Origin of the sequence: Streptosporangium sp. NPDC002721 (assembly GCF_042888905.1) — a bacterium.
In the GTDB taxonomy this organism is placed as follows: domain Bacteria; phylum Actinomycetota; class Actinomycetes; order Streptosporangiales; family Streptosporangiaceae; genus Streptosporangium.
This window is the reverse complement of the sequence record NZ_JBIAQI010000006.1, coordinates 57672-286402: the sequence shown is the minus strand read 5'-3', so window position 1 is coordinate 286402 and position 228731 is coordinate 57672. Positions and strand designations below refer to the sequence as shown.

Genomic DNA, 228731 nt, shown 5'->3' with positions numbered 1-228731 from the left:
GACCTCCGCCCCGTGGGCGAGGGCGAACCGGGCGGCGAGCAGGCCGATCGTCCCCGGACCCATCACCAGGAGCCGGTCACCGGGGACGAGGGCCGCGGCCTCCACGGCCCGCAGCGCGTTGCCGCCCGGCTCGATCATGGCCCCGGCCACCGCGTCGACCGTGTCCGGCAGGACGTGCAGCGCCGTGACCGGCACGGGAAGTCTCTCGGCCAGGGCGCCGGGCCACCCGCCCCGGATGCCGATCTCGAAGCGGTCCTCGCACACGTGCTGCAGCCCGCCCAGGCAGCGGCGGCACCTGCCGCAGCCGAGCATGGTGTCGCCGGTGACGCGGGTGCCGATCCAGCCGCCGTCGACGCCCTCGCCGACGGCCGAGACCGTCCCGCACCACTCGTGACCGAGCCGCATGGGGTAGCGGGCGTTGTCCGCCTCCTCCAGGTAGGCCATCTCGCCGCTGAAGAACTCCATGTCGGTGCCGCACACCCCGGCCCGCTCCACGTCGACCACGACCTGTCCGGGGGCGGGAACCGGCGGCTCGACGTCCAGCACGGCGAAGCGGCGGGGCCCGGTCACGACGAACGCTCTCACGGGTGGGACCTTCCAGACGGCGCCGCCGGGCGAGGCCGGGGGGTACAAGAATCGGGGTCCGTAGACTACCGTTCGGCAAATGGGGCTGAGAACGTGACGGCGGACAGGCGTAGCTCGCAGTGGTACGGGGGAACCGACCGCAACGCCTACATCCACCGGGCCTGGATGCGGCGCGGGCTGCCCTCGCACGCCTTCGACGGCCGCCCGCACATCGCGATCGCCAACACCGCCTCCGACCTCACCCCCTGCAACACCCACCTCGACGAGGTGGCCGAGAGTGTCAAGAGGGGCGTCTGGGAAGCAGGTGGCGTCCCGATGAACCTGCCGGTCGTCTCCCTGGGCGAGACGCTGGTCAGGCCCACCGCGATGCTGTGGCGCAACATGGCCGCGATGGCGACCGAGGAGATGCTGCGGGCCAACCCGATCGACGGCGTGGTGCTGCTGGGCGGCTGCGACAAGACGATCCCGTCCCTGCTGATGGCCGCGGCCTCGGTCGACCTGCCCGCCGTGGTGGTCCCCGGCGGGCCCATGCTCACCGGCACCTTCCGCGGCGTGCAGCTGGGCTGCGGCACGGACGTGTGGCGGCTCAGCGAGGAGGTCCGCGCGGGCACCCTGAGCGAGCAGGCGTTCCTGCGCTCGGAGTCGTCGATGATCCGCAGCAGGGGCCACTGCAACACCATGGGCACCGCCTCCACCATGGCCTGCGTCGCCGAGGCGCTCGGCACCACCATCCCCGGCATGGCGGGCACGCCCGCCCCCGACAGCCGCCTGCTGGAGGGCGCTCACGAGACCGGGCGGCTCGCCGTCGAGCTCGTCGAGCGGGACCTGCGCCCCAGCACCCTGCTGACCAGGGGCTCCTTCCTCAACGCGATCGTGGCGCTGGCCGCCGTCGGCGGGTCCACCAACGCGGTGGTGCACCTGCTGGCCATCGCGGGCCGCCTCGGCGTCGAGCTCTCCCTCGACGACTTCGACCGTACCGGCGCCGGGGTGCCGCTCCTGGTCGACCTGCAGCCGGCGGGCCGCCACCTGATGGAGGACCTCCACCGCGCGGGCGGCCTGCTGGCCGTGCTGCGCGAGGTGCGCGACCTGCTGGACCCGGACGCGCTGACGGTGACCGGCAGGCCGCTGACCGACCACCTGGACGAGGCGCGGATCTGGGACGAGACCGTCATCCGCCCCCGCGACCAGCCGCTGCAGGAGGCCGCGGGCATCGCGGTCCTGTACGGCGACCTGGCCCCCTCCGGGGCCGTGATCAAGCCCGCCGCGGCCTCGCCCGACCTGATGCGCCACCGGGGCCGGGCCCTGGTCTTCGACAGCGTCGAGGACATGCACGCGCGGATCGACGATCCCGGCCTCGACGTGGACGCCTCCTCGGTGCTCGTGCTGCGCGGGTGCGGCCCCAAGGGCTACCCGGGGATGCCCGAGGTCGCCAACATGCCCATGCCGGCCAAGCTCCTGGAGCGCGGGGTGCGCGACATGGTGCGGATCTGCGACGGCCGGATGAGCGGCACGGCGTACGGCACGGTGGTCCTGCACGTGGCGCCCGAGGCCGCGGCGGGCGGCCCGCTCGGCCTGGTGCGGACCGGCGACCCGATCGTCCTGGACGTCGAGGCCAGGCGCCTGGACCTCGACATCCCGCCGGAGGACCTGGCCGCGCGCCTTCCCTCGGAGGCCATGCGGGCGGCCTTCGCCGCGCCGTCACGGGGCTGGGAACGCCTCTACGTCGACCATGTGATGCAGGCCCACCGGGGTGCCGACCTCGACTTCCTCGTCGGCTCCAGCGGCGACGGGGTCGCCCGCGAGTCCCACTGAAACGGCTGGGGGCGCCGACGCCGCGTGACGGGCCGGACGGGCCCCGGGCCCGGTGCCCGGCTCGGGCTCCGCGCCGTTCCGGAACCCGTCGATGCCGATCAGCCGCCGGTAGCGGGAGTAGGCGATCTCGTACGGCTCCCGTCGCGCGCTGGGTGAGAACGGCCGGGGCCTGAACGAGCGGCGGACCACCTCGCGCAGCTCGGTGAGGGAGCCGAGGCGGCCGTCGGCCATCGCCTGGACCAGCAGGTTCCCCACCGCGGTCGCCTCCACGGGGCCCGCGAGCACCGGCCGCCCGGCGAAGTCGGCGACGAGCCCGCAGAGCGTGTCGCTGGCGGCCCCGCCCCCCACGAGGTGCACCGCCTCCACCCGCCGGTCGCTGAGGAACTCGGCCTGTTCCAGGGCCCACCGGTAGGAGCACGCGAGGCTCTCCAGGACGCAGCGCACCGTTCGCCCGCGATCGGCGGGCGGCACCTGGCCGGTCGAGCGGCAGTAGGCCGCGATCCTGGCGGGCACGTCGCCCGGTTCGAGGAACCACGGGTGGCCGGGGTCGATCAGCGGGCCGAACGCGGGCGCCGCGGCGGCCTCGGCGACCAGGTCCGCGTACGAGGCGCGCACCCCCCAGGCCCTGCGGCACTCCTGGAGCAGCAGCAGGCCGTTGAGGGCACGGGTGAAACGCACGGTCCCCATGACGCCGCCCTCGTTGGTGAAGCCCGCCAGCCTGGCCGCCCGGCTCGTGACCGGCGCGTCGAGCTCCAGCCCCGCCAGCGAGCGGGGGCCGCAGGAGATGTGGCCGACCGAGCCGGAGGAGACGGGGAGCGCGGCGGCGGCGGAGGCGGCGTCGTGCCCGGCCACCGCGACGACCAGGGGCGGCGCGCCGGGGCCCTTCCCGTTCCTGCTCCTGCGGCCGTTCCCGCCGGTCTCGCCGTCCCCGCCGTCCTCGCCGCTCCCGCCGCGCAGCGGGCCGGCGACCGTGCCGGGCTCGGTGAGCCGGTGGGCGAACAGGTGGCGGGGCAGGCCCAGGCGGGTGACGAGGCTGTCCGCCCACCGGCCGGTCCTGGCGTCCAGCAGCTGGCTGGTGCTCGCGACCGTCCGCTCGGCGAGCATCTCGCCGCTCAGCCAGAGCGTGAACAGGTCCGGGATCATCGCCAGGTGGTCGGCCGCGTCCAGGAGCGGGGACCCGGCGTGCGCCAGCAGCTGGCAGGCGGTGGTGCCGGGGCCGGGACGGACGCCGGTGAGCTCGTACTGGTCCTGCCAGGAGACGAGCCCCGCCAGGCCGGAGGTGTAGGGGTCGAGGTGGTGGCGGGGGTTGGCCAGCAGCCGCCCGGCCCGGTCGAGGAGCGCGAAGTCGCCGCCCCAGGCGGTCACGCCCACGCTGGTGAGACGTCCCCGGGAGGCGGCCAGCGCGATGCCCCCGCGGGCCTGGGTGAGCAGCCCCAGCACGTCCCAGTACAGGCCGTCGAGAACGCGGACGGGCCGGTTGGCGAAGCGGTGCACCTCCCGCACCGCGAGCCGCTCACCATCGAATTCGCCGGTCAACACCCGGCCGCTCTCAGGTCCGAGATCCACGGCCACGTAGACGGGCACGGTCCAAGGGTAACCAGAAACTCTTTCCTGACATGAGGGATATATCAGAAATGATGGGTGAAACTTCCTGTGGTTTAGCCTTTCACTCCCGGTGTGGGCGCGGAGGCTTTCCCCTGGCTCCCCGGCGCGGGCGCGGGGGCTTTCCTCCCGTTCCCCGGGTTCGGCCACGCGGGCTTTCCCTTGGTTCCCCCGGGTCGGGCAACGTGGGATTTCCCTTGGTTCCCCCGGGTCGGGCAAGGCGGGATTTCCTTTGGTTCCTCCCGGCCTCTTCCGGTCCGGTCACCGGGACTTTCCCCCGGGTCTCTCCCGGCTCGGCCAGGCGGGCCTTTCCCGGCCTTCCCCGGCTCTTCCCCGGCCCTTTCGCGGCGGCCTCCTCGCGACGGCCGCTCCCGCTTCACCCGCGCGGGGCGTACATGATCAGAGCGACCCCCGCCAGGCACACGCCCGCGCCGATCAGGTCCCACCGGTCGGGGCGGAAGCCGTCGGCCAGCACCCCCCACAGCAGCGACCCGGCGATGAACACCCCGCCGTAGGCCGCCAGGACCCGGCCGAAGTTCGCGTCCGGCTGGAACGCGGCGACGAACCCGTACGCCCCCAGGGCGACGACCCCGGCGGCGATCCACAACAGTCCCCGCTGCTCGCGGACCCCCTGCCAGACCAGCCAGGCGCCGCCGATCTCGGCGACGGCCGCCAGCGCGAACAACAGCAGTGAACGGGCGATCGTCATGCTCGGAAAAGTATCGGAAGAACGGCGGCCCCCCGCGACCCGGTCATGTCCGGGTCGCGGGGGGCCTGATACCGGGCCACCTGGCGGTACCGCCCCCGCGGTACCGTCACGTGTCCTCCGACCTGGCCCGCTCCCGTGCGGCCAGGTGACCTCCCCTACAGCTCGCAGTTGACCTCGGTCTCACCGGTGCAGGTGTCGGAGTCCGGCCCGCCGTCGGTGGTGTCGTTGCCGCCGTTGCCGTTCAGGACGTCGTCACCGCTGCCGCCGACGAGGATGTCGCGGCCGGACCCGCCGGAGAGGCGGTCGAGGCCGGCCGAGCCGAAGATCTCGGCGAACAGGGAGGTGTTGTTGCGCACGGTGTCCTCGCCGGGCCTGACGTTGACCGTGATGGTCGAGACCCCGGAACAGGAGGCCGTGTTGGGACCCTGCTGGACGCACCCGGCGCCCGCGGTCACCGAGTGCAGGCTGGAGGTCACGTTGACCCTGCCGTTGAACGGGTTGATGTCGATGCTGTCGTTCCCGGTCGTGCCCACGACGGACATGTTCCCGAACGAGCCCACCGTGACGGTGGCCCCGGCCGCGTGGGCGGGGGACGCGAGGACGGCGGTGGTGGCCAGCCCGGCCAGCGTCAGGGTCAGGGCGGTGATGTTGCGACGCTTACGCGACATGATGGTGATCCCTCTCGGATCTGTGAACTACGGACGCCTTTATGTAAGCGACCATTCGAGGGAGCGTCTGCGTCATAGTGCGCACACGTGTGTCCCGTACGGGGCCGTGGTGCTCGGATGAATTTCCAATACGACGACAAATGTTGGCAATTTTCGCAATTCATCAGGCTGGGTGGCGGAAGGCTTTCCGGGCTCCCGGATCGCCGGGCCGAGGTGACAGGGAGCGCGGTCCCGTCGTCCCGCTGTCCTGTCGTGCTGTCCCGTCACGCGCGGGCCGCCGTCGTCCCTCGCCGACCGCGTCCGTCCGTCACGGGGCAGCGGCCGATGGACCGGCAGGCGGACAGGCGCGGGCGGACGAGGACGGGCGGGGGAACGGGCGGTGGGCGGGTCGGTCGGGTCAGTTGGGCCAGGCGGGTCGGCGATCTTCCGGCTTCCGGTCGGCGGGCTTCGGCCTTGGGCGGCGGTCTCCTCGCCCCCGGTTCCTGAGCGGTCGCGGGAGCCCGTCGCGAACGGGGAGTTCCGGGCCGTAACAGGCCCAACCAGGTGCCGAGATGGTTAAAACGTGGCAACGGATGGCGGCCCGGCCGCCGGGCCGTGGACCCGGCGGGTTTTCCCCGGGGAGCCGGGCCGCCCGAGGTGGAGGTCGTGTAACGCTAAGGAAACGGCACGTTCATGTGCCATTGACACCTGACGAAGCTTGGTTCTACTGTCCAGCTCAACCGGTTAAATCGTTTTTTCGTAGGAGTCCGACCGCCCCCCACTTCCTGAGGAAGCGCTTATGTTCACTGTTTCGCGAAGGTCCGTTCCCGCCGCGATGGTGGCCGGTCTGCTGTCGATCGCGCTCGCGGCCTGCGGTGGCGGCACCACCAAGGACTCGGCGAGTTCCGCCGCCCCGGCGGCCCCCGCGTCTTCCGCCCCGGCGAAGGCCGATCCGAACGCACCGATCAGGGAAGGGCTGAAGATCGCCTTCCTGCCGAAGCAGATCAACAACCCGTACGAGACGATCGTGGACAAGGCGGGCATCGAGGCGGCCGCGGAGTTCAAGGCCGAGGCCAAGGAGGTCGGCCCCTCCGACGCGTCCGCCTCCTCGCAGGTGTCGTACATCAACACGCTCACCCAGCAGGGGCACGACGCGATCCTGATCGCGGCCAACGACGCCAACGCGGTGTGCGGGCCGCTGCAGCAGGCGCGGGCGAAGGGGACGAAGATCGTCTCCTACGACTCCGACGCCTCCAAGGAGTGCCGCGACCTGTTCATCAACCAGGCCAACTCCGAGGAGATCGGCCGCAGCCAGGTGAAGCTGCTGTCGGACATGATCGGCGCCAAGGGCGAGATCGCGATCCTGTCGGCGACGGCGAACGCGACCAACCAGAACACCTGGATCGAGTTCATGAAGGACGAGCTCGGCAAGCCCGAGTACAAGGACATGAAGCTGGTCAAGGTCGCCTACGGCGACGACGACGACCAGAAGTCCTTCCAGGAGACCCAGGGCCTGCTGCAGGCGTACCCGGACCTGAAGGGGATCATCTCGCCGACCACGGTGGGCATCTCGGCGGCGGCGCGCTACATCTCCGGTTCCAAGTACAAGGGCGAGGTCGTCCTGACCGGGCTGGGCACCCCCAACCAGATGCGCCAGTTCATCAAGGACAAGACGGTCGAGAAGTTCGCGCTGTGGAACCCCAAGGACCTGGGCTACCTGGCCTCGTACGCGGCGGCGGCGCTGGCCTCCGGGCAGATCACCGGCGCCGAGGGCGAGGTCCTGAAGGCCGGCAAGCTCGGCGAGCGGACGATCGGCAAGGACGGGGAGATCATCCTCGGCCCGCCGTTCACCTTCGACGCCTCCAACATCGACCAGTTCGACTTCTGACGCCCCCGGCGCGGCCCGCGCACCCGCGGGCCGCGCCCAAGAAAGGCCATCTCGTGCAGCGTGTCTGCTTTCTGCTGAAGGTACGGCCGGAGCGCCTGGCGGAGTACCGCGAGCGCCACCGCGCCGTGTGGCCGGAAATGCTCGACGCCCTGAGTGCCACCGGCTGGCGCAACTACTCGCTCTTCCTGCGCGAGGACGGGCTGCTCGTCGGCTACCTGGAGACCGAGGACTTCGAGGCCGCCCGCGAGGCCATGGCCGCGACCGAGGTCAACGCCCGGTGGCAGGCCGAGATGGCGCCGTTCTTCGAGAGTCTCGACGGCCGCCCCGACGAGGGCATGGTCTCGCTCGAAGAAGTCTTCCACCTCAACTGATCGGGGACCGATTCATGATCAAGGATTCGCTGCGGGGGCAGGTCATCGAGACCCCGTCGTGGGCGTACGGCAACTCGGGCACGCGCTTCAAGGTGTTCGCGCAGCGGGGGGTGCCGAGGGACCCGTTCGAGAAGCTGGCCGACGCCGCCCAGGTGCACGCGTTCACCGGGGTCGCGCCGCAGGTGGCGCTGCACATCCCGTGGGACCGGGTCGACGACTACGCCGCGCTGGCCGCGCACGCGTCGGAGCTGGGGGTGCGGATCGGGGCGATCAACTCCAACGTCTTCCAGGACGACGACTACATGCTGGGCAGCGTGACCCACCCGGACGCGCGGGTGCGGGCCAAGGCCCTGGCGCACCTGCTCGACTGCGTGGACATCATGGACGCCACCGGTTCCGACACGCTGAAGCTGTGGTTCTCCGACGGCATCAACTACCCCGGCCAGGACGACATCCGCGCCCGCCAGGACCGGCTCGCCGAGGCGCTGGGCCGGGTGTACGAGCGGCTGGGCGAGAACCAGCGCTTCCTGCTGGAGTACAAGCTGTTCGAGCCCGCGTTCTACGCCACCGACGTGCCCGACTGGGGGACGGCGTACGCGCACTGCCTGAAGCTGGGCCCCAAGGCGCAGGTGGTGGTCGACACCGGCCACCACGCGCCGGGCACCAACATCGAGTTCATCGTGGCGTTCCTGCTGCGTGAGGGCAAGCTGGGCGGCTTCGACTTCAACTCCCGCTTCTACGCCGACGACGACCTGATGGCGGGGGCGGCCGACCCGTTCCAGCTGTTCCGCATCATGGTCGAGGTGATCGGCGGGGGCGGGTTCACCGAGGACGTGGCGTTCATGCTGGACCAGTGCCACAACATCGAGCCGAAGATCGCCGGACAGATCCGGTCGGTGATGAACGTGCAGGAGGCCACGGCCAAGGCGCTGCTGGTCGACCGCGAGGCGCTCGCCGCCGCCCAGTCGGCCGGGGACGTGCTCGGGGCCAACGCGGTCGTTATGGACGCCTACAACACCGACGTGCGGCCCCTGCTGGCCGAGGTGCGCACCGACCTGGGACTGGACCCCGACCCGATGGCGGCGTACGCCAGGTCGGGCTACTTCGAGAAGATCGCCGCCGACCGGGTCGGCGGCGCCCAGGCGGGCTGGGGCGCCTGATGCCCGCGGCGCCCGGCACCCGCGAGCTCGGCGCCCGCGCGCCAGGGCCGTGCGAGAGGAGAACGACATGACCGCCGCGCTTGACCGGGGGACCGCCCCGCGCACGAGGGTGGGACTCGTGGCCGGGGGGCTGGGAGCCTACTGGCCGCAGTTCCCCGACCTGCTGCCGCAGCTGCGGCGCTCGTCGGAGCGCGTCGCCGAGCGGATGCGGGAGCTGGGCTGCGACGTCGTCGACGTGGGGTTCGTCTCCGACGCCCAGGAGGGCGCGGTCGCGGCGGAGCGGCTGCGCGAGGCCGGTTGCGACGTCATCGTCGGCTTCCTCACCACGTACATGACCGCGACCATGCTGCTGCCGGTGGCGCAGCGCAGCGGGGCGCCGGTGCTGCTGATCAACCTGCAGCCGACCGAGTCGATGGACCACGAGAGCTTCGACACCGGCCAGTGGCTCGCCTACTGCGGCGCCTGCCCGCTGCCGGAGATGGCCAACACCTTCCTGCGGGCCGGTATCCCCTTCCGGTCGGTGTCGGGCTACCTGGAGGACGAGCGGGCCTGGGCCAGGATCGGCCGGTGGGTGCGGGCGGCCGGGGTACGCGCGGCGCTGCGCCGGGGCAGGCACGGCCTGATGGGCCACCTGTACCCGGGAATGCTGGACGTGGCCACCGACCTGACCCTGGTGCCGGTGAACCTGGGCGGGCACGTGGAGGTACTGGAGTTCGACGACCTGCGCGTACGCGTGGAGAAGGTCACCGACGCGCAGGTCAGGGAGCGCGTCGAGCTGGCGCGGGAGGTCTTCGAGCTGGACGAGTCGGTCAAGGACGACGACTTCGCCTGGGCGGCGCGGGTGTCGGTCGGCCTGGACCGGCTGGTGGACGACTTCGCCCTCGACAGCGTGGCCTACTACCACCGGGGCCTGGAGGGGGAGATCCACGAGCGGCTGGGCGCCGGGATGATCCTGGGGTCGTCCCTGCTGACCGCCCGGGGCGTCCCCACGGTGGGCGAGTACGAGCTGCGCACCTCGCTGGCCATGCTGGTCATGGACCGGCTGGGCGCGGGCGGGTCGTTCACCGAGCTGCAGGCGCTCGACTTCACGCGCGGTCACGTGGAGATGGGGCACGACGGCCCGGCCCACCTGGCGATCAGCGCGCGGCGCCCGCTGCTGCGCGGGCTGGGCGTCTACCACGGCAAGCGCGGCTGGGGCGTGTCGGTGGAGTTCGACGTGGCGCACGGCCCGGTGACCCTGCTGGGCCTGCTGCAGCGGCGCGACGGGACGTTCGCGTTCGTGGTCTCCGAGGGGACCACGGTGGAGGGGCCGCTGCTGCGGATCGGCAACACCACCTCGCGGGTGGACTTCGGGTGCGACCCGGGGGAGTGGACCGACGCGTGGAGCGCGACCGGGATCTCCCACCACTGGGCCCTGGGCACCGGCCACCGGATCGCCGACCTGCGCGCGGTCGCCGACCTGATCGGAGTCGACGTCATCGAGGTGCGGCCGTAGGACGCGGTCAGCGGGCCGCCACCCAGTCGGCCACGGTCGTGACCTCCGCCTGCTGGGGGAACACCTTCTCCGTGAGGACCCGGTGCACCTCCGGGTCGGCGTCGAGGCACCCGTCGGCCAGGACGGTGAGGCCGAAGTCCAGGTCGGCCGCCTGGCGCAGGGTGGACAGCACGACGCCGCTCGTGGCGATGCCGGTGAGGACGAGGTGGTCGATGTCACCGGCCCGCAGCACCACGTCGAGGTCGCTGCCGGAGAAGGCGCTGACGCGGCGCTTGGTGACGACGATGTCGCCGGGTTCCGGCGCCACGTCCGGATGGATCCGGGTGGCCTCGTCGTCGCTCGCCCTCGCGGCGCGCGCGAGCGGGCCGAACATCCTGTTGCGGGCGCTGACCTCCGGGTATCCGGGGCGGAACCCGACGACCACGTGGATCACCGGAAGGCCACCCGTCCGGGCGCCGCCGATCGCCTCGCGCAGGCGCGGCAGGTAGGCGGGATCGGGGTAGCGGTCGACGACGACGCGCTGGACATCCATGACGAGGAGGGCGTGCTTGGCCACCGTCATCCTTCCGTACCGCTCTGTACGGTCTCGCACCGCGGAGATAAGTCATCACTTGATTACTTGGTAACGTAACCGTGTTCCAGGGGTATGTCAACGAGTGATTACTTAACCCCGGTGTCCCGTCGTCCGAGCCGTACGGCGACGGCATGCCAGGGTTTCGTGCGGGACGACGTGCGGAGGAGGTCGCCGGTGGCGACGAGAAAGACCGGCGGGCCCGTGGGCGGCGACGCCGACCCGCCCGCCGCCGGACGTCCTGCGGGTGTGGGCCCCGCGACGCCCTCGGGAGACGTCGGCCTGCCCGCCGCCGGACATCGAGTCGGATCCCGGCCGGACGCGGGTCCCGCGACGTCTCCGGGTGACGCGACCCCGCCCACCTCCGGACGGCCCGCCGGGGGGCCCCGGCGGAGGGACGCGGCGGCGACCCGTCAGGCGCTCCTGGAGGCCGCCCACGACCGGTTCACCCGTCTCGGGTACGACCGCACGACGCTCCGGGACGTCGCCGCGGACGTCGGGGTCAACCTCGCCCTCATCAAGCGGTACTTCTCCTCGAAGGAAGGGCTGTTCAAGGCGGCGCTGGCGTCCGGACCCCGGTTCCCGGGCGGCGCCACCGGGTTCCCCGGGGACCGGGCGGCCCTCGCCGAGGCCCTCAGCCGCCAGCTGTCGGCCGACGCCTGGCCGGAGTTCGGCGAGCACCCGGTGATGATGCTGTTGCGGGTCTCCGGCGACGAGCGGGTGGACAGCCTGCGCAGGCAGGCCCTGCAGGACTTCAGCCGTCAGGTGCTCGAAGCCTCGGGCACTTCGAATACCTCGGGCACTTCGAATACCTCGGGCACTTCGAATACCTCAGGCACTTCGAATACCTCAGGAACCTCTGGCATTTCAGGCAGCTCGGATATATCAGTCAGTTCGGACGCTTCGGGCGTGCGGCCGGAGCGGGACGACGATGACGAGCGCCTGCTGAGGGCGCAACTCGTGGTCGCGCTCGGCGTGGGCGTCGCCGTCCTGCGATCGGCCGTCGGGCTGCGTCCCCTGAGCGACGCGACACCCGACGATCTGGCCGGCCCGCTTCGCGACGTCGTCGACGTCCTGCTCGCGCCCCCGCCCCCGGTCCCGCCCTCGTCCTGACCGCTTCCGGCGCCGATCAGTCCCGAGCGCGCTCCGCCGAGGGGGCGCGCAGCGGGTCGAGGCGGCGGATCAGCTCGATCGCCGCCTCGATGATCCGCTCCGCCTCCTCCTCGCTGTCGCAGGTCGCCACCTCGCGGCCCGCCTCGCCGATGACCGACGTCAGGACGGCGACCGTCAGGCGGTCGAGGGAGGTGTCGCCCGCGCCGAGCAGGACACCGTTCTGCCGTACCCACTCGCGGCCGCGCGTGCGGCGCATCAGCTCGAACCCCGGGGGCCCGCCCCCGTCCATGAACAGCCGGGCCAGGTCCCGCCGCTCCCACGACCCCTCAAGGAAGGCGCGGGCGCCCACGACGAACAGCTCCAGCGGGTCGCGGGTGCCCGACTGGCGGGCCTTCGCCACCGCGGAGGCCGCGTTCTCCTCGTGCTCGGCCTGATGCTTCTCCCACAGCGCGAGGAACAGCTCGGTCTTGCCGCCGAAGTGGTGGTAGAGGCTGCCGATGCTCAGGCCCGCCCGCTCGACGACGTCGGCCACCCCGGCGTCGGCGAAACCGTGCTCGGTGAAGACCTCCCTGGCGGCGCCGAGCATGCTCGTACGGGTCTGCGCCGTGCGGCTCCACTCCCAGGCGCCTGGCTTGCGTGTCATCCGCCCCTCCCGCTGAAAGCCTCAGGAACCCCGTCCCGCCCGATGACGTGTCGTGGTCAGGCGGGGCTGGGAGTCCCGTTGCCCCGGAACCCGCGTCCGGCCAGCACGTCGTCGAGGGAGGGGACGGCCACGGAGTCGCGCGGGCCGGGCCGCGCGAGCTGGATCAGCACGCCGTGGGCCTCCTTGGGGTGCAGGAACACCTCGCGCCACCTCGGGTCGCCCAGGTTGAGTCCGTGCAGGCGGTAGCCGCGGTCGGTGAGCAGGGAGACCGCGAGGTCGATGTCGGCCACGTGGAAGTTGAGGTGGTGCACGCCGCCCCGGCCGCGCGTCAGTTCGAAGAAGCTGTCGAAGAAGGTGGAGCCCTCGAGCGGCTCCATCAGCTCGATCTTGCTGCCACCCGGGTAGGTGAGCTGCAGGGCCCGGTAGCCGCCGAGCTGGTTGTCGCCGCCGCTGCGGAAGGTCCCGCCCAGCAGGTCGTGGTAGATCGGCAGGAGGTCCCTGATCCGCGGTGCCGCGACGGCGGTGTGGTCGAAGACGGCCCCGAGTTCCCGCAGGTCCCGGAGTTCCGGTGAGACGTCGTGCACGCAGGCTCCTCGCGGTCGGGGCCGGGAGATCGGCCAATCCTAGAATTGCATTCTAGTGGCCTCACCCGTATCGCGCCTCCCGGGCGGGGCGCCCGGTCCGCCTCCGTACGGTGACCTGACGGTGACCTGCCCACGCGGGTGGCACACCGGACGGAACGAGGCCGGCCCGGAGCGCAGGGGACGTTGAGAAGATCGCTTCCGAGGAGACAGTGACCGTTTCCCGCACGCGCGTCCGACCGCACGCGCGTCCGAGCCCTGCTCCGGTGTGAATCGTCGACGAGCCGCTCACGCTCAACCGGCTTGGGACTCAGGTCCCGCCGCGCGGACGCACCACCGAAGCGGCACCACGACGATCCGGCTTCCCCGGCACCGAGCACGCGGCACGAGATCGGCACCGGGGCGTGAGGGCTTGTACCGCGGATCCGCGGTCAGGCCGGGACGACCGTCAGACGGCCGTGCGCGACCACTGCTGGTTGGTGCCGGTGTTGCACGGATACTGCTTGAGGATCGCGCCGTCCGCGGTCGACGCCGACGGCACGTCCACGCATTTGCCGCTGTGTCGTGCCCGGAGCTGGAAGTAGCTTCCGCCGGCGACCATCTGGAACTGCTGGTTGTTGCCGGTGCCGCAGGTGTACTGGATGAGCTCGGCACCGTCGGCGGTCGAAGCGCTTGCCACGTCGAGGCACTTTCCGCTGTGGCGGCTGAAGATGCGCCAGTAGCCGCCGCCGGCGTCCTGGAACCGCCACTGCTGCCACGCGTTGCCGCCATAGGTGTACTGGCCGACGCGCGCACCGTTGTCGGTGTTCGGTTGCTGGACGTCCATGGCCTTGCCGCTGTGGCGCGCGTTGATCCTGTACGTCGGCGGAGGGGTGGAGTCGCCGACGGCGTCGCCCCAGGCGTACCGGACCCGGTTGGCGCCGTGGCCGTTGCGGGTGGACAGGTTGAGGGTGGTGCCGCTGCCGCCGAGAGCGAACATCGAGTAGTGGTCGTAGCCGAGGCCCGCGGTTATCTTGCCGCCGAGGGCGGGCCAGTAGGTGCCGCCCATCCGGTTGTCCCGCATGACCTGGGCCATGGCGCGGAGGTGACGCACGAAGTTGTCGGTGCTGTTCGGGTCGCCGTAGTCGAGGCCGGTGGCCATCGGCGCGCCGAACTCGGTCGCGACCGCGCGGGAGGCGCAGTTGCCCAGACGCGTCTGGATGTGGCTTCGGAATTCGTCGTAGGTCATCGCGCTGTAGAAGAAGGCGTAGTGGTGGAAGGACAGCAGCGTCGCGTTGAAGCGGCTGTCGTTGCAGATGTCCCGCAGGTCCTGGCTGTAGCCGGTGCCGCCGATGAGCACCCGGCCGGGCACCGCCGAGGTGTGGTAGCCGAGCCAGTTCGCCGCGACGTTGCGCCACTCGGCCGACGAGTAGCCGTGCGGCTCGTTCATCGGCTCGAAGTAGACGTTGCCGTTCGAGCCGTAGGTGTTGGTCACGGTGGACCACATCGTGTTCCAGGCGGCGATGTTCGTGATCCTGCCGCCGGAGGCGGCGCCGTCCTCCCAGTAGGCCAGGATGACCTTGAATCCACGCTCGGCGGCGGCGTCGATGGCGCCGCGGTAGGCGTTCCACCAGGTCGTGTTGGCCACGGTGTGAGTGTTGATGGGCAGCCGGACGGTGTTGACTCCCATGAGGTAGTCCATGCTGTCGTAGATCGAGTTGGCCTTGGCGCGAACCGTCGCGTTGCTGTCGGACTGGCTCAGGCCCTGCACGACGAGCGTGCCGGTGCTGAAGTTGTCACCCAGCACGGCCCAGTTCATGCCCCGGAACTGGTTGGTGTCGGCATCGGCCGGCGGTGCGGAGACGACGAGGCTTGTCACCGCGGTGAGCGCGGTCGCCACAAGGGTGACCAGTAATCGGCGTAACGGCCGCGTTCTCCGTGTGCTCCGCGATGGTCCTGACGAGTGACCGTCAGGCGCCGTGATCAGTGCCATGAGATGTCCAATCACTAGATCTGGATTCCTGGGTCGGGCCCTCCGGCTGACGGCGCCGCGGCGATGCGGACGACGCCGCCCGGCACGGCCGCCGGCTACGTGACGGCGGCGACGATCTCTTGACACGGGGACACCGCGGGCGTCCTTTCCGGGAGTCGGCGAGGAGTCGGCGAGGAGTCGGTGAGGAGACGGCGAGGGGCGACGTCACAACCGCGCACCCACGTCGAGACCTCAGGGGCGATGAGGCGCGCCGACGAACGCACGAGGAGTTGTTAGCGCTAACATTCATGCGCAAAACTTCGTCCCTGTGAGCTTGGCGATGGGGCGATTGTTTCCCGACGAAGGGCCGACGATCGGGTCACATTAACGTTTCTATTGCATTTCCGAGAAGTGTCAAGGTTCGCAGGCGGGATGTCAACATCCCGCTACGGGAAATCCATCTCCACGCGGCCGGCACCCTGCGGCGGCGGCGATGGCGTGCGGTGCCGAGTCCGGGCCGCGGACGGTCATATCGCCTGTTCAGGCGTATCCGATGCTCGGCGGTCGACGGCCCGGGTCATCACGCCGGCCTTCGGGCCACGGGCCGGAAGACCCGGCGCGGTCGATGAAAGCGGGTGTCGACCGCATTCATGCGAACGCGCACACCGGTGTGACGTCGATCCGGCCCACCGCCCTGTCGCGGCCGCGGGCCGCGCTTCGTGTATTGAGAACCGCATTGTTGGCGCGTTCCAATAATCACGCCTAATCACGCCTGATCACGCCTGATCACGCCTAATCACGCCTGATCACGCCTGATCACGCCTGATCACGCCTGATTACGCCGACACGATCGCGGCAGCGGTGCCGCCCCTGTCCTCGTACCGGCGAGTCGCGGTGCAGACCCGGTGGACGAGGGGATCCCCGTTCGCCCGTCCGGCGCGAACGAGGATCCTCCGGGTGTCTTTTCGCCCGCGGCACGGCCCGCCTCCTGGCGGAAAACGGCCATCCGATGCACCGTTTACCTCGGCCGCCACGGGTAGGCGGGGGGTCACACACATCGTGATGAGGAGAGCCCGCACATGACGAGTGAAGGACTGTGGAGCTATCGCGAGGGCGTTTACGGTCCCGACGAGACGATGAGTGTCATCGGCTTCGACGTCGAGGCCGTCGACGGCAAGGTCGGCCTGGTGGAGGAGGAGAGCAACGTGACCGACGACAGCTACGTCGTGGCCGACATCGGCTCCTGGCTCTCCGGCAAGAAGGTCGTGCTCCCGGCCAGCACGGTGGCCAGGATCGACCGGGACGAGCGCAAGATGTACATCTCGCGGACCAAGCAGGAGATCAAGGACGCCCCGGAGTACGACCCGGCGACGTACCGGCAGAGCGTCTACCGCCAGGAGCTGGGCGGCTACTACGACACCTTCTCCGCCGCCCTCTGACCGCTACGGCGACGAGGCGGCGCGGCGGCGCGGCACGGACACGACGACGGACAAGAGACAACGGCGAGAAGGTCTGCGAACAGAGAGGCGTGGGGGCGAGATGCCGACGATAGGCCTGGTGGGAACGCTGGACACCAAGGGGTGGGAGTACGCCTGGCTCCATGATCGGCTGCTCGCCCTCGACTGCGACGTCGTCCTCGTCGACGCGGGTATCGGCGAGGCGCGGGTGCCCGCGGACGTCGCCAACGACCGGGTCGCGCTGGCGGCCGGGGCCGACGTCGCGGCGCTGCGCGCGGCCGGCGACCGGGGGGCGGCCGTCACGGCGATGGGCGAGGGCGCCGCCGCCGTCCTCGCCGAGCTGTACGCCCAGGGCCGTCTCGACGGCGTGCTCGCGGTGGGCGGCAGCGGCGGGTCCTCGATCGCGGCGCGGGCCGTCAGGGACCTGCCGATCGGCCTGCCCAAGCTCATCGTCTCGACCATGGCCTCCGGCGACGTGTCCCCCTACGTGGGGACCAAGGACGTCACGCTGATGTACAGCGTCGTCGACCTCGCCGGGATCAACCGCGTCTCCGCGCGCGTCCTCGGCAACGCCGCGGCGGCGATGGCCGGCATGGTGAGCATCCCGTCCCCGGTCGTCGAGGACGGCCGCCCGCTCGTGGCCGCGTCGATGTTCGGTGCGACCACCCCGGCGGTCGACGCCGCCAGGGAGCGGCTGGACGAGCTCGGCTACGAGGTGCTGGTCTTCCACGCCACCGGGTCCGGAGGGCGGGCCCTGGAGTCGCTGGCCCAGAGCGGCCTGATCTCCGGCGTGCTCGACCTCACCACCACCGAACTCGCCGACGACCTCGTCGGCGGCGTCCTGTCGGCCGGTCCCGACCGGCTGACCGCGGCCGGAGCGCGCGGCGTGCCCCAGGTGGTCGCCCCCGGCGCGCTGGACATGGTCAACTTCGGTCCTCGCGACACCGTCCCCGAGTCCTTCGGCGACCGCCTGCTGTACGTCCACAACCCGACCGTGACCCTGATGCGCACCACGGCCGAGGAGATGGGCGAGCTCGGCCGCCGGATGGCCGCCAAGCTGGGCGCGGCCACCGGCCCGACCGTGCTGTTCGTCCCGCGCGGCGGCGTCTCCGCCCTCGACGCCGAGGGGGCGCCCTTCCACGACCCCAAGGCCGACGCGTCCTGCTTCGAGGCCCTCACCGAGGGGCTGCGAGGCTCGGCCGTCGAGGTCGAGGACCTGGACCTGCACGTCAACGACCCCGCCTTCGGCCGCGCCATGGCCGACCGGCTGCACCTGATGATCGCCGCGAGGGCCGCAGTGTGAGCGGTGTGACCCGTGAGGACGTCCTCGCCAGGTTGCGCCGTACCGTCGCCGAGGACCGGCCGATCGTCGGCGCGGGCGCCGGCACCGGGCTGTCCGCCAAGTGCGCCGAGGAGGGCGGCGTCGACCTGATCATCATCTACAACTCCGGCCGCTACCGGATGGCGGGCCGGGGCTCGCTCGCCGGGCTGCTGCCGTACGGTGACGCGAACCAGATCGTCGTGGAGATGGCAGCGGAGGTGCTCCCCGTCGTCAGGGACACCCCGGTGCTCGCCGGGGTGTGCGGCACCGACCCGTTCCGGCTGATGCCCAGGTTCCTCGACCAGCTCGCGGCGATGGGCTTCGCCGGGGTGCAGAACTTCCCGACCGTCGGCCTGTACGACGGGGTCTTCCGGCAGAACCTGGAGGAGACCGGGATGGGCTACGACCTGGAGGTCGAGATGATCAGGCTGGCGCGCGAGCGCGACCTGGTCACCGCCCCCTACGTCTTCGACCCGGACCAGGCACGGGCGATGGCCGAGGCGGGCGCCGACGTCCTCGTCCCGCACGTCGGCCTCACCACCAAGGGCGGCATCGGCGCCGGCACAGCGCTCTCCCTGGACGAGGCGGTCGAACGGGTCCAGGCGATGCGCGACGCCGCCGTGGCCGTGCGGCCCGACATCCTCGTCCTCTGCCACGGCGGCCCCATCGCCGAACCGGAGGACGCCGCCCACGTGCTGGCCCGCACCGAGGGCGTGGTCGGCTTCTTCGGCGCGTCGTCGGTCGAACGCCTGCCGACGGAACGCGCCATCACCGGCCAGGTGCGCGCCTTCAAGTCACTGACGTTCCAGCCGCGTACCCGATAAGCCGCGCGGCCCGCCGAGCCCCGATGTCCAGCGATGGACGGAGGGGCTTCGACGTGCCTGTACGCGACAAAAGGGCACGTCACCAGCGCGCTCGGTCGTGACTCCGGGAATCGAGCCGTTCGGGGTCGGGCCCCGTCTTAACGGTCTGTGAATTTCCCTAGTCCGTTCCGATTACCTTGCCCAGGTGGTGGCCGCGCACAAAGGGAACGTGACGCCAGGTGAGCGCTGACGCCGACCGACGCCGGGACTGAGGCGCGGGCCAGGGAACTTCGAACGTGAGCGGCACGGCTCGGCAGCTGACTGGAGGTCGCGTGGAACATCAGAACACCGGCGGTAAGGGCGTCACGAAGGATCCCGAACGCCCTGGCGGAGGGGCCGCGACCGTGACGCCGATCGCCGCCGACCCCACGTTCACGTCGCGCCGTCGCACCGCCGACCGTGTGTTCCAGGTGACGTTCGCCTACACGGTCGTTCTGACGATCCTGTGGCTCGCCATGCTGCTGAGCGGGGGTGGAGGCACCGGGTTCTTCAGGCGGGACCAGTACGAGGTCAACGCGGAAGTGGTGTCCCGCATCGTCTTCTCGTTCCTGTTCTTCACCGTCCTCTGGGGGTGGATCTGGTACGGCGTGAAGATCTGGCTCCTGCGTTCGTTCGTCGGCATGACGAAGGAGGACAGGCGGCTCAGCTTCACGTCCCGCATGCAGGAGCCGTACGACCTCGATTCGCTCCTCGCCCGTTACTCGGAACGCCGCATACGGATCGCCGACATGATCGGCCGGCGGGGACGCACCGCCCTGATCGCCGCCACCGGCTTCGCGTTCGTCTACATGGGGATGCTGCTGGATCCCGGCGGGAACCCGGCCCAGCCCATGGAAGACCACCTGTTCGACGCGATGATCTTCAGCTGGGTCTCCCTCGCGCTCTACTACTCGAACGGGTTCCTGGCCCGGGTGCACTACGGGGCCCAGGCGCGCATCATGGACGGCGTCCTCTCCCGCGCCAACCTGCTCCTGGTCAGCCTGCTGTGGAGCCTGTTCAAGTTCATCATGCTTCCCATCGGCACCCAGCTGGGAGCGGTGTTCCCGGAGGACGTCTTCCCGGTCCTCTTCATCCTCATCTGGGGGTCCTACATCGTCAGCGACTCGATGGCGGAGATCGTCGGGTCCATGTTCGGCAAGCAGAAGCTCCGGGTGTGGGGCGTGGGCGAGGTCAACCGCAAGTCGGTGGCGGGTACGTGGGCCACCTTCGTCAGCGCGCTCCTGTTCTCCGGCGGCGTCGTGCTGGCCCACGGCCTCGCCGGGCCCTGGCTGCTCCTGGCGCTCGCCCTCGCCGTGTCCAACACCGTCCTCGAACTCTTCTCGCCGCGAGGCACCGACGACTTCACCATGGCGACCGGGAACGCCCTCATCTGCTGGGGCTTCGGGCTGTGGGTCCTCTGAGCGCCACCTGTCGTACGGGGACCCGCCTCCGGAGCCGGCCGTTCCACCGATAATCCGGTGACTTCGGTGTCGATGAGCGTGATCATGGGACGTGGCACCCGTGGGATCGAGGCCCCGAGGAAAGGCGAGCAGATGAAGATCGTCGTGGACGACCTCTCCGGTCCGGAGATCGCGGAGTTTCTCGACGAGCATGTCCGGGAGATGCGATCCGTCACGCCCCTGAAGAGCAAGCACGCCCTCGACCTGGACGGGCTCCGCAAGCCCGAGATCACGTTCTGGTCGGTCCTGGACGGTGACCGCCTGGTGGGCTGCGGTGCGATCAAGAGGCTGGACGCGGGCCACGCCGAGGTGAAGTCGATGCGCACCGCGCCGGAGCGCAAGCGGAGCGGGGCCGCGTCCCTGCTGCTGGAACACATCATCACCGAGGCCAGGAGCATGGGATTCACCCGCCTGAGCCTGGAGACCGGCGCGGGCGAGTTCTTCCTGCCCGCCCGCAAGCTGTACGAGAAGTTCGGGTTCGACTACTGCGAGCCGTTCGCGGACTACCGGTTCGACCCGTACAGCGTGTTCATGACGAGGGCGCTCTGACAGATCCCGATCCACGGGTCCCGGTGGGGCCGGGGAGCTTCGGCGAAGACCCGGAACGCGAGACCGGGCGACCGGCGCGCGGTCCGGACCCGGTGCGCGGTGGCCGAGAGGCGTACCCGAGGGTACAGCGCGTCGAAGCGGAATCGGCCGGGGCCGGCCGGGGCACACCGGGGCACACCGGGGTTGGCCGGGGCGGGCGGCGGCGGTTGGAGCACGCCGGGGTGGTCGGGGGCGGTCGAGGTTCAGAAGGCGGCCTTGCCGCCGACCGGGACCTCGTCGGTGTACCGGGACTCGCCGGCGAGCAGCGGCTGGAGCTTCGCGACCAGCGCCCGTGCCCCCTCGGTCGCGAAGAACCTGCCGTGGGCCTCCTCGCTGGTCCAGCCCTCGGTGACGGAGACGACGTCCGGGTCGCCGGCCGAGCGGCTGACCAGGAAGACGACGCAGTCGTCGTTCGACAGGGAGGGCGCGTCCAGCAGGAACGCGACCAGCTCGTCACCCTTGCCGGGCCGCGCGGTCATGGTGGCGTGGAAACCGTGGTCGACGGTCATGGGGGCATCTCCTCATTCGTGGAGCACTCTCGCACTCCAGGGATTTCGATGAACCAATGAAATCATCACCACCAGCGGAAACGTTAGAAGGATGCTCCTGGCATCTTGCCTGATCCTCTCGTTGTGAGGAGCATCGGATCTGTGCTTGACTCGGAGGCATGGACCTCGACGAGCTGCGCGACCTGATCGCGCGCCACGCCCGGCCCGACATGACCACCGCCATCGACGGCGTCCTGGTCTCGAAGACCGAGCGGCCCTCGCCGCCGTCGCCGGAGATGTCGGGCACGGTGCTGGCGCTCATCGCGCAGGGCGCGAAACGGATCGCGCTGGGCGACCGGGTGTACGAGTACCGCGCCGGGCAGTATCTCGTCGCCTCGGTCGACATGCCGATCACCGGCCACTTCACCGAGGCGAGCCCCGATCGGCCGGCCATGGGCTTCGGCCTGGTCCTGCACCCGGCCACCGTCGCCGAGCTGTTGCTGCGGGCGGCCCCCGGCGACCTCCCGGCCGGTGGTGGCACGCCGTCCGGCATGGCCGTCAGCGACGCGCCCGGCGCGCTTGTCGACGCGGTGGTCCGGCTGTTGCGCCTGCTCGACCGGCCGCGCGACGTGGCGGTGCTCGCACCGCTGATCAAGCGGGAGATCCTCTGGCGGCTCGTCACCGGCGAGCAGGGCGCCGTCGTACGCCAGCTCGGGCTCGCCGACAGCAACCTCTCCCACATCGCCCGCGCGGTCCAGTGGATCCGCGACCACTACGCGCGGTCCTTCCGGGTGGAGGACGTGGCGCAGCTGTCCGGCATGAGCGTCTCCGCCTTCTACCGCAACTTCCAGGCGGTCACCGCGATGAGCCCCATCCAGTTCCAGAAGCAGATCCGGCTGCAGGAGGCCCGGCTCCTGCTCGCCACCCATCCCCGCGACGTCACCGGCGTCGGCCACCGCGTCGGCTACGACAGCCCGTCGCAGTTCAGCCGCGAGTACCGCCGCCAGTTCGGCGCGTCGCCGAGCGAGGACGCCGCCCGCCTGCGCGGACCGGCACCCGGCACCGTGCCGGCCCTGGCGTAGGAGCCGTCCGCGCGGGCCTCGCTGAACCTGTCCGTATCCAGGTGCGTAGCTGGGGGTGTCAGAGGCGCGCACGTCCGTCAGGAGGCCCAGTTGGCCGGTTCCACCGATCGCAGCCGAGCGCACACCGCCGCGCACAGCCCGTCGTACTTCTCACTCATGCGGGCCGCGCCGGAGCAGCCGGAGCAGGGGGAGGAGCTGGTCGACTTCTGCATCCCCTGCAACCCGTACTTCCCCACGCCCGAGGTCTTCGGCGTCCTGGAGCGCAACCTCGGCACGATCCTGAAGTTCTACCCCAGCGACGCCGACACGATCACCGCCGAGCTCTGCGGGGTGCTGGGGCTCAACCCGCAGACCGTCGTGATGGGGAACGGGTCGACGGAGCTGATCACCTGGATCGACCACCTGCTGGTCAGGGAGAGCCTCGCCGTCCCGATCCCCACCTTCGGCCGCTGGACCGACCAGCCGATGGAGACCGGCAAGCGCGTGGACATGTATCCGCTGCCGGAGAACCAGGGGTTCGCGCTGGACGTGGACTCCTACGTCAATTTCATCCGGCACCGCGGCTCCCGGGTGGCGGTCATCTGCAACCCGAACAACCCCGACGGGGGCTACCTGCGCCGCCACGAGGTCATCGCCCTGCTCGACAGGCTCGTCGACCTCGATCTGGTCGTGGTGGACGAGTCGTTCATCGACTTCGTCGACGCCGAGCCGTACCCGAGCGTCGCGAACGAGGCGGCCATCCGGCCCAACGTGGTCGTGCTGAAGAGCCTCGGCAAGAACTTCGGGCTGCACGGCATCCGCTTCGGCTACATGGTGGCCAACCCCGCGCTGGCGGCCAGGGTGCGGCGCGCCCTGCCCAAGTGGAACCTCAACTCCTTCGCCGAGACCGTGGTCTTCATGATCCGCCAGCACATGTCCGAATATCTGGACAGCCTCCGGCTGCTCGCCCTGGACCGCGAGTCGATGCGCTACCAGCTGACCCGGGTCCCGGGCCTCACCGTCTTCCCCTCCCAGGGCAACTTCCTGCTGGTACGGCTCCCCGGGGGCCGCGACGGCGCCGCCCTGCGGGACCAGTTGCTCGACGAGCACAACCTGTTCGTCCGCGAGTGCGGCAACAAGCTCGGTATGACCAGCCAGTTCATGCGCCTGGTGGTCCGGCCGGAGCGGGACGTGCGGCGCCTGATCAGCGGGCTGTACGCCGTCCTCTACGAGAGCGGGAGCAGGTCGCTGAGCTCCGTGCCCCCGCCCCTCCCGGCGCCGGCCCCGATCCCGACGCCCACGCCCCTGTACGACCCGCTGCCCGCGTCGCCCCTGCACGCACAGACGCCCCTGTACGAGGGCGACCGCCGCTTCGACCTGCTGTCGTCGCTGCCACCCTCCATCTGAGGCCATCTGAGACGCCCGCGGCCGACCGCCCGAGGTCCCTGCTGTCCCAGCCTCAGCCGCGCCGGGGCGGGCGGGGCAGGAAGCCGCTGGTCCTGGCCAGGTAGTCGGCGTACTCGGGGCCGCGATGGCGCGCCATCCGCCGCTCCAGCAGGGCCTTTCCGCTCTTGTTGACCAGCATGTGGGTCATCAGGAGCGGGGAGACGACCGTCGGCAGCGCCGCCCAGTGGGAGCAGGCGATCAGGAACAGGCCCCACCACACGACGGCGTCGCCGAAGTAGTTGGGGTGCCGGGTCCAGGCCCACAGCCCGCGGTCCATCACCCTGCCCTGATTGGCCGGGTCCGCCTTGAACCGGGAGAGCTGGTGGTCGCCGACCGCCTCGAACAGGAAGCCGACGGCCCACAGGGCGACGCCGATCCAGGTGACGATCCCGAGCGGCGCGGCCTCGTACATGGCGACCTGCACGGGCAGCGACACCACCCACATGATCGAGCCCTGCGGCCAGTAAACGTTTTTGATCACGTACGGCACCACGGGGCCGGTGTTCCTGCGCATCAGCGCGGTGTAGCGCGGGTCCTCGCCCTTGCCGTGGTTGCGCCGGTGGATGTAGGCGCCCAGCCGTATCCCCCAGATCGCGGTGAGCGCAAGCACGATGATCCGCCGGGCGTCGAGGCCCTCACCGAGGATCTGGGAGGTCACGAAGCTGACCGCCGCCACGACGACGAAGCCCAGGCCCCAGACGGTGTCGACGAAGCCCTGATTTCGCGTGCGCAGCGCGTAGGCCATCGTGGCGAGCATGGTGAGCAGCACGGCGACCGCCGTGACCACCAGGTTGATCAGCAGGCCTGTCAACGGTTCATCTCCTCTGCGAGGTCCAGGAAGCCGTCCCGGGCGTTGGTGTAGCGGTGGGCGGGGCCCTTGCGGCTGCGGTCGAGAAGTCCGGCGAGCCTCGCGGGACTCAGGCCGCCCTCTTCCGTGCCGGTTTCTGTGGCGGTCTCCGAGGTCAGGACGGTGCCCCACTCGACGGAGTCGGCGGAGCGCAGGCCGCCGCCCGCGGCCACGATCACCTCGCCGTTGAGGGTGCCCCGGGGGTCGCAGAGCGCGGCGACCACTGGGGCGACCGCTCCGGCGTCCATCAGGTGGCGGTGCTCGGCCGCCATGCCGCTCTCGGTCATCTGGGTCAGCGCGTACGGGAGCAGGACGTTGGTGAACACCCCGCGCGGGGCGCCCTCGGCCGCCACGGTCCGGCCGAGCGCGATCACCGCGCCCTTGCTCGCCGCGTACGCCGAGACGGTGGGCTCGCCGTGCAGCCCGGCGGTGGAGGCGACCAGCACGATCCGGCCGTGGCGCCGCTCGCGCATGACGGCCGAGCAGGCCGCGGCGACCTGGGCGGTGCCGAGCACGTTGGTGCGGATGACGGCCTCGAACGCCTCGGGGGAGGACTTGTGGAACATCGCGGGGCCGCTGACCGCGGCGCTGGTGACGCAGGCGTCGAGCCTGCCCCAGGTGCCGAGGGCGAGCTCCACCAGGTGGCGGGCGGTGGCCGGGTCGGCGACGTCGCCGTGCTCGGCGACGGCCTCGCCGCCCGCGTCCCGGATCTCCCGGACCACGTGGTCGGCGGGGCCGAGGCCGTTCTCGTCGACGACCCGGTTGCGGTTGTTGACCACCATCCGGGCGCCCAGCCCGGCCAGGTGCAGGGCGAACGCCCGCCCCAGGCCCCGCCCGCCCCCGGTGATCACGATGACCTGCCCGTCGAGCGATCCCATGCGCCGCTCCTCCCGTCGCCGTCGTCAGGTAACTCTTTTAAATGTAGTGAGAGGCCACGGGGGCGGCAATACCGTCTCGAAGGAGTTTTTCCGCGCGGACCTGGATGAACGATCCGGGGCGCGTTGACGGCTTACTCTTCTTGTTGTAGTAAGAAACGGACAGTAGACGGATCTCAGCGAGGAGGCGCGCCATGCCGGACGCGGTATGGATCCTGGGCGGCTACCAGAGTGACTTCGCCCGTAACTGGTCGCGGGCCGGTCAGGGGTTCGCCGAGCTCACCGGGGAGGTCGTGCGCGGCACCCTCGACGACGCCGGGCTCGCCCCCGCCGACGTGGACGTCATCCACGTCGGCAACGCCTTCGGCCAGCTCTTCACCGGCCAGGGCCAGCTGGGCGGCATGCCCGCCACCGTCGAGCCCGAGCTGTGGGAGATCCCCTCGGCCAGGCACGAGGCGGCCTGCGCCTCCGGTGGCGTCGCCGCGCTGGCCGCGATGGCCGACATCGAGTCCGGGCGCTACGACTGCGCCCTCGTCCTCGGCCTGGAGCTGGAGCGCACCGTGCCCGGTGACCTCGCCGCCGGGCACCTCGGCGCCGCCGCGTGGGTGGGCCACGAGGGGCAGGACGCGAAGTTCGTCTGGCCCCACATGTTCAGCGCCCTCGCCGACGAGTACGACCGGCGCTACGGCCTCGACGACGCCCACCTGCGGGCCGTCGCCGAGCTCAACTTCCGCAACGCCAGGGCCAACCCCAACGCGCAGACGCGCGGGTGGACGTTCACCGAGGCCAGTTTCGCCGCCGACGACGAGGCCAACCCGGTGGTGGAGGGCAGGCTGCGGCGTACGGACTGCAGCCAGATCACCGACGGCGGCGCCGGGGTGGTGCTGGTCGGGGAGCGCTTCCTGTCCCGCCGTCCCGGACTCGCGCGCGAGGGCCGCCTCGCCCGGGTGCTCGGCTGGGGGCACCGGACCGTCGGGCTCCCGCTGGCGGCGAAACTGGAGCGCAGCCGCGACCAGCCGTACACGCTGCCGCACGTGCGCAACACGGTGCTCGACGCGTTCTCCCGCGCGGGCGTCGGCGGCGTCGACGACCTCGACGGCATCGAGACGCACGACTGCTTCACCATGTCGCAGTACGCCGCGATCGACCACTTCGGCATCACCGGACCCGGTGAGAGCTGGAAGGCCGTCGAGAACGGCGACCTGGAGATCGGCGGGCGCATCCCCGTCAACCCGGGCGGCGGCCTCATCGGCGGCGGCCACCCGGTCGGCGCCACCGGGGTCCGGATGCTCCTCGACGCCGCCCGCCAGGTCACCGGCCGGGCCGGCGCCTACCAGGTCGAGGGGGCACGCCGGTTCGGCACGCTCAACATCGGCGGCAGCACGACCACGACCGTCAGCTTCGTCGTCGGGGCCGAGTAGGCCGGAGCCGAGCGGGTCCGGGCCGAGCGGGTCGGGGCCGAGCGGGTCCCGGCGAAGCGGGCCGGGTGAGGGGAGACCGGCCCGAGCGGGCCGGGTGAGGGAGACCGGGTCGAGCGGGTCGAGCGGGCCGGGCGAAGTAGCGGGCACTCCCCGTGCGGGCCGGTCACACGAGGGCCCGCGCGGTCCAGTCATACGAGGAGAAGACAATGGACGTCGAAGTCGTCGGGCGCGTGCTGTCGACCCTGCCCCAGGACGACGACCACCCGTACCGGACGGGCCCCTGGCGGCCGCAGACCACCGAGTGGCGTGCCGAGGACCTGCGGGTCGTCGAGGGGGAGATCCCCGCCGACCTCGACGGGGTCTACCTGCGCAACACCGAGAACCCGGTGCACCCCGCGCTGGAGCGCTACCACCCCTTCGACGGTGACGGCATGGTCCACGTCGTCGGGTTCCGCGACGGCAAGGCCTTCTACCGCAACCGCTTCATCCGCACCGAGGGGCTGCTCGCCGAGCGGGAGGCGGGCGGGCCGCTCTGGGCCGGGATCGCCGAGCGGCCCGCCGGCTCCCCGCGCCAGGACGGCTGGGGAGCCAGGGGCCGGATGAAGGACGCCTCCAGCACCGACGTCGTCGTGCACGCGGGCGTCGCGCTCACCAGCTTCTACCAGTGCGGCGACCTCTACCGGCTCGACCCGCTCACCCTGGAGACGCTCGGCAAGGCCGACTGGGGCGGGGCCTTCCCCTACGACCTGGGCGTCTCGGCGCACACGAAGGTCGACCCGCACACCGGGGAGCTGCTCTTCTTCAACTACGGCACCGACGAGCCGTACATGCACTACGGCGTGGTCGGGGCCGACAACCGGCTCAGCCACTACGTGGAGGTCCCGCTCCCGGGGCCGCGCCTGCCGCACGACATGGCCTTCACCGAGAACTACGCCATCCTCAACGACTGCCCCATGTTCTGGGAGCCCGAGCTGATGGCGAGGGGGCGGTACGCGGCCAGGTTCCATCCCGAGCTGCCGACCCGGCTGGCCGTGGTGCCCCGGCGCGGGGGCGGCCGGCCGATCCGGTGGTTCGAGGCCGACCCCACCTACGTGCTGCACTGGGTCAACGCCTACGAGGAGGGCGACGAGATCGTCCTGGACGGCTTCTTCCAGGACGAGCCCGAGCCCAAGGACACCGGCGAGGGCGGCGCCTACCAGCGGATGTTCCGCTTCCTCGCGCTCGACCGCATGCAGACCCGGCTGCACCGCTGGCGGCTGAACCTGGTCACCGGGCGCTGCAGGGAGGAACGGCTGACCGACTCCGTCACCGAGTTCGGTGTGCTCAACAACGCCTACGGCGGGCGCCGCCACCGCTACGCCTACGCGGCCACCGGGCTGGAGGGGTGGTTCCTGTTCGACGGGCTGGTCCGCCACGACCTGTTCACCGGCAAGGAGGAGCGCTTCGGCCTGCCCGCCGGGGTGTACGGCAGCGAACCCGCCATGGCCCCGCGCGTGGGATCCTCCGCCGAGGACGACGGTTACCTTGTTACGCTGACCACCGACATGAACGAAGATCGTTCCGAGTGCCTGATCTTCGACGCGGCCAGGGTGGCCGACGGTCCGCTGGCCAGGCTGAGGCTTCCCGAACGCATCTCCAGCGGCACCCACGCCACCTGGGCGGCGGGCGACTCGATCCCCGGCTGGCGGGACGCCGAGTCACCGGCCCAAGCCCTGAGGCTGTGACCGGCGTGATCCGGCCCGCGAGGGGGGGAACCGGCGTCGCCGGTCCCTCCGGCGCGGACGCCTCCGGCCGCGTGGCCACGGGGCCCGACGTCCCCGCCGGTCATGACACGGCGGCGAAGGGCACCCGGGACCGTGGCCTACAGGAGACGCGCGTGCTCGTGCACCCCATGGACCGTCCCACGCAGCTCCCCCCAGGGCACACCAACGCCGTCGGCCTCACCCTGGGGCTGATCGGCGACGAGTGGAACCTGCTGATCCTGCGTTACGCGCTGCTCGGGGTGCGCCGCTACGGGGAGTGGCGGCAGGAACTGCCCATCTCGCACGCCGTACTGACCCGGAGGCTGGCGTTCCTCACCGAGATGGGCGTCTTCGAGCGGGTCGAGTACCAGAGCAGGGCCAAGCGGTTCGAGTACCGGCTGACCAAGCGGGGACGGGACTTGTGGCCGATGCTGCTGTCGGTGTGGGCGTGGGAGTCGCGCTGGGTGCCCGAGCACCAGGAGTCGCTGCCCAGGATGGTCCACCGGCGCTGCGGCCGGGAGTTCCTGCCCATCCTCACCTGCGCCGCCTGCTCGCGTTCGGTACGGCCCCGCGACGTCGTCGGCGGTTTCGGGCCGAGCGGCACCTGGGAACGCTCGGTGCCCGCGGCCACGACCCGCCGCCGTTCCGGCTCCACCGCCGACGGCGGCGCGGGCATGTTCCCCGAGACGATGGCGCTGGTCGGCAACCGCTGGTCGGCCGCCATCCTGGGCGCCGCCTTCCAGGGACTGCACCGCTTCCGCGACTTCGAGCAGCGTCTGGGCGCCCCGCCCACCATCATCGCCGACCGGCTCCGGGTCTTCTGCGAGCTCGGCGTCTTCGAGCAGGTCCCCAGCGCCGAACGGCCGGACTGGCTCAGCTACCACCTCACGGAGAAGGGGCGAGCCTTCTTCCCGGTGACGATGACCGGCATCGACTGGGGACAGCGGTGGTTCCGGGCGGCCGAGGGACCCGCCCTGGTCTACACCCACCGGGCGTGCGGGCGCGACTTCCAGATCCAGCTGACGTGTGACGCCTGCACGGCCCCGCTGCGCGGCCACGAGATCGTCGTGCAACGCCCGGCCTGAAAACGGCCGGGCGGGCTTCGGCTCGGGTCCGACGACTCGACAACCCGACAGGGGCCGGGCGGCGACGCCCGGCTCGCGAGGAGGACCGGCCGGCGACGTCCGGTCCGTGTGGAAGGCCGGGCGGCGACGTCCGGTCCGTGTGGAAGGCCGGGCGGCGACGTCCGGTCCGCGTGGAAGGGCCGGGCGGTGACGTCCGGCCCGTGTGAGAAGCCGGGCGGCGACGTCCGGCCATGAAGAGAGAAGGACGACCATGCCCCCCGCCCCCACCCCCGTCGCCGATCTCCTGCGCCTGTCCGCGAGCCGCGCGCCCGGCGCCGTCGCCGTCACCGGTGACGGCCGCGCCGCCACCTACGGGGAACTCGCCGAGCGCTCCGACCGGGTGGCCGACGCCCTGATCGCCGCGGGCCTCGAACCCGGCGACCGCGTGGGGTACGTCGACCGCAACGCCACCGAGTACTTCGAACTGCTCTTCGGTGCGGCCAAGGCGGGCGTGGTGCTGGTCCCGCTCAACTTCAGGCTGGCCGCGGACGAGATGCGCTGGATCCTCGCCGACGCCGCCGTGTCGCTGGTGGTCGCCGGCCCCGAGCACGCCGAGGTCCCGGCGGGGGACGGCGTACCGGTAATCGTGGTCGGCCCCGCGTACGAGGAGTGGCTGGCCGGGGCGCGGCCCCGGGATCCCGGGCGCGACGCCGCCGGGGACGAGCTGCTCGTGCTCATGTACTCCTCCGGCACGACGGGCAGGCCCAAGGGAGTCAACATCACCGCGGCCGGGCTCGCCTCGGGGGTCGCGCTGTTCGGCGCCTGCTTCGACCTGGGCGGCGGGGGCGGCGGGGCGGTCAGCATGGTGCCGATCCCGTACTACCACATCGCCGGCGCGGGCTGGGCGCTCATCACGATCGCCGAGGGCGGCACCCTCGTGCAGTGCCGGGAGCCCACGCCCACCTCCATGCTCGACCAGCTGATCCGCCACCGCGTCACCCACACGGCGATGGTCCCGGCGGTGATCCAGGTGATGACCGAGCTGCCCGCGGCCCGCGACGCCGACTTCTCCGCGCTCCGGCAGATCGTGTACGGCGCCTCGCCCATCACCGAGAGCCTGCTGGCACGGGCCGTCGCGCTGTTCGGCGCCGAGTTCTTCCAGTCGTACGGGCTCACCGAGACCATCGGCGTGACGACCCTGCTCGGTCCCGACCAGCATCTGCCGGACAACCCGGTCAAGGGGCGGCTGCGCTCGGCCGGGCGGGCGGTGCCCGGCATGGAGGTCGCGATCCTCGACCTGGAGACGGACAGGCCCGCCGACCCCGGCGTGGTGGGCGAGGTCATCGTCCGGGGCCCCTGCGTGACGACCGGTTACTGGCGCAACCCCGGCGAGACGGCCGCCGCCTTCCTACCAGGCGGCTGGCTGCGCACCGGCGACGCCGGGTCGATGGACGGCGACGGCTACCTCTACCTGAACGACCGGATCAAGGACATGATCGTCAGCGGCGGGGAGAACGTCTACCCCGCCGAGGTGGAGAGCGCCCTGGCCGGTCACCCCGCCGTGCTGGAGAACGCGGTGATCGGCGTCCCCTCCGAGCGCTGGGGCGAGACGCCCCTGGCGGTCGTGGTGCCCCGCCCCGGCCAGGAGGCCACCGAGGAGGAACTGCTCGCCTGGACCCGCGAGCGGCTCGCCCACTACAAGTGCCCCACCGCCGTCTCCTTCGTCGACGCGCTGCCCCGCAACCCGTCGGGCAAGGTCCTCAAGCGCGAGCTGCGCCGCCCCTGGTGGGAGGGCACCGGCCGCCGGATCGGCTGACTCTCGCGTGGCGAACGGCAGGCACCCGCCGGGGCCGCCGGACCCGCGACCAGAGCCTTTCCGCGTTCACCTTCCGCTGCCGGAAGATTCGCCGGACGGGCGGCAGCCGAGCGGCTGAACCGCCCGGCCCGCCCTCGCCGCCACCGGTGTCCAGGGCGTCCAGGGCGTCCAGGCTCATGACCGGGCGCCCTTGCCACGCATGATGACCGCGAAGGCCGGGACGCCTATCAGCGCGGTGAGGATGCCGACGGGCACCTCGCGCGGGGAGAACAGCGTGCGCGCGGCGGTGTCGGCCCACAGCAGGAAGATCGCCCCGTACAGCGCGCAGGCCGGCAGCAGCACGCGGTGACGGGCGCCCACCAGGAAGCGGACGGCGTGCGGGACGACCAGGCCCACGAAACCGATGGCGCCGCTCGCCGCGACGAGGACCGCGGTCATCAGCGCGGTGGTGACGAGCAGGACGAGCCGCGTCCTGCCCGGGGCGACGCCGAGCGAGGCGGCGAGCTCGCGCCCGAGGGCGAGGGCGTCCAGGGCGGGGGCGGCGGCCCAGCACACCGCCAGGCCGGCCCCCGCCACCGCCGCGCAGAGGACGGCGCTGCCCCAGCTCGCCGAGGCGAGCGAGCCCAGCAGCCAGAACGTCACGCCGCGGGTGCTCTGCGCGTCACCGGCCCAGATGACGACCAGGCTGGTCAGCGCGCTGAACAGCTGTGAGACCGCCACCCCCGCCAGCACGACGCGCAGGGAGCCGCCCGGTGTCGCCCCGGCGAGCAGGAGCACGCAGCAGAAGGCCGCCAGGCTGCCGGCGAAGGCCCCCGCCGTCAGGGCGGTCGCGGCCCCCGACCCCAGGCCGAGGATGAGGACGGCCACCGCCCCGGTCGACGCCCCCGAGGAGATGCCGAGCAGGTAGGGATCGGCCAGCGGGTTGCGGGTCAGCGTCTGCAGGACCGCCCCGCACACGGCCAGGCCGCCCCCGACCAGCGTCGCGAGCAGCACCCGTGGCAGGCGCAACTCCCACACGATCGCGTCCCGCAACGGGCTCGGCGGGTCCACCGGGAGGCCGAGGTGTGCGGCGACGCTCTGGAACACGTCGCCCACCGACAGGCCCGCGGCCCCGACGGTCACCGCGAGCGCCACCGAGAGCGGCAGCAGCACCAGCCCCGCGCCGCTCACCGGGAGCGCGCGCCGCCGCCCGGCCCGTGAGACCGTGACGCCCTCCCGCCGCACGGTCCCTCGCGTCGCGAGCGCGGCCCGCGAGGGCGTGGTCGTCCCGGGGTCCGCGGGTACGGCCGTCGTGGTGGTACGCGCGGAGTCGTCGGAGGTCATCGGAGGTCAGCGCCGGGCGAAGACGACGTAGTCGTCCAGGTACTGCCAGACGGTTCCCACCTCGGTGAAGCCCGCCGTGCGCAGCGCCGCGAGGTGGAACTCCAGCGGCGCGTGGGGCTGCGGCGGGCGGTCGGCGAAACGCCGCTCGCGTTCGGCCATCAGGGGAGCCAGCTCGGGGTGCCGGGCGGCCGTGGCCCACCACCGCTCCCACGTTGCGGCCCCGCCGGCGAAGGCCGCCTTCTGCACGGCGGCGTCGTGGTCGGCCGACAGCCGCCGCAGTGCCGGATACCCGTCGCCGAAGCGCAGGTGGTCGGCGTTGAGGAGCACGGAACCTGGCGGCAGCAGCCGCGCCAGCTCGGCGTACACCTCCAGCAGCTGCCCCGGGGAGAGCCAGTGCAGCGCCGTGGAGGTCAGCACCGCGTCGAAGGTCCATTCGGGCAGTGCCGACGACCAGCCCGCGTGCGCCAGGTCGGAATCGACCACGACGGCACGGTCGTCGTGGCGGGCCAGGACCGAGCGCGCGAGCCGTGCCAGCACCGGGTCGTGGTCGACGGCCGCGGCGCGCGCCCGGGGAAAACGGCTCAGCACGCGGTCGGCGATCGAGCCGGGCCCGCAGGCGAGGTCGAGCACGGTGGGGTCGGCCGGGCAGTGCAGGCCGAGCACGTCGAGCATCACCTCGAAGCGGTTCTCGCGGTGGGCCACGTAGGCGGCCTGCTGCTCCTCCCAGGAGGAGAACAGGTCCCGCGAGGTCACGGAAGCGGTGGGGGTGGTCATCAGGGTCTCCGGGAGGATCGGTGGTCGTACGACGGTGCGGTGTTGTTGTCTCTGCGTGGTCGGCGAGGAGCGGCGGGGTGGGTGCGGGGTCAGCCGTGAAGATCCCGCAGGCCGTCGCTGACCTGTTCCACGGCGCCGACACTCCTGATCGAGGGGTCCATCGCCGATCCGGGGACGACGACGAAACGGTTCTTCCTGACCGCCGTGAGCCGGGAGGCGACGGGGTCGGAGCGCAGGAAGCTCATCTTGGCCTCGGCGCTGTCGCCGTCACCGCCACGGGTGAGGTCGGCGAGCACGATCACGTCCGGATCGCGCTCGGCGATCTTCTCCCAGCTTCCCTCGGACCACTGCTGATCGATGTCGGAGAAGGCGTTTCCCGCACCGAGGAACGTTCCGATGGTGTCGGGCAGCCCACCTCGACCCGCGATGGCCGGGGTCTTCGTCCCGGAGTAGTACCACATGAGTTTCACATCCGAATTCGCGCCGTTCGCGTCTCCGCTTGCGGCTCCGGTCACGTTCCCGGCCGTTGTCCTGGCCGCGTCGAGGCGCTTTCGCAGACCGGCCACCACGCTCTCCCCGCGCTCGGGGACGCCGAAGATCCTCGCGATGTCGCCGATCTCGTCGAAGATGGCGTCGAACGTGACGGAGGAGGGGATCAGGCCCGGGTCCTCGCAGTCGTTGGGGGAGAGGTAGGCCGGTATCCCGAGCCCGGCCAGGTCCTTCCTGGTACCGCCGGCGTCCGGCGCGTAGGCGGAGGCGCGCATCGAGTAGACGAAGTCAGGCCCGGCGGCCAGCAGGGCCTCCCGGCCGGGGTACTGGGCGGCCAGGACGGGGACCCTGTCGTAGCCGGCCTTGAGCTCGCCGAGCACCGGGTCCGTCCGGTACGCCGTGCCCGCCATCCGGTCGGCGAGCCCCAGGGTCAGCATGATCTCTGTCGCGTTCTGCTCCATGGAGACCGCCCGGCGCGGCGGCGCGGCGACCTTGAGAGGCAGACCGCAACTCGTCAGCTCCGTGACGACGGGCGCGGCCTGGCCGACGGCGCCGGTGGACGTGCCGCTCGCGCTCCCGCAGGCGGCGAGTGTCAGCAGGAGGGAACCCACTATGAAAATGGGAACGGTTTTCATAGTGGGCGACTGTACAGCACGACGGAAGGCGCTGAGAGAGGGGGTACGCGTTCGCCCGCTGTCACGGGGCGGGCGTTCGCCGGCACCGTCGAGCGCGGGAGGCCCCGAAGCGCGATGGAGGTCCCCGTCGGACGACACGGAACCGGCTTCCGCCCTCTGACGAAAGACGGAGCCGGTTCGCGGCTGGAAGACGGGCGGTGGCGGCGTCATCCGTGGCGGTGACGCCGGTCCTTACCGGTGGATCACGACCCCAACCGCTGGTGGGCGAACGCGAGCCGGTCCCCGCGTGCTGATCTGTGCTCCGGGCGCCTTGCGTGACTTCCGGCTGATCCGTATCGAGTTTTGCGGCAACGGCCGGATGGAAAAAGCTAGGTTTCCGGGAATCGGGGTGATTACACTCGCGATCCTATGAAGAGGAACGCGGTTCTGATCGCGGGGGCGCTTCTGACGGCCGGCTGCCAGCTCGGTTCGAGCGCTCCGTCCGGCTCACCGGGCACATCCTCCGGGGCCGCGTCGACGCCGCCCGCCGTCTCGCCCTCGGCGGTCGCGAGCCTGCCGGCCGATCAGGTGATCGGCAGCCGGGAGGTCACGGGAAACAACTGGTACAAGGTCCGCATCGACCTGTACGCGCTCCGCCGGCAGGACAAGCTGGTCACGGTCAACTTCGCGGCCACCGTGCTGGAGCACGACCGCGCCGGAGGCTGGGACGTGCGCGACGCGTTCTCCGCCGTTCCCTCCGGCACTCCCACGGTGGACGGCGTCCACCTCGTGGACACCAAGAACGCCAAGAAGCACCTGGTGGCCACGGACGCGGACGGCAAATGCCTGTGCAGCTCCGGCCTGGTGACGATCGACCGGGATCGCAGCGTCGTCTTCTCGGCCACGTTCGCCGCTCCGCCGGCCGACGTGAACGCCATGGACGTGTTCATCCCGTTGGCGGGAACGTTCACCGATGTTCCGCTCGGTTAGCGCGGCGCTGGTCGTCGGGCTGGCCGTCTGCACGCCGCCTCCGGCGCCCACCCAGGCCCCTCAACTCACACCCGGCCCCCCGGCGCGGGCACCCATCGTCGACGTGCGGGCGCGCGTGATCGACATCGAGCTGCGGATCGGCACCCTGGACGAGTCGATCATCGACGCGGACACCCCCACCAGCGGCAGGATCACGATGGCGGCCGACGTCCTGTTCGCCTTCGACAAGGCCACGGTCACCGCCGAGGCCGGACGGCGGCTGGCCCAGGCCGCCACCATCCTCAAGCGGGAGGCCGGGGGCGAGCGGGTGCGGATCGACGGGCACACCGACGCCAAGGGCGGTGACGCCTACAACCGTGCCCTCTCCCTGAGGCGCGCGGAAGCGGTCGAGCGGGCGCTCACCCCGCTGCTGGAGGGGACCGGCATCACCTTCGCCGTCGACGGACACGGCGCCACGGCGCCCGTGGCGGACAACACGATGACCGACGAGCACGGCCAGGTGGTCGACAACCCGAAGGGACGCGCGAAGAACCGGCGCGTGGAGATCGCCTTCTCTCGCTGACAGATCTTCCCGGCCTCCGGCCGCCGACCGACCTTCCCACCCTCCGGCGCGGGCCGCTGGGACAGGGGACGTTCCCTAGCTGACGCCCGGAGCCCGGCCGATGCTCGTCCCGATGCGCTCGACGGTGAGCATCGCGCCGAAGGCGAGCAGGTGCAGCAGGCAGTGGTCGCTGTACCGGCCGGAGCGCCAGCTGGCGACGTCGTCCTCGGTGATCTGGTCCGGTGCCAGCGCCGCGAGGATCGCGAGGGTCGCCCCGGCCCGGTCGCCGGGTGCCAGGGTGCCGAGCGAGGTGGCGGGCCACCCGTCGTCGGTGGGGAGATACTCGCCGAGGTGACGGCCGACGGTGTCGCGTACCGCCGTGCGGGCGTCCTCGGACAGCAGGAGGCCGCCCTTCGCCGCCGAGTCCCGCAGAGCCGCGTACGCGGGCCCGACGGGGCTTTCCCCCGCCCAGGCGGGTGCGGGCCCGGCTTCGCCGTCCTCCAGCAGGAGGAGGCCGTCGCCGGAGCTGCGCCGTTCGACGGCGCGGGCGATCGGCGCGCCGTCGAAGGGCCGCGCGGTGTCCGACTCCCGCATGCCGCCGGGAAGCAGACGCTCCGAGAGCAGTATCAGGACCATCCGGTTGACGAAGTGCAGCGCCAGCGCGGTCCCGATGTACTCCGGGGCGAGCGCCTCGGGGACGGGCGGCCCCGCGAGGACCGGTGATTCCGGGGACCCCGGGGCGCCGGTGGCCCTCGCCCACCGGACGACGGCCGCGACGTCCTCGTCCGCCGGGTCGTCACCGTGGCGGAGCGCCCGCGCGACGTCGCCCCCTCCGGACAGCTCCAGGAAGACCAGATGCCCGGCCACGTCGTAGTCGCACCGGTTGACCTGGGAGACGGAGACCGCGACGGCCTCCTTGGCCCGGCGGGGAGCGGATCCGGCCAGCAGCGACTCGCGCAGCAGGGCCCAGCCGGGGGCGAGCAGTTCGGGTGCGGGGGACATCATCATGACCGCCGGGCCGATACTGCTGAACTCGGCGTTGACCTGGTCGTAGACGGCGGCGACCCGCCCGGTGGCGGTCTCGGGCGGCACCGGGGTGATGTGACGGAAGAGTGAAGACATCAGGCGATCCTTTCGCCGGCGGAGGGACGTGCCCGCGCGCACCGGGACGGGACACCCCCTCCCGGACGAGCGCGGGCTGTGATCGTCGCCCCTGGGACGGTCCGCGGTCATGGTGCCCGGGGAGGCTCTTCCGGCTACACCGCGGAGAGTAGGAAGGCGGCGGGACTACCGCGCCGGGACCAGCGGAACCAGCGGGATCGGCAGGACCGGCGCACCGGATCGGAGGCCGCGCGAGGCGGCCTCCCGTGCCTTTTGACACCGGCCGTCGCTAGCGTGGTGAGGACGTCGACGAGAGGACACGAAGATGGACGGCAGGCATCCCGCACTCGCGCGGCTCGACGTGCTCGTCGGGCGGTGGACGGTGCAGCCGAAGGTCGACGGCGTCGGCACCGCGTGGACCGAGTTCGCCTGGCAGCAGGGCGGCGCGTTCCTGCGCCAGCACTCCGACGCCGATCCGATCCCGCCCACCACCCCGGACCCGTGGCGGGACCACGCGCCGTTCCCGACCACCGCCGTGATCGGCCTCGACGACGCCACCGGGGAGTTCACCATGCTGTACGCCGACGCCCGGGGCGTGCACCGGGTCTACCGCATGACGTTCGCCGACGACCTGTGGACGATGTGGCGGGAGGCGCCCGGGTTCAACCAGCGCTTCACCGGCACGCTGAGCGCCGACGGCGACACCGTGGACGGGCGCTGGGAGATGTCGGAGGACGGCGTGACCTGGAACCTCGACTTCGGGCTGACCTACACCCGCGTGCGGTGAGGGAGGACCGGCCCGCACCCGTGCGCGGGGCTCAGCGCCGGCCGTGGTCCTCGCGAAGGCGCGTCTTGAGGAGCTTGCCGCTCGCGTTGCGCGGCAGCGCGTCCACGAACGAGACGCCGGCGGGGCACTTGAAGTGGGCCAGGCGCTCCCTGGTCCAGGAGATCAGCCGCTCGGCGGTGACCGGTTCCGTGCCGGGGCGCCGGACGACCACCGCGTGCGGCACCTCGCCCCAGCGGTCGGAGGGCACGCCGATCACGGCAACCTCGGCGACCGAGGGGTGGCCGGTCAGCACGCTCTCCACCTCGGCCGGGTAGACGTTCTCACCACCGCTGACGATCATGTCCTTGATCCGGTCGTGCAGGTAGAGGTAGCCGTCGGCGTCGAAGGAGCCCCCGTCGCCCGTACGCAGCCAGCCGCCGGGCAGGATCGTCGCGGCCGTCTCCGCCGGGCGCCGCCAGTAGCCCGCCATCACGTGCCCGCCGCCGATCAGGACCTCGCCCCGCTCGCCGGGACCGAGGTCCTCCAGAGTCTCCGGATGCACCACGCGCATCGGCACGCCGTGCATCGGGTGGCCCGCCGACAGCAGCCGTCCCTCCAGACCGGGTCCGGGCAGGTGGTCGTCCGGACGCAGGACGGTCACGCCGCCGGTCGACTCGGTGAGCCCGTAGCTCTGCAGGAAGCGGCAGCCGATGGACTCGGTCGCGGCCCGGATCACCGGCAGCGGGATGGGGGAGGAGCCGTACACGACGATCTTCAGCGCCGACCAGTCGTACTCCCGCACGCCGGGCAGCGCGACCAGCCGCTGGATGAGCGTCGGCACCAGGGCGGCGTGCGACACGCGCCGGGAGATCAGCAGGTCCCGCAGCTCCTCGGGGGCGGTGGCGTGCTCCAGCAGCAGGGCCGCGCCGTTGACGGCCGCGACCATCGCCAGGCCGAGCCCGGAGATGTGGAAGTAGGGGATCGGCGCCATCGCCACCGACGTCTCGTCGAGGCCGATCTCGTAGTGCATGGTCGCCAGCGCCTGGCCGAGGTTGCGCCCGCTCAGCATGATGCCCTTGGGCAGGCCGGTGGTGCCGGAGGTGTAGAAGATCAGCGCGGTCGAGCCGGGGTCGGCGAGGACACCCGGATCGTCGGCCGGGTGGCCGTCCAGCCAGTCCTCGTACGGGGTCGTCCCGGGGTCGCCGTCGACGGTGACCACCCGGGCGAGGGAGGGCACGGCGCCCTGCTCGGGGGCGAGGCCGCCGTCCCCTGAGCCGAGGACGAGCACCGACGGCTCGGCGTCGCCCAGGATCTGGGCGACCTCCGCGGGGGCCAGGCGGTTGTTCACGGCCGTGGCGATCGCGCCCACCTTGGCGGCGCCGTACAGCACCTCCAGGAAGGAGGGGGCGTTCGCCCCGATGTAGGCGACCCTGTCGCCCTCGCCCACCCCGTCGGCCAGCAGCGCGCGGGCGACCCGGCTGGAGCGGGCGTCGAGGTCGGCGAAGGTCGTCACCCCGCCCGGCTCGATCACCGCGGGCAGGTCCGGGGTGGCCGCCGCCCGGCGGCGGAGGATGTCGGCCAGGCGCTCCACCCGGGAGCCGTCGGCGTGCAGCGCGTAGTCGGCGTCGGACCCGTGCCGGACGGGGCCGGTGACGACGGTGCCGGTGGAGCCTGTGGCTGCGGGAACGGTCACGGTGTGCTCACCTCGGGGAAGGGGAACGGGGCGAAGACCGGGGGTTCGAAGATGCCCGGCGGGGCGGCGAGGACGTCGGGGATGGCGCGGATCACCGGGCCCGCGGTGACGAACTGGCCCGCGGTGGTCCGGCTCAGCGGGTCGTCGGGCTCGACCAGGTTCAGGGTCATCGTCAGGCCCGGCCTGCCGGTCACCTTCACCGTCCAGTGGTCCCTGCCCGCGTAGCGCGGCATCGACGGGTCCATGGTCCACACGATGGACAGCGTCAGCACCCGCCGCCCGCCGCTGACCGCGTGCCAGCGCCACTCGGTCGCGGCCACCGTGCCCTCGGGGATCGTCCCGGCCGCTACCCGGAGTTCGCGGTCGGTGAGTTCCACGTGATGGTCGGGCTCGTAGCGGTCGACGGCCAGGCCCATCCGCTCGGCCATGAACGCCAGGGTCTCGGTGTAGAGCATGCCGTACAGCTCCGGCAGCTCGCCCGAGGTCAGGTCGGTCTTCGCGGGGTCGGAGCCCATGCCCATGACGTCGAAGACGAAGTTCGGGTCAGGTGTGCGGCTCGCGTCGAGGACCTCGTCGATGGAGACGTGCTCCAGGTCCAGGCAGACGCCGGTCAGCGCCAGCACCAGCCGCTCGCCGACGACGCCGGGGCTGATGCCCACGCCGTACAGGGTCGTGCCGCCCTCCCGGCAGGCGTCCAGGAACATCTCCTCGCGTTCCCAGCCGTGCGCGCGGGGGAAGTGGTGGCCCGCGGTGGTGATCACGTTCTTGCCCGAGCGCAGCAGCGCGCATATGTCGGCGTCGTGGGTCTCGTAAGGGACCTGCAGCCGGGGCGCGTGGATGACCAGGTCGGCGGGGGTGTCGATGATCCGCTGCCGGTCCCGGGTGGCGAGCACGCCGGTGAGGGGCCGCCGGGCGATCTCGCCCGCGTCCCTGCCCGCCTTGCGGTCGCCGTAGACGTACAGCCCGGCGAGTTCCAGGCCGGGGGAGTCGAGGACGGCGCGCAGGCAGGTCTTGCCGACGGCGCCGGTCGCCCACTGGATGACGCGGACGCTCATGACGCGCCCTCCCCGTCCGGTGCGGACTTCTCGGCCGGGGATTCCTCGGCCGGGGACTTCTCGGCCGGTACGAGGCGGATCGTGAGACCGGCGACGGTGATCTCGCGAGGTGGTGCGCCGGGGGTGAGGGAGCGCAGGTCGAGGGCGACGAGGCCGCGACGGCCGGTGCCGGTTCCCGGGCGGGTTTTCGAGCCGGTTTCCGAGTCGGTTTCCGCGTGGGGGACGAACCGGACGGTCCGGCTGCCGATCCGCACGGAGGGCACGCCGTCCCCGGCGGCGGGAGCGTCCAGCAGGCGGGCCCAGAGGTCCGCGGTCGCCTCCGGGTCCCTGACCGCCACGTCGGCCGCGAGCAGGTCGCCCGCCGACGCGCCGGGCGGGCGCGCGGGAACGCTCCAGTCGTCGTAGTGCCACTCGCGGCCGGCCGGGATCTCGTCGGCCTCCAGCATCACCCCCAGGTCGCCGGGGTGCAGCTGGGTGATCGTCGCCCCCTGGAAGTCCTGCCGGTGGACGACACGCACGTTCGCGGCGGCGGCCCGCTCCACCAGAGCCGCGGTGTCGGGCACCCGGATCGCGAGCAGGTAGCCGCCCTCGCCGCCGGCGAGGAAGCGGTGCAGCGCCGACGTCTCACCGGCCGGGGCCACGATCTCCAGGTAGGTGTCGCCCAGGGTGAGGACCTCGTTCGCCATCGCGAAGGAGGCCAGCTCCGGGTCGGGGAAGCCGGGGGCCAGGCCCAGCTCCGAGCGGGCGGCGGCGGAGGCGGCGGACAGGTCGCGGGCCGCCAGCGTCGCCTGGACGAGTTCGAGGGCACTCATCGTCCGGTCCTCACGGTTCTCGTGTCGTGCGCGTTCATCGTCCGGTCTCCGGGATTCGTGCGGCGCGCGTGTTCACCGGCCGGTCCTCTGCGTTCATCGGCCGGTCCTCGCGGTTCTCGTGCCGGGCGTGTTCATCGGCCGGTCCTCAGGTTCTGTACGTCGAGCAGCCTGGCCAGCTGGCGTTCGTAGCGGCCGGGGTCGCGGGCGAGGCGGGCGCGGGCGTCGATCGCCATCCAGTCGGTGTCGGCGACGGACTCCCCGCGCGCGACGGCCTTGAGCCCGGCCCTGGCGACGTCGCGCGGGTCCTCCTTGGCGCCGTCCACGTGGGCGGCCATCCGGGTGTCCACCGAGCCGACGATCAGCGAGGTGACCTGCGTGTTCTGCGCGGCGAGCTCGGCCCTGGCGATGGTGCCCAGCCACAGCGCCGCCGCCTTGGACGTGGAGTAGCCGCCCATGAACGGGGCCGGGGTCATCGCGGCGACCGACAGCACGTTGGCGATGGCGCCGCCGCCGTTGCCGCCGAGCACCGGGGCGAAGGCCCGGATCATGTTGAGGGTGCCGAAGAAGTTGACCTCCATCTCCCGGCGCGCGGCCTGCGGGTCGCCGGTCAGCACCAGCCGCTCGCCCGCGAAGTAGCCCGCGTTGTTGACGAGCAGGTTCACGTCGGCGCAGGTCGCGGCGACCTCGGCGACCTGGTCGAGGTCGGTGATGTCGAGCCGTACCGGAACCGCCCCGGCCGCCACCAGCTCGGCGTCGACGTCGGCGGGGTCGCGCGCCCCGGCGTAGACCCTCGTGGCGCCCTGGTCGAGGAGTTCCTCGACGAAGGCCCTGCCGATGCCGCGGTTGCCACCGGTGACCAGGGCGACGGAGCCGCGGATCGCCTGCCCGCCCGCCTGCCCGCTCACTTGGCCGCTCCGTTCGGCCCGTCGTAGACGAGGTCGTCGGGATGCTTGCCGCCGCGTACCAGGACGGCCGGGTCGGGGACGAGCATGCCGAAGATCCAGGTCTCCGAGACGGGCGCGTCGTGGTTCCACTCCCAGACGAGCGCGCGGTGGGCGATGCCCCACCTGCCGTCGCGGCGCTCCAGCCGGTCGACGATGCGGGCGCCGACGAAGGAGTCGCCGAGCCCGTCGGGGGTCTTCACCCGGCTGAACGTGGTCACGTACGACTCGGCCTGCGCGCTGTCGCCCGCCAGCTCGACGAGCACGTTGGTCATGCAGTGCATGGTCCGGCTCCTGGGGTGGGTGAGCACGCGGGAGACGCTGCTCACGTAGTCCTCGGCGGTGCCCTCGAAGACCCCGCCGTGGTCCTCGGTGGCGCCGGGCAGGTAGCACGCGGCCACCCCCTCGACGTCGCCCCGGTCGACGGCGCGCAGGTAGCGCGCCAGGACCTCGTAGATCTCCTGTTTGTCGAGCAGTGCCTGCACCGCTTCGTCGCGCCGGTCGGTCACGTCGGGCCTCCTCGCAGGGGTGGGTCCCTCGACGCTACAACTAAGAGAGTGAGTAGGCCAAGACTCATTGCGGACGAGTTTCAACCGGGTTAAGGACCGTTGACGCACTCACTCTTTCTGTTGTAGTAAGACCTGACCAGCAACGCACTGCTAACTGAAGTATGAAAGCTCGCATTGGAGCCACTCAGATGCAGACGGTCCACGAAGCCGGACAACGGCCCTCCCTCACGGTCTCGGACGTGACGCTCCGCTTCGGCGGTGTCGCGGCCCTGGACGGGGTCGGCTTCACCGTCGCCCCCGGTGAGATATGCGGGCTCATCGGCCCCAACGGCGCCGGGAAGACGACCCTGTTCAACTGCGTCACGCGGATCTACCGCCCCGACTCCGGCGCCATCGCCTTCGGTGACGCCGACCTGTCCCGCGTCAGGCCGCACGACGTGGTGCGGCTCGGCATCGCCCGTACCTTCCAGAACCTCGCCCTGTTCCCCTCGCTCACCGTGCTGGAGAACACCGTGGCCGGGGCCCACGCCCGCGAGCGGGCGGGGTTCGCCGGGGCGCTCACCGGATGGCCGGGCACCAGGGCCAGGCAGCGCCGTCTCGAAGGGGAGGCGATGGACATCCTCGCCGAGCTCGACCTGCGCGACGTGGCGCACCGGCCGGCCCAAGGGCTGCCGTACGGCACGCTCAAACGGGTCGAGCTGGCCCGCGCGCTCGCCGCCAGACCGAGACTGCTCCTGCTGGACGAGCCCGCGGGCGGGCTCACCCACGCGGAGGTACGCGACCTCGGCGAGCTCATCCGCCGCCTGCGCCGCGACCACGACCTCGGCGCCCTGCTGGTGGAGCACCACATGGGCCTGGTCATGAGCATCTCCGACCACGTGGTCGCGATGGAGTTCGGCCGCAAGATAGCGGACGGCACCCCCGAGGAGGTGCGCGGCGACCGCCGCGTCGTCGAGGCCTACCTGGGGAAGGCGTCATGAGCCTGCTCACCGTCGAGGGGTTGCGCGCGGGCTACGGCCAGGCGCGGGTCCTGCACGGCGTCGAACTGGAGATCGGCGAAGGCGAGGCGGTGGTGGTGCTCGGCGCGAACGGCGCGGGCAAGACCACCACCATGCGGGCACTGGCCGGGCTGCTCCCGTACGAGGGAACGGTCCAGCTGGAGGGCCGTCCCCTCGGCGGACTGCGTCCCGACGCGGTCGTCTCGCGGGGCGTCAGCCTGGTCCCGCAGGGGCGGGGCACCTTCCCGCACCTCACCGTGCTGGAGAACCTGCACGTCGGCGCCGCGCTCCGCAAGGACAGGGCGGGCATCCGCGAGGACGTCGAGCGCTGGTGCTCGGTGTTCCCGGTGCTCGCCGAGCGCACCGGGCAGGCCGCGGGCACGCTGTCGGGCGGCGAGCAGCAGATGCTCGCGGTGGCCCGCGCCCTGATGAGCAGACCCCGCCTGCTGCTCTGCGACGAACCCAGCCTCGGGCTCGCCCCGCGCATCGTCGCCGAGCTGTTCGACATCCTGGCGACCGTCAACCGCGAGCAGGGCGTCTCGATGCTCCTCGTGGAGCAGAACGCCGAGCTCGCCCTCGGCCTGGCCCACCGCGTCTACCTGCTCGAAGTGGGCCGGGTGATCGCCTCGGGAACCGCCGGGGAGTTCCGCGGCGACGAGAGCGTCCGACGCGCCTACCTCGGGTACTGAGGAGCGCCCCCCATGGACATCTTCCTCGAACGACTCTTCGACGGCGTCACCAACGGCGCCGTGTACGCGATCATGGCGCTCGCCCTGGTGGTGGTCTTCCGCAGCACCGGCACCATCAACTTCGCCCAGGGCGAGATGGCGCTGTTCACCACCTACCTCGCCTGGTGGCTCACCGTCGCCGCCCAGGTGCCCCTGTGGATCGCGACCCTGGTCGCCGCCGCGGCGGGCTTCGTGCTCGGCGCGGTGGTGGAACGCACCCTGATCAGACCCATCAGGCGGCGCAACGACATGGCCTCGCTCATCGTCGCGCTCGGGCTGTTCACCGCGTTCAACGCGCTGGCCGGGCTGCTGTGGAACTCCGAGACCAAGACGATGCCCAGCCTGTTCCCCAGCGCGCTGGACGATTTCCTCTCGGTCGGCGGCGCCCGGCTCTACTGGGACGCGCTCGGCGTCTGGCTCTTCGTGATCGTCCTGATCGGCGCGGTCTTCGCGCTCTTCAACCGGACCCGCCTGGGGCTGCACATGCGCGCGGTCGCCGACAACCCCGAGTCGGCCGCGCTCAGCGGGGTGCCGACTGGGCGCATCCTGATGCTCGGCTGGGGGCTCGCGGGCGTCATCGGCTCCCTCGCCGGGGTGCTGCTCACCCCGCTCTCCCCGCACCAGCTCAGCCTGCAGACGATGTTCCCGATCCTCATCTACGCCTCCGCCGCCGCGCTGTTCGGCGGGCTGGACAGCCCGGTGGGCGCGGTCGTGGGCGGGCTCGGCATCGGCGTGCTCGAAGCGATGATCACCGGTTACGTCGAGTTCATCGGCGGCACGCTGCCGCAGACCGCGGCACTCGTCGTCATCGTCCTCATCCTCCTGTTCCGGCCCACCGGGCTGTTCGGGACCCGGCAGATGGAGCGCCTGTGACCCCCGAGACCGCCCTGTCCCGCGACGGCGCCTCCGGTCGCGACCGCGCGGCGCCGCCCGGCGGGGGCCCCCGCGAGACCTCGCGCCGGTTCCCGATCACCGTGCGCGCCGGGTCGCCCGCGCACCGGGGGCTGCGGCTCGCCCTCCTCGCCGTCGCCGCCCTGCTGCTGGTCGCGGGCTCGTACGCCGAACCGTTCCGGGTCGGCCAGTTCACCAGCGTGCTGATCTTCGCCATCGCGATCAGCGGGCTCAACCTGGCCACCGGCTACACCGGCCTGCTGTCCATCGGGCACTCGGCCTTCTTCGGGCTCGGTGCCTACACCACCGGGGTCCTGGTGGTCTCGTACGGGGCCGCGCCCATGTCGACCATCCCGGTGGCGGTGGTGCTCTGCTTCCTGCTGGGGCTCGTCGTCGGGCTGCCCGCGCTGCGGATCAGGGGCCTGTACCTGGCGCTGGTCACCCTCGCGGTGGGCGTCGCCTTCCCGGAGATCGTCCGGCGCTTCGAGGACTTCACCGGGGGTGCCGCGGGACTCGTCATCCGCTCCCGCCAGCTGGGCCCGCCGGAGTGGACCGGGCTCACGGTCGGCCAGCGCGGCCTGTGGCTGTACTGGGTCAGCGTGGCCGCCCTGGTCCTGGTGCTCGTCCTCGTCCGCAACCTCACCCGCAGCCGCCTCGGCATCGCGATGATCGCCACCAGGGACAACGAGATCGCCGCCGCGGCCTCGGGCGTGCGCCTCGCGACGATCAAAACCGGGGTCTTCGGCATCTCCGGGGCCGTCACCGGCCTGGCGGGCAGCCTCTTCGCCATGTACGTGGGCGCGCTGTCGCCCGACGGCTCCTTCACGCTGCTGAAGTCGATCGAGCTCATCACCGGTCTCTTCCTCGGCGGCGCGGCCACCCTGTTCGGCCCGGTCGTCGGCGCCCTCGCCGTCGTCTACCTGCCCTACTTCACCTCCGACCTGGCCTCGGGCCACGTGTCCGGCGTGCTCTTCGGCGCGATCCTCATCGCGATCGTCTTCCTGATGCCCCAGGGCATCGCCGGAGTCCTCGGCAGGCTCGCCGGGCGCGTCGTCCACATCGGCCCCGCGACGGGCGGCGGCCACCGGGCCGCTCCGTCCTCCGGCGAGACCTCGCTTTCCGATGAGGCTCCACCCCCGGATGGTGCCACGCCCATCGATGGTGCCCCGCCGCCCGGTGGCGACGCCGCCTCACCCCCCACCAGCGACACCCTGGGAGAACGCAGATGAGAACCCGACACCTCGCCGCGATCGGCCTGACGGCCGCCATGCTCGCCGCCGGATGCGGCGGCGCCGACCCGGCGGGCCCCGCCCCCGCGGCCGGAGCGGAGAGCGCCCCGGGCGCCGCCGCGCAGGGCGTGACACCGGTCGACGGCTGCGCCGACCCGGACGCCACCGGGGAGAAGATCACCGGAACGCTCAAGGTGGGCTGGAGCGCCGCCCTGTCCGGGCCGCTCGCCCAGGCGGTCGGCGCCGTCATCGACGGCATGAAGGCCCGCTTCGAGGTGGCCAACGCCGCCGGGGGCGTCGGGGGCGTCAAGCTGGAGGTCGTCGCCAAGGACGACGCGTTCAACCCGGAGAAGGCCAAGGCCAACGTCAACGAGCTGATCCAGAAGGACGGCGTGCACGTCCTCAACACGTTCGGCTCGGGCCAGCTGAACGCGGTCGCCGACGACCAGAACGAGGCGTGCGTGCCGCTGCTGTTCGGCCAGGCGTCCGTGCCCGCGTACCGGGACGCGAAGAACTTCCCCTGGACCACCGAGTATCTCCCCTCCGCCGAGGTGGAGATGGCCGTCGTCGTCGAGCAGCTCAAGAAGAAGTACCCCGACGGCGCGACCGTCGCGCTCGCGGTCAACCAGACCGAGTCCGGGCAGGGGTACGCGCAGGGGTTCAAGAAGGCGGTCGAGGGCACCAACCTCAAGATCATCAAGGAGGCGCCGCTCACCGACCCGAACGCCGCCGCGACGACCCTCAAGGCCAGCGGCGCCCAGGTGCTCGTGGACGCCGGGGTCACCACCGACTGCCTCACCCTGAGCATGGCCGTCGGCCGCGCCGGGTGGAAGCCCGACACCTTCATCCAGCCGGCCAACTGCGTCGACGGCAAGTCGCTGTACGAGCCCGCGGGCGAGGCCGCGGACGGGCAGCAGATCATGGTCTGGCTGAAGGACCCGGGCAACCCGATCTACGCCGAGGACGAGGCGGTCAAGCGGTATCTCGCCGACATGGAGGCGCAGGGCAACAAGGCCCCGCTCAACAACTACTCGGTCAACGGCTGGGCCATCGCCGACCTGCTGGTGGACGTCTTCACCACGGCCGCCTCCTCCCCGGACGGGCTCAGCCGCCTCGGCATCATGAACACGGCCCGCACCCAGGAGTACCACCCGCCGATGTTCATCGACGGCGTCGACTGGAAGATGTCGCCCACACAGGCGCTCGGCATCATGGCCTTCCGCCCGTTCGTGTGGTCGGCGGAGAAGAAGACCTTCGAACCGGCCGGTGACGTCGTCGACATCTCCCACAACTACGCGCAGGGCAACTGAGGACGGTGACGGGGATGACCGGACTGCACCCGCCCGAGAGGGTCGAGGAGTACACCGCCAGGGGCTGGTGGACGGACGAGACCATGGACGGGCTCTTCGCGGCCCGGGTGGCCGCCGAGCCCGACCGCCTCGCCGTCGTGGACCCGCCCAACAAACGGGCCCTGGTGGACGCCGGGCCCCGGCGCCTCACCTGGCGCGAGCTCGACGAGGAGGCGACGCGGCTCGCGGCCGTGCTGCTGCGGCACGGCCTGGGCACCGGTGACGTGCTGGCGGTCCAGCTGCCCAACACGGTCGAGCTGGTCGTCGTCTACCTCGCGTGCTGGCGGCTGCGGCTGGTCGTCTCCCCGCTCCCGGTCCAGTACCGCGAGCACGAGGTGGCGGAGCTCGGCGCCCTCGCCGGTTTCGCCGCCTTCCTCACCGCGGCGCGCGTCGGTGACCGGCACCCGGCGGAGGAGGTCCGCACGGCCCTGCCCGACCTGCGGGTCCTGCTGGTTCACGGAGCTTCGGCCGGCGGTGGCGGACCCCTGCCCGCCGGGGCCGTCGACCTGGACGCCGAGCTGGAGGCCGTCGTACGGGAGGAGGGGGAAGCGGGCAGGGCCGTCCGGGCGTACGCCGAGGCGCATCCCGCCGACCCCAACGACTGCGTGACGATCTGCTGGACCTCCGGCACCGAGAGCACGCCCAAGGGGGTGCCCCGCACCCACTACGACTGGCTGGCCATGAGCTGGGCGACGGTCGACGCGCCCCGGCTGACCGGCGACGACGTGCTGCTCAACCCCTTCCCCATGGTCAACATGGCCGGGATCAACGGCATGTTCCTGCCGTGGCTGCGCGTCGGCGGCGTACTCGTCCAGCATCACCCCTTCGACCTGCCGACGTTCCTGCGGCAGATCACCGAGGAGCGCGTCACCTACACCGTCGCGCCGCCCGCCCTGCTCACCCTGCTGCTGGCCCGCGCCGAGCTGCTCGCCACGGCCGACCTGTCGTCGCTCCGCCTCATCGGATCGGGGTCGGTGCCGCTGGCGCCCTCCATGGTCAGGGGCTGGCAGGACGACCACGGGATCGGGATCATCAACTTCTTCGGCTCCAACGAGGGCATCGCGCTGCTCACCGACCCGCACGACGTGCCCGACCCCGAGCAGCGGGCCAGGTACTTCCCCCGCTACGGCGTGCCGGGCATCACCTGGAGCTCCCGGATCTCCGGGCAGGTGTCGGTACGGCTGGTCGACCCCGACACCGGGGAGGAGGTCACCGAGCCCGGCCGTCCCGGAGAGCTGCGGATCAAGGGGCCGATGGTGTTCCCCGGCTACCTGCGCGGGGACCGGGTGGCCGACCCCTTCGACGAGCGGGGCTACCTCAGGACCGGGGACGTCTTCGAGATCGCCGGGGAGCGCGGGGAGTTCCTGCGCTACGTCGACCGGGCCAAGGACCTGATCATCCGGGGAGGCATGAACATCGCCCCGGCCGAGCTGGAGGGGCTCATCGCCGCCCACCCCGGAGTCCAGGACGTGGCGGTCGTCGGCTACCCGGACGACGTACTGGGGGAGAGGGTGTGCGCGGTGGTGGTGCCGCGCGAGGGGAGCACGCTCACCCTCGGCGAGCTGGTCGGCCACCTGCGCGCGGGCCGCATCGCCTCGTACAAGCTGCCCGAACGCCTGGAGCTGCGGGACGCGCTGCCCCGCAACCCCGTCGGCAAGATCCTCAAGCGCCGTCTCAGGAACGAGATGACGGCCGTGGAAAAGGGAGCGTGAGGCATGGACGACGACTCGAAGCTGTCGGTGGTACGGGACATGGTCGAGGCGTGGAACGACCTCGACTGGGACCGCGTGGTCGGGCTGTTCGCGCCGGACGGCGTGCTGCACAGCGTGATGCAGGAGCCCCTGCGGGGGCGCGAGGCCATCGGTGAGCGCCTCGCCGTCCTCGCCGACGGCCTGGAGCGGCTCACCCTGCACGTGCGGGCGCTGGGGGTGATCGACGGCCGGGTGTTCCTGGAACGGCTCGACGTCTTCGACGTCCGGGGGCACCACGGGGAGGTCCCGGTCGTCGGCGTGCTGAGCGTGGCGGACGGGTTCGTCACCGAATGGCTGGAATACTACGATCGGGCCACCCTGCTGCGCGGGATGGGTCTCGGCGCGGACTTCGCGGCATGACGACCCCCGCCCCGCGCGGCCCGGGAGCTCCCGGCTCCGCGGCACCGGGTTCCGGGACACCGGGCTCCGAGGTGTCCGGGCCGGGCGCGCCCGGCCGTCGTCCGTCCGGGTCCGGCTCGTGGGGGGCCGGACCCGGCGGGCCGTCCGAGGGCGGCCCGCACGGCGCACCGAGCCCGCACCGCACCCCGAGCCCGTCGGGTGCAGCGGGTCCGTCGGGCTTGCCGGGTTCATCGGGCTTGCCGGACGCGGCGGGCGCGGGAAGCTTGCCGGGTTCATCGGGCTTGCCGGACGCGGCGGGCGCGGGAAGCTCGCCGGGTTCGCGGGGCCCGTACGCGCCGGACGGCTGGGGTGCTCTCCTGCGGGCCGCCGTGCGGCGGTTCGGCGGGCGGACCGCGATGGTCGCGCACGGGGAGCGGCGGACCTACCGCGAGCTCGGTTCCAACGCCGCCAGGCTCGCCAACGCCCTGCACGGGCTCGGGGTCCGCCCCGGCGACCGGGTGGCGCTGATGGCCGAGGACCGGGTCGAGGCGCTGGAGGCGTACGTGGCCTGCGCGTTCGGCGGGTTCACCGCCGTGCACGTCAACGACCGGCTCAGGGCCGGGGAGGTCCAGGCGATCGTCGACGACGCCGGCGTGCGGGCGTTCCTGCACACCGACGGCCGGACCGAGGTCGCCGAGGCGATCGCCGGGCCCGGCGTCCTGGTCAGCGCGGGGCGGGAGCCCGCCCGGGGCGCGCTCCGCTACGCGGACCTGCTCGCCGGGGCCTCCGACCGGCTTCCCGAGCCGGGACCGGGCGGCTTCCCGGCCGTGATCGGCTACACCAGCGGGACGACGGGCGACGCCAAGGGCGTGGTGGTCGAGGACGCCACGCTGGCCAGGATCATCCGGCACATGCCCTTCCACTACCGGCTCGCGCCGGGCGGCACGTGCGCGTTCACCGGCACGTTCTCGTTCGTGGCGGGATTGTGGGGGGTCGTCCTGCCGCACCTGTACCTCGGCGGCACGCTCTCCTTCATGGCGGGGCTGGCGCCGGACGCGTGGGTCGACGCGATGATCCGCGAGCGGTCCGCCTTCACCTACGTGCCCAGCCCGCTCGCCCCGGCCTTCGTCGCGGAGGTACGGCGCCGCCCCGAGGTGCTCGACACCCTCCGCACGGTGCTCCACTCGGCCTCCGCGCTCCCGCCCGACCTCGTCAGGGAGATGGTCGACCTGGTGGGGAGCCGCTACATCGAGACGTGGGGCATGACCGAGACGGGCGCGCCCGTCACCGCCACCACGGCCGCCGACTGGGGGCCAGGCTGCGAGGCCGACGACATCCACGCCTCCGTGGGGCGGCCGATGCCCGTCGCGAGCGTGCGGGTCCTCGACGAGGCGGGCGAGCCCCTCCCGCCGGGTGCCGTGGGCGAGCTCGCGGTGGAGTCCGACACCCTCTTCGCCGGGTACCACAACCGGCCGGACGTCACCGCCGAGGCGTTCACCGGCCCCTGGTTCAGGACCGGCGACGCGGGCCGGGTGGACGAGGCCGGATACGTCTACATCACCGACCGCGTCAAGGACATGATCATCACCGGTGGCATGAACGTCTACCCGGCCGAGCTGGAGAAGGTCCTGGCGGGCATGCCGGGTCTCGCCGAGGCGGCCGTGTTCGGCACGCCCCACGAGCGCTGGGGCGAGGCCGTCACCGTGGCGGTGACCCCCTCGCCGGGAGCCTCCGTCACCGGCGAGGACGTGATCGGCTTCCTCTCCGGCCGGGTCGCGGGCTACAAGCGGCCCTCGCGGGTGTTCGTCGTCGACGAGCTTCCGCGCAACGCGGCCAGGAAGGTACGCAAGGAAGTGCTGCGGCAGCGCTTCCGGGACGCGGACGACTCCGCCCGGTCCTGATCCGCGTGTTCCCCGGCGGCGCCCACCACGGCTCCGCCGGGGTTCGGCCCACGCGTCGTCCGGCCGCGCCCTCATGACCCCGGTCCGGACGCCTGAGCCGGCCCACGCGTCGTCCGGCCGCGCCCTCATGACCCCGGTCCGGACGCCTGAGCCGACACCCGTGGCTGTCGTTGGGAAATCGCATACTGTATCCGAGGTGTGCTTCTTCGCGTAATGTGCGAGGTATTGGACACTTCGTGTCACTGCATACTTACCGAGCGCAGAAATCGCCGGTCGTGCGAAATCCGCGCCGCACGTGCACCGGCCGGTGGCAATCAACGGTAATCGGCGGTAATCAATGGTCGCGGCCCCTTTGTGGTCGAACCCCATCCGTGAACCGCCACCTTCTCGGCAACGGAAATCGCCCGCATTCCGCCATAAATCAGTATGGAATAGGGGAAAAGCGGGTCGGGGCCGATGAGGGCCGGATGTCGCGGCCTTCCCGTCCGGGCGGGTTCTCAGCGTGTCCGGGCGGTCGCAGCCTGTTTCCGGGCCGCTCCGGGAGTGAGGGAATCCTCGGGACGCCCGGGTGACGCGAATTTCATTCGTATTCATTTCGTGAAGAATCTTCAGATGAAATGCATGCCGATAGATTGATTCCTGACCCATAATCGCCGTCAAGAACATGGGGATCGGGAAAAGGGAGCGCTGCGTTGCACGGCAGAACCTCTCCGTTGTTCATCGGCCGGAAGCGGGAGCTCGACTTCCTCGGGGAGGCGTGGCGGGAGGCCGGGCGCCGTGACGCGCGGGTCGTGGGTGTCCGGGGCGCGTCGGGGATCGGCAAGACCGAGCTGGTCGAGCGCTTCCTGCGTACCGTGCCCGGCGTGCGGACCGTTCGCGCCTTCGGCGACGAGGACGCGCTCGCCCACCCCTGGGGGGTGCTGGAGCAGATCGCCGAACAGCTGCCGACCCCGGCGCTCGCCAGGACGCTGTCGGGCCAGTCCGAGGCCGCCTTCATCGGACAGGCCCTCGCGGCGGAGTTCGCCGCCGCGGACGCGCTGATCGTGGTCGTCGACGACGCGCACTGCGGCGACCGGCAGTCGATGGCCGCGCTCCGCCTGGCGGCCCGGCGCCTGCGCAACGCCCAGGTCATGCTCCTGGTCGTCCACCAGGCTCCCGGGTACGCGACGGGAGCGGTACCGGACGCCCCCCGCCTGGAACTCCACGAGGGGTGGGAACGGATCTTCGACTCGTCGCAGGGGCGCCTGCTCCAGGTCGAGGGGCTCCCCGCCGACGACCTCGTGAGGCTCGCCGTCGCGAGCGGCCACGACGGCCTCACCCCCTCCGGCGCCAGGAGGCTGCACGAGCACACCGACGGCAACGCGCTGCACTCGCTCCTCCTGCTGGACCAGGTGGAGATGCACTCGATCAACTTCGGCAACGGCCCGCTGCCCGCCCCCCGAGGTATGACGCAGGCCGTCGTGTCGCGGCTCGCGTCGTGCGACCGCCGTACCCGCGAGGTCGTCGGCGCGGCGGCGGTGCTCGGCCGCCGCTTCGGCCTGACCGACCTGCGCGCGCTCTCCGGTGTCGCCGACGTCACGACGCCCCTGGAGGAGGCCGCCGCCGCCGGGCTGGTCAAGGAGATCCCCGGTACGGGCGGGCAGGAGTTCGCGTTCACCACCCTGCTCGTCTGGGACCGCATCTACTACGACTCCGGCGTCGAGCGCCGCCGTGCCCTGCACCGCAGCGCCGCCCTGCTCGGCGGCCCCGGCGCGCTGTGGCACGGGATCGCGGCGTCCGGCGGCGGCACGGACGGCGAGCTCGCCGCGCTCGCCCAGGAGGAGGCCCAGTTCCTGCTGTCGCGCGGCAGGCTCCCCCTGGCGGCGGTGTACGCCCGCCACGCCGCGGACCTGACCCCGCCGGGACCCGACCGGCTGCCCCGGCTGCTGACGGCCGCCGAGACCCTGCTGGTCTCCGGTGACGCGACCGTCGCCCGGCGCTACGAGAGCGAGATCCTCGCGGCGCCGCGAGGTCCCTGGCGCGACTACGTCGCCGGTTACCAGGCCCTGATCTCCGGGCGCGTCGCGGAGGCCAAGCTGCTGCTGGTCCAGGCGCTGGGTGCCGCCGGGCGCGACCGGACGGAGAGCCCGCACACGCCCGCCGACCTGCGGGCGCGCATCGCGGCCCAGCTCGCGATCATCGGGGTGGTCGAGATCTCCTACCCCGAGATGGTCGAGTACGGCACGGCGGCCGTCGCGGCGGGCAGCCACGAGCCGTGGGTGCGCGCGTTCGCCTGGTTCGCCCAGTCCCTGGGCTGGACCCTGGCCGGACGGGCCGAGGACGCGCTGGCGTCCCTGGCGGACGCCGACCTGCCCGGTTCGGTGGCCGGGCTGGACGGGCTGGTCGCGCGGGGGATGATCCGGCTGTGGACCGACGACCTCGAGGGCGCGTCCGCCGATCTGCGCGAGAGCGTCGCGCGGGCCACGCGCGGCGAGGCGCTGCGGGTCGGCCAGGCGCTCGGCTTCCTGGGCGAGGCCGAGTACCGCCGGGGCAGGCTCGACGACGCCGTCCAGTTCACCCGGCTCGCCGTCGGCGACGCCGAGGAGAACGAGCGGGTCTGGGACTACGCGATCCTGCACTCCCTGGCCTGCTACCCCCGCGCGGCCCGGGGCGAGTGGGGTCAGGCGCAGGAGCACGCCCGCCAGGCCGCGGACTGGGCGCCGGTCGTCGAGAGCAGGGCGAGTCTCGCCTACGCGGCGGGAGCGCGCGCGGCGATCGCCCAGGCCCAGGGCGACGTCCAGCGGCTGCTCAGCGCGGCCGAGGCCATCGAGCTGCACTACGACTCCCTGGAACCGGGCACCCACCTGTTCGGCCCGATCGGCGCCGACGCGCTCTCCCTGCTCGGCCGGGCCGACGAGGCGGACGCCGCGCTGGAGGTCTTCACCGACAGGGCCGCGCCGAGCGGGCGCCGTTCGGCCCTGATGTCCGTCGCCAGGGTGCGGGGCCAGATCGCCGCCACCCGGGACGACCACGCGGGCGCCGTACGGGAGTGCGAGGAGGCCCTGTCCCTGGCCCGCGAGGTGGGGCTGCCGATCGAGGCCGGCAGGATCGACCTGGTGATGACGCGATCCCAGCACGCCCGGGGCCGTCACGCCGAGGCGGAACGGCTGCTGAGGCGGGCGCTGGTCGCCTTCAACCGCACCGGCGCCGCGGCCTACGCCGACCTCGCCCTCAAGACGGCCGGGGAGCTCAGGCTCTCCGTGGACGGTCCCAACGCGGCCTTCAGCAGCCTCACCGGGGCCGAGCGCGAGGTCGTGGCGATGGTCTGCGAGGAGATGACCACCCGCCAGATCGCGCAGAAGCGCTCGGTGGCGATCAGCACCGTGGAGACGCAGCTGAACCGCATCTACGCGAAGCTGAACGTCACCAACCGGATCGAGCTCCGCGCGGTCCTGTCCGACCCCGACGAGTAACCGGCCCCCGGTTCACGGCTCGCGGCGCCCGTCCCGGCGTACGCGGAACGGGCCTGTAGGTGTACGGGAAGCGGGCATGTCGAGGTATGTCATGGCATCCGTAGGGGTGGTACCTGGACGCTTTTCCGGGTCCCCGCGACTACCGTGAGCGCTTGCCAGAGCGCCGGGAGAGCGGCGCCGCCGACAGGAGGCCGGAAATGCGGTTGACCATCGACGTCCAGAGGACCGCCACCGGTCACATCGCCGGGACGGTGGAAGCCGATGACTCCGCGCCGCCCGTCCCCTTCCACGGCGTCATCGAGCTGGTCACCCTCCTGGAAACCCACCTGGACGGATGACCGCGGGAGAGGGCGCCGGGTGCCCGGCGGCGCAGGAGGCAGACGTCCACGGAGTGTCAGGCCAGGGGGGAGAGCATCAGATGGGCACCACGTCCCACCTCGGGAGGGAACTCGGGAGGGAACTCGGGAGGGAACACCGCCGCCGACCGGCGGCGGGCCACGCGTACCACCGGCCGCCGGTCGTGACGGTCCCGCGAGCCGCACGGGCCGCGCGGGGCGCGCGGCCCGCGCGGGGCGCGACGGCCGGCCGGGCCGGGGGGAACGGCCGCGCCGGAGCGATCGGGGTGGTCTCGTGAACGCCACCATGACGGCCTTCGTACCGGCGAACGACGACGGCCACGACCTGCTGGACAACTGGATACGGCCGATCTGCGCGAGGCTGGGGGTCCGCCTGGCGGTCGCCCTCCCCGGCGCCGACCAGACCACCGCGCTCGCGGCGCAGCGGGCGTCGACCTTCGTCCTTTGGGACTGCTCCGTCGAGGGGCCCGAGGACGTCTACGCGGCCTTCAACGCGCGCGCCAAACTCGACCCCGGCAGCATCGTCGTCAGCCGCACTCCGCTGCCGCGCAACGTGCTGACCCGCGCCTGCCACGCCCCCGTGCACGGCGACACCCTGGGCAACGCGGAGCTGGGCGAGTGGCTGGAACGGCGCCTGCGCCGCGTGCTGGGCACGGTCCGGACGCCCCCGTCGCGCCTGCCCGAGCCCCGGGAGCACTACTGGATGTTCGACAACCCGGCCGACTACTTCCTCAGCTTCCACGGCGAGCGGAGGCGGGAGGCGGGGGAGTGGCGCGCGGCCTTCGAGAAGGCCCACTCGGTCACCGTGCGGATGGTTCCGCCCCGCGAGTACTCCTACCCGGCCGAGGTGGTCACCCGGCAGCAGATGTGGGAGGGCGTGGCCCGGCTGATGTACGAGATCATCGCGACGGGACGGGCCATCGTCCATCCCGCGCCGGACCACTTCTCGTCGTTCTGGACGGTGAGCGAGCTGCTGGCCACGCTGTGGCTGCTGCCGCGCGGTTCCACACCCCCCATGATCACCTCCGCGTACGTCGCCCGGCCCTCGGGCGGCATCCGGAAGCTGGAGCACCTCACCGCCCGCAGCGTCCTGGGCGTCCCGCTGCTGGGCGACGCCCACGCCGACCGCTTCGCCAGGCTCATCAACACCTCCGACCCGATCACCACCGCCCCGCTGACCCGCAGATCCCCGGAGGGCGGGAGAGGCGCCGTCACCGGGACGGTGAAGCAGGTCGGGCAGCACGATCCCGAGCCGGCGGCCTCGCGGTTCTGGGACGAGATGCGGGTGCCCTGCCCGGTCTGCGCCCCCCGGGGCCGGGCCGCCGCGAAGGTCGACTGGGACCGGCACATGGACCTGTCGTGGGAGGAGCGGGGCGTGGACCACTACGGCTACTTCACCGCGCGGCGCGAGGACCTCGGCACGGGAGGGGTCCGCTGCCCCGGGTGCCGTACCCACCTGAGGCTCGTCAACGACCACGGCGTCCGCACGCTCTGGACACCGCTCCCCGAGGGGGAAGCCGAACGGGACCGGCCGGTCGTCCGGTGCGACCCCGTCTGGCAGGTGCTGCCGGACGGCCCCGGAGGCGCCGGGCCGCTCTCCGTGAGGAGGGACGCCGACGCCGTTCTCGATCTCCAGGACATGGAGGCCGGTGCCGGGACGAGGTGGGTCTCGGCGCACAGTTCTGTCTAGCGGAGGGCCCTTCGGGGCTCGCCACCCCACGGATGGGAGCGTTCCAAAGATGTCAGGCGAACAGGTCGCCGCCGCCGGCGGCCCCGGTTCTTTCGGCACACCCGGCACGCCTGGTCCTTCCGGTACGTCCGGCGGGGCCGCGGAGCGCGAGCGCCGCCGGGTCCTGTCACTGAGCCGTCGCTCCGGCGAGCTCGCCGCCTCCGGGCGCCACGAGGAGGCGCTCGCCGCGAGCGAGGAGGCGCTGGAGCTCGCCCGGCGGCTGGCCGGGGACGACCGTGACACCTACCTCCCCGACCTGGCCCTGTGCCTGGCCGGGGCGGCGATGCGGTACGTCCGGCTGGGCCGCAGGCACGACGCGGTCCACGCGGGGCGCGAGGTGGTGGCCGTCAGGCGCGAGCTGGCGCGGGCGCGTCCCGACGAGTACCTGCCCCACCTCGCGGGTTCGCTGAACGGCCTCGCCTGCGACCTGGGCCGGATCGGCATGCTGGAGGCCGCCCTGGAGGCCGCCCGCGAGGCGGCCGGCATCTACGAGGGCCTCGCCGCCCGGAGCCCGGTGGCACACGAGCCGAGTCTCGCGATGGCGCTGCACACCCTGGCCCAGCGCACGGCGTCGCTGGGACGGCTGGAGGACGCCGTACTCCACAGCACGAGAGCCGTCTCGATCCGGCGGCGGCTCGCCACGGAGAACCCGCCCGCCTACTCGGTGGCCTTCGCCACCGCCCTGCACGGCCTCGGCTGGCAGCTGGCCGCGCTGGGGCGCCGCGAGGAGGCCATCGCCGCCTACGCCGAGTCGGTGACGATCCGCCACCGGCTGGCCCGCTCGGAGAACGCCCGGGGCGCCGACCACGGCTACCTGGCCGCCGTGGCCGGGGAGTGGGCGGACCTCCTCATGGACGCGGGACGCCTCCCCGCGGCCATGGAACCACTGGAGATCGCCAGAACCGCCTCCCTGCACGCCGGTGACACCGAACGGGCCGACCGCCTGGCCGCCCTGATGGAACGCGCCGGAAGCATCCGCGTCTGAGCCTCCCGTACGGAGGGACGGACCCAGGGGGGCGAGATCCGCGTCTCGCGCGGGAGGAGGGGATCCGCGCGGGCCGGGGCCCGCGTGCGGGAGGGGAGACCCGCACGCGGGCCGGGGCACATGTCGCCTGTGACAGCGCCTTCCGGCTCCAGCCGAGCTCGGGTTCCCACGCTCGTCGCGACACCCGGTCCAAGGGATGTCGCGACGACCGGGCCGTTTCGGCATTCTCCGGAGCCGGCGTCACGGCTGTTCGTCATTCGCCTCGTTGCGCACGGAACCCGGATTCGGGCGAACGGCAGGGCGACATGTGCCCGGCAGGGGCCCTGGCCGAATCCCGTCCGATCATCGCGACCAGGCGGGAACATGTCGTTTCGGAGGTTTCCGAACCGGTACGGGTGACGAGGACCGCCTCAACGTCGCTTCGGTGCTCCGCGATGGGTGACGACCTTGTCGCCCGGTCCGGGGTACGCCATGATCAGCAGCCGCTGGGTGCCGTACTCCTCGCCCTTCCAGGGGAACCAGGCGAAGTGCACGCGGACGCGGTAGTGCCCTGTGCGGCCGTCGAGCGACAGGTCCGGCAGCTCGGTGCCGCTCAGGCCGTCCATGAAGATCATCTTGCCGCCCTGGTTGGCGTAGCCGACCTCGACGACGCTGTCCCAGCCCCTGGTCTCCACCGGCGGGCGGCGCGTGTAGGTCTCCAGCGTGACGCAGACGTGATAGTCGGAGGACGTGCTCACCCTCACGTAGCCGGGCCCGGCGCTGACCGGGCCGGAGCTCGTGCCCCTGTGGTCGGCCTCGCCGGTGAACTCGTCGTACATCTCCAGCCCTACCTCGGGCCACTCGGGCTCCTTGAGGCGGATCGCCCTGGCGGGCGTGATGAGGGGGCGGTGACGCGGGGTGGCGTCGCACTTGCGCCGCTCCTCGGCCATCGACTCCTCGAACTCGCGCTCCTCGGCGGCGGCCTCCGCCGTGACCACCGCGTTCGCGGCCGGGCAGATGTCGGCGAGCACCCCCTCCAAGGTGCGGACGTCGACCCCTTCCGCCTCCTTCAGGCGGGCCAGCTCGCGCGGGTCGTCGCGGGTGTAGACGGCGCACAGGCGACGGCCGTGGGCGAGCAGCACCTGGTCGGGCGCGGTGGCGGCGAAGGGGAGCGCCTGCTGCTGACGCATGGCGCAGACGAAGGCGCGAGGGCCGGTGGGTGGCGGGGCTTCCATAGGCTCGCCGTTCGTCTCCCAGGACCGGGGAGGCGGCGAGCAGTCCTCGGCCGTGGTGACCAGGCCGCGTGCCTGGTCCGCCACCGGCAGGAAGCACAGAGCCACGAAGACGGCCGGCGCCGTCGCGAGCACGTGGCGGCGCGGGCGGGTGGCGGGCGGGGTGCGGTACAGCAGGAACAGGACGAGGGCGGAGGTCGCGAGCGCGGCGCTGTACCACAGCGGGGTGAGCCCGAAGAGGATCTCGCCCTGCTCGTCCGGGACGAACAGCCCGTCCGGGTACAGGGCCAGCCGCTGCTCGGCCATCTCGGGGATGGACCGCCAGTCCGTCTCGTACGTCGCCGTGAGGGCGGTGACCACACCCGCCGCCGCGACGAGGGTCAGGGCCGGCGTCGTGACACGCAGCAGCCGCCTGCTCCTGCGGACGACCGCGACCAGGATCAGTACGGCCGGGGCGCCGATGCCGACGAGCATGTCCAGGGCGACCCACGACACCGTCGCCGGGTAGCCCACGTGCCCGTGGAAGAGGCCGTCGAGCGCGCCCCGGGGGCCGATCCACGCGGGCATGCCGTCCGCGAGGTTGACGGCCGCGGGGATCAGCGGGAGCACCACGGCCACGGCGGCCGGCGGCCACGCCCGCACGGGCGCGAGCGGGACCGCAGGCGCCGGAGAAGGTACGGGGGCCGGGGCGCCCAGGTCGTGGGCGGAGCGGGCCTGCCAGGCCGTCCCGAACACGCCCAGGGCGCTCAGGACCATGATCAGCAGCAGGTCGTGGTCGACGCCGAAACCGCCGAACGCGATGATCGAATTGCCCCCCGACGACAGCAGCGACAGCGCCGCCGAGGCCCAGCCCATCCGCACGGTGCCCCGGCTCCAGCGCGCGTCCCTGGCCTGTCCGGCCAGGACCGGCACCAGCCACAGCAGGTAGACGGCGTTGCCGAGCTGGTACGGAGCGACGAACTGCGCGACGGAGAACTCGCCGAGGCCGTAGGCGACGGTGGAGGCCATGTTCATGACGGTGTTCGCCAGCCCGGCCACGAGCCCGAGCAGTCGCAGCCATCGGGGCAGGACCCCGGCGAGGACCACGAAGAACAGCACGACGACGGCGACCTGGACCAGCTCCAGGAGCAGGCCGAACCACCACTGGTAGGGGATCGGAAGCCGGTACAGCATCGGGCAGGCGACGCTGAGGTACAGGGCTGGCCGCAGCAGCCGGACCGGCCTTCCGTTGACCGCAGCCACACCGGCCGGTCGCCCGCGCAGCACCTGCCAGTAGGCCCACCCCTGCAGGACCCCGCCCGCGACCATGAGGAGCTCCACCCACCAGGTGTAGGGCACGAAATCCGAGCCCCACCCCCCGGTGACGATCTCGCGCAGCAGGGCCGGGTCACCGGTGGTCAGCGCGTGGACGCCGGCCACGACGACCGCGGCCACGTAGACGGCGGCGAGAAACGCGGCGATTCTGCCGAAACGGTAGCGGCGCACGGGAACACCCTCGGGGCGCGAGCGGACAGGATCCGAGCAAGGGCGCCCAACCCTAGCGAGCCCCCCTGAAACGATCAAGTGACCGAACGCCTGTCACCGGCCCTCGCCGTGCGTCCCGAAAGAACCGGCCTTCCTGATCGAGCGGCCGGGGCCCGGTGGGCGGGGCGCGCGCGGCCTCGGTCCGGCGAGCGGATTCGTGACCCCGGCCCGGATGACCCCTCCATCACCCCGGCCGGGGTCCTACCCGGCGCTGGGCCGGGTGCTCTGACGGTCGTGAGCGTCGTTACGAGCAGGGGTGCGGTCGCGAGCCGGGGCGACTCCTGTCACGCGAAGCATCCGCCCACGCCCATGCGCGCGCCCCGGTTGAAGGCGCCCAGGCGTTGCGCGGCGGTGCCGTGGTCGCTCACGTCGGTCCAGGGGGTGTCGTCGGCGTGCGCCCGCAGGGCCGCCGAGATCTCCTGGGTGTCACCGGTCTCGAAGTACAGGGTGCCGTCGTCGGCGGCTCCGAAGAGCGCCGCCCCGGCGAGGCAGTCGGCCTGGAGTTCGAGCTGCCGGGACACCAGCCTCTCGGGGATGCGTGCCTGGACGGCGTGGCTCCACTCGTGCGCGATGATCAGGTAGACCCAGGCGTCCCCCTGCCGGTACCCCATCCGCATGAGGTCGACGTCCCACGCGATGTAGTCGTGGGGCGGCCAGCAGTACAGGGCGTTGTCATCGGGAAGGGGATCTCCCTGGCACGTCGGCGCGTCGCCCCACGCGCCGTCGTACGCGCCGAGAACGCGCGGGGGTGAATAACGGCCCGGAAAGAATTCCGACCAGTGCGTCGCCCAGAACCGGTTGATGGCGTACTGGGCACTGCGGATGTCCGCGTTGATGTCGTCGAGGTTCTGCGCGGTGGAGGCGCCCGCCGGGACGTTTCCGCTCGTCGTGGCGGCCGCGGTGCCCGTGGGGACCGCGATCAGCGCGCTGACGAGCAGCGCGACGAGCGCGAGACGAGTGGTTGTCCATCGTGAAGCGGCCACGGGCTTCTCCCCTGTCGCTGTCGGCCACATAACCGGATCAAGTGGTCTGTCGCAGGGCTTTTAGCAAGGCAGGATCACCATATGGGGAAAGGTAATACGAGAGAAGCGCTATCGCGAGATCGTATGAAATATCGCATCAATTAGTCTCTGAATTCGGGGTATTAGCGACGAGTCGTAAATCGGGGTAAAGCGGGGCCGTCGACGCCGAGCTGGTCGATCCGGACGGCCGGCGTCATCGTTGCCGTGTCGGCGTGGGCCTGCTCGCGTGCCGGGTGCCGGGACGACGGAGACGTGGGTGCCGGCCGTATGAAGATCATCGCCTGACATCACGCCCTTCGGGATAAGTCAGGACAAGGGGGAGGCCGGTCACCTTGCGCTCCTTCGGCGCCTCGGGTCAAGGGCGTGCTTGCCGCGGGTCAGACCTGCCTCGAGTTCCCGAAGGACCATCGGGCCCTCGTCGAGGGGATGCACCTGAGGGGTGCCCGGCACGTAGACGCCCTGCGCGATCAGCCGCTCGATCTCGTCGAGCAACCCCCGGTAGATGGAGGGCGATGCTTCCGCCAACGCGCCGATGTGGAGTCCCTTGACCTGCACCCGGTGCCTGAAGACCAGGTCATGGGTCGTCAGGCCGGCGTCCCCGGACGCGGCACCGAAGACGACGATCCGGCCGGTGAAGGGTTTGGTCACCGACAGACTGGCCTCGAAGGTGGCCTTGCCGACCGACTCGAGCACCAGGTCGACACCGGCGGTCCGGCGCAGGATCTCCTCGGCCAGATCGCCGCGGGAGGGATCCAGGACCACGTCGACTCCGAGCGCCCTGACGTCATCGTGTTTCGCCGGCGACGCGGTGGCGACGACGTGGGCCCCGTAGTGACGGGCGAGGCGGATGGCGGCCTGCCCCACGCCCCCTGCGGCGGCGTGAACGAGCACCACGTCACCGGCCTTGAGCTCGCCCAGCGGCCGTAGCGCCGCCAGGGCCGTCGCCCAGTTCAGCAGCATGCCCAGGGCCGCGGCGTCGCTCCACCCCGGCGGAACCGGGAGGACACCTGTGGCCGGCATCGGCATGTACTCCGCGAAGGCGCCGGGGCCGGTTCCTATGACGTGTGTGCCTGCCGGGAGCGGGTCGTCGATCCCGGCGCCGGCGGCGACGATCTCGCCTGCCGCCTCGAACCCGGCCACGTAGGGAGGTCGCGGCCCGCCACCGTAGGTTCCACGGGCCTGCATCACGTCCGCGAAGTTGATCCCCGCCGCACCCACCCGGATCACGTAGTCACCCGGACCCGGACCGACGGGACGAGGATGGTCGACTGCCAGGGTCAGGTCATTCGGGCCGCTGTACGAGCGTTGCACCAGGGCGCGCATCGTTCCAGCGGGTGTCACGTTCTCGATGTCCATCCCCGGAACGTAGAAGCCTCACGCATGCGTCAAGGTCAAGGCGTTCGCTTCGGCCGGTGCGAACTCTCGTCCAGGAACGCGTCGAGCGCCGACCGTTGAGCGGTGAGCGCGGCGATGCGGGCCTTGAGCCGATCGCGATAGCGCCGGACCTCGACCAGGAACTCTTCGCACAGCTGGTCGCGGTCGATGGACTCGCCCGTGACGTGGGGCAGCGCGTCCCTGATCAGTCGCACCGGCAGCCCCGAGTCCAGCAGCAGGCGAATGACGATCACCCGGTCGATGGTGGAGCCGCAGTAGTCGCGGTACCCGTTGCCGCACCGGCCCGGGACGATGAGACCTTCGTCCTCGTAGAACCGCAGCGACCTGGCGCTGACACCGCTGGTCCTGGCCGCCTCACCGATCCTCATGCCCGATCCCAACCCACGAGGACGCCACGATCTTCCCGCACCATCCCGCTACGCACCCGGGGGGCGTCACGAATCCGCTGCCCCGCGATATCCAGGCCCCGCTCGGTTCGGCCGGGGCACCACGCCGGGCAAGACGATGGCCGCCGGTCGGTCCCCCCCCCCCGGGGGAGGCGGGGCGCTCGGTGGCCCGTGGGTCAGCTCGCCGGGGGAGCGGAGCTCTCGCGGATGACGAGGTCGGTGGAGAGCTCCACCCTGCGGGGCTCGGGGGACTCGCCGCGGGAGATGCCCAGGGCCATGCGGGTGGCGAGGAAGGCCATCTCCTCCAGGGGCTGGCGGACCGTGGTGAGCGGTGGCCAGGCGGACCTGGACAGGGGCAGGTCGTCGAAGCCGACGACGCTCAGGTCGTCGGGGACGCGCAGGCCGCGCTGCCTGGCGGCCTCGAAGACGCCGAAGGCCTGCAGGTCGCTGCCGGCGAAGATGGCGGTGGGCCGGTCGGGCAGCGAGAGCAGGGTGTGGCCGTGGTCGTGGCCGGAGCCGACGAGGAAGTCGCCGTGCAGGATCAGCGCGGGGTCGACCTCGACCCCGGCCGTCTCCAGCGCGGCCCGGTAGCCGTCTATGCGGGCGCGGCTGCACAGCACGTCGGGCGGGCCGCCGATCATGCCGATCCGGCGGTGGCCGAGCTCCAGGAGGTGCCGGGTGGCGGTCAGGCCGCCCTGCCAGTTGGTCGCGCCCACCGACGCCACGCCGGGGGCCGGCTCGCCCTCGGGGTCGACGACCACGAAGGGGATCGAGCGGGCGTTGAGCCGGTCGTACCGCTGCGCCGAGAGCCGGGAGCCGACGATGATCACGCCGTCGGTGCGGCGGGCGGCCAGCCGGTCGAGCCAGTCGCGGCCGGGGCCCGCGCGGGTGTGCAGGACGGAGATCACGATGCTGGCCTCGGCCTCCGAGGCCGCCTTCTCCGCCCCGCGGACGAGCTCCATCGCCCACGGGCTCTCCAGCTCCGCGAAGATCAGGTCGATCAGGCCCGCCGGGCCGTCGGCGCCGGTCGCGCGCCGGATGTAACCGTGCTCGCGGAGGAGCCGCTCGACCCGTTTGCGGGTCTCCGGCGACACCTCGGCCCTGCCGTTGATCACTTTGGAGACCGTGGGCGCGGAGACGCCCGCCTCCTCGGCGATGCGGGCGATCGTCACCCTGGGCTTACCTGGCATCCCGGCAGCATATCCGAAACCTTTCGGAGTGTGGCCGGTGGCCTGGGAACACGCCTTCTCCCTTTTTCCAGGTGTCTCCCGCACGGCCGGCCGACCGCGTCTGAGCTTTTTCCCGCGTACCGGATGGAAAATTTTGATGATTGACAGAAAAGTTCACAAGCTCGCACCGTGGTTGTGAGCGCCACGCGTGAGGGAGAGTCCGGAGTCGTCTGTCGGCGTCGGTGCCCTGGTACGAGCGTGGCCGGTCGATCGTCACCTGCCCGGTTCGCGTCGTCCCGTTCCCGTGGATGTGGCGGAAGGGCGCGGCCGGACGGGCCGGGCGACCCGAACCGGGACCTGCTCGCATGAGTCAGAAAGCGGGATGAAAGAGTGTCCGCCGGTGAACCGCTGGGCGCTCCGGCGAGTTCTATCAGGTAAGGGATCGGAACTCGGGAGGACCCCCAATGCTGCGCTCGCTCGCCGCGGCCGCCACGCTCGCCTTCTGCGTCGCGGGGACGGCCGCCGCACCCGCCGTCGCGTCCACTTCGCAGGTGCTCTACGGCTTCGCCTGGGCCGACGGGGCCGACACCCTGCGCGTCGTACCCGCGAAGGCGACCCTCGTCAAGGGGAGCCGTCCCCCGCGCTACACGTTGACCCCCGTCTCCGGAACCAAGGATCGGCGGTTCGACTACTCCGGCGCCGACTTTCGCAGGATCACCGCCGAGTGCGGGCTGAAGGAGACCGAGGGAGTGGTCAAGGTCGACGCGAAGGGGCTGGGCAGGACCCGCTGCCGGGCCGGCGACCTGACCTTCGCGCTCGGGCTCGGTCCGGTGCCGGTCAGGATCTCGCCGGACACCGCCACACCGGGCGCCGCCAAGCGGGTCCACGAGTTCCTCGTGACCCCCGCCACCCCGAAGACCGCCTACGGCACGATCAGGCGCCAGAACGACACGACGGTGGTCTTCACCGCCCGCGGCAGGTCGGTCAAACTGGGCTACACCACCCTGTTCTTCAACCGGGTGACCGGTAAGTGCGGTCATGCCTGGCTGGCCGACCACGTGAACGCCGGACGCGGCGGGCTCGGCACCAGGAACTGTGCCACACCGGCCTTCACCAAGGCGTTGAAGGCGGTCAAGCACCCCGTCCGGGCCAAGGTGTACTACAGCCCGGTCTCCGGCCAGCTGTTCGAGGTCTGGGAGGTCTTCGGGGACGCGTAGTCCTCTCCCCTTCCGGCCGGCGCCTCCCGCAGGGCGGTGAGGAGGGCGAGCGGGGTCGCGGCGGCCCAGGCCTGCGGGGAGGAGGAGTGCGGGTAGGGAACCGGGTCCGGATGCTCGTCGCGCCCGTACCCGGCCATCACCTCCGGCAGCCGCCAGCCGTGCCCGGCCGCCGCCCGTACCAGGCCGTGGGCGAGGGTGTCGGCCTGCTCGGTGAGCCCGCAGCGCGCGAGGCCGAGCACGATGACGGCGTTGTCGTGCGGCCAGATGCTGCCCCGGTGGTAGGAGAGCGGGTGGTAGGGGACCTGGCCCGAGGCGAGCGTGCGGATGCCGAAGCCGGAGAAGAAGTCGGGCCGCAGCAGCCGCAGGCCCACCGCCCGTTCCTCCTCCGGGGCGAGGATGCCTGACCACAGCAGGTGCCCGGCGTCCGAGGCGAGCGTGTCGACCCGCCGGTCCTCGCCGTCGAGGGCGAGCGCGGGGAAGGCGTGCCCGGGCATCCAGAAGTCGCGGCGGAAGCGGTCGCGCAGGCTCGCGGCCTCCTCCTCCAGGAAATCGGCCCAGCGCGGGTCGTCCCACACCGTGCGAGCGAGCCGCGCCGTGCGCACCAGGGCGTCGTACGCGTACCCCTGGACCTCGCAGACCGCCAGGGCGCCCTCGGCCAGGGTGCCGTCGGAGAAGCGGATGGCGTCGGCGGAGTCCTTCCAGTTCTGGTTGACCAGGCCGCCGCCCGCCGCGTCGGAGGTGTAGCGGAGGTAGCCGCGCCCGCTGTGCCCGCCGTGCCCGCCGAGGCCGCCGTCGCGGAACATCCACTCCACCGCCGCGCGCGCGTGAGGTTCGAGGCGCCTGGCCGTTCCCGGGTCGCCGGTGGCCGTGGCGTGGGCCTCCAGCAGCACCAGGAAGAGCGGGGTGGCGTCGACGCTCCCGTAGTAGCGGCCGTAGGGGACCTGCCGGAAGTGGGCGAGCTCGCCGTGCCGTACCTCGTGCACGATCCTGCCGGGCTGCTCCAGGCGGGCGGGGTCGTTCCGCGTCCCCTGGACGGCGGCCAGGGCGAGCAGGGTGTCGGCGGCCAGGGCGGGCCGGTACGGCAGGGCGAACAGCGAGGTCAGCAGGGAGTCGCGGCCGAACAGGCCGAGGAACCAGGGGACACCGGCCGCGGGCACCCGCAGCGCCTCGCCGCCGGGGCCGGAGATGGGGACACGCAGCCGCGCCAGGTCGGCCAGCCCCTGCTCACAGGCCCTCGCCAGTTCCTCCCAGGAGGTGAGGTCGCGGGGGCGGGGACGCGCGCCGACGAACTCGCCGGTGTCGGCCTCCAGCTGTTTCCGCACGGTATCGGGGGAACCGGGTGGGGTCGGTTCCCCCGTACCGTGCGGGACGGCCAGGGCGGTGAGCCGCAGGTCGGCCGTGCCGTGGGCGGGCAGCGCCAGCCGCCAGGTCAGGACGCGGCCGGTGCCTGTGCTGTCGTCGGCGGGGCGGGTCCGGTGCGGCGGCGGCGCCGCGGTGACGGTGGTTCGCGAGGACCAGGTCTCCCCGCGCCGGTAGTGGAACGCGACTCCGTCGGGCGTGTCGTGCGCGGTGCGACGAGCGCCGGGTTTGTCGTACGCGCGGTGGTCGGCGCGCAGCTCGAACTGGTCGGCGAAGTCGGCGTCCACGTGGAGTTCGAGCTCCACGACGATGGGTTCGCCGCTGTTGCTCACCAGCCTGATCCGCTCGGTGAGGGCGCCCTCGGCCACCGCCTGCCGCCGGAAGACGGTGTAGGCGGGAGGGTGGTCACGGGTACCGGCCGGGGTGAGCACGCAGCCGTCGCCGGAGGAGGTCAGCAGGGTCAGCGGGGTCGGTGGAGCCGCCGGGGCCGACACGTTCGCCGGGGTCGCCGGGATCGGCGCGTTCAGCAGGGGCGGCGGAGTCGGCAGGGTCGCCGGGGCCGGCGTGCTGAGCGGGTCCGGTGTCGCGTCGGCCGCGGTCAGCAGCCACCGGCTCAGGTGCCGGGCGTCCCGGGCGAACAGCCCGTCCGTCGCGGTGCCCCGGGTGCCGTGGATGTCCCCGTGGGCGGTCATGGCGGCGAAGGTGCCGCTGTTGACCAGCAGGCGGCCGGCGCTCATCGGGCGGAACCCTCCCCGCCGGGCACGCCCCCGGACGCGTCGCGACACACGCCGCCCTGCCGTGGGTACTCCTCGCGCGGGTGGTCCTCGGGCGCGCCGTGGGACGCGCCCCCGGAGGCGCCGTTCCCGAACGCGTCACCGTTCCCGAACGTGTCGCCGGAGGAGTTGAGCAGGTCCAGGGCGAGGGCGGCGGTCCAGCTGAAGCGCCGGACGCCGCGCCCCTCGCCGGTGTACGGGTCCAGGTACTCGGCGAATCCCGTGCGGTGGGCCGCGTCCAGGGCCTGCGCGCGCAGCCGGCCGGCCGTCGCGGCCTCGTCGTGCCGCACCAGGCCGCGGTGGACCAGCCAGGCCATGTTGAACCAGCTGGGACCGCGCCAGTAGCGGCTGGCGTCGAACTCCTCGGCCGTGAGGTCGTAGCTGGGCACGAGCCGGACCTCTCCCAGGCGGAAGCGCGGCCCGAGGGCGGTCCGCACCAGGGCCGCCGCGACGTCCTCGGGCAGGCCGGGGACGATCAGCGGGACGAGCCCCGACACGCCGTACCCGGAAATGGGCTCGTCCGTCACCAGGTCGCGGGGGAGGAAGATCCCGGCGGCCGGGTCCCACAGCCGGTCGAGCAGGGCGGCGGTCGCCGCCCCGGCCCGCAGCCGGTGCGCCTCCTCGTCCGCGCCGACCACCCGGGCGATCGCGGCGAGCGCGTGCTCGGAGGCGATGAGCAGGGCGTTGAAGCCGGGGTCCTCGACGGCGAAGGCGTGCGGGGTGCGCGCGTCGTCGTAGGCGTGGTCGCGGTAGGTCGCGGCCAGGCGCACGTACCGCGCGTAGTCGAGGTCGGTGGGGCGGTCGGCGGGGGAGCCGTGGTCGAGGTCGGCGCGGCGGAAGGACCCCCGCGGCGCGGGCTCGACCCTGGCCAGGGCGCTGTCCCAGCTCGGGCTGTTGTCCAGCCCCGGCTCCCACGGGTGCACCACCGCGGCCAGCCCGCCGCCGCCCAGGTCCCTGGAGGTGGCCAGGTAGCGGTGCCAGGCGGCGAGCCCGGGATAGACGCGCGGCAGGAAGCCCCGGCGCCGCGACTCGGCCGGGTCGGCGAGGTGCACCAGCCAGGCGGCCAGCGCGTGCACGGGCGGCTGGACGATCCCGGAGGTCTCGACGGTGGAGGGCGCGCCCGCGCTCCGGTCCGTGGCCGAGGAGCGCCAGAAGTCGGGGCTGGGGAAGTAGGCCCCGAGCGGTACCGAGGGGTTGAAGATGATGTGCGGGATCCGGCCGTCGCCCCACTGCGCGCCCAGCAGCGTCTCCAGCTCGCGCTGGGCCCGGCGCGGGGCGATGTGGCGCAGCCCGATGGCGACGAAGGCCGAGTCCCAGCTCCACTGGTGGGGGTACAGGGCGCGCGAGGGGACGGTCGAGGCCCCGGTCCAGTTGCCGAGCAGGACGTGCGTGGCGGCCCGGCGCAGGTGGGCCCGGCGGCCGGTGCCGGAGGCGGCGGCCGCTTCGAGCACGGCGGTCATCCGGCGGGCCGATGCGGGAAGGAGGCGCGCCGCAGGAAGGGCGGGATCGAGCGCACGGCCTGCGCCGGGTCGCCGGTGAGCCTGCACTCGACCGCCAGGTAGCCGTCGTAGCCGATGGCGTCCAGGGCGCTCAGCCAGGCGGGCCAGTCGAGGTGGCCGGCTCCGGGCTGCATGCGGTTGGAGTCGCTGACCTGGGCGTGGCCGATCAGCGGCGCGACGGCGAGAACGGCGGCCGCGGGATCGGTCTCCTCGATGTTCATGTGGTAGCTGTCGATGCCGATGCGGACCGAGTCGAGGCCGACGGCGCGGATCAGGTCGGCGGCCTGCTCCAGCCGGTTGACCATGTGGTCCTCGTAGCGGTTGAGCGGCTCGAGGAAGAGCGTGACGCCCTCGGAGCGGGCGTGCTCGCCCAGCTCGGCGAGCCCCTCGAGCAGCACCTCGCGGTCCCGCTCCTCGCTGCGCGGCGGCTCGAACGGCGGCAGGCGCCGCGAGAACATGCCGTAGGAGGCGGGGGTCTGGGCGCCCAGCCCGCCGAGCTCGCCGATGACCGACAGCTGCGACTTCATCTGCTCGATCGCGTCGCGGCGCAGGTCGTCGTCGAAGGCGCCGAAGAAGTGGAGCATGTCCACGCACACGGTCGGCATGACGACGCCGTCGGCGAGGGCCTTGCGCAGCTCCGGCAGCCGCTCGCGGAAGTGGAATCCCCCCTTGGCGCGCAGCTCGATGGCGTCGTAGCCGGCGTCCCGCGCGAATTCCCACTTCTCCTGGAGCGTCTCGCCGGGAAGCAGCTGCTCCTGGCAGGCGATTTTGAGCATCGTTCGTCAGCCTCTCAGAACTCCAGGACGACCTGGAGCGCGTCGGCGGGACGCTCATCCAGGAGGACGTATGCCTCGGCCGCGTCGGCGACCGGGACGACATGGCTCACCAGGGACTTCACGTCGACCTGGCCGTCGGCGACGAGCCGCAGGAAGGTCCGCTGCAGCCGGTCGACGCTCCAGCGCCCGGCGAGCTGCGGCGGGACCCCGCCGATCTGGGAGGAGACGATCTGCACGCGGTTGTGGTGGAACTCGTCGCCGAGCCGCAGCCCCACGCCGTCGCCCTGGTAGAAGCCCGAGGCGACGACGCGGCCGCCCACGGCGACCGAGCGGATGGCCTCGTGCAGGGCCGCGTGGGCGCCGCTGATCTCGATGGCGACGTCGGCGCCGAGCCCGCCGGTGGCCTCGCGGATCCGCTCGGCGACGGCGTCGGCGCGCGCGTTCAGGGTGTGTGCGGCACCGTACTCGGCGGCCTTGGCGAGCCGGGAGTCGAGCGCGTCGACGGCGGTGACGCGGGCGCCGCTCAGCTCCGCGAGCCGGGTGGTGATCAGGCCGATCACGCCCTGGCCGAAGACGGCGACGTCCTCGCCGAGGTGGAGGTCACCGGCGAGGACGGCGTTGTAGGCGATGGCCCCGACCCTGGCGAAGGCGCCCGCGAGCGGGGCGAGCCCCTCGGGGAGCCGGTGGCCGATCATCCGCTCGGCGGGGACGACGCCCTCGCCGCGGTGCCCCCAGATGCCCCACACCACGTCGCCGGGCGCGGGCAGCCCCGGTGTGCCCGCGAGCTCGGGGGAGACCTCGACGACCTCGCCGACCTCGGAGTAGCCCCAGCCCGCCACCGGGTACGAGATGCCGGGCCCCGCGTCGCGGAAGATGCGGGCCTCGGGGTCCCAGGTGCGGGTCAGGTAGGGGTTGGTCCCCCGGTAGGCGGTGAGTTCGGTGCCCGCGGAGATGCCGGAGTACAGGGTCCGGACGCGCAGGTGGCCGGGCGGCAGGGGCAGCGACTCGCCGGTGGCGATCTCCACCTGGCGGGGGCCGGTGAACTGGACGACACGTTCCACAGGAGCTCCGGAAGATCGTTTTTGTGTACCCGTTGGACAAATACGGTTGGCTTGTGTCGAAGATAGCCCAAACTTAGGCCTTGTCAATAAGCAAAAGTGGTGCTCTGATGCAACACGTACGAAACACAGCGGCAGTGAGGAAGATCTATGCGCAGGCGGTCTCGAAGGTCGAGGGCACTGGCGGCCGCCGTGGCCGTCGCGCTGGGAATCGGGCTGATGTCCGGTTGCGGCGCGGGAGGTGAGAGCGCCCCGGACAACAGGATCACGGTCTGGAGCCTGGAGAACCTCACCCCCCGCATGGAGGTGACCAAGAAGATCGTCGCGGCCTTCGAGAAGGAGAGCGGCGTCCAGGTGGACCTGGTCGGGGTCGACGAGGGCCAGCTGCCACAGCTGATCATGTCCGCGGCCGCCGCGGGCACCCTCCCCGACGTCCTCGGGGGCGTCCCGCTCGCCTCGGTCTGGCAGATGTACACCAACGGCCTGCTCGACACCGCGGCCGCGGGCCGGATCGTCGAGGGGCTCGGCGCGGGCACCTTCAACCGCAACGCGCTCACGCTGACCGGCGACAAGACCACCCGTCTCAGCGTGCCCAGCGACGCCTGGATGCAGATCCTCGTCTACCGCAAGGACCTGTTCGCCAAGGCGGGGCTGCCCGCCCCCGACTCCTACGACACCATGCTGCGGGCCGCGAAGACCCTGAACACCGGCGACGTCAGCGGCATGTCGCTGGCCACCGACCCGAGCGACGTCTTCACCCAGCAGAGCTTCGAGGACCTCGCGCTCGCCAACGACTGCCGGCTCGTCGGCCCCGGCGGCGACGTCGCCCTCGACAGCCCTCAGTGCAGGCAGGCCTTCGCCACCTACCACCAGCTCGCCGCCGACTACGGCGCCCCGGGCACGCAGAGCGTCGACTCCACCCGCGCCACCTACTTCGCCGGACGCTCCTCGATGATCGTCTGGTCCACCTTCCTGCTGGACGAGCTGGCGGGCCTGCGCGCCGACGCGCTGCCCAGCTGCGCGCAGTGCGCCCAGGACCCCGGCTTCCTCTCCGGCAACAGCGGGATCGTCACCGCCCTGAAGGGCCCGGGAGCCGCCGAGCCCGCCCAGTTCGGGGAGATCGCCTCCTGGGCCGTCACCCGGACCGCCGAGACCGCGGCCTCGGAGAAGTTCGTCACGTACATGATGGGCACCGGGTACGAGGGCTGGTTCGGCATGGCCCCCGAGGGCAAGATCCCGGTCCGCGACGGCACGGCCGAGGAGCCCGACAGGTACCGCAAGGCCTGGCGCGCCAGCGACGTCGGCGTCGACACCAAGAAGCCGATGCAGTCCGTCTTCCCCGCCGAGCTGCTCGACAAGCTCGCCTCCGGCGTGAGCGACATGCGGCGCTGGGGCCTCACCGAGGGGCAGGGCGCGCTGGTCGGCGCGACGCTCGGCGAACTCCCCATCCCGAAGGCGGTCGGCGCCATGACCTCCGGCCAGATCTCCCCGGAAGAGGCCGCCAGGGAGGCCGACGAGGAAGTCACGGCCCTGCAGAAGTCCCTCCAGTGAGCCCCCGCGGCCCCCGTCCCCCGAGGAACCCACGATGAGCACCACACAGGGCGCCGAGCGGCGCCGACCCCCCGAGACGAGCCCCGAACCCGAGGTCCGGCGCGACAGGCCCCTAACCCTGGCCCAGCGCGAGAACAGGACCGGGCTGGCCTTCGTGTCGCCCACCGTGCTCGTGGTCCTGGTCGTCGTCGTCCTGCCCATCGCCTGGACCGTGCTGCTCGCCTTCCAGCGGGCCCGGCTGATCGACATCCAGGGCATGGGCCTGCTGTCCAACTGGACCTGGAGGAACTTCGCCGAGGTCTTCACCTCGCCCGGCTTCTGGCCCTCGCTGTGGACCACCCTCGTCTACACCGTGGGCAGCACCGCCGGGTCGATCGCCCTCGGGCTGGTCGCCGCCCTCGCCCTGCGCCGCCCCTTCCGCGGCCGGGCGCTGCTGCGCGGATCGATGCTGCTGCCCTACGTCGCGCCCGTGGTGGCCGTCACGTTCGTCTGGGAGATCGCGCTCAGCCCGCAGTTCGGCATCGTCAACGAGCTGGGCACCCGCCTGCTCGGCTGGGAGAAGCCGATCGCCTTCCTGGCCACCCGCTCCCACGAGATCTCCATTCTCGGCTGGGACGTGGAGCTGCCGCTCGCCCTGCTCACCGTCATCGCCTTCGAGATCTGGCGGTACTTCCCGTTCGCCTTCCTGTTCCTGCTCGCCCGCCTGCAGGCCGTGCCCGCCGGGATAGAGGAGGCCGCGACGGTGGACGGCGCCACGCTCACCCAGCGCTTCCGCCACATCCTGCTGCCTCAACTGATGCCGGTGATCGCGCTGCTGTCGGTGCTGCGGTTCATCATGACGTTCAACAAGTTCGACGACGTCTATCTCCTCACCGGGGGCGGCTCGGGCACCGACGTCGTCGCCGTGCGGGTCTACGACTTCCTCACCGCCCGCTACGACGTGGGCGCCGCCGCCGCGCAGGCCCTCGTCCTCGCGATCGTCCTCGCCGTGCTGCTCGGCATCTACTTCAAGTTCTTCGCCAAGAGGGTCCAGGAGGAGGCGTCATGAGCCGCGCACAGGTCGAGGAGAGGACCTTCGCCGTCCTGCGGTGGGTGGTGATCGCCCTTCTCGCGGTCATCACGCTCTTCCCCTTCTACTACATGCTGCTGCTGTCGGTGAAGCCCATCGACCAGCTGCTGCTCGACCCGGGCCGGCTGTGGGTGACGCTGTCGGAGCTCACCTTCGACACCTACCGCAACGTCCTGCAGTCGGTCGACGACGGCGGCCAGGGCTTCCTGAGGATGCTCGGCAACTCCGCGCTCGTCGCGCTGGCCACCGTGGCGCTCACCCTGCTCGCCTCGGTGCCCGGCGCCTACGCGGTGAGCCGCCTGCGCTTCCTCGGCGGGCGCCAGGTCAGCGCGGTGTTCCTCGCCGTCTACCTCTTCCCCTCCACGCTGCTCGCGGTCCCGCTGTTCGTGATGTTCGCGAAGATGGGCCTGCAGGGCAGCCTGACCGGGCTGATCATCGTCTACATCGCGCAGACCGTGCCCGTGTCCATCTACATGCTGAAGAACTACTTCGTCACCATCCCCAAGAGCGTCGAGGAGGCCGCGGCGCTCGACGGCTGCTCGCGGACGCAGATCCTGCGCAAGATCGTGCTGCCCCTGGCCGCGCCCTCGCTCATGGCCACCGGCCTGTACGTCTTCATGATCGCCTGGAACGAGTTCCTCTTCGCGCTGCTCTTCCTCGCCGCCGCCCCCGACCAGTGGACGGTCTCGCTGGGCCTGCAGCAACTCGCCAACGGCATCGAGGTTCCCAAGACGGTTCTCATGGCGGGATCGGTGGTCCTCACGATTCCCGTGGTAGTTCTTTTCTACGCCGCTGAGAGACTCCTTACCGAGGGCCTCACCAGCGGTGCGGACAAGAGCTAGAGCCGAGGAGAGACACACCGGATGGCAACGCCCTGGAGCACCGCAGGCCACCTCCTGGAACTGATCCGCACCGGGCAGGCGCGAACCCGGGGCGAGCTCCAGAGCGTCACCGGCCTGTCACGCTCCACCGTGGGCCAGCGGCTCGACCAGCTCTTCGAGGCCGGCTGGCTGCGCGCGGTCCCCGGCGGGCAGTCGACCGGGGGCCGTCCCTCCAACCTGCTGGAGTTCGACACCCGCCACGCCGTGGTCCTCGCCGCCGACCTGGACGTCACCCACGCCCGCGCCGCCGTCATGGACCTGGCGGGCGGCGTCCTGGCCGAGCACGCCGGGGCGCTGCCGATCGAGGACGGCCCGGAGGTCGTCCTCGACCGGCTCGGCCTGTGGTTCGCCGACCTGCTGGCCGCCGCCGGGACCGCTCCAGGGACGGTCTGCGGGGTGGGCCTGTCGCTCCCGGGCCCCGTCGACTCCTCGCTGGGACGGGTCGTACGGCCGCCGATCATGCCGGGCTGGGACGGCTACCCGGTTCCCGAGGAGACGCAGCGCTCGCTCGCCCGGCACGCCGGGGTGGACGCCGCCGTCCCGGTCCTGGTCGACAACGACGCCAACCTGATGGGACTGGGCGAGCAGCGCCACGCGTTCGCCGACTGCTCCGCGTTCGTCCTGGTCAAGGTCTCCACCGGCATCGGCGCGGGCGTCGTCGTCGACGGCAAGGTCTTCCGCGGCATCGACGGCGGCGCCGGCGACCTCGGCCACATCCGCCTGCACGACCAGTCGGAGGCCCGCTGCATGTGCGGCTCGTACGGCTGCCTGGCCGCCGTCGCCAGCGGGCGCGCCCTCGCCGGGCAGCTCGCCGCCCTCGGCGTGCCCGCCCAGTCGGGCGCCGACGTCCGCGCCCACCTCGACGCCGGTTCCCCCGACGCCGGGCGCCTGGCCCGCGAGGCCGGGCGGCGCTGCGGCGAGGTGCTCGTCACCGTCGTCACCCTGCTCAACCCCGGCGTGCTGATGATCGCCGGAGACCTGGCGGAGACCCACTTCGTCACCGGGGTACGCGAACTGCTCTACCAGCGCGCCCTGCCCCGGGCCACACGCAACCTGCAGGTCGTCACCTCCCGGCTCGGCGACCGCGCCGCGCTCGCCGGGGCCACCGCGATGGTGGTCGAGCACCTGTACGCCCCCGACCAGGCCGACGCCCGCCTCGCGGCGCCGGCCCGTCCGCACCACCGCTCACCCGCCGGAGTCGAATCGTGAACACCACCACACCCGTCGAGGTCGGCCTGATCGGCGCCGGTCCGTGGGCCCGCACCATGCACGCCCGGATGCTGGCCGCCGGCCCCGAGACCCGCCTCACCGCCGTCTGGGCGCGCCGCGACACCGCCGCCCGGGAGATCGCCGAGCAGTACGGGGCGGTCGTCGCCGGAACGCCGGAGGAGTTGTTCGACCGGTGCGAGGCCGTCGCGTTCGCCGTGCCCCCCGCCGTCCAGGCGGAGCTCGCCGTGCGCGCGGCCAAGGCGGGCAAGGCGGTGCTGCTGGAGAAGCCGCTGGGGCCCGACCTCGCGTCGGCCCGCGCGGTGGCCGACGCCGTCGCCGAGGCGGGCGTCGTCTCGCAGATGGTGCTGACCAAGCGCTACCACCCCGCCACCCGCGACTTCCTGCGCCGCGCCGCCCTGCTGGAGACGACCGGCGCCCGCTCGTGCTACCTGCACGGCGCCTTCCTCGGCGGGGAGTTCGCCACCGGCTGGCGGCTGGAACAGGGTGCCCTGCTCGACCTCGGACCGCACCTGCTGGACCTGCTGGACGCCGCCGTCGGCCCCATCACCGCCGTCCGGGCCACGGGCGACCCGCGCCGCTGGGTGGAGCTGACCTGCGAGCACGAGAACGGCGCCGTCAGCCAGGCGTCCCTGTCGGGCAGCGTCAAGCTGCCCAGGGCGCGCACCCGGATCGAGCTGCTCGGCCCGGAGGGGGAGCTCGTCTTCGACACCTCGGAGATCGACCACGAGGAGTGCTGGCCCGTCCTGCGCGCCGAGTTCGCCGCCGCCGTGCGGTCGGGCCGTCCGGGCGAGCTGGACGCGGCCCGCGGCCTGCGCCTGCAGGAACTGATCGACGCCGCGACCCGGCACTGACCGCGGTCACCCCCGCTCCGCGGAGCCTGCGTCCGGCACGCCCGTTCCCTGCTTCCCCGATTCCCTCGGCCTCCAGACCTCCAGACCTCCAGGCATCCCGGTTCGCCCATCTTCCCTTCACAGGCACTTATTTACTCGGCGCAAGGATAAGAGGATTCTATTTATATAGTTCCATACAGGTTCGGAAGGGGGTCCGCATGGCTGGGGACGAGGTCACGCGGTTGCGTGCCCTGCGGGCGAAGGCGGCCGGCACCTGTGGCGAAGCCGGGTGGCGTCAGGCCCTCACCCAGGCGATCCTGGAACGGTGCACGGACGAGAACTCCTCGGGGGCCGTGACCAGGGAGGACCTCGACGAGGCGGCCGAACACGCGGGCTGGCTCCTCGCCCGCGAGTGCGACCGCTGGTCCTTCGCCCTGGTGGGACGGGTGCACGAGGTCCGCTGGGAGGAGTTCGGGGACCCCGCCGATCGCGACGTCGCCATCACCATGCTCTCCGAGGCGGACGACCTGCGCGAGGAGAGCGCCTGGTTCAGCGCCGCCGACCACGAGGCCCTCGCCGAGCTGCTGCTGGACCGTCACGCCGACCGGGGGGTGCCGTACGACCTGGACCTGGCGGTCGACAGGCTCAGGGCGGCCCTGCGCGAGTGCGACGACGAGTGGTCGGCCCTCTACCTGCGCTACCGGCTGGGCACGACGCTGGCCCTGCGCGTCACCCGCCCGGAGGCGGCCCCCGCGGATCTCGGCGAGGCCGTCGCCCTGCTCGAGAACGTGCTCCCCGACCTGCCGGAGGGCGACCCCGCCACGCATCAGGCGGCGTTCGCCCTGGGCGGGCTCCTGCGGAGCCGGGGACTCGCCAACGGCAGCCGCGCCGACCTGGAGCGGGCGGTGGAGCACTTCGGCCTGTTCCTGGAGGCCACCCCCGACGACGACCCGCTCTGGTCGAAGGCGGCGCACGACCTGGCCGGCACGCTCACCCGCCTCGCTGAGACGTCGGGCGATCTCGTGCCGCCGGGCCGTGCCATGAGGTTCCCGGCCAGGACCCACGCCACCGTCGACAGGAAGTCCGCCGTCGGAGCCGCCTGGGACCTCGCCCTCGCGCTGGCGACGCGCTCGGAGACCTCCGGCGGCTCGCCCGCAGACCTCGACGCGGCCGTCGAGTGGACCCGCCGCGTGCTCGGCGAGCCCGGTCTCGCCGACCGGCGGGAGAGCCCCACCGCCGCCGGCTGCCACTCCTACCTGGGATTCCTGCTCGTCGTGCGGAGCCGGACCGGCCTGACAGCCGACCTCGGCGACGAGGGCGCCCTGCTCGCCCTCCGCCTCCGCCGAAGGATCCCCCCGGGGGGACAGGCCGACCTGGACGCCGCGCTCCGGCACCTGGAGGCGGCCGTCGCGCTCGACCCCGGCGACACCGGATCCGCCGTCCTGCTCGGCCTGGCGCGGCTGGCGGGCGCCGCCGGGCCGGTCGACCGCGCGGCCGGCCTCCTGGAGCGCGCCGCCACGCGGCTGGCATCCGGCGATCCCCTGCGCTCCCGTCTCGGCGGGCTGGCCGTCCTGCTCCGCTCCGAGCCCGTCCCGGTGTCCCGGCCGGGACACGACGGCCTCGTCGAGCACCTGGCCCGGGCCGCCGCGGGCCTCGGCGCCGGCCACCCGTTCCGCCCCGCCGTGCTCGCCGCCCTGGAGAGCGAGTCAGGCGTCCGGGGATCGGCCGGGACCGCGGCGAGGGATCGTCTCGGGAGACCGTGATCAACGGCCTGTATGTGTCACGGCCGCCCAGAGATCCGGGCGGTCGGGGAAGTCCTCCGGCAGCGGGTCGAGAGAGGGCGGCGCCGGGACGGTGTTCGGCGCGTGGCGGGAACCGTCACCGCTCGCGTGTCCCTCCGGTCCGACTCCCGGCGACACGCTCCGGACGTGTCCCGGGACGACGCGTTCGGCGCGTCCCGGAGACCAGGCACTCCGGCCTGCGGTGAGGACGGTCCGCGACAGCGGGGGTGCCGCCGGGCCGCACCGGGGCCGGACGGCCGGGGGCGTCCGGGTGGTCGCGGGGCCGGGCGGGGTCAGTCGTCCTCCCAGAGGCGGTCCTCCGGAGTGCTCGACGGTGGCTCGCCCACCCGTGTGGCCACGGACCTCGCCTCGGCCAGCAGCGGGTGTCCGTCACTCAGGGGCGGGCGGCCGTGGGCCAGCGGGCGGCGGTCGAGCAGCGGCGCCAGCAGGGGCGCCACCTTGTCCACCTCACCCGAGCCCAGCCGGCACAGCGCGAGGTCCAGCCGCCCGGCCAGGACCAGCGGGTGCGAGGCGTCCAGCGTGTCCTCGCCCATGGCGACGAGCGCCGCGCTCGCGGCCTCCGACTCGTCCGCGCGCCCGAGGGCGTACGCGGCGCGGGCGGTCAGCAGCAGCCGCTCCGCCTGGCCCGGGAAGTCGTCGTCCATGCCGCGCTCGTCCTTCGCGAGGGACGCGAGCACCCTCGCCGCGCCGGTCGCGTCGCCGAGGGCCAGCTGCGCGGCGGCCTGGGCGCGTCGCACCGGCCGCTCGGGAGGGAGTGCCCGCAGAGCGGCGAGCGCCTGGGCGGGTTCGCCGGACGCGGTGAGCGCCATGGCGCGGATCAGCGTCGCCTCGGCGCCCAGCCGGGGTGACACCTGCCGTGCGAACCACTCCGTGGTGACGGTGACCCCGGTGAGCAGCCGCACCGCCTGCGCGGGGAACCCCGAGGCCAGCTCGATCTCCGCCAGGCGTACCGCGTCGTACTGGGGCCAGTAGCCCTCGGGCGGCAGGTGCTGCGTCCGCAGCCGGAGCGCCTCGGTCAGGTGATGGCGCGCCTGCGCGAGCTGGCCCGCCGCGAGCAGCGCCTCGGCGAGGGTCACCCTGGCCGAGGCGGTGTTGACGTTGTCGGGACCGAGACGCTGCTCGCGATCGGCCAGCGTCGCCTCCGCCACGGTCACGCCGGTGACGATCCGGCCCGCGCGGGAGGCGGCCCTGGCCATCGCCTGCCGGGTGAGCGTGAAACGCCGCCACGCCGGGGTGACCCCGGTGGCGGGGACGTCCCTGGCCCGCTGCTCGCCCACCTCCCGCAACTCGCGCAGGCCCTCGGCGGGACGACCGGCCTCCACCAGCACCTCGGCGAGGTTGTGCCGCGCCCGCACGCTGAGCGACGTCACGTCCGCGGGGGAGGGAAGCTCGCCCGCCACCCGCAGCGACCGCTCGAAGCAGGATCTCGCGCCCGGCAGGTCGCCCAGGCGTAGCAGGGCCAGGCCCTGCCGGCTGGTCACGTCGCACAGGGGCAGCGGGTCGTGAGGGCCGGCCGCCAGCAGGTCCGTCAGCTCCCCGCCGACCTCCGCGGCCCGGGCCAGCAGGGGGCTGTTGTCGAGGACCTGCAGGACCGTCTCCAGGGCGCGGATCCGGACGGGGCCGCCGGAGCCCGTCCGCTCGGTGAACTCGGCGGTCCGTTCGGCGGCGTGCAGCCGCTCGGCCCACTCCCCGGTGAGCGGGAAGAGGTCACGGGCGAGCCAGTGCGCGCAGAGCGCGGCCGCCTGGCGGTCCGCGGGTCCCTCGGGGTCGTCGGCCATCGACCGGAAGGCCAGCTCCGACAGGCGCTCGGCGCTCGCCGTGGCCCACCCCGCGGGCGGGACGCCGACCGTCAGCGCGGCGAGCTCAAGCCGGGGCGCCAGATATCGCGCGTACGCGGTGACGCGGCCCTCCCAGCCCGTGGCGGCCGTGGCGCCGTAGACCTCCGCCACCTCCCACACCGGCTGGACCTGGCCGGCCGACGGGCGCTTCTCCGAGGTGGAGATGTCGCCGATGCCCAGACGCACCTGGGCGAGCATGAAACGCTCCACCTGGTGGAAGCGCGCCACCCTGCGCAGCGCCGCCGTGACCAGGCGCTGCGCGTCGAGCAGGGAGCGCGGCGGCTCCGGCGCGCCGTCGCCGGCGGTGAACTCGTCGAAGGCGTGCTTGACGGCCAGGGCCACCAGCACGCGCCGGCTCCTGACCTCGTTGTACAGCCAGACGGCGCTGCGACCCTTGCCGCCCTCGGCGCCCCGCGGCAGCCGCACCCGTTCCGCGACGTCCTCGGCCCTCACCTGGTGGTAGTCGCCCGCACGGAAGGCGTCGGCGGACGCCGCCGCGATGGCCGCGAGCCTGCGCTCCTGTGCCGACACCCCTTCGCCCCCTCGGATCGCCGCACATGAATATATCTCACTATGGTTCGAGAGGCCTCGGGTCGGCGAGTCGACTATCGCACCGGAAGGTTCCGCGCCTCTCTATCACCTGCCGGAGTCACCTGCCGGACCACGACGGGAACGCCGGGCCGACGCGCCGGTCACGGTACCGGAGACCCGTGAGCACCAGAAGTGATCACGCGCGAGATCGGCGCCGTACGTGGCAAGGACGCGCCGGCCCCGCGCAGGGGACACGAGCATAGAGGACAGGGAAGGGAGAATGTCCGGCGCGGACGATCGGCGGACCGGTCCGATCGGTCCGACCGGCCCGCGTCCCCGGGTGGCTCCGACCGGCGGCTTACCGCTTCTCGCCGTTCCCGGGCCGGTCGGACCGCCCGACCTCGGGGGCGGGTCGCCCGGTTCCGATCCGGCGTTCGCGCATGCGCACGCGCACGGATTCCACAAGCGTTCTGGTGACCGCGATGGCGGCCGCGCCCGCCGCTCCGACCAGGGGTTCCCGCTCCTCCTCGGCCGTGGGGCCGGGGTCGGGGAGGACGGGACCGGCCCGGCCCGCGCGGACGGCCTCCAGCTGTGCGGCGAACGCCAGCCCCAGGAACAGGGCGATCGAGCTGAGGAACGACCACAGCAGCAGCGCCATGACGGCCGTGAGCGGCCCGTACGTGGCGCCGAAGGTGCCGCTGCTCTCGGTGTAGAAGGCGAGCAGGAGGGTGAAGACCGTCCACAGGGCGAGCGAGACCAGGGCGCCGAACGCCAGCCAGGTGTGGCCGGGCTGCCTCCTGCGCGGCGCGGCGCGGAACAGCACCGAGGTCGACATCAGCGCGAGGAGGAAGCCGAGCGGCCAGCGCACCAGGTTGAACGCCTCGGTGGCGGCGTCGTTCCAGTCGTAGACCTGCGCCAGCGCCCTGCTGATGGCGCCGCCGCCGACCATCACCACGAAGCCGCCGGTCATGAAGGTCCCGGCCGTCAACGCCATCAGCAGGGCCCTGCCGTACTTGCGGTGGAAGGGCCGGTCCCGCTCGACGCCGTAGATGCGGTTCGCCCCCCGCTCCACCTGCGCCATGGCGCTGGTCAGCGAGAACAGGGCGGTGGCGAGACCGAGCCAGAGCGCGAGGGCGCCCCCGGTACGGCCCGCCTGCCGGTGGCTGTCGGCGAGCACGGCCTTGACCGCGTCCACCCCCGCCCCCGGCGCGAGCCTGCTCAGGACCAGCTCCAGCACCTCGCCGAGATGCTCCTGGTTGATCACCGAGCTCAGCCCGACCAGCGCGATGGCGCCGGGAATGATCGACAGGCAGATCTGGAAGGCCAGGGCCCGGGCGTTGGTCAGGCCCTCGCCGTACCTGAACCTGGCGAAGGAGTCGCGGGCCAGATGCCAGCGACCGTATTTGCGCAGGGTCGTCCACGCGTGGTCGGCGGAGAGCTCTTCGCCGTTCATGGTCCGCGTCTGCGGGACCTTCGTCGCTGTTCCCATCTCGACCGGCTCGCTACCCCGAAAGTGACGCCACGAACGGAACGCCGCCGACTGTGGCCGACGACACTGGATAAGAGGCCGATTCTGGGTAGTGCAGGCCCATGGCTGAATTCCTCACAGATATCAAGGAGCTCCGGGCGCGGGCGCGCCAGGAGATCGACAAGGGTCCCATCACCTCCGCCTACGGCGCGGACCTGCCCCGGGTCATCCAGGTCTGCAACGAGGCCCTGGCGACCGAGCTGGTGTGCGTGCTCCGCTACAAGCGGCACTACTACACCGCCTCCGGCATCCACGCCGGGGTGGTGGCCGCGGAGTTCCTGGAGCACGCCGCCGAGGAGCAGGAGCACGCCGACCGTCTCGCGCAGCGCATCGTCCAGCTCGGCGGCGAGCCCGACTTCAACCCCGAGACGCTGGCCGCGCGCTCGCACGCCGAGTACGACGACAGCCTCGACCTGATCGAGATGGTGAAGGAGGACCTGGTCGCCGAGCGGATCGCGATCGCCTCCTACACCGAGATCGTCAACTGGCTGGGCAACGACGACGTGACCACCAGGCGTGTCTTCGAGGACCTGCTGGCCCAGGAGGAGGAGCACGCCGACGACCTCAAGAGCCTGCTGGAGAGGCTTCCCGGCGCCCTCGCCGGCGGGGACTCCCAGGGGCAGGGCTGAGCGGCGGGAGCGAGCCGGCCGGCGCCGGGTGCTCGGACCGAAGGGCCGGAAGCGGGCGGCCGGGCCCCGGACGACGGGGAACCCGGCCGCACCGGCCGCACGGCGCGATCCGGCCGGTTATAAAGGCACGCCTCAGCCGGTCGTGCAGGACACGTCGGGGACCGGGGAGCCCGTCCCCGAGGCGATGAAGCCGAAGACCGTGCTCGCGCCGGGGGCCAGGGAGCCGTTCCAGGCGGCGTTCCGCGCCGAGACGGCGGCTCCCGACTGGGTCACCGTCGCGTTCCACGACTGGCTGACCTGCCGCCCGGTGAACGTCCAGTTCGCCGTCCAGCCGGTGACGGCCGCGGAACCGGTGTTCTTGACGGTCACCTCGCCCTGGAAGCCGCCCTGCCACTGGTTGGCCGCCCGGTAGGTCGCGGTGCAACCGGTACCGGGCGTCGGGGTGGGCGTGGGGGTCGGGGTGGGGGTCGGTGTCGGGTTCGGTCCCGAGCCGAGCAGCGCGGCCAGCGCGGGGAACCACCGGTCGGCGATCTTCTGGTCGCCCGCCGCGTTGGGGTGCACCCCGTCGTAGGTGTCGTACGCGGTGTTGAAACCCGTCCACTGGTCGACCACGACCACCGGTGACCGCGCGGTGGTCTTGCCCGCCGCCCAGCCGGGGATCGCCGCGTTGAGCGCGGAGACCCGCTGCGCGCACTCGCCGCACGTGCTCGGGTTCATGGGGATGATCTGGGCGACGAGGACCTTCGTGTCGGGGTTGCTCGCCCGCATCTGGTCCACCAGCTTTCCGTACGCGGCCAGGATGGTGGCCGTCGGGCGGTTGCTCCAGGCGTCGTTGGTGCCGAAGTGCATCAGCACGATGTCTGGCCTGGCCGCCGAGAGCCAGCCGGGGAGCTGGTTCTGGTCGGCGACGTTGGTGACCAGCGCCCCGCCGTGTCCCTCGTTGTCCCCGTCGTGCGCGACGCCGCAGCCCTGTGGGGGCAGGGTGCCGACGAAGTCGATCGCGGTGTGGCCGGCGTTCACGAGGCGGTTCCAGAGCAGGGCCCGCCAGCAGCCCGGGGAGCCGGTGATGGAGTCGCCGAGCGCCATGATCCTGGTGGCCGCCGCCCGCGCGGGGGGCGCGGTGCCCACCAGGAGTCCCAGGGTCACGACCGCGGTCACCGCGGCCGCCAGAACCGTCAGAATCGTGCCGTTCCCGCGTGCCGTCCTCAGCATCTTCCGCTCCCGCCTCGGTGGGGGCCGATGCTAGGCGCCCTGTACGGGAGGCGGGAAGACACCCGCCCGCAGGGGAGGGCCTGACCTGCGCGACCGGCACCGGCGGAGGTGTAACTTTCACCCCGGTTTCACCCCGGCCCTGATCTCGCGGGCCCGCGTGGAGATCCCGGCCCTCACCGGGCGCACGACCGGTACCCGGCTTCGGGTGAGGCGGCCTGCTCGCCGCCGGGTGGGTTGACACGGGTATGGGCAGAGCTCCCGGAGCAGGGCCCGCCGGGTGTCACCGGTCGGCCCCGACGCGGCGGGGCAGCGGGCCGAGGTGGTGCGGGAAGCGGTGGCGCAGCGCGCCGGCCGCGACGGCGGCCAGCGCGACGAGGCCGGCGCCGACGAGCAGCGCCGGCCGGTAGCCGTGACGCAGGAGCGGGGTCACGATCACGGGGCCGAGGATCTGCCCGGCGCTGTAGCCGGTGGTGAGGATCGCGACCGCGCGCGGGATCCGCAGGTGGGCGCCGGTGGCCAGGGTGAGGGTGGCGACGCCGAGGAACGTGGCGCCGAAGAGAGCCGCCGAGACCAGGGCGGCCGGGATCCCGCCGGTCAGGGCCGGCAGCCCGGCCTGGGCCTGCATCAGGGGCAGGATCGGGGTGTGGGCGAAGCGGCCGATGCCCATGCCCGCGGCGAGGGCCGCCGCGCCCTGCCCGACGAGCCACCAGGGCCGGGAGGACGGGGAGAGGCCCGCGGGAACGGTCATGGCCGGTCGGTGGCGTGCCGGGCGAGGGGGAGGCGGAGCACGAGGCGCGCCCCGGCGTCGGCGTTCCCGGCGTTCTCAGCGCTTCCGGTGTTCTGAGCGCTTCCGGCGTCCTCGACGTCCTCTGCGTCCTCGATGGTCAGGGTGCCGTTGTGGGCGAGGGCGATGTCACGGGCGATGGCCAGGCCGAGGCCGGTGCCGCCGCGCTGCCGGCAGCGGGCGCTGTCGAGCCGGAAGAAGGGCTCGAAGACGTGTTCGCGGTCCGGGGCGGGGATGCCGGGCCCGTCGTCGGTGACGATGAGCTCGGCCGTGGTCCCGCGCCGGAGCACCCGGATCCGTACCGAACGCCGCGCGTGCCGGCGGGCGTTGTCCAGCAGGTTGGCCACCAGCCGGTCCAGGAGCGCGGGCGCCGCGTCGACGACGACCGGGGCCGCGGCCCGCAACCGGACGTCCGGACCCCCGACCGTCCCGGCCACGTGGGCGCGGGCCACGGCGGAGAGGTCGACCGGCCGGTGCCTTACGTGGACGCCCTCCGCGATCCGCGTGAGCAGCAGGAGGTCGGCGGTGATCGCCTCGAGCCGCTCGACGCCGCGAAGCGCCGCGTCGAGGAGCCGGGGAAGGTCGGTCTGGCCGGGATGCAGCCGAGCCTCCTCCAGCTCGGCCCTGAGCCCGGCGAGGGGCGTGTGGAGTTCGTGGGCGGCGGCCGCGGCGAACCGGCGTTGGATCAGGTTCCCTTCATTGGGAGGGGCCGCTTGAGGTGCGTTCATGTTCACTCTTTCGGAGGGTTCGGAAGGTTCTCGGAAGGTTTCGGCCGCCGGCGTCACCGGCTCGTCCGAACTTTGGGCAAGGCGTGACCTGAACGCCTCGGGGGCGGGGGGAGAGGGCGTGGGCCGAATCGCCGTACACCGTCACCCCTGGCGCGTCGGGCGCCGGATCGGCCGGTGGCGGTGGCGTACCTGCCTCCGGTGGCGGGGCCGGTACGCCGATCGGACGTACCGGCGTCGCGGCTTTCCCCGCGTTTTAAGAACCCGTCGCGTGCCCGCCCAATGCCCGCCCGCCAGGACCGGTTGGCTCCCTGCTGGTAGGCGGAGACTCCCACGGGGTTATGCTGCGCGAATGGAGCTGCGCCAGCTTCGCTACTTCGTCGCGGTGGCCGAGGAGTTGCACTTCGGCCGCGCCGCGGCCAGGTTGCACATCGCCGGTCCCTCGCTCTCCCAGCAGATCAAGGGGCTGGAGCGGGAGCTGGGCGTACGCCTGTTCGACCGGGACCGCCGCTCGGTCGCGATGACCTTCTCCGGGCGGGCGCTGTTCCCCCAGGCCCAGGCGGTGCTCGAACAGGCCGACAAGCTGCGCCGTTCCGCGGTCGGTCTGGCCGCCCCCGAGCCGGTCCAGCTCGGCTACGTCGACTGGCTGCCGCCCGACCTGTCCACCCGCACGTCGGGCGTCGCGCAGCTGCACGTCGACCCGTGGGTCATGCCCTCGCACGTCCAGGCCGACCGGGTCGCCGACGGCAGCATCGACCTGGCCGTCTGCTGGACGCGGACCGAGGACCTGGCCGGTCGCGACCTCGAAGCCCGGCTGATCGGTGCCGACCGGCTCTTCGTGATCTCCGCGGGCACCGGGGCGTCCGCCGTCCGGGCCGAGGACACCGTGGTGCTGGTGGACGCCGACAGCACCACCTGGAGCTCGTGGAACCGCTACGCCGAGGAATTCGCCCGCGACACCGGCGCCCGCGCCGTGTACGTCGACGACGGCGGCATCACCGGCCAGGGCTTCTTCGATCACGTACGCCGGCTTCGCCGCCCCGTCATCAACTCGCCGAAGGGCCAGACCGCGCCGGTGCCGCAGGATCTTCGCCGGCGCGCGGTGGCCGACCCGGCCCCCTACTGGACATGGGCCCTCGTCTTCCGGCGCGACGAGGCCCGCGAGGCCGTGCTGGCCACCGTCGAGGCGCTCACCCGTGACGTCGGCGGCCTCGGCCTGGACGCCGGCACGGCGTGGCTGCCGGCCGGCGACCCGTTCCGCGACACCGGGCCGGCCGGCCGGGCGCCTTCCCGGCCCGCCGGTGACACCACGCCGCTCACCCGAGCGACGCCCTGATCAGACCCGCAAGCAGTGCCGCGCGGCCGGGCATCTCGGCCACGACGACGTGCTCGTCGTCGGCGTGGGCGCCGCCGCCCACCGCGCCGAGCCCGTCGAGGGTGGGGCAGCCCGCCCCGGCGGTGAAGTTGCCGTCGGAGGCCCCGCCCACGCCGACACCGGAGAGGGGGGCGAGCCCGAGATCGGCGGCGACCTTCCGGGCGAGGGCGAACAGCCCGGCCGAGGAGGCGTGCTCCAGGGGAGGGCGGTTCGGGCCTCCGGTGATCTCCAGCCGGGTCCCGCCGATCCTGGGGGAGAGCGCCCGCATCAGCTCGTCCACCCGCCGCTGCGCGGAGAGGGTGGGCACGCGGACGTCCACCGCCAGGCGGGCCAGCGCGGGCACGGTGTTGGCGGTGGTCCCGGCCGAGAGCACGGTCGGCGTGACGGTGGCCGGTCCGAGGGACCCATGCGCCGTCCGGCCGCCGTCCGCCTCGCCGTCGTTCACCTGGTCCGCGATGCCGGTGACGGCGAGGATCTGGTGGGCCAGCTCGACCCCCGCGTTCGCGCCCCTGCCGGGGTCGAGGCCCGCGTGCGCGCCGCGGCCGTGCGCCAGGACCTCGTACATCGACGTGCCCTTGCGGGCGATCTTGAGAGCGCCGCCCTCGGCGCTCGCCTCCAGGACGAACGCGGCCGCGCACGCGCGCGCCGACTCCTCGACCAGCGCGCGCGAGGTCGGGGACCCGACCTCCTCGTCCCCGGTGATCAGCACGCACACCCCCTCGGGCGACGGCAGCGCGGCCAGCGCGTGGAACATCTGGACCAGCCCGGCCTTCATGTCGAACACCCCGGGCCCGCGGGCGATCCCGCCGGAGACCGACCAGGGGCGGTCCAGGAGGGAGCCGATCGGCCAGACCGTGTCGTGGTGGCCGAGCAGCAGCACCCTGGGCGTGCCGAAGGTCCACCGCAGGTGGGTGACCCCGCCGATCACGATCGTCTCGGCCCTGGAGCCGAGCCTGCGGTACCCCTGGCCGGCGACCACCTCCGCACTGCGGGCCACCGCCCGGTGGTCGGCTGAGAACGACTCCCGGACGACGAGCTCGCCCAGGTCCCCAAGCATCGCGTCCAGGTCCACCGTGCCCGCCTCTCCACCGATCCGCTGTCACCGCGACAGTACGACAGGCCGGGGCGCCGGGACTCGCCGGATCTTCCAGGGAGCGGCCGGGCTCTTCGTCCACCCGGCCGCCGACACCAAGATCGGCGGTTGGGTGAAGAAAAGCTACAGAGAGCCCCACAGGAGTGGAGATAATTGACGCGGATGATGGGTCGAACGTATTGTCCGGACAACGCCGACATCTCGGTATTGGTGCCTTGACCTCGAAGAACACCCCACGGAGCGGTTCATGAAGCGACTAGCAGCGGCAGCGGTCTCCCTCTGCCTGGCCGCCGCCACCGCGGCGTGCGGCAGCGGTGGCGACAGCTCCGCCGGTGGCGTCTTCACCACGATCGACGCCCTCAAGCCGGGCATCGACGCGAACGCGCCGATCAACCCGTACAACCCCAAGGGCAACACCTTCCGGGGCTACAACGCCGAGTGGCTCGGGTGGACCAAGAACCATCTGACCGATCCCAACCAGTTCTACCCGGGGGTCGCGCAGAGCTGGGAGATCGCTCCCGACCAGTCCTCGATCACCCTTCGGCTCCACCCGGGCGGGAAGTGGTCCGACGGCGAGCCGATCACCGCCGAGGACGTGAGGTTCTCCATCGGCCTGGCCTACACCCAGGGCGGCACCGCCTACGCCCTCGACCCCTCCGCGGCGGGTACGGCCTCCGACATCAAGATCCTGGACGACAGGACGATCAGGATCACCCAGGCGGCGAAGAACCCGAGCTCCTCCTTCGTCCGCAGCGTGATGGAGACCGTCATCGTCCCCGAGCACGTCTGGCGCGGCGTGCTGCCCGCCGACTTCTGGCAGAAGCTGAAGCTCGCGCAGAGCACCGCCCCCGGCGCCGACGCGGCACGGGCCGGGATCACCAGCCTCGCGGACAAGGTCATCTCCTTCGCCCCGGCCAGGGACGTCTCCGCCGGACCGTTCGTCCTGAAGCGCGTCAACCCGGGCGAGGCGCTGCTGGTGAAGAACAGGAACTTCTACAACGCGGCCAACGTCGCCGCCGACCAGGTGCGCATCCTCAACTACACCGGCAACGAGCAGGTCTGGAACTACCTGGTCGCCGGAAGGCTGGACAGCGCGCCGTTCACCGCGGTCCCGGCCGGGGTGATGCGGCGGATCACCGAGACCTCGGGCAACGCCGTCGTCAGGGGATACTCGCCCGTCAGCGAGGGGCTGGCGTTCAACCAGTCCAGGAAGCCGTACGACAACGTGCACGTCCGCCGGGCACTGGCCTACCTGATCGACCGCAGGCAGGTCACCAAGGTCGCCTCCCCCGAGGGCGGCACCGCCTCGGTCACCACCTCCGGCCTGCACCAGCGGGCCGCGAAGGCGTGGCTGGGCGACGGCCTCGCCGCCCTGGAGCCCTACCGGCACGACCCCGCCAGGGCCGCGAGCGAGCTGCGGGCCGCGGGCATGCGGAAGGTCGACGGGAAGTGGGCGATGCCCGACGGCAGCCCCTGGAAGATGACCATCAACGTGCCCGCCTCCTTCTCCGACTGGCTGGCCGGGGCCAAGGCCGTCACCAGCCAGCTCAACGACGCCGGGATCGACGCGCAGGTCGTCACCACCGCCGACTACCCCCTCTACCTGGAGGAGATGGCGGCCGGGAAGTACGACCTCGGCTTCTGGCTGGTGGCCCTCGGCCCCGCGCCGTACAACATCTTTCAGCGCCTGTACGGGGCCCAGAACGGCTGGCAGCTCTTCGGCGGCAGGCTCAAGCACGTCGCCCCCGGCACGGAGGGCAACTGGATGGGCGGCGCCGAGCTCATCGACGTCAGGGGCGTGGGCAGGGTCAACCCCGGCGAGCTGGCGGTGAAATTGAACTCCGTTCCCGAGGCCGAGCAGCGGCGGATCGTCGCCGACCTCGCCAGGACCGCCAACCAGGACCTCCCGGTGATCCAGCTGTGGGACTACGTCAACACCCAGGTCGTCAACACCACCCGTTTCACCGGATTCCCGGGTGACGACAGCGACGCGCTGCGCCTCACCTCCGGGGTCTGGCTCCAGCTCGGCATGGTCAAGAGGAAGGACCGCGCATGACGGTCGTCGCACGCCGCCTCGCGGGCCACCTCGTCCGCGGGCTCGCCATGGTCCTGGTGGTCACCACGATCAGCTTCGTGATCATCAGGAACATCCCCGGCGACCCGATGCGGGCCCGCTACGAGAAGCTGGTCGAGCAGGGCATGTCGCCCGACCAGGCCGAGCGCGCCGTCGCGGTGCTGTACGGGTTCATGCCCAAGGGCACGATGTGGGAGCAGTACCTCGACTACATGCGGGGCCTGTTCCACCTCGACCTCGGCCAGTCGCTGAGCGTCCCCGGCGCGGAGGTGACCACCCTGCTCGCCTCGGCGGCCACCTGGACGATCCTGCCGGTCCTCGTCGGCACCCTGCTCAGCTTCGCGGTCGGCATCATCCTGGGCGTCTACGCGGCGATCAAGCGGTCGAGCAAGCTGGGGGACATCCTCGCCGTCTCCGGCTCGCTCCTGCACGGCCTGCCGCAGTACGTCCTCGCGCTGCTGCTGAGCGCGGTCTTCACCACCCTGCTGCCGATCTTCCCCTCCAGCGGCACCGCGGACGTCACGCTCGAACCCGGCCTCAACGCCGCCTACCTCGGCTCGCTGATCCAGTACGCCACGCTGCCGGTCCTGACCTACGCGCTGGCCGGGTACGGAGGCTGGATCCTGGCGATGAAGTCGAGCGTGGTCACCGTGCTGGGCGACGACTTCATCCTCGCCGCCGAGCTGCGCGGCATGAGGCGCGGGACCATCTTCCGCTACGTGGCGCGCAACGCGATCCTGCCGCTGTTCACCATCCTGGCGCTCTCGCTGGGCCTGCTGTTCGGCGGCGCGATCTTCATCGAGCGGATCTTCACCTACCCGGGGCTGGGCCTGCTGCTGCTCAACAGCATCACCGACCGCGACTACGCGCTGATGGGCGGGGCCTTCCTGCTGATCACCGTGGCGATCGTCATCGCCAACATCGTGGCCGACATGCTCTACACCGCCATCGACCCGCGGGTCCGTTCCGGACAGGAGGCGTCATGACCGGAAAAATCAGGAAAGCCGTGGGAGACGGCCGGACGGGCGCGCGGGCGGCGGACGCGCGGGCGGCGGGGGTGGCCGCATGACGGCGCCGGTCATCACCGCTCCCGGCACTCCCGGTGCTCCCGGTGCTCCGGGAACCCCGGGGGCTCCGGGGACCCCGGGCGTCTCCGGCACCCGCTCGACGCTGCGGCGCAACTTCTGGCGCGGCGTCTGGCGGGTCCTGCGGCGCAAGCCCAGCCGGATCGTGGGCGTGGTCATCCTGGGCGTGTTCGCGTTCATGGGGATCTTCGGGCCGCTGCTCTACCCCGCGCGGCTGCCGCGCGACGACAACGCCCTCTACGCCGCGCCGAGCCTGGCGCACCCCTTCGGCACCGACTTCGAGGGCACCGACGTGCTCGCCCTGGTGGTCACCGGGTCCCGGTACGTCCTGATGACCGCCCTGGTCACGGCCGTCATCACGGTCGCCCTCGGCACCGCCGTCGGGCTGTTCGCGGGGTTCCGGCGCGGGCGCTGGGACGCCGTGCTCATGCGGATCACCGACATGAAGCTGACCATCCCCGCCCTCCCGCTGCTGCTGGTCCTGTCGACCGTCTGGAAGTTCACCAGCGCGATCGAGATGGGCCTGGTGCTCGGGCTCCTCGGCTGGGGCGGCGTGGCGCGCGCCGTACGGGCGCAGACCCTCTCGCTGCGCGAGCGCGGCTTCATCGAGGCGGCCAGGGGGCTCGGGCTGTCCGGACGGCACATCATCGGCAGGGAACTGCTGCCCAGCATGGCCCCCTTCATCGCGATGAACATGCTCATCGCGGTGACCGGCGCGGTGTACGCGCAGGTGGGCCTGTTCTTCCTGGGCGTCCTGCCGTTCGACGCCAACAACTGGGGCGTCATGCTCAACCTCGCCGTGTTCGGCGGCGGCGCGCTGACGACGACCACCGCGCTGCCGTACATGCTGGCGCCGCTGCTGGCGATCCTGCTGCTCACCCTGGGCATCGTCCTCGTCGTCGACGCGATGGACGAGATCTTCAACCCCCGGCTGCGGGAGGACTGACCAGATGTTCACACGTTCGGATTCGGAGAAGGCGTCCGCGACACCGGGCGAGCGGCTGTCCGCGGCCGTACGGACCTGGGGCACCCGAGTCGCCGGGAAGCCGGAGGTTTCCGGGAGCGCCACGGCCACCCGCGACGCCGCGAGGAGCGGCCCGCCGAGGGTGCGCGTCGACGACCTGTCCGTCGTCTACCGGACGTCGGCGGGAGAGCTGCCCGCGGTCGCGGGGATCGATCTCGAACTGGTGCCCGGGACGATCACCGGCGTGGTCGGCGAGTCGGGTTCCGGCAAGTCCACCCTGGCGCTGTCGCTGCTCAACGCGGTCCAGCCCCCCGGCAGGATCCGCTCGGGCAGCGTGGAGATCGACGGGCTCGGCGACGTCATCGGGCTGCGGGGCGACGACCTGCGCCGGGCGCGGGGACGGCACATCGGGTACGTCTTCCAGGCCGCCCAGAACTCCCTCAACCCCCTCAAGACGGTCGGAAAGCAGCTTCTCGACCTGGGCCGCTCGCACGACGTCCAGGACCTGCGGGGACTGGTCAGGGACGCCAAGGACCTGCTCGGCAGGATGGGCATGGACGGCGCGCGCGTGCTCGACTCCCACCAGCACGAGCTCTCCGGCGGGATGCGCCAGCGGGTCGGCATCATGCTCGCGCTGGTGCTCAACGCCCACCTCGTCATCCTGGACGAGCCCACGACCGCCCTCGACATGATCACCCAGGCCACGATCCTGCGGATCATCAGGGAGGTCCACGAGGAGCGCGGGCTCACCACGCTCGTCATCACCCACGACCTCGGCGTGGTGGCCGAGGTGGCCGACCGGCTCGCCGTCATGTACGGCGGGCGCGTGGTGGAGCAGGGGCCGACCACCGAGGTGCTCGGCGCCCCCCGCCACCCCTACACCCGGGGCCTGCTCCAGGCCATCCCGCGCCTGATCGGCGACATCGGGGAGGCCAGGGCGCTGCCCGGCCGCCCGCCGACGCTTGGGACCGTCCCGTCGCGGGGATGCGTCTTCAGGGAGCGCTGCGAGCTGCGCATGGACGTCTGCGAGACCGAGGAGCCGCCCGCCGTCTCGCGCGGCGAGTGGATCGTGGCCTGCCACGCCGTCGCCGCCCGCCACGCGGAGGAGGACGCGAGGGCGGGCGCGGGCGCCGCGCGTACCGGAACCGGGACCGTCGCGCGTACCGGAACCGGGACCGTCGCGCGTGGTGCGGCCGGGACCGCGAACGGGGCCGGGATCGCGAACGGGGCCGGGATCGCGAACGGGGCCGGGATCGCGAACGGGGCCGAGAACGGGACCGGGAACGGGGCCGGGACCGGGAACGGGACCGCGTACGAGGACCGGGGCGCGGTTCCGCGGGGAGCCGGGTGGGTCGCCCGGGCACACGGACCGAGGGAGAAGGCGTGATCACTGGGCAGGGAGTCACGAAGACCTTCAGGCAGCGGGGCGGTTTCCTCGCCGGGCGGGAGGTGAAGGCGCTGCGCGGCGTCGACTTCGCCATCCCGAAGGGCGGGGCGGCGTCGTTCATCGGGGAGTCGGGCTGCGGCAAGACGACGCTCGGGCGGATCATCGCCGGGCTGGAGAGCCACGACTCCGGAGAGATCACCATCGACGGCACGCCCATGTCGTCGCTGCGCCCCAAGCAGCGCGAGCCCTTCTTCCGCCGCATCCAGCTCATCCACCAGGACCCGTACTCCGCGCTCAACCCGACCCGGACGGTGTACCAGACGCTGGACGCGCCGCTGTCGCTGCGGGCCGCGCAGACCGGCCGGTCGCGGGCGTGGGTGGACGGGCGTGCCCAGGAGCTGCTGGAACTGGTCGGCCTCGACCCCGGCTACGTGCTGCCCCGCTACCCCCACCAGCTCTCCGGCGGCATGCGCCAGCGGGTCGTGATCGCCCGCGCCCTCACCGTCGACCCCGAGATGCTCGTCGCCGACGAGGCCGTCTCCATGATCGACGTGTCGCTGCGGCTGGGCATCCTCGCCCTGCTCAAGGACCTGCGCGAGCGCCTCGGGGTGAGCGTGCTGTTCATCACCCACGACGTGGCGACCGCCCGCTACATCGGTGACGACGGCGAGCTGTACGTCATCTACCGGGGGGAGGTCGTCGAGCGCGGCCACGTCGAGACGATCATCTCCGGCCCGGTGCACCCGTACACCCAGTCGCTGCTGTCGGCGATCCCCGTGCTGCACGGCCTGGAGCGGCCCGGCGAGGAGCCGGTGACGCCGACCGGGGCGCTCGACGAGAGCCGCCTCGACGCGGGCTGCCTGTTCGCCCGGCGCTGCCCGTTCCGTACCGGCCGCTGCGAGTCCGAGCACCCGCTGCTCGGCCACGGCGGCGGCACGCCCCAGGAGCACGCCTGTTTCCACCCCGCTCCCCGCAAGGTCGTCGCCATGCCGGTCGGTCACCCGTGAGCCCGCTGGGAAACGGTCCCGAGGCGGGGCCGTGGAGCGCGGGCGAGGCGTCCGGAAGTCGCGAGGGGGCAGGAGCCTCCGAAGCGCCCGGGGTTCCCGGAACGCCGGGGACCCCGGAGGCGCCGGCGGTCCCCGAGGCGCCGGGAGCCGCTGAGACGTCGAGAGCCTCGGAGACGCCGGGGATCCGCGAGATGTCCAGGCCGTACGCGGCGTTCGGGATCCGCGAGGCCGCCGCCGCCGACATGGCGGCGCTCGCGAGGATCGCCTCGGCCGCGCTCACCCACGACACGGACGAGGCCGCGAGCCTGGTCGCCAGGCTCGCCGCGCCGCCCGCCCACCGGTCCTGGACGGCGCTGGTGACACGCGACCTCGACGGCGTGGCGTTCGTCTCCACCTCGGCGCGCGACGCGCACGCGGGCCACATCGACCTGCTCGCCGTACGCCCCGAGGCACGGGGAGGGGGGCTCGGCCGGGCGCTGGTCGCCGCGGCCGAGGACTGGCTGCGCGCCCGGGGGGCGACCGAGGCCCGGTTCGCCGGCAACCCGCCCTGCTACGCCTGGCCCGGCATCGACGTGCGCTACACCGAGGCCGCCTGCCTGGCCGAGGGCCTCGGCTACGAGCGCTACCGGGTCGCCTGGAACATGACCGCCGACCTCACCGGAGACCTCTCCGCCGACACCGACCTCGCGCGGCTGGCGGCCTCCGGGGTCACCGTGCACGCCGCCGCCCCCGGGGACCGCGCCGCCGTGTCGGCCTTCGTCGAGGAGCAGTGGAACGCCAACTGGGCCTGGGAGGCGGAGCAGGCCACCGGCTGCCACTACGCCGTCAGGGAGGGCGAGATCCTCGGTTTCGCCGCGTGGGGTTCGCGCCCCTCCTGGTTCGGCCCGATGGGCACCGCACCGGCCGCGCGAGGGCTCGGGGTCGGCCGCGTGCTCGTACGCCGCTGCCTGGCCGAGCAGCGGGCCGCGGGCATGTCGAGCGCCCAGATCGGCTGGGTGGGGCCGCTGCGCTTCTACGCCAGGGCGGTCGGCGCGCACGCCGAGCGGGTCTTCTGGCTCTACCGCCGTGACCTGCCGTGAGGGCCCCGCCGTGACGGCCTTCGCACCGCCGTGGCCCGCCGGTCACGGCTCCCGCCCGCCGGGGCGGGCCGATGGGCGGGCTCCCATCGGGTAGGTGCCCGTAGCGCCCTCAGCGTCAGAAGATCGTCTACTTAGCGGTAGTGAGATCAGGAAAACTAACGACATGGGACGTCATGAGTGATCAGCTTGTCACACTGTCCACGCTCTCGACCGAGCAGAGCGATCCGCGCTACAGCCGGATCGACCGGCTTCCCACCGACCAGGTGGCCCGGCTGATGAACGCGGCGGACACCGCGGTGCCCGCCGCGGTGGCCGAGGCGATCCCGGAGATCTCGGCGGCGGTGGACGCGGTCGTGGCCCGGATGAAGGCCGGGGGCCGCCTGTTCTACGTGGGAGCGGGGACCTCCGGCCGGCTGGCCGTGCTGGACGCCTCGGAGTGCCCGCCGACCTTCGGTACCGATCCCGAGCTCGTCCAGGGGGTCATCGCGGGCGGCGTCCCCGCGCTGACCCGTTCGGTCGAGGGCGCGGAGGACGACCGGGCCGGGGGAGCGGCCGCCCTCGCGGAACGGGGGGTGGGCGAGCTCGACGCGGTGGTGGGCGTCTCCGCCAGCGGTCGCGCGCCCTTCGTGCTCGGCGCGCTCGCCGAGGCGAACCGCCGGGGCGCCCTGACCGTGGCGCTGTCGTGCAACGCCGCGACCCCGCTGTCGGCCGAGGCCCGGCACCCCATCGAGGTGATCGTCGGCCCGGAGGTGGTGACCGGCTCCACCAGGCTCAAGGCGGGGACCGCGCAGAAGCTGGTCCTCAACATGATCTCCACGATCACGATGGTCAAGCTGGGCCGTACCTACGGCAACACCATGATCGAGGTGTCGGCGATGAACTCCAAGCTGGCCGACCGGGCCGCCAGGATGGTCAGCGACATCACCGGGGCGGCCCTCTCCGCCGCCCGTTCCGCGCTGGAGGCCGCCGGATGGCACGTGAAGGTCGCGGTACTGATGATCGAGCACGGCCTCGACGCCGCCGGCGCCCGGGTCCTGCTGGAGCGGCACGGCGACCTTGAGACGGCACTGGAGGCGGCGGGACAGGCCAGGGGTGCCTGACCTCCCGGACGAAGAGGCGCCGGCTCCGGCCCTCGGCTCCGGCCCTGTTTCCGCTCTCGCTCCCGTTCCCGGCCTGGACGACGGCCCGGGGGAGAGCGCCCGGCTCGCCGGGATCCTCGGGGCGGCGGTGCCGCGCGTCTGCTCGGCGGCGGTGGCCGTGATCGCCGTGGGCGGGGCCACGGTGGCCGCCGCTGCGGTGGGGGAGGCCGTACGCTACTCGGCGGCCTCGGAGGAACTCGCCGGGGACCGGCCGCCCGCCCTCCGTGACTCGATCTTCGACCTCGCCTCGATCACCAAGCTCTTCACCACGGCCGTCATCCTGTCACTGGCCGAGGACGGCCTTCTCGACCTGGACGAGCCCGTCGCGGCCCGGCTGCCCGGCTGCTACGGCGGCGCCCCCGAGGTCACCCCGCGGCACCTGCTCACCCACACCGCGGGACTGCCACCGGGGCGCAGGGCCCACGAGGAGATCCCCGGCGACGGCCCGGAGATCCGTGCCACGCGGATGGAGCGGATCCTCTCGACACCGCCGGTCGGCCCCGTGGGTGAGCGCTACCTCTACTCCGACGTCGGGCTGATCACGGCGGGCCGGGTGGCGGAGATCGCGGGCGGGGCGTCCCTGGACGAGCTCGCCCGCGCCCGGGTCATCGATCCGCTGGGCCTGCCCGACACCGGCTACCGTCCCGCCGAGTCCCTGCTGCCCCGGATCGTCGCCACCGAGCACAAGCCCGAGCGCCCCGGCCCCGGATGCGTGCGCGGCGAGGTCCACGACGAGACCGCGCACGGCCTGGGCGGGGTCGCCGGGCACGCCGGGATCTTCTCCACCGCCGACGACCTCGTACGCTTCGCCGAGGCGCTGCGCACCGGGGGAGCGCCGATCCTGGGCCCCGGCGCGGTCGCCGAGATCACCCGCGACCACGGCGTCAGGGGCGCGGACTTCCGCCACGGCCTGGGCGTGCGGATCGGCGACCCGGCGATCGTCGGCCCGCTCGCCGACGCCTACGGCCACTCCGGCTTCACCGGGACCTCGCTCGTCGTCGATCCGGGGCGTGCGCTCACCGTCGTCCTGCTGACCAACAACGTCCACCCCCTGCGCGGCCGGGCGGGCATCCGCGACCTGCGCCACGCGGTCGCCGCCGAGGCCCTGCGCCTGTCCTGAGCCCGCGGTCCACCCCCTGTCGGCGGTGTTCTCCGGGAACCGCCGTCAGGTCCTCTCCACGCGCCGTCGTGACTCGCCGCGGAACTTCCGTGCGCGGCGCGAGGCTCGCGGGCAGGGACGACTCCCGCGGGACGGGGTGCGAGGGTTCACGCGTAGCGGGGCCGGAGGCGGCGGGCGAGGAGTTCGCGCATGGCGCCCGTGTGGTCGGCCAGCCGATCGAGTGACGACACCAGATCGCCCGCCGCCGTCTCACCCAGGACCGCGCGAAGCTCGGCGGTGACGGCGGCGCGTGCCGTCCGGCCGGCCTCGACGGCGTCCCTGCCGTGCCCGGTCAGCTCGACGATGCGCGCCCGCCGGTCCTCCGGATGGGCCCTGCGGGTGAGGTAGCCGATCCGTTCCATCTCCGTCACGACCTTGGACGCGCCCTGCGGTGTCATGCCGAGCAGTCCCGCCAGGTCGCTGACGCGGACGGGGCCGCCGAGCAGGTGCTGGAAGACGTAGCCGTGGACGGTGCGGACCTCGGTGTGACCCGCCGCGGCCATGCGCCCGCGCACCTCGGCGTCGCAGGCGGCGGCCAGGGCGGCGAAGAGCAGGGAGAGGTCTCCGGCTGCGCCGGGATCGACCGGGTTTGACGTCACGCGATTCACCGTCTAATACTCAACCATAGTTGCGCAACTAAGGTTTAGTGATCGAAGGAGGAGATCATGTTCTGCGACCCCGCGTTCACCCCGGTCGTCGAGGCGCTCAGGGAGGGACTCGGTCCCGGAGGCGCGGCCCTGGCCGTCACCGTGGGCGGCCGTCCCGTCGTGGACGTCTGGTTCGGCACGGCCGACGAGGGCGGCGTCCGCCCGTGGCGTCGCGACACGGTCGTCAACGTCTTCTCGGTCTCCAAGGGCGTCGTCGCGACCGTGGCCCTGCTGTGCGCGCAGCGCGGGCTCGTCGACCTCGACGCGCCCGTGGCCCGCTACTGGCCGGAGTTCACCTCGGAGGCCACCGTCGCCCAGCTGCTCTCCCACCGCGCGGGGCTGCCCGCGGTCCGCTCTCCGCTGCCACCGGGAAGCCTCTACGACTGGGACGCCATGGCGGGCGCGCTGGCCGCCGAGGAACCGTGGTGGACACCGGGGGAGCGGCACGGATACCACGCGGTCACGTTCGGCTGGCTGGTCGGCGAGCTGCTCCGCCGGGTCACCGGCAGGGAGATCCGCGACCTGGTCCCCGGAGAGCTCGGCGTCCCCGACCTCTCGATCGGGCTTGCCCGCAAGGACGCGCACCGGGCGGCGTTCGTGCTCCCGCCGGAAAGCCCGCCCACGCCCGCGGATTCCCCGCTGGCCGAGGCGATGACGGACCCCGCCTCGGTCACCGCCAAGGCGTTCCTCAACCCGGCCGACCAGCTCGTGCCCGGCCTGCCGAACACCGGGCGCTGGCGTGCCGCCCAGATCCCCGCCGCCAACGGCCACGCCTCCGCCAGAGCCCTGGCGACCCTGTACGGCGGGCTCCTGTCGGGCGACCTCCTCGCCCCCGGGATGCTGGCACGCGCCACGACGGCGCACAGCGACGGGTTCGACGAGGTCCTGCGCGGCCGGACCCGTTTCGGCCTGGGCTACATGCTCCCCAACGAGGTGCGCCCCTTCGCGCCCCGGGCGGAGGCGTTCGGGCACAGCGGGTCGGGCGGCTCGCTCGCCTTCGCCGACCCGGTGGCCGGTGTCGGGTTCGGCTACACGCCGAGCCGCACGATCATCGCCCCCGCCGGCCCCGACCCTCGCTGGCCCCCGATCCTGGAAGCGCTCTACGGTTGCCTGTGAACGGGGCCTCCGGACCCGGAGGCGACGACGGCGGAAGGCGGCGAGGTCGCCACGCGCCGTACTTCGTGCCCTGCCGTGACCGGGCGGCACCGAGCGGGCGGACCCGCGTCCTCGTGATGTGAGACGAGGAGGGGGGACCGGAAGCGGTCCGATCCTTGGCCGGCCCTGTGTGAAGCCGGGACAGGCTAGGAGGGCCTGCTCCGGCGGCGGTAGTCGGTCCTGAAGCCGTCTATGGCGTCCCTGGTGGCCCTCAGCGCCGCGTCCGAGGTCTCGAAGGTGCGCTGGGCGATGCCGACGAAGATGCAGTCGACGATCAGGAGCTGGCTGATCCGGCTGGCCAGCGCCCCCGGGCGGAAGGCCGTCTCCCGGCCCGCCGAGACCAGGACGTGGTCGGCGAGCCCGGCCAGGGAGGAGCGGGGGTTGTTGGTGATGGCCACCGTGGTCGCGCCCGCCCGCCGCGCGACGCGCATCGGCGCCAGCACGTCGGGGGTCTCGCCGGTGCAGCTCACCGCCACCACGACGTCGTCGTCGCGTACCAGCGCCGCGCTGGTCAGCGCCAGGTGCGCGTCGGTGTAGGCGTGGCCGGGCAGGCCGATCCGCATCAGCTTCTGCGCCATGTCGGCCGCCACCAGCCCGGAGGCGCCGACCCCGTAGACGGCGACCTTGCGCGCCCCGGCCACCGCCTCCACCACCATGCCCAGCCGGTCGGGGTTGAGCTGCGCCGCGGTGTCGGCCAGCGCCTCCGACTCGGCCCTGGCCACCTTCGCGATCACGTCGGTCAGCGGGTCGTCGGGGCCGAGGTCGCCGGGGACCAGCCGCTCGGGCTCCTCCCTGGCCACCGCCGCGGCCAGGGCGAAGCGCAGCTGGGAGTACCCGGCGAAGCCCAGGGCCCTGGCGGTGCGCACGATCGTGGCCTCGCTGGTGCCGGAGGCCGCGCTGAACTCGGTGATGGTGCTGCGGGCCACCACCCCGGGGTCGTCGAGGATGAGACGGGCGATGGACTGAGCCGCGGGGGTGAGGGAGGGAAGGACGGCCCTCACCGTGGCCACCAGGTTCACGGGGGTGGGGCCGTCGAGGACGTTCATTAAGCGCCTTTCATGTCATAAAACAGCCTATTGGTCACCGGTCAACCAGCGGGCCACGGCGCGGGCCGAAGCCCGGGAGATGCCGTTCGTGGTCACGTACACGGCGCCGGAGGGTTCGCCGGGCATCCCGGTCTCGACCACCACGGCGTCGGGGCGCAGCGCGACGGCCCGGGCCAGCAGCTCGCCGACCCAGGGGTGGCGCGCGGCGTCGTGCACCACCATCACCAGCGGGCGGCTCTCGTCGCCCAGGTCGGGCAGCTCGGGCCTCTCCACGGTGACGACGTGGCCGACGGTGCCCGGCAGCAGCTCGGTGAGGGCACCGATGAGACCGGTGAGCAGGCCCGGCTCGACCGCCTCGCTCAACCGGGGGGCGATGTCGACGACCAGCGGCGGCCCGGAGAGCACGGCTGTGGTGCCCGGGGTGCCCGTGACCTTCGTGGCGCTCGGGGCAGCCGTGACGCCTGTGACGTTCGTGACGTTCGTGGCGCTCGGGGCGCCCGTGGCGGTGACGCGGATGGCCGCGCGGGCGGTCCGCAGGCCCAGTTCCTCGCCCTCGTGCCCCGCCCCCCGGGCGGCCGTGCCCGTCGCCCGCGCCCGCGCCGCGGCCTCCGAGGCGTACCAGCCGGACAGGGCGAGCACGCGGGAGGCGGCCTCGGCGAGCCGCTCCTCGCCGAGCCTGCCCTCCCGTACGGCGTCCACGATGGCGTCGCGCAGCTCGTGGACGTTCTCGCCGCCGGGGGCGGAGATGCCCGCGCAGATCGCGTCGGCCCCGGCCGCCAGGGCGCGGACCGCGATCTCCCCGGGCGGGAGGAGGGCCGCGACGGCGCGCATCTCGATGGCGTCGGTGACGATCATCCCGGTGAATCCCATCTCCTCGCGGAGCAGCCCGGTCGTGATCCGCCTGCTCAGCGTCGCGGGGTTCTCCGGGTCGAGGGCCGGGATCAGCAGGTGCCCGCACATGACGGCCCGGACCCCGGCGGCCACCGCCGTACGGAAGGGGGGCAGGTCACGCTCGGCGAGGAGCCGGGAGGAGGCGTGCAGGGTCGGCAGGGCGTGGTGGGAGTCGGTGTGGGTGTCGCCGTGGCCGGGGAAGTGCTTGGCGCAGGCGGCCACCCCCGCCCCTTGGAGCCCGGAGATCCAGGCGGCGGTGTGCCGGGAGACCAGCTCGGGATCGGCGCCGAAGGAGCGGACGCCGATCACCGGGTTGGCCGGGTTGGCGTTGACGTCCGCCACCGGGGCGTAGTCGAGGGTGATGTCGGCCGAGGCGAGGAGGCGGCCGATCTCCCGGGCGACCAGCCCGGTCGCCTCGACGTCGTCGCCCACGCCCAGCGCCCGGTTGCCCGGCCACGAGCTGCCCCGCGCGGCCTGCAGGCGGGTGACGGAGCCGCCCTCCTCGTCCACCGCGATCACCGCGGCGGGGTTCTCCGCGCGCAGCCGGGCGACCAGATCGGCGGTGTGGCCGAGGCCGTCGAGGTTGCGGGCGAACAGCACGGTCCCGCCGAGGCCCTCCTCGCCGAGCGCGCGGAGCAGCCACCCGGGCGGCTCGGTGCCGTCGAAACCCGGCTGGAGGACGGTCATGGCCAGCCGGGCCAGGCCGGGGCTGCGATGGGACATGCGGTCACCCTCTCGATCGAGGCAGGCGTCTTCTGACAGGTCGGCGGAGGGAGGTGTCTCAAGGTAGATTACCCATCGATGACAATTTTCTTCATTATCATTGCCTTCGAAGTAGCTTTCTGTCATCCTCTCGATCGAGAACCCGTGGCCCCGTGCCTGTGTGACCCTGTGACCCCGTGAACTCGTAACCTTGTGATCTTGTGATCCCGTGCCGGTCTCGCGGTCGTTCCCGCGCCCGTCCTTCCCGAGTCCGCCCATCCCGCGTCCGCCCTCATGTCCGTCTTCGCGCCCGCCCCGGTGCCCGCCCTCGCGCGGTCCGGCGGTGTCCGGGCGGCGGCCCCAGGCCCCGACTCCGGCTCGCCCCGGCCCGGCCCCGGGCCGAACACCCCTGGAGTCCGCATGAGCTCATCCAGCCGGCGAGCCGTCCTGCGCGGCCTCGCCCTCGCCGTCGCGGCGACCGCCGCGCCCCTGTCCGCCCGGACCCCGGCCTCCGCCCACTCGAAGGCCTCGGGAGCCTCGGAGGTCTCGGAGGTCTCGGAGGTCTCGGCGGGGCGGGTGCCGCCGCTGCGCCAGATGCGCGGCATGTGGATCGCCTCGGTCGCCAACATCAACTGGCCGTCGAAGCCGGGGCTGAGTGCCCAGCAACAAAGGGCCGAGTATGCCGGCTGGCTCGACCTGGCGCGGGCCCGCGGGCTCAACGCGGTGTTCGTGCAGGTCCGGCCCACCGCCGACGCCTTCTGGCCATCCCCGTACGAGCCCTGGTCGCAGTATCTGACCGGAGTCCAGGGGCGCGACCCCGGCTACGACCCGCTGGCCTTCATGGTGGCGGAGACGCACCGGCGCGGCCTCGCCTTCCACGCCTGGTTCAACCCCTACCGGGTGTCGATGCAGGCCGACCCGGCCCTGCTGCACCCCGACCACCCCGGCCGCAGGCACCCCGACTGGATCGTCTCCTACGGCGGCAAGCTCTACTACAACCCCGGCATGCCCGAGGTCCGCGCGTTCGTGCAGGACGCGATGATGGACGCGGTCACCAGGTACGACATCGACGGCCTGCACTTCGACGACTACTTCTACCCGGTCAACACCACCGCCTTCGACGACAGCGAGGCCTACGCCCGCCACGGCGCGGGCTTCCCCGACCTCGCGGCCTGGCGGCGCGAGAACGTCGACCTTCTCGTACGGGAGACGCAGCGGCGGGTGCGGCGGGTCAAGCCCGAGATCGCCTGGGGCATCAGCCCCTCGGGCATCTGGCGCAACCGGGCCACCGACCCCCTGGGGTCGGAGACGAGTGGCGGCCAGTCCTACGACAACCTGCACGCCGACACGCGCGGCTGGGTCAGGAAGGGCTGGCTCGACTACATCGCGCCGCAGCTCTACTGGTACATCGGCCAGTCCAACGCCGACTACGCCAAGCTGGTCCCCTGGTGGTCGGGCGTGGCGGCGGGCACGGGCACCCAGCTGTGGATCGGCCAGGCGGCCTACAAGGCCGGGGCCGCGGGCCAGCCCGCCGAGTGGGCCAGGCCCGACGAGCTCAGCAGGCACCTCACCCTCAACGAGGGCCACCCCGAGGTCGGCGGCGACATCTGGTACAACTCCGGCGACGTCCGCGACGACCGGATCGGCTCGATCAGCGCCGTGGTGACCGGCCACTACACCCGCCCCGCGCTCACCCCGCTGCTGCCCAGGCTCGCCTCGGGCCGGGCGCCGGGCCGCCCGCTCGTCCTCCTGGCGCGCCGGGTCCGCGACGGCGTCGAGCTGCGCGTCCTGGCCGGCGGCCGTGACGTCCCGTTCCAGTACGCCATCTTCCGGCTGGACCGGCCGGCCGGGCCGGGGGATCTCGGCGACGCCCGCCACCTGATCGCGGTCGTCCCCGCCCGCCGCGACCTGCGCTGGACGGACCCGGCGGGCGCCGGGGGCACCGGGGGCGCGTACTACCACGTGGTGGCCGTCGACCGGGCCGGCCGCCTGAGCCCGCCCAGCACCGCCCGCCGCGCGCGGTGACGGCCCGGGGGGTCGTGAGGGTTCGTAAGGGGGGAGTATGCGCGTTCTGGGTTTGATGTCGGGAACGTCCCACGACGGGATCGACAGCGCGATCGTCGACTGGTCCCTGGACGGCGACGTGCTCACCGGTGCCGTCGAGCACACCGGCACGCGGCCGTACGAGAGAGGGCTGCGCGAGCGCGTCGCCGGAGCGCTGCCGCCGAACCCGGCCGACATGGCCGAGGTGTGCCGGCTCGACACCCTGATCGGCCAGGCGTTCGCCGACGCCGCTGAGGCGTGCGGGCCGGTGGACCTCGTCTGCTCGCACGGGCAGACGATGTTCCACTGGGTGGAGGACGGCCGGGCGCGCGGCACGCTGCAGCTGGGCCGGCCCGCCTGGATCGCCGAGCGGACCGGCGTGCCGGTGGTCTCCGACCTGCGGGCCAGGGACGTGGCCGCCGGGGGGCAGGGCGCGCCGCTGGTCTCCTACCTCGACCTGCTGCTCCTGACCGGGCTGCCGGGGCCGAGCGGCGCGCTCAACCTCGGCGGGATCGCGAACCTGACCGTGCGGGACGCGGGGACGGCCTACGACACCGGCCCGGCGTCGGCGCTGATGGACGCGGCGGTGTCGGCCGCCACCGGCGCGCCCTACGACGAGGACGGCCGCCTCGCCGCCTCGGGGGAGGTGCACGAGGAGCTGCTGGCGGACCTGCTGGCCGAGCCGTACTACCGGGCGCCGCCGCCGAAGAGCACCGGCAAGGAGCTGTTCCACCTCGGATACCTGGAGGCCAGGGCGGCGCCGTACGAACCGGCCCTGCCCGACCTGCTGGCGACGCTGGCCGCGCTCACCGCCGAGACCGTCGCGGCGGAGATCCGGCGCCACCGGCTGGAGACGGTGGTCGTCTCCGGGGGAGGGGTGCGCAACCCGGTCCTGATGTCCATGCTGGCCGCGCGGGCCGGGGACGCGCGCATCGTGCCGAGCGACGAGCTCGGCGTCCCCGCCGACGCCAAGGAGGCGATCGCCTTCTCGCTGTTCGGCTGGCTGACGGCGCACGGGCTGCCAGCGACGGTCCCCGGCTGCACGGGCGCGTCCGGTCCGCGCGTCCTCGGCGCGATCACCCCGGGCGCCGGGGCGCTGAGGTTGCCGGAACCGCTCGTCGAAGGCCCCCGCCGCGTGCGCTTCACCACGGCGGCGGGGGGATAGGGGGCGGGCGTCGTGGCGGTGGGGACAGGGGCCCGCCACGACGCCCGGCGGGCGCGGGGCCCGGACCGGCCGGCGGTGGTGCCGCGAGCGGGCCCGCGAGATCGTTCACCGTCCGGCCGCCGCCGGTGTCGCGTCCGGTGTCGCGTCCTGCGTCGTGTTCTCGCGGCGCGGGAGCAGCAGCGGGGTGGCCAGGAGGAGGACCCCGGCGATCGCGATCGCGACGCGGGGGCCGGTGGCGGTGGCCAGCAGGCCCCACACGGCGGTCAGGGCCGCGATGGTGAGGCTGGCGCTGACCGACCACGCGGACAGCGTGCGGGCGACCCGGCCGGGGTCGGTGTGGTCGAGCCGGTAGGTGGCCAGCACCGGGTTGAACATGCCGCAGCAGGTCACCAGCCCGAACTGCAGGGCGATGACGAGCACGATCCCGGGGACGCCGGGCTGGACGAACGCCAGCCCGACGGGCCAGCACGCGCGCAGCGTCCCGACGACGAGCATCACCTCGCGCTGCCCGAACCGCGCCACGAGCCGGCGCGCCAGCCGCGCCCCGACGAGACCGCCGACACAGGGGAGCGCGAACGCGAGACCGTACTGCCAGGGGGCGAACCCGAGGTGGCCGAGCAGGAGCACGGCGAGCAGCGGTTCGGTCGCCATGATCAGGCCGTTGACCAGGATCGTGTTGAGGAACAGCCGGCGCAGCGTCCGGTGGGCCAGGATGAGGCGCCACCCTTCGACCAGGTCGCCCGCGCGCGACCCCTTCGTGCCGGCACGCGCGGGGCGCGGCTCGTCGCCGCCGATCGCGCGCACGCCCAGCGCCGACAGCAGGTAGCTCACCGCGTCGGCCGTCACCGTCGCCACCGGGCCGAACATCCCGATCGCGACCCCGCCGAGCGGCGGTCCGACCACGGTCGCGGACCACGTCGTGGACTCGAACCGGCTGTTGGCGACCAGCAGGTCCCGCGGCGGCAGGAGCGCCTTCAGGTACGCGCCACCGGCCGCGTTGAAGGCGATCTTGGCCGCGGCGACGACGACGGCGACGACGAGCAGCTGGGCGAAGCCGAGCCGGCCGAGCGCGAACGCGACCGGGACGCTCATCAACGCCGCGAACCTGACCAGGTCCATCGCCACCATCACCGGCCGCTTGCGGTGGAACTCCACCCACGGTCCGAGCGGCACCGCGATCAGTGCCCCCACCGCCAGTCCCGCGGCGGACAGCATCGCCACCTGGGCCGGTCCGGCGTGCAGCACCAGGACCGCGATCAGGGAGAACGCCCCCAGCCCGAACCCCGTGCCGTAGGAGCTGACCGCGTACGCCGCCCACAGCCACCCGAACCGGCGCCCCAGCCCTCGCCTGCCGCCCGCCATCCCCGGCCCGCCTCCCGTCGCCCCGGCCGACCGCGTGCCGGCGACCGATATCCAACCGACGAGGGGAGGGCGAGATCAAACAACCGATCCACCGGCGGGCACAACCGGACGTTGTGCGGCTACCCTCGTCGGCGTGGATCTCGACGCCGTGCGCACCTTCGTGACCGTCGTGGAGGCGGGACGGTTCCAGGACGCCGCCGACGAGCTGTCGATCACCCAGCAGGCCGTCTCCAAGCGCGTCGCCACGCTGGAGAGGAACCTCGGTGTGCGGCTGTTCACGCGCACCACGCGCGGGACCCGGCTCACCGTCGACGGGCAGGCGTTCCTGCCCCACGCCCGCGACCTCCTGCGGGCCGAGGAGCGGGCGATCGCCTCCGTCCGTCCGGGCCGCCGCGCGCTGCGCGTCGACGTGATCGGCCGGAGGCTCGCCCCGGCGGGCCTGCTGGGCGACTTCCACCGCGCGAACCCCGAGGTGGAGCTCGACGTCGTGACCCTCTTCGACGCGGACGCGGCCATCGCCGCCGTCCGCTCCGGAACGGTCGACGCGTCCTTCCGCGCCGTCACCATGCCCGGCCGGCGGCTGCCCGGCGACGTCGGGGCCGCCCGGGTCTTCGACGAACCCCTCCAGCTCCTCACCGGCCCGGACCACGCGCTCGCCGGCGCCCGCGCGGTCACGCCCGCCGAGCTCGCCGGGCACCGGATCTGGATGCCCGGCCTCGTTCCCGGGACCGAGTGGGGCGCCTTCTACGACGACCTCGCCGCCGCGTTCGGGCTCACCATCGAGATCACCGGCCCCGACTTCGGCACCGAGCCGCTGCTGGACACCGTCGCCGGCTCCCGGTCGCTGGCGACCCTCGTCGGCGAGCGGACCCGCCTCGTCTGGCCCGCGGGCCACGGCCTGCGGCGCGTCGCCGTGCGTGACCCGACGCCGGTCTACCCGCACTCGCTGACCTGGTACCGCGGCAACCCGCACCCCGCGCTCGCCGCGCTGCGCGACCACTTCGGCCCTGGGCGGCCCGGCCGCTCCGGCGGCGAGGTCTGGACACCGGCATGGGCGGGGCGGTGAGGGTCCGGCCCGGCCGCGATCGTCAAGATCGTGAATGGAACGATCCACGCTATCGCTATCCGGTATACCCTACAGGAATAGTAGGTTATGCTGGGGCGCGTGTCAGGATTCTCATCGGTCGTCGTCGTGGGTGGCGGCGCGAGCGGCACGCTGGCGGCGGTCCACCTGCTCCGCGAGGCGCGGGCGCGGGCCATGCCGCTGGAGGTCGTGCTGATCGACCAGTACGGGCGGCACGCGCTTGGACAGGCGTACTCGACCACCGATCCGCACCACCTCCTCAACGCCTGCGCGAACAAGATGAGCGGGCTGGACGACGACCCCGGCCACTTCCTGCGCTGGGCCCTCGACGACGGGCTGGACGTCTCGGCCGCCGACTACCTGCCGAGACGGACGTACGGGCGCTACCTCCGCGACCTGCTGGCCGGTGCCGAGGAGTGGCCCCTCCGCGTGGTGCGCAAGGTGACGGGCACGGTGACCGCCCTGACCAGGGGCCGGGGCAGGGGGGTGCGGGTCCACCTGTCCGGCGGCGGCCGGGTCGACGCCGAGGCCGCCGTCCTGGCCCTGGGCAACCGTTCCCAGTCCGCCCGGCTGCCGGTCGTGGACGCCGCGAGTCCCGGCTACGTCGCCGACCCGTGGGCGCCGGACGCGCTGGCCGGGATCCGCGACGGCGCGCCGGTGCTCGTGCTGGGGACCGGCCTGACCATGGTGGACGTGGCGGTCACCGTGACCCGGGCGCATCCGGGGACCGTGGTCCACGCGGTGTCGCGGCACGCGCTGCTGCCGAGGACGCATCCCCGGCCCGTGCCGCCCCCGGTCCCGACGGCGATCCCGGACGGACCGCTGGGGGTCGGCGACCTGCTCCGGGCCGTGCGCCTCGCCGTACGGGACAACGGGGGCGACTGGTACGGCGTGGTCGACGGCCTGCGTCCCCGGGCCCAGGAGCTGTGGACCCGGCTCCCCGCGGACGACCAGCGGCGGTTCCTGAGGCTGGCGGCCCGCTACTGGGAGGTCCACCGCCACCGGATCCCGCCCGTCACGGCCGCCAGGATCGCCGACCTGCGGGCCACCGGCCGCCTCCGGGTGCTCCGCGGCCGGCTGCTCCGGGCCGCGCCCGGCCCCGCCGGGCTGCGCGTCCAGGTGGGCACCGACAGCGCCGACAGCGCCGACAGCACCGGCGGTCTCGTCGGCGCTGACGGCAACGGCGGCAACGGCGGCAACGGCGGCACCGACAGCACCGGCGGCGCCGTCCGAGAGCTCGACGTCGGCTGGCTGGTCAACGCCACCGGGCCCGGGGCCGACATCACCCGCGACCCCCTCCTCGCCGGGCTCGTCGCCGACGGCGTGGTCCGGCCCGACCGGCTGAGGCTCGGGCTGGACGCCGCTCCCGGCGGCGCGGTCCTGGACGCCGAGGGGGCTCCCGACGACCGGATCTTCACGCTGGGCCCCCTGCTGCGCGGAAGCCTGTACGAGACGACGGCGATCCCGGAGATCCGCGCCCAGGCGGCGGCCCTCGCGCCGCGTCTCGTGCGGGCGCTCGCCCCCGGCACCCGCCTGCCGCTCCCCCGGCCGTCCTCCGAGCGGGACCAGCACGTGTGAGGGCGCCGAGCTCACCGGGGGCGACGGAGCGGGCTGTGCGGGAGGTGTTCCCAGGGCTGCGAACTCCCCGCAGGACCGGTGGAGCGGCCGTGCGGGACGTGTTCGTAAGGGCGGGAACTCCCCGTGAGACCGGCGGAGCGGTCGTCTTGACCTTGAGCGGGGTTGAGGTCCCATCCTTGAGGGACCCCGAGGAAAGAGGACTCCATGAGCGAGGATCTGGTCGACTTCTGGTTCGATCCCGGCTGCCCCTGGGCCTGGATCACCTCCCGCTGGATCCTGGAGGTGCGCGAGGTGCGCCCCATCACGATCAACTGGCGGGAGATGAGCCTGGCGGTGCTCAACGAGAAGCAGGACACGTCCGAGGAGTACCGCGAGATCGTCGAGCTCGGCCGGGGCACCATGCGGGTGTTCGCGGCGGCGCGCGCGGCGGCGGGGGACGCCGCCGTCGGTGACCTCTACACCACCCTCGGCACCCGCTACCACGGCGAGGACGGCCTGTTCCGGCGGCCCCGCGACACGGCGCGGGCGCGGGACGGCGGCCTCGCGAGCTGGCGGGCCGCGATGGAGGCCCTGGAACCGGTGATCGCCGCCGCGCTGGCCGACGCCGGGCTGCCCGCCGAACTGCTCGCCGCGCGGACCGACGGCACCTGGGACGAGGCGATCCACGCCTCGCACGCCCTGGTGCCCGCGGGAGAGCGGAACCAGTCGCTGATCGGCGTCCCGACCATCTCGGTGAACGGTCACGCCGGGCAGTTCGGTCCCGTCATCAGCGAGATCCCGACCGGCGAGCGGGCCGGGCGGCTCTGGGACGCGTTCAAGGTGCTCGCCACCGAGGAGACGTTCTTCGAGCTCAAGCGGGTCAGCGACCGGGCGGCTCCCCGCACCTGCCTCGGGGCTCCATAGCGCGGGAGGAGACGCTTCCCCCGGTGCCCTCGCCGCCCTTGACAGAGAAATAGCCGCTTTTTTCGCGAACGATACGTCTGATCATGTTCGTCACCCCTCACTGAGGGCAGGCCCCCGGATGTGATGGGGAGTGAGGTCGCCGGCACCGCCGTCGCGGCGCCGGTTCGCGGAGGTGTGGTCGCCGCCCCGGGGTTCGTGAGCGGGGCGGCCCGGCCGGTACCGCGAGCGGACCGCTCTCTCCGCGTCACGGTGGTGGCGAGTAGCGGTTCTTGTCGGTGAGTTCGGGGAGTGCCCCGCTGACGGCCGCGACCGTGGGACCGAAGGCGGGATCTCCTCCGCTCGTAACGTCGCGATGCCGCGACAGGGATGGGGTCGGTGATGAGGATCATTGGGATCGCGGGGAGTCTTCGCCCGGGGGCGTACGTCTGGAGGCTTCTGGAGGCGGCGGCACGGGAACTGCCCGCGACGGTGGACTTCGAGCTCTGGCGGGGCCTGGACCAGGTGCCGCCCTTCGAGGACGGCGAATTCCCGAGTCCGGTCGCCGACCTGTGGCACCGCCTCTCCGCCGCGGACGGCGTGCTGATCACCGCACCGGCGCACAGCGCGCTCCCGCCGCAGCTGGGACACACGCTCGACTGGATCGCGTCCGCGCGCGGCGGCGCGGTCCTGGTGGGCAAGCCGGTGGGCGTGGTGACCGCCTGCCCGCGCGCCCACGAGGGGATGTGGACGCAGATCCAGCTGCGCAGGGCCCTCGGCGCGGCCGGCGCGGTGGTGTGCGGCGCGGAGCTGGCCGTGTCCACGCCTCCGGACCGGTTCGACGCGGCCGGCCGGCTCGCGGACCAGGGGGACCGCGACCGGCTCCGCGGCGTGCTGGACGAGATCTGCTCCCCCTCCTTCGCCGGGGCCGGCTCCCTTCGCGGGTCCGCCGTGTGAGATCCGCCTGACCGCTCGCCGGGGCCTTCGGGCCCCGGTACCTCGATCGCCTCCCGCCCACCTCGGCTGCCGGGAGGCGACCGCCGCGTCGTGTGCCACGAAGGTCGTGTGCCACGAAGAGAGCCTGAGGAGACACGGGGAGATCACGGGGAGGACGGGGCGTCGCGCGCCACGGAGGGACGAGGAAGGGAGGCGGCCGTGGGGAGATCCGGCCAGGAGGTGGCGCTGCGGGCTCTCGGCGCGGCGCTCGACGTACACGCCCCGAAGGCCGGCCACGGCGTGCGGACGTTCCCCGACGGCACGCCGTTCCTGTGGCTGACCGTTCCCGGCGCGGGAGGCGCCACCGTCTTCCTGGAGGAACGCCACTGGATCTGCCTGAGCGAGCCCGCGCGGGGCGGGGTCACCGTCCAGCTCGTCGCCGGCGGGGTCGACGACGACCCCGCCCTCGTCGTGAGCCGCATCATGACCGTCATGACGCCGGTGCCCCGGCGCGCGGGCGGCCTGGTACGCGTCCTGAGGACGGTCCTGCTCGGCCTCGCGGGAGGCGCGGGGGTGGGGCTGCTGTCCGCGCTGCTCATGGCCATCCTGGTGGCCGGGAACGGCTACACCTCGGACACGACGATCGGCGTGGTGTACGTCCTGGCAGCGCTGATCGGCGTCGGGACCGGGCTCTGGGTGTCCCTGCGCCGGTGGCGGGCGGGCAGGGACCCGCGTGATCGGCGCTCCCGGGGGCAGGGACCGTAGGGACGACCACGTGGAGGAACGACATGGCCGAGCTGCTGGCGATCTACAACGAGAGCGCGGGAAGCGCCGACGACGAGGCCAGGACCGCCGCCCTCGAGACGCTGCGCGGCGGCGACGCCGACGTCATCGAGGCGCCCGCCGGGGAGAAGGACCTGGACGAGATGCTCGACGCCTGTCCCGGCAGGGACGTGGTGGTGCTGGGCGGTGACGGCACGCTGCACGTGGTGGTCGCCACCCTGCACCGGCGCGGCGAGCTGGACACCCGCACGGTGGGACTCGTCCCGCTGGGGACCGGCAACGACTTCGCCCGCGGCCTGGGCATCCCGCTGGACCCGCCGGTCGCGGCCCGCGTCGTGCTCGCCGGACGGCCCCAGCCGCTCGACCTCCTGGTCGACGACGAGGGCGGGGTCGTCGTCAACATGGTCCACCTCGGCATCGGCGCCGAGGCCTCCGAGGAGGCCACGCCGCTCAAGCCGGTGCTCGGGCGGCTCGCCTACGCGGCGGGGGCGCTGCTCGCGGGCCTGCGGAGCCCCGGCTGGCGGCTGCGCGTCACCGTGGACGGCCGCCCCCTCGGTGACGGGCGCCCGGTGCTCATGGCGGGCGTCGGCAACGGCGTCACCATCGGCGGCGGCACCCCGCTCGCCCCCCGGGCCAGGCCCGATGACGGCATGGCCGACGTCGTCGTCTCGCTGACCACCGGCCCGCTGGACAGGTTCGTCTACGCCCTGCGGCTGCGCAAGGGAACCCATCCCGACCTGCGCGACGTGATCACCACTCGCGGCAGGGAGGTGACCGTGGAGGGCGGCCCCGTCCCGGTGAACGCCGACGGCGAGCTGACCGGCCGGATCACCCGGCGTACCTGGACGGTCGTGCCCGCCGCCTGGCGCATGTTCACCTGAGCCGGCGCCGGTGCCCTCAGCCCAGGGACTCAGCCCAGGGACGCCGAGACCAGGTCGCGGGCCTCCTGCTGCACCAGCGCCAGGTGCTCGGGGCCCTTGAAGGACTCGGCGTAGATCTTGTACACGTCCTCGGTGCCCGAGGGGCGGGCGGCGAACCAGGCGCTCTCGGTGGAGACCTTGAGCCCGCCGAGGGCGGCGCCGTTTCCGGGCGCCGAGGTGAGCACCTGGGTGATCTCCTCGCCGGCGAGGCTGTCCGCGGTGACCTGCTCGGCCGAGAGCTTGGCGAGCACCGCCTTCTCCTCCCGGGTCGCGGGGGCGTCGACGCGGGCGTAGGCGGGGTCGCCGAATCTGGACACCAGGTCGCGGTAGTGCTCGCTCGGCGAGCGGCCCGTGGTCGCGATGATCTCCGAGGCGAGCAGCGCCAGGATCAGGCCGTCCTTGTCGGTGGTCCACACCGAGCCGTCGCGCCGCAGGAACGACGCCCCGGCGCTCTCCTCGCCGCCGAAGCCCAGCGAGCCGTCCAGCAGGCCCGGCACGAACCACTTGAACCCGACGGGGACCTCCATCAGCCGCCTGCCCAGGTCGGCGGCGACCCGGTCGATCATGCCGCTGCTCACCAGCGTCTTGCCGACCCCGGCGCCGGCGGGCCAGCCGGGCCGGTGGGAGTAGAGGTAGGAGATCGCCACGGCGAGGTAGTGGTTGGGGTTCATCAGCCCCCCGTCGGGCGTGACGACGCCGTGCCGGTCGGCGTCGGCGTCGTTGCCGGTGGAGACGTCGAAGGCGTCGCGGCCGGCGATGAGCGAGGCCATCGCGTACGGCGACGAGCAGTCCATCCGGATCTTGCCGTCCCAGTCCAGTGTCATGAAGCGCCACGTCGGGTCGGTGAGCGGGTTGATCACCGTCAGGTCCAGCCGGTGCCGCTCGGCGATCTCCCCCCAGTAGGCGACGCTCGCCCCGCCCAGCGGGTCGGCGCCGACGCGCACCCCCGCCTCCCGGACGGCGTCGAGGTCGAGCACCGAGGGCAGGTCGTCCACGTAGCGGCCGAGGAAGTCGTACCGGCCGGTCGTGTCGGCGGCGAGCGCCCTGGTGTACGGGACCCGCCTGACCTCCTTCAGGCCCCCGGCGATCAGCGCGTTGGCCCGGTCCTGGATCCACGAGGTGGCGTCGGTGTCGGCCGGGCCGCCGTGCGGCGGGTTGTACTTGAACCCGCCGTCGCCGGGCGGGTTGTGCGAGGGGGTCACCACCACGCCGTCGGCCCGTCCCGAGGGGCGCTCCCGGTTGTGGGCCAGGATCGCGTGGGAGACCGCGGGGGTCGGGGTGTAGCCGTCCCGGCTGTCGATCATGACCGTCACGCCGTTGGCCGCGAAGACCTCCAGCGCCGACACCCGGGCCGGTTCCGACAGCGCGTGGCTGTCGGCCCCCAGGAACAGCGGGCCGTCGACCCCCTGCGCCGCCCGGTACTCCACGATGGCCTGGCTGGTCGCGAGGATGTGGTCCTCGTTGAAGGCGACGTTCAGCGAGGAGCCCCGGTGCCCCGAGGTCCCGAACGCCACGCGCTGGCCCACCTCGCCCGGGTCGGGATGCAGGGCGTAGTAGGAGGTCACCAGGCGGGCCACGTCGACAAGATCGGACGGCCTGGCGGGCTGGCCCGCGTGTTCGTGCGTCATCGCAGTCTCCTCACATCACACCTGAGCTAACCGTATCTGCCCCCAAATCGGATAAGCCTGCACAACTCATGGGGGCTCATGGGGAAACCGGTTGCATCGCACTCCTCCCAGGCCGTTGACAACGTTGTCATCGACGTCGTACCGTCAGCCTGTTTGCCCGGTCACTTGGGTAGCGCACCCTTTGTGCCATCGATCAGCGGAGGAACCCCTTGCACAGCCGCGTGGTGGCCCCGGTGGCCGCCTGCCGTCCCTCCGGGCTCCGGCACGCAGGAAAGGCCGGACGATGACCGCCCTCGCGATCGACATCGGCGGCACCAAGTTCGCCGCGGCGCTGGTCAGGCCGGACGGGACCGTGGCACGCAGGGCGGAGATGCCCGTCGGCCCCGACCCCGAGGCGACGCTGGCCTCGCTCGTCCGGCACGTCCGCGAGGCCGGTGCCGGAGACCCGGGAGATCTGGCAGACCTGGTCGGGGTCGGCATCGGCTCCGCGGGCCCCCTCGACGCCGTCGCCGGTACGGTCAGCCCGGTCAACATCCCCGCCTGGCGTGAGTTCCCGCTGGTCGGCGCGGTGAGCGAGCTCCTTCCCGGCCTTCCCGTCGCGCTCGCGGGGGACGCGCAGTGCATGGCGCTGGGGGAGTGGTGGCGGGGCGGGCACGAGCGCTCCCGTGCCCTGCTGGGCATCGTGGTGTCCACCGGCGTGGGCGGGGGCCTGGTCCTCGACGGGGTGCCGTACGTGGGACCGACCGGGAACGCCGGGCACATCGGGCACATCTCCGTGGACCGCGACGGGCGGCCCTGCCCCTGCGGGGCGATCGGCTGCCTGGAGACGATCGCGAGCGGCCCGAGCATGGTCCGCTGGGCGCTGGAGAACGGCTGGAGCGCCCCCGGGGCGCACCCGGACGCCCGCGCGCTCTCGGCCGACGCCGCGCGCGGGGTCCCCGTCGCCCAGCTGGCCTTCCAGCGGGCCGCCGACGCGCTGGCCGTGGCGATCCTCAGCACGGCGGCGCTCTTCGACCTCGACGACGTCGTCATCGGGGGCGGCGTCTCCGGGGCAGGGGAGACCCTGCTCGCCCCGCTGCGCCAGGCGGTCGCCAAGCGGGCGGGCCTGGGCTTCCTGCGCGGCCTGAACGTCGAACGTACCTCCCTGGAACGCGACGCCGGCCTCTACGGCGCCGCCGCCCTGGTCCTCCCCGTCGCGGGGTAGAGGGCCGCGTTCTCTCCTCCGCCCGCAGGCGGGGGTGTCCACGCTAAGGAGAACCGATGAGCTCACTCGCCGTCCAGCTGTACTCCGTACGCGAACAGGCGGCCCTCGACCGCCGGGCCGTGCTGCGCCGCGTCGCCGACATGGGCTACGACGCGGTCGAGCCGTACGACGTGCACCTCGATCCTGAGGGTCTCCGCGACGACCTGCGGGAGGCGGGGCTCTCGGTGTGCAGCGTGCACGCCCCGCTCCTGGGCGAGCGGCGCGCGGCCGCGCTGGCCGGGGCGGTCACCGTCGGCGCGGAGACGGTCATCGTGCCCGCCGCCCCCGCCGAGTGGTTCGCCGACCGGGAGGGGGTCGAGCTGGCCGCCAGGAACATCGGCGAGGCGGCCCGCGAGGCGGCCGACCTCGGGCTGCGGCTGGGGTACCACAACCACTGGTGGGAGCTGGAGCAGCGGGTGGACGGACGTCCCGCGCTGGAGGTGCTCGCGGAGCTGCTGGACCCCTCGATCCTGCTGGAGGTCGACCTCTACTGGGCGGCGACCGGCGGTGTCGACCCCTCGGGGCTGCTGACCCGGCTCGGCGAGCGGGTGAGCCACCTGCACGTCAAGGACGGCCCCGCCACCCAGGAGGGCCCGATGACCGCCGTCGGCTCCGGCCGGGTGCCCATCGTGGACGCGCTGAACACCGCGCCGGACGCGGTACGGATCGTGGAGCTCGACCACTGCGCCACCGACATGCTCCAGGCGCTGGCCGACAGCCACGCCTACCTGACCGGCCTCGCCGCCGACGGGCGGGTGAGCTCGTGACCGGCCCGCTCGGGGTGGCGATCGTCGGCTGCGGGAACATCAGCCACCAGTACCTGGGCAACCTCACCTCCTTCCCCGGCGTGCGGGTGGTGGCGTGCGCCGACCTCGACCCGGAGCGCGCCCGGGAGGTCGCCGCGCGGTACGGCGTGCCGGTGGCGACCTCGCCCGAGGAGGCGATCTCCCACCCCGACGTGGAACTGGTGGTCAACCTCACGGTCCCCGTCGCGCACGCCGAGGTGGCGCTCGCCGCGGTCCGGGCCGGGCGGCACGTCTACAACGAGAAGCCCTTCACCGTCGACAGGGAGTCCGGCGCGCGGCTCGTCGAGGCCGCTGCGGAGGCGGGGGTGCTCCTGGGCAGCGCGCCCGACACCTTCCTGGGCGCCGGGCTGCAGACCGCGGCCAGGCTCGTCGCCGAGGGGGCGATCGGCACCCCGCTCACCGGCCTGGTCCTGTTCCAGACGCCGGGTCCCGAGTCCTGGCATCCGAACCCCGAGTTCTTCTTCCAGCCGGGGGCCGGACCGCTGTTCGACATGGGCCCCTACTACCTGACGACCCTGGTGACCCTGTTCGGCCCGGCGACGCGGGTGGGCGCGGTCGGCCGCAGGGCGAGGGACGAGCGGGTCGTCGGCTCCGGCCCCAAGGCCGGGGAGCGTTTCCCGGTGGCGGTGCCCACCCACACGAGCGCGCTCCTGGAGTTCGCCGCGGGACAGGCCGCCACGATGGTCTTCAGCTTCGACTCGCCGCTGCGCCGCACCGGGTTCGTCGAGATCACCGGCACCGAGGCGACCATGCAGGTGCCCGATCCCAACACCTTCGGCGGCGAGGTGCGGCTGCGCCGGGCCGCCGACGACGAGTGGGTGCCGGTCCCCACGAAGGGCACCGAGGCCGGTCGCGGCCTGGGCGTGCTCGACATGGCCCAGGCCGTCCGCGAGGGAAGGCCGCACCGGACCACCGGCGAGCTGGGCCTGCACGTCCTCGACACGATGATCGCCGTCGCGGAGTCCGCGGAGCGGGGCGAGTTCGTGGACATCGCCAGCACCTGCCGGGTGCCCGCCCCGCTGCCCGAGGAATGGGACCCGGCCGCGATCCGTTTCGACTGAGAACCCCGGCCGGCGGCGGGTCCGCCGCCGGCCGGGGAAACGAAGGTCGAGGTCCGGGGGCCGGTCGCCTCCAGGGGGCCTGGTCGCTAGGGGGCCTGGTCGCCGGGGCCGACGATCTTCAACTCCGGCCTGGCGGGCTCTCCCGGCGACTCCTCCAGGCGGGCGCGCAGGCGGGTGCGGATCTCGTCGGGGGTGTACGCCTGCCGCCGGCGCTCGGCCCGCGCGATCACGACCCCCGTGGCCGCGACGCCCGCCACACCTGCCAGACCGAGTACCTTCCACCATCGCATGTGCCTACGCTAGCGGAATGTCCGGCAAGAGCATCAGCCTCGATGAGGCCGTCAACCTGACCCGCACCGGCGACGTGTGGCTGTTCCGCGGTCGAACGGTGCCCGATCGAGCCATCCAGACCATGACGAACAGCCCCGTCAACCACGTCGGCATGTCGGTCGTCATCGACGACATGCCGCCCCTGATGTGGCACGCGGAGCTGGGCCGTTCCCTGCCCGACCTGTGGTCGGGAACCCACCAGCGCGGCGTCCAGCTGCACGACCTGCGTGAGGCGGTCACGGTCTGGGCGACCAGATACGGCCAGCGCGGCTGGCTGCGGCAGCTGGAGCCGCAGACCCCCCGCGAGATGGAGGACGCCGTCCTGCGCACCATCGCCCGCCTGGACGGCACGCCCTTCCCGTCGACCGCCAGGCTGGCCGGCCGCTGGATGAAGGGGCGGGTGCCCAAGCTCCTCAAGCGGGGCGCCGAGGAGAGCGCCCTGGAGAGCGCCTACTGCGCCGAGGTCGTCGCGGTCACGTACGAGGCCATGGGGCTGCTGCCCGGCGGGCGGCGGCCCAACTGGTACGACCCCGGCCGGTTCTGGAGCGGCGACGACCTGGAGTTGACCGGAGGTTTCCGGCTCGGCGGAGAGATCACCGTGAAGCTGGGGTAAGCCTTACGAAGCGGGTCCTGCGAAGCGGGCCGTACGAAGCGGGCCGTACGAAGCGGGCCGTACGAAGCGGGCCGTACGAAGCGGGCCGTACGAAGCGGGCCGTACGAAGCGGGCCGCACGAAGCAGGTCGTACGACGAGAAGGCGGGTGCAACCCCCGGCACCCGCCCGCTCGAAGACACGCATGGCGGATCCCCCGTGCGGGGGAGACCACTCCACGGACCCGCGGCGCCCATGAGCCCGCGGATCCCGTGCCGCCGTCGACTCGGGGGGGACACGTCATGCCGGACACGGTGGTCATCGTCGGTGCGGGGCTCGCCGGTCTCGCGTGCGCGCTCCGGCTGCGCTCGGCGGGGGTGGAGGTCCGCGTCGTCGAGGCGGCGGAGGAGGTGGGCGGCCGGGTACGCACCGACGTCGTGGACGGCTTCCGGCTGGACCACGGCTTCCAGGTGTTCAACACCGCCTACCCGGAGGCCGCGCGGGTCCTCGACGTCGCAGCCCTGGACCTGCGCCCGATCCCGTCCGGCCTGATCTCCTTCGAGCGGGGGCGGCGGGAGCGGTTCATGCTGCCCTGGCGCCATCCGGGCCAGGCGCTCAGCGGGTTCCTGGCCGACGTGGGCTCACCGGCCGACAAGGCGGCCCTGGCGGCGCTGACCGCGCGGGACGTCCTGCTGCCGGTGAGCCGGTTGCGCGCCGGGCGCGAGCGCACCACGCGTGAGGAACTGCGGCACCGGGGCGTCTCACCGAGGATGGTCGAGAAGCTGATCCGCCCGTTCCTGTCGGGCGTCTTCCTGGAGCGGGAGCTGGAGACCTCCAGCCGGTTCTTCCACCTCATCTGGCGTGCCTTCGCCCGGGGGACGGTCGGGGTGCCCGCCCTCGGGATGGGGGAGATCACCCGGCAGCTCGCCGCCCGCCTCCCCCCGGGCGCGCTCGCGCTCGGCACCCCGGTCGCCGCCGTGACCGAGGAGGGGGTGGAGACGGCCGGGGGCGCGACAATCCCGGCCCGCGCGGTGGTGGTGGCCACCGACCCCGCCACGGCCGCGCGGCTCTGCCCGGGGCTGGAGATCCCGGCGATGCGCTCGGTGACGACCTTCTACCACGCGGCCTCCCGCTCGCCCATGGACGACCCCACACAGATCGTCGACGCGGAGGGCCACATCACCGACACCCTCGTCATCAGCGACGCCGCGCCCGAGTACGCCCCGCCGGGCCGCGCGCTGGTCTCCACGTCGGTGCTCGGGGTCCTCTCCGGCGCGGACGAGCCCCGGGTCAGGGCGCGGCTGTCGCAGATCTACGGGACCGACACCTCTGGCTGGGAGCATCTGGCGACGTACGCCGTGAAGGAGGCGCTGCCCGCGATGGTGCCGCCGTTCCGGCTGCGGCGCGCGGTGCGCCTCGCGCCGGGCCGCTACGTGTGCGGGGACCATCGCGACACCGGTTCGCAGCAGGGCGCCCTGGTCTCGGGGCGCCGGGCGGCCGAGGCCGTCCTGGCCGACCTGGGCGCCTGACCCGGGGGAACGTCCCTCAGGCCGGCCGGGCCATCCTCAGGCCAGCCGGGCGGGGAAGCCGCCGGTGGCGATGGGGCCCCAGCGCTCGGGGGTGAGGCGCAGCAGCGACTTGCCCTGCCGTGTCATGGCCGCCCGGTACTCGTCCCAGTCGGGGTGCTCGCCGGAGATCGACCGGTAGTAGTCGACCAGCGGTTCGAGGGCCTCAGGCAGGTCGAGCACCTCGGCGGTGCCGTCCACCTGCACCCAGGGGCCGTCGAAGTCGTCCGACAGGACCACGACGCTGACCCGGGGGTCGCGGCGGGCGTTGGAGGTCTTGGCGCGCTCGGGGTAGGTGGAGACCACGATCCGGCCCTCGGCGTCGACCCCGCAGGTCACCGGGGACGCCTGCGGCCTGCCGTCGCGCCGCGTCGTGATGACCATCGCGCGGTGGCGGTCACGGAGGAATTCCAGAAGCCGGTCACGGGAGACGACCTCGTTGGTCGCGATCTTCGGGCTCATAATGCCCACTCTACGGGGGATGTGGCACGCCCGAATTAACGCCCTGACGAATGGAAAATAGCTCTCTTTCTCAGGAGATATGTGGTCAAGAGTCGTCTAATGGGGCATTTGGCACCAAATATCAGGGAATTGATCTCCAATGCAGGACATGAGTGGCTCGGGAACCCGCCGACGGACCCCGGATGGCTCATCCGCCCAAACAAGGAGATAACCGTGAAGCAGAAGTCTCTTCTGGCATCGGCCCTGACCGTGCTCGCCCTGACCGCCGTCCCCGCCGCGCAGGCGGCCGCGGGCTCCGCGCACATCCTCTCTCCCACACCGATCCCGACGGACACGGCTCTGCCGACCGACAGCGCCTCGCCCACGGACAGCATGTCGCCCGAGCCCTCGGGCGTGGCGACGGAGCCGTTCGGCCCCGGGTGCGCGTCCCTGCCCGCCAGCGGCGAGGGCAGCCTCAGCGAGATGGCCTCGCAGCCGGTCGCCACCGCGGCAGCCTCCAACCCCGCCCTGTCCACGCTGGCCCAGGCGATCGAGCAGGCCGGCCTGACGGAGACGCTCAACTCCGCCAAGGACATCACGGTGTTCGCGCCCACCAACGACGCGTTCGCCAAGATCCCGAAGGACGCCCTCGACAAGCTCCTGGCCGACAAGGCGCAGCTGACCAAGGTCCTGACCTACCACGTCGTCGAGGGCAAGAAGGCGCCGGAGGACCTGACGAGCGGCGACCTGACCACGATGCAGGGAGGACCGCTGACCGTCGCGGGCTCCGGCGAGGAGTTCACGGTCAACGGCGCCAAGGTCGTCTGCGGCAACATCCAGACCGCCAACGCCGTCGTCTACCTCATCGACACGGTGCTCACGCCGAAGTGACCGAGGCGGCCGGGGTGACGAGACGCTCGTGACGGCCACGATGGTGCCGGGGATCCTGAAGGCTCAGAAGGTCCTGGAGCTCCCGGTAGCCGTCGTGGCCCGATCGGCCGGGTCGTGCTCCGGCCGGAGGATTCGGCCGAAGGGTCTAAGTGAGGACCCGACCGAGGGGCCCGACCGAGGGATCCGACCGAGGGATCCGACCGAGGGACCCGACCGAGGGACCTGACCGAGGGACCCGACCGAGGGATCCGACCGAAGGGGCCGGCCGAAGGGGCCGGCCGAAGGGTCCAGGCGAGGGACCCGACCGGCGGATCCGGCCGAGCGGACGGTGACACCTCCGGCGCCGCGTCACGGGGTTCGCCGTACGGCGGCGCGCTCGCCCCGCCGGTCATCTGGTCGTGCGATGCAACTATCTGGTTGTATGGTCGAACCATGGCGGATGATCGCGAACTCCAGGAGGCCGTGGCCCGCTTCGTGCGGGCCTTCGGTCTTCACCAGCCCGACCGGACCCCGTGCGGGCAGCCCGTCCCGGTGTCGGAGGCTCACGCGCTGGGCGAGCTGGGCAGGGACGGCGCGCTGCGGCAGAGCGATCTGGCGCATCGGCTCCGGCTGGAGAAAAGCTCCACCAGCCGGCTGGTCACGCAGCTCATCAACCGGGGCTGGGCCGAGCGTACCCCGGCGCCCGGCGACGGGCGCGGCGTGCTGGTCCGGCTCACCCCGGACGGGGTGAAGGCCGCGGCCCGGCTGGCCGAGGCCAGGGCCGCGCGGTTCTCCGCCGTTCTGGAGCGTGTCCCCGAGGGCGAGCGTGCCGACGTGCTGCGCGCCCTGACCATACTCACGGAGGCCATGGATGAAACCCAGTAACCGGCGTGTCCAGGCGCTCGTCGCGGTGCTCGCGCTCGTCGTCGCCGCCACGGCGGCGTACGTGCTCGTCGGCCGCGACGGGCAGCGGGCGTCGGCCGCCCGGCAGGCCGAGATCGCGGCCAGGAGCCGGCAGGTGATGCCGTTCGACCTGGAGCGCACCACGCACCACTTCGCCGAGTCCGCCACCGGCGGCGTGCAGACGGTCACCTCCGACGACCCCGCCGACGCCGGGCAGGTCAGGCTGATCCGCGAGCACCTGACCGCCGAGGCCGCGAGCTTCGGCGAGGGCGACTACGGCGACCCCGCCTCCATCCACGGCGGTGAGATGCCGGGCCTGCGCGACCTCGAACGGGGCCACGGTCGTATCGACATCCGCTACGCCGAACTGCCCGCGGGTGCCCGGATCACCTACGCCACCTCTGACGCGTCCCTGGTCACGGCGTTGCACGCGTGGTTCGACGCGCAGGTCGCCGACCACGGCCGGCACGCCGAACACGGCTGACCCCACCCCCGAACGCTTTCCTCCCGCCGGATCCGTCTGTCTCATGTATACCTAGCCGGGGTATGGTTCCCTCCGTTCGTGTCGATACCTGACCTCGGTACCGTCCCGTCCGCACCGGCGGGCGACGGGCGCGACCGGGGCCACCCGCCCGGCGGGCGGGTGGCGACCGGTCCGGAAGCACGACGCACACCCCCCACCCCCTCCCCGAACCTCCCTCCGGAAGGACCACTGTGATGGACATCCGTCGCGCCACGCCCGATGACGCCCCCACCGTGCGCGGCCTCATCCACGGGCTGGCCGAGCACCAGAACCAGGCCGAGGGCGTCACGGTGAGCGTCGACGACCTGAAGCGGATGCTCGCCCGCCCGGAGATCACCTATCTGCTCGCCGAACGGGACGGCACGGCCGTCGGCTACGTCTCCTGGCTGTCGCGCGTCGGCTTCTGGTCCGGTGAGGACTACCTCGCCCTGGACGACCTTTACGTGACCGGCGCCGAACGAGGCAACGGCGTGGGAGAGCTGCTGATGCGGGCCGTCGCGGAGGCCGCCGAGGGCAGGGTGATCCGCTGGGAGGTGGCCGAGGCGAACGTGGCCGCGCAGCGCTTCTACGAGCGCGTCGGCGCCACCCTCGTCTCCAAGAAGATCGGCCGCTGGCAGCCGCGCTAGCCGGGCACCTCTCGCGTCCGCGCCCGCCGCTCGCCGATAACCGTTTCGCGTCGTTCGGCGATCAAGGGGATGTCGCGCGACTAGTGCCCTGATCCACGGGTAACTGGGCGGGCGTCACACGGTTGGAAGGCGGAGGGCATGAACATCAAGGACAGGTTCGGGCCGAGGGCGCGGAGGCTGCGGGCGGTGGCCCGCAAGGTCTTCGGCTGGCGCGACCTGCGGCCCGGGCAGCTCGACGCCATGCGCCACCTGCTGGGCGGGGGCGACGCGCTCGTGGTGATGCCCACCGGCAGCGGCAAGTCGGCCGTCTACCAGGTGCCGGCCCTGCTGCTCGACGGGCCCACGATCGTCGTCTCACCGCTCATCGCCCTCCAGCGCGACCAGGTCGCCGGGCTGAGCGAGGCCGACGCGGGCGGGGCGGTCGCGGTCAACTCCGCCCAGTCCGGCGGCGAGGCGTCCCTGGAGGCCGTACGCGCGGGCAAGGCCGAGTTCGTGTTCCTCTCACCCGAGCAGCTCGCCAAACCGGAGACGGTCGAGCGGCTGCGCGCCGCGCGTCCCTCGCTGGTCGCCGTGGACGAGGCGCACTGCGTGTCGGCGTGGGGTCACGACTTCCGGCCCGACTACCTGAGGCTGGGCCAGGTCATCGAGCGGCTGGGGCATCCGCCGGTGGTGGCGCTGACCGCCACGGCCGCCCCCGTGGTGCGCGAGGAGATCGTCGCCGCCCTCGGCCTGAGGAACGTCCGCCAGATCGTGCGGGGCTTCGACCGGCCCAACATCGACCTGGAGGTGCGCCGCTTCGTCACCCAGGAGGACCTGAGGCGGGCGCTGGTGGAGGACGCGGCGTCCCGCTCCGGGCTCGGGCTGGTCTACGTCGCCACCCGCCGCGCCGCCGAGGAGTACGCCACCGCGCTGCGCGAGGCCGGTCGCAGGGCCGAGCCGTACCACGCGGGGATGAAGGCGGCCGAGCGCCACAGGATCCACGAGATGTTCCGCGACGACGAGCTGGACGTCGTGGTCGCGACCTCGGCGTTCGGCATGGGCATCGACAAGCCGGACGTGCGGTTCGTGCTGCACGCCGCCCCGCCGGAGTCGCCCGACTCCTACTACCAGGAGATCGGCCGTGCCGGGCGGGACGGCGAGCCCGCCGCCGCGGTGCTGTTCTACCGTTCCGAGGACCTCGGGCTGCGCAGGTTCTTCGCCGGGGGGCGCGCCGACGAGGAGCTCCTGCTGCGGGTCGCCACGCTGGTGCACGAGCACGGCGGCACCGTACCGGCGGGGGAGCTGCGAACCCTGCTCGGCGTCGGCGCCACCCGGCTCACCCGGGCGGTCAACCTCCTGGAACGGGCGGACGCGATCGAGGTCACCGGGAAGGGCGACCTGCGCGGGGTGCCGAAGGGGCCCGACCCCGAGGCGGCCACGGCGCGCGCCGTCGAACTGGACGAGACCCGGCGCCGCATCGACGACTCCCGGATCGACATGATGCGCGCGTACGCCGAGACCACGGGCTGCCGCCGCCGCTTCCTGCTCGAGTACTTCGGCGAGCCGCGCGAGCGCGGCTGCGGGGCCTGCGACACCTGCCGCGCCGGTCTCCCCGACGAGCCGGAGGCCGTGACGGGGGCGGGAGCGGGAGAGGAGGGGCCCTTCGCGATGCACGCCAAGGTGCGCCACAGCGCCTGGGGGCCGGGGATGGTGATGAGCCGGGAGAGCGACCGGATCACCGTGCTGTTCGACGAGGTCGGCTACAAGACGCTCTCCCTGGAGGCCGTCGAGCGCGACGACCTCCTGGCCGTGGGCTAGGCGGGCCGGGAGCGGCCCGCGCGGGGGCCGAAAGCGGTCCGTGTGAGGGCCGGGAGCGGCCCGCGCGGCCGGGCGGATCGGGCCGCGCGGCCGGAGCCGGGTCAGTTCCCGGACTTGCGGGCCACCCCGCCCATCGTCCACGTCCTGTCGCGGCCCTGCGCGGCGAGCGGGTTGTCGGGGTGCCAGTGGCGTACGTAGACCAGGCCGGGATCGACCAGCTCCAGCCCGTCGAAGAAGCGCAGCACCTGCTCGCTCCGCCGCGAGGCGTCCTCGCCACGGCCGAGGACCCGCTGGAAGATCTTGACCACCGGGCCCTGGGCCTCGGGGCGGGTGTCGAAGACGACATGACCGATGGCGAAGTGGCTGCCGACCGGCACCGCGTCGCGAAGGATGGCCACGCACTTGTGCGGATCGTCCTCGTCGGGGATGAACTGCAGGGCCGACAGGATGAGCACGGCCACCGGCACGTCCAGGTCGACCAGGCGCAGCAGTTCCGGGTCGGTGAGCAGCTCGCCCGGATGCATGACGTCACCCTCGACGACGCCGGTGTACGGGTTGGTGGCCAGCATGGCGCGGGCGTGGGAGAGCACCACCGGGTCGTTGGAGACGTAGACCACGCGCGTGTCGGGAGCGATCTCCTGGGCCACCTGGTGGACGTTGCGCTGGTTGGGCAGCCCGGAGCCGATGACGACGAACTGGGTCATGCCCGCCTCGACGAGATAGCGCACGATCCGGCCCAGGAACGCCTGGGCCTCGTGGGTCATGGCCCTGACCTCGGGCGCGATGGCCAGCACTTCCTCGGCCGCCTTGCGGTCGGCGGCGAAGTTGTCCTTACCGCCCAGGAAGTAATTGTTCATCCTGGCGATGTTGGGCACGCTGGTGTCCAGGCCCGCCCCCGGCCGCCGGGACTCATCGCTCATGTGCCGACTCCTTTGTTGCCTGTGACACTAAAGAACCGCGGAAGGTGTGAACAGGTATCAAGGCGCAGTTGATTCATGAAAAACGTGGTTATTTCTCAAGAAAGCCTATTCCTTGCGGGCCACTCCGCCGACGACCCAGACGGAGTCCGGCCGGTGCGGCACCGCGCCCTCCGGGCGCCACTCCGGGACGTAGACGACGCCCGGCTCGACCGGTCTCAACCCGTCGAACAGGAGTTCGACCTCGGCCCTGGTCCGCAGGTTCGCCCGGCGGGGACCGGTGATCGACCCGCTGTCCTGGAAGAGGGCGGCGAGCCTGGCCGTCCTCTCCGGGCACAGGTCCGAGACCGCGTGGGAGAGGGCCAGATGGCTGCCCGGCGCGACGGCCTTCTGCAGGGCGGCCATGATCTGCATGACCTGCACGTCGTCGGAGAGGTCCGCCAGGACCGAGAACAGCAGGATCGCCACGGGCTCGTCGAGGTCGATCGTGCCGGTGAGGCCGGGATGCGCCAGGAGCCGCTCCGGGTCGCGGATGTCCGCCTCGATGACCGTGGCCGGGTTGTTCTCCTTCAGGAGGGCCTGGGCGTGGACGACGACCATCGGGTCGTTGTCGACGTAGACGACACGCGCGTCGGGGGCGATGCCACGCAGGACCTGGTGCACGCTGCCCTGGGTCGGCAGGCCGCAGCCGATGTCGACGAACTGCCGGATGCCGGTCTCCACGAGGAACCGCACGGCGCGGCCGAGGAACCTGCGCCCCTCCCGCGACATGGCGGGGAGCTCGGGGGCGATCGAGAGTGCCGCCTGCGCGGCGGCGCGGTCGGTGGCGAAGTTGTCCTTGCCGCCGAGGAAGTAGTCGGTTATCCGGCCCGCGTTCGGGATCGTGGGATCGAACCTGACGCGCTCAGGGTGCGGCGACGCCATGATGCCCTCCGTCTAGACGTGCGGTTCCAGCGGACAATATCGACCTTCCGCCCACACTGTGATGGATTTCCTGTCAGATCCTCCTTCTGCTCATGTCACTTTTCGGGTACTCGGCCGTCCGTGCCCTGCTCCGCGTGTCCCTCGCCGGTGGCGGGCCGGGTCGCCGGAACGGGTCCTCCCGGTGCCGTCGGTGGCCGGTGTTCGCGTGCCGTCTCGTCAGTGGCAGGCCTCCAGGTGGCGTTCCCCGGCGGAGGGCAGGGCGAAGGCCGCCCACACCGCCTTGCCGCGGCTCTCCAGTGGGGCCCAGCCCCACGTCTCGCTGACGCCGTCGACCATCAGGAGCCCCCGGCCGTTCTCCGCCTCGTAGTCGGGCTCGCGCAGGCAGGGGCCCTGGTCGCTGGGGTCGGTGACCGCGCACAGCACCGAGCGTTCGGTGTGGCAGAGGATCACCTTGACCTCGGGAAAGGAACGGGGATGCAGGACGCCGCGGGTGCCGTGGCGCAGGGCGTTGGTCACGAGTTCGGAGACCACGACGCCGGTGTCGTCGATCAGCGGTTCCAGTGCCCAGGCCCTCAGGGACCTGGTGGTGAACTCGCGGGCGGTCCGTGCCGCGCAAGGGTCGTGGCGGAGGCTGCGCACGGCCATCTGCAACTGGCCCGCGTGGCTCTCGCCGGCCCATGGGGGCAGGCCGCTCGGGGGGAGTAGGTGATCAAGCATCGACAACCACCGTTCCCACCCTCCGATCTCAGCTCGGATGGGTGTGGCTTCGTGTCTTTGGTAACCAGTCATCGGCGACCTTGGGGAGGGGGGCGATCGTATGGCGAGGTTGATCCGTCTAGTCATCTTGCCTTCCGTAATGTGCATAGGCAAGTACAGATGCACGTGCATCTGCACAAAAAGCTCTATGCTCGGAGTGTTGTCTCCCTCCCCGACCGTTGAGAGGCGAGGATGAACCAGCTGTACAGCGGCATGCCGGCCGCCCTGATGGGTGGCGTCGTATGGCGCAAGAGCCACTTCAGCAACCCCAGCGGCAACTGCGTGGAACTCGCGGAGCTCCCCGACGGCAGGGTCGCGATGCGAAACTCCCGCGATCCCGAGGGGCCCGCACTGATCTACACCCGCCGCGAGGCCGACGACTTCGTCCGCGGGGTGAAGGGCGGGGAGTTCGACGACCTGATCGTCTGAGGAATTAGGGCGTGATTGAAAAATAAAGTTCTCTCTGGCCTGGACACGGCGAGCGGAGTACCGTGAAGGCTCGCGATCGCCACAAAGAGTGCGCAAAGGCTCGCGTTCCGCGCCCGAAGGACTGTAGATGATCACACCCAACGCCGACGACCGGCCGGCCGGCCCGACCTCCATGGTCGCGCCGCGCGGCAGTTCCACCGTGCTGCGGATCGTCCTCGGCGCGCAGCTCCGCCGCCTGCGCGAGCAGCGGGGCATCACGCTGGAGGAGGCCGGGCACTCCATCCGCGCCTCGCACTCCAAGATCAGCCGCATGGAGCTCGGCAGGGTCAGCTTTCGCATCAGGGACGTGGCCGACCTGCTCACCCTGTACGGGGTGACCGGCGACGACGAGCGCGAGCCGCTGCTGTCCCTCGTCGAGAAGGCCAACCTCACCGGCTGGTGGCACAACTACAACGACGTGCTGCCCTCCTGGTTCGAGACGTACGTGGGCCTGGAGGAGTCGGCCACCGGCATCCGCAACTACGAGGTGCAGTTCGTGCCCGGCCTGCTGCAGAGCGAGGGCTACGCGCGGGCCGTCATCCAGCTGGGCTTCCCCTCGGCCTCCCGCGAGGAGCTGGACCGCAGGGTGAAGCTGCGCATGGCGCGCCAGCGGCTGCTGCGCCGCCCGGAGCCGCCCCACCTGTGGGCCGTGCTGGACGAGGCCGTGCTGCGCCGCCCGCTCGGCGGGGTCCAGGCGATGTGCGACCAGATCGACCACATCCTGCGGGCCATCGAGCTGCCCAACGTGACCGTCCAGATCGTCCCCTTCAGCGTCGGCGGCCACGCCGCGGCCGGAGGGCCCTTCAGCATCCTGCGGTTCTCCCAGCCCGACCTGCCCGACGTCGTCTACATGGAGCAGCTCACCAGCGCCGTCTACCTGGAGAAGCGCGACGACGTCGACAGCTACCTGGAGGTCATGGAGCGCCTGTGCATCGAGGCCGAGCCGGTCACGCGCACCCGCGAGATCCTCCTGGGGATGCGCGAGGACTTCCAGCGGAGGCTGTGAGTCGGCGGACGGCGATCCGGCGACGAGGGCCTGAAGCCGGGGGCCGTGGGTCCATGACGCCGCCCGGGGGCAACCGCTGAGCGGTGCCGTACGAAAATGTGTGAATGAGATGTCTCGTGACCGGCGCGGCCGGATACATCGGGGGGCGGCTCGTTCCCGAGCTGCTGGAGGCGGGACACGAGGTCCGCTGCATGGTGAGGTCGGCCGGTCGCCTGCGCGACCAGCCGTGGGCCTCCCGGGTCGAGGTCGCCCAGGCCGACGCGTCCGACGCCGAGCAGGCGGCCAGGGCCCTTGAGGGCATCGAGGTGGTCTACTACCTCATCCACACGATGGGCGGCGGGAGCGACTTCGCCGCCGCCGACCGCGAGGCGGCCACCACCTTCGCCGCCGCGTGCGACCGCGCGGGGGTCCGCCGCGTCGTCTACCTCGGCGGCCTCGTCCCGGAGGAGAGGCACTCGCACCCCGGCGGTCCCGTCCCGGGGAAGGGGCGTCCGGACTCCGGCGGTCCGGTCCCGGGCGGGGAGCGTTCGGGCTCCGGTGGTCCGGTCCCGGGTGGGTCCTCCGGTAGGCCCGTGCAAGGCGAGAAGCGTTCGGGCTCCGGTGGTCTCGGTCCGGGTGAGTCCTCCGGCAGGGCAGTGCCGGGTGGGAAGCTCTCGCCGCACATGAGCTCCCGTGTCGAGGTGGGGGAGATCTTCCTGCGCTCCTCGACGCCCGCGGTGGTGCTGCGGGCGGCGGTCATCATCGGGTCCGGCTCGGCCTCCTTCGAGATGCTGCGCTACCTCACCGAGCGGCTGCCCGTGATGACGACGCCGCGCTGGGTCGGCACCAGGACGCAGCCCATCGCGATCCGCGACGTGCTGCGCTATCTGGTGGCCTGGGCCTCCGTCGAGGAGGAGGTGAACCGCTCCTTCGACATCGGCGGCCCGGACGTGCTCACCTACGCCGACATGATGCGGGTCTACGCCGACGTCGCCGGGCTGCCCCGCCGGTTGATCATCCCGGTCCCGGTGCTCAGCCCCGGCCTGTCGAGCCACTGGGTGGGGCTGGTCACCCCGGTCCCGGCGAGCCTGGCCCGCCCGCTGGTGGAGTCGCTGCGCAACGAGGCCGTGTGCGACGAGCACGACATCGCCCGCTACGTCGAGGACCCGCCCGGCGGCCTGGTCGGGCTGAGACGGGCGGTCGAGCTCGCCCTCCAGCGCATCAAGGAGGCGAAGGTCATCTCCCGCTGGTCCTCGGCCTCCACCCCCGGCGCGCCGAGCGACCCGCTGCCCACCGACCCCGGCTGGGCGGGCGGCAGCCTGTACATCGACGCGCGGGCCCGCCGGGTCGACGCCGCGCCGGAGGCCCTGTGGGCGGTCGTCGAGGCCGTCGGCGGCGAGGCGGGCTGGTACTCCCTGCCGCTGGCCTGGAGCCTGCGCGGCCTCATGGACCGCCTGGTCGGCGGCGTGGGCCTGCGCAGGGGGCGCCGCGACCCCAAGCGGCTCTGGGTGGGCGACTCGGTCGACTTCTGGCGGGTCGAGGAGGTCGAGCCCGGCCGCCTGCTGCGGCTGCGCGCGGAGATGCGCCTGCCCGGCCTGGCCTGGCTGGAGATGCGGGTGCTCACGTACCGGGGCGAGACCGTCTACGGCCAGCGGGCGATCTTCCACCCGCGCGGCCTGGCCGGGCACCTCTACTGGTGGTCGATCGCGCCCTTCCACAGCCTGATCTTCGGGCCGATGCTGCGCAACGTGGCCAGGGCCGCCGAGCGCGCCGGCCCACCCGTGCCTCCGGACGGCCGGGCTCCCGTCCTCGCCCCGCCCGCCTCAGGCGACTCCGGGGACGCCCTCTCCGGCTGAACGGCCGGAGGTCCGCCCGTCACGGCTCGCCGTCGCGGGCCACGAGGACGTCGACGATGTCCTCGTAGCCGATCTCCTTGTGCGTGAACTGCCCCGCCACCGCGAACTCCGCGAGGCCGTGGGCGGTCGAGAGCAGGGCCATCACCCGGGCCTTGGGCGCGGGCCCGTCCCAAGGGCCCTGGATGCCGAGCGCGGTCGTCACCTGGTCGATCGCCGTCTCCAGCTCCGGGTGGTGCCCGGCGAGGAACTCCGCGGCGAACACCAGCCGGTACTCCTCGCGGTGCGTCGTGGCGTACTCGACGTAGCTCAGGTAGAAGGCCCGCAACCGGTCGCGCGGGTTCGTCCCCTCCAGGATCGCCGCGGCGACGTGCGCGCTGAGGTCGGCGATGACCCGGACGGCGAGCGCGGCCAGCAGCGCGGTCTTGTCGTCGAAGTGCCGGTAGGGGGCCGTACGGGACAGGCCGGTCAGGTCGCCGACGGCGCGCAGCGTCACCGCGTCGAGGCCCCCCTCGCGCAGCAGTCTCAGCGCGCTGTCGACCAGGCGCGTCCTGGTGTCGTCGACCACGTGGGTCCTCCTTCCCGGGTATCCGTAGTTGACAACGTCAACGTACCTGGTTGACACTGTCAACATGATGTTGACGACGTCAACCGGAGAGCTATGAAGATCACGGTGAACGGGCTGCCCGCCACGGTGGACGCCGGCCCCGACGACGCCGCCGTGGACGTCCTGCGGGACGGACTCGGCCTCACCGGCACCAAGGCCGCCTGCCGTACCGGCGTCTGCGGCGCGTGCACGGTCATGGTGGAGGGGGTGCCCCAGGCGAGCTGCCTGCTGCCGTCCGCCGCGCTGGAGGATCGCGAGGTCACCACCGTCGAGGGCCTCGACCACCCCGTCCAGCGGGCGCTCGCGGCCCACGACGGCCTGCAGTGCGGCTACTGCACGCCCGGATTCGCGGTGGAGGGGGCCGCCTTCGTCGACGCCTGGCGCGCCGAGCACGGCGACGTCGCGCCGCCGCGCGAGCGGATCGCCGCCGCCCTCGCCGGTCACCTGTGCAGGTGCGGCGCGTACGAGGGCATTTACGCCGCGATCGCCGCCGCCTGCCGGGGAGAGCACGACGGCGCCGAGGGGGAGCCCGCCCGGGTGGAGGCGATGGACAAGGTCACCGGCCGGGCCCGCTACACCACCGACGTGCGCCTGGACGGCCAGCTGGAAGGGGTGATCATCCGTTCCGCGAGGGCGCACGCCCGCGTCACCTCGGTCACGGTGGACGCCGCCCACGTGGTCGACCTGCTGCCGCCCGACCGTACCGTCCGCTACGCGGGCCAGCCCGTCGCCGCCGTCGCCGCCCCCACCCGCCGCGAGGCGCTGGCGATCGCGGAGGCCGCGGAGATCGGCTACGACCCGATGCCCGCCGCGCTCGACGACGCGCCGGACGCCCCGCCCGTCTACGACGAGGCCGCCAGGAAGCACGTCCCCAGCTCCAGCGAGGGGATGGAACTGCCCGGCGGCTGGGACGGCAACGTGCGCGGCCCCTTCACCAGGGCGAGCTGGCGCGGGCGCACCGCCGTCAAGCGGATCGAGGCCGCCAGGCGCGACGCCGACCCCCGCCTGGTGACCGGCACGTTCACCACCGCCGTCCAGGTCCACACCCCGCTGGAGCCGCACGCCTGCGTCGCCCGCTGGGACGCCGGGGGCGACCTGCACCTGAACCTGTCCACCCAGACCGTGGGCGTGGCCGCCGAGCAGGCCGCCAAGCGGTGGGACCTGCCCGCCGAGCGGGTCCACGTCGTCGCCGAACACGTCGGCGGCGGCTTCGGGGCCAAGAACGGCGTCGGCGCGGAGACGATCGCCGCCGTCGAGCTCGCGCGGGCCTGGGGCGCGCCGGTGCGCGTGGTGTTCAGCCGCGCCGAGGAGCTCACCGACGCGGGCAACCGCCCCGGCACCCGTACCACCCTCGAACTGCTCACCGACGACCGGGGCGACCTCGCCGCCCTCACCATGGACGTCCACGGGCGCGGCGGCGTGGCCATCGGGTCGGCCGTCGCGGTGATGGCCCGCCTCATGTACGGCACCGCGCCCCGGCGGCTCCGCGACTACGACGTGGTCACCAACGAGCCGCCCGGCACCCCGTTCCGCGGGCCGGGGGCGCCGCCCATGCTCTGGGCGCTGGAGCAGGCGGTGGACGAGGCCGCCCACCGCCGGGGCGAGGACCCGATCGCGCTGCGCCGCCGCTGGGACGGCAACCGCAAACGGCACGCCCTCTACGACCTGGCCGCGGCCCTGCCCGCATGGACGACCAGGCCGCGCGCCGGCTCCCAGACGGGCCGCTTCCGCCGGGGCGTCGGGGTGGCCGCCGCCAACTGGGCCTACATGCTCGACCCCGGCACGGAGGTGGAGCTGCGCGTCGAGGGCGACGTGGTCGTGGCCCGCACCACGACCCAGGACATCGGGACCGGCATCCGCACCGTCATCGCCGACGTCGTACGCGAGGAGCTGGGGCTGCCCGCCGAACGCGTCCGCGTCGAGATCGGCAGGACGGGCACCGTGTACGGGCCGCCCTCGATCGGCAGCCGCACCACGGCCTCGGTGGCCCCCGCCGCGCGCGACGCCGCGCGGCGCCTGCGGAAGCTGGGCGTGACCGACGGCGCCAAGGTCGTCGGCGGGCGCCGTCGCGACCGGCGCGGCTACGTCACCCCGTTCCCGGTGGGCGGCATGGCGATCGGCCGCGGGTTCAGCGGCTCCGTCCACGTCACCGAGGTCGAGGTCGACACCCGCCTGGGCGCCGTCCGGCCGCTGCGGGTGTGGGCCGGGATCGCGGTCGGCCACATCTACGCCGAGCGGCTGGCGCGCAGCCAGTGCGAGGGCGGCGTCGTGCAGGGCATCGGCTACGCCCTGTACGAGGAGCGCCTGGTCGACCCGGTGACGGGAACCGTGCTCACCGCCAACCTCGACGACTACCGCATCCCCGGCATCGGTGACACCCCCGAGATCACCGTGCACTTCCACCAGGAAGGGTGGGACCACGTCACCGGCAACGGCGTCGGGGTCGGCGAGATCTCCACGGTCGGCGTGGCCGCCTCGGTGGGCAACGCCGTCCACAACGCCACCGGCTGGCGCCCCCACGACCTGCCCATCCGCCCCGACCGGCTCCTTGAGGGGATCGGCCGGTGATCATCCTCCCGCTGCGGCGGCGATTGCCGGATCTGGGTCCGGGCCTGGTTTCGGAGCCGGACCTTGCCCCGGGCCGCGCGGAGGGGCACCCGACGGTCTTCTCTCCGGAGCACCGTCACTGGAATCTCACACTGGAAGGCGTTCGATGACCGTACTCACCGACCTCGGCGAGGCCGTGCGGCGCGGCGGCGAGTTCCGCGCCGGAGGCACCGACCTGATGGGCCGCCGCGCGGCGGGGCCGCACGTGGATCTGCGCGGCCTGCCCGACCTGTCCGGCATCACCTGGCAGGCGGACGGCTCCGCCCGGATCGGCGCGCTGACCACGGTCGCCCGGGTGGCCCGCGACGCGCGCCTGGCCGGTGCCCACCCCTGCCTGGCGCTGACGGCGGCGGGCCTGGCCACCCCCCAGATCCGGGAGGTGGCCACTCTCGGCGGCAACCTGCTGCAGCGCAACCGCTGCGCGTACTTCCGCAACCCGGCCTTCTCCTGCCACCAGAACGGCGGCGACCACTGCCCGGCCCGCGCCGGGCTCGCCCCGAACGCCGCGATCGTCGACAGCGGCCCGTGCGTCGCGCCGCACCCGTCGTCGCTGGCGGTGGCCCTGCTCGCCTGCGACGCCTCCGCCGAGGCGCACGGCAGGGACGCGTTCCCGATCGCCGACCTGTACGGGGACGGCTCCGACCCGTCCCGCGACCACCTGCTGTCCCCGGGGGAGATCCTGCTCTCGGTCGTCCTGCCGCCGCCCGTGCCGGGGGAGCGGGCCGCCTACCACCGGGCGATCAGCAGGTCGGAGGCCGAGTGGCCGCTGGTGGAGGCGGCGGCGCGGCTGGTCGTCGACGAGGGGAGGATCACCTTCGCCAGGGTGGCCGTGGGGGGCGTGGCCCGCGTCCCCGTTCGTCTGCCCGAGGTCGAGGAGGCGCTCCTGGCGGGCGAACCCCTGGACCGGGCGGCCGGGCTGGCCACCGCCCGATGCTCTCCGGCGGCCCGTGACCACTACAAGCTCACGCTGCTCGCCGGGACCGTCCTGGAGGTGCTGGAACGCGCGACCGGGACCGGCGAGCCCCGCTGACCGGTCCCGCTTCACGGTTCCCGCTCCGCCGCGCGCCCGGTCTCGTTTCGCGGTCCGTGCTCCGAGGCCGGTCCGTGCTCCGAGGCGCGGTCCGTGCTCCGAGGCCGGTCCGTGCTCCGAGGCCGGTCCGTGCTTCGAGGCGCGGTCCGTGCTCCGAGGCGCGGTCCGTGCTTCGAGGCGCGCCCGGTCCCGCCCCGGTCCGCGCTCGGCCGTGCGGTCTAGCGGGGCGGGCGCGCCGCCGTGACCAGGCCCGTCTCGTAGGCGACGATGACGAGCTGGGCCCGGTCACGCGCGCCGAGCTTGCCGAGCAGGCGGCCCACGTGCGTCTTCACGGTCGCCAGGCTCAGGGACAGGCGATCGGCGATCTCCGTGTTGGACAGTCCCCTGGCGATGAGCTCCAGCACGTCGAGCTCCCGCCCGGTGACCCCGTCGAGCCCGCGGGCCACCGGGCGCGCCGGTTCGGGGCGCCTGGAGAACTCGGCGATGAGCCGGCGCGTCACCGTCGGCGCGAGCAGCGCCTCACCGGAGGCGACCACCCGGATCGCGGCCAGCAGGTCGCCCGGCGGGGTGTCCTTGAGCAGAAAGCCGCTTGCCCCGGCCCGCAGCGCCGCGTAGACGTACTCGTCCAGGTCGAACGTGGTGAGCATGAGCACCCGCACCCCCGGAACGCCCGCCGGGCCGCAGATGCGGCGGGTCGCCTCGATGCCGTCCATCTCCGGCATCCGCACGTCCATGAGCACCACGTCCGGCGACCCGTCGCGCGCCAGCTCCACCGCCTCGGCGCCCGTCCCGGCCTCGCCGACCGTCACCAGGTCGGGCGCGGTGTCCACCAGCACCCGGAAGCTCCCGCGCACCAGCGCCTGGTCGTCGGCCACGAGCACCCGGATCACACCGCCTCCCCGTCCGGCACGAGTGTCTCCCCGTGCGGTGTACGCGTCTCCTCGTCCGGCACGCGTGCCTCCCCGTACGGGATGCGGGCCGAGACCCTGAACCCGCCCTCCGGGTGGCGCCCGGCCGTGAAGCTCCCGCCGTACATGACCACCCGCTCGCGCATCCCGATCAGCCCGTGCCCCGGCCCGCCGGGCGGCGTCCGCTCGCCGCGGCCGTCGTCGGCGACCTCGACCCGGACCTCGCCCCCGGACGCCTCGACCGAGACCCGGCACCGGGCGGGGGCGGCGTGCCTGACGACGTTGGTCAGCGCCTCCTGGACGATCCGGTGGACCGACAGCTCCACCCCCTCGGGCAGGCCGGCCGCCCGGACGTCCAGCTCGACCCGTACCCCGGCCGTCGACGCCCGCTCCGCGAGGCCGGTGAGACCCGCGAGACCGGGGGAGGGGGCGAGGGCGGGCGGCGCGTCGAGGTCGGAGCGGAGGACTCCCAGCAGCTGGCGCATCTCGGCCAGGGCGCTCCTGCTGGTGGTCTCGATGACGCGCAGCGCGTCCGTGGCCTCCCCGGGCCGTACGGCGGCGACGTGGTTGGCGATGCCCGCCTTGACCGCGATCAGGCTCATGCTGTGCGCCACCACGTCGTGCAGCTCGCGGGCGATCCGCAGCCGCTCCTCGGCCACCGCCCGGCCCGCGAGCTCCTCGGCCGCCCGTGCCGTGTACGCCCGCCGCTCGCGCACGGCGCGGCCCGCGATCCAGGCGCCGCCCATGAACGCCACCCCCACCAGCAGCGGCCCGACGACGCCGGGCGCCGAGGCGGGGGTGCCCGCCGCCGACAGCAGCAGGACGGCCACCGCGCCGCAGGCGCCGATCGCGATCGTGGGTTCCCGCCGGGGCCGGGGCCGGGTGAGGGCCACCAGGTAGAGCGCGAAGGCCGCCGCCGCGAACCTGTCGTGCACCGTGCCGAGGAGGACGAGGGAGAGCAGCGAGGTCGCGAGAACGGCGCAGAAGACGGTGAGCGGCCACAGCCGCCGCACCGCGAGCGGCAGGGCGGTCCCGGCCAGGATCAGCGGCTCCGCCCACCAGGGCACCGCCGGGTCCGGAGGCCCGGCGCCGAACAGCAGCAGCGTGAGCGCGTACCCCGCCGCCCCCAGGGCGTCGAGGCGGACGAGCCGGCCGCGGCTCCAGTGCCGCGGGAAGAGCGAGTCGTCCACGGTGAGGTCCACCAGGAGACCGTATCCGCCGGGTTCACGCCCCCGCCTCCTCCCGTGGGATGTCATCCCCGGGGCCGACCCTCCCGCGCCGGGGTTGACTGTCAGGGGGCACGCACCCGGCCGGGGCGGACGGCGGCTTGGGGAGGCCACTCTTTGATCTACATTGTAAAGGCGGTGGCGCGGGCGAGATTCCGTCGAGGAAGACCTGACGGGAGGATCTACTTGAGGGTGGTCACCAGGTGCTCGGCCAGGCCCTTGGAGGCGGCCTCGACCATCTCCAGCACCTCGGCGAAGCCCTCGCGCTCGCCGTAGTAGGGGTCGGGCACCTCGGCGCCCTCGGGGGCGGCGGGGTCGAAGGAGCGGAACAGGCGCACGTCCGCGCCCTCGGGGGCCAGGCGTCGCAGGGCGCCGAGGTTGTGGGCGTCCATGGCGAGCACCAGGTCGACCCGGTCGTACCAGTCGCTCAGGAACTGCCGGGCCCGGTGCTCCGAGCCGTCGTAGCCGTGGTCGGAGAGCATCTGGGCGGCCCGCGTGTCCATCGGGCCGCCCTCGTGCCAGCCGCCGGTGCCCGCGCTGTCGACCGTGACGAGGTCACCGAGACCGTGATCGTCGAGGGTCTTCCTCAGCACGACCTCGGCCATGGGGGAGCGGCAGATGTTCCCCATGCACACCACGCATATGCGATAACTCATGCCTACCAGGATGCCGCCTGCCTGGGGTGTCCCGGCAGGGGAAGAGGGGGAGCGGGGGAGGGGGCGTCGCCGAAGCGGATCCCGGCCTCGGCCCGGGGGAGCGGGCGCACCCCGGGGCGCAGCAGGACGCGCCGCACCACCTCCGGGACGATCGCGGCGCCCAGGTGCCGTCCCAGGCAGAGGTGCGGGCCCTGGCCGAAGTGCAGGCCGGTGTGGGAGGGGCGGTCGGTGCGGAAGGCGTCGGGCTCGGGTACGGCGTCCGCGTCGAACATCGCCGAGGCGACACAGGCGAAGACCAGGGTGCCCGCCGGGACGAGCGTCGCGCGCGGGGTGCCCGCGGCCAGCACGTGGTCGCTCTCGCACAGGCGGAAGATCGTCCGGTTGGGCGGGGCGAACCGCAGGGCCTCCCAGACGTGGGCGTCGAAGAGCGCCGGGTCCGCCTCCGCCGCCGCGGCGACGGCCGCCCTTCTCCCGCCGTCTCGCGACAGGAGCTCCCCGGTCGCCCCGGCCACGGCCCGCGCGGTGTTCTCCACCGACCCGACGAGCAGGCCGGCCAGGTTGGCCAGTACGCGCCGGTCGCCGAAGGCGAGTTCCTCCGGCGGCCTGCCGCGCAGCAGGCGGGTCAGCACGTCGTCGGGCACGGCCCCGCCGCGGTCGAGGTGGGCCCGCCGGTCGTCGATCACGTCGTGGAGCCGGTCGCGCAGCCGGGCTCCGGCGTCCAGCGAGGCGGCGTGGACCGCGGGGTCGCCGTGCAGGTTCCGGAAGATGTCGCTCTGGGCCGCCCGCGACCACGCGGACAGCTCGTCGAGCCCGATGCCCGCCAGCCCGAAGTACTCGCGGCAGACGCGCAGCTGGACGTGGCGGGCCAGCTCCGCGACCGCCTCGACCCGCCCGCGGGGCCGGGCGCGGTCCAGGGCCTCGTCGGCGAAGCCGGCGGCCATACGACGGACCCGGGGCACGTCCTGGACGGGCAGCACGCTCTGCATGAGCCCCCGCTCCGCCCAGTGCAGCGGCGTGTCGTCCTGCGACAGCATGAAGCCGCCGCCCAGGAACGGGTCCACGCGCGGGGCGTAGAGCCGGACGGTGAAGACGCGCTCGCGCGACAGCACCTCGACGACGTCGGGGAAGCGGGTCATCAGGGTGAGCAGCGGCGTGTGCATGATCGGCCGCCGCTCCCGCAGCTCGGCGAAGAACTCTCGCCACTCGTCGCGGATCCAGGAGACGACCAGGGCGGCCCGCCGATCCTCCGCCGCCGATTCGTACCGGTCGAGAAACGACATCGATCCCCTCAGGTCGCCACCGGAATGCCGGGTCAAGTGGTAACACGCAGAGTAATCAATAGTCAACGCCGAGTAATCGATTGGAGCTCCGGCCCGCCCCGGGCCGGGCGCGTGCCCGGCGGTTTCCCGGGGTCAGGGGAAGCTGCCGGGCGTACATGATGTTCGATGGCCTCGTGGGCATTGTCGACAACGTGGAGGTCCCGGTGGGAGAACTCGGTGAAGAGGTCAGGGAACGGCTCCGGGCTCCGGATGATCGGTGTGTCGCCGTGAGGGTCACGCCCGACGTCGTCCTCACCCCGGAGGGCTGAGCGGTGGAGGTGAGTGGAGAGGGCCGTCCCGCGCCCATCCGTCACGTCGGCGACCCGGTGCTGCACCGGCCCTGCGAGCCGGTCTCCCGTTTCGACGAGAACCTGGCCACGCTGGTGCACGACATGTTCGCCAGCATGTACGCCGCCGACGGCGTGGGGCTCGCGGCCAACCAGATCGGGGTCCCCCTGCGTGTGTTCGTCTACGACTGCCCGGACGACACCGAGGAATATCGCAAGGGCGTCGTGGTCAACCCCGTCCTGGTGCTGCCCGAGGCCGCCACGCGCACCCTGGCGGACTACGAGGAGGGCTGCCTGTCGGTGCCGGGACAGCGGGCGTCGCTCGCCAGGCCCGACCGGGCGGTCGTGCACGGTGTCGACGTCACCGGGGTGCCCCTGACGGTCGAGGGCACCGGGCTGCTGGCCCGGTGCCTGCAGCACGAGACGGACCACCTCGACGGCCGCCTCTACATCGACCGGCTCCCGGCGGAGCGGCGTGAGGAGGTCCTGCGGGCCTACGAGGAGGAGCGCGACCGGCCCGTCGCGGAGGACTGACCGGCACCGGCCCGGCGGGGGAGGGGGAGACCGTAGGCGGCGTGAGCGGTGGCCGGGGCCGGTGGTGGACGCGGTCCGGGGCTACCATGTCGCCCGGTGGAACGGTATCGGGGAAGGATCGGCTGTTGAAGGAACTCGGGGAGGACCTCCGCGCCTTCTGGCGGGAGCGTCACCTGTGCACGATGAGTACCGTGCGCGCCGACGGCACACCGCACGTCATCCCGGTGGGGGTGACACTGGACGCCGACGCGGGGATCGCCAGGGTGATCACCTCGGGTGGGTCGCACAAGGTCCGCCACGTGCTCGCGGCGGGGGACGAGGGCGCGGCCGTCGCGGTCTGCCAGGTGGACGGGAGGCGCTGGTCGACCCTGGAGGGGCGCGCGGTGGTCCGTACCGACCCCGAGTCGGTCGCCGACGCCGAGCGCCGCTACACCGAGCGCTACCGCGCGCCCCGGGTGAATCCCGCCCGCGTCGTGGTCGAGATCCGCATCACCCGGGTGCTGGGCAATGTCTGACCCTGTCGCCCCTGACCTCGCGGCCCTCGCCGCCCTCGCCACCCTTGACCCCGTCACCGCCGTCGTCACCGTCGTCGGCGTCGGGGACGACGGCTGGGCCGGTCTCTCCGAGGCGGCGCGCCGCGAGCTGCGCGCCGCCGAGGTCCTGATGGGCGGCGCCCGGCAGCTGGGGCTCATCCCGGAATCCGGTGCCGAATCCGGTGCCGGGCACGGCGTCGAAACCGGGATCGGGTCCGGGATCGGGCACGGTGTGGAACCGGGCGCCGAGGTCGGTGTCGAGCGCGACGCCGAGCGCAGGGCCGGGTTCGATGCCGGGTCCGGTGTGGAACCGGGTGTCGAGCGGGTCGTCTGGCCCTCGCCGTTGCTCCCGGCCCTGCACGCGCTGATCGACTCCCATCGGGGGCGCAGGGTGTGTGTGCTGGCCAGCGGTGATCCCATGTTCCACGGCATCGGCACGACCCTGGTGCGGCTGCTCGGCGCGGACCGGGTCAGGGTCCTGCCGCACCCGTCGTCGGTCTCCCTGGCCTGCGCCAGGCTCGGGTGGGCGGCCGACCGGGTCGAGGTGGTCAGCCTCGTGGCACGTCCCGTCGAGACGCTGCACCCGGTCGTCCACGACGGCCGCCGCGTCCTGGTCCTCAGCGCCGACGGCCGTACCCCGGCACGGGTCGCCGGGCTGCTCGCGGCGCGGGGCTACGGCGCTAGCTCGGTGACGGTCCTGGAACGGCTGGGCGGCGCCGGGGAGCGCGTGCTCTCCGGTACGGCCGCGGCCTGGTCCGCGCCCGTGACCCACGACCTCAACGTCGTCGCCGTGGAGTGCCGCGCCGACGCCGGGACCGTACCGCTGCCCCGCCTGCCCGGCCTGCCTGACGAGGCGTTCGAGCACGACGGCCAGCTCACCAAGAGCGAGGTGCGCGCGGTCACCCTGTCCCGGCTGGCGCCCGTACCCGGCGAGCTGCTGTGGGACGTCGGCGCGGGGGCGGGCAGTATCGGCATCGAGTGGATGCGCGCGCACCCGGACAACCGGGCGATCGCGGTGGAGTCCCGTCGGGAGAGGGCGGCCGGGGTCGTCCGCAACGCCTCGGCGCTGGGCGTCCCCGGTCTCGACGTGGTGACCGGTGCCGCGCCCGCCGCGCTCGCCGGGCTGGAGACGCCCGACGCCGTTTTCGTCGGCGGCGGGGTGACCGTTCCCGGGATGGTGGAGGCGTGCTGGGAGGCGCTGCGGCCGGGCGGCAGGCTGGTGGCCAACGCGGTGACCGTCGAGTCCGAGGCGGTGCTGGCGCTCTGGCACGGCAGGCTCGGCGGCGGCATGGTCAGGCTCGCGGTCAGCAGGGCGGCCCCGGTCGGCGGGTTCACCGGCTGGCGGCCCATGATGCCCGTCACGATCTGGACCGCGGTCAAGCCGCCCGCTCCGGAGGGGAAGCGATGACGGTACGTTTCGTCGGTGCCGGGCCGGGCGCCGCGGATCTCATCACCGTGCGGGGCCAGCGGGCGATCGAGTCCGCGCCGGTGTGCCTGTACGCCGGGTCGCTCGTCCCGGCCGAGCTGCTGGAGTCGTGCCCGCCGGGCGCACGGCTGGTCGACACCGCGAGGATGGCCCTGGGGGAGATCGTCGCGGAGATGGTCGCCGCCCACCGGGCCGGGCACGACGTGGCCAGGCTGCACTCCGGCGACCCGTCGGTGTTCAGCGCGATGGCCGAGCAGATGCGGAGGCTGGACGCCGAGGGGGTGCCGTACGAGGTGATCCCGGGCGTGCCCGCCTTCGCCGCCGCCGCGGCGTCGCTGCGGCGCGAGCTGACCGTGCCGGGGGTGGGGCAGACGGTCGTGCTGACCCGTACCTCGGTGCGCGCCACCCCCATGCCCGAGGGGGAGGACCTCGGCACGCTCGGCCGCAGCCGGGCCACGATGGTCCTGCACCTGGCGGTGCAGCGCGTAGAGGCCGTCGCGGCCGAGCTCGTCCCCAACTACGGCGCCGACTGCCCGGTGGCCGTGGTGGCCAGGGCCAGCCGCGACGACGAGGTGATCCTGCGCGGCACGCTGGCCGACATCGCCGGGCAGGTCCGCGAGGCGGGGATCCTCCGGACCGCGGTGATCGTCGTCGGCCGGGTGCTGACCGCCTCGGAGTTCCCCGACAGCCACCTGTACTCGGCCGCCCGCTGCCGTGACTGACCCCACGTCCCGAGGTGACGGCGTGCCGGACACACCGGACACACTTAACGTGCTGATACTGGGCGGCACCGACGAGGCCAGGCGGCTCGCCGCCGCGCTCGACGGTCGCGCGAGGACGCGCGTGGTGTCCTCGCTGGCGGGCCGGGTACGCGACCCGAAGCTGCCGGTGGGGGAGGTGCGCGAGGGCGGTTTCGGCGGTCCCGACGGGCTCGCGGCGTGGCTGGCGGAGCACGATGTCCACGTCGTCGTGGACGCCACGCACCCGTTCGCGGCCAGGATGACCGCCTCGGCGGTGGAGGCGGCGGGCCGGACCGGCCTGCCGCTGCTGATCCTGCGGCGGCCCGGCTGGCGGGAGGCTCCCGGCGACGACTGGCGCTGGGTGCCCTCCCTGGAGGCGGCCGCCGGGCTGCTGCCCTCGCTGGGGGAGCGGGTGTTCCTGACCACGGGACGCCGCAGCCTGCCGGTCTTCGCCGGGCTCGACGGGCAGTGGTTCCTGGCCCGCTCGGTGGACATGCCGGGGCCGGTCGTCCCGCGACGCCTGGAGGTGCTGCTCAGCCGGGGGCCGTTCACCGTGGAGGGCGAGCTGGCCCTGATGCGCGAGCACCGGGTGGAGGTGGTGGTCACCAAGGACAGCGGCGGTGAGATGACCACCGCGAAGCTGCTCGCCGCCCGCGAGCTCGGGCTGCCGGTCGTGATCGTGCGCCGCCCGCCCCCGCCCGGGGGGGTGGCCTCGGTGGCGACGGTCGAGGCCGCGCTCGCCTGGCTGGAGACCGCCCCCGCCCGGTGACACCCAGGTCATCGACGGGCCCTGGCACGTCACGCCCGCCTCCCGCCTGGGTGACCGCTCCTGAGGGGGCGTCAGGGGGTGCCCGCCGATGTCGTGGAGATCTCCCAGAAGTCGGCGTAGCGGCCGCCTCGGCGCAGCAGTTCGTCGTGGCCGCCCTCCTCCACGATCCGGCCGCCGTCCAGGAAGACGACGCGGTCGGCGCGCCGGACGGTCCGCATCCGATGTGCCACCGTCACCACCGTCCGGCCCGCCATCAGGCGCTCGACCCCCTCGTGGAGGGCCGTCTCGTTCACCGGGTCCAGGGCGGAGGTCACCTCGTCCAGCAGCACGACGGGCGCGTCCTTCAGCAGCGCCCGCGCGATCGAGACACGCTGGCGCTCACCACCAGACAGCCGCGCGCCGCCCTCGCCGACGTTCGCCGCCCATCCGCCGGGCAGCCGCTCGATCACCTCGTCCAGCCGCGCCGCGGTCGCCGCCGCCCGTACCTCGTCCTCGCCGGCGTCGGGACGGCCCAGGCGTACGTTGTCCTCGATCGTGCCGTCGAAGAGGTATACGTCCTGGAAGACGATGGCGATCCGCGCCATCAGCACCTCGGTACGGATCGCGCGCACGTCCACGCCCCCCACGCGCACCGCGCCCTCGTCCACGTCGTGGAAGCGGGCGAGCAGCCGCAGCAACGTGGTCTTCCCCGCCCCCGACGGGCCGACGACGGCGAGCCGCTGCCCCGCGGGTACGGACAGCGACAGGCCGTCGATCACCGCGCGGCCGCCCTGCCGGAAGGTGACGGACTCGAACTCCAGGTCATGGCGTACCGGCTCGACCGGTTCGCGGGCCTGCGGCAGCGGCTCGGCGCTCAGCACCGCACGTCATCCGCGTCCACCGTGACGCCGTCCGCGTCCAGCGCGACGTCACTCGCTTCCACCACGACGCCGATCGTTCTCGACGGGGAGGAGGTCGGCACGGTGTGGCTGGAGCGCCCCGGCCCGCCCGGCCCGCTCGACGAGCTGGTGCTGGACCGGCTCGCCATCGCCGCCACGGCGGTCGTCGAGAGGTACGGCCCGGCCCGCACGAGCATGGCCGACCCCGCGCTCGTCGAGCTGGTGGTCAGTTCCGACGGCGACGAGGCGGCCAGGGCCCGGGCCCTGCGGCTCCTGGGTTTCGCCGCCGACCTGCCGATCCGCGTCGTCGCCGTACGGTCGCGGCGCCCGCTCGACCAGGTCGGCGCCCTGATCTGCCCGGCCCGCCCGGTGAAGGCGGCACCGGTCGCCGACGTGGGCGTCATCCTGGCCACCACCGTGGACCCGGCCGGGTTCCCTGCGGGCGCGCGCGCGGGCATCGGCGCCGCCGGGAGCCCTGACCGATCCTGGCGGGAGGCTCGCACCGCCCTCCGCTTCACCACCGCACGCAGGCCGGTCGTCCACCACGACGACCTGGGCGTGCTGGCGTTGCTCGCGCAGGTGCCCCGGGACGCCGCGCGGGACAACGCCGACGTGACCGCGATCGCCCGGCTGGCCGCCAACCCGGAGGACTTGGACACCCTGGACGCCTACTGCGCCACCGGCTCCCTGCGCCGGGCCGCCGACCTCCTCCACCTGCACCACAGCAGCGTCTCCCGCCGCCTCGAACAGATCGGGAAGGCCCTGGGCGTCGAACTCACCGAGCCCGCCGGGCTGGTACGGGCCGGGGTCGCCCTCACCACCTGGCGGCTCCTCGACGACTGAGGCCGCGGGCGGGCGGCGGTTCAACGCCGCCCCCGCCGCCCCCTGATGCGGCCAGTCCTGGTGCGACCCGGTTCGGTGTGGTCCGGTCCGGTTCGGCCCAGCCCGGCCCGGTGCGTCAGGCGGGATAGCGGCGGGGGGTGAACACCACCCGGCTGCCGTCACCCCGCTCGGCCACCCGCGTGGTGGAGGAGCCCACCAGCAGCAGGCAGCGCATGTCGATCGCGTCGGGGTCCAGGTCGCCGAGGGTGGTGACGGTCATGCTCTCCCGGGCCCCGCCGACGTCGCGGCCGACGACCACGGGGGTCTCCGGCGCCCGGTGCTCCAGCAGCAGGTCCCGCGCCGCGGCCACCTGCCAGGTACGGCTCTTCGAGGCCGGGTTGTAGATCGCCAGGACGAGGTCGGCCCTCGCCGCGGCACCGATCCGCTCGGCGACCACCTCCCAGGGCTTGAGCAGGTCCGACAGCGACAGCACGCAGTAGTCGTGGCCGAGGGGCGCACCCGCCCTGCTCGCCACCGCGTGCGCCGCGGTCAGGCCGGGCAGCACCCGTACCGGCACGTCCGCGAACCTCGGCTCGCACGCCACCTCCAGCACCGCGCTGGCCATCGCGAACACCCCGGGATCGCCCGAGGAGACCACGGCCACCCTCGATCCGGCCGCGGCCAGCTCCAGCGCGTGCGCGGCCCGTTCGGCCTCCACCCGGTTGTCGGTGGGATGGCGGCGCTGGCGCGGGTTGGGCGGGACGCGGTCCAGGTAGGGGCCGTACCCGACGAGCTCGTCGACACCGGCCAGCGCCTCCTGCGCCTCTGGCGTCAGCCACGGCCGCCCGGCGGGGCCGAGCCCCACCACGACCACCTCGCCGCGCGCCTTCGGGGCGGCCGGGGCGGCGGTGGCGGGCGCGGGGCCCGCCGCGTTGACGGGGCTCGGGATCAGCGCCAGCGAGAAGTACGGGACGCTGCCGGGGTCGACCTCGGCGAGCGGGGCCAGGCGCTGCTGCCCGGTGGTCGCGCGCTCGACGTACCAGGCCTCGTCGAGCCGCCCGGCCTCGGCCAGCGCGTCACGGACCTTGGTGAACGTACGGCCGAGCTTCAGCACCGCAGCCGAGTCGGTGGACGCCAGCCGCTCGGCGAGCACCTCGGCCGGGAGCGTTCCCGGCAGCACGGTCAGGACCTCGTCCCGCTCGACCAGCGGGCGCCCCAGGACCGCCGAGGCGCCGCTCACCGACGTCACGCCCGGCACGACCTCGGTGACGTAGCGGTGCGACAGGCGCTTGTGCATGTGCATGTACGAGCCGTAGAAGAGCGGGTCGCCCTCGCACAGCACCACCACGTCGCGCCCGGCGTCCAGATGGGCCGCCAGCCGCACCGCGCAGGCGGCGTAGAAGTCGTCGATCGCCCCCTGGTAGCCGCCCGGGTGGTCGGTGGTCTCGGTGGTGAGCGGGTAGATGAGCGCCTCCTCGACCTGGCCCTCCCGCAGGTAGGGGGCGGCCACCGAGCGGGCGATGCTCCGGCCGTGGCGGGCGCTGTGGAAGGCGATCACATCCGCCTGGCCGATCAGGCGGGCGGCCTTGACGGTCACCAGTTCGGGGTCGCCGGGTCCGAGCCCCACGCCCCACAGCCGTCCGGTCACGCGTCCGGTCACGTCGTCGCTCACTCTTCCTCACTAGCGATCGCGTTGATCGCGGCGGCGGTCATCGCGCTTCCGCCCCGCCGTCCGTCCACGACCAGGTACTCCAGGTTCGCCGGGTGCTCGGCGAGGGCCTGCTTGGACTCGGCGGCACCGATGAAGCCGACCGGGACGCCGAGTACGGCGGCGGGGCGGCCCGCGCCCTCCTCGACCATCTCCAGCAGCCTGAACAGCGCGGTCGGCGCGTTGCCGATCGCGACCACCGAACCCTGGAGCCTGTCGCGCCACAGCTCCAGCGCGGCGGCGCTGCGGGTGGTGCCCAGTTCGGCGGCGAGTTCCGGCACCCGGGGGTCACCGAGGGTGCAGAGCACCTCGTTGTTCGCGGGGAGGCGTCGCCGGGTCACCCCGGAGGCGACCATCATGGCGTCGCAGAGCACCGGCGCGCCCGCCAGGAGCGCCTCGCGCGCCGAGGCCACGACACCGGGTGACCAGCGCAGATCGCTCACCAGGTCGACCATTCCACAGGCGTGGATCATGCGGACCGCGACCCGGGCGACGTCGGCGGGCAGGCCGGACAGCTCGGCCTCCGCGCGGATGGTGGCGAAGGAGCGGCGGTAGATCTCCGCGCCGTCGCGGACGTAGTCGATCACAGTTCCCCTCTGGCGGCCGCCAGCGCGGCCGCGGTCTCCTCGATGCCGGAACAGGTCAGGCCGGTGCCGTCCAGTTCCAGGCGGTAGCCGTCACCGGTGGCGACCACATCCGCGACCCGCCCCCTCGGACGGCCGCAGCGCCTGCCGCAGCCCGCCCAGTGCACGGGGAGCGTACCGGTGCCCCGCCCGCTCCCGGACGGCGGGGCCACGGACGGCCCGCTCCCGGACGGTTCGCTTCCGGACAGCTCGTTTTCGGATGGCTCGTCTCCGGGCGGTGTGGCCGCCATGCCGACGGCGACGCCGATGGTGGTCGCCGCGTCGGCCTGGACGTCGGCCAGGGACTTGGCGCAGCCGGGACGGCCGGTGCAGGCCGTCACACCGATCCACGGCGACGCGGGGTCGACGACCAGCCCGGCGGCCTCCAGGCGGGCGGCCGTGCCCGCGACCTCGGTACGGTCCAGGCCGGGCAACACCACGCCGCGCCACGGCGTGAGCCGGATCTCCCCGCCCGAGGCGGCCTCCGCGAGCAGCAGTGCCAGCTCGGAGGTGAGCCGACCCAGCGGGATCGCCACCCCGAGCGCGACCCGCGCGCCCGGGTCCCCGATGCCGCTGCTCGGGTCGTTTCCGGGGGCGTTCCCGAGGTTGTTTCCGAGGTTGTTTTCGGTGCCCCCGATGACGCCGACCGGCCAGAGGGTCACGACCCGCGTCCTCACCGGGGTGAATGGAGGCGTACCGGAGATCCCGAGGGCGGTTCGCACCCGGGCGGCGATCAGGGAGGGGCCGTCCGGGAGTTCGGCGATCCGCCAGGCGGTGACGTCCCGGGTGGCCAGCTCGTCGAGGAACGCCTCGGCGGCGGCGAGCAGGGCCGTCACGGCTCCGCCGAGCGGGACGCGCAGTCCGGTGTCGGTCCCGGCGAGGATCAGCGCGGCCTCGTCCGGTCCCGTGGGCAGGATTCCCGCGTCCGCGCCCAGACCGGCCACGTCCCCCCGGCCGTCGTCAAGGGCGAACATGAACCGCCCCGGCAGGGCGGCGAGGGCGGGACGGGAGCACAGCCGCCGGTCCAGCTCGCCGACCAGCGGTGTGACGTCGACGATCCCACCGCGCGGATACTCCGGTGCGGTCGGTGCGGTCGGTGCGGCGGGCCCGGTCGGTTCGGCCGGTCCGGTGGGTCCGTCCAGTCCGGTCAGCGGGGAGGCGAGGATGTTGCGGATCCGTTCGTGTGTCGCCGAGGGCAGCAGGCCCGCCCTCGCCATCCGCGCGGCGAACCCGTTCTCCGCACCGCCGCCCGTACCGCTGTCCGGGTCCTCCGGGCCGAGGCCGCGCACCTGGACGTTCGCGCGGGAGGTCAGCTCGATGACGCCGCCGCCGTACGCCGAGGCGGCTTCGGCGAGTTCGCGCAGCTGGAAGGGGGTGAGGCGACCTCCGGGCACGCGGACGCGGGCCAGGCCGCCGTCCGCGGCGGCATGGACCTGGAGCGCCCCGGGGCACGCGTCGAGTCGCGATCGTCCGGAAAAGTCGGCAATGGACACTCGAAGGATGTTAACGCCAGTTTCTTGCAACGAACCGGACTGCCGTAGTGTCATCGGTGGCGACGGCAAAGGGAGGAAGCCGGTGTGATTCCGGCGCGGTCCCGCCACTGTAACCGGGGAGCGAACCCCACCCGGGCCACTGTCCGACGACGGGCGGGAAGGCCGGGGTGAGCACCGATCCGGGAGCCAGGAGACTCCAGCCGTCGCGGCCGACGACGACCCGGGGCGAGGACCCCGAGGGAGGAAGCTCCGTGCGCTCTTCGCCGTTCCCCCGCGACACCGTGGACACCGTGGCATCGCCGTTCCCCTGCCACGAAGTGGCACCCCTGGGCCGTACCGCCCTGCCTCTCCTGGAGTGTGGCGCGTGATCCTCCTGCTCTCGACCTCCGACACCGACCTGCTGAGCGCCCGCGCGAGCGGCGCCGACTACCGGCTCGGCAACCCCGCCAGGCTCACCGCCGCCGACCTCCCGCCGCTGCTGGAGGGCGCCGAGCTGGTCGTGGTACGCCTGCTGGGCGGGCGCCGCGCCTGGGAGGAGGGGCTGGACGCCCTGCTCGCCGGTCCCCGGCCCGTCGTCGTGCTCGGTGGCGAGCAGGCGCCCGACGCCGAGCTGATGGAGCTGTCCACCGTGCCCGGCGGGGTCTGCGCCGAGGCGCACGCCTACCTCGCCCACGGCGGCCCGGCCAACCTGACCGAGCTGCACCACTTCCTGTCCGACACGCTGCTGCTCACCGGCCACGGGTTCGCCGCGCCCGAGCCCACCCCCACGTGGGGAACGCTGGAGCGCGAGGCGCGCGACCAGGAGGGAGACGACGGGCCCGTCGTCGGGGTGCTCTACTACCGGGCCCACCACGTGGCCGGGAACACCGCCTTCGTCGAGGCGCTCTGCTCGGCGATCGAGGACGCGGGCGCGCGGGCGCTGCCGGTGTACTGCGCCTCCCTGCGCACCGCCGAGCCCGGCCTGGTGGAGGTCCTGCGTACGGTGGACGCCCTGGTGGTGACCGTGCTCGCGGCGGGCGGCACCCGTCCGGCGACCGCGTCGGCGGGCGGGGACGACGAGGCCTGGGACGTCGGCGCGCTCGCCGAGCTGGACGTGCCGATCCTGCAGGGCCTGTGCCTGACGAGCAGCCGGGCCTCCTGGGAGGAGAACGACGACGGCCTGTCCCCGCTGGACGCCGCCACCCAGGTCGCGATCCCCGAGTTCGACGGGCGGATCATCACGGTGCCGTTCTCCTTCAAGGAGATCGACGAGGACGGGCTCACCGTCTACGTGGCCGACCCCGAGCGGGCCTCGCGGGTGGCGGGCATCGCGGTGCGGCACGCCGTGCTGCGGCACATCCCGCCCGCCGAGCGGCGGCTGGTGCTGATGCTGTCGGCCTACCCCACCAAGCACGCCCGCATCGGCAACGCCGTCGGCCTGGACACCCCGGCCAGTCTGGTACGGCTGCTGGCCGCGCTGCGCGAGCGCGGCTACGACATCGGCGCCGAGGACGAGCTGCCCGGGGTGACCGGGCAGGACGGCGACGCGCTCATCCACGCGCTGATCGCCGCGGGTGGGCAGGACCAGGACTGGCTCACCGAGGAGCAGCTCGCCGGGAACCCGGTGCGCATCGCGGCGAGCCGGTACGCCGAGTGGTACGCCACCCTGCCCGCGGACCTGCGCGAGCGGATGGAGGAGCACTGGGGCCCGGCTCCCGGCGAGCTGTTCGTCGACAGGTCGCGCGACCCGGAGGGCGAGATCGTGCTGGCCGCGCTGCGCTCCGGCAACGTGGTGGTCATGGTGCAGCCGCCGCGCGGCTTCGGCGAGAACCCCATCGCGATCTACCACGACCCCGACCTGCCGCCCAGCCACCACTACCTGGCCGCCTACCGCTGGCTGGCCGACGGCTTCGGCGCGCACGCCGTGGTCCACGTGGGCAAGCACGGCAACCTGGAGTGGCTGCCCGGCAAGTCGGCGGGCCTGTCGGCCTCCTGCGGCCCGGACGCCGCGCTCGGCGACCTGCCGCTGATCTACCCCTTCCTCGTCAACGACCCCGGCGAGGGCACCCAGGCCAAGCGCCGCGCCCACGCCACCCTGGTCGACCACCTCGTCCCGCCGATGGCCCGCGCCGACAGCTACGGGGACATGGCCAGGCTGGAGCAGCTCCTCGACGAGCACGCCTCCATCGCGGCGATGGACCCGGCCAAGCTGCCCGCGATCCGCGCCCAGATCTGGACGCTGATCCAGGCCGCCAGGCTCGACCACGACCTCGGCGTCGCCGACCGCCCGCACGACGCCGAGTTCGACGACTTCCTGCTGCACATCGACGGCTGGCTGTGCGAGGTCAAGGACGTCCAGATCCGCGACGGCCTGCACGTGCTGGGGGCCGCCCCCGAGGGACAGCCGCGCGTCGACCTGGTGCTGGCCATGCTCCGCGCCCGGCAGATGTGGGCGGGCAGCGAGGCGCTCGTCGGGCTGCGTGAGGCCCTGGGCCTGGCCGAGGACGGCAGCGCGGGACGGATCGGCGTCGACGAGGCCGAGACCCTGGCCCGCGCCCTGGTCGAGGCGATGGAGCACCGGGGCTGGGACCCGTCGGCGGCGGGGGAGGTGACCGCCGAGGTCCTGGGCCGGGCGGACACCCCGGCAGGAGACGTCGGCGTGACCGGTTCGGGTAGCGGCTCCGACACGACCGGTTCGACCGGCTCGGCGGGCGCGACCGGCCATCGGGACGGCCCGGCAGGCTCCACAGGCCCGGAAAGCTCGGGAGGTCCGGCAGACCCGGCCGGTCCGGCCGCTGAGAGCCGGGCGCGTGGCGCGGACCTCGAGACCGTGGAGCGGATCCTGCGGTTCGCCGCCGTCGAGGTCGTACCCCGGCTGGCGCGTACCACCGACGAGATCGACGCGATCCTGCACGCCCTCGACGGCGGCTACGTCCCGGCCGGGCCGAGCGGGTCGCCGCTGCGCGGGCTGATCAACGTGCTCCCCACCGGCCGCAACTTCTACTCGGTCGACCCCAAGGCCGTGCCGAGCAGGCTGGCCTGGGAGACCGGGCAGGCGATGGCCGACTCCCTGCTGGAGCGCTACCGCGCCGACACCGGCGACTGGCCGCGCTCGGTCGGGCTGTCGGTGTGGGGGACCAGCGCCATGCGCACCGCCGGGGACGACGTCGCCGAGGTGCTGGCGCTGCTCGGCGTGCGGCCGGTCTGGGACGAGGCCTCGCGCCGCGTCACCGGCCTGGAGCCCATCCCCGCCGCCGAGCTGGGCCGCCCGCGCGTGGACGTCACCGTCAGGATCAGCGGCTTCTTCCGCGACGCCTTCCCGCACGTCGTGGCGATACTGGACGACGCCGTACGGCTCGCGGCCGGGCTGGAGGAGCCCGAGGAGCTCAACTACGTGCGGGCGCACGTGCTCGCCGACCAGGCCGGGCACGGCGACGAGCGCAGGGCCACCATGCGGATCTTCGGCTCCCGGCCGGGCGCCTACGGTGCCGGGCTGCTGCCGCTGATCGACAGCCGCAACTGGCGCGACGACGCCGACCTGGCCGAGGTGTACGCGGTCTGGGGCGGCTTCGCCTACGGCCGGGGCGTCGACGGCGTCCCCGCCAGGCAGGACATGGAGACGGCCTACCGCAGGATCGCCGTGGCGGCCAAGAACGTCGACACCCGCGAGCACGACATCGCCGACTCCGACGACTACTTCCAGTACCACGGCGGCATGATCGCCACCGTACGGGCGCTCACCGGCAAGGCCCCGGCCGCCTACATCGGCGACAGCACCAGGCCGGACGCGGTCCGCACCAGGACGCTCTCCGAGGAGACGTCCAGGATCTTCCGCGCCAGGGTGGTCAACCCCCGCTGGCTGGCCGCGATGCGCAGGCACGGCTACAAGGGCGCCTTCGAGCTGGCCGCCACCGTCGACTACCTGTTCGGCTACGACGCCACCACCGGCGTTGTCGCCGACTGGATGTACGACAAGCTGGCCGCGACCTACGTGCTGGACCCGGAGAACCAGGCGTTCATGGCCAAGTCCAACCCGTGGGCACTGCACGGGATCGCCGAGCGGCTGCTGGAGGCGGCCAACCGGGGCATGTGGGAGCACCCCGACCCCGCCATCCTGCGCGACCTCCAGGAGGTCTACCTCAAGTCCGAGGGCGACCTGGAGGACGGCGCCTGACACGCGGGTTCACCGGCCCCGGCGGCGGGTCCGCCCGGGACGACGTGCCGGGCCGGCACGTCGTCGGGTGTCCGGGGGTGTGTCATGCCGCCGGTGGACACACCGCCTCGTAGGGTTTGCCGGGCAGGTGGAAGTTCCACTCCTGCGGGGTGATCGGCCGCTGGGCCAGGTGGCAGACGCGGGCCTCGAGGTCGGTGGGCAGGGCCAGGTTCCAGAACCGGACGGTGGCGTCACGCCCGGCGCTGACCAGGGTGCGGCCGTCGGGGGTGAAGGCCACCCCGGACACGGCCTTGGTGTGCCCGGTCATCGGACGGCCGAGCTGGCGCTGGGTGGCGACGTCCCACAACCGGATCGCCCGGTTCGGGCCGGTGCTCACGAGCAGCCGGCCGTCGGGGCTGAAGGCCGACATCTCCTCGCCCGTCCGCATCACCATGGGCTGGCCGATCTGGCTCCTGGTGCGCAGGTCCCAGAGCCGGATGGTGCGGTCCCAGCCCATGCTGGCGAGCGTCGTGCCCCGGGTGTCGAACACGAGCGCGTTGATGTTGTCGGTGTGGCCGCGCAGGGGGGCGCCCTTCTCCCAGCCGGTGGCGGGGTCCCACAGCCGGATCACCCCGCCGGGCGTGCCTGTCGCCAGTGTCGTGCCGTCGGGGCTGAAGGCGAGCGGGGCGACGTCGCCCACCTGCGGGGACTGGCCGATCTGCCGATGGCCGCGCGTGTCCCAGAGCCGCAACCTGCCGTCCGAGCCGGTGCTGGCGAGCGTCGTGCCGTCGGGGCTGAAGGCCACTTCGAGGACCCACGCCCTTCCCCCCGTCTCGTTCGTGGGAAGGTGGCCGGGCAGCGCGGTTCCCGTCTGCCGCCCGGTGGCGACGTCCCACAGTCGGATCTTCCCGCTGTACTCGCCGGTGGCCAGCACTTTCCCGCCGGGGCCGAAGGCCGTCAGGCGTCCATCGAGGACCGTGCGTGCCGCCAGCGGCTCTCCCTTACGACCGCGGGTGGCGAGGTCCCAGAGCAGGACGTCCGTCTGGCGGGCCGTGGCGATCGTACCGCCGTCGGGACTGAGCGCCATGCCGATGATCGGGCGGGTGTCGCCCGTGGTGACGGGCCGTCCGGCCTGCCTGCCGACGGTGAGGTCCCACAGGCGTACGGTTCCGCCGGCGTCGGTGCTGGCGAGCGTCGTGCCGTCGGGAGAGAAGGTGACAGCCTGCACCGGGCGGGTGTGGCCCACGAGCGGGGTGCCCGCCGGCTTGCGGGTGGCGAGGTCGTACAGGGCGATGGCGTAGCCGTCGCCGTCGGTGGCCAGTGTCGTGCCGTCCGGGCTGATGGCCAGCGTCTCGCCCGCGCCGGTGAGAGGCTCGCCGACCTGACGGTAGCCGGCGGTGTCCCACCAGCGCGCGGGTCCCTCGTCCTCGGTGCTGAGCAGGCGTGTGCCGTCCGGGGTGAAGGCCACCTCCATCAGCTGGCGGTCACTTTCGCGGGCCAGGCCCGGCTTGATCTCCCGGCGCCGCGTCAGGTCCCACACCCGTGTGTGTCTACCGGCGATGACCGCCGTTCGCCCGTCCGGGCTGAGCGCGACATCGGAGATCGAGTCGGTGACCGGGTCGCCGGTGAGCCTCGCGATCTGCCGCCGGGTGGCGAGATCCCATACGTACAGTCTGCTGTCGCTGCTGACGGCGGCCACCGTCCGGCCGTCGCGGCTGAGGTCCATCTTGTCGAAGCGCCTCGGGTGCTCCAGGAGCGCGCCGAGGGGACGCTGACTCCTGACGTCCCACACGCGCACGGCACCCCTGGCGTCGTCCATGCTCGAACCGCTCGCGCTGAGCAGGGAGGCGCCGTCCCGGCTGAAGGCCACCGCGTACACCGACGCCCCCGGGGTGGTCATGGGATTTCCGATCGGCCGCCCCGTCACGGTGTCCCACAGCCGGACGGCGCCCTCCTGTCCCGCCGTCGCCAGGGTCCTGCCGTCGGGGGAGAACGCCATGTCCCAGACGCCGTCGCGGTCCCCGGTGAACACGGCGCGGGCCGGGTTGAGCAGGGCGGTCAGCAGGCTGTGCCGGGACTCGGGCGTGTCGTCCACCCGGTGCGCCGCGACCGCCAGCAGCCGGGACAGCGCCGGGTCGGTCTCGCTCAGGTCCACGCTGCGCCCGGCCAGCTCGCGCGAGCGGGCGGCGTTCTCCTGCGCGGTCGCCCGGGCGGCGCGGTCCGCCGCGATCCCGGCACCGGCCAGGGAGGCGAGCAGCAGGACCACCAGCGCGGCGACAGTGGCGCGGCGCAGGCGCGCGCCCCGCGCCGAGGCGCGCTCACTGGCTCCGAGGAACGCGCGGTGCGTGCCGGTCAGCGCGACCCGGCGTGCCGGGTCGCCGTCCCAGCGGGGGTACGCCTCCCGCAGCGCCGCCAGGCGGGTGCCCCGGTAGAGGAACGCCGGATCGCGGCCGCTCGCCTGCCAGTCCGCGGCGGTGTTCGTGAACTGGCGGAAGACGAGGTGATCGCTGCGCCCCTCGTCGAGCCAGCCGCTCAGCTTGGGCCACGAGCGCAGCAGCGCGTCATGGGCGATCTCCACGGTGCCGTCGCCGGCCTGGCCGCCGCCGCCCGCGACGAGCAGCCGCCGGGTGGTGAAAGCCTCCAGCACCGCCTCGACGTCCGCGGCCCGCTCGGCCGGGAACGCGCCGAGCAGCTCGGCACGCCGCACCCGGTGCGACACAGGCTGCCCCTCGGGCCCGATGCCGGCCAGCCGCAGGAAGACGTCCCGTGTGAGCCGCCGCCGGTCGGCCGGCAGGGACTCGTGGACCTCCTCGGCGGCCGACTCCACGGCGTGCGCCACTCCGCCGATCAGTCCGTAGGCCCTGTTCGTCAGCGTACGGCCGTCGCGCCTGTCCCAGGTGAGCAGCATCGCCTGGGACAGCAACGGCAGCACGCCGGCGCCGTAGCCACCCTCGTCGGCGTGCGAGCGCAGGTCGCTCAGCACGCTGTCGACCAGGCCGGGTTCGAGCTCGACGTCCGCCGTGGCCGCGGGCCCGGTGATGGTACGGCGCAGATCGGACTCGTTCATCGGGCCGAGGACGAACTGCCCGTCCTCCAGGGCGTCGGCCAGCACCGGGTGGCCGGCGCACTCGGCGGCGAAGTCGCCGCGTACGGCCAGGACGACCAGCGCGGGCGCACGCGCGGCGGCGACCAGGGCGTCGAGGAACGCCTCCCGCTCCTTCCTCCCGGCCAGCAGGAAGACCTCCTCGAACTGGTCCACGACCAGCACCAGCCGGCCCTGCTCGCGTCGTTCGCGCCGCTCGGCGTCGGCGAGCACCGCATGGCGCACCATCAGATGCGCGTCCTGCGGGTTGGCCGCGATCGAACGGCGGACGGCCGGCGGTTCCAGCCCGCCCAGGGCGCCCAGCCGGACCGCCAGCTCGTCGAGAGGACGTGAGGTCGGCGTCATCACCACCTGCGGCCAGTGCTCGCTGTCCGGAGCGCCGGGCAGCAGGCCCCGGGCCAGCGCGGGCAGCAGCCCGGCCCGCAGCAGCGACGACTTGCCCGCGCCCGACGCCCCCGTCACCATGACCAGCCCCGGCCCGGACAGCCGCTCGGCGAGCTTTCCCAGCAGCTTGGCGGTGGCGCGTTCCCGGCCGTAGAAGATCGGGGAGTGGTCGCGTTCGAACGGCCACAAGCCCCGGTACGGCGCCTCGTCCCGCCACCGGGGGCCGGTGGCGCCGTCCGGCCGCGTGGGGGCCGTGCGCCGGTTGAAGGCCGCGATCTCCTCGCGGATCAGAATGAGCTGCACGGACTGCTGGAGTGCCAGGTCGCGATCCTGGCGCTGCTCGGCGGCCTGGTGGTGCAGCATCTCCTGCAGCTGCACGGCCTTGCCCGACAGGTCTTCCAGGAGCTGGCCGAATTCGGCGAAGCGCTCGCCCAGCTCCGAGAAGGCCGCCGTCAGATGGGACTGCAGGTGCCGATCTCCGCTGCCGATCGCCGCCTCCAGAGCGGCCCCGGGCGCGTCTGTCTCGTGTAGTACGGCCGCGATCGCGCGGCGCAGCTCCGGCGGGCCGCCGTCGACGCCCTGCAGCGCGGCCAGCAGCTGAGCGCCGAGCTCGCCCTCGACCTCCTCCTGGGAAAGCGGGCGGCCGCCGGTACGCCGCCGTACCACGTCCATCGACTTGCCGATCACATCGGCCAGCACGTTGCCGCCCACCCCGGCGACCACCTGGATCCCGGCGGCGACCAGGCCACCTGGGCCGGCGAAGGCGAGCGGCACCAGGGCGCTCGCGCACAACGTCGCTATGACCGCCTGCGGCGACAGCTTCAGCAGGTCGCTTCCCGTTCTGCGCACCACCGAGGCGACCCGAGCGCGTGCCTCGTGTGCCGGACGACGCTCCGGTTCCTCGGCGGCCGGTTCGTCGCGACCTTGTTCCATATCTGGGTATCGCGGACTTCCGGGGCATCGCTACGGTCATGTCGAGGCGAATTCGAACCGGCGCGGACGCCGCTCGGAGCGGCCCTCCCGCATGGCCACCCCACCGTATCGGCGCCCTCCTCACGAACGCGGTCCCGAACCCGAGCCGGGCGGATCCGCGCGAGCAGCCGGGTTTTCGGCCTCAGCCCAGGGCGTGGTCGAGGTTGAAGGCGGCGCTGATCAGCGCGAGGTGGGTGAAGGCCTGCGGGAAGTTGCCGAGTTGCTCGCCGGTCTGCCCGATCTCCTCGGCGTACAGGCCGAGGTGGTTGGCGTAGGTGAGCATCTTCTCGAACGCCAGCCGTGCCTCGTCCAGGCGTCCGGCGCGGGTGAGCCCCTCGACGTACCAGAACGAGCAGATGGAGAAGGTGCCGTCCTCGCCGCGCAGCCCGTCCGGGCTGGCCGCGGGGTCGTAGCGGTAGACCAGCGAGTCGGACACCAGGTTCGCGCCGAGCGCGTCGAGGGTCGACAGCCACTTGGGGTCGGTGGGGGAGACGAACTTCGCCATCGGCATCATCAGCACCGAGGCGTCGAGGACGTCGTCGTCGAAGTGCTGGACGAACGCCCGCAGCTCCTCCGACCACCCGCGCCGCATGATCTGCCGGTAGATCGCGTCGCGGGCCAGCTGCCAGCGCGGCGTGTCGGCGGGCAGCCCGCGGTGGGCGGCCATCCGCATGGCCCGTTCGATCGCCACCCAGCACATCAGCCGCGAGTAGACGAAGTCCTTGCGCCCGCCACGCGTCTCCCACACGCCCTCGTCGGGCTGGTCCCAGTTGTCGCAGACCCAGTCCACCAGGATGTGCACGTCGTCCCAGAGGGCGCTGGAGATCGGCCGGTGCCACTTGTCGTAGAGGTAGACGGAGTCGAGGAGGGCGCCGTAGATGTCCAGCTGGAGCTGGTCCACGGCGGCGTTCCCGACGCGCACCGGGGCCGAGCCCTGATAGCCCTCAAGATGGGGCAGTTCGCTCTCGGGCAGGTCGGTGCGCCCGTCGATGCCGTACATGATCTGCAGCGGGCCCGAGGCGCCGTCGCCGTCGCGGCTGACGTGCCGGGACAGGAACCCCATGAACGCCTCGGCCTCCTCGGTGAAGCCCAGCCGCAGCAGCGCGTACACGCAGAACGCCGAGTCGCGGATCCAGACGTAGCGGTAGTCCCAGTTGCGCTCCCCGCCGATCTGCTCGGGCAGGCTGGTCGTCACGGCGGCCACGATCCCGCCGGTCGGCGCGTAGGTGAGGAGCTTCAGCGTGAGCGCGGACCGGTGGACCATCTCCCGCCACCGGCCGCGGTAGTGCGAGGAGGCCAGCCAGCGGCGCCAGTACGCCACCGTCGAGGCGAACTCCTCCTCGGCCTCCTCGATCGGGCACGAGCGCGGCGCCACGTCCTCGCCGTGCCTGTCGAGGGCGAACACCGCGCACTCGCCCTCGTTGAGTTTGAACTCCGCGCACACGTCCTGGCCGTCCACCTCCAGGGTGGCGCTGGACGACAGGGTGAGGGACAGCGACGGCGACTCGAAGAGCGCCCGGCCCTGGTGCATGGTCAGGACGTGTGGCTGCCTGCCGTAGTCGAACCGCGGGGCCACCCGCGCCCGGAACGGCAGCGACCCGCGCACGCATCTCACCCGCCGGATCAGCCGGTGCCGGGCGCCGTCGCGCGTGTCGCCGACGATCGGCATGAAGTCCTGGACCTCGCCCACCCCGTCGGCGGCGGAGAAGCGGGTGATCAGCACGTTGGTGTCGGGGAAGTAGAACTGCTTGGTCCTGGCCGGGGTGGCCGTGCTCAGCTCGAACGACCCGCCCCGGCCGGAGTCCAGGATCGAGCCGAACACGCTGGGCGCGTCGAAGCGCGGGCAGCAGTACCAGACGATGGTGCCGCCGGTGTCCACCAGCGCCGCGGTGTGCAGGTCGCCGATCAGCCCGTGGTCGGCGATGGGCCGGTACCCGGGGGCGCCCGCCGGGTCCTGACGAGCGGATTCCGCTGCTGTCATCTCGGCCTTCTCACGTCGCGAGCAGGGCGTCTCACGCCCTCAAGCTACGTGCCCCGGAGACCTGCCCGGTTCCGTCCCGCGTCAAGGAGTCGGAACATTTCCCGCAGGCGACGGCAAAGACCACCCGGCGACGGCCGCGTCACCCGAGTCACCGGGCGCGGCGTGCCTCCCGTCACCGGGCGCGGGCGTCCCTCCCGGACGGGAGCCGGCGTTCGGGTTCCGGGCTCCCGGTTTCAAGCCTCAGGCGTCAGGCGTCAGGCGCTTTCCGAGCGTCCCAGTCGCCAGTAGCCCATGAAGGCCACCGAGGAGCGGTCGATGCCCGCCTCCTGGACCAGGTGGCGGCGGAGCAGCTTGACCACGCCCGCCTCGCCCGCCAGCCAGGCGTACAGGCCGTCGCCGCCCGAGACCTCGGGGGCCTGGGGGACCTCCCAGAGGATCTCCTCGTCGATGTCGACGTCCTCCAGCGGGGTCACGGAGGCGGGCGCGGAGGGGACGGGCTCACCGGCGACGGTGCCGCCCTGCGCGGTGAGCGTGCTCAGAACGTCGCGTACGGCCGGGATGAGCAGGTCGCCGTGGCGGGCCCCCTCGCGGGGCAGCCAGGTGACGTCCACGCCCGGACGGACGTCGAGCGGGAGCGCGTCGGCGGCCTCGGGGACCTCCAGAAGCGCCGTGGCGCGCACGGAGCCGGCCAGCGACTCGACGATCGCGGCGATGGCGGGCACGGCCGTCTCGTCCCCGGCCAGCAGCAGGTGTGTCGCTCCGGCGGGCGGGGCCCACTCCTGGCCGCCGAGGGGGCCGGGGTGGGCGGCGTTGGGGCCGACCACCACGATCCGGTCGCCGGGGGTGACGTGGGTCGCCCAGCGGGAGGCGGGGCCGCTCTCGCCGTGCAGGACGAAGTCGATGTCGAGCTCGCGCAGCTCGGGCCGTACGGCGCGGGCGGTGTAGGTGCGGATCGGGTTGCGCAGCTCGTCGGGGAGCGCCCGCCACCGCTGGTACCAGTCGCCGCCGTCGCCCAGGGGGGTGATGCTGCCGTCCGGCAGCGGGAGGATCGCCTTGATCCGCTGGTCGAAGCCCTGGTCGGCGAAGCCCGCCAGATCCTCGCCGCCGAAGGTGACCCGGACGAAGCTCGGGCTGAGCCGCACCGTCCGCAGGACCTCAACCTGGTGGCCGCGATAGGCCGGGACCTCCGCCGCGCGTTCCAGGGTCTGCTCGCCCGCTGTCATGGTGCCACCTTCACTGGGGGAATGCGTCCCCAGCAACTTAGCTTTGCCTAACCTTATTCGGCAAGCCGGCGCGATCTCCGTTCTGTCCTGTTCTCGTCACATTTCACCGGTACGGCCCGGTGATCCTCCGCCGGTGCGGCCACGCGGCTTCCGGCGGGTACGGTCGCGGCTTTCGTCTCGTGCGGTCACGCGGCCCGCGCCTCCTCGCCCTCGCGTGCCTCCAGCGCGCCGCGCCGCGTCCTCCCGTCGAGGTCCGGTCCGGGGGCGGGCCGGGTGCCGGTACGGCCGGGCGTCCCGGTGCCGTCGGCGCGCTCCGGGACGCCCGTGCGGTACGGCTCGCACGCCCAGCTCGGCCTGCTCACGCGAAGCGTCTCGCGACCGCGGGGCGCGCTGGGGGGCGCGCTGGGGGGCGCGGTGGCCGGCTGGCCCAGTCCATCGGGACGGAACGCCGCGCTCCGGGGGAGCGCCTTCCAGACCGGGAGCGTCTCCGCGCGGGGGATCGCCTCCTCGGCCGCGGGCGTCACGCCGGTCCACGGGTCCACCCGCTCCCGCGACCCGGCCCTCCTGCGGTGCCGTCCCGCCGAGACGCGGAGGCGCAGCCGGGACAGGACGAACGTCGTGCCGAGGACGAAGGCCAGCAACCCGGCGATCGCGGCGGTCTCCATGGAGACGGGGAGCGTTCCCGGTGTGTCCGCCGGGGGAGCGGAGCCCGGGGCGAGCGCCGGGCGGACCTCGATCCGCCCGGCCGCCGGTGGGGCCGCGTCCTTCCCGGCGGCGCCCGTCAGCTTCTCCTTGACCTTGCGCGGCAACCCGTACCCGACCACCTTGCTCTGGTCGCGCGTCTTGCGCTTCAGCCAGATCCGGTCGACGTTCCCCTCGATGGTGTGGATCGTTCCACCGTTCACGCTCTCGACGACGCCGACATGGTCGATGCCCTTGATGTCCTTGCCGCCGGACCAGTCGAAGAAGACCAGGGCGCCCGGCTCCGGCGTCCGCGTCCACGCGTCGTGGGTCTCGAACCAGCGGGCCTGCGACGGGGTCCAGGCGAACTGCCCGACGTACTCCTGCACGCCCGCCTTCTCCGCGGCCCAGGCGATGAACATCGCGCACCAGGGGGCCGTCCTGTACTGCGGGTCCTGGGCCACGTTGACCGCGTACCACTCACCGAACTTGCTGTGCTGGCCGGATCCCTCCCGGTACCCGAGTTCGGGCTTGATGGTCCTGAGCAGATCGTCACCGATCGGATCCATCGCTGTGAGCCACCCCGTCCACTCTCCCCCGCCCTTCCGAGAAGGGGCGCCGTCCGACAAAGCTGGACTGTATTCGCAGAAAAACGGAAAAGTAGGCCTATTTGCTTAAAAAGCTGAGGCGAGAGGCTGTCGAATACCGGATTCGGCGAAAGGCGGGAAAAGCGCCCCCGCAGCACCTACCATCGACTGGCCACCGGCTTCGGGACGCCCGGCTCCGGGACGCCACCCCCGGCCGCCGCCGCTCCGGTTCCAGCCCGCGAGGGTACGAGGGCGCCGCCCGGTCGTTCGCGCATACCGGGCATATCCCGGTTCACCCCGCGTTCACGGGCCACACCGGTACGCCTTCCAGCTCATCGGGTCGAATAGCATGTGATGGCACGTGCGCGGCATGCGCCGACGCCGAGACCACCCCTCCCGGTCCGGCGAAAACGGGGACGCGAAGGCGGAATGGGTTTTCCATGTTCGACGACAAGACGCAGGAGACCCTTCGCCGCCTCCTGGACCTCGCCGAGCACCCCGCGACCCCGCAGGCCGAGCGCACCTTGGCCGTCGCGCGGGTACGGGCCCTCATCATGGTCCCCGAGGGCGACGCCCGGCGGGCACCGGTCACCCCGGCGATGGAGACCGGGATCCTCAAGCGGGTCAGGCCGCTGGCCCACCGGGTCGACGAGGACCTCGTGGGCGAGGTGCACGGCGACCTCTACGCCTTCAGCACCCGCTACCGGGTGATCGGCGAGCTCGCCGAGGAGATCGCCCTCCTGCTCGAACGCTGGAGCGCCGTCGTCCCGCAGAAGCGCCACCGCCACGAGGAGGCCGTCAGGATCGCGGCCTCGAAGCTCGTCTACCTGCTGGAACGCCGCGACCTGTTCCGAAGGCCCAAGTGGGGTAACCGCCCGAAGACCCGATAGCCCACCCGCGCCCGCGGGAGAGGCGAGCCGCGCGGGTGAGCCGGCGACCCGGCGGGCGCGTCAGCGGTCCGAGCCGCCCGGAGCGTCCGCGCTGTCCATACCGTCCGTACGCTCCGTGCTGTTCGTATGGTTTGCGTGGTCTGTGTGGTTCGCGCGGTCCGGGCGTTCGGCGAGCAGTGGCAGCAGCGGGTTCCAGGTGGTCCCGTCCCGGGCGTCGCGCCGCCGCCGGGCGATGGCGCTCAACGCCTCCAGCACCACGCGGTTGGCCAGCGCGGCGGTGATGTCGGCGTGGTCGTAGGGCGGGCTGACCTCCACGACGTCGACCCCGACGACCGGCAGCTCCAGGCAGATGCGCCGTACGGAGTCCAGGAGCTGGCGCGCGGTGATGCCGCCGGGCTCCGGCGTTCCCGTGCCCGGCGCGTGGCCCGGGTCGCACACGTCAATGTCGACGGACAGGAAGACGCCGTCGCACTCGTCGACGGCGATGGCGAAGGCCTCGGTCAGGCACTCCTCCAGGCCGCGGTGCGTGATCTCGGTCATCTCGTACGAGCGCATCGCCCGTTCCGCCATCCAGTCCAGCGTCTCCGGCGGCGGCCAGTAGCCGCGCAGGCCGATCTGCAGGAACCGGTCGCCGCGCAGCGCCCCCGACTCGATGAGCCTGCGCATCGGCTGCCCGTGTCCCCACAGCGAGCCGAACTCGATGTCGCCGGTGTCCGCGTGGGCGTCGAAATGGATCATCGAGACCCGGCCGTGCCCGAGGACGTTGGCCACCCCCTTGGCGTCGGGGAAGGCGATCGAGTGGTCACCGCCCAGGATCACCGGGATGGCTCCCGAGCGGGCGACCTTCTCGACGGCGGCCTCCAGGGCGGCCAGCGACGTCAGGATGTCGCCGGGCGGCATCTCGACGTCGCCCGCGTCCAGGACGCGCAGGTCGCGCAACCCGTCGGTGCGCAGCGCCAGGCTGGGACGCGCCCCGTCGTGCGGCAGGTAGTCGGTCATCCGGATCGCCTGCGGCCCGAAGCGCGCGCCCGGCCGGTGCGAGGTGCCGCCGTCGAACGGCGCCCCCACGATCACGATGTCGGCGTCCGCGTAACTTTCGGGGTCCTCCAGCGAGCACCGCTCGACGCCGAGGAAGGTGATGTCGGGCCCGAACTGGGGACCGTAGCGGTTCGTCACTGTTCCTCCGGCGGGAAGGTACCGGTCCGCGGACGCGGCCCGTCGCCGCCGGGCACGGCTCGCGGGGCGGCCTCGGCCGTCCTCGGGGAGATCTCCGTCGGGAACTCCACCCGGTGGGTCCATTGGACCAGACAGGCCGGAAAAGGGGTGGTGCGGGGCGCGTGTCCGGGAAGTACCGGACCGGAGGGCGGGACGCGAGGTCTGGTCAGGCCCGGGAAGCCAAGCCCGGGAAGACAGGCAGGGAGATCAGGCCCGGGGACTCAGGTCCGTGAGGTCAGGTCCGGGAAGCCAGGCCGGGAGGTTGGAACCGGCGAGGGACTGTGACGGCCGGTGACGGCGCGGGTCGGTGTGGTTCACCGCGGCCCCCGGGAAGGCGAATGGTGGCCGTGGCCCTGGGAGACTTTCCGCCCGCGCGGGGCACGACCTCGCGCGACACGGCGATTCGTCCCGGGGCCACGGCGTGTGAACTGGCAGATCCCGGTGCCCGGCGGGGAAGGGCAGCCGGGCACCGTGGGATGAGATGGGACCCGCCAGAGCTCTCCGTCGACGTGCTGACCGGGGGTGCGTGACCGCCGCGCTGCGGTACGCACAACCGTGACGGTAAACAGCCCCGGGCGGGTGCCTCAATGATGTTGCCGGATGTTGCGCGGAATTCGCCGTCGCCCGCCGGACGCCGTCACAGGCGTCCGCCGGTGCCGCGGCGGCCGGACGGGACCGATGGGATGGCCCGCCCGCGGTGTCACCTGCCGGTCGGCTCACCGGTGGGGTCGTCGGCCTCGCTCTCCGGCGCGGGATCGTCGCCGGCGCCGAGCTCCTTGCGCAACCGGTCGATGTCAATGCTGTGGCTGCTGTACTTCAGCTCACGCGCAACCTTCGTCTGCTTAGCCTTCGCTCGGCCCCGTCCCATTGGCTGTACTCCCTCGCGCAGGCCGTGCTCGGCCTCTCGTCACTGTCGCATCGCCGGCTGGCGCGCTCTGACGCCGCAGGTCAGTCTGCGGTAGCCGTACCAAGTATCCCGCTTCGTGGTCGATCCGTCATCGATCGGGCTCGAACCGGCTGCGGGCCCTGTTGGAAAACGGCCTTCGCCATCATAGCCAACGTCATTACGATTTGAAGAATTATGCAATTTGCCACATCATGAGGAACGGTGTGCCGATAAACCAGACGCCGGGGAGTGACTGATCCACGGGAGGTGGGGGACATGAGCGAGTTCGCGGCTGAGCTACGAGCGCGCGTCGCCGATGTCGACGGCGAGCTGGAGCTCATGCGCCAGGCCTTCGACGATCACGCGGTCGAGGTCCTGACCGGACGGCTGGAGAACCTGCTGCGCATCGCCGACCGGCACGGCGTCGACGTGCGGTACGCCGGTGGCGGGCCCGTCGCCGGGGCCGTGTGATCATGCCGGTGCCGCTGCACCAGGCCAAGGCCGAACTCTTCCGTACGATCGGCCACCCGGTCCGCGTCCAGGTGCTGGAGCTGCTGCGGGAGGGGCCCCTGCCGGTCCGGGACCTGCTGAGCGCCATCGACGTCGAGGCCTCCAACCTCTCCCAGCAGCTCGCCGTGCTGCGCCGCGCGGGAGTCGTGACCGCCACCCGCGACGGCGCCACCGTCGTCTACGCCCTCTCCACCCAGGACCTGGCCGAGCTGATGTCCGTGGCGCGCTCGATCCTGGCCGAGGTGCTCGCCGAGCAGGGGGAGTTGCTCGCCGAGCTGCGCGCCGAGGCTCGCGGCTAGGGGTTTCGTCGCCCGGCCTGTCACTCGACGACCGATTATGATCGGCTCAGATCACATGATTCGGAGCGGATGGGGTCGGTCGTGAAAAGTGGGGGAGAGAGTTCGGGTCAGGCGGAGTATCGTCGTCCCGTGTTCGCCGCGGAGCGCCGTCAGCGCATCCTTGAACTGGTACGTGCCAATGGCGCGGTCTCCCTCCGGGATCTGGCCCAGTCGGTGCAGTCGTCGGAGGTGACGGTCCGGCGCGACCTGCGCGCGCTGGAGGCCGAGGGCCTGCTCAACCGGCACCACGGCGGCGCCACGCTCCCCGGCGAGCTGTCCCGCGAGCCGACGTACTCGCAGAAGATGCAGACGGCGGCGGCGGAGAAGCGGGCCATCGCCGACCTCGCGGTCTCCCTGGTCGAGGACGGCGACGCGATCGTGGTCGGCGCCGGCACCACCACCCAGGACTTCGCCCGGCGCCTGGCCCGGGTGACGGAGCTGGCCGTGGTGACCAACTCCCTGCTGGTCGCGCAGGCGCTCACCGACTCGCCCAGGGTCGAGGTGGTCATGACCGGTGGCACCCTGCGCGGTTCCATCCACGCCCTGGTCGGCAGCGCCGCCGAGCGCTCCCTGGCCGGCCTGCGGGTGCGCAGGGCCTTCATCTCGGGCAACGGGCTCACCGCCGAGCGGGGCCTGTCCACGCCGAACATGCAGGTCGCGAGCGTCGACCGGGCGCTGGCGGCGGCGGCCGAGGAGGTGGTCGTGCTGATCGACCACACCAAGGTCGGGGTCGACACGATGGTGCAGACCGTGCCGACCGAGGAGATCACCCACCTGATCACCGACGACGAGGCGCCCAGGGAGGTGCTGGACGACCTGACGGGACGGGGGGTCCGGATCCATGTCGCCAGGATCTGACGATCGCCGAGGAGCGGGCTGGCGATCACCGAAGGCCGGGTCCGGCGACCGGGAAAGGCGTGGTCGGGCGATCGGGACAAGCCCGTCCGGCGATCGGGAAAGACCAGGGTTCCGACAATCTGTTGACCGAATCTGATCGAATGCGATCAATCGTGACCTACTGATGTCCATTTCTTTACGATTTTGTTTCCTGGTCGGATGAACATCGAGCGCATCGACGTTCCATCGTCCTGTCCAGGAGGGCACCATGACCCTGCTCACGAGTCGTCAGGGAAGAGTCGCCGCGCTGCTGGCCGCCGTCGCCCTCGTCGCGTCAGGTTGCGCGAAGGGCGAGGAGACCGCCGCCGCGCCGAGCGGTTCGAGCACCCAGGGCGGCCAGGTCGTCCAGACGCCGGCCGCCGACGCGGGCGCCGGATGCACCATCGACGCCTTCGGTGCCCAGAAGTTCGACCTCAAGTCCGCCGTCGTCGGCTTCTCCCAGTCGGAGAAGGAGGCCAACCCCTTCCGGATCGCCGAGACGAAGTCGATCAAGGATGAGGCCGCCAAGCTCGGCATCGCCAACCTCAAGGTCACCAACGCGCAGTCGCAGTTCTCCAAGCAGATCAGCGACGTCCAGCAGCTCATCGCCCAGGGCGCGCAGCTGCTGGTGATCGCCCCGCTCAACTCCGACGGCTGGGAGCCGGTCCTGCAGCAGGCCGCGGCCAAGAAGGTGCCGATCATCACGATCGACCGCAAGATCAACGCCGCCCCCTGCAAGGACTACCTGACCTTCATCGGCTCCGACTTCGTCGAGCAGGGCAAGCGCGCCGCCGACCAGATGGCCAAGGCGCTGGGCAACAAGGGCAAGGTGGCCATCCTGCTCGGCGCGCCGGGCAACAACGTCACCACCGAGCGGACCAGCGGCTTCAAGGACCGGATCAAGGAGGTGGCGCCCGACATCGAGATCACCTTCGAGCAGACCGGCGAGTTCGCCCGCGAGAAGGGCCAGCAGGTCACCGAGCAGCTCATCCAGTCCAATCCCGACATCGACGGCATCTATGCCGAGAACGACGAGATGGCGCTGGGCGCGGTCACGGCGCTCAAGGGCGCGGGCAAGAAGGCGGGCGAGGTCCAGATCGTCTCCATCGACGGCACCCGCGGCGCGGTCCAGGCCATCGCCGACGGCTGGCTGGTCGCCGTGATCGAGTCCAACCCCCGCTTCGGCGCCCTGGCCTTCGAGACCGCCCAGAAGTTCCTCGACGGCCAGGCCATCCCCGAGAAGGTGATCATCTCCGACCGCGAGTACGACAAGGCCAACGCGGAGAGCTCCCTCTCCGAGGCCTACTGACCCAAGGTCCACCGACCACCGAACCTGATCACCGAACCCGGTCACCGGGGAGCCCGGGGCGCCGCCGCCCCGGGCCTTTCCGGGGGATCGGGAGATCTGAGGAGAGGAGCCCTGTGGCCACGACCGGCCGAGTCCTGGAAGCCGCCGGGGTGCTGAAGGTCTTTCCCGGCGTCCGCGCGCTGGACCACGTGTCGTTCACCCTCGGCAGGGGCGAGGTGCACGCCCTGGTGGGGGAGAACGGCGCGGGCAAGTCAACGTTGATCAAGGTACTGACGGGCGTCTACCAGGCCGACGCGGGCCAGGTGAGGTACCGCGACGAGGTGGTGAGCTTCTCCAGCCCGCTCGACGCGCAGCGGGCCGGAATCTCCACGATCTACCAGGAGGTCAACCTGGTCCCCTCCATGAGCGTGGCGCGCAACCTGTTCCTCGGGCGCGAGCCCAGGGGCCGCTTCCGGCTCATCGACTTCGGCGCCGTGCACGAGCGGGCCAGGGAGATCCTCAAGGGGTACGGCGTCCACGTCGACGTCCGCCGCCCCCTCGGCTCCCTAGGCATGGGCACCCAGCAGATGGTCGCCCTGGCCCGCGCCGTCTCCGTCGACGCCCAGGTCGTCATCATGGACGAGCCCACCTCCTCGCTGGAACCGCGCGAGGTCGGCAGGCTCTTCGAGGTGATCAGGGGGCTGCGCGGCCAGGGCCGCTCGGTGATCTACGTCAGCCACCGGCTGGACGAGCTCTACCAGATCTGCGACCGGGTCACCGTGCTGCGCGACGGCAGGCTCGTCCACACCGGCAAAATGGCCGAGCTGGAGCGCCTGCGCCTGGTCTCGCTCATGCTCGGGCGCAAGCTGTCGGAGGTGCGGGCCGAGGGCGCCACCAAGTTCAGCGGCTCCCACACCCCGGACGGCCAGGGCGGGCCCGGCGGGCAGGACGAGCAGGACCCGCCGGTGCTCACCGCGACCGGCCTCAGCCGCAGGCACCAGCTCGACGACGTCTCCCTGGCGCTGCGGCCCGGCGAGGTCGTCGGCCTGGGCGGCCTGCTCGGCGCCGGGCGCAGCGAGACCGCCAAGGCGATCGCGGGCGCCCTCAAGGTCGACTCCGGAGAGGTCGTCGTGGCGGGCGTGCCGCTGCGCACCGGCTCGGTCTCCGCGGCGATCCGCGCCGGGATCAGCCTGCTGCCCGAGGACCGCAAGGCCGAGGGGATCGTGCCGACCCTGTCGGTGCGCGAGAACATCGCGCTGGCCGCGCTGCCCCGGCTCTCGCGGGCGGGCATCGTCTCCGACCGCCGGGTCGACAGGATCGTGGAGACCTTCATGAAACGGCTGCGGATCAAGGCAGCGGGGCCCGGTCAGCTGGTCGGCGAGCTGTCCGGCGGCAACCAGCAGAAGGTGCTGCTGGCCCGCTGGCTCGCGATGAGCCCCAAGGTGCTGCTGCTGGACGAGCCCACCCGGGGCGTCGACGTCGGCGCGAAGGCCGAGGTGCAGATGCTCATCGACGAGCTGGCCGTGGACGGCCTCGCCGTCCTGCTCATCTCCTCCGACCTGGAGGAGATCGTCGAGGGCTGCGACCGGGTCGTGGTGCTGCGCGACGGCGCCGTCCAGGGCGAGCTGCACGGCACCGAGGTGAGCGAGGAGGCGATCATGTCCATGATCGCCCGTCCGGTGGAGGTCCCCCGATGAAGGCCGTCGTGTCCGTGGTCGCCCAGCAGGTCGGGGTTCCCCGGATGAAGGCCGTCGTGTCCGTGGTCGCCCGTCCGGTGGAGGTCCCCCGATGAAGGCCGTTCCGGTCGCCGCCCGTCCGTTGCCCGGCAGGGCGGAGCTACTGTCGTGGCTGCAGCGGTACGGCGTCTACGTCGCCGTCGTCGTCCTGGTGCTGTTCAACGCCGCCTTCACCCCCAACTTCCTCGCGGTCGGCAACTTCCGCACCCAGCTCCTGCAGGTCGCCCCCGTCGTCGTGGTCTCCCTGGGCATGGCCCTGGTCATCGGCGCCGAGGGCATCGACCTGTCGGTCGGCTCCGTCATGGCGCTGTCGGCGTCGATGATCGCCCTCTACCTCGGCTACGGCGCCTGGCCCGCGATGCTCATGGCGATCCTCGCCGGGGCGGTCGTCGGAGCCGTCGGCGGGACGCTCGTCGCCGTGGTCGGGGTGCAGCCGATCGTGGCGACGCTGGCGCTGCTCGTCGGGATACGCGGGCTGGCCAACGTGCTGCTGCCGCAGCTGAAGGAGATCGGCAACCCCACACTCACCGCGCTGGGCAGCGAGTCGGTGCTCGGCGTGCCGTACGTCGTGCTGGTGGCGGTGGCGCTCACCCTGCTCGTGCTGTTCGTGGTCCGCAAGAGCACCTTCGGGCGACAGGTGGTCGCGGTCGGCGGCAACCGGGTGGCCAGCGAGCTGGCCGGGCTGCCGGTGCGGCGCATCCTGCTGCTGGTCTACGTCATCTCCGGGGTGCTCGCCGCGATCGCCGGGATCCTGGCCAGCTCCCGCCTGCAGGCCAGCGACCCCACCTCGCTCGGCCTGTTCATGGAGCTGTCGGCCATCACCGCCGTGGTGGTGGGCGGCACCCCGTTGAGCGGCGGCCGGGTCCGCGTGCTGGGGACCGTGATGGGCGCGCTGCTCATGCAGCTGCTCCAGGCCACGCTGATCAAGCACAACCTGCCGCAGTCCTGGACCCAGATGGCCCAGGCCGTGATCATCCTCGCCGCCGTCTACGCCGCCAGGGAGCGCCGATGACCCTCACCACGGTTCCGGCGGAGACCGAGTCCGCCCGCGAGCGCGCCGGGAGGATCTTCCAGGGGCACGGCGCGCTGATCGTGCTCGCCGTGCTCGCGGTCGTCGGCTCGCTCGCCTTCGACTCCTTCGCCACGGTGGCGAACGTCGGCAACATCGCCACCTCCTCCTCGTTCCTGGCGATCATCGCGATCGGCATGACCTTCGTCATCATCTCCGGCGGCATCGACCTGTCGGTGGGCTCGCTCTTCGTGCTCGGCGGCGTCCTGGCGGCGTACGGCTCCCAGTACGGGCTCCTGGTGGCGCTCGCCCTGCCGCTCGCGGTGTCCGGGCTGTTCGGCCTGGTCCACGGGGTGATCATCGCCAGGACCGGGATGGCGCCGTTCATCGTCACCCTGGCCGGGCTGCTCGCCGCGCGCGGGCTGATGCTGGCCGTCTCCGACGAGGGCGCCGCGACCTACCTGGTCGAGGACCCCTCCTTCGCGCTGCTCGGCCAGGGCTCCGTGATGAACGTCGGCTACCCGGTGCTGGTGGCCGCCGTCCTGCTGGGCGTGGGGATGGTCCTGCTGCGGCGTACCGGCTTCGGGCAGAACGTCTACGCCATCGGCGGGAGCGAGGACGCCGCCAGCCTGATGGGCGTGCCGGTGGCCCGCACCAAGATCGCCGTCTACCTCATGTCGGGGCTGCTGGCCGGGCTGGCCGGGGCGCTCAACGCGGCCCGGCTGTCGTCGGGGGTGACGATCCTGGGCATCGGGCTGGAGCTCGACGTGATCGCCGCCGTCGTCATCGGCGGCACCCTGCTCACCGGGGGAGCCGGGGCCCTCGGCGGCACGATCGCCGGGGCGCTGCTGCTCGGCGTGATCCAGAACCTGATCAACCAGGTCGGGAACCTCAACGCCTCCTTCCAGCAGGTGGTCAGCGGCCTCTTCCTCGCCCTCGTGGTGATCGCCCACCGGTTCCTGGGAGGGGTGCGCAAGATCGAGTGAGGCCCGGCGGGATTCGGGGGCCCCTGTGTGCGGATTTCTACCGGGACAGGGCGCCCCCCGAGGCGCATCCTGCGAGAAGGAGGTACACCATGTGCCCGCACGAGACACCATGCCCTTCCGCGTACGCGCCCGGCAGGGAGGCCGCGAGGCCGATCGCCTCCCACCCCGAGCAGGGCTGGAGCCTGCTCTGCAACGGGGTGGTGCTCTTCGAGGACACCGGCGAGCTGCTGCCCGACGGCCGGGCGGTCCCGCCGCACCGCCCGCCCGTCGCGTCCGCCAGACCTGCCGTGCCCGCTCAGGCCGTGCCCGCTCAGCCCGCCATGGCGGCCTCGGGGTCGTGGCCGTAGAGCCAGGCGCTCTGCCGGAGCGGGTCGCTGCCGGCCAGGGCCGCGTCGCGCTCCAGCTGGGCGGGCCCGTCGGGCAGGTGGTTCTGCACCTCGCGGCCCCGGCTCATCAGCTGCACCCGTGAGGCCCGGGGCTTGCGGATCTCCTCGTAGCGGGCCAGCGCCTTCTCCGCCGTCCCGGGGGTGGCGTCGCGCAGGCAGCTCGTCAGGACCACCGCGTCCTCGACCGCCTGGGCGGCGCCCTGGCCGAAGAAGGGCAGCATCGAGTGGGCGGCGTCGCCGAGCAGGGCCACCCGTCCCGACGTCCAGCGCTCCAGGGGGGAGCGGTCGTACAGGGCCCAGCGCTTGGTCTCGGTGGCGGCGGCGACCAGTTGCCCCAGGCGGGGGTCCCAGGTCTCGAACTCGCGCGCCAGGTCCTCGATCCGCCCGTCGGCCGTCCACGACTCGACGCGCCACTCGCCCGCGGGCACGATCGCGACGATGTTGATCAGCTTTTTGTCCCGGATGGGGTAGTGGACGAAGTGGCGGCCAGGGCCCAGCCAGAGCGTCTGCACCCGGCGCAGCGCCAGCTCCGGTGCCCGCTCGGCGTCGACCAGGCACCGGTAGGCGCACAGGCCGGAGAAGCGCGGCGGCTCCTCGTCGACGACCGAGGGCCGTACGGCCGAGTGGATGCCGTCCGCGCCGATCACCACGTCGGCGAGCACCGTCGTCTTCACACCACTGGTGTCGGTGAAGACCAGCTCGGCCTCGTCGTGGTCCTGCTGCAGCACCTCCAGCCGCCGGTCGGTCCTCACCGCGTCCGCGGGCAGCGCCTCCAGCAGCATGTCGAGCAGGTCGGCCCGGTGCGCGACGTAGCAGTCGGTGCCGTACAGCCGCCGGCACTCCTCGCCCATCGGCTGGGCGGACAGCACCCGGCCGTCCTGCCAGCGCCTGAACTCCCAGGCGGTCTCCAGGGGTACGGCGAAGGAGGCGAGGCGCTCGCCGAGCCCGGCCCGTACCAGCGGGCGGACCATGTTGGGGCCCACCACGATGCCCGCGCCGACCTCGCGCAGCTCGGCGGACTGCTCGTACACGACGGCGTCGAGGCCGGCCTGGCGCAGCAGCAGCGCGGTGGCCAGCCCGCCGAGCCCTCCTCCGACAATGGCGATCTTCACTCAGGGGTTCCTCTCGTCGGGCGGCGTCTCACCCCGCGGCACCGCGGTGTTCCTCGATGAGGTGTCTCATCAGCAGGTCCTCGCCGAAGTCATTGGCCGGGTCGCGCCACACGCTGTGGGCGTGGTTGGCGTCGTCCTCGGTGTTGTCGAACTCGATCAACGTGACCGGGCCCTGGATCCGGTAGTAGTGGCCGAGCCCGTAGTCGTCGGCGCCGGCCCAGGCGAAGTGCAGGTCACCGTCGCCCGCGGCGCGGACGCGGTCCATCTCGGCGGCCACCTGGCCGGGCCTGGCCCGGTCGAGGTAGCACTCCAGCAGCTCGTCGAACGCGCGCCGCTGCGGGGCGGTCAGGTCGGCGGCGGAGATCCCGCGCGGGTGCGACCTGATGTAGCGCAGCGCCTGCCGGTCGGCCTCGGTGATCATCGCGTCCCGGCGGCCGACCCCGTGCAGGTCGGGCAGCTCCACCTCGCCGATCCTCGGCACCGTACGGGTGACGAAGTCCGCCGGGGGCACCGGGTGGATGATCGCCCGCGCCCGCCGCCCGTCGTCCAGCGAGCGCAGCAGCGCGAACCCCAGGTCCTCCTCCTCGCCCAGCACCCGGTACGGGCCGAAGCGGGCCGGTTCGGAGCCCAGCAGGAACGGCGTCACCGCCAGGTGGTCCTGGTTGACGACCGTGAAGTTCAGCGACAGGTGGTGGCCGACCAGCCGCCATCCCCACACCGAGTCGGGGTTGGGCTGGCCGAAGAACGTCAGGAAGTACATCCCCGGATTGCGGAACTCCCTGGCCACGTGCCCGAACCGCTCCAGGTTCAGCTCGCGCAGCACGTGCTCCAGCGAGATCACCTGCACCACCTGCGCGTACGCCCGCTCCGAGCAGCACTGGGCGATCAGCCGGTGCGCCAGGATGCCCTGGTCGAAGCTCAGGTCGCGCAGCGGCACCCCGGCGCGTCCCGAGGCGGGCAGGAAGTTCCAGTTCGAGCGGTCCGCGTCGTCGAAGGGCAGCAGCGCGCGGGAGCGCTGCTCGCCGTCCAGGGCGTCGTACAGCGCCATCGCGGCGAAGGTGATCAGAGTGACGTTGAAGTCCCCGGGACGCTCCTCAAGACCCGAGCGCGCTGTCCGCCCGGCGGGGGAGTGCTGCCCGGCAGGGGAGTGCTCATGGAGGGCGCCGTGCTCATGAGCGGGACCCTGTTCATGAGCGGGACCCTGTTCATGAGGGCCCTGCTCGTGGGAGTGGCTGAGATGCGAGGTCCGCGACATCGGTCAGCTCTCCGGCCAGGCCACGATCGGGTTGCGCACCGGCCCCAGCCGGTCGATCTCCACCTCGACCACGTCCCCGGGCACCAGGAGGCGTGCCGGGGTGCGCGCGTACCCGACCCCGGCGGGAGTGCCGGTCGCCACCAGGTCGCCGGGGCGCAGCGTCATGGTCCGGCTCAGGTGCGCCAGCACCCGCCCGACCGGGAAGATCATGTCGCTGGTGTCGCCGTCCTGGACGACCTCGCCGTTGACCCGGGTCACCAGCCGGAGCCCCTTCGCCGGGTCGCCCACCTCGTCGGCGGTCACCACGGGGCCGATCGGCCCGCTGTGGTCGGAGTTCTTGCCGAGCGTCCACTGCGCGGTGAGCCGCTGCGCCCGGCGGGCGCTCAGGTCGTTGAAGGTCGCGTAGCCGAACACCCCCGCCAGCGCGGTCTCCTCGTCCACGCAGCGCAGCTCGGTGCCGACCACCGCGACCAGCTCGACCTCCCAGTCCAGGCCCTCCTCGTCCGGCGGCACCGGGACGGGCGTGCCGTCGACCGCGAGCGACGCCGTCCACCGGCCGAAGATCGCCGGTGTCTCCGGGATCGGGAAACCGCCCTCGGCGGCGTGCGCCCGGTAGTTCAGCCCGACGCAGATCACCCGCGCGGAACCGGCCACCGCGGGGGCCGGGGTCAGCCCGGAGAGCTCCAGCTCCGCGGCCTCCCGCCCGGCGGGCTCCTCTCCGGTGAGCGCCCGCTCGCGCGTCCCCGGCTCGCCGCCGGTGAGCTCGCGCGCCCTGGCGGTCCAGGCGGGCAGGTCCTCGTAGAACTCGCCCGCCTCGGCCAGCGGCGCCACCCGGCCGTCGCCGGTCAGCACGCCCACGTGGATCTGACGCCCGTCCCGAAACCCGACAAACCTCATCGTTCACTCCCGACGTTCCCGATTTAGGGAACCACAGCAGTCTCGAACGCACCCTTGCGTCGCTCCAGACTCATCCGGAGATCTTCGTACATTCCATCCCAATGCGGTAGGGGGAGTTCGCCGGATGGGGTTCGAACGCCTCAGCTGGGAACTGTCGAGGTATGGACGCACTCGCGCACGTCGACGCCTACTGGCGCGCGGCCAACTACCTGTCGGTCGGCCAGATCTACCTGCTGGACAACCCGCTGCTGGCCGAGCCGCTGCGGGCCGAGCACATCAAGCCCCGGCTGCTGGGGCACTGGGGGACCACGCCGGGGCTGAACTTCTGCTTCGCCCACCTGAACCGGGTCATCGCCGAACGCGGCCAGGACATGATCTACATCGCCGGTCCGGGGCACGGCGGGCCCGCCGCGGTGGCGCACGCCTGGCTGGAGGGCTCCTATACCGAGAAATATCCGGATATCACCCGGGATGGGGAGGGGATGCGGCGGCTGTTTCGGCAGTTCTCCTTCCCCGGCGGCATCCCCTCCCACGTGGCGCCCGAGACGCCCGGCTCGATCCACGAGGGCGGCGAGCTGGGCTACTCCCTGGCGCATGCGTACGGGGCCGCGTTCGACAATCCCGGCCTGGTGGTGGCCTGTGTCATCGGCGACGGGGAGGCCGAGACCGGGCCGCTGGCCGCCAGCTGGCACAGCAACAAGTTCCACGCGCCGGGCCGCGACGGCGCCGTGCTGCCCATCCTGCACCTGAACGGCTACAAGATCGCCAACCCGACCGTGCTCGCCCGCATCCCCACCGACGAGCTGGTCAAGCTCATGGAGGGGTACGGATACCGCCCGCACCTGGTGTCCGGGGAGGAGCCCGAGGCCGTGCACCAGATCATGGCCGAGACCCTGGAGACGGTGTTCGACCAGATCGCCGAGGGCGGCCGCCCGCCGATGATCGTGTTGCGGACCCCGAAGGGGTGGACCGGGCCGCGCGAGGTCGACGGGCTGCCGGTGGAGGGCACCTGGCGCTCCCACCAGGTGCCGCTGTCGGGGGTGCGCGACAACCCCGAGCACCTGGCGATGTTGCAGGAGTGGATGCGCTCGTACCGGCCGGAGGAGCTGTTCGACGCCGAGGGGCGGCCGGTGGCCGAGGTCCTCGGGACGGTCCCCGAGGGGCCGCTGCGGATGAGCGCCAACCCGCACGCCAACGGCGGCGAGCTGCTGCGCCCGCTGGCGCTGCCCGACTTCCGCGAGCACGCGGTCGAGGTCAAGTCGCCCGCCACCGCCAGCACCGAGCCCACCCGGGTGCTGGGCGCCTTCCTGCGCGACGTCATCGCCGCCAACCCGGAGAACTTCCGGCTGATGGGTCCCGACGAGACCGCCTCCAACCGGCTGCAGGCGGTCTTCGAGGTCACCGACCGGGCCTGGGACGCCGAGCTGCTTTCGACCGACGAGCACCTGGGGCAGGGCGGCCGGGTGATGGAGGTGCTGAGCGAGCACCTGTGCCAGGGCTGGCTGGAGGGCTACCTGCTGACCGGCCGCCACGGTTTGTTCAACTGCTACGAGGCGTTCATCCACATCATCGACGCGATGTTCAACCAGCACGCCAAGTGGCTGGAGTCCTCCCGGAAGATCGGCTGGCGCAGGCCGGTCGCCTCGCTGAACTACCTGCTGTCCTCGCACGTGTGGCGCCAGGACCACAACGGCTTCTCCCACCAGGATCCGGGCTTCCTGGACGTGGTGATGAACAAGAAGGCCGAGGTGGTGCGGGTCTACCTGCCGCCGGACGCCAACACGTTGCTGTCGACGGCTGAGCACTGCCTGCGCTCGCGCGACTACGTGAACGTGATCGTGGCGGGCAAGCAGCCGGTGCTGGACCTTTTGCCGATGGACGAGGCGATCGCGCACTGCACGCGGGGGCTGGGCGTGCTGGAGTGGGCCAGCACCGACGCCGGGACCGAGCCGGACGTGGTGCTGGCCTGCGCGGGCGACGTGCCCACCCTGGAGACCCTGGCGGCGGCCGCCCTGCTGCGCGAGCACCTGCCCGAGCTACGGGTCCGGGTGGTCAACGTGGTGGACCTGATGCGGCTGCAGCCGCCCACCGAGCACCCGCACGGCATGTCCGACGCCGAGTTCGACACGCTGTTCACCGCCGACCGGCCGGTCATCTTCAACTTCCACGGCTACCCGTGGCTCATCCACCGCCTGACCTACCGCCGCAACGGCCACGCCAACATCCACGTGCGCGGCTACAAGGAGGAGGGCACCACGACCACGCCGTTCGACATGGCCATGCTCAACGACATCGACCGCTTCCACCTGGTGATGGACGTCGTCGACCGCGTTCCCGGGCTGGCCGAGCGCTCGGCGCACCTGCGCCAGCACATGGTCGACGCCCGGCTGCACGCCCGCGCCCACACCCGCGAGCACGGCGAGGACCCCTCCGAGATCCGCGACTGGACCTGGCCGTACTGACCCGGCCGACCTGCCTTCCCGGGCTCGCGGACGGGTTGCGCCGCGTCCCCGGGGAGGTCAGGGAGGAGATCGCGCCGACCTTCTCGCGCTCCCTCGTTTGACCTTCCCGGACAGGGTAAGGGAGACGTCGCCGCAGCTCAGGCGATCGGGGAGGGAAAATGACCACGTTCGGGTACTTCTTGTCGAGCGAGGAACACGGGCCGGCGGAGCTCGTACGGCAGGCCAAGCTCGCCGAGCGGGCCGGCTTCGAAAGTCTGTGGATCTCCGATCACTTCCATCCGTGGCTGGACGCGCAGGGCCAGAGCCCGTTCGTCTGGTCGGTGATCGGGGCGGTGGCCCAGGCGACCTCGCTGCCCATCACCACCGCCGTCACCTGCCCGCTGGTCCGCACCCACCCGGCGATCATCGCGCAGGCCGCCGCCACCAGCGCGGCGCTGTCCGGCGGACGGTTCCGGCTCGGAGTCGGCACCGGCGAGGCGCTCAACGAGCACATCCTCGACTCGCGCTGGCCCCCGGCCTCCGAGCGGCTGGAGATGCTCGAGGAGGCGGTCGAGCTCATGCGGAAGCTGTGGAGCGGGAAGCTGGTGACCCACCGGGGGGAGCACTACCGCGTCGACACCGCCCGCCTCTACACCCTTCCCGACGAGCCGCCGCCCGTCTACATGTCCGCCTTCGGGGACAAGGCGGTGCAGCTGGCCGGGAAGATCGCCGACGGCTACATCTGCACCTCCCCGAGCGCCGACCTGGTGGAGAAGTTCCACAAGGCGGGCGGGGCGGGCAAGCCCTCCCAGGGCGGGCTGAAGGTCTGCCACGCCGCCGACGAGGCCACCGGCCGCAGGACCGCGCACCGGATCTGGCCGACCGAGGGCATCCAGGGCGAGGCGATGCAGCTGCTGCCGCTGCCCCGCCACTTCGAGGAACTCGCCGAGATGGTGACCGAGGACGACATCACCGCCCCCTGCGGCCCCGACCCCGAGGTGCACATCAAGGCGATCAAGGAGTACGTCGACGCGGGCTTCGACGAGGTCTACATCAGCCAGATCGGCCAGGAGCAGGACGCCTTCTTCGACTTCTACGCCAGAGAGGTCCTGCCCAGGCTGCGCTGACATCCTTCCCCGAGTCCTCGGGCCGGTGCCGCACGGTTACGAGATCTTCCAGAAGAAGCGGGACGGGGCCGTCAAGGTCCTGCTCAACCCCTGATCACACCGGACAAGTTTCTAGAAGGAGAAGAATGGACGCGATCGTTTTGCTCAAGGACGACCACAAGACCGTCGAGAAGCTGTTCAAGGAGTTCGAGAACGCGGGCGAGCGGGCGTACAAGAAGAAGCGGGACCTCGTCGACCAGATCATCGAGGAGCTCACCGCCCACGCCCACATCGAGGAGCAGATCTTCTACCCGGCCGCCCGCGAGAGCGTTCCGGAGACCTCCGACCACGTCCTGGAGAGCGTCGAGGAGCACCACGTGGTGGTCTGGATGCTCTCCGAGCTGAGGGGGCTCGACCCGCAGGACGAGCGGTTCGACGCCAAGGTCACGGTGCTGATCGAGAACGTGCGCCACCACGTCGAGGAGGAGGAGCAGGAGTGGTTCCCGCAGGTGCGGGAGGCCATGGGACGCAAGAGGCTCCAGGAGCTCGGCGAGGAGATGGAGAAGGCCAAGGCCGGGGCGCCGAAGGACCCGCTCGCCCTGAGCAGCGCCCACTCCTGACCCCCGGGGGCACGGGGCCCTGGGGAGGCGAGGCGCCCTCGCGGGGAGACGACGCGTCCTCTCGTACGTCCGGCGGATCTCGGAGGGCGTGCCCCACCGGCGGCCACCGGCCGCTCGAAGTCGCCAGGAGTCGCCAGGAGTCGCTTGGAGTCGCCAGGAGGAATACGCGGGCCCCGGTCCCCTTCAAGGGGACCGGGGCCCGCCGCCGGGTGTACCCCGGGTGGTCAGTGAAGCTGTTCGGTGACGAGGAACGCGACGCCGCCCCCCTCGTCGACGTCCGCGTCCAGCGACTTGTCGTCGAGCATGTCCACGACCTGCGGGTCGAGGAAGATTCGTGCCCCTTCCGACTCCACCACCCTGTCGGCGGATTCGGGGTGTTCCGCGATCGAGAGCACGAGCGATCCGGTTCCGTCGCTCTGGGATGAAATGCGAACCCCGGTGTCCGGAGAGTCTGTCACCTGCGAGCTGAGATCCCGGATTACCTGGGCTGCCGTGTCCGTCAATGTGAGCATTGCTACTCCTTGTCGGGATCGGGACTTGGATTCTTCGCCCTTGCCCGCTCTCATCCGGCCCAACCATCCCCGCGGTTTTTCCCGCGCCCGGTCGATCATGCGAGCGCGCCGTGGTCCGGCGTGCCGCCACCACAGGTCAGGCCGTCACTGGCCGGGCGCCTGGCTTCGGTCGATGAAGTCCAGGACCGCGTTCCGGGTCTCCTGGAGAGTGGCGATGACGTGTTCGGCGGCCGCGGCGAGGGTCGTCCCGCCGGGCGGGGCGGGGGGTTCGACCATCAGGGCCACGGTGTCGGCGAGAACCGCGTACGGGTCGCCGACGCCGGGCGGGGCGGAGGACGGGTCGGAGACGGCGGCGAGGAACCCGGTGAGCACGGCGTGCACGGCGTAGGCCTGGTCGGGCAGGGGCCGGTCGTGGCGGATCAGGCCGTGGCTGTGCAGGATCGGCATGACCGTCTGGCACAGGGCGGCCGGCTGGGTGCGGGCGAACAGCTCGCGGTCGCCGGTCCGGTGCATGAGCAGCCGCAGCAGGTCGGCGTCACCGAGGTGCAGGCGGAGTGCCAGCGGCAGGTGGTGCGTGGTGTGCAGCAGCAGCGCGGCCAGGCGGTGGGGCCGGACGGTGGCGGGGTCGGCGCCGAGGCGGTCGATGATCACTTCCAGGCCGGTGAGCAGGTCGCGGGCGAAGAGCCCGCGGATGAGGTCCTCCTTGCTGGGCCAGTACAGGTAGACGGTGCCCTTGCCGACACCGGCGGCCCGGCTGATCTCCGAAACGGTGATCTTGCCTGCCCCGTGGTCGAGCACCAGCTCGCGTGCGCTGTCGAGGATGCGGGCGGCCTTGCGCGAGTGGTGTTCGACCAGCTGGCTCACCGGGATCGCTTCCCTTTCCTCCGGAGCGGGGGCGCCTCAGACGGCGGCGACGTCCAGCTCCTTGTTGTTCGTGTCGGGGCCCTTAATGATCTTTGTCATGGCCTGCCCGAGGAGCGGGGCGTGCATGAGGCGCAGCATCGCGGCGCGCAGGAGGTGTTCCTTGCGGTCGTGCGGAACGAACATCTTACGCATGAGCAGGGCGCTGCTCTGCTCGGTGCGGACGAAGGGGCGCATCCGGGCCTCCCACGCGCGAAGCGCGCCGGGCAGGTCGCCCGGATGGCGCCGCAGCATGGTGCCCAGCAGCTCGCCTCCGGCGATGCCGCTGGAGGCCCCCATGCCCGCGTACAGGGTGACGCACCAGGCGGCGTCGCCGATCAGGACGACCCGGCCGCGGTGCCAGTGCGGCATCCTGACCTGGTTCACGGAGTCGAACAGGTGCTCCGGGGCCTGCTCGAAGCGGGTGAACAGGTGCTCCAGCAGTGGCCCCGGGGGCTTCGGGCCGAAGGCGGCGCGGATGGACTCGATCGCCGGTCGTTCGAACTGGGCGTCGATGTCGTCGGTGCGGTAGGAGAACAGCAGGCTGGGCGCGTGGTCGCGGAAGGGGAAGACCGTCGCCGAGCGTCCCGGTTCGGCCAGGGTGAGCCCCTCGTCCTGCCGGAAGCCCTCGACCGGCCCGTCCAGGACGGTGGCGCCGACCATGTAGTTCAGCGGGTGCAGGTACCGTCCGGGTCCGAAAGCCAGAGCGCGCACGGTCGAGCGCATCCCGTCGGCGCCCACCACCAGGTCGAAGCGCTCGGTGACGTCGGTGCCGGACGCGGTGTCGTGGAGGGTGACCCGCGCCGCGAGGTCGTCCTGCGTGATGCGGGTGGGCACGGTGCCGTAGCGGATCTCCACGTCGGCGGGCAGCGCGGAGAACAGCGCCTGCTCGATGTCGCCGCGCAGCAGCTGCCTGGGCCTGACCGGCAGGTTGGCCGGGCTCATGCCGGGGGTGCGGCGCCCGGCGCGGTTCACCTCGTGGGTGACCCTCCCGGGGACGGCGCGGTCGCCGATCGCCTCCAGCACGCCGAGCCTGCGCGCGGGGGCGGCACCCGCGTTGAACAGCATGATGAAGTACCCGCCCGCCCGGCGCGCGGGTGCGCGTTCCACGATCACCGGCTCCCAGCCCACCTGGCGCAGCCGCAGCGCGGTGGCGATGCCCGTGATCCCGAGACCGACCACCAGGGCCCGGCCGCCCCTGCCGGTGTTCGTCATGACGACTCCTTCCAGATGCCTGCCTCCACCATAAATGACTAACTGACCAAAATGGTTCTGTTGGTCAGTTTTGCGCGCGTGAGGTACCTCACGGCCGGCCCGCGCGGATCGGCTCACCTCGCGGACGGGGACACGCTCGGGAGAGGACGGGGCACGCTCGGAGGGGACGGGGACACGTGCGAGAGGGGCGGGGGCACGCTCGGAGGGGACGGGGGCACGTTCAGGTGGGGACGCCGAACTCAAGGGGGGCGCGCGGGCCTCGGTCGACGCGGGTGGACCCGGAGGCGACGGGAACCGGCCCCGGGCCCATGACCGGTGCGGCCCGCCAAGCCCCTTTCGCGAACCGGGGCTCAGGCCTTCCCGTCGAGGCGGTCGATGTGCTCGGCCGCCTTGCGCGCGGCGATCAGCACGGGGTCCCACACGGGGGCGAACGGGGGAGCGTACGACAGGTCGAGCCCCGACACCTCCTCCACCGTCATCTCGTTCCAGATGGCGACGGCGAGGGCGTCGATCCGTTTGGCGGCGCCCTCCTGGCCGACGATCTGGGCGCCCAGCAGGCGGCCCGTCCCCCGGTCGGCGATCGTCTTGATCTTCATCGTGCGGGCGCCGGGATAGTATCCGGCGCGCGTGGTGGACTCCACGATCCCGCCGACCGGCTCGAACCCGGCCCTCGTCGCCTCCGTGGTGCTCAGGCCGGTGCGCGCCACCTCGTACTCGCAGATCTTGGAAACCGCGGTACCCACGACGCCGGGGAAGGCGGCGTGCCCGCCGCCGATGTTGATGCCCACGACGCGTCCCTGCTTGTTGGCGTGGGTGCCGAGCGCGATCGCGACCGGCCGCCGGGAGACCAGATGGAAGGTCTCGACGCAGTCCCCGGCGGCCCAGACGCCCTCCACCGGGGTCCGCATCCGCCGGTCGGTCACGATCCCCGAGGTGTCGCCGACCGGGATGCCCGCGGCCTCGGCCAGCGCGCTGTTCGGCCGGGTGCCGAGCCCGAGGACGACCAGGTCGGCGGGGAGGGTCCGGTTCCCGGTACGGGCCGCCGTGACCCGCCCGCCGGACTCCTCGAAGCCCTCGATGGACTCGCCGAGGTGCACCTCCACGCCCAGGTCGCGCAGGGCGTCGGCGACGAGGGCGCCCATGTCGGGATCCAGCGTGCTCATCGGCTGCTCGGCGGCGTCGACGAGCGCGACCTCCAGCCCGCGGCGCACCAGCGCCTCGGCCATCTCCAGGCCGATGTAGCCGCCGCCGACCACCACGGCCCTGCGCGGCTTGTCCTCCAGGGCCCGCAGCAGCGCGACGCCGTCGTCCAGCGTCTGCACCCCGTACACCCCCTCGGCGTCGGCGCCGGGCAGGTCGGGGCGGCCGGGAACGGCGCCGGTGGCGACCACGAGCTGGTCGAACGGCTCCCAGGCCGGGTCGCCGCCCCCCTCGCCGCGTACGGCCACCGCGCGCCGGTCCAGGTCGATCTCGACGACCTCGCTGTGCAGCCGCAGGTCGATGTCCAGCTCGTCGCGGAACACCTCCGGGCGCCGGGTGACCAGGGACTCCACGTCGGTGACCTCCCCGCCCACGAGATAGGGGATCCCGCAGGCCGAGTAGGAGGCGTGCGCGCCCTTCTCGAAGGCGACGATCCGCAGGTCCTCGGGCCCGCGCCTGCGCCTGGCCTGGGAGGCCGCGCTCATCCCCGCGGCGTCGCCGCCGATCACCACCAGTCGTTCGGCCATGGTTCCCGCTCCCCCCTGTGGACCGCCGATGGTACGGCTTCCACCAGGGGACCCGCTCAAACGACCGCCGCGCCACGCCGTGCGCGTCACGCCGTGCGCGTCGCGTACGGGGAAGTCGTCACGGCCATGTCCTCCTGCTCTTTCATCGTGTGTGGTCCCCGGCGGTGTGGACCCTGTGCACACGACGCCAACCCCGCGTTGCATCCAAGGCATACAATGTTGCCTATGGCGCAAGAAAATGGAGAGCTGGACAGCCTCGTACGCAAACGCATCCGCGCGCTGCGGGTGGCGCAGGGCTTGTCACTGGAGGAACTGGCCACCCGCGCCCACCTCAGCCAGTCCTCGCTGAGCCGCATCGAGAACGGCCAGCGCCGCCTCGCGCTGGATCAGCTGGTCACCCTCGCCCGCGCCCTGGACACCACGCTGGACCAGCTCGTGGAGACCGCCGCCGACGACGTCATCACCAGCCCGACGATCGACAGCACCCACGGCCGGATGCGCTGGACCCTGAAGGCCGACCCCGGCATGAGCGTGATGCGCCAGCGCCTGACGGACCCCCCGCCCGACAATCCCGCCCGCATGCGCGCCCACCCGGGGCGCGAGTGGTTCGTCGTGCTGTCCGGCACCGCGATCCTCCTGCTCGGCCGGCGCCGCTTCCGCGTCGAGACCAACCAGGCGGCCGAGTTCCCCACGATGATGCCGCACGCGATCGGCGCCGAGGGCGGGCCCTGCGAGATCTTGGGCCTCTTCGACCATGACGCCCGCCGCGGCCACCAGCGCGACGGCGACGCTCAAGGCTCCCCCGAACAGCGCGACGGCGGCGACGCTCAAGGCTCCCCCGAACAGCGCGACGGCGGCGCTCAAGGCTCTTCTGAACAGCGCGGCGGCGGCGGCGTTCGAAGCTCTCCCGGATGACGGCGCGAGCCGCGCGACCGGCTCCGCGGCAGTGACCTCTTGCGCGCCAGGCAGCACCCGCGACCATCGTCTTGCGTAAACGGCAAGATGTCACGCCTGTGGCGCATAGTGGTCCTAGTGTGAAGAGCATGACCCGAACGCACACGCACACTCCCCACCATGGCGCTTCGCACGGCCACCACCACGAGCGGGACACCGGCGGCGAGGCGGAGATCCTCGACCTGGACGCCGAGGTCCTCGCCGAGCACACGGCCTCCATCACCGCATGGCTGCCACTGGAGACAAGCCCGCGTCAGATCGTGGACCTGGGCTGCGGCACGGGCACGGGCACCTTCGCCCTTCTCGACCGCTTCCCCGACGCGCACGTCACCGCCGTCGACACCTCAACCGAACACCTTCAGCGCCTACGCGCCAAGGCGTGCGCCCGCGGCGTCGAGGAACGCGTGCGCACCGTGCAGGCCGACCTGGACGAAGACGCCTGGCCCGACCTCGGCTCACCGGACCTGATCTGGGCATCGGCCTCGATGCACCACATGGCCCGCCCCGAGCGCGCACTGCACGCCGTCCACGACGCGCTCGCGCCCGGTGGCCTGTTCGCCGTCGTCGAGCTGGCCGGTCACCCTCGCTTCCTGCCCGGGGACGCCCCCGAGGACCGGCCCGGCCTGGAAGAGCGCGTCCACGCCGCGGCCGATCGTCTCCAAGCCGAACTCATGCCCCACCGCGGCGCCGACTGGGGCCCGATGCTGACCGCCGCCGGCTTCACCGTCGAAGGCGAACGCACCGTCGCCGTGAACATCGAGGGCGACCACAACGAAGCGATCGGCCGTTACGCTCTCGGTGTCCTGCAGCGTATTCACAGCTTCGTCGCCGACATGCTCTCTCCCGAGGACCTCGCCGCGCTCGCCCGGCTCCTCGACACCGGCGGCCCGCACAGCGTCCTGCGCCGCGACGACCTGACGGTACGCACCGAACGCACCGTCTGGGCCGCCCGCCGCACCTGACCCCGCACCTGACCCCGAACGTGGGGTAACGCGTCCGGCGGGGTGACACCCGGCGACGCGCCGGGCGGGTGCGCAGAGGCCGGGGCGGGCGTACCGGAGGTGCCACCGGGACATGGCGGAAACGGTCCGCTACACCACCTCGAAGTCGGCCATCATCGCCATGTCCTCGTGTTCGAGGTTGTGGCAGTGCATCATGTAGCGCCCACGGAAGCCCTCGAAGCGCACCAGGACCTCGACCACCTCGTACGGGCGGACGTCGACGGTGTCCTTCCAGCCGCCGTCCGTCGCCGCCGGGGCCCGGCCGTTGCGCGAGAGCACCTGGAAGTGGGCCAGGTGCACGTGCACGGGATGGTGGAAGTCGCTGGTCAGGCGCCAGATCTCGGTGGTGCCGAGCCGGGGGCGGGCCAGCGGGTCGCCGGGCCGGAACGGCAGGCCGTTGATCGTCCAGGAGGCCTCGGGGCCCTGCCCGGTCCTGCGGAAGTCGAAGAGCCGAGAAGCGGCGGCCGACGACCTGACGGCCGGTTCGAGCGTGGCCAGACGCTTCGGCACCGCGCTGTCCTCCCGGGCCCGGCGCGCGACGCGGAAGCGCATCACGTCCCGCGCCGGGCCGGTGCCGAGGGTGTTGACCATCGTCACCTCGCTGCCGACCGGGTGGGCGGAGAAGTCGACGACCACGTCGAACCGCTCGGCGGGGGCCATCGTGATCGCCCGGTGCGCGACGGGGGCGGCCAGCAGCCCGGCGTCGCTGCCGACCTGGACGAGGTCGCCGCCGGGGGTCAGCTCCAGCCGGTAGCGGCGGGCGTTGGAGGCGTTGAGCAGCCGCAGCCGGTATCGGGTGGCCGAAACCTCCAGCACCGGCCAGGGGGCGCCGTTGACCAGGATCACGTCACCCTCGACCCCCTCCATGTAGGCGGGCTCGACCCCGGCGCTCACCAGCAGGCTGGGATCGACCGCCGGGTAGCGGAACGAGCCGTCCTCCTCGAACGCGCGGTCGCAGATCATCAGCGGGACGTCCCGCTCGCCCCCGGGCAGCGGCAGCGCGTCGTCCTCGTCGTCCCCCACGATCATGAACCCGGCCAGCCCCCGCCAGACCTGCGGGGCGGTGAAGTCCATCCGGTGGTCGTGGTACCAGAGCGTGGCGGCCCGCTGGTCCAGCGGGTACGCGTAGTCCCGCGCCCCCGCGTGCAGCGTCCACCGAGAGGGGTCCACGCGCATGCCGTGGTGGGAGTGGCCGCCGGGCGGGGGCCGGAAGCCGCGTCCCTCGGCCACCACCAGGTCGGTGGGGTAGCCGTCGGAGCCGGCCGGGGTCACCCCGCCGTGCAGGTGCGTGGAGGTCGGCACGGGCAGCTCGTTGCGGACCCGGACCGTGACGGGGTCGCCGCGCCGCACCTGGAAGGTCGGCCCGGGGAAGGTCCCGTCGAACCCCCACACCTCGGTCGTCGTCCCCGGGACGATCTCCACCTTCGCGGCGCGCTGGACCACCTCGTAGTGTCCCGGTCGCGCGGGGCGCGCCACGACGGGGACCGGCAGCGGGACGGTGAACGGTTCGGGCAGCGGCAGCGCGCTGGACAGGACCTGGCCCGCGGTCTCGGCCGACACCGCGCCGCACCCGGCCGCGGTCAGGCCCGTCACGCCGAGCGCGCCGCCCAGGAAACGCCTTCTGGAGATCACGCCGCCGCCCCTCGCGGTCCCCGCCACGTCCAGGCGGTCATCGACACGGCCAGGCCGAAGATGACCATCGCGAGCGGGATGTGCGGCGCGACCAGGCGTTCCTGGCCGAGCACGATCTGGGCGTTCACCAGCGCGGCCTGCAGGAGGCTAACCCCGAGCGGCCACAGCGGGCCGCGTCCCGGCCGCCACAGCGTGATCGCGGCGATGAGCTGCAGGCCCACCAGCACCGCGGTGACGGTGGCGCCGAGGTTGTGGTGGGCCAGCAGGTCCACCTCCCCGGTGACGAACATGCCGGCGATGACCGCCTGGCCGAGCACGGTCACCAGGTGCAGGGTGGCGGTGGCCCGCAGGGACCAGACGATCCAGGCGGGCACGCGGGCCGGACCGGTCCGGGCGGGCACGTCCGCCGGGTTCGCCGGGGCCGGTACGCGGGCCCGGCCGGCCGGAGCGGGTGGGGAACTCATGGACACCTCCGTGGGATTCGGTGTCCAGGCTCCCGGCCCGGGGCGCGGGCGTCGTCACCCCCGCGAAGCGCCCCGCCGTACTTCCCCTGGCGTACGGGGGAGCGGTCCCGTCCGGACGTACGACCGGGGGAGTAGGCGGCGCTCCCTTCCTCGCATGGCGACCGCTGGACGGCTCGGGGATGCTGCCGCCCTGACAGAAGAGCGGTATCGGGCGGCACAAAAACCATAGGATGACGAACAGACAGCCGCAATATTTAATCTGGGTATCGCAAAGAGTTGATCACGCGGCGCCTCCCACTGTCGTGGACGCGACGCCGGACGGGTCCCTCCACGCCCCGCGGGCGCGCGGAGCTGCGTGACAGGGCCGTACGAACGGCGAGGTGAGGTCCGGCAATCACCTCTATCGGGGCATGAAGCCCGCATCTCGGGTCACCATAACCCGTCATGATCACGAGTCGGTATGACATTGATCCGCAAAGCGGATGTAAACACTTGCGAAAGCCGCCGTATGCTTGCGGGTATGACGCGGAGGCTTGCTGAGGTGGCCAAGAGGGTCGGGATGAGCGAGGCGACGGTCAGCCGCGTGCTCAACGGCAGGCGCGGCGTCTCCGAGTCGACCAGGGACGCGGTGCTGACGGCGCTCGACGCCCTCGGCTACGAGCGCCCGACCCGGCTGCACCGCGACCGCGCCCGCCTGATCGGCCTGGTCTTCCCCGACCTGCACAACCCGATCTTCCCCGCGTTCGCCGAGGTCGTCGGCGGGGCGCTCGCCCAGCAGGGGTTCACCTCCGTGCTGTGCACGCGCACCGCGGGCGGGCTGCAGGAGGCCGACTACGTCGACCTCATGCTGGCGCAGCACGTCTCGGGCGTGGTCTTCGCCGGGGGAGCGTACGCCGACGGGGACGCCTCCCACGAGCACTACGCGCGCATCCTGGAGCGGCGCCTGCCCGCGGTCCTGGTGAACGCCTCGGCCGGGCACCTCGGCTTCTCCCAGGTCTCCTGCGACGACGTCGCCGCGGCCGAGATGGCGGCCGGACACCTGCGCGCCCTCGGCCACGAGCGCGTCGGGATGCTCCTCGGGCCGCCCGACCACATGCCCTCGCGCCGCAAGCTGGAGACCTTCACCGCCTACGCGCGGGCGCACGGCATGGAGTTCGGCGACCGCTTCGTCGAGCACGCCATGTTCTCGATGGAGGGCGGCCAGGCCGCCGCCACCCGGCTGGTGCGGCGCGGCGTCACCGGCCTGATCTGCGGCAGCGACCTGCTCGCGCTCGGCGCGGTGCGCGCCGCCCGGCGCGAGGGGCTGGCGGTGCCGCGCGACGTCTCGGTGATCGGGTACGACGACTCGGCCATGATGAACCGGACCGACCCGCCGCTGACCACGGTGCGCCAGCCGATCGAGGCGATGGGCCGCGCGGCCGTGGACCTGCTGGTCGGCCAGATCGACGCCGCCGCCCTGCCGGGGGGCGAGCTGTTGTTCGACCCCGAACTCGTGGTCCGCGCCTCCACCGCCCCGGCGGCGCCCGGGGCGATATCGGCCTGACCGTTTCAGGGCCGGCGCGTGACCGGTCCGGGGCCGTCGCGACGTCGCCCCGGCGCCGGGCCGCCTCGCCGTGACCGGTGCCTCCCGGCCGCCGGAGGTCCCGCCGTTCTCCCAGGTCAGGCCCCTCGTCTCTCCCAGGTCAGACTCCTCGGCCGGACCTTTCCCCCCACCGCCTCGCCGGCCGGTGGCCGTGTCGTTCCCGCCCTTGAACCCGGCGCCTCGCGCCCCTATTTCCGGTCTCCCTGGCGATCGTCTCTAAAAATTTCGACAGGAAGATGACGTCATCATGCATCTTCCCGCAAGTGGATGACTCCACTCCGTGTCATCCGTGTGTAGCCCCAGGTGGAAAGGGGTTCCCGCTCGTGGCTTGCGTGTTGCCGGGAGATGGCGGATCGATCACTGTCACTTTTTTGCATCTAGATTGACGGGCTCTTGCTACTTCCTGCACGCCTCTATATGTTTCTCGCAACCGACCCGCCAAGGAGTGCCTCGGATGAAATCCCCCAAGCTCTCGATGCTGCTCGCCGCAGCCATCGCGCTCACCGCCGCCGGGTGCGGCAACGACGACAGCGGATCACAGGCCGCGGAAACCAAGCCGAGTGCCGCCGGTGCCGAGGCTCCGGTCACGATCTCCGTCGGCTGCCAGCCGCCGAAGAGCAACCCGCTGGAGCGGACCGCCTGGGACGAGGACGTGGCAGCGTTCAAGAAGCTGCACCCGCACATCACGATCGACAGCAAGGACGCCTTCCCCTGCATCAACCCGGACACCTTCCAGGCGAAGCTGGCCGGTGGCTCGATGGAGGACGTCTTCTACGTTTACTTCACCGACATCAAGAAGATCATCGCCGCGGGCCAGGCCGCCGACATCACCCCGTACGTCGGCAGCGTCAAGCTGCTGAACGACATCCGGCCCGACGTCCTGGCCACCTTCAAGGAGGGCGAGAAGCTCTACGGCCTGCCCAGGAACAACTACTCCATGGGCCTGGTCTACAACCGCAAGCTCTTCACCCAGGCCGGTCTCGACCCCGCCGCACCGCCCAAGACCTGGGCCGAGGTGCAGGCGGCCGCCAAGAAGATCAGCGCCCTGGGTCCCGGGTACGTCGGTTTCGGCGAGTACAGCGCCGGCAACACCGGCGGCTGGCACTTCGCCGCCTCCCTCTACGGGCGCGGCGGCGAGATGGTCACCCCCGACGGCAAGTCCGCGGCCTTCAACAGCCCCGAGGGCAAGGCCGTCCTGGAGAACCTCAAGACCATGCGCTGGACCGACAACAGCATGGGCGCCAAGCAGCTCCTCCAGTGGGAGGACCTGATGCGGATGATGGGCGGCGGCAAGCTCGGCATGATGATCGGCGCCCCCGACGTCGTCCAGGCCGTCAACAACGACTTCAAGGGCAAGTTCGAGGACTACGGGGTCACCGCCCTGCCCGAGGCCAAGGCCTCCCTCAGCGGCGGCGACGGCTACATGATCAACCCCAAGGCCACGCCCGAGAAGATCAAGGCCGCCATGCTGTGGCTGGACTTCCACGAGCTGACCCCCGGCCAGGGCCAGTTCAACTACGCCCGCAGCAAGCAGCAGGGCCGCCCCGTCGGCCTGCCGATCCCCGACCTGTACGGCGACACCGCGCCGGGCAAGGAGATCACCGAGCTGCGCAAGGCGAACGCCACCGTGCCCGTGGAGAACTTCGCCCCCTTCGTGGAGGGTTCCGCGGCCATCCAGAACAAGCTTGAGCCGCCGAAGTCGCAGGAGCTCTACGCGATCCTCGACGTGGCCATGTCCGCGGTGCTGACCAGGCAGGACGCCGACATCGACAAGCTTCTCGCCGACGCCGAGGCCAAGGCCAACAAGGTGCTGGCGAAGTCGAGCTGACCTTCTGACACCCGGGGTGCCGGCCCGTCGGCCGGCACCCCGACACTCATGTCGATATCGGGAGTCAACCGATGACCACTATGACCGTGAAAGGTCCACGGCGGCGGAAGCCGGGAGCGTTCCGGCGAGGGCTGCGACGCAACCTGACCGCCTACGGGTTCCTGTGCGGGGCACTGATCTGTTTCGCCTTCTTCTCCTGGTACCCCATGGTGAGGGAGGTCCTGCTCAGCTTCCAGCAGACGAACTTCGTCGACGACCCCACCTGGGTCGGCCTGGACAACTTCCGTACCGTGACGGAGGACTCGGCGTTCGCCCAGGCGTGGCTCAACACCCTCGCCTTCACCGGCCTGGCGCTCGTCTTCGGCTACGTCGTGCCGTTCGTCGCGGCGATCGTGCTGAACGAGCTGCGGCACGCGCGGGCCTACCTGAGGTTCATCGTCTACCTCCCGGTGATGCTGCCGCCCGCCGTCGGGGTGCTGCTGTTCAAGTGGTTCTACGACCCGGGCGCCGGCCTGTTCAACCAGATCCTGGACCTGGCGAGCCTGCCGGCCCTGAGCTGGCTCGACTCCACCGACACCGCGCTGATCTCCCTCGTCATCGTCTCCACCTGGATGAACCTGGGAACCGGCACGCTGATCTACCTCGCCGCGCTGCAGAGCATCCCCGGCGAGCTGTACGAGGCCGCCGAGCTGGACGGCGCCGGGCTCTTCAAGCGGGTCTGGCACGTGACGATCCCGCAGACCAGGCTCATCCTGCTGGTGATGCTGCTGCTGCAGATCGTGGCGACCATGCAGGTCTTCATCGAGCCGTACCTGCTCACCGGCGGCGGCCCGGAGAACGCGACGCTCACCGTCGCCTACCTCATGTACCAGTACGCCTTCAACTTCGGCGACTTCGGCGCCGGAGGCGCGCTCGGGCTGATGCTCATGGTCGTGCTGATGGTGTTCTCCGCCTTCTACCTGCGCCTGTCGCGGGACAACCAGAGCTAAGGAGGTAGCTGAGCCGATGTCGAACCTCACCGTTCAACCGAGTCGCCCGGCTCCCGCCCGGCCGCCGGAGCGGGGCTCCGAGAAGAGGCCGAGGCGGCCGCGCAGGTCCAAGGAGCCGGCCAGGGAGTTCCGGAGCCTGGTCTCCCCGCACACCCTCACCACCTCGCACGGGCGCTGGATCTACCGCATCGTGCTGACCTCGGTGGTGCTGCTGTTCACCGCCGTGTTCGTGTTCCCGCTGTACTGGATGGTCACCGGCGCGCTCAAGACGCCCGAGGAGCTCGCCCAGATCCCGCCGAGCTTCTTCCCGAGCTCCTTCGACTTCGGGGTGTACGCCGAGGCGTGGGACCAGTTGGAGCTGGGGACCTTCCTCACCAACACCGTCATCTACGCCGGCGGCGCCCTGCTGTTCACGCTCGCCATCGACGTCTCGGCCGCCTACGCGCTGTCGAAGCTGCGGCCGGTGCTGGGCAACCTGGTCCTGGGCCTGATGCTGGCCACGCTCATGATCCCGCCGATGGTGATCCTGCTGCCGGCCTACCTGACGGTGAAGGACATGCCGATCTTCGGCTGGGACCTGCTGAACACCCCCTGGGTGATCTGGCTTCCCGCCGCGGCCAACGGGTTCTTCATCTTCCTGCTCAAGCGTTTCTTCGACTCGATCCCCAAGGAACTGCTGGAGGCCGCCCAGATCGACGGCGCCTCCCCGGCGCGTATCCTCTGGTCGATCGTGCTGCCCGTCTCCCGGCCGATCCTCGGGGTGGTGTCCATCCTCTCCGTGGTCAACGTCTGGAAGGACTTCGTCTGGCCGCTGCTGGTGCTGCCGGACGGGGACAAGATGACGATCAGCGTGGGCATCGCCTCGCTCTCGGCGCAGATGCCGCAGAACGTGCTGATCGCCGCGCTGGTGATCGCGAGCATCCCGACGATGATTGTCTTCTTCATCTTCCAGCGCAGCATCATGGCCGGCCTCACCGCCGGCAGCCTCAAGGGCTGACCTCGTCACCCACTGACAACTACTAAGGAGTTGTTCCAGCATGTCCGAAACGTGGTGGCGGGGAGCCGCGATCTACCAGGTCTATCTCCGGAGCTTCGCCGACGGCAACGGCGACGGCATCGGCGACCTCGCGGGACTCCGCGCGCGCCTGCCGTACCTCTCCGACCTGGGCGTCGGCGCGATCTGGCTCAACCCCTGGTACCCGTCGCCGATGGCCGACGGTGGGTACGACGTGGCCGATTACCGTGACATCGAGCCATCGTTCGGCACGCTCGCCGAGGCGGAGGAGTTCATCGCCGAGGCGCACGCCCTGGGGATCAAGACGATCACCGACATCGTCCCCAATCACGGCTCCGACCAGCAGAAGTGGTTCCTTCAGGCGCTGGAGGCCGGACCGGGCTCCGCAGAGCGGGAGCGCTTCCACTTCCGCGAGGGCCGGGGGGAGGGCGGCGAGCTGCCGCCCAACGACTGGAAGTCGATCTTCGGTGGCCCCGCGTGGACCCGGATCGCCGACGGCGAGTGGTACCTGCACCTGTTCGCCCCCGAGCAGCCCGACTTCAACTGGGACAACCCCGAGGTCGTCCAGGAGTTCCACGACGTGCTGCGCTTCTGGTTCGACCGGGGCGTGGACGGCATCCGGATCGACTCGGCCGCCCTGCTGGTCAAGGACATGGACAGCACGGGGGGCGAGGAGGCCTACACCGACCTCGACGGCGTCCACGAGATCTACCGGGGCTGGCGCCGGGTCGCCGAGGAGTACGACGACCGCATCCTGATCGGCGAGGTGTGGCTGCCCGACCAGGAGCGGTTCGCCCAGTACCTGCGCCCCGACGAGATGCACACCGCGTTCAACTTCGACTTCCTGGCCTGCAGCTGGGACGCGGCGGCGCTGCGCGGCTCGATCGACCTCACCCTGGCCACGCACATCCCGCTGGGCGCGCCGCCCACCTGGGTGTTGTCCAACCACGACGTGACCCGCCCGGTCACCAAGTACGGCAGGGCCGACACCTCCTTCAGCCACGCCGACCGCAAGCACGGCATGCCCTCGGACCCGGTGCTGGGCGAGCGCAGGGCCCGCGCGGCCGCGCTGCTGGCGATGGCGCTGCCCGGTGGCCTGTACGTCTACCAGGGCGAGGAGCTGGGGCTGCCGGAGGTCGAGGACATCGCCGACGAGTTGCGCCAGGACCCGATCTGGATCCGCTCGGGCCGTACCGACCACGGCCGCGACGGCTGCCGGGTGCCGCTGCCGTGGTCGGGGGACGAGCCGCCGTTCGGGTTCGGCGCCGGGCCGACGTGGCTGCCGCAGCCGCTGGAGTGGAAGGCGCTCACGGCCGAGGCGCAGGCCGCCAACCCCACCTCCATGTTCACCCTCTACCGCACCGGGCTGCACCTGCGCCGCGAGCTGCTCGGTGACGGCACGCTGACCTGGCTGGACGCGCAGGAGGGGGTGCTGGCCTTCCGCCGGGAGTCGGGTCTGGTCTGCGTGGTCAACCTCGGCCGGGAGCCGGTCTCCCTGCCCGAGCACGAGTCGCTCCTGCTGGCCAGCGGCCCGCTGGAGGGGAACCTGCTGCCCTCCGACACCGCCGTCTGGCTCCGTACGGCCTGACCCTTCTGAAGAATCCCCGACTCGGGGCCGCCGGCGTCCCGGCGGCCCCGGGCGCCACCTGACCGGCCCGACCCCGTCCGGCCGGTCAGGTGGCGCCGGCCACCCGCGACGACGTCCCGCCGGGTCTCCCCTTCCGGCGGGACGCCGTCGCGGCGCGGCCGTCCCCTTGGTCCCCCTTGGCCTGGTTTCTCAGAGCGGGAGCTCGGTGAGGTCGAAGGCCTTGGTGCCGCGCTCGCCGTCCCAGATCATCATGTTGCCGTACGTGCGCGCGGTGTCCACCGGCACGCCGGTGAGCTCGTCCACCTCCTGCAGAAGGCGCCGGAAGTGGAAGACGGCCGCGGGGCCGAGCCTGTTCACGACGCCGGTCATCAGCCGCGTGAGATTGAACCTGAACAGCGCCGAGCAGGGCAGCACGCGGTGATTGTCGCGTAAACGGGAGAAAACCTCTTTGTGCGCCGGATAGCGTTCCGAGTAGGCGTCGCACACCTGTTGTGAGAAATGGCCGCGGTAGTGGACGCCGCGACGGTCGAAACCGAGCCTTTCGTCGGAGACGGTGAACTCCCCGGTGCAGTAGGTGCTCGTGCGCAGGATGTCGGCGCGCGGTTCGAGGAAGACGCTCTCGTAGTAGGCGGCCTTCTCCTCCAGGCGGCGCAGGAGCGCCCCGCCGGGCCCGAAGGTGCCCTGCTTCCCGCGCATGTCGAAGATCCACGGGGGCGGGGTCAGGGTGTCCGCCTTGGTGAGGACGAAGGTCAGCTTGCTCATGATGAGCCGCCGCGTCTCGACCGCGACGCTGTTGAGCAGCCCGTTCAGGCAGCGCTCGTCATAGACGGTGGAGCGGCTGTCGGCGTGGAAGGCCCAGATGACGACGTCGCACTGGATCAGCCTCTCCAGGTACATGGCCAGGTAGGTCTCGTCGGCGGCGCCCGACTCCCCGATCCCCGGCATGTCCCAGAAGGTCAGCATGTGACCTGAGGTTCCGGGTATCGAGACCGGCTCCGGCCTCCGGGTGACCGGCCGGACGTGGCCGACGGCGAGATCGGTGCCGAACAGGCAGTTCAGCAGCGACGTCTTCCCTACTCCCGTTTGTCCCATTATTGCCACACTTAGTGGTTTATCTGATTCAGCGCTCCTTTCACGTCGAACATTCTCCCTGGCCTTTCTCCGCGGGCCGTCGCCCGTCGGGCCGACGGAAAAATCCTCGATCTTGGCCATGCGGTCGTCTCCTGTGCCATCGTTGTCGAGCGCTTCGAGCTGCTTTCCACGCTCGTGTCCACAATGAAGCGGACAACCTTGCGATGACCTTGCAGCCGGAGCCGTCGCCGGAAAAAACACGATTCGATTCCCCCGGGCGGTGGACGTGGCGAGCTTCGAGATCAAGCTGTTCGGTGCCGTGGACATCGTGGTCGACGGGGTGCCCCGCGAGATCAACCCCCAGCTGGCCAAGACGCTGGCCATGCTGGTCTCCGCCCGCGGCCCCATCTCCCCGGTCGCCCTGGCCGCGGGACTGTCCGCCCCCTCCTCCGGCAGGCACGTGGAGGTGGCGCCGCCCGTCTCGCGGTTGCGCGCGCTGCTGCGCGGCAGCGGGCTGGACATCCCGCGGGCCAGGCGCTCGCACGTCTACGAGCTGGTCGAGGACGCGCCGGGCCGCCTCGCCGCCACCGTCGACACGCGGCGGTTCGAGGCCTACCTGCGCGACGGGCGGACGCTGCTGGAACGGGGCGACCTCGCCGCCTCCCTGCGGACGCTGCGCGAGGCCCTCGGGGAGTGGACCGGCGACCCGTTCGCGTCGCTGGCGGGCGGCTGGATCCCGCCCAGGGTCTGCGAGAACTACCACGCCGCGCTGCGGGAGCGGCGCCGGGAGCTGATCAGGCTCATCGCCCGCGTCGCCATCCGGCTCGACCTCCTGGGCGACGCGGGATTCCTCGCCGATGAGGTCGCCGCCGAGGGCCAGGAGGACAGCGGCCCGCTGTGGCTGCTGCGCTTCCTCATCACCCTGCGCGACGAGGGGGCGCTCACCGCGAGGGAGCTGATCGAGCGGCGCCGCGCGATCTCCCCCGGGGACGACGCGGTGAGCCGGGCGCGGGACCTGCTCGCCCTGCGCGGGCACGGCCTCGGCCGCCCGCCGTCGCCGCCCGCCGCGCTCGCCCACGGGCACGCCTACGGCCACGGCGGCCCGCGCTCCCTGATCGGCCGCCGGGACGAGATCCTGCTGCTGTCCGCGCTCGCCGGGCGGCTCGAGCGCGGGGAGCCGGTGGCCCTGGCCGTCTGCGGCGTCCCCGGCGTCGGCAAGACCAGGCTGGTACAGGAACTGGCCGTGCTCCTGCCGTCGAGGGTGCGCATGGTGACCGTCCCGTGCCAGGAACTCGGCGACCTGCAGCCGTGGCGGGTGCTGGTCGGGACCCTGTGGGAGGACCTGCGGCGCGACCTGGCCGGCCCCTCCGTCCCGATCGGCGCCGAGGAACGCGAGACGCTGGAGGGGCTGATGTCGGCGGGCCTGTTCGTCTCGCTCGGCGGGCCCGGCCACGAACGCGACCCGCGGCGCCTGGTCGCCCTCCTGGTGTCCCTGCTGCGCCTCACCGCCGGTGCCGGCCTCCTGGTCGCCTTCGACGACGCCCACCTGCTCCGCGCCGACGCCGAGGAACTGCTGCACAACGTACGGGAGGCCCTGGGGGAGGTCCCCGTCGGCTTCGTGCTCACCGACCGCTCCGAGCCGTCGCGCTGGCGCGGGAGGATGGACGTGCTGGCCCTGTCCCGGCTGGGGGCCGAGGAGGTGGCGGAGTGGCTGGGCGCGACGTGGGGCCGCGAACCGACGCGCGCGGAGACCGGCAGGGCCGTGGAGGAGACCGGGGGACTGCCGCTGGACCTGTGCCGGATCACCGAGGCCGGTGAGCTTCCCCGCGACCTCCCCCGGCACGACACCGCCTCCAGCCCGATGTTCCGCTGGCTCGCCGCGGCGGCCGTCACCGCCCCGGGCCGGGAGATCGACCCCGGCCTCGTCGCCGGCATGCTGGAGCTCGACGACCGGGAGGCCAACCGCAGGCGCGCGGTGGCCGTGACGGCAGGGACGGTCCTCGACCACCAGGGGCTGCGCTTCGGCCACGACACGGCCAGGGAGAGCCTGCTCCAGGAGCTGGGGCGCCATCCGGCCCTCGCCATGGAGCTGCACCGCCGGGCGTTCGAGATCCTGGACGAGCGCCTGGCACGGACGACGGAGACGACCGGGGACGGCTGGATCGACCCGGCGCTGCCGGTGCGCGTCGCCGAACACGCCCGGTCCTCGGGCGGCGGGCTGCCCGGGGAACGTGTCGCCGCGGCCTGCCTGGGCGCCGCGCGGGCCCAGCAGCGCGGCTTCGCCACCGAGGCGGCGATCACGTGGGCGCTGGCCGGGCTGGAGCTGCGGTGCGACGCCGAGACCCGGGTGAGCCTGCTGATCACGCTGGGCGACGCGCGCAACGACGCCGGTGACCTGGAGGAGGCCGAACGCCTATACCTGCGGGCCCACGGCGAGAGCGGGAAACTGCCGAGGCTCGCGGCGGTGGCGGCGATCAGGCTGGCGCGCCGCTGGTCGGACCCCGGGCAGGCCGACCGGCAGCTACTGCACGTGCTGGGCGGCTGCCTGGAGGCGCTGCGCGACGACACCGGCGACGAGGCGGTCCCGCTGCGGCTGCAGCTGCAGGCGCATCTCGCCCACAAGCAGACGATGGCGGTCAGCGACAGCCTCGACCCCACCTACGCGGGCCTGCGGCCCGGGGTGGAGACGGCCCGCGCGACGCTGCGCGAGCTGCAGGAGTCCGGGGCCGGGCCGCTCATCCGCTGCGAGGTGCTGAACGAGTGCAGGTGGGGCCTGTACGACTTCGCGTCCCCGGAGGAACTGCTGGGCATCTCCGAGCGGCTCCAGGAGGCGAGCATCCAGGCCGCGTCCGCGCACTTTCGCAGCGAGGCCATGGTCGCCCTCACCATCGACCAGCTCAGGCTGGGCCGTCTGAGGGAGGCCGCCGCCACCGTGGCCGGTCACCGCAGGCACGTCGCGCGCAACCACCGCGTCTTCGGCCCCTGGCTGCAGACCACCCTCGACACGCTGATGGACGTGTGGAACGGGGAGTTCGCCCGCGCCGAGGAGCGCGTCCTGGCCGAGTGGAAGCGGCTCGACGGGGAGGGGGAGGGCGAGGTGGTGTCCGCCGACACCCTGCGGCAGACCCTGATCGGGCAGCACTACTGGCTGCTGCGCGAGCAGGGGAGGCTGGGGGAGCTCTTCGGCTCCGGGCTGGCCAGGCAGGTGGCCGAGTACGAGTACTTCCCGATCTGGCGGGCGGCGCTCGTCCTGGCGCTCTGCGAGATCGGCGGGCACGAGGACGCCAGGGACCGGCTGAGGGCGTTCTTCCGCGAGACCTCCGATCTGGGGGCGCTGCCGCCCGACGGGTGGTCGGTGCCGACGCTGGCCCTGCTGGCCGAGTCGTGCGCGCTGCTCATGGAGGCGGGCCACGGCGACCCCGAGCTGTTGCGGTGTGCCGCCCTCGTACGGGAGCGGTTGTCGGCCCACCGGGGGCAGATCGCGCTCGCCGGGTGGCCCACGATCCTGCTGGGGCCGACGAACCGCTATCTCGGGTTGCTCGCGCTGGCCGAGGGGGACGCCGAGGAGGCGCTGCGGTGCTTCGACGAGGCGCTCCTGCTCGCCGGAGCCGCCTCACCGCTGATCGCGCACCTCCACCTCGACCGCGCCAGGGCACTGCGCCTGCGGGACGGCACGCGCGCTTCGGGGCAGGGGAGATCCCAAGAGGGGCCCGCACGGGGCGCCGGGAGCGCCGGGAGCGCCGGGCGATCGGCGCGGTCCGAGAGGGAGGTGGCGGGGACGGGGGAGGGGGAGGGGGAGGGGGAGGGGGAGGGGGAGGCCGCCCACCTGCTCCGCCGCGCGCTGCGCCTGGCCGAGCGCCTGGGCATGGCCGGGGTCGCCGCCCAGGCGCTGGCGCTGCTGTGATCCACGTTCCGGCCCGGCCGGGCCCGCTGCGGCCCACCGTGGCCCGCAGCGGTCCGCGGGAGCCCGGCGACGATCCGTACCTGATCTACTTTGTAAAGGGCGGGGTCCGGAGCGCTCTCGCGGCCAGTGCGACGAAAAGAGCCAGCAGGGCGGGGATGGCGAGCGCGCGGGGCAGGCCGATCAGTTCGGCGGCGCCGCCGATCAGCACGGGCCCGCTGAGGAAACCCACGTAGCCCAGGCTCGCCACCCGGGCCAGCGCCTTCCCGGCCTGAGCCGGGTCGCGCCTGCCGGCCGCGGAGAAGACCTGCGGGACGATGCAGGACAGGCCGGCCCCGAAGCAGCCGAAACCGATGACCGCGGCGATCTGGTGGTCGGCGAGCAGGCCCAGGCCGAGCCCGGCGGCGGCCAGCGCCCCGCACGCGCGCACCAGTTTGACCGGCCCCAGCAGGGTGGCCAGCTTGTCGCCGGCGAGGCGGCCCGCGGTCATCATGATCGAGAAGGCGGCGTAGGCGGCCGCGGCGAACCCGTCGGAGCTGTTGAGGCTCTCGCTCAGGTAGACCGAGCTCCAGTCGGCCGCGGCCCCCTCGCCGATCATGCAGCAGAAGGCCAGGACGCCCAGCAGCAGCACCCCGCCACCCCCGCCGGTCGCCGGTCCCGTGCCGGTGGGGGTGGCCCGCGCGGTCAGGGGCAGCGCCCAGCGGGCGGCCCAGAGCGCGAGGGCGACGGTCACGGCGGCGACCGCGGCGAACGTCAGCCCCGGGCTGAGGGCGACCTGGGCGAGCAGCCCTCCCGTGGTGGCGCCGAGGAAGCCGCCGATGCTGAACACGGCGTGGAAGGACGACATGATCGGGCGGCCGGTGGCCTGCTCGATCTCGACGGCGTTGGCGTTCATCGCCACGTCCAGCGTGCCGTGCACCGCCCCGAAGGCGAACAGCGCGACGGCCAGGCCGATGAGGTTCGGCGCGAAGGCGGGCAGGACCAGCACGATGCCCTGGGCGAAGGCCATCGGCAGCATCACCTTGACGCTGCCGTAGCGGTCGACCAGGCGGCCGACCACCTGCATGCCGGCGATCGCCCCGGCGGCGATGCCGAGCAGCCCGATGCTGAGCTCGCCCTCGCTCAGCCCCAGCCCCTGTTTGATCGACGGTATGCGCGCGGTCCAGGTGCCGATGGCCATGCCCGCGAGCAGGAAGAGCAGGTAGACCGCCACCCGGCCGCGTAGCAGCACGGCTCGGTCGAGGGTGGTGACGTGCATGGGGAGGGGCTCCAGTCAGACGGTGCGGACGGCGACGCCTGCCGCGATCATGGCGTCGTGCTCGGCGGGGGGCAGTGCGGTGTCGGTGACGACCATGTCGAGACGGTCCAGCGGGCAGACCGCGCCGAAGGCGGTGCGGGTGAACTTGCCGGAGTCGGTGGCCACGATCACGCGCCGGGCGGAGGCGATCGCCGCCTGTTTGACGGCGACGTCGGACAGGTCGTGGGCGGTGAGGCCGTGCTCGGCGGACAGGCCGCAGCAGCCGATGACCGCGGTGTCGAAGCGCAGGGCCCGGATGGCGCTCTCGGTCAGCGGGCCGGTGAAGCTCAGCTCGCCGGGGCGGACCTCGCCCCCGGGGAGCACCAGGCGGATCCGGGAGGCCGCGCTGAGCTCGGTGGCCGACTGCAGGCAGAGCGGCAGGACCGTCAGGCGGCGGTCGCGGATCACGCGGGCGATCTCCAGGGAGGTGGTGCCGCTGTCGAGCAGCACGGCCTCTCCGTCGGCGAGCAGGGCCGCGACCTCGGCGGCGATCCGCCGCTTGGACTCCACCGCCTCGCGCTCGCGCACCCCGAAGGGCGGCTCCTCCCCGCGCAGCAGCAGGCTCACCGCGCCACCCCTGACCCGCCTGACCACGCCCTGCTGGGCGAGCTCGTCGAGGTCGCGGCGGATGGTCATCTCCGAGACCGCGTGCTCGACCGCCAGCTCCGCGACGGAGACGACGTCGCTGTCACGCAACGCCGACATGATCGCACGGATGCGATTGTTGCTTTCCACGTGTTCATTTGAACACGGGCCATGTGAGATTGGCAAACGGGCGGGACGACCGTGCAGGACGGGCGTGTGGAACGGCCGTGCGGGCGCACACGCGAAAAGCCGCACGTGGACGGCCGCGCGGCGAGTACGCGGAACAGCGTCTGGAACAGCGTCTGGAACAGCGTGTGGAACAGATGGTGGAGCAGCCGTGCGGACGGGGACGCGGGTGGCCGCACGAGGGCGAGTGCGCGGGGCGAACGTACGGGACAATGACCGCCATGCGCGCGAGCCGGCTGCTCTCACTCCTGCTGCTCCTGCAGACCCGGGGCCGGATGACGGCCACCGAGCTGGCCGGGGAGCTGGAGGTCTCGGTGCGCACGGTCTACCGCGACGTGGAGGCGCTGTCGTCGGCCGGGGTGCCGGTCTACGCCGACCGGGGCCCCGCCGGCGGATACCGCCTGCTGGACGGCTACCGCACCCGGCTCAACGGCCTGACCGCCGAGGAGGCGTCCTCGCTGTTCCTGGCCGGACTGCCCGGTCCCGCCGCCGACCTGGGGCTGGCCGAGGTCGCGGCCAACGCCGAGCTGAAGATGCTCGCCGCGCTCCCTCCCGAGCCGCGCTTCCACGCCTCCCGGATGCGCGAGCGCTTCCACCTGGACGTCCCGGGCTGGTACCGCGACGCCGACCCGGCCCCCTTCCTCGGGGAGGTCTCCGAGGCGGTGTGGGAGCAGCGGCCGCTGCGCATGACCTACCGGCGCTGGGGGCCCCGCGACGTCGAGCGGCTGGCCCACCCGTACGGGCTGGTCCTCAAGGGCGGGGCGTGGTACATGGTGGCGTTCGCCGGTGAGGGAGGGCCGCGCACCTACCGGGTGTCGCGGATCGTGAGCGCCGAGCTCGCGGCGGGGCACTTCGAGCGCCCCGCCGGCTTCGACCTGGCCGCCTTCTGGCGTGAGCACACCGCCGGCTTCCGCGAGCGGATGTACACCGGCGAGGCCGTGGTGCGGATGGCGCCCGGCACCGAGGGGATGCTGAGCTACACGGTGGGCGCCGAGGTCGCCGAAGCCGCGCTCGCCGGGGCGGGACCGCCCGACGAGCACGGCTGGGTCGTGCTGCGCCTGCCGACCGAGTCCACCCGGCACGCCCAGTGGCAGCTGCTGCGCCTGGGCGCCGACATCGAGGTGCTGGAGCCGCCCGAGCTGCGCGAGCTGATGGCCGCCACCGTCGCCGACCTCACCACGCTGTACGGCACGGACCCCGGCCGCGCACACCGGGAGTGACCGCGACGACGGCCCGGCGACGACGGCCCGGCGACGCTCGCCCGCGACGGCGGGGGAGCGGGCGGCCTCGGCGACCCCGGCGCCGGTCGGCTCCTCCCGTGACGGCCGCCGCGCTTCAGCCCGCCGTCGGACGGGCGCGCCGGGCGTAGGCGCGGGCGGCTCGGGCGCGGTCGCCGCAGCGGGTGGAGCACCAGTGGCGGCGGCCGTGGCGCAGCAGGTAGCGGTTGCAGGGGGCGGAACCGCAGGCGGTGAGGCGCCCGGCGTCGGGGCCGGTGAGGAGGTCGGCCGTGTTGGCCGCGAGGGCCGCCAGGGTGTGGTCGAGGATCTCGTCGGCGGGGTGCGGGGCCGCGCGGTAGGGGCCGGTCCTGTCGTCCCACCGCAGCAGGGCGGCCGTGGGAGCCCTGGTCAGCGCGTCGTTGACGGCGGACAGGGCGGCGGGCAGGGCGGGAAGCCCGCCGACCCGGGCGGCGAACAACGCCCTGAGGTGTTCGCGCATCGAGCGCAGCTGTGTCGTGCACATCTCTCGCAGCCCCGCGTCGGCCGGAGCTAGGCCGTGCCCCGTGAGCCAGCGGTTCGCCGCCTCGGGGGTGCCGAGGAGGTCGACGAAGTGCCCGCCCGGCAGCGCGAGGGCGCTGTTGACGAAGTCGAGGGCGAGATAGTGCTCCGCCCCGGGCGCGGGCGGGGGCAGGGATCCGGCGATCGGGGACTCGCTCATGACTCTCATGGTACGACTTGCGCTCATCCGTGAGAAACAGCTACCGTCCTTCACGGATAGCCAAGCATTCATCCGTGAGGAGTTTCCCGTGGCCGCTGCCGGCACGAGTCATGAGCAGGTTCCCGTCCGCGTCTTCGGCGGCCCGACCGCCCTCTTCGAGTACGGCGGCCTGAGGTTTCTCACCGACCCCACCTTCGACGCGCCCGGCGACTACCCGAGGGAGGGCCGCAGGATGCTGACCAAGACCGCACCCTCCTCCGCCGGCCCCGCCGACCTCGGCCGCGTCGACGTGGTCCTGCTCTCCCACGACGAGCACCCCGACAACCTCGACGACTCCGGCCGGGCCCTGCTCGCCGGCGTCCCGCTCACCCTCACCACGCCCGGGGGCGGACGGCGCCTGGGAGGCGGGGCCAGGGGGCTGGCCGACTGGGAGGCGATCGAGCTGGACCGTCCCGGCGGGGGCACGATCACCGTGACGGGCGTGCCGGCCGTCCACGGGCCCGGCGCGCGCGAGGAGGTCGAGCCGGTCACCGGCCAGGTCGTCGGGTTCGTCCTGACCGGTGAGGGCCTGCCTGCGGTCTACGTCAGCGGCGACAACGCCTCGCTCGACCTGGTGAAGGAGATCGCCGCGCACTTCGGCCCGGTGGACACCGCCATCCTCTTCGCCGGGGCGCCCCGCTTCCCCGCCCTCTTCGACGGGGCGCCGATCGTCCTCGACAGCGTCCAGGCCGCCGAGGCCGCCGGGATCCTCGGTGCCCGCCGGGTGGTTCCCGTCCACTACGACAGCTGGGCGCACTTCACCGAGGGCCGCGACGACCTGGTGGCCGCCTTCACCGCCGCCGGGCTGGCCGACCGCCTGGACCTGGGCGACCCGGGAACCCCAAACAACCTGGGCTGACCGGCGACACCGGCACCGGGACCAGGACCGGCACCGGGACCGGGGACGAGCGGAGCCTCGTTCAGCTCGATCCGGTAGACGCGAACGGGATCGAGGCCGGCTCGGGCGCGGGTGCCGCGTCGGGGTGCTCCCACAGCCCGCGCTCGCGCAGGATCGGCAGCACTCCCTCGCCGAACCAGTACGCCTCCTCCACGTGCGGGTGGCCCGACATGATGAACTCGGTGATGCCCAGGCGGGCGTACTCCTCGATCCGGTCGGCCACCTCGGTGTGGCTGCCGACCAGCGCGGTGCCCGCGCCGCCGCGGACCAGCCCGACCCCGGCCCACAGGTTGGGGGAGATCTCCAGCCCGTCGCGGCTGCCGCCGTGCAGGGCGAGCATCCGCTTCTGGCCCTCCGACTCGCTGCGGGCCAGGCCCGCCTGCACCTTCTCGATCGTGGCCGGGTCGATGCCGTCGAGCAGCCTGCGGGCCTGCGTCCACGCCTCCTCGGAGCTGTCCCTGCTGATCACGTGCAGCCGGATGCCCTGCCGCAGCGTGCGCCCCTCGGCGGCGGCCAGGCCGTTCACCCAGTTCACCTTCTCGGCGACCGCGGCGGGCGGCTCGCCCCAGGTGAGGTACGCGTCCACGTGCCGGGCCGCGACCCGGCCCGCCGCCGGGGAGGAGCCGCCGAAGTAGATGTCGGGCACCGGGTCGGGCACCCGGTTCAGCCTCGCGTCCTCGACGCGCAGGTGCTCCCCGGCGAAGTTCACGCTCTCCCCGCGCCACAGCGCCCGCACGATGTGCAGGAACTCGTCGGTCCGCGCGTACCTGGCGTCCTTGTCCAGGAAGTCGCCGTAGGCGCGCTGCTCGTGGCTCTCGCCGCCGGTGACGACGTTGAGCAGCAGGCGCCCGTTCGAGTGCCGCTGGAAGGTGGCGCCCATCTGCGCGGCCAGGGTCGGCGTGACCAGCCCCGGCCGGAAGGCGACCAGGAACTTCAGCCGCTCGGTGGTCTCGGTGAGCATGGCCGTGGTCAGCCATGCGTCCTCGCACCAGGCGCCGGTCGGCGTCAGCGCGCCGACGAAGCCGAGGTGCTCGGCGGCGTGCACGATCTGCCGCAGGTAGGCCAGCGTGGCGGGGCGGGCGCCGCCGGCCGCTCCCGCGGGCAGGCCGTGGCCGCCGCCGACGATGTCGCGGCTGTCGCCGTAGGTGGGGAGGAACCAGTGGAACGTCAGGTTTGTCATGGCACTTCCGTCGTCGGTCGCGGTCTTGGGGCGGGGTGGGTTCAGAGCAGGCCGTGGCGGGGCGGGAGCTGCCCGTTGAGCGCGTAGCGGCCGATGTGCTGGATCTTCCAGCGGGCCGGGTCGTGCAGCGTGTGCGTCCTGGCGTTGCGCCAGTGGCGGTGCAGGTTGAGCCCGTCCAGGCTGGCGCGGGTGCCGCCCAGCTCGAAGACCGCGCTGCCCAGCTCGACCGCGACCGGGTCAACGTAGGCCTTCGCGGTGGCCACCGCGATAGAGGCGGCGGCGGCCGACTCCTCCGTGAGGTCCGCGGCGGCGTCGTCCACCTCCCGGCCGGCCGCGGCCAGGAGCGCCTCCGCGGCCCGTACCCTGATCGTCAGCTCGCCCGCCCGCTGGATGACGAGCGGGTCCTCGGCGGCGCTGTCCAGCCCGCTCTCGAACCAGGGCCGCGCCTTGGTACGGACGAACTCCAGCGCCTCGGCCAGCGCCCCACCGGCGATGCCCACGTCGATCGCGGCGTGCAGGAGCTGGGCCACCGCGCCGTGCAGCTGTGGCCCGGTGAACGTCAGGTGGTGCGGCACCACGCGGTTCGCGGGCACGCGCACGTCGTCCAGGCGCACGGTGCCGCTGGCCGTGGTCCGCTGGCCCATCCCGGCCCAGTCGTCGATCACCGTCAGCCCGTCGGCGTCTCTGGGCACGTACGCCACGTGCAGCGTCTCGTCCTCGCGCCGGGCCAGCACCGGGATCCAGTGCGCGAACAGCGCGCCGGTGCTGTAGTGCTTGACCCCGCGCAGCAGGAAGCCGTCCTCGCCGTCGGGCACCAGCCGCGTGCGGTAGTCCTGCACGTGCTTGGTGCCCGCCTCCGACTGCGCGTTGCCGAGCCTGGCGCCGGCGAGCACCTCGCCGAAGAAGAACTTCCGCTGCTCGAGGGTGCCCTGGCGGCGCAGCACGTTGACGTAGACGAAGTGGCTCTGCGGGATCTGCGCGATGTTCGGGTCGGCGGCGGCCAGCAGGCGTACCACCTCGGCGAGGGTCCGGGCGCTCACCTGCGCGCCGCCGTGCTCGCGCGGTACGGTGATCGCGAGCAGCCCGCTCGCGGAGAGCCGGTCCAGCTCCGCGACGGGCAGCACCCGTGCGGCGTCGCGTTCGGCGGCGCCGGGCGCGAACTCGGTGGCCAGCGCGCGGGCCGTGGCGACCGCCTCCGCGTCGTCGGCGATCACATGCGCCCCCGGCAGGCCGGGAGCCCGGGACGTCGTGCTGTCGGTAGTCATACTGGATCCGTTCTGCGGGTCACGTTAGGATCACCCTAATTCCTGCATAAATGGTAGGCAATATCCGCTTTGACGGTATACGGCGGCGGGCCGGGTGGTCGAGGCGCCGCAGGCGGAGTTGACAGTTCCCCACTTTTCCCCCTTTTTATATAGGTATTACCCCGATGTGGATGGTGCCAGAGGAGATCCCATGCTCGTTCCCGTCCCCGTGAGCCCGGCCGGGCCGTTCTCGTGACCGTTCCTTCCGTTCTTTCCGCGCGGAGCGGGCGGTGAACGCGGCGGGCGTCACCTTCCGCGAGGTCGGCCGCGCGTTCGGCGACCACGTCGTCCTGCGCGACGTCGACCTGGACGTCGCGCCGGGGGAGATCGTGGCGATCCTGGGACCGTCGGGATGCGGCAAGTCCACCCTGCTCAGGCTGGTGGCCGGGCTCGACCTGGCGACGCGCGGCCGGGTGCTCGTGGACGGTGCCGCCGTACGGGACGTGCACGAGCGGTGCGCCGTGGTCTTCCAGGAACCCCGGCTGCTGCCCTGGCTCGACCTGTCGGGCAACGTCGCCCTCGGCCTGCCCGGGGCCACCGGCAGGACCGAGGGCCGCCAGGTGGTGCGCCGCTGGCTGGACGTGGTCGGCCTGGACCGCTTCCACCGGCACCGGCCCCGGCAGGTCTCGGGCGGCATGGCCCAGCGCGCGGCCCTGGCCAGGGCGCTGGCCCGCGAGCCGGGGGTGCTGCTGCTCGACGAGCCGTTCGCCGCCCTCGACGCGCTCACCCGGTTGCGCATGCAGGACCTGCTCGCCGACGTCCAGCGCGAGTCGGGCACCACGGTGCTGCTGGTCACCCACGACGTCGACGAGGCGCTGCACCTGGCCGACCGCGTGGTCCTGCTCGGCGACCGGGCCGGGCGGGAGGGGGCCACGGTCGACCAGGCTGCGCGGGAGGGGGCCACGGTCGTGACCACGCTCGCCGTACCGCATCCCCGCCCCCGCGACCGGGGCCACCCCGAACTCGCCGCCCTCCGCGCCGACCTGCTGGAACGCCTCGGCGTCCCCCGTCCCGCCGCCGACTCCGCCGCCGACTCCGCCCTCAAGGAGCCCACCCGATGATCTCCCGCCGTGCCCTGCCGCGCGCCCTCCTGCTGCCCGTCCTGCTCGCGGGCCTGACCACCGGCTGCGTCGCGGGCGAGGACGCCACCACCGCCGCCGCCCCGGCCGCGGGGGAGCTGCGGATCGACTACGCCTACTACAATCCGCTCAGCCTGGTGATCCGCGAGCAGCGCTGGCTGGAGCAGGACCTGAAGGGCACCAAGGTCACCTGGGTGCTGTCGGCGGGCAGCAACAAGGCCAACGAGAACCTGCGCGGCGACGCCATCGACCTGGGCTCCACCGCCGGCGCCGCCGCGCTGCAGGCCCGGGCGAACGGTACGCCCATCAAGGCCGTCACCGTCTACACCAAGCCGGAGTGGGCGGCCCTGGTGGTGGCGAAGGGGTCGCCGATCACCAAGGTGAACCAGCTCAAGGGCAAGAAGGTCGCCGCGACCAAGGGCACCGACCCGTACTTCTTCCTGCTGCAGTCGCTGAAGGCGGCGGGACTGGCCGGCACCGACGTCGAGGTGGTCAACCTGCAGCACGCGGACGGCAAGACCGCGCTGGAGCGCGGCGACGTGGACGCCTGGGCGGGCCTGGACCCGCTCATGGCGCAGAGCCAGATCGAGTCCGGCTCCACCCTCATCCACCGCGAGCCCGAGTTCAACTCCTACGGCTTCCTCAACGCCCGCGAGGACTTCGTCAAGGAGCACCCGGAACTCGTGCAGGCCGTGGCTGACGCCTACGAGCGTGCCCGCGAGTGGGTCGGCGAGCACCCGGACGAGGCGGTCGCCCTGCTGGCGCGGGAGGCCAAGCTGGCGCCCGAGGTCGCCGGGGTCGTGCTGAAGGAGCGCACCGAGGTCGACCTGAGCCCGGTGCCGGGAGCCGACCAGCGCGCCGTGCTGGAGCGCATCCTGCCGACCCTCGTCGAGGAGAACCAGGTGCGCTCCGCGGAGGAGGCCAGGGCCGCGCTCGACTCGCTGTTCGAGCCCGCCTTCGCCCAGAAGGCGAGCGCGTCGTGAGCCTCGTCACCCGGGGGCGCTCCCCGGACCCCGGCGCGGGTGACACGCCGGTTGACACACCGGGTGACACGCAAGGGGAGACCACGGCCGCCCCCGCGAACGCCACCGCCGCTGCCACGGCGGAGGACACGACGGAGGACACCACGGCCGCCCCCGCGAACGCCACGGCGGGGGACGCTGCGGGGTATGCCGCAGGGGACGCTGCGGGGAACAGCGCGGAGAACGCCGCAGGGGACGTTGCGGGGTACGCCGCTTTCGGGCGCCGGGGGAGCCGGTCCGGGAGAAGGCTGCGCGGGGCCGGGCCGGTCGCCGGGGCGGCCGCCGGGCTGGTGGTGCCGCTGGTCGTGGTGGCCGCCTGGCAGGTGGCCACCGCCGCCGGGCTCTTCACGCAGAGCCAGCTGCCGCCGCCCTCGGCCGTGCTGGCCGCGCTGGGCGAGCTGGTACGGCGGGGCGAGCTGTGGCTGCACGTCGCGATCAGCGGGCAGCGGGTGCTGCTCGGCTTCGCCGCCGGGGCCGGCCTCGGGCTGGTGCTCGGCGCGGCCGTCGGGCTGTCGGCGCCCGCCAGGGCCCTGCTGTCGCCCAGCGTCGCCGCGCTGCGCGCGGTGCCCTCCCTGGCCTGGGTGCCGCTGCTGGTGCTCTGGCTGGGCATCGGCGAGGGGCCGAAGATCGTCCTGGTCGCGATCGGCGCGTTCTTCCCCGTCTACACCACGGTGTTCACGGCCCTGACGCACGTCGATCCGCACCTGGTGGAGGCCGGGCGGGCGTACGGCCTGCGCGGGGTGCGGCTGCTGGTCCGGATCCGGCTCCCCTCCGCCGCGCCCGCGGTGTTCGCCGGACTCCGGCTGGGGCTCGCCCAGGGATGGCTGTTCCTGGTCGCCGCCGAGCTCATCGCCTCCTCGATGGGCCTGGGTTTCCTGCTGATCGACAGCCAGAACACCGGCCGCACCGACATCCTCCTGCTGTCCATCCTGCTGCTCGCCCTGCTCGGCAAGGCCGCCGACGCCGTGCTGGGACTGGTCGAGCGGCGCGTCGTCCGCGACAGGTTCTGAAGGACCGCGGCCCCGGCCCGCTCCGGGGTTTCCGCACGGTCCGCGGGCGCCCGCGGACCGTGCGGCCGGTACGGGCTACAGGAGCGAGAGCGCCTTGGACACGCCCGGGTCGCGTCCGGTGGCCAGGTCGAGGGCGGTCATGGGGGCGTGGTGGTCGACCGGCACGCCGACGGTGTCGATGATCTCGCGGTCGGGGCCGAGGTGGCGGACCCTGGGCAGGAGCAACACGCTGCCGTCGTCGAGGAGATAGCCCGCGGCGGGGCCGGAGACGGCTCCGGCGGTGCGGGTCCCGACGAGGGTGCCCAGTTTGTTGCCCTTGACGGCCGCGCTGAAGTCGTCGCAGGCCGAGGCGCACCCGCGGTCGGTGAGGACGACCAGGCGCGAGCCGAGCAGCGGGACGCTGTCGTCGGTCCTGTTGGGCACGCAGTCGCCCTTGAGCGGGCAGAAGTAGCTGGTGACCCTGCCGTGCGCGAACGCGCCGAGCAGCCGCGTCACCTCGCGGGGCGACCCGCCGCCGTTGCCGCGCAGGTCCAGGACCACCGCCTTCGGCCTGCCCTTCAGCTTGGCGATGACCTGGTCGGCGGCGCCTTCGTAGAACCCGGGCAGCTGGACGTAGGCGACGCCGCCGGGCAGCGTCCTCGACGTCACCGACGGAGGTTGCCGTGTGATCGGGCCCTCCTTGAGCTCGACCGTGCGGGTCCGTCCCGTCGTGGGGCGCTTGAGGGTGACGCGTATCGGATCGGTGGTGACGGCGTCGACGAAGCCCTGGTTCACCTTGTCCCCGATGAACGGCGGTATGCCGTTGACCTCGACCACGATGTCACCGGGTCTGATGCCGGCCTTGGCCGCGGGACTGCCGGGCAGGACGCGGGTGATGAACAGCGGAGGCCGGGCCGCCGGATCGAGCTGGGGGCCCTGCTGGGCGGAGATGCCCGCGATGCCCGTTCCGACCGGCCCGTCCGGCTCGTCCTCCGGGGGCGGGGTCGGCCTGACCAGCCGGGCGTGGTTGTCGTGCAGCCCGGCGACCATGCCGGTGATCGCGGCGCGCAGCGCGGCCGGGTCGCCGGTGCCCAGGACCCTCGCGACGGCGGCCCAGTCGCTGTCGCGGTCGCCGGTCAGGGCGGGCAGCCGGAGACCGGCCCGGTCGGCGTCGCGCCGCATCAGATCCCGGGTGTAGGCGGAGAAGGCGTTCTTCAACGGCTCCTTCGGGTCCATGGCCGGGCCGCCGTAGTAGTTGTCCAGCACGCAGAAGTACGCCTGCCGGAGCGTGTTCACCGAGGTCGGCGGCACGGGTTGCGGCGGGGGCGCCGTGGCCGGCGCGCAGTCCCCGGCCTGGGCCGAGACCGACGCGGGCTTGGAGATGGACGCGGACGCAGTCGTGGACACGGTGCAGGCCGTCACCAGGAGGGCCGCGCAGAGAGTTCTGATCATGGCGGCCAGCGTGGCCGGAGGCGGGTTGCACGGCGGTGAACGAAATGGTTAACGTCGCTGTTACCCCCGTTCGGGTAAGAACGTCGGCATGCGGGTTCTGGTGGCCGAAGACGAACGCGACCTGGCCGACCTCGTGGCGACGGGACTGCGCCGCCACGCCATGGCCGTCGACGTGGTGTACGACGGGGCCGCGGCGGCCGAACGGCTGGTGCTGCACGACTACGACGTGCTCGTGCTGGACCGGGACCTGCCCGGAACGCACGGCGATCTCGTGTGCCGCGAGCTGGTGGCGCGCGGGAGCCGTACGCGGATCCTGATGATGACGGCGGCGGCGTCGGTGCCGGACCGGGTCGAGGGGCTCGGGATGGGCGCCGACGACTACCTGCCCAAGCCGTTCGACTACGCCGAACTGGTCGCGCGGGTGAAGGCGCTGGGACGGCGCAGCCTGTCGCGGGTGCCGCCGGTGCTGAGCCGGCACGGCATCGTGGTCGACACGCACCGCCTCCAGGCGTCGCGGGACGGGCGGCACCTGCACCTGTCGCTCAAGGAGTTCGCCGTCCTGGAGGTGCTGATGAGGGCCGACGGCGCGGTCGTCAGCTCCGAACGGCTGCTGGAGGAGGCCTGGGACGAGAACGCCGACCCGTTCACGACGGTGGTACGGGTCGTGGTCAGCCGCCTGCGGGCGAAACTGGGCGACCCGCCGTGCGTCCAGACGATCCCCGGCGCGGGGTACCTGCTGTGACGACGATCCGGGTACGGCTGACGCTGATCTACTCCGGGCTGTTCCTGCTCACCTCGGTCGTCCTGCTCGTCACGGTCAACCTGCTGCTGAGCCAGGCGCTGCACACGCGGATCGCGCGCTTTCCGATGCCGGCACCGGTGAAGCCGGTGAAACCGGTGGTACCGGGGGAAGCGGTGCGGGGAGTGCCGGAGCGGCCGTCGCCGCCACCGCTGCCCCGGCTGGTGGACGACGTCGTCGGCTACCAGTGGGAGGTGACCGTGCTGACGGTCGGGATCCTGACGCTGGTGTCGCTGGCCGTCGGATGGCTGGTCGCCGTGCGGATCCTGCGGCCCGTCCACCGGATCACCGCCACCGCCCGGCGGCTGTCCCTGTCGAACCTGCACGAGCGGATCGCGCTCACCGGGCCGAAGGACGAGCTGAAGGAACTGGCCGACACGTTCGACGCGATGCTCGACCGGCTCGAACGCTCGGTCGAGGGACAGCGGCGGTTCATCGCGAACGCGTCCCACGAGCTGCGCACCCCGCTGGCCGTCCAGCGGGCGGCGATCGAGATCGGCCTGCCCGAGGACGTCGGCGAGATCCGCGACAAGCTCCTGTTCCACAACCGCCGCACCGAGAACCTCATCGACGCCCTGCTGGTCCTGGCCCAGGCGGAACACGGTCTGGAAAGGAGCGGGCCGGTGGCCCTGGACGAGGTGGTGCGCCTCGTCCTGGCCGAAGGCGGCTCCGGCCACGTCACCGTGACGGCACGGACGGAACCGTTCGTCGTCGACGGGGATCCGGTCCTGCTGAACCGGCTCGTCACCAACCTCGTCGACAACGCGGTCCGCCACAACCACCCCGGCGGGACCGTCGAGGTGACGCTCGCCCACGGGATCCTGACCGTCAGGAACACCGGCCCGGAGGTCCCGTGGGAACGTTTCGGCGATCTCTTCGAACCCTTCCGGCGGCTGCACACGACCCGGGAGCAGGGAGCCGGGCTCGGACTGTCGATCGTCGCCTCGATCGCGAAGGCGCACGGGGCCGACGTGCGGGCGCGCCCCAACCCGGGGGGCGGGCTGGAACTCACCGTGGCGTTCGCCGGGCATCGGGACCGCAGCCGGAAGACCCGGCCGGTCCCGGAGGTGCTGTGACCCGGAGGCGTTGTGCCTGGGAGTGTTATGCCCGGGGCGCTGTGACCCGGAGGTGCTGTGCCCGGAAGGCTGTGACCCGGGGGCGTTGTGACCCGGAGGTGCTGTGGCCCGGGGACCCGCGGGCCCAACCACCCCCTGACCCGGAGGTCTACGACCGGGCGCGTGGCTCCGTGGGCGCCTTGCCGAACACCCGCGGGTCGGCCTCGCACTCGGCGATGAAGTCACCGGGGTAGCCCACCTCGAACCCCGTCGCCGACTCCAGGCGCCCGACCGCCTCCTCGGGGAGGACGACGTCGATCGCGCCCAGGTTCTCGGCGAGCTGCCCGGCGTTCCTCGCGCCGACGATCGGGTGGACGGCGGGGGAGCGGGCACGGGTCCAGGCGATCGCCACCTGGGCCGGCGTGGCGCCCAGCTCGCCCGCGACCTCCCGTACGGCACCCGCGACCGCGTGGTCGCGCGCGGTGAGGGAGCCGGGATCGACCCGGGTGGCCCGCTCCGTCCCCTCGGTGGCCTCCCGGCCGGTGAACTTCCCCGACAGCACGCCACCGGCGAGCGGCCCCCACGCGGCCACGCTCATCCCGAACGCCCCGGCCATCGGCAGCAGCTCCCGCTCGGCCTCGCGCCTGAGCAGGTTGTACGGCACCTGCAGGCCCGCGAACGGCGTCCAGTCCCGCCACTCCGCCAGGGTGCTGGCACGGCTGACCACCCATGCCGGGGCGTTGGAGACGCCCACGTAGAGGATCTTCCCGGCGCGTACGGCGTCGTCCAGCGCCCGCATCGTCTCCTCCACCGGGGTGTGGCGGTCCCAGACGTGCACCCAGTACAGGTCGATGTGGTCGGTCCGCAGCCGCCGCAGGCCGCGTTCCAGGGACAGGGTGAGGTTCTTGCGGTGGTTGCCGGCGGCGTTCGGGTCGTCGTGGTCGCGCGAGAGGGTGTACTTGGTGGCGACGACGAAGCGGTCGCGGCGGCCGGTGAGGAGCTCGCCGAGGATCTCCTCGCTCTCCGCTCGACCCCCGGCCCGGACAGGCCCGCCAGCCCCGCGGCCCGCCCGGTCGCCAGCAGGAGGAGATCACCGGCCGGACCCCGCACCTCGTCCGGGCCCTCACCGGCCGACCAGTCCAGGTCGGTGGCGATCAGCCTCGTACCGCGCAGACGTTTGGGAGCGCCGTAGAAGCCGGTGCCCAGGACGCGGCCGAGGCCCGCGACCGCCCGCTCGGCGGGCATCTCCCGCACGCGTCCGAGCGGGCGGGCGATGTCCTGGCCGTGCACCAGCACGTCGACGAGCGTGTCCAGCGGGCTGGAGCCGAGGCCGCGGCGCCGTGAGCCCGCCGTCTCGCGGAGCTGCGCGACGAGCTCCGCGGGCCCGAACCCGGCCGCCCGGTCCCGCGCCTGGTCGGCGAAGACCCGGTTGATGTCGCCGCGTGTCCGGATCGCGCGTCTGATCGTGTCGAGGACCATGGCGTGCGTGGAGAGCGTCAGGTGAGCGGCCACGTCGTGGACCGTCCAGCCGGGGCACAGCGAGGGGGCCCGCCATTCGTGCTCGTCGAGCTCGCCGAGAAGGGCCGCGACCCCGAGCCGTTCGTCCGTCGTCCAGGTGAAGATCTCTTCGTTGTCCATGTCAGGCTCTTCTCAGTCGGGTGTCCAACGGTGGTGAGGATTCTCGGCGAGGCGCGCACGCGCACGTGCACGCGGTCGCGAGCGTTCCCGGACAGTTGTCCGTGTGATGGCGACGGCGGCACGTTCCGCCGTCAGGGGGCGGTCGTGCCGCCGGCGCCGGAGGGCTCGACCATGCCGAGCCTGCGCAGCAGGTGTGCCCGTTCGGGGTCGGTGCCGGCCAGACCCAGCGCCTCCCGGTAGGCCGCCGCGGCCTCGGGGAGGCGCCCGAGCCGGTGCAGCAGGTCCGCCCGCGCCATCGGATAGGGGTGGTAGTCGCGCAGCCTGGGCTCTTCGGCCAGCTCGTCGAGCAGCGCCAGACCCGCCTGCGGCCCGTCGCGCATCGCCACCGCCGCGGCCCGGTTCAGCGCGACCACCGGGGACGGCGCGAGGGCGAGCAGCACGTCGTAGAGGGCCACGACCTGCGGCCAGTCGGTGGTCGCGACGTCGGCGGCCTCGTCGTGCAGGGCGGCGATCGCGGCCTGCACCCCGTACGGGCCGGGCGGCCCGCCGGTCAGCGCGACGAGCACCAGCGCGGCGCCCTCCTCGATCATGGCGCGGTCCCACCGGCCGCGGTCCTGGTCGTCGAGCAGCACGATCTCGCCGTCCGGTCCGGTACGGGCCTCGCGCCGCGCGTGGACCAGCAGCATCAAGGCGAGCAGCCCGGCGACCTCCCGCTCGGCGGGCAGCAGCCGGCGCAGGATCCGGCCCAGCCGCAGGGCCTCCTCGGCGAGGTCGAGGCGCTGCAGGTCCGGGCCCGAGCTGGCCGCGTACCCCTCGGTGAAGATCGAGTAGATGACCTGGAGCACCCCCGGCAGGCGCCGCGGCAGCTCGTCGGCACCGGGCACGCGGAACGGGATGCGAGCCTCGCGGATCTTCCTCTTCGCCCGTACGATCCGCTGGGCCGTCGTCGCGGGCGGCAGGAGGAAGGCCCGCGCGACCTCGGGCGTCGTGAGCCCGGCCAGGCAGCGCAGGGTCAGGGCCGTGCGGTCCTCGGCGGGCAGGGCAGGGTGGGCGCAGGTGAAGAACAGCAGCAGCCGCTCGTCGGGCAGATCGCCGTCGGCGTCCGGGGGCGGGGCGGGGGCGGCCCGGTCCGCCTCCACCTGCAGGACGGCGAGCCGGGCGGCGTAGGCCCGGTCGCGCCGCAGCCGGTCGACGGCCCGGCGCCGGGCCGTCGTCAGCAGCCAGGCCCCGGGCCTGGCCGGGACCCCCTCGACCGGCCAGTGCACCAGGGCCGCCTCGACGGCCTCGGAGGTGACCTCCTCGGCCAGGTCGAGGTCGCCGAAGCGGTGGACGAGGGAGGCGAGCAGCCGGCCGCGTTCCTCGCGGAACACCGACTCCACGGACGACCTGGCGTCGCCGGCCCGCCCGCCCGGCCCCTCGCCCGTCTCCCCGCCCGTTCCCTCGTCCGTCACCGTCAGGCCTCGAACTCGTCGATCGGCCGCACCACGACCGACCCGCCGTAGCGCGCGCCGGGGCAGCGGGCGGCCCATTCGAGCGCGACGTCGAGGTCCGGCACGTCGATGACGTCGTAGCCGCCGAGGATCTCGCGGGTCTCGGCGAACGGCCCGTCGGTGGTGACGGTCCGCTCGCCCGCCGGGCCGACCCGGACCGTCGTGGCGGTGCTCACGTCCTTCAGGGCGTACCCGGAGACCAGGACCCCCGCCTCCCGCAGCGCCTTGTCGTAGGTCACCCACTCCTCGAATTCGCACTGGACGCCCCCGTCGGCCGCCGGGGGACCGTACATCAGCAACATGTACTTCATGATCTGGCTCCTTCGTGTTCTGTCGCGGCCCCGCCTGGCGGGCCGCCCTTCGCCATGACGACGAACGGGGTACGGCCGGATCGACACGCCCCGGGAAAATTCTCCGAGGATTCCCAGGAGCGAGCGCGGCGACCCCCGATCCGGGGCGCCCGGCGGCGACCGGGAACGGGCGCGGAACCTGGACGGATCCAGCGCATGACCCTCAGTCTCGCGAAGCGCGCGAGTCGCGGACGGGTGTTCTCCCCGGCGACGGCGCGTCGCGCAGCAGCAGGGCCGCCTGCACCCGGTTGGCGCAGTCCAGCTTGGCCAGGACGCGGCTGACGTAGGTCTTGACGCTGGCCTCGGTCATGTGGACGCGCCGGGCGACCTGGGCGTTGGACAGGCCCTGCGCCACCAGGGCGAGGACGTCGGCCTCGCGGGCGGTGAGGGTGGCCAGCCGTCGGGCGGCGTCGCGCCCGCGCTCGTCGTCGCCCGGCGCCGCCATGTCGAGCACCAGGCGGGCCACGGCCGGCGACAGGTACGCCTGCCCGGCGTGAGCGGCGCGGACCGCCAGGATCAGCTCCTCGGGGGTGCACGTCTTCAGCACGAACCCGGACACGCCCCGCCGCACCGCGCCGCGTACGTTGTCCTCGTCGCCGAAAGCGGTGAGCAGCACCACCCGCGGTCCCGCCGCCAGCTCGGCCGCCGCGGCCAGGCCGTCCATGACCGGCATCGAGATGTCCAGGAGCGCGACGTCGACCCGGTGCAGGCGGGCGGCCCGCACCGCCTCGCGCCCGTCGCGCGCGACGGCCACCACCTCGATGTCCCCGGCCGACTCCAGGACGGTGCGGACGCCGGCGGTGATGAGGGGCTCGTCGTCGGCGATCAGGGTCCTGATCACGTGGCGGCCCCGGCCGGAACCGCCACCAGCGGGAGCATCGCGACGAGCCGGAACTCGCGCGGCCCCGGATGGACGCGCAGCAGCCCCCCGGCCGCTGCGACGCGCTCGGTGAGCCCGCGCAGGCCGTTCCCACGCGGGCCGTTCCCGTCGGCCGGGACGCAGGCGGCGGGGCGGCGGGGCATCGCGTTCGTCACCGAGACCAGGAGGGCGTCGGGCTGCCAGTCGAGCGACACGGTGATCCGCGTGCCGGACGCGTGCTTGGCCGCGTTGGTCAGCCCTTCCTGGACGACCCGGTAGGCGGCGTGGGACGCCCTCGCGTCGATGAGCGAGACGGCCTCGCCGGAGGTCTCGATCGTCACCGCGCTGCCCGCGGCCCGGGACCGCGCGAGGAGGTCGCCGACGTCGTCCAGACCGGGGGTGTCGCGGCCGCGCAGCGCGTTGACCACTTCGTGCAGTCCGGCCGCGGCGGCACGGGCGGTGTCGGCCAGGCCGCCCACCGCCCGCCGCTGCTCGGGAGGCAGGGAGCCCACCTCCAGCGCGGCGGCCCGCACGGACACCAGGCTGAGCAGGTGACCGAGCGAGTCGTGCATGTCATGGGCGATGCGCAGCCGCTCGCGCAGCCGCTCCTGCTCGGCGATGAGGGCCCTTTCCCGGCGCAGGTGCTCGCGTTCCCGGGCGAGGTGGCGACCGGCGAGCAACGGCAGCACGGTCAGCATCACGACGCGGGCCAGGGCCATCCACGGTTCGGCGGCGCCGGGCGCGCGCTGCACGACCAGCAGCAGCACGGACACGTACACGCTCAGGGCACACGCCGTCACCACGAGGTCCCTGCGCGCGGAGGCGCGGTACCCGGCCTGGAAGCCGGTGCAGACCAGCAGGGCCAGTGACCCGCCGGTGAGCACCGCCAGCGCCAGCGCCACGAGGAAGGCCACGAACGGCAGGCGGCCGGCCACCGCCACGGTGAGTGCCACGGCCACGGCGTACGGGGCGAGCCTCCACCCGTCCGTCCCGTCCAGCCACAGCAGCGCCGTGTCCGCGACCACGACCGCGCTGACGAGCGCATACCTGGACATGGACCTCACCTTACTCATCGCGCCCCGATGGCCGTTCACCGTCAACTTTGGTGAACAGCCGTCGATGACTTTCGGCGGCAGATCCCGGCCGCCCCCGGCTCCTAGTGTTCCGCGCATGCTCACCACAATCCTGGCGCTGGCCATGCTCACGACATCGGCCGGCGCCCCGTCACCGCAGCCGCCGCAGCCCTCCCTCCGGTGGGACGCCTGCCCCGTCGAGGGCGCGCCCGAGCTCCGGTGCGTGGACCTGCCCGTCGCCCTGTCGCCCGGAAGCGCCCGTAAGATCACCCTCAAGGTGGCCCGGCTGCCCGCCACCGGGACCAGGAAGGGGGCCGTGCTGGTCAACTTCGGCGGCCCCCAGGGACACCAGATCGCCTCGCTGGGCTCACGTGCCCGCATCTTCGACAAGATGCGCACGTCCATGGACGTCGTCACCTGGGACCCGCGAGGCTACCCCGGCCTCAGCGGCGCGGTGCTGCGGTGCGACTGGGGCTTTCTGCGCACTCCGGCGTTCCCCGCCGACCAGGCCGGGTTCGACCGGCTCGCCGCGGCGAACAGGGCCAGGGGCGACAGGTGCCGTGACACCGACCCGGAGCTCTTCGACCACATGGACGCGGCCGCCGACGCCCGGGACGCCGACGCCGTCCGCGCGGCGCTCGGCGAGGACAGGATGAACCTCCTCGGCCTGTCGTACGGCGGGATGATCGCGCAGTCCTACGCCCGGCAGTTCCCCCACCGCGTGCGCACGATGTACGTCGACGGCACCCGCAACCACAGCCTGCGCGACTGGGAACGGGAACTCGGCCTCCTGGCCCGCGAGACCGAGCGATTCATGGACCGCTTCTTCGCCTGGGCGCCCGCCGGGACGGAGAAGCGCTGGCGGGCGCTGATCGCCAGGGCCGACCGCGAGCCGATCCCCGCCCCGCAGGCCGACGCCCGCTTCGACGGCACACAGCTGCGGGCGATCGCGTTCCTCAAGCTCCGTCCCGGCCCCGCGAGCTGGGGCGACTTCGTGGCGGCCCTCACGGCGGCCGAGGCCGGCGACGCCTCCGGCTTCGTGCTGTCGAGCCGCCAGCCCTATCCCGGCGCCCCGGGCGGCGGGTACAAGGAGTGCCTGGACCTGCCGCGTCCTGCCAGGCAGCGGGATGTCGCGCGCACGGTCAGGCGGCTGCGCGCCATCGCCCCCAACACCGGCGCCTCCTTCGCGCTGGCCTGGCACCTGCCGCTCACCTGCGCCGGCTGGCCGGTCCCGGTGACCAACCCGCCCACGCCGATGCCCCGTACGCTGCCGCCGCTCCTGGGCGCGGGAACCTGGCAGGACCTCGACTCCACCCGCCGGGTGGTCGGGCAGATTCCGGGCAGCCGCACGATCGAACATGACGGCCCGGGCCACAACCTCTTCGGCGCGATGGCCAACCCCTGTGTCATCGACCACGTCAGCAGGTACGTCACCGAGCGCCGGCTGCCGCCCCGGGGGACCACGTGCCCCTGATCCGGCCACCGGGAAGCCGCCGCTGGAAACATCGCTGGAAACGCCGGTGGATCGCGGTCGCGGCGGTCGCGGTCCTCCTGTGTGCCGCCACGGCGTTCACCGTGCTCGCGTTCCCCTCCCTCGCGGCCACCACCTGCCCCGGCTGCTACGGCCTGGAGAGGCTGCGGCCCGGCCTGTACGCCGAACCCGGGCTGTCGCGGTCCCGGCGCGAGCACGTCGTCGCGGTCGTCGAGCGGGCGGACGAGCGGGTACGCGCCTTCTTCGGAGGACGCGAAAGCTCTCCGGACATCCTCGTGTGCCTGTCCGAGGACTGCTACCGAAGGATCGGCGGCGGTCGCGAACGCGGCGTCGCCGTACTGAACCGGTCGGTGATGCTGTCCCCGCGCGGCGTCGACCCCGTGATCGCCTCGCACGAACTGACCCACGTGGAGCTCCACGCCCGCCTCGACGGCGCCGAGGTCCCGCAGTGGTTCGACGAGGGCCTGGCCGTCCTGGTCAGCGACGACCCCCGCTACCTCGCCCCGGCCGGCGACCGCTGCCTGGCCGACTCCCGCGAGCCCCTCCCGGCCACGCTCGGCGAGTGGCTGCGCGCGGCGTCGGCCGATCCCCGGCTGTACGCGAAGGCCGCCTGCCGGGTGAGCCGCCGGGCGGGAACGGGCGGCGGTGAGGAGGCCCTGCGAACCATCGTCGACCGGCTGTCGGCGGGGGAGGCCTTTTCCCGCGTCTGGGCGTCGGCCACGGACCCCGCTCCCACGGTGACGAGATCGCCCTCACCGTGAACGGCGGCGACAGGTTTTCGTGCGGGCGCCCGGACGGTGCGACAGGCGCCTTTCCCGGCCCGCGGTACGAAACCACAGCTTGAGTTACGGCTCCGCCGGGCGGGCGAGTGGGTGAGCGGCGCGAATCCGGTACCGAAGGAGGGGAGGGCGGTTTCCGGCCGTGTCCGGTCGTCCTCCCCGGGTCCGCGCGGCTCACCGGAGTCACATTTTTGATCTACATCGTAAAGGCATTGGGTCGGAGCCAAAATCACTAACGACACCACGAAAACCCCGCAACAACGACACGGGCCGGGCGGTCGCGATCGCACCCAGGATTCGACAGAAGGGAAATTATTCCCCTTTCGAACCCATGTGACATTGAGCTTAAAACCCTTGTTAAACCGATTATCTGGCGAACTGGCGGGATGCACAAGAAATCGTAATTCATATCATGACGAAACGCTTCATAGCAATTTTGAATTTCTTGACACCGTAGAAATGCGATGACACTTTGTTTATGCCCGGCCCGCTGATCGAGATCGGCGCCGCGTGCGTTCTCAACCGCAAGACAGGGGGCGTGGCAGTTCCCTGATCCCGTTCGACTCAGCTCGGAGGTGCGGTCATGCGTCACTCTTTTGGCAGGAGCTCCTTTCGCGGGAGCTCCTTTCGCAGGATCTCCACAACAGCCGGCATCGTGGGCGCGGTGCTTCTCGCGATGTCGCAGACCTCGGCGGTCGCGGCCCCGGAGCGGGCCGCCCCCCCGCCCGCTCCCGCCCCGCTCCCCGCCCCCGCCCCGGCCGGTGGCGAGGCGAACTCAAGGAACTCCGGTTCCCCGGAGAACGGCCGGGCGCCCGCCGCGGTGTGCTACTTCCAGACCAGGGGCGACTACGTCCACGTCTCCAGCTCCGCCTTCGAGGCCTCCGGGCACGGCTGGTGGGTCAACGGCAACTGCAACGCCACGCTGGCGATAGTCACGGTCCAGCTGCAGCAGTACTACGCTGACGGCAGCTGGAGAAACGCCGGCACACCCGGCAGCGCGACGGTGAGGTCCGGCGGTGGCGCCGGCAACCGCGCGACCGGGCGGGCGGGGTGCACCGGCGGCAGCCTGACGGGGTGGCGCAGCGTCATCGACGTGGACCTGGTCGGCCTGGCCGACGACCCGGGCAAGCTCTTCACCCCGGGGCAGAACATCTACTGCAGGCGCTGACGGGAGAGGGGCGACGTGAGCATCAAACCCGACGGCACCATGCTCGCCGCGTTGTACGGCGAGCTGGCGCCGCACCCGTGGCGGGATCCTCTCGTCGCCCCTTCCGACGCCTACAGCCTGTTCGTCGCGAGGTCGTCCGCGATGGGATGGCTCGCCGAGGCCACGGAGCGCGTCTCCGGCGGCCTGTGGGGGATGAACGACGCGGGACAGGCCCCGGCCTCGGGGCCGGGGCTCGCGCGCGTCGCGTGGTTCCAGGTGGTGCTGACCGGGTCGGTCCCGGCCGACCGGCCGCTGCCGGTGCAGGCGTTCCTGGCGTGCGTGGACGACGTCGTGGCGCGCGTCGGCACCGCTCACCCGCGGGCGGTCCGGGTCCTGCTGCCCGTGCAGAGCCTGGAGGCCCCGGTGGGTACGTCGTCGCGCGTGAACGCCGTGATGACCCTGCTCCAGGACGCCGGCTGGTTCGCCGACGGTGACCCGCGCCTGAGGGCGGGGGTACGCGTGACGCTGGACGGCGGGCAGGACCCGTCCATCGGCTCGGCGGCGCCCGGGATGCTGCGCTGGATGCGGGAGTTCGATCAGGACGTCTTCTCGTGCGACCCGCTCCCCACGGACGATGACGACGTCCTCGCCGTCGACGACGGCCCGGTCCTGGAGCCCGCCGTCATCGACGAGGTGTGGCGCGGGTCCGGCCACCACCGGGTCACCTTCCACGGCGTCCTCGCCGAGTGGTCGCCGGCCGCCCTGGGCTGGCTGGCCGCCTTCCTCGCCGAGGCGGGTTTCCAGCACGGGATCGCCACCCCGTTGATGCTCACGGTCGGCCTTTCCTCGGGGCCCGACCCGCGCGCGGGCTGAGCCCGGCGCCGCCGGCCGGTGCTCGCCGTGCGGGAGCGCGGGGTGGGCGTGGGGTGGGGGGTCATCCGGTGCCGGGGGTGGCGTGCAGGCGCATCCGTAGCCGGACGTGGGATCGTCCGCCGCTCTGGCGGATGGTGAACTCGTCGCAGAGCCGGCCCATCAGCCACAGCCCGAACCCGCGGACCGAGCCCGGGGCGGGCCGGCGGCGGTCGGCCTGGTCGGAGGTGAGGCGTCCGGCGTCGTCGACGACGTCGACGACGAGGTCCGCCTCGTCGTGCCAGACGCTCACGCTGCCGACCGCGTCACCGTGTTCCAGCACGTTGATGACGGCCTCGTTGGCCGCCAGCAGCAGGTCGTCGCGTCGCGTCCCGACCAGGCCCACCTGGCTCATGTAGCGGTACAGGTGCCGGCGCAGGCCGATCAGGTCGGTGCTGATCGGCCAGTGGCCGTGCTGGTCGGCGTGCATGTCCGTCCCCTCGGGTGGGTGCCGTCCGTGGCGCTCAGCGGGGGGCTGCCGACGTGTTCGCCATGATCGGAACGGTCGCTGTGGAAGGTGTGCGGAAGTCCCTACCCACCCTGACCTGCTCAATCATCGACCCGCGGTGGGAGCGCTCCAACCGCAGGTGAAGCCGCCCGGGTCGCGCTCTCGCCGCGGAGCCGGACACCGCGACGTACCGGGAACCCCACGGGACAGGGCGGCAGAACACGGTCAGGACACGGCAGGAACCGGCGCGGCGCGAGAAGGGTGAATCCGGACGAACCGGCGTCAAGAACGCGTATGGATCCGCATGATTTCGTAGGCGCCCGGCGGCCGGACCGGTAGGGAATAGGGGTGTCTCCTCTTCCCCTCCTCCGGCGACCCCTCCCGGCCGCGTCGCGCCGTCCGGGGCGCCTCGCCCTTTTCTCATCGGCCGCCGGCCACCTGTCACGCCGTCTTCTCACCGGACCTCCCTCGATTCTCGCGGCCGCGGGACGTGACCGGCGCTAGAGCCCGGACACCGCCGCCCGGCGCCGTCCGGGCGAGGACGTGGATCGCGGCGACCGAGGCGACCGTAGACAGCGTAGACAGCGCAGGCAGCGCAGGCAGCGCAGGGATCACAGGGATCGCGGGCATCACAGGGAGAGAACCAGTGGCAGGTACGTCGGCGTCGGCACGGGTGGACTCGGGGTTGCGGGGGTGGTTGCTCAAGGGGCTGCAGCGCTCCGACCCCAGGACCAGCGGCCCCCACCACGAGGAGCCGCCCGAGCGGCAGCATTCCTGGTGGCAGGTGATGTGCCTGACCGGGGTGGACTACTTCTCCACCCTGGGCTACCAGCCGGGCATCGCCGCGCTGGCCGCCGGGGCGCTCAGCCCGCTGGCGACGTTGCTGCTGGTGGCGCTGACCCTGTTCGGCGCGCTGCCGACCTACCGGGCGGTGGCCGGGCAGAGCCCGCACGGGCTGGGCTCGCTGTCGATGCTGGAGCGCCTGCTGCCGGGCTGGCGGGGCAAGCTGCTGGTGCTGTTCCTGCTGGGGTTCGTGGCCACCGCGTTCATCGTGACCATCACCCTGTCGGCGGCCGACGCCACCGCCCACATCCTGCACAACCCGTTCGTGCCGCACTTCCTGTCCGGCTGGCAGGTCCCGGTCACCCTGGCGCTGATCGCCGCCCTGGGCGGGGTGTTCCTGGTCGGGTTCAGCGAGGCCATCTCGATCGCCGTCGTCCTGGTGGCCGTCTACCTGGTGCTGAACGTGATCGTCCTGGGGACGGCCCTGCACCGGGTGCTCGCCGACCCCGCGCTGGTCACCGGCTGGGGTGAGGCGCTGACGGCCCAGCACTCCAGCCCGCTGGCGATGGTCGCCGTCTCGCTGTACGTGATGCCCAAGCTCGCCCTGGGCCTGTCGGGTTTTGAGACCGGGGTGGCCGTGATGCCGCTGGTCAAGGGGGACCTGACGCGGCGGATCGGCGGCGCGCGCAAGCTGCTGACCACCGCGGCGGTCATCATGAGCGCCTTCCTGATCACCTCCAGTTTCGCCACCACCGTGCTCATCCCGGCGAAGGAGTTCGCCGAGGGCGGTGAGGCCAACGGGCGCGCCCTGGCCTACCTGGCGCACGAGTACCTGGGGGACGGGTTCGGCACCGTCTACGACCTGTCGACCATCGCGATCCTGTGGTTCGCCGGGGCCTCGGCGCTGGCCGGGCTGCTCAACATCGTGCCGCGCTACCTTCCCCGCTACGGCATGGCCCCCGACTGGTCGCGCGCCGCCCGGCCGATGGTGCTGGTCTTCACCGCCATCTCCTTCCTCATCACCCTGTTCTTCGGCGCCGACGTGGAGTCCCAGGGCGGCGCCTACGCCACCGGCGTGCTCGCGCTGATCCTGTCGGCCGCCGTCGCGGTCACCCTGGCCGCCTGGAACGAGGGCCGCACCCGTGCGGCGCTCTCGTTCGGGGTCATCACGCTGATCTTCGCCTACGCCACCGTGGCCAACGTCGTCGAACGCCCCGACGGCCTGGTGATCGCCCTGCTGTTCGTGCTGGCCATCGTGATCACCTCGTTGATCTCCCGGGCCACCCGCTCCACCGAGCTGCGCGTCACCAAGGTCACCCTGGACGACCTGGCCCGGCGCTACGTCAGCGAGGCGGGGGAGCTGCGGCTGATCGCCAACGAGCCGCACGAGCGCGACTGCAAGGAGTACGTCGACAAGGCCCGCGAGGCCTGGGAGCTGCACCGGCTGCGTACCGGCGAGGGGCTGCTGTTTCTGGAGGTGAGCGTCTCCGACGCCTCGGAGTTCGCCGGGGAGCTGCGCGTCATCGGTGAGGAGCGCCACGGGTTCCGCATCCTGCGGATGGAGAGCCCGACCATCGCCAACGCCATCGCCGCCCTGCTGCTGTACCTGCGCGACCAGACCGGCAAGACCCCGCACGTCTACTTCCACTGGGCCGCCGAGGGCAACCCGGTCGGCGCGTTGCTGCGCTACCTCGTCTTCGGCGGCGGCGACATCCCGCCGCTCACCCGTGAGGTGCTGCGCCAGGCCGAGCAGGAGACCGCCCGCCGCCCCCTGGTCCACGTCGGCTGACACCGCCACCACCGCCCACGTCTTCCACGTTGCGAGCGGGGGCCGGGGGGTGCCAGTGACGCCATGTCATGACTTCACCTGCGAAAATGTCACGGCGAGGTCATGACGTGGCCGCACTGCCGGACGAGCGCCGAGACCGCTGTGATCGAAGGGCTGGTTCGACAGAAGGAAATCGGATGCGAAAAGCCCTGACAGCCCTGACAGCTTTGACAACCCTGGCCGTCGCCGCCGTGGCGGCGATCCTCCCGCAGGGAGCGACGGCCACGGCGACGGCCGCGCCGGGCG

General features: G+C 72.8%; 191 protein-coding genes, 5 pseudogenes and 1 riboswitch (2 of these 197 cut by a window edge). Of the genes and pseudogenes, 113 read left to right on the top strand and 83 right to left on the bottom strand.

Translation table 11 applies throughout. From position 1 onward, the window contains the following. Positions 1-585, bottom strand: partial view of a zinc-binding dehydrogenase gene (locus ACFYWM_RS10485; protein ID WP_389911776.1) — the 5' portion only. Its footprint begins 432 nt before the window's first position; the window shows 585 of its 1017 coding nt (coding positions 1-585); it begins with the start codon at positions 583-585; its stop codon lies beyond the left edge, outside the window. A 93-nt stretch (positions 586-678) separates the two neighbouring features. Here ACFYWM_RS10485 and ACFYWM_RS10480 point away from each other — a divergent pair, with 93 nt between their 5' ends. Further along, entirely contained in the window at positions 679-2397 is a 1719-nt protein-coding gene (locus ACFYWM_RS10480) for an IlvD/Edd family dehydratase (protein ID WP_389911773.1), read from the top strand. Here ACFYWM_RS10480 and ACFYWM_RS10475 read toward each other — a convergent pair. The 3 genes from ACFYWM_RS10475 to ACFYWM_RS10465 form a co-directional block, all read right to left on the bottom strand. Then, positions 2284-3981 (bottom strand): rhamnulokinase family protein, encoded by a 1698-nt coding sequence (locus ACFYWM_RS10475; RefSeq protein WP_389911771.1) that lies wholly within the window; start codon positions 3979-3981, stop codon positions 2284-2286. The two genes, ACFYWM_RS10480 and ACFYWM_RS10475, sit on opposite strands and share 114 nt — an antisense overlap. Before the next feature lie 394 nt (positions 3982-4375). Continuing rightward, positions 4376-4708, bottom strand: coding sequence for a YnfA family protein (locus ACFYWM_RS10470; protein WP_389911768.1), 333 nt, complete (start codon positions 4706-4708; stop codon positions 4376-4378). Positions 4709-4863: 155 nt separating this feature from the next. Next, entirely contained in the window at positions 4864-5376 is a 513-nt protein-coding gene (locus ACFYWM_RS10465; protein WP_389911765.1) for a hypothetical protein, read from the bottom strand. Between the two features lie 778 nt (positions 5377-6154). Between ACFYWM_RS10465 and rhaS the strand changes: the two genes are divergently transcribed. The 4 genes from rhaS (at position 6155) to ACFYWM_RS10445 (ending at position 10269) form a co-directional block, all read left to right on the top strand. Further along, positions 6155-7243: a rhamnose ABC transporter substrate-binding protein gene (rhaS, locus tag ACFYWM_RS10460; protein WP_389911763.1), complete on the top strand. Its 1089-nt coding sequence runs from the start codon at positions 6155-6157 to the stop codon at positions 7241-7243. A 53-nt stretch (positions 7244-7296) separates the two neighbouring features. Beyond that, positions 7297-7614, top strand: a complete 318-nt coding sequence (locus ACFYWM_RS10455) for an L-rhamnose mutarotase (protein ID WP_389911760.1) — start codon at positions 7297-7299, stop codon at positions 7612-7614. A gap of 14 nt (positions 7615-7628) precedes the next feature. Further along, positions 7629-8774 (top strand): L-rhamnose isomerase, encoded by a 1146-nt coding sequence (rhaI, locus tag ACFYWM_RS10450; RefSeq protein WP_389911757.1) that lies wholly within the window; start codon positions 7629-7631, stop codon positions 8772-8774. A gap of 67 nt (positions 8775-8841) precedes the next feature. Further along, complete coding sequence (locus tag ACFYWM_RS10445; protein WP_389911754.1) at positions 8842-10269, top strand: arabinose isomerase; 1428 nt, start codon at positions 8842-8844, stop codon at positions 10267-10269. A gap of 7 nt (positions 10270-10276) precedes the next feature. Here ACFYWM_RS10445 and ACFYWM_RS10440 read toward each other — a convergent pair whose 3' ends face one another. Next, positions 10277-10825, bottom strand: a complete 549-nt coding sequence (locus tag ACFYWM_RS10440; protein ID WP_389911751.1) for a cysteine hydrolase family protein — start codon at positions 10823-10825, stop codon at positions 10277-10279. A gap of 192 nt (positions 10826-11017) precedes the next feature. Here ACFYWM_RS10440 and ACFYWM_RS10435 point away from each other — a divergent pair, with 192 nt between their 5' ends. Then, on the top strand, positions 11018-11953 hold the full coding sequence (locus ACFYWM_RS10435) for a TetR family transcriptional regulator (RefSeq protein ID WP_389911748.1): 936 nt from the start codon (positions 11018-11020) through the stop codon (positions 11951-11953). A gap of 16 nt (positions 11954-11969) precedes the next feature. Here ACFYWM_RS10435 and ACFYWM_RS10430 read toward each other — a convergent pair whose 3' ends face one another. The 3 genes from ACFYWM_RS10430 to ACFYWM_RS10420 all read right to left on the bottom strand — a co-directional run bounded on the left by ACFYWM_RS10430 (position 11970) and on the right by ACFYWM_RS10420 (position 15035). Next, positions 11970-12596, bottom strand: coding sequence for a TetR/AcrR family transcriptional regulator (locus ACFYWM_RS10430; protein WP_389911746.1), 627 nt, complete (start codon positions 12594-12596; stop codon positions 11970-11972). 56 nt (positions 12597-12652) lie between these two features. Then, a complete protein-coding gene (locus ACFYWM_RS10425) occupies positions 12653-13180 on the bottom strand; it encodes a VOC family protein (RefSeq protein ID WP_389911743.1) in 528 nt (175 codons plus the stop codon). Between the two features lie 445 nt (positions 13181-13625). Further along, positions 13626-15035 (bottom strand): RICIN domain-containing protein, encoded by a 1410-nt coding sequence (locus tag ACFYWM_RS10420; protein WP_389911740.1) that lies wholly within the window; start codon positions 15033-15035, stop codon positions 13626-13628. A 1172-nt stretch (positions 15036-16207) separates the two neighbouring features. On the opposite strand from ACFYWM_RS10420, the gene ACFYWM_RS10415 reads away from it, so the two are divergent. The 5 genes from ACFYWM_RS10415 (at position 16208) to ACFYWM_RS10395 (ending at position 20757) form a co-directional block, all read left to right on the top strand. Further along, positions 16208-16567, top strand: a complete 360-nt coding sequence (locus ACFYWM_RS10415) for a PRC-barrel domain containing protein (RefSeq protein ID WP_389911737.1) — start codon at positions 16208-16210, stop codon at positions 16565-16567. 100 nt (positions 16568-16667) lie between these two features. Further along, the gene (locus ACFYWM_RS10410; RefSeq protein ID WP_389911733.1) at positions 16668-17888 is read left to right on the top strand and encodes a Tm-1-like ATP-binding domain-containing protein; all 1221 of its coding nucleotides are present in this window, start codon (positions 16668-16670) and stop codon (positions 17886-17888) included. A 5-nt stretch (positions 17889-17893) separates the two neighbouring features. Then, positions 17894-18730, top strand: a complete 837-nt coding sequence (locus tag ACFYWM_RS10405; RefSeq protein ID WP_389911730.1) for a phosphoenolpyruvate hydrolase family protein — start codon at positions 17894-17896, stop codon at positions 18728-18730. A gap of 311 nt (positions 18731-19041) precedes the next feature. After that, the gene (locus ACFYWM_RS10400; RefSeq protein WP_389911727.1) at positions 19042-20169 is read left to right on the top strand and encodes a hypothetical protein; all 1128 of its coding nucleotides are present in this window, start codon (positions 19042-19044) and stop codon (positions 20167-20169) included. A gap of 132 nt (positions 20170-20301) precedes the next feature. Continuing rightward, entirely contained in the window at positions 20302-20757 is a 456-nt protein-coding gene (locus ACFYWM_RS10395; RefSeq protein ID WP_389911724.1) for a GNAT family N-acetyltransferase, read from the top strand. A gap of 242 nt (positions 20758-20999) precedes the next feature. Here ACFYWM_RS10395 and ACFYWM_RS10390 read toward each other — a convergent pair whose 3' ends face one another. After that, positions 21000-21305: a putative quinol monooxygenase gene (locus tag ACFYWM_RS10390; protein ID WP_389911721.1), complete on the bottom strand. Its 306-nt coding sequence runs from the start codon at positions 21303-21305 to the stop codon at positions 21000-21002. A 158-nt stretch (positions 21306-21463) separates the two neighbouring features. Here ACFYWM_RS10390 and ACFYWM_RS10385 point away from each other — a divergent pair, with 158 nt between their 5' ends. Both ACFYWM_RS10385 and ACFYWM_RS10380 read left to right on the top strand, forming a co-directional pair. After that, positions 21464-22366 (top strand): AraC family transcriptional regulator N-terminal domain-containing protein, encoded by a 903-nt coding sequence (locus ACFYWM_RS10385; protein WP_389911718.1) that lies wholly within the window; start codon positions 21464-21466, stop codon positions 22364-22366. 90 nt (positions 22367-22456) lie between these two features. Beyond that, entirely contained in the window at positions 22457-23752 is a 1296-nt protein-coding gene (locus ACFYWM_RS10380) for a pyridoxal phosphate-dependent aminotransferase (RefSeq protein ID WP_389911714.1), read from the top strand. Between the two features lie 52 nt (positions 23753-23804). Here ACFYWM_RS10380 and ACFYWM_RS10375 read toward each other — a convergent pair whose 3' ends face one another. Further along, the gene (locus ACFYWM_RS10375) at positions 23805-24602 is read right to left on the bottom strand and encodes a DUF1295 domain-containing protein (protein WP_389911711.1); all 798 of its coding nucleotides are present in this window, start codon (positions 24600-24602) and stop codon (positions 23805-23807) included. Next, complete coding sequence (locus ACFYWM_RS10370; protein ID WP_389911708.1) at positions 24599-25516, bottom strand: SDR family NAD(P)-dependent oxidoreductase; 918 nt, start codon at positions 25514-25516, stop codon at positions 24599-24601. The genes ACFYWM_RS10375 and ACFYWM_RS10370 overlap by 4 nt, the downstream gene beginning before the upstream one ends. A 191-nt stretch (positions 25517-25707) precedes the next feature. Between ACFYWM_RS10370 and ACFYWM_RS10365 the strand changes: the two genes are divergently transcribed. The 4 genes from ACFYWM_RS10365 to ACFYWM_RS10350 all read left to right on the top strand — a co-directional run bounded on the left by ACFYWM_RS10365 (position 25708) and on the right by ACFYWM_RS10350 (position 31556). Next, the gene (locus ACFYWM_RS10365; protein WP_389911705.1) at positions 25708-26934 is read left to right on the top strand and encodes an acetyl-CoA acetyltransferase; all 1227 of its coding nucleotides are present in this window, start codon (positions 25708-25710) and stop codon (positions 26932-26934) included. 206 nt (positions 26935-27140) lie between these two features. Next, the gene (locus ACFYWM_RS10360) at positions 27141-28658 is read left to right on the top strand and encodes a carotenoid oxygenase family protein (RefSeq protein ID WP_389911702.1); all 1518 of its coding nucleotides are present in this window, start codon (positions 27141-27143) and stop codon (positions 28656-28658) included. A 152-nt stretch (positions 28659-28810) separates the two neighbouring features. Continuing rightward, positions 28811-29761 carry a winged helix-turn-helix transcriptional regulator gene (locus ACFYWM_RS10355; RefSeq protein ID WP_389911699.1) on the top strand — a complete coding sequence of 317 codons (951 nt, stop codon included), beginning with the start codon at positions 28811-28813 and terminating at the stop codon, positions 29759-29761. Positions 29762-30011: 250 nt separating this feature from the next. Then, positions 30012-31556: a long-chain-fatty-acid--CoA ligase gene (locus ACFYWM_RS10350; RefSeq protein WP_389911696.1), complete on the top strand. Its 1545-nt coding sequence runs from the start codon at positions 30012-30014 to the stop codon at positions 31554-31556. A 174-nt stretch (positions 31557-31730) separates the two neighbouring features. Here the strand turns inward: ACFYWM_RS10350 and ACFYWM_RS10345 are convergent, their stop codons facing one another. The 3 genes from ACFYWM_RS10345 to ACFYWM_RS10335 all read right to left on the bottom strand — a co-directional run bounded on the left by ACFYWM_RS10345 (position 31731) and on the right by ACFYWM_RS10335 (position 34753). Beyond that, positions 31731-32879, bottom strand: a complete 1149-nt coding sequence (locus tag ACFYWM_RS10345; RefSeq protein WP_389911693.1) for a FecCD family ABC transporter permease — start codon at positions 32877-32879, stop codon at positions 31731-31733. Positions 32880-32885: 6 nt separating this feature from the next. Beyond that, on the bottom strand, positions 32886-33653 hold the full coding sequence (locus tag ACFYWM_RS10340) for a class I SAM-dependent methyltransferase (RefSeq protein WP_389911690.1): 768 nt from the start codon (positions 33651-33653) through the stop codon (positions 32886-32888). Between the two features lie 89 nt (positions 33654-33742). After that, complete coding sequence (locus tag ACFYWM_RS10335) at positions 33743-34753, bottom strand: ABC transporter substrate-binding protein (RefSeq protein WP_389911687.1); 1011 nt, start codon at positions 34751-34753, stop codon at positions 33743-33745. 432 nt (positions 34754-35185) lie between these two features. Between ACFYWM_RS10335 and ACFYWM_RS10330 the strand changes: the two genes are divergently transcribed. Together ACFYWM_RS10330 and ACFYWM_RS10325 are read left to right on the top strand one after the other, a co-directional pair. Further along, entirely contained in the window at positions 35186-35746 is a 561-nt protein-coding gene (locus ACFYWM_RS10330) for a hypothetical protein (RefSeq protein ID WP_389911683.1), read from the top strand. Next, entirely contained in the window at positions 35730-36308 is a 579-nt protein-coding gene (locus ACFYWM_RS10325; RefSeq protein ID WP_389911680.1) for an OmpA family protein, read from the top strand. Before ACFYWM_RS10330 ends, ACFYWM_RS10325 begins: the two co-directional genes overlap by 17 nt. Before the next feature lie 75 nt (positions 36309-36383). On the opposite strand, the gene ACFYWM_RS10320 is transcribed toward ACFYWM_RS10325, so the two are convergent. Beyond that, positions 36384-37409, bottom strand: a complete 1026-nt coding sequence (locus tag ACFYWM_RS10320) for a DNA-binding protein (RefSeq protein ID WP_389911678.1) — start codon at positions 37407-37409, stop codon at positions 36384-36386. 304 nt (positions 37410-37713) lie between these two features. Here ACFYWM_RS10320 and ACFYWM_RS10315 point away from each other — a divergent pair, with 304 nt between their 5' ends. Beyond that, positions 37714-38175 (top strand): hypothetical protein, encoded by a 462-nt coding sequence (locus tag ACFYWM_RS10315; RefSeq protein ID WP_389911675.1) that lies wholly within the window; start codon positions 37714-37716, stop codon positions 38173-38175. Between the two features lie 31 nt (positions 38176-38206). Here the strand turns inward: ACFYWM_RS10315 and ACFYWM_RS10310 are convergent, their stop codons facing one another. From ACFYWM_RS10310 to ACFYWM_RS10290, 5 genes are all read right to left on the bottom strand, one after another. Then, on the bottom strand, positions 38207-39847 hold the full coding sequence (locus ACFYWM_RS10310; RefSeq protein WP_389911672.1) for an AMP-binding protein: 1641 nt from the start codon (positions 39845-39847) through the stop codon (positions 38207-38209). After that, positions 39844-40902: a hypothetical protein gene (locus ACFYWM_RS10305; protein ID WP_389911669.1), complete on the bottom strand. Its 1059-nt coding sequence runs from the start codon at positions 40900-40902 to the stop codon at positions 39844-39846. The genes ACFYWM_RS10310 and ACFYWM_RS10305 overlap by 4 nt, the downstream gene beginning before the upstream one ends. Continuing rightward, on the bottom strand, positions 40899-41714 hold the full coding sequence (locus tag ACFYWM_RS10300) for a VOC family protein (RefSeq protein WP_389911666.1): 816 nt from the start codon (positions 41712-41714) through the stop codon (positions 40899-40901). Before ACFYWM_RS10300 ends, ACFYWM_RS10305 begins: the two co-directional genes overlap by 4 nt. 131 nt (positions 41715-41845) lie before the next feature. Then, complete coding sequence (locus tag ACFYWM_RS10295) at positions 41846-42619, bottom strand: SDR family oxidoreductase (protein WP_389911663.1); 774 nt, start codon at positions 42617-42619, stop codon at positions 41846-41848. Further along, on the bottom strand, positions 42616-43164 hold the full coding sequence (locus ACFYWM_RS10290) for a nuclear transport factor 2 family protein (RefSeq protein ID WP_389911660.1): 549 nt from the start codon (positions 43162-43164) through the stop codon (positions 42616-42618). Before ACFYWM_RS10290 ends, ACFYWM_RS10295 begins: the two co-directional genes overlap by 4 nt. A 239-nt stretch (positions 43165-43403) precedes the next feature. Here ACFYWM_RS10290 and ACFYWM_RS10285 point away from each other — a divergent pair, with 239 nt between their 5' ends. From ACFYWM_RS10285 to ACFYWM_RS10230, 12 genes are all read left to right on the top strand, one after another. Beyond that, positions 43404-44144, top strand: a complete 741-nt coding sequence (locus ACFYWM_RS10285) for an ABC transporter ATP-binding protein (RefSeq protein WP_389911657.1) — start codon at positions 43404-43406, stop codon at positions 44142-44144. After that, positions 44141-44851, top strand: coding sequence for an ABC transporter ATP-binding protein (locus ACFYWM_RS10280; protein WP_389911654.1), 711 nt, complete (start codon positions 44141-44143; stop codon positions 44849-44851). The genes ACFYWM_RS10285 and ACFYWM_RS10280 overlap by 4 nt, the downstream gene beginning before the upstream one ends. A 12-nt stretch (positions 44852-44863) precedes the next feature. Continuing rightward, entirely contained in the window at positions 44864-45763 is a 900-nt protein-coding gene (locus ACFYWM_RS10275; RefSeq protein ID WP_389911650.1) for a branched-chain amino acid ABC transporter permease, read from the top strand. Then, positions 45760-47010, top strand: coding sequence for a branched-chain amino acid ABC transporter permease (locus ACFYWM_RS10270; protein WP_389911647.1), 1251 nt, complete (start codon positions 45760-45762; stop codon positions 47008-47010). The genes ACFYWM_RS10275 and ACFYWM_RS10270 overlap by 4 nt, the downstream gene beginning before the upstream one ends. Further along, a complete protein-coding gene (locus ACFYWM_RS10265; RefSeq protein WP_389911644.1) occupies positions 47007-48320 on the top strand; it encodes an ABC transporter substrate-binding protein in 1314 nt (437 codons plus the stop codon). Before ACFYWM_RS10270 ends, ACFYWM_RS10265 begins: the two co-directional genes overlap by 4 nt. A gap of 14 nt (positions 48321-48334) precedes the next feature. Next, entirely contained in the window at positions 48335-50071 is a 1737-nt protein-coding gene (locus ACFYWM_RS10260; protein ID WP_389911642.1) for a class I adenylate-forming enzyme family protein, read from the top strand. Positions 50072-50074: 3 nt separating this feature from the next. Then, a complete protein-coding gene (locus tag ACFYWM_RS10255; protein WP_389911639.1) occupies positions 50075-50470 on the top strand; it encodes a nuclear transport factor 2 family protein in 396 nt (131 codons plus the stop codon). A gap of 281 nt (positions 50471-50751) precedes the next feature. Continuing rightward, complete coding sequence (locus ACFYWM_RS10250) at positions 50752-52350, top strand: class I adenylate-forming enzyme family protein (RefSeq protein WP_389911637.1); 1599 nt, start codon at positions 50752-50754, stop codon at positions 52348-52350. Positions 52351-53042: 692 nt separating this feature from the next. Then, positions 53043-55802 (top strand): AAA family ATPase, encoded by a 2760-nt coding sequence (locus ACFYWM_RS10245; protein WP_389911634.1) that lies wholly within the window; start codon positions 53043-53045, stop codon positions 55800-55802. 197 nt (positions 55803-55999) lie between these two features. Next, positions 56000-56140 (top strand): hypothetical protein, encoded by a 141-nt coding sequence (locus ACFYWM_RS10240; protein WP_350971714.1) that lies wholly within the window; start codon positions 56000-56002, stop codon positions 56138-56140. 292 nt (positions 56141-56432) lie between these two features. Further along, positions 56433-57848: a hypothetical protein gene (locus ACFYWM_RS10235; RefSeq protein ID WP_389911632.1), complete on the top strand. Its 1416-nt coding sequence runs from the start codon at positions 56433-56435 to the stop codon at positions 57846-57848. Positions 57849-57897: 49 nt separating this feature from the next. Continuing rightward, positions 57898-58872: a tetratricopeptide repeat protein gene (locus ACFYWM_RS10230; protein WP_389911629.1), complete on the top strand. Its 975-nt coding sequence runs from the start codon at positions 57898-57900 to the stop codon at positions 58870-58872. 410 nt (positions 58873-59282) lie between these two features. On the opposite strand, the gene ACFYWM_RS10225 is transcribed toward ACFYWM_RS10230, so the two are convergent. The 5 genes from ACFYWM_RS10225 to ACFYWM_RS10205 all read right to left on the bottom strand — a co-directional run bounded on the left by ACFYWM_RS10225 (position 59283) and on the right by ACFYWM_RS10205 (position 65600). After that, on the bottom strand, positions 59283-61568 hold the full coding sequence (locus ACFYWM_RS10225) for a hypothetical protein (protein WP_389911627.1): 2286 nt from the start codon (positions 61566-61568) through the stop codon (positions 59283-59285). 323 nt (positions 61569-61891) lie between these two features. Next, on the bottom strand, positions 61892-62590 hold the full coding sequence (locus tag ACFYWM_RS10220) for a neutral zinc metallopeptidase (RefSeq protein ID WP_389911624.1): 699 nt from the start codon (positions 62588-62590) through the stop codon (positions 61892-61894). Positions 62591-62956: 366 nt separating this feature from the next. Then, positions 62957-63985 (bottom strand): zinc-binding dehydrogenase, encoded by a 1029-nt coding sequence (locus ACFYWM_RS10215; protein ID WP_389911621.1) that lies wholly within the window; start codon positions 63983-63985, stop codon positions 62957-62959. Between the two features lie 35 nt (positions 63986-64020). Beyond that, positions 64021-64392, bottom strand: a complete 372-nt coding sequence (locus ACFYWM_RS10210) for a MerR family transcriptional regulator (protein WP_389911618.1) — start codon at positions 64390-64392, stop codon at positions 64021-64023. Positions 64393-64586: 194 nt separating this feature from the next. Beyond that, a complete protein-coding gene (locus tag ACFYWM_RS10205; protein WP_389911616.1) occupies positions 64587-65600 on the bottom strand; it encodes a LacI family DNA-binding transcriptional regulator in 1014 nt (337 codons plus the stop codon). Between the two features lie 443 nt (positions 65601-66043). On the opposite strand from ACFYWM_RS10205, the gene ACFYWM_RS10200 reads away from it, so the two are divergent. After that, positions 66044-66796 (top strand): hypothetical protein, encoded by a 753-nt coding sequence (locus ACFYWM_RS10200; protein ID WP_389911614.1) that lies wholly within the window; start codon positions 66044-66046, stop codon positions 66794-66796. Here ACFYWM_RS10200 and ACFYWM_RS10195 read toward each other — a convergent pair. From ACFYWM_RS10195 to ACFYWM_RS10180, 4 genes are read right to left on the bottom strand one after another with little or no spacing between them, the layout of a single operon-like run. After that, entirely contained in the window at positions 66739-68892 is a 2154-nt protein-coding gene (locus ACFYWM_RS10195; RefSeq protein WP_389911611.1) for a glycogen debranching N-terminal domain-containing protein, read from the bottom strand. The genes ACFYWM_RS10200 and ACFYWM_RS10195 overlap by 58 nt on opposite strands. Beyond that, positions 68889-70388: a trehalase family glycosidase gene (locus tag ACFYWM_RS10190; protein WP_389911608.1), complete on the bottom strand. Its 1500-nt coding sequence runs from the start codon at positions 70386-70388 to the stop codon at positions 68889-68891. Before ACFYWM_RS10190 ends, ACFYWM_RS10195 begins: the two co-directional genes overlap by 4 nt. Then, positions 70385-71203: a sugar phosphate isomerase/epimerase family protein gene (locus ACFYWM_RS10185; RefSeq protein ID WP_389911605.1), complete on the bottom strand. Its 819-nt coding sequence runs from the start codon at positions 71201-71203 to the stop codon at positions 70385-70387. Before ACFYWM_RS10185 ends, ACFYWM_RS10190 begins: the two co-directional genes overlap by 4 nt. 14 nt (positions 71204-71217) lie before the next feature. After that, positions 71218-72264: a zinc-binding alcohol dehydrogenase gene (locus tag ACFYWM_RS10180; RefSeq protein WP_389911602.1), complete on the bottom strand. Its 1047-nt coding sequence runs from the start codon at positions 72262-72264 to the stop codon at positions 71218-71220. Positions 72265-72411: 147 nt separating this feature from the next. Here ACFYWM_RS10180 and ACFYWM_RS10175 point away from each other — a divergent pair, with 147 nt between their 5' ends. The 6 genes from ACFYWM_RS10175 to ACFYWM_RS10150 all read left to right on the top strand — a co-directional run bounded on the left by ACFYWM_RS10175 (position 72412) and on the right by ACFYWM_RS10150 (position 79585). Continuing rightward, positions 72412-73812 carry an ABC transporter substrate-binding protein gene (locus tag ACFYWM_RS10175; RefSeq protein ID WP_389911599.1) on the top strand — a complete coding sequence of 467 codons (1401 nt, stop codon included), beginning with the start codon at positions 72412-72414 and terminating at the stop codon, positions 73810-73812. A gap of 34 nt (positions 73813-73846) precedes the next feature. Then, a complete protein-coding gene (locus tag ACFYWM_RS10170) occupies positions 73847-74860 on the top strand; it encodes a carbohydrate ABC transporter permease (protein ID WP_389911597.1) in 1014 nt (337 codons plus the stop codon). Continuing rightward, positions 74857-75723, top strand: a complete 867-nt coding sequence (locus ACFYWM_RS10165) for a carbohydrate ABC transporter permease (protein ID WP_389911594.1) — start codon at positions 74857-74859, stop codon at positions 75721-75723. Before ACFYWM_RS10170 ends, ACFYWM_RS10165 begins: the two co-directional genes overlap by 4 nt. Before the next feature lie 21 nt (positions 75724-75744). Next, complete coding sequence (locus ACFYWM_RS10160; protein WP_389911591.1) at positions 75745-76971, top strand: ROK family protein; 1227 nt, start codon at positions 75745-75747, stop codon at positions 76969-76971. After that, on the top strand, positions 76968-77843 hold the full coding sequence (locus ACFYWM_RS10155; RefSeq protein WP_389911588.1) for a Gfo/Idh/MocA family protein: 876 nt from the start codon (positions 76968-76970) through the stop codon (positions 77841-77843). The genes ACFYWM_RS10160 and ACFYWM_RS10155 overlap by 4 nt, the downstream gene beginning before the upstream one ends. Positions 77844-78040: 197 nt before the next feature. Then, positions 78041-79585 (top strand): hypothetical protein, encoded by a 1545-nt coding sequence (locus ACFYWM_RS10150; RefSeq protein WP_389911586.1) that lies wholly within the window; start codon positions 78041-78043, stop codon positions 79583-79585. Positions 79586-79896: 311 nt separating this feature from the next. Here the strand turns inward: ACFYWM_RS10150 and ACFYWM_RS10145 are convergent, their stop codons facing one another. Both ACFYWM_RS10145 and ACFYWM_RS10140 read right to left on the bottom strand, forming a co-directional pair. After that, positions 79897-81993, bottom strand: coding sequence for a tetratricopeptide repeat protein (locus tag ACFYWM_RS10145; RefSeq protein ID WP_389911584.1), 2097 nt, complete (start codon positions 81991-81993; stop codon positions 79897-79899). Between the two features lie 358 nt (positions 81994-82351). Next, a complete protein-coding gene (locus tag ACFYWM_RS10140; RefSeq protein WP_389911581.1) occupies positions 82352-83446 on the bottom strand; it encodes a YihY/virulence factor BrkB family protein in 1095 nt (364 codons plus the stop codon). A gap of 137 nt (positions 83447-83583) precedes the next feature. Here ACFYWM_RS10140 and ACFYWM_RS10135 point away from each other — a divergent pair, with 137 nt between their 5' ends. Then, entirely contained in the window at positions 83584-84150 is a 567-nt protein-coding gene (locus tag ACFYWM_RS10135) for a bacterioferritin (protein ID WP_389911578.1), read from the top strand. A gap of 132 nt (positions 84151-84282) precedes the next feature. Here ACFYWM_RS10135 and ACFYWM_RS10130 read toward each other — a convergent pair whose 3' ends face one another. The 3 genes from ACFYWM_RS10130 to ACFYWM_RS10120 form a co-directional block, all read right to left on the bottom strand. Next, on the bottom strand, positions 84283-85362 hold the full coding sequence (locus ACFYWM_RS10130; RefSeq protein ID WP_389911575.1) for a cellulose binding domain-containing protein: 1080 nt from the start codon (positions 85360-85362) through the stop codon (positions 84283-84285). Positions 85363-85642: 280 nt separating this feature from the next. Next, positions 85643-86110, bottom strand: coding sequence for a YbfB/YjiJ family MFS transporter (locus tag ACFYWM_RS10125; protein WP_389911573.1), 468 nt, complete (start codon positions 86108-86110; stop codon positions 85643-85645). Continuing rightward, a complete protein-coding gene (locus tag ACFYWM_RS10120; RefSeq protein ID WP_389911570.1) occupies positions 86107-86874 on the bottom strand; it encodes a sensor histidine kinase in 768 nt (255 codons plus the stop codon). Before ACFYWM_RS10120 ends, ACFYWM_RS10125 begins: the two co-directional genes overlap by 4 nt. Positions 86875-87223: 349 nt before the next feature. On the opposite strand from ACFYWM_RS10120, the pseudogene ACFYWM_RS10115 reads away from it, so the two are divergent. Then, positions 87224-87374 (top strand): annotated as a pseudogene (locus ACFYWM_RS10115) (LysR family transcriptional regulator); the annotation flags it as partial. Between the two features lie 813 nt (positions 87375-88187). Here ACFYWM_RS10115 and ACFYWM_RS10110 read toward each other — a convergent pair. Beyond that, entirely contained in the window at positions 88188-89318 is a 1131-nt protein-coding gene (locus ACFYWM_RS10110; protein WP_389911567.1) for a M20 family metallopeptidase, read from the bottom strand. A 268-nt stretch (positions 89319-89586) separates the two neighbouring features. On the opposite strand from ACFYWM_RS10110, the gene ACFYWM_RS10105 reads away from it, so the two are divergent. The 8 genes from ACFYWM_RS10105 to ACFYWM_RS10070 all read left to right on the top strand — a co-directional run bounded on the left by ACFYWM_RS10105 (position 89587) and on the right by ACFYWM_RS10070 (position 99194). Then, complete coding sequence (locus tag ACFYWM_RS10105) at positions 89587-91395, top strand: ABC transporter substrate-binding protein (RefSeq protein WP_389911565.1); 1809 nt, start codon at positions 89587-89589, stop codon at positions 91393-91395. Then, positions 91392-92399, top strand: coding sequence for an ABC transporter permease (locus ACFYWM_RS10100; protein ID WP_389911562.1), 1008 nt, complete (start codon positions 91392-91394; stop codon positions 92397-92399). Before ACFYWM_RS10105 ends, ACFYWM_RS10100 begins: the two co-directional genes overlap by 4 nt. Before the next feature lie 79 nt (positions 92400-92478). Next, on the top strand, positions 92479-93444 hold the full coding sequence (locus tag ACFYWM_RS10095; protein ID WP_389911560.1) for an ABC transporter permease subunit: 966 nt from the start codon (positions 92479-92481) through the stop codon (positions 93442-93444). Between the two features lie 4 nt (positions 93445-93448). Further along, on the top strand, positions 93449-94849 hold the full coding sequence (locus ACFYWM_RS10090) for an ABC transporter ATP-binding protein (RefSeq protein WP_389911557.1): 1401 nt from the start codon (positions 93449-93451) through the stop codon (positions 94847-94849). After that, positions 94846-95856 carry an ABC transporter ATP-binding protein gene (locus ACFYWM_RS10085; protein ID WP_389911554.1) on the top strand — a complete coding sequence of 337 codons (1011 nt, stop codon included), beginning with the start codon at positions 94846-94848 and terminating at the stop codon, positions 95854-95856. The genes ACFYWM_RS10090 and ACFYWM_RS10085 overlap by 4 nt, the downstream gene beginning before the upstream one ends. A gap of 191 nt (positions 95857-96047) precedes the next feature. After that, entirely contained in the window at positions 96048-96935 is an 888-nt protein-coding gene (locus tag ACFYWM_RS10080) for a GNAT family N-acetyltransferase (protein WP_389911552.1), read from the top strand. A gap of 173 nt (positions 96936-97108) precedes the next feature. Next, positions 97109-98035: an N-acetylmuramic acid 6-phosphate etherase gene (gene murQ, locus ACFYWM_RS10075; RefSeq protein WP_389911549.1), complete on the top strand. Its 927-nt coding sequence runs from the start codon at positions 97109-97111 to the stop codon at positions 98033-98035. Continuing rightward, positions 98028-99194 carry a serine hydrolase domain-containing protein gene (locus tag ACFYWM_RS10070; protein WP_389911546.1) on the top strand — a complete coding sequence of 389 codons (1167 nt, stop codon included), beginning with the start codon at positions 98028-98030 and terminating at the stop codon, positions 99192-99194. The genes murQ and ACFYWM_RS10070 overlap by 8 nt, the downstream gene beginning before the upstream one ends. A gap of 146 nt (positions 99195-99340) precedes the next feature. On the opposite strand, the gene ACFYWM_RS10065 is transcribed toward ACFYWM_RS10070, so the two are convergent. Beyond that, on the bottom strand, positions 99341-99832 hold the full coding sequence (locus tag ACFYWM_RS10065) for a MarR family winged helix-turn-helix transcriptional regulator (protein WP_389911543.1): 492 nt from the start codon (positions 99830-99832) through the stop codon (positions 99341-99343). 66 nt (positions 99833-99898) lie between these two features. Here ACFYWM_RS10065 and ACFYWM_RS10060 point away from each other — a divergent pair, with 66 nt between their 5' ends. Continuing rightward, positions 99899-100996 carry a serine hydrolase domain-containing protein gene (locus tag ACFYWM_RS10060; RefSeq protein ID WP_389911541.1) on the top strand — a complete coding sequence of 366 codons (1098 nt, stop codon included), beginning with the start codon at positions 99899-99901 and terminating at the stop codon, positions 100994-100996. A gap of 185 nt (positions 100997-101181) precedes the next feature. Here ACFYWM_RS10060 and ACFYWM_RS10055 read toward each other — a convergent pair whose 3' ends face one another. Further along, positions 101182-102081 (bottom strand): MurR/RpiR family transcriptional regulator, encoded by a 900-nt coding sequence (locus tag ACFYWM_RS10055; protein WP_389911538.1) that lies wholly within the window; start codon positions 102079-102081, stop codon positions 101182-101184. A gap of 27 nt (positions 102082-102108) precedes the next feature. Then, positions 102109-103695, bottom strand: coding sequence for a glycoside hydrolase family 3 protein (locus ACFYWM_RS10050; RefSeq protein ID WP_389911536.1), 1587 nt, complete (start codon positions 103693-103695; stop codon positions 102109-102111). 399 nt (positions 103696-104094) lie between these two features. Between ACFYWM_RS10050 and ACFYWM_RS10045 the strand changes: the two genes are divergently transcribed. Together ACFYWM_RS10045 and ACFYWM_RS10040 are read left to right on the top strand one after the other, a co-directional pair. Beyond that, complete coding sequence (locus ACFYWM_RS10045; RefSeq protein ID WP_389911532.1) at positions 104095-105699, top strand: glycoside hydrolase family 10 protein; 1605 nt, start codon at positions 104095-104097, stop codon at positions 105697-105699. A 37-nt stretch (positions 105700-105736) separates the two neighbouring features. Then, positions 105737-106882 carry an anhydro-N-acetylmuramic acid kinase gene (locus ACFYWM_RS10040; RefSeq protein WP_389911529.1) on the top strand — a complete coding sequence of 382 codons (1146 nt, stop codon included), beginning with the start codon at positions 105737-105739 and terminating at the stop codon, positions 106880-106882. Positions 106883-106987: 105 nt separating this feature from the next. Here ACFYWM_RS10040 and ACFYWM_RS10035 read toward each other — a convergent pair whose 3' ends face one another. Next, positions 106988-108244 carry an MFS transporter gene (locus tag ACFYWM_RS10035; RefSeq protein WP_389911526.1) on the bottom strand — a complete coding sequence of 419 codons (1257 nt, stop codon included), beginning with the start codon at positions 108242-108244 and terminating at the stop codon, positions 106988-106990. A 133-nt stretch (positions 108245-108377) separates the two neighbouring features. Here ACFYWM_RS10035 and ACFYWM_RS10030 point away from each other — a divergent pair, with 133 nt between their 5' ends. From ACFYWM_RS10030 to ACFYWM_RS10005, 6 genes are all read left to right on the top strand, one after another. Next, entirely contained in the window at positions 108378-109310 is a 933-nt protein-coding gene (locus ACFYWM_RS10030) for a LysR family transcriptional regulator (protein WP_389911523.1), read from the top strand. A 99-nt stretch (positions 109311-109409) separates the two neighbouring features. Continuing rightward, positions 109410-110906, top strand: a complete 1497-nt coding sequence (locus tag ACFYWM_RS10025) for an FAD/NAD(P)-binding protein (protein ID WP_389911521.1) — start codon at positions 109410-109412, stop codon at positions 110904-110906. Between the two features lie 204 nt (positions 110907-111110). After that, the gene (locus ACFYWM_RS10020) at positions 111111-111809 is read left to right on the top strand and encodes a disulfide bond formation protein DsbA (RefSeq protein ID WP_389911518.1); all 699 of its coding nucleotides are present in this window, start codon (positions 111111-111113) and stop codon (positions 111807-111809) included. Between the two features lie 378 nt (positions 111810-112187). Further along, positions 112188-112742, top strand: a complete 555-nt coding sequence (locus tag ACFYWM_RS10015; RefSeq protein ID WP_389911515.1) for an NADPH-dependent FMN reductase — start codon at positions 112188-112190, stop codon at positions 112740-112742. A gap of 198 nt (positions 112743-112940) precedes the next feature. After that, the gene (locus tag ACFYWM_RS10010) at positions 112941-113486 is read left to right on the top strand and encodes a hypothetical protein (protein WP_389911511.1); all 546 of its coding nucleotides are present in this window, start codon (positions 112941-112943) and stop codon (positions 113484-113486) included. A gap of 23 nt (positions 113487-113509) precedes the next feature. Further along, on the top strand, positions 113510-114385 hold the full coding sequence (locus tag ACFYWM_RS10005; protein WP_389911507.1) for a diacylglycerol/lipid kinase family protein: 876 nt from the start codon (positions 113510-113512) through the stop codon (positions 114383-114385). Positions 114386-114414: 29 nt separating this feature from the next. Here ACFYWM_RS10005 and pgm read toward each other — a convergent pair whose 3' ends face one another. Next, the gene (gene pgm, locus ACFYWM_RS10000; RefSeq protein WP_389911505.1) at positions 114415-116052 is read right to left on the bottom strand and encodes a phosphoglucomutase (alpha-D-glucose-1,6-bisphosphate-dependent); all 1638 of its coding nucleotides are present in this window, start codon (positions 116050-116052) and stop codon (positions 114415-114417) included. A gap of 283 nt (positions 116053-116335) precedes the next feature. Here pgm and ACFYWM_RS09995 point away from each other — a divergent pair, with 283 nt between their 5' ends. Genes ACFYWM_RS09995 through ACFYWM_RS09985 form a run of 3 tightly spaced genes read left to right on the top strand, consistent with a single transcriptional unit; the run spans position 116336 to position 119162 of the window. Then, positions 116336-117256, top strand: coding sequence for an ROK family protein (locus ACFYWM_RS09995; RefSeq protein ID WP_389911502.1), 921 nt, complete (start codon positions 116336-116338; stop codon positions 117254-117256). A 56-nt stretch (positions 117257-117312) separates the two neighbouring features. After that, positions 117313-118062 (top strand): sugar phosphate isomerase/epimerase family protein, encoded by a 750-nt coding sequence (locus tag ACFYWM_RS09990; protein WP_389911499.1) that lies wholly within the window; start codon positions 117313-117315, stop codon positions 118060-118062. Further along, positions 118059-119162: a Gfo/Idh/MocA family protein gene (locus ACFYWM_RS09985; protein WP_389911496.1), complete on the top strand. Its 1104-nt coding sequence runs from the start codon at positions 118059-118061 to the stop codon at positions 119160-119162. The genes ACFYWM_RS09990 and ACFYWM_RS09985 overlap by 4 nt, the downstream gene beginning before the upstream one ends. Before the next feature lie 86 nt (positions 119163-119248). Here the strand turns inward: ACFYWM_RS09985 and ACFYWM_RS09980 are convergent, their stop codons facing one another. Then, the gene (locus tag ACFYWM_RS09980; protein ID WP_389911493.1) at positions 119249-119452 is read right to left on the bottom strand and encodes a hypothetical protein; all 204 of its coding nucleotides are present in this window, start codon (positions 119450-119452) and stop codon (positions 119249-119251) included. A gap of 17 nt (positions 119453-119469) precedes the next feature. Between ACFYWM_RS09980 and ACFYWM_RS09975 the strand changes: the two genes are divergently transcribed. Beyond that, positions 119470-120105, top strand: a complete 636-nt coding sequence (locus ACFYWM_RS09975) for a hypothetical protein (RefSeq protein WP_389911491.1) — start codon at positions 119470-119472, stop codon at positions 120103-120105. A 279-nt stretch (positions 120106-120384) separates the two neighbouring features. Then, on the top strand, positions 120385-121611 hold the full coding sequence (locus tag ACFYWM_RS09970; protein WP_389911487.1) for an NAD(P)/FAD-dependent oxidoreductase: 1227 nt from the start codon (positions 120385-120387) through the stop codon (positions 121609-121611). A 36-nt stretch (positions 121612-121647) separates the two neighbouring features. Here the strand turns inward: ACFYWM_RS09970 and ACFYWM_RS09965 are convergent, their stop codons facing one another. Further along, positions 121648-122109 (bottom strand): PPOX class F420-dependent oxidoreductase, encoded by a 462-nt coding sequence (locus tag ACFYWM_RS09965; RefSeq protein WP_389911484.1) that lies wholly within the window; start codon positions 122107-122109, stop codon positions 121648-121650. A gap of 213 nt (positions 122110-122322) precedes the next feature. On the opposite strand from ACFYWM_RS09965, the gene ACFYWM_RS09960 reads away from it, so the two are divergent. From ACFYWM_RS09960 to ACFYWM_RS09940, 5 genes are all read left to right on the top strand, one after another. Further along, a complete protein-coding gene (locus ACFYWM_RS09960; RefSeq protein ID WP_389911481.1) occupies positions 122323-122979 on the top strand; it encodes a fasciclin domain-containing protein in 657 nt (218 codons plus the stop codon). A 432-nt stretch (positions 122980-123411) separates the two neighbouring features. Continuing rightward, positions 123412-123843 (top strand): MarR family winged helix-turn-helix transcriptional regulator, encoded by a 432-nt coding sequence (locus tag ACFYWM_RS09955; protein ID WP_389911478.1) that lies wholly within the window; start codon positions 123412-123414, stop codon positions 123841-123843. Beyond that, the gene (locus ACFYWM_RS09950) at positions 123830-124345 is read left to right on the top strand and encodes a hypothetical protein (RefSeq protein ID WP_389911475.1); all 516 of its coding nucleotides are present in this window, start codon (positions 123830-123832) and stop codon (positions 124343-124345) included. The genes ACFYWM_RS09955 and ACFYWM_RS09950 overlap by 14 nt, the downstream gene beginning before the upstream one ends. Before the next feature lie 233 nt (positions 124346-124578). Beyond that, entirely contained in the window at positions 124579-125010 is a 432-nt protein-coding gene (locus ACFYWM_RS09945; RefSeq protein ID WP_389911472.1) for a GNAT family N-acetyltransferase, read from the top strand. 138 nt (positions 125011-125148) lie between these two features. Continuing rightward, on the top strand, positions 125149-126807 hold the full coding sequence (locus ACFYWM_RS09940; protein WP_389911469.1) for a RecQ family ATP-dependent DNA helicase: 1659 nt from the start codon (positions 125149-125151) through the stop codon (positions 126805-126807). 101 nt (positions 126808-126908) lie between these two features. On the opposite strand, the gene ACFYWM_RS09935 is transcribed toward ACFYWM_RS09940, so the two are convergent. The 3 genes from ACFYWM_RS09935 to ACFYWM_RS09925 form a co-directional block, all read right to left on the bottom strand. Further along, the gene (locus tag ACFYWM_RS09935) at positions 126909-127727 is read right to left on the bottom strand and encodes an SAM-dependent methyltransferase (protein ID WP_389911465.1); all 819 of its coding nucleotides are present in this window, start codon (positions 127725-127727) and stop codon (positions 126909-126911) included. Between the two features lie 105 nt (positions 127728-127832). Then, on the bottom strand, positions 127833-128648 hold the full coding sequence (locus ACFYWM_RS09930) for an SAM-dependent methyltransferase (RefSeq protein WP_389911462.1): 816 nt from the start codon (positions 128646-128648) through the stop codon (positions 127833-127835). 216 nt (positions 128649-128864) lie between these two features. Next, positions 128865-129365 carry an ATP-binding protein gene (locus ACFYWM_RS09925; RefSeq protein WP_389911459.1) on the bottom strand — a complete coding sequence of 167 codons (501 nt, stop codon included), beginning with the start codon at positions 129363-129365 and terminating at the stop codon, positions 128865-128867. Between the two features lie 231 nt (positions 129366-129596). On the opposite strand from ACFYWM_RS09925, the gene ACFYWM_RS09920 reads away from it, so the two are divergent. The 3 genes from ACFYWM_RS09920 to ACFYWM_RS09910 all read left to right on the top strand — a co-directional run bounded on the left by ACFYWM_RS09920 (position 129597) and on the right by ACFYWM_RS09910 (position 132713). Further along, positions 129597-129833 (top strand): DUF397 domain-containing protein, encoded by a 237-nt coding sequence (locus ACFYWM_RS09920; RefSeq protein WP_389911457.1) that lies wholly within the window; start codon positions 129597-129599, stop codon positions 129831-129833. Between the two features lie 127 nt (positions 129834-129960). Next, the gene (locus ACFYWM_RS09915) at positions 129961-130878 is read left to right on the top strand and encodes a helix-turn-helix domain-containing protein (RefSeq protein ID WP_389911455.1); all 918 of its coding nucleotides are present in this window, start codon (positions 129961-129963) and stop codon (positions 130876-130878) included. Between the two features lie 104 nt (positions 130879-130982). Beyond that, the gene (locus tag ACFYWM_RS09910) at positions 130983-132713 is read left to right on the top strand and encodes an SDR family oxidoreductase (RefSeq protein ID WP_389911452.1); all 1731 of its coding nucleotides are present in this window, start codon (positions 130983-130985) and stop codon (positions 132711-132713) included. Between the two features lie 19 nt (positions 132714-132732). Here ACFYWM_RS09910 and ACFYWM_RS09905 read toward each other — a convergent pair whose 3' ends face one another. Further along, positions 132733-133278, bottom strand: coding sequence for a TetR/AcrR family transcriptional regulator (locus tag ACFYWM_RS09905; RefSeq protein ID WP_389911449.1), 546 nt, complete (start codon positions 133276-133278; stop codon positions 132733-132735). 93 nt (positions 133279-133371) lie between these two features. On the opposite strand from ACFYWM_RS09905, the gene ACFYWM_RS09900 reads away from it, so the two are divergent. Beyond that, complete coding sequence (locus ACFYWM_RS09900; protein WP_389911447.1) at positions 133372-135885, top strand: molybdopterin-dependent oxidoreductase; 2514 nt, start codon at positions 133372-133374, stop codon at positions 135883-135885. 145 nt (positions 135886-136030) lie between these two features. Continuing rightward, positions 136031-136954, top strand: a complete 924-nt coding sequence (locus tag ACFYWM_RS09895; RefSeq protein ID WP_389911444.1) for an FAD binding domain-containing protein — start codon at positions 136031-136033, stop codon at positions 136952-136954. A gap of 218 nt (positions 136955-137172) precedes the next feature. On the opposite strand, the gene ACFYWM_RS09890 is transcribed toward ACFYWM_RS09895, so the two are convergent. The 4 genes from ACFYWM_RS09890 to ACFYWM_RS09875 form a co-directional block, all read right to left on the bottom strand. After that, a complete protein-coding gene (locus ACFYWM_RS09890; protein WP_389911442.1) occupies positions 137173-137844 on the bottom strand; it encodes a response regulator in 672 nt (223 codons plus the stop codon). Further along, entirely contained in the window at positions 137841-139064 is a 1224-nt protein-coding gene (locus ACFYWM_RS09885) for a sensor histidine kinase (RefSeq protein ID WP_389911439.1), read from the bottom strand. Before ACFYWM_RS09885 ends, ACFYWM_RS09890 begins: the two co-directional genes overlap by 4 nt. A gap of 206 nt (positions 139065-139270) precedes the next feature. After that, complete coding sequence (locus ACFYWM_RS09880; protein ID WP_389911437.1) at positions 139271-139744, bottom strand: low molecular weight protein-tyrosine-phosphatase; 474 nt, start codon at positions 139742-139744, stop codon at positions 139271-139273. Positions 139745-139746: 2 nt separating this feature from the next. Next, the gene (locus ACFYWM_RS09875) at positions 139747-141024 is read right to left on the bottom strand and encodes a cytochrome P450 (protein WP_389911434.1); all 1278 of its coding nucleotides are present in this window, start codon (positions 141022-141024) and stop codon (positions 139747-139749) included. 311 nt (positions 141025-141335) lie between these two features. Between ACFYWM_RS09875 and def the strand changes: the two genes are divergently transcribed. The 5 genes from def (at position 141336) to ACFYWM_RS09850 (ending at position 145352) form a co-directional block, all read left to right on the top strand. Further along, on the top strand, positions 141336-141884 hold the full coding sequence (def, locus tag ACFYWM_RS09870) for a peptide deformylase (protein ID WP_389911431.1): 549 nt from the start codon (positions 141336-141338) through the stop codon (positions 141882-141884). Between the two features lie 86 nt (positions 141885-141970). Then, positions 141971-142399, top strand: coding sequence for a pyridoxamine 5'-phosphate oxidase family protein (locus tag ACFYWM_RS09865; protein ID WP_389911429.1), 429 nt, complete (start codon positions 141971-141973; stop codon positions 142397-142399). Beyond that, positions 142392-143825, top strand: a complete 1434-nt coding sequence (cbiE, locus tag ACFYWM_RS09860; RefSeq protein WP_389911426.1) for a precorrin-6y C5,15-methyltransferase (decarboxylating) subunit CbiE — start codon at positions 142392-142394, stop codon at positions 143823-143825. The genes ACFYWM_RS09865 and cbiE overlap by 8 nt, the downstream gene beginning before the upstream one ends. After that, the gene (gene cobM / locus ACFYWM_RS09855; protein WP_389911423.1) at positions 143822-144565 is read left to right on the top strand and encodes a precorrin-4 C(11)-methyltransferase; all 744 of its coding nucleotides are present in this window, start codon (positions 143822-143824) and stop codon (positions 144563-144565) included. Before cbiE ends, cobM begins: the two co-directional genes overlap by 4 nt. A gap of 22 nt (positions 144566-144587) precedes the next feature. Then, the gene (locus tag ACFYWM_RS09850; protein WP_389911420.1) at positions 144588-145352 is read left to right on the top strand and encodes a cobalt-precorrin-6A reductase; all 765 of its coding nucleotides are present in this window, start codon (positions 144588-144590) and stop codon (positions 145350-145352) included. Positions 145353-145423: 71 nt separating this feature from the next. On the opposite strand, the gene ACFYWM_RS09845 is transcribed toward ACFYWM_RS09850, so the two are convergent. After that, positions 145424-146212 (bottom strand): ABC transporter ATP-binding protein, encoded by a 789-nt coding sequence (locus tag ACFYWM_RS09845; RefSeq protein WP_389911417.1) that lies wholly within the window; start codon positions 146210-146212, stop codon positions 145424-145426. Positions 146213-146233: 21 nt separating this feature from the next. On the opposite strand from ACFYWM_RS09845, the gene ACFYWM_RS09840 reads away from it, so the two are divergent. Further along, positions 146234-147073: a PucR family transcriptional regulator gene (locus ACFYWM_RS09840; RefSeq protein WP_389911414.1), complete on the top strand. Its 840-nt coding sequence runs from the start codon at positions 146234-146236 to the stop codon at positions 147071-147073. A gap of 115 nt (positions 147074-147188) precedes the next feature. Here ACFYWM_RS09840 and ACFYWM_RS09835 read toward each other — a convergent pair whose 3' ends face one another. The 3 genes from ACFYWM_RS09835 to ACFYWM_RS09825 are packed head-to-tail and all read right to left on the bottom strand — an operon-like array spanning position 147189 to position 150876. Beyond that, on the bottom strand, positions 147189-148700 hold the full coding sequence (locus ACFYWM_RS09835; protein WP_389911919.1) for a precorrin-2 C(20)-methyltransferase: 1512 nt from the start codon (positions 148698-148700) through the stop codon (positions 147189-147191). Between the two features lie 20 nt (positions 148701-148720). Further along, positions 148721-149347 carry a precorrin-8X methylmutase gene (locus ACFYWM_RS09830; RefSeq protein WP_389911412.1) on the bottom strand — a complete coding sequence of 209 codons (627 nt, stop codon included), beginning with the start codon at positions 149345-149347 and terminating at the stop codon, positions 148721-148723. Continuing rightward, the gene (locus ACFYWM_RS09825) at positions 149344-150876 is read right to left on the bottom strand and encodes a precorrin-3B synthase (RefSeq protein WP_389911409.1); all 1533 of its coding nucleotides are present in this window, start codon (positions 150874-150876) and stop codon (positions 149344-149346) included. Before ACFYWM_RS09825 ends, ACFYWM_RS09830 begins: the two co-directional genes overlap by 4 nt. Before the next feature lie 72 nt (positions 150877-150948). After that, a riboswitch (cobalamin riboswitch) is annotated at positions 150949-151073 on the top strand. A gap of 167 nt (positions 151074-151240) precedes the next feature. On the opposite strand from ACFYWM_RS09825, the gene cobN reads away from it, so the two are divergent. Next, the gene (gene cobN / locus ACFYWM_RS09820; RefSeq protein WP_389911406.1) at positions 151241-155029 is read left to right on the top strand and encodes a cobaltochelatase subunit CobN; all 3789 of its coding nucleotides are present in this window, start codon (positions 151241-151243) and stop codon (positions 155027-155029) included. A gap of 82 nt (positions 155030-155111) precedes the next feature. Here cobN and ACFYWM_RS09815 read toward each other — a convergent pair whose 3' ends face one another. The 4 genes from ACFYWM_RS09815 to ACFYWM_RS09800 all read right to left on the bottom strand — a co-directional run bounded on the left by ACFYWM_RS09815 (position 155112) and on the right by ACFYWM_RS09800 (position 163921). Beyond that, positions 155112-159347: an AAA family ATPase gene (locus ACFYWM_RS09815; protein WP_389911404.1), complete on the bottom strand. Its 4236-nt coding sequence runs from the start codon at positions 159345-159347 to the stop codon at positions 155112-155114. 262 nt (positions 159348-159609) lie between these two features. After that, on the bottom strand, positions 159610-161448 hold the full coding sequence (locus ACFYWM_RS09810; protein ID WP_389911401.1) for a glycoside hydrolase family 15 protein: 1839 nt from the start codon (positions 161446-161448) through the stop codon (positions 159610-159612). Positions 161449-161702: 254 nt separating this feature from the next. Next, positions 161703-162671 carry a siderophore-interacting protein gene (locus tag ACFYWM_RS09805; RefSeq protein ID WP_389911398.1) on the bottom strand — a complete coding sequence of 323 codons (969 nt, stop codon included), beginning with the start codon at positions 162669-162671 and terminating at the stop codon, positions 161703-161705. Between the two features lie 185 nt (positions 162672-162856). Then, the gene (locus tag ACFYWM_RS09800; RefSeq protein ID WP_389911396.1) at positions 162857-163921 is read right to left on the bottom strand and encodes a CHAP domain-containing protein; all 1065 of its coding nucleotides are present in this window, start codon (positions 163919-163921) and stop codon (positions 162857-162859) included. 458 nt (positions 163922-164379) lie between these two features. Here ACFYWM_RS09800 and ACFYWM_RS09795 point away from each other — a divergent pair, with 458 nt between their 5' ends. After that, positions 164380-164829 carry a hypothetical protein gene (locus ACFYWM_RS09795; protein WP_389911393.1) on the top strand — a complete coding sequence of 150 codons (450 nt, stop codon included), beginning with the start codon at positions 164380-164382 and terminating at the stop codon, positions 164827-164829. 60 nt (positions 164830-164889) lie between these two features. Here the strand turns inward: ACFYWM_RS09795 and speB are convergent, their stop codons facing one another. Together speB and ACFYWM_RS09785 are read right to left on the bottom strand one after the other, a co-directional pair. Beyond that, on the bottom strand, positions 164890-166005 hold the full coding sequence (gene speB, locus ACFYWM_RS09790) for an agmatinase (protein ID WP_389911390.1): 1116 nt from the start codon (positions 166003-166005) through the stop codon (positions 164890-164892). Between the two features lie 739 nt (positions 166006-166744). Then, positions 166745-166912, bottom strand: coding sequence for a DUF3073 domain-containing protein (locus ACFYWM_RS09785; protein ID WP_389911388.1), 168 nt, complete (start codon positions 166910-166912; stop codon positions 166745-166747). Positions 166913-167206: 294 nt separating this feature from the next. On the opposite strand from ACFYWM_RS09785, the gene ACFYWM_RS09780 reads away from it, so the two are divergent. From ACFYWM_RS09780 to ACFYWM_RS09745, 8 genes are all read left to right on the top strand, one after another. After that, positions 167207-167401 carry a hypothetical protein gene (locus tag ACFYWM_RS09780; protein ID WP_389911385.1) on the top strand — a complete coding sequence of 65 codons (195 nt, stop codon included), beginning with the start codon at positions 167207-167209 and terminating at the stop codon, positions 167399-167401. 2 nt (positions 167402-167403) lie between these two features. Continuing rightward, positions 167404-167739, top strand: coding sequence for an ArsR/SmtB family transcription factor (locus ACFYWM_RS09775; protein WP_389911382.1), 336 nt, complete (start codon positions 167404-167406; stop codon positions 167737-167739). Between the two features lie 69 nt (positions 167740-167808). Then, complete coding sequence (locus ACFYWM_RS09770) at positions 167809-168636, top strand: DeoR/GlpR family DNA-binding transcription regulator (RefSeq protein WP_389911379.1); 828 nt, start codon at positions 167809-167811, stop codon at positions 168634-168636. Positions 168637-168883: 247 nt separating this feature from the next. Continuing rightward, on the top strand, positions 168884-169963 hold the full coding sequence (locus tag ACFYWM_RS09765; RefSeq protein WP_389911376.1) for an ABC transporter substrate-binding protein: 1080 nt from the start codon (positions 168884-168886) through the stop codon (positions 169961-169963). A 113-nt stretch (positions 169964-170076) separates the two neighbouring features. After that, the gene (locus tag ACFYWM_RS09760; protein ID WP_389911374.1) at positions 170077-171639 is read left to right on the top strand and encodes a sugar ABC transporter ATP-binding protein; all 1563 of its coding nucleotides are present in this window, start codon (positions 170077-170079) and stop codon (positions 171637-171639) included. Between the two features lie 91 nt (positions 171640-171730). Continuing rightward, on the top strand, positions 171731-172690 hold the full coding sequence (locus ACFYWM_RS09755) for an ABC transporter permease (RefSeq protein ID WP_389911371.1): 960 nt from the start codon (positions 171731-171733) through the stop codon (positions 172688-172690). Further along, positions 172687-173673 (top strand): ABC transporter permease, encoded by a 987-nt coding sequence (locus ACFYWM_RS09750; protein WP_389911368.1) that lies wholly within the window; start codon positions 172687-172689, stop codon positions 173671-173673. Before ACFYWM_RS09755 ends, ACFYWM_RS09750 begins: the two co-directional genes overlap by 4 nt. 89 nt (positions 173674-173762) lie before the next feature. Next, positions 173763-174020, top strand: coding sequence for a DUF5999 family protein (locus tag ACFYWM_RS09745; protein ID WP_389911365.1), 258 nt, complete (start codon positions 173763-173765; stop codon positions 174018-174020). Here the strand turns inward: ACFYWM_RS09745 and ACFYWM_RS09740 are convergent. Genes ACFYWM_RS09740 through ACFYWM_RS09730 form a run of 3 tightly spaced genes read right to left on the bottom strand, consistent with a single transcriptional unit; the run spans position 173984 to position 177323 of the window. Then, entirely contained in the window at positions 173984-175171 is a 1188-nt protein-coding gene (locus tag ACFYWM_RS09740) for an FAD-dependent monooxygenase (protein WP_389911363.1), read from the bottom strand. The genes ACFYWM_RS09745 and ACFYWM_RS09740 overlap by 37 nt on opposite strands. Before the next feature lie 28 nt (positions 175172-175199). After that, entirely contained in the window at positions 175200-176426 is a 1227-nt protein-coding gene (locus tag ACFYWM_RS09735; protein ID WP_389911360.1) for a DUF3500 domain-containing protein, read from the bottom strand. A gap of 3 nt (positions 176427-176429) precedes the next feature. Further along, positions 176430-177323, bottom strand: a complete 894-nt coding sequence (locus tag ACFYWM_RS09730; protein WP_389911357.1) for a fumarylacetoacetate hydrolase family protein — start codon at positions 177321-177323, stop codon at positions 176430-176432. Positions 177324-177484: 161 nt separating this feature from the next. Between ACFYWM_RS09730 and ACFYWM_RS09725 the strand changes: the two genes are divergently transcribed. From ACFYWM_RS09725 to ACFYWM_RS09715, 3 genes are all read left to right on the top strand, one after another. Further along, positions 177485-179785: a phosphoketolase gene (locus ACFYWM_RS09725; RefSeq protein WP_389911354.1), complete on the top strand. Its 2301-nt coding sequence runs from the start codon at positions 177485-177487 to the stop codon at positions 179783-179785. Between the two features lie 158 nt (positions 179786-179943). Then, positions 179944-180891: a TIGR03557 family F420-dependent LLM class oxidoreductase gene (locus tag ACFYWM_RS09720; RefSeq protein WP_389911352.1), complete on the top strand. Its 948-nt coding sequence runs from the start codon at positions 179944-179946 to the stop codon at positions 180889-180891. 125 nt (positions 180892-181016) lie between these two features. Next, positions 181017-181490 carry a hemerythrin domain-containing protein gene (locus tag ACFYWM_RS09715; protein ID WP_389911350.1) on the top strand — a complete coding sequence of 158 codons (474 nt, stop codon included), beginning with the start codon at positions 181017-181019 and terminating at the stop codon, positions 181488-181490. Between the two features lie 224 nt (positions 181491-181714). Here the strand turns inward: ACFYWM_RS09715 and ACFYWM_RS09710 are convergent, their stop codons facing one another. The 4 genes from ACFYWM_RS09710 to ACFYWM_RS09695 all read right to left on the bottom strand — a co-directional run bounded on the left by ACFYWM_RS09710 (position 181715) and on the right by ACFYWM_RS09695 (position 185844). After that, positions 181715-182002 (bottom strand): Fe-S cluster assembly protein HesB, encoded by a 288-nt coding sequence (locus tag ACFYWM_RS09710; RefSeq protein WP_350976162.1) that lies wholly within the window; start codon positions 182000-182002, stop codon positions 181715-181717. 144 nt (positions 182003-182146) lie between these two features. Continuing rightward, positions 182147-182866: a TetR/AcrR family transcriptional regulator gene (locus ACFYWM_RS09705; RefSeq protein ID WP_389911347.1), complete on the bottom strand. Its 720-nt coding sequence runs from the start codon at positions 182864-182866 to the stop codon at positions 182147-182149. A gap of 36 nt (positions 182867-182902) precedes the next feature. Further along, on the bottom strand, positions 182903-184117 hold the full coding sequence (locus tag ACFYWM_RS09700; RefSeq protein WP_389911344.1) for an FAD-dependent monooxygenase: 1215 nt from the start codon (positions 184115-184117) through the stop codon (positions 182903-182905). A gap of 350 nt (positions 184118-184467) precedes the next feature. Then, positions 184468-185844, bottom strand: a complete 1377-nt coding sequence (locus ACFYWM_RS09695) for an FAD-dependent oxidoreductase (protein WP_389911342.1) — start codon at positions 185842-185844, stop codon at positions 184468-184470. A gap of 225 nt (positions 185845-186069) precedes the next feature. On the opposite strand from ACFYWM_RS09695, the pseudogene ACFYWM_RS09690 reads away from it, so the two are divergent. Beyond that, positions 186070-186645, top strand: a pseudogene (locus ACFYWM_RS09690) (helix-turn-helix domain-containing protein); the annotation flags it as partial. Between the two features lie 242 nt (positions 186646-186887). Then, a complete protein-coding gene (locus ACFYWM_RS09685; protein ID WP_389911339.1) occupies positions 186888-187760 on the top strand; it encodes a class I SAM-dependent methyltransferase in 873 nt (290 codons plus the stop codon). Positions 187761-187889: 129 nt separating this feature from the next. On the opposite strand, the gene ACFYWM_RS09680 is transcribed toward ACFYWM_RS09685, so the two are convergent. Together ACFYWM_RS09680 and ACFYWM_RS09675 are read right to left on the bottom strand one after the other, a co-directional pair. Beyond that, a complete protein-coding gene (locus ACFYWM_RS09680) occupies positions 187890-189431 on the bottom strand; it encodes a multicopper oxidase family protein (RefSeq protein ID WP_389911337.1) in 1542 nt (513 codons plus the stop codon). Then, positions 189428-189895: a hypothetical protein gene (locus ACFYWM_RS09675; protein ID WP_389911335.1), complete on the bottom strand. Its 468-nt coding sequence runs from the start codon at positions 189893-189895 to the stop codon at positions 189428-189430. The genes ACFYWM_RS09680 and ACFYWM_RS09675 overlap by 4 nt, the downstream gene beginning before the upstream one ends. 508 nt (positions 189896-190403) lie before the next feature. Here ACFYWM_RS09675 and ACFYWM_RS09670 point away from each other — a divergent pair. From ACFYWM_RS09670 to ACFYWM_RS09650, 5 genes are all read left to right on the top strand, one after another. After that, entirely contained in the window at positions 190404-191438 is a 1035-nt protein-coding gene (locus ACFYWM_RS09670) for a LacI family DNA-binding transcriptional regulator (RefSeq protein ID WP_389911332.1), read from the top strand. A 493-nt stretch (positions 191439-191931) separates the two neighbouring features. Further along, entirely contained in the window at positions 191932-193305 is a 1374-nt protein-coding gene (locus ACFYWM_RS09665; protein WP_389911328.1) for an ABC transporter substrate-binding protein, read from the top strand. A 71-nt stretch (positions 193306-193376) separates the two neighbouring features. Continuing rightward, on the top strand, positions 193377-194294 hold the full coding sequence (locus tag ACFYWM_RS09660) for a carbohydrate ABC transporter permease (RefSeq protein ID WP_389911325.1): 918 nt from the start codon (positions 193377-193379) through the stop codon (positions 194292-194294). A 16-nt stretch (positions 194295-194310) separates the two neighbouring features. Next, on the top strand, positions 194311-195291 hold the full coding sequence (locus ACFYWM_RS09655) for a carbohydrate ABC transporter permease (RefSeq protein ID WP_389911322.1): 981 nt from the start codon (positions 194311-194313) through the stop codon (positions 195289-195291). A gap of 40 nt (positions 195292-195331) precedes the next feature. Then, on the top strand, positions 195332-196897 hold the full coding sequence (locus tag ACFYWM_RS09650; RefSeq protein WP_389911319.1) for a glycoside hydrolase family 13 protein: 1566 nt from the start codon (positions 195332-195334) through the stop codon (positions 196895-196897). A 189-nt stretch (positions 196898-197086) separates the two neighbouring features. Here ACFYWM_RS09650 and ACFYWM_RS09645 read toward each other — a convergent pair whose 3' ends face one another. Next, positions 197087-198109 (bottom strand): GTPase family protein, encoded by a 1023-nt coding sequence (locus ACFYWM_RS09645; RefSeq protein ID WP_389911316.1) that lies wholly within the window; start codon positions 198107-198109, stop codon positions 197087-197089. Between the two features lie 145 nt (positions 198110-198254). Here ACFYWM_RS09645 and ACFYWM_RS09640 point away from each other — a divergent pair, with 145 nt between their 5' ends. Further along, a complete protein-coding gene (locus ACFYWM_RS09640; protein ID WP_389911313.1) occupies positions 198255-201872 on the top strand; it encodes an AAA family ATPase in 3618 nt (1205 codons plus the stop codon). 85 nt (positions 201873-201957) lie between these two features. On the opposite strand, the gene ACFYWM_RS09635 is transcribed toward ACFYWM_RS09640, so the two are convergent. After that, positions 201958-203127, bottom strand: a complete 1170-nt coding sequence (locus ACFYWM_RS09635; RefSeq protein ID WP_389911311.1) for an MFS transporter — start codon at positions 203125-203127, stop codon at positions 201958-201960. A 15-nt stretch (positions 203128-203142) separates the two neighbouring features. Beyond that, entirely contained in the window at positions 203143-203901 is a 759-nt protein-coding gene (locus ACFYWM_RS09630; protein WP_389911308.1) for a DeoR/GlpR family DNA-binding transcription regulator, read from the bottom strand. Between the two features lie 257 nt (positions 203902-204158). Here ACFYWM_RS09630 and ACFYWM_RS09625 point away from each other — a divergent pair, with 257 nt between their 5' ends. Beyond that, positions 204159-205157, top strand: a complete 999-nt coding sequence (locus ACFYWM_RS09625; protein ID WP_389911305.1) for a helix-turn-helix transcriptional regulator — start codon at positions 204159-204161, stop codon at positions 205155-205157. A gap of 115 nt (positions 205158-205272) precedes the next feature. Here the strand turns inward: ACFYWM_RS09625 and ACFYWM_RS09620 are convergent, their stop codons facing one another. Continuing rightward, positions 205273-205872, bottom strand: coding sequence for a CGNR zinc finger domain-containing protein (locus tag ACFYWM_RS09620; RefSeq protein ID WP_389911302.1), 600 nt, complete (start codon positions 205870-205872; stop codon positions 205273-205275). An 88-nt stretch (positions 205873-205960) separates the two neighbouring features. On the opposite strand from ACFYWM_RS09620, the gene ACFYWM_RS09615 reads away from it, so the two are divergent. Beyond that, positions 205961-206770 (top strand): MBL fold metallo-hydrolase, encoded by an 810-nt coding sequence (locus ACFYWM_RS09615; protein ID WP_389911299.1) that lies wholly within the window; start codon positions 205961-205963, stop codon positions 206768-206770. A gap of 61 nt (positions 206771-206831) precedes the next feature. Here ACFYWM_RS09615 and ACFYWM_RS09610 read toward each other — a convergent pair whose 3' ends face one another. Both ACFYWM_RS09610 and ACFYWM_RS09605 read right to left on the bottom strand, forming a co-directional pair. Beyond that, positions 206832-207989, bottom strand: coding sequence for an LLM class flavin-dependent oxidoreductase (locus ACFYWM_RS09610; protein WP_389911296.1), 1158 nt, complete (start codon positions 207987-207989; stop codon positions 206832-206834). 41 nt (positions 207990-208030) lie between these two features. Then, positions 208031-209254, bottom strand: a complete 1224-nt coding sequence (locus ACFYWM_RS09605) for an SfnB family sulfur acquisition oxidoreductase (RefSeq protein WP_389911294.1) — start codon at positions 209252-209254, stop codon at positions 208031-208033. A gap of 269 nt (positions 209255-209523) precedes the next feature. Between ACFYWM_RS09605 and ACFYWM_RS09600 the strand changes: the two genes are divergently transcribed. From ACFYWM_RS09600 to ACFYWM_RS09590, 3 genes are read left to right on the top strand one after another with little or no spacing between them, the layout of a single operon-like run. Continuing rightward, a complete protein-coding gene (locus tag ACFYWM_RS09600; protein ID WP_389911291.1) occupies positions 209524-210354 on the top strand; it encodes an ABC transporter ATP-binding protein in 831 nt (276 codons plus the stop codon). Next, positions 210351-211355 carry an aliphatic sulfonate ABC transporter substrate-binding protein gene (locus tag ACFYWM_RS09595; RefSeq protein WP_389911288.1) on the top strand — a complete coding sequence of 335 codons (1005 nt, stop codon included), beginning with the start codon at positions 210351-210353 and terminating at the stop codon, positions 211353-211355. The genes ACFYWM_RS09600 and ACFYWM_RS09595 overlap by 4 nt, the downstream gene beginning before the upstream one ends. Next, entirely contained in the window at positions 211352-212404 is a 1053-nt protein-coding gene (locus ACFYWM_RS09590; RefSeq protein WP_389911285.1) for an ABC transporter permease, read from the top strand. The genes ACFYWM_RS09595 and ACFYWM_RS09590 overlap by 4 nt, the downstream gene beginning before the upstream one ends. Positions 212405-212479: 75 nt before the next feature. Here the strand turns inward: ACFYWM_RS09590 and ACFYWM_RS09585 are convergent, their stop codons facing one another. Beyond that, complete coding sequence (locus ACFYWM_RS09585; protein ID WP_389911282.1) at positions 212480-213835, bottom strand: S41 family peptidase; 1356 nt, start codon at positions 213833-213835, stop codon at positions 212480-212482. An 88-nt stretch (positions 213836-213923) separates the two neighbouring features. Between ACFYWM_RS09585 and ACFYWM_RS09580 the strand changes: the two genes are divergently transcribed. Continuing rightward, complete coding sequence (locus ACFYWM_RS09580; RefSeq protein WP_389911279.1) at positions 213924-214577, top strand: response regulator transcription factor; 654 nt, start codon at positions 213924-213926, stop codon at positions 214575-214577. Beyond that, the gene (locus ACFYWM_RS09575; RefSeq protein WP_389911276.1) at positions 214574-215710 is read left to right on the top strand and encodes a sensor histidine kinase; all 1137 of its coding nucleotides are present in this window, start codon (positions 214574-214576) and stop codon (positions 215708-215710) included. Before ACFYWM_RS09580 ends, ACFYWM_RS09575 begins: the two co-directional genes overlap by 4 nt. A 148-nt stretch (positions 215711-215858) precedes the next feature. On the opposite strand, the pseudogene ACFYWM_RS09570 reads toward ACFYWM_RS09575, so the two are convergent. The 6 genes and pseudogenes from ACFYWM_RS09570 to ACFYWM_RS09545 form a co-directional block, all read right to left on the bottom strand. Next, positions 215859-216707, bottom strand: a pseudogene (locus ACFYWM_RS09570) (aldo/keto reductase); the annotation flags it as partial. A 107-nt stretch (positions 216708-216814) separates the two neighbouring features. Further along, positions 216815-217327 (bottom strand): annotated as a pseudogene (locus ACFYWM_RS09565) (maleylpyruvate isomerase family mycothiol-dependent enzyme); the annotation flags it as partial. Positions 217328-217458: 131 nt separating this feature from the next. After that, positions 217459-218778, bottom strand: a complete 1320-nt coding sequence (locus ACFYWM_RS09560; RefSeq protein WP_389911274.1) for an RNA polymerase sigma factor — start codon at positions 218776-218778, stop codon at positions 217459-217461. Positions 218779-218780: 2 nt separating this feature from the next. Further along, complete coding sequence (locus ACFYWM_RS09555) at positions 218781-219128, bottom strand: YciI family protein (protein ID WP_389911271.1); 348 nt, start codon at positions 219126-219128, stop codon at positions 218781-218783. 202 nt (positions 219129-219330) lie between these two features. Then, the gene (locus ACFYWM_RS09550; RefSeq protein WP_389911268.1) at positions 219331-220008 is read right to left on the bottom strand and encodes a response regulator; all 678 of its coding nucleotides are present in this window, start codon (positions 220006-220008) and stop codon (positions 219331-219333) included. After that, the gene (locus ACFYWM_RS09545) at positions 220005-221081 is read right to left on the bottom strand and encodes a sensor histidine kinase (protein ID WP_389911265.1); all 1077 of its coding nucleotides are present in this window, start codon (positions 221079-221081) and stop codon (positions 220005-220007) included. Before ACFYWM_RS09545 ends, ACFYWM_RS09550 begins: the two co-directional genes overlap by 4 nt. A gap of 115 nt (positions 221082-221196) precedes the next feature. Here ACFYWM_RS09545 and ACFYWM_RS09540 point away from each other — a divergent pair, with 115 nt between their 5' ends. The 4 genes from ACFYWM_RS09540 to ACFYWM_RS09525 all read left to right on the top strand — a co-directional run bounded on the left by ACFYWM_RS09540 (position 221197) and on the right by ACFYWM_RS09525 (position 225390). Beyond that, the gene (locus ACFYWM_RS09540) at positions 221197-222573 is read left to right on the top strand and encodes an alpha/beta fold hydrolase (RefSeq protein ID WP_389911262.1); all 1377 of its coding nucleotides are present in this window, start codon (positions 221197-221199) and stop codon (positions 222571-222573) included. After that, the gene (locus tag ACFYWM_RS09535) at positions 222564-223352 is read left to right on the top strand and encodes a hypothetical protein (protein ID WP_389911259.1); all 789 of its coding nucleotides are present in this window, start codon (positions 222564-222566) and stop codon (positions 223350-223352) included. Before ACFYWM_RS09540 ends, ACFYWM_RS09535 begins: the two co-directional genes overlap by 10 nt. 682 nt (positions 223353-224034) lie before the next feature. Then, positions 224035-224538 (top strand): hypothetical protein, encoded by a 504-nt coding sequence (locus ACFYWM_RS09530; RefSeq protein WP_389911256.1) that lies wholly within the window; start codon positions 224035-224037, stop codon positions 224536-224538. A gap of 15 nt (positions 224539-224553) precedes the next feature. Beyond that, positions 224554-225390, top strand: a complete 837-nt coding sequence (locus tag ACFYWM_RS09525) for a hypothetical protein (protein WP_389911253.1) — start codon at positions 224554-224556, stop codon at positions 225388-225390. Positions 225391-225451: 61 nt separating this feature from the next. On the opposite strand, the gene ACFYWM_RS09520 is transcribed toward ACFYWM_RS09525, so the two are convergent. Further along, positions 225452-225856 (bottom strand): ATP-binding protein, encoded by a 405-nt coding sequence (locus tag ACFYWM_RS09520; protein WP_389911250.1) that lies wholly within the window; start codon positions 225854-225856, stop codon positions 225452-225454. 664 nt (positions 225857-226520) lie between these two features. Between ACFYWM_RS09520 and ACFYWM_RS09515 the strand changes: the two genes are divergently transcribed. Continuing rightward, entirely contained in the window at positions 226521-228446 is a 1926-nt protein-coding gene (locus ACFYWM_RS09515; RefSeq protein WP_389911248.1) for an amino acid transporter, read from the top strand. 68 nt (positions 228447-228514) lie between these two features. Continuing rightward, positions 228515-228731, top strand: a pseudogene (locus ACFYWM_RS09510) (alpha/beta hydrolase) (its annotated part continues 1289 nt past the right edge of the window); the annotation flags it as partial.

Coding starts and splice junctions, on each gene's coding strand:
- ACFYWM_RS10470 (WP_389911768.1), bottom strand. CDS start 4,708: ATGACGATCGCCCGTTCACTGCTGTTGTTCGCGCTGGCGGCCGTCGCC.
- ACFYWM_RS10465 (WP_389911765.1), bottom strand. CDS start 5,376: ATGTCGCGTAAGCGTCGCAACATCACCGCCCTGACCCTGACGCTGGCC.
- rhaS (WP_389911763.1), top strand. CDS start 6,155: ATGTTCACTGTTTCGCGAAGGTCCGTTCCCGCCGCGATGGTGGCCGGT.
- rhaI (WP_389911757.1), top strand. CDS start 7,629: ATGATCAAGGATTCGCTGCGGGGGCAGGTCATCGAGACCCCGTCGTGG.
- ACFYWM_RS10445 (WP_389911754.1), top strand. CDS start 8,842: ATGACCGCCGCGCTTGACCGGGGGACCGCCCCGCGCACGAGGGTGGGA.
- ACFYWM_RS10430 (WP_389911746.1), bottom strand. CDS start 12,596: ATGACACGCAAGCCAGGCGCCTGGGAGTGGAGCCGCACGGCGCAGACC.
- ACFYWM_RS10415 (WP_389911737.1), top strand. CDS start 16,208: ATGACGAGTGAAGGACTGTGGAGCTATCGCGAGGGCGTTTACGGTCCC.
- ACFYWM_RS10410 (WP_389911733.1), top strand. CDS start 16,668: ATGCCGACGATAGGCCTGGTGGGAACGCTGGACACCAAGGGGTGGGAG.
- ACFYWM_RS10395 (WP_389911724.1), top strand. CDS start 20,302: ATGAAGATCGTCGTGGACGACCTCTCCGGTCCGGAGATCGCGGAGTTT.
- ACFYWM_RS10390 (WP_389911721.1), bottom strand. CDS start 21,305: ATGACCGTCGACCACGGTTTCCACGCCACCATGACCGCGCGGCCCGGC.
- ACFYWM_RS10385 (WP_389911718.1), top strand. CDS start 21,464: ATGGACCTCGACGAGCTGCGCGACCTGATCGCGCGCCACGCCCGGCCC.
- ACFYWM_RS10370 (WP_389911708.1), bottom strand. CDS start 25,516: ATGGGATCGCTCGACGGGCAGGTCATCGTGATCACCGGGGGCGGGCGG.
- ACFYWM_RS10365 (WP_389911705.1), top strand. CDS start 25,708: ATGCCGGACGCGGTATGGATCCTGGGCGGCTACCAGAGTGACTTCGCC.
- ACFYWM_RS10360 (WP_389911702.1), top strand. CDS start 27,141: ATGGACGTCGAAGTCGTCGGGCGCGTGCTGTCGACCCTGCCCCAGGAC.
- ACFYWM_RS10350 (WP_389911696.1), top strand. CDS start 30,012: ATGCCCCCCGCCCCCACCCCCGTCGCCGATCTCCTGCGCCTGTCCGCG.
- ACFYWM_RS10345 (WP_389911693.1), bottom strand. CDS start 32,879: ATGACCTCCGACGACTCCGCGCGTACCACCACGACGGCCGTACCCGCG.
- ACFYWM_RS10340 (WP_389911690.1), bottom strand. CDS start 33,653: ATGACCACCCCCACCGCTTCCGTGACCTCGCGGGACCTGTTCTCCTCC.
- ACFYWM_RS10330 (WP_389911683.1), top strand. CDS start 35,186: ATGAAGAGGAACGCGGTTCTGATCGCGGGGGCGCTTCTGACGGCCGGC.
- ACFYWM_RS10325 (WP_389911680.1), top strand. CDS start 35,730: ATGTTCCGCTCGGTTAGCGCGGCGCTGGTCGTCGGGCTGGCCGTCTGC.
- ACFYWM_RS10320 (WP_389911678.1), bottom strand. CDS start 37,409: ATGTCTTCACTCTTCCGTCACATCACCCCGGTGCCGCCCGAGACCGCC.
- ACFYWM_RS10315 (WP_389911675.1), top strand. CDS start 37,714: ATGGACGGCAGGCATCCCGCACTCGCGCGGCTCGACGTGCTCGTCGGG.
- ACFYWM_RS10305 (WP_389911669.1), bottom strand. CDS start 40,902: ATGAGCGTCCGCGTCATCCAGTGGGCGACCGGCGCCGTCGGCAAGACC.
- ACFYWM_RS10300 (WP_389911666.1), bottom strand. CDS start 41,714: ATGAGTGCCCTCGAACTCGTCCAGGCGACGCTGGCGGCCCGCGACCTG.
- ACFYWM_RS10280 (WP_389911654.1), top strand. CDS start 44,141: ATGAGCCTGCTCACCGTCGAGGGGTTGCGCGCGGGCTACGGCCAGGCG.
- ACFYWM_RS10275 (WP_389911650.1), top strand. CDS start 44,864: ATGGACATCTTCCTCGAACGACTCTTCGACGGCGTCACCAACGGCGCC.
- ACFYWM_RS10265 (WP_389911644.1), top strand. CDS start 47,007: ATGAGAACCCGACACCTCGCCGCGATCGGCCTGACGGCCGCCATGCTC.
- ACFYWM_RS10260 (WP_389911642.1), top strand. CDS start 48,335: ATGACCGGACTGCACCCGCCCGAGAGGGTCGAGGAGTACACCGCCAGG.
- ACFYWM_RS10255 (WP_389911639.1), top strand. CDS start 50,075: ATGGACGACGACTCGAAGCTGTCGGTGGTACGGGACATGGTCGAGGCG.
- ACFYWM_RS10240 (WP_350971714.1), top strand. CDS start 56,000: ATGCGGTTGACCATCGACGTCCAGAGGACCGCCACCGGTCACATCGCC.
- ACFYWM_RS10230 (WP_389911629.1), top strand. CDS start 57,898: ATGTCAGGCGAACAGGTCGCCGCCGCCGGCGGCCCCGGTTCTTTCGGC.
- ACFYWM_RS10215 (WP_389911621.1), bottom strand. CDS start 63,985: ATGGACATCGAGAACGTGACACCCGCTGGAACGATGCGCGCCCTGGTG.
- ACFYWM_RS10210 (WP_389911618.1), bottom strand. CDS start 64,392: ATGAGGATCGGTGAGGCGGCCAGGACCAGCGGTGTCAGCGCCAGGTCG.
- ACFYWM_RS10205 (WP_389911616.1), bottom strand. CDS start 65,600: ATGCCAGGTAAGCCCAGGGTGACGATCGCCCGCATCGCCGAGGAGGCG.
- ACFYWM_RS10200 (WP_389911614.1), top strand. CDS start 66,044: ATGCTGCGCTCGCTCGCCGCGGCCGCCACGCTCGCCTTCTGCGTCGCG.
- ACFYWM_RS10195 (WP_389911611.1), bottom strand. CDS start 68,892: ATGAGCGCCGGCCGCCTGCTGGTCAACAGCGGCACCTTCGCCGCCATG.
- ACFYWM_RS10190 (WP_389911608.1), bottom strand. CDS start 70,388: ATGACCGCCGTGCTCGAAGCGGCCGCCGCCTCCGGCACCGGCCGCCGG.
- ACFYWM_RS10185 (WP_389911605.1), bottom strand. CDS start 71,203: ATGCTCAAAATCGCCTGCCAGGAGCAGCTGCTTCCCGGCGAGACGCTC.
- ACFYWM_RS10175 (WP_389911599.1), top strand. CDS start 72,412: ATGCGCAGGCGGTCTCGAAGGTCGAGGGCACTGGCGGCCGCCGTGGCC.
- ACFYWM_RS10170 (WP_389911597.1), top strand. CDS start 73,847: ATGAGCACCACACAGGGCGCCGAGCGGCGCCGACCCCCCGAGACGAGC.
- ACFYWM_RS10165 (WP_389911594.1), top strand. CDS start 74,857: ATGAGCCGCGCACAGGTCGAGGAGAGGACCTTCGCCGTCCTGCGGTGG.
- ACFYWM_RS10160 (WP_389911591.1), top strand. CDS start 75,745: ATGGCAACGCCCTGGAGCACCGCAGGCCACCTCCTGGAACTGATCCGC.
- ACFYWM_RS10150 (WP_389911586.1), top strand. CDS start 78,041: ATGGCTGGGGACGAGGTCACGCGGTTGCGTGCCCTGCGGGCGAAGGCG.
- ACFYWM_RS10140 (WP_389911581.1), bottom strand. CDS start 83,446: ATGAACGGCGAAGAGCTCTCCGCCGACCACGCGTGGACGACCCTGCGC.
- ACFYWM_RS10135 (WP_389911578.1), top strand. CDS start 83,584: ATGGCTGAATTCCTCACAGATATCAAGGAGCTCCGGGCGCGGGCGCGC.
- ACFYWM_RS10130 (WP_389911575.1), bottom strand. CDS start 85,362: ATGCTGAGGACGGCACGCGGGAACGGCACGATTCTGACGGTTCTGGCG.
- ACFYWM_RS10125 (WP_389911573.1), bottom strand. CDS start 86,110: ATGACCGTTCCCGCGGGCCTCTCCCCGTCCTCCCGGCCCTGGTGGCTC.
- ACFYWM_RS10120 (WP_389911570.1), bottom strand. CDS start 86,874: ATGAACGCACCTCAAGCGGCCCCTCCCAATGAAGGGAACCTGATCCAA.
- ACFYWM_RS10105 (WP_389911565.1), top strand. CDS start 89,587: ATGAAGCGACTAGCAGCGGCAGCGGTCTCCCTCTGCCTGGCCGCCGCC.
- ACFYWM_RS10100 (WP_389911562.1), top strand. CDS start 91,392: ATGACGGTCGTCGCACGCCGCCTCGCGGGCCACCTCGTCCGCGGGCTC.
- ACFYWM_RS10095 (WP_389911560.1), top strand. CDS start 92,479: ATGACGGCGCCGGTCATCACCGCTCCCGGCACTCCCGGTGCTCCCGGT.
- ACFYWM_RS10090 (WP_389911557.1), top strand. CDS start 93,449: ATGTTCACACGTTCGGATTCGGAGAAGGCGTCCGCGACACCGGGCGAG.
- ACFYWM_RS10080 (WP_389911552.1), top strand. CDS start 96,048: ATGTCCAGGCCGTACGCGGCGTTCGGGATCCGCGAGGCCGCCGCCGCC.
- murQ (WP_389911549.1), top strand. CDS start 97,109: ATGAGTGATCAGCTTGTCACACTGTCCACGCTCTCGACCGAGCAGAGC.
- ACFYWM_RS10060 (WP_389911541.1), top strand. CDS start 99,899: ATGTTCTGCGACCCCGCGTTCACCCCGGTCGTCGAGGCGCTCAGGGAG.
- ACFYWM_RS10055 (WP_389911538.1), bottom strand. CDS start 102,081: ATGAACGTCCTCGACGGCCCCACCCCCGTGAACCTGGTGGCCACGGTG.
- ACFYWM_RS10050 (WP_389911536.1), bottom strand. CDS start 103,695: ATGTCCCATCGCAGCCCCGGCCTGGCCCGGCTGGCCATGACCGTCCTC.
- ACFYWM_RS10045 (WP_389911532.1), top strand. CDS start 104,095: ATGAGCTCATCCAGCCGGCGAGCCGTCCTGCGCGGCCTCGCCCTCGCC.
- ACFYWM_RS10040 (WP_389911529.1), top strand. CDS start 105,737: ATGCGCGTTCTGGGTTTGATGTCGGGAACGTCCCACGACGGGATCGAC.
- ACFYWM_RS10035 (WP_389911526.1), bottom strand. CDS start 108,244: ATGGCGGGCGGCAGGCGAGGGCTGGGGCGCCGGTTCGGGTGGCTGTGG.
- ACFYWM_RS10020 (WP_389911518.1), top strand. CDS start 111,111: ATGAGCGAGGATCTGGTCGACTTCTGGTTCGATCCCGGCTGCCCCTGG.
- ACFYWM_RS10015 (WP_389911515.1), top strand. CDS start 112,188: ATGAGGATCATTGGGATCGCGGGGAGTCTTCGCCCGGGGGCGTACGTC.
- ACFYWM_RS10005 (WP_389911507.1), top strand. CDS start 113,510: ATGGCCGAGCTGCTGGCGATCTACAACGAGAGCGCGGGAAGCGCCGAC.
- pgm (WP_389911505.1), bottom strand. CDS start 116,052: ATGACGCACGAACACGCGGGCCAGCCCGCCAGGCCGTCCGATCTTGTC.
- ACFYWM_RS09995 (WP_389911502.1), top strand. CDS start 116,336: ATGACCGCCCTCGCGATCGACATCGGCGGCACCAAGTTCGCCGCGGCG.
- ACFYWM_RS09990 (WP_389911499.1), top strand. CDS start 117,313: ATGAGCTCACTCGCCGTCCAGCTGTACTCCGTACGCGAACAGGCGGCC.
- ACFYWM_RS09980 (WP_389911493.1), bottom strand. CDS start 119,452: ATGCGATGGTGGAAGGTACTCGGTCTGGCAGGTGTGGCGGGCGTCGCG.
- ACFYWM_RS09975 (WP_389911491.1), top strand. CDS start 119,470: ATGTCCGGCAAGAGCATCAGCCTCGATGAGGCCGTCAACCTGACCCGC.
- ACFYWM_RS09970 (WP_389911487.1), top strand. CDS start 120,385: ATGCCGGACACGGTGGTCATCGTCGGTGCGGGGCTCGCCGGTCTCGCG.
- ACFYWM_RS09965 (WP_389911484.1), bottom strand. CDS start 122,109: ATGAGCCCGAAGATCGCGACCAACGAGGTCGTCTCCCGTGACCGGCTT.
- ACFYWM_RS09955 (WP_389911478.1), top strand. CDS start 123,412: ATGGCGGATGATCGCGAACTCCAGGAGGCCGTGGCCCGCTTCGTGCGG.
- ACFYWM_RS09950 (WP_389911475.1), top strand. CDS start 123,830: ATGAAACCCAGTAACCGGCGTGTCCAGGCGCTCGTCGCGGTGCTCGCG.
- ACFYWM_RS09945 (WP_389911472.1), top strand. CDS start 124,579: ATGGACATCCGTCGCGCCACGCCCGATGACGCCCCCACCGTGCGCGGC.
- ACFYWM_RS09940 (WP_389911469.1), top strand. CDS start 125,149: ATGAACATCAAGGACAGGTTCGGGCCGAGGGCGCGGAGGCTGCGGGCG.
- ACFYWM_RS09935 (WP_389911465.1), bottom strand. CDS start 127,727: ATGAGCGATGAGTCCCGGCGGCCGGGGGCGGGCCTGGACACCAGCGTG.
- ACFYWM_RS09930 (WP_389911462.1), bottom strand. CDS start 128,648: ATGGCGTCGCCGCACCCTGAGCGCGTCAGGTTCGATCCCACGATCCCG.
- ACFYWM_RS09925 (WP_389911459.1), bottom strand. CDS start 129,365: ATGCTTGATCACCTACTCCCCCCGAGCGGCCTGCCCCCATGGGCCGGC.
- ACFYWM_RS09920 (WP_389911457.1), top strand. CDS start 129,597: ATGAACCAGCTGTACAGCGGCATGCCGGCCGCCCTGATGGGTGGCGTC.
- ACFYWM_RS09915 (WP_389911455.1), top strand. CDS start 129,961: ATGATCACACCCAACGCCGACGACCGGCCGGCCGGCCCGACCTCCATG.
- ACFYWM_RS09910 (WP_389911452.1), top strand. CDS start 130,983: ATGAGATGTCTCGTGACCGGCGCGGCCGGATACATCGGGGGGCGGCTC.
- ACFYWM_RS09900 (WP_389911447.1), top strand. CDS start 133,372: ATGAAGATCACGGTGAACGGGCTGCCCGCCACGGTGGACGCCGGCCCC.
- ACFYWM_RS09895 (WP_389911444.1), top strand. CDS start 136,031: ATGACCGTACTCACCGACCTCGGCGAGGCCGTGCGGCGCGGCGGCGAG.
- ACFYWM_RS09880 (WP_389911437.1), bottom strand. CDS start 139,744: ATGAGTTATCGCATATGCGTGGTGTGCATGGGGAACATCTGCCGCTCC.
- ACFYWM_RS09875 (WP_389911434.1), bottom strand. CDS start 141,024: ATGTCGTTTCTCGACCGGTACGAATCGGCGGCGGAGGATCGGCGGGCC.
- ACFYWM_RS09865 (WP_389911429.1), top strand. CDS start 141,971: ATGTCGCCCGGTGGAACGGTATCGGGGAAGGATCGGCTGTTGAAGGAA.
- cbiE (WP_389911426.1), top strand. CDS start 142,392: ATGTCTGACCCTGTCGCCCCTGACCTCGCGGCCCTCGCCGCCCTCGCC.
- cobM (WP_389911423.1), top strand. CDS start 143,822: ATGACGGTACGTTTCGTCGGTGCCGGGCCGGGCGCCGCGGATCTCATC.
- ACFYWM_RS09810 (WP_389911401.1), bottom strand. CDS start 161,448: ATGACAGCAGCGGAATCCGCTCGTCAGGACCCGGCGGGCGCCCCCGGG.
- ACFYWM_RS09805 (WP_389911398.1), bottom strand. CDS start 162,671: ATGACAGCGGGCGAGCAGACCCTGGAACGCGCGGCGGAGGTCCCGGCC.
- ACFYWM_RS09800 (WP_389911396.1), bottom strand. CDS start 163,921: ATGGATCCGATCGGTGACGATCTGCTCAGGACCATCAAGCCCGAACTC.
- ACFYWM_RS09795 (WP_389911393.1), top strand. CDS start 164,380: ATGTTCGACGACAAGACGCAGGAGACCCTTCGCCGCCTCCTGGACCTC.
- ACFYWM_RS09785 (WP_389911388.1), bottom strand. CDS start 166,912: ATGGGACGGGGCCGAGCGAAGGCTAAGCAGACGAAGGTTGCGCGTGAG.
- ACFYWM_RS09780 (WP_389911385.1), top strand. CDS start 167,207: ATGAGCGAGTTCGCGGCTGAGCTACGAGCGCGCGTCGCCGATGTCGAC.
- ACFYWM_RS09775 (WP_389911382.1), top strand. CDS start 167,404: ATGCCGGTGCCGCTGCACCAGGCCAAGGCCGAACTCTTCCGTACGATC.
- ACFYWM_RS09770 (WP_389911379.1), top strand. CDS start 167,809: ATGGGGTCGGTCGTGAAAAGTGGGGGAGAGAGTTCGGGTCAGGCGGAG.
- ACFYWM_RS09765 (WP_389911376.1), top strand. CDS start 168,884: ATGACCCTGCTCACGAGTCGTCAGGGAAGAGTCGCCGCGCTGCTGGCC.
- ACFYWM_RS09755 (WP_389911371.1), top strand. CDS start 171,731: ATGAAGGCCGTTCCGGTCGCCGCCCGTCCGTTGCCCGGCAGGGCGGAG.
- ACFYWM_RS09750 (WP_389911368.1), top strand. CDS start 172,687: ATGACCCTCACCACGGTTCCGGCGGAGACCGAGTCCGCCCGCGAGCGC.
- ACFYWM_RS09745 (WP_389911365.1), top strand. CDS start 173,763: ATGTGCCCGCACGAGACACCATGCCCTTCCGCGTACGCGCCCGGCAGG.
- ACFYWM_RS09735 (WP_389911360.1), bottom strand. CDS start 176,426: ATGTCGCGGACCTCGCATCTCAGCCACTCCCACGAGCAGGGCCCTCAT.
- ACFYWM_RS09730 (WP_389911357.1), bottom strand. CDS start 177,323: ATGAGGTTTGTCGGGTTTCGGGACGGGCGTCAGATCCACGTGGGCGTG.
- ACFYWM_RS09725 (WP_389911354.1), top strand. CDS start 177,485: ATGGACGCACTCGCGCACGTCGACGCCTACTGGCGCGCGGCCAACTAC.
- ACFYWM_RS09720 (WP_389911352.1), top strand. CDS start 179,944: ATGACCACGTTCGGGTACTTCTTGTCGAGCGAGGAACACGGGCCGGCG.
- ACFYWM_RS09715 (WP_389911350.1), top strand. CDS start 181,017: ATGGACGCGATCGTTTTGCTCAAGGACGACCACAAGACCGTCGAGAAG.
- ACFYWM_RS09710 (WP_350976162.1), bottom strand. CDS start 182,002: ATGCTCACATTGACGGACACGGCAGCCCAGGTAATCCGGGATCTCAGC.
- ACFYWM_RS09700 (WP_389911344.1), bottom strand. CDS start 184,117: ATGACGAACACCGGCAGGGGCGGCCGGGCCCTGGTGGTCGGTCTCGGG.
- ACFYWM_RS09695 (WP_389911342.1), bottom strand. CDS start 185,844: ATGGCCGAACGACTGGTGGTGATCGGCGGCGACGCCGCGGGGATGAGC.
- ACFYWM_RS09685 (WP_389911339.1), top strand. CDS start 186,888: ATGACCCGAACGCACACGCACACTCCCCACCATGGCGCTTCGCACGGC.
- ACFYWM_RS09675 (WP_389911335.1), bottom strand. CDS start 189,895: ATGAGTTCCCCACCCGCTCCGGCCGGCCGGGCCCGCGTACCGGCCCCG.
- ACFYWM_RS09670 (WP_389911332.1), top strand. CDS start 190,404: ATGCTTGCGGGTATGACGCGGAGGCTTGCTGAGGTGGCCAAGAGGGTC.
- ACFYWM_RS09665 (WP_389911328.1), top strand. CDS start 191,932: ATGAAATCCCCCAAGCTCTCGATGCTGCTCGCCGCAGCCATCGCGCTC.
- ACFYWM_RS09660 (WP_389911325.1), top strand. CDS start 193,377: ATGACCACTATGACCGTGAAAGGTCCACGGCGGCGGAAGCCGGGAGCG.
- ACFYWM_RS09655 (WP_389911322.1), top strand. CDS start 194,311: ATGTCGAACCTCACCGTTCAACCGAGTCGCCCGGCTCCCGCCCGGCCG.
- ACFYWM_RS09650 (WP_389911319.1), top strand. CDS start 195,332: ATGTCCGAAACGTGGTGGCGGGGAGCCGCGATCTACCAGGTCTATCTC.
- ACFYWM_RS09645 (WP_389911316.1), bottom strand. CDS start 198,109: ATGGCCAAGATCGAGGATTTTTCCGTCGGCCCGACGGGCGACGGCCCG.
- ACFYWM_RS09635 (WP_389911311.1), bottom strand. CDS start 203,127: ATGCACGTCACCACCCTCGACCGAGCCGTGCTGCTACGCGGCCGGGTG.
- ACFYWM_RS09625 (WP_389911305.1), top strand. CDS start 204,159: ATGCGCGCGAGCCGGCTGCTCTCACTCCTGCTGCTCCTGCAGACCCGG.
- ACFYWM_RS09620 (WP_389911302.1), bottom strand. CDS start 205,872: ATGAGCGAGTCCCCGATCGCCGGATCCCTGCCCCCGCCCGCGCCCGGG.
- ACFYWM_RS09610 (WP_389911296.1), bottom strand. CDS start 207,989: ATGACAAACCTGACGTTCCACTGGTTCCTCCCCACCTACGGCGACAGC.
- ACFYWM_RS09605 (WP_389911294.1), bottom strand. CDS start 209,254: ATGACTACCGACAGCACGACGTCCCGGGCTCCCGGCCTGCCGGGGGCG.
- ACFYWM_RS09595 (WP_389911288.1), top strand. CDS start 210,351: ATGATCTCCCGCCGTGCCCTGCCGCGCGCCCTCCTGCTGCCCGTCCTG.
- ACFYWM_RS09585 (WP_389911282.1), bottom strand. CDS start 213,835: ATGATCAGAACTCTCTGCGCGGCCCTCCTGGTGACGGCCTGCACCGTG.
- ACFYWM_RS09580 (WP_389911279.1), top strand. CDS start 213,924: ATGCGGGTTCTGGTGGCCGAAGACGAACGCGACCTGGCCGACCTCGTG.
- ACFYWM_RS09555 (WP_389911271.1), bottom strand. CDS start 219,128: ATGAAGTACATGTTGCTGATGTACGGTCCCCCGGCGGCCGACGGGGGC.
- ACFYWM_RS09545 (WP_389911265.1), bottom strand. CDS start 221,081: ATGTCCAGGTATGCGCTCGTCAGCGCGGTCGTGGTCGCGGACACGGCG.
- ACFYWM_RS09540 (WP_389911262.1), top strand. CDS start 221,197: ATGCTCACCACAATCCTGGCGCTGGCCATGCTCACGACATCGGCCGGC.
- ACFYWM_RS09520 (WP_389911250.1), bottom strand. CDS start 225,856: ATGCACGCCGACCAGCACGGCCACTGGCCGATCAGCACCGACCTGATC.